The 187500-nt window shown below is 48.4% G+C and carries 183 protein-coding genes and 4 riboswitches (2 of these 187 cut by a window edge); of the genes, 132 read left to right on the forward strand and 51 right to left on the reverse strand.

What is annotated here, in order from left to right:
* The 5 genes from FO446_RS02070 to FO446_RS02090 form a co-directional block, all read left to right on the forward strand.
* Window positions 1–730 carry the 3' portion of a sensor histidine kinase gene (locus FO446_RS02070; protein WP_173611804.1) on the forward strand. The gene continues 566 nt to the left of window position 1, outside the view, so the window shows 730 of its 1296 coding nt (coding positions 567–1296); the start codon falls outside the window, past its left edge; it ends in the stop codon at window positions 728–730.
* Between the two features lie 141 nt (window positions 731–871).
* Window positions 872–1159 (forward strand): HesB/YadR/YfhF family protein, encoded by a 288-nt coding sequence (locus tag FO446_RS02075; RefSeq protein ID WP_087345803.1) that lies wholly within the window; start codon window positions 872–874, stop codon window positions 1157–1159.
* A 494-nt stretch (window positions 1160–1653) separates the two neighbouring features.
* Window positions 1654–2619, forward strand: coding sequence for a peptidyl-prolyl cis-trans isomerase (locus FO446_RS02080; RefSeq protein WP_237899824.1), 966 nt, complete (start codon window positions 1654–1656; stop codon window positions 2617–2619).
* 40 nt (window positions 2620–2659) lie between these two features.
* Entirely contained in the window at window positions 2660–3394 is a 735-nt protein-coding gene (locus FO446_RS02085) for an N-acetylmuramoyl-L-alanine amidase family protein (protein ID WP_173611806.1), read from the forward strand.
* Window positions 3395–3657: 263 nt separating this feature from the next.
* Window positions 3658–4569 (forward strand): hypothetical protein, encoded by a 912-nt coding sequence (locus tag FO446_RS02090; protein ID WP_221866699.1) that lies wholly within the window; start codon window positions 3658–3660, stop codon window positions 4567–4569.
* A 75-nt stretch (window positions 4570–4644) separates the two neighbouring features.
* Here FO446_RS02090 and menC read toward each other — a convergent pair whose 3' ends face one another.
* The 4 genes from menC to FO446_RS02110 all read right to left on the reverse strand — a co-directional run bounded on the left by menC (window position 4645) and on the right by FO446_RS02110 (window position 10662).
* Window positions 4645–5793, reverse strand: a complete 1149-nt coding sequence (menC, locus tag FO446_RS02095) for an o-succinylbenzoate synthase (protein ID WP_173611808.1) — start codon at window positions 5791–5793, stop codon at window positions 4645–4647.
* A 20-nt stretch (window positions 5794–5813) separates the two neighbouring features.
* The gene (locus tag FO446_RS02100) at window positions 5814–6953 is read right to left on the reverse strand and encodes a M20 peptidase aminoacylase family protein (RefSeq protein ID WP_232774139.1); all 1140 of its coding nucleotides are present in this window, start codon (window positions 6951–6953) and stop codon (window positions 5814–5816) included.
* Between the two features lie 95 nt (window positions 6954–7048).
* Window positions 7049–8458 (reverse strand): YfcC family protein, encoded by a 1410-nt coding sequence (locus FO446_RS02105; RefSeq protein ID WP_173611810.1) that lies wholly within the window; start codon window positions 8456–8458, stop codon window positions 7049–7051.
* Window positions 8459–8637: 179 nt separating this feature from the next.
* Window positions 8638–10662, reverse strand: coding sequence for a sigma 54-interacting transcriptional regulator (locus FO446_RS02110; RefSeq protein WP_237899826.1), 2025 nt, complete (start codon window positions 10660–10662; stop codon window positions 8638–8640).
* A 193-nt stretch (window positions 10663–10855) separates the two neighbouring features.
* Between FO446_RS02110 and FO446_RS02115 the strand changes: the two genes are divergently transcribed.
* Entirely contained in the window at window positions 10856–11527 is a 672-nt protein-coding gene (locus tag FO446_RS02115; protein WP_173611812.1) for a LytTR family DNA-binding domain-containing protein, read from the forward strand.
* Window positions 11528–11668: 141 nt separating this feature from the next.
* Window positions 11669–13180, forward strand: coding sequence for a succinyl-CoA:acetate CoA-transferase ScpC (locus FO446_RS02120; RefSeq protein ID WP_237901037.1), 1512 nt, complete (start codon window positions 11669–11671; stop codon window positions 13178–13180).
* A gap of 85 nt (window positions 13181–13265) precedes the next feature.
* On the opposite strand, the gene FO446_RS02125 is transcribed toward FO446_RS02120, so the two are convergent.
* Complete coding sequence (locus FO446_RS02125; protein WP_237899827.1) at window positions 13266–14432, reverse strand: MFS transporter; 1167 nt, start codon at window positions 14430–14432, stop codon at window positions 13266–13268.
* Window positions 14433–14589: 157 nt separating this feature from the next.
* Here FO446_RS02125 and FO446_RS02130 point away from each other — a divergent pair, with 157 nt between their 5' ends.
* A complete protein-coding gene (locus FO446_RS02130; RefSeq protein WP_237899828.1) occupies window positions 14590–15030 on the forward strand; it encodes an Lrp/AsnC family transcriptional regulator in 441 nt (146 codons plus the stop codon).
* Window positions 15031–15110: 80 nt separating this feature from the next.
* On the opposite strand, the gene FO446_RS02135 is transcribed toward FO446_RS02130, so the two are convergent.
* The 6 genes from FO446_RS02135 to FO446_RS02160 all read right to left on the reverse strand — a co-directional run bounded on the left by FO446_RS02135 (window position 15111) and on the right by FO446_RS02160 (window position 20135).
* Entirely contained in the window at window positions 15111–16142 is a 1032-nt protein-coding gene (locus tag FO446_RS02135; RefSeq protein WP_221866693.1) for a cytochrome d ubiquinol oxidase subunit II, read from the reverse strand.
* Window positions 16139–17473 carry a cytochrome ubiquinol oxidase subunit I gene (locus tag FO446_RS02140; protein ID WP_255688881.1) on the reverse strand — a complete coding sequence of 445 codons (1335 nt, stop codon included), beginning with the start codon at window positions 17471–17473 and terminating at the stop codon, window positions 16139–16141. Before FO446_RS02140 ends, FO446_RS02135 begins: the two co-directional genes overlap by 4 nt.
* A gap of 163 nt (window positions 17474–17636) precedes the next feature.
* Window positions 17637–18410: a pirin family protein gene (locus FO446_RS02145; protein ID WP_237899829.1), complete on the reverse strand. Its 774-nt coding sequence runs from the start codon at window positions 18408–18410 to the stop codon at window positions 17637–17639.
* Between the two features lie 54 nt (window positions 18411–18464).
* Window positions 18465–18851 (reverse strand): DoxX family protein, encoded by a 387-nt coding sequence (locus FO446_RS02150; protein ID WP_221866690.1) that lies wholly within the window; start codon window positions 18849–18851, stop codon window positions 18465–18467.
* A gap of 76 nt (window positions 18852–18927) precedes the next feature.
* Window positions 18928–19554: an FMN-dependent NADH-azoreductase gene (locus tag FO446_RS02155; protein WP_237899830.1), complete on the reverse strand. Its 627-nt coding sequence runs from the start codon at window positions 19552–19554 to the stop codon at window positions 18928–18930.
* A 134-nt stretch (window positions 19555–19688) separates the two neighbouring features.
* On the reverse strand, window positions 19689–20135 hold the full coding sequence (locus FO446_RS02160) for a MarR family winged helix-turn-helix transcriptional regulator (protein ID WP_012684120.1): 447 nt from the start codon (window positions 20133–20135) through the stop codon (window positions 19689–19691).
* Between the two features lie 188 nt (window positions 20136–20323).
* Here FO446_RS02160 and FO446_RS02165 point away from each other — a divergent pair, with 188 nt between their 5' ends.
* Together FO446_RS02165 and FO446_RS02170 are read left to right on the forward strand one after the other, a co-directional pair.
* The gene (locus tag FO446_RS02165) at window positions 20324–21424 is read left to right on the forward strand and encodes a carbohydrate kinase (RefSeq protein WP_173611818.1); all 1101 of its coding nucleotides are present in this window, start codon (window positions 20324–20326) and stop codon (window positions 21422–21424) included.
* A gap of 3 nt (window positions 21425–21427) precedes the next feature.
* The gene (locus FO446_RS02170; RefSeq protein ID WP_232774144.1) at window positions 21428–22354 is read left to right on the forward strand and encodes a pseudouridine-5'-phosphate glycosidase; all 927 of its coding nucleotides are present in this window, start codon (window positions 21428–21430) and stop codon (window positions 22352–22354) included.
* Window positions 22355–22431: 77 nt separating this feature from the next.
* Here FO446_RS02170 and FO446_RS02175 read toward each other — a convergent pair whose 3' ends face one another.
* Complete coding sequence (locus FO446_RS02175) at window positions 22432–23343, reverse strand: VanZ family protein (protein ID WP_237899831.1); 912 nt, start codon at window positions 23341–23343, stop codon at window positions 22432–22434.
* Between the two features lie 247 nt (window positions 23344–23590).
* On the opposite strand from FO446_RS02175, the gene FO446_RS02180 reads away from it, so the two are divergent.
* From FO446_RS02180 to FO446_RS02235, 12 genes are all read left to right on the forward strand, one after another.
* On the forward strand, window positions 23591–26011 hold the full coding sequence (locus FO446_RS02180) for a heavy metal translocating P-type ATPase (RefSeq protein WP_237899832.1): 2421 nt from the start codon (window positions 23591–23593) through the stop codon (window positions 26009–26011).
* A 64-nt stretch (window positions 26012–26075) separates the two neighbouring features.
* Window positions 26076–26276 carry a cation transporter gene (locus tag FO446_RS02185; RefSeq protein ID WP_173611821.1) on the forward strand — a complete coding sequence of 67 codons (201 nt, stop codon included), beginning with the start codon at window positions 26076–26078 and terminating at the stop codon, window positions 26274–26276.
* Window positions 26277–26523: 247 nt separating this feature from the next.
* Window positions 26524–27345 (forward strand): PHP domain-containing protein, encoded by an 822-nt coding sequence (locus FO446_RS02190; RefSeq protein WP_232774147.1) that lies wholly within the window; start codon window positions 26524–26526, stop codon window positions 27343–27345.
* Window positions 27321–28103: a sugar phosphate isomerase/epimerase family protein gene (locus tag FO446_RS02195; protein ID WP_221866687.1), complete on the forward strand. Its 783-nt coding sequence runs from the start codon at window positions 27321–27323 to the stop codon at window positions 28101–28103. Before FO446_RS02190 ends, FO446_RS02195 begins: the two co-directional genes overlap by 25 nt.
* A gap of 15 nt (window positions 28104–28118) precedes the next feature.
* A complete protein-coding gene (gene surE, locus FO446_RS02200) occupies window positions 28119–28898 on the forward strand; it encodes a 5'/3'-nucleotidase SurE (RefSeq protein ID WP_137031257.1) in 780 nt (259 codons plus the stop codon).
* Window positions 28899–28935: 37 nt separating this feature from the next.
* Window positions 28936–30012 (forward strand): ABC transporter substrate-binding protein, encoded by a 1077-nt coding sequence (locus FO446_RS02205; protein ID WP_237899833.1) that lies wholly within the window; start codon window positions 28936–28938, stop codon window positions 30010–30012.
* Window positions 30002–31744 carry an ABC transporter permease gene (locus tag FO446_RS02210; protein WP_229087899.1) on the forward strand — a complete coding sequence of 581 codons (1743 nt, stop codon included), beginning with the start codon at window positions 30002–30004 and terminating at the stop codon, window positions 31742–31744. Before FO446_RS02205 ends, FO446_RS02210 begins: the two co-directional genes overlap by 11 nt.
* The gene (locus FO446_RS02215) at window positions 31741–32796 is read left to right on the forward strand and encodes an ABC transporter ATP-binding protein (RefSeq protein WP_221866686.1); all 1056 of its coding nucleotides are present in this window, start codon (window positions 31741–31743) and stop codon (window positions 32794–32796) included. The genes FO446_RS02210 and FO446_RS02215 overlap by 4 nt, the downstream gene beginning before the upstream one ends.
* A gap of 170 nt (window positions 32797–32966) precedes the next feature.
* Window positions 32967–33113, forward strand: a riboswitch (cyclic di-AMP (ydaO/yuaA leader).
* Between the two features lie 392 nt (window positions 33114–33505).
* The gene (locus tag FO446_RS02220; protein ID WP_221866685.1) at window positions 33506–34732 is read left to right on the forward strand and encodes a quaternary amine ABC transporter ATP-binding protein; all 1227 of its coding nucleotides are present in this window, start codon (window positions 33506–33508) and stop codon (window positions 34730–34732) included.
* Window positions 34716–35555: an ABC transporter permease gene (locus FO446_RS02225; protein ID WP_237899835.1), complete on the forward strand. Its 840-nt coding sequence runs from the start codon at window positions 34716–34718 to the stop codon at window positions 35553–35555. Before FO446_RS02220 ends, FO446_RS02225 begins: the two co-directional genes overlap by 17 nt.
* Entirely contained in the window at window positions 35552–36487 is a 936-nt protein-coding gene (locus FO446_RS02230) for a glycine betaine ABC transporter substrate-binding protein (protein WP_232774148.1), read from the forward strand. Before FO446_RS02225 ends, FO446_RS02230 begins: the two co-directional genes overlap by 4 nt.
* 19 nt (window positions 36488–36506) lie before the next feature.
* The gene (locus tag FO446_RS02235; protein ID WP_173611829.1) at window positions 36507–36917 is read left to right on the forward strand and encodes a hypothetical protein; all 411 of its coding nucleotides are present in this window, start codon (window positions 36507–36509) and stop codon (window positions 36915–36917) included.
* Between the two features lie 58 nt (window positions 36918–36975).
* Here FO446_RS02235 and FO446_RS02240 read toward each other — a convergent pair whose 3' ends face one another.
* On the reverse strand, window positions 36976–37344 hold the full coding sequence (locus tag FO446_RS02240) for a Na-translocating system protein MpsC family protein (RefSeq protein ID WP_064202541.1): 369 nt from the start codon (window positions 37342–37344) through the stop codon (window positions 36976–36978).
* A gap of 240 nt (window positions 37345–37584) precedes the next feature.
* A riboswitch (cyclic di-AMP (ydaO/yuaA leader) is annotated at window positions 37585–37731 on the forward strand.
* Window positions 37732–38427: 696 nt separating this feature from the next.
* On the opposite strand from FO446_RS02240, the gene kdpA reads away from it, so the two are divergent.
* The 10 genes from kdpA to FO446_RS02290 all read left to right on the forward strand — a co-directional run bounded on the left by kdpA (window position 38428) and on the right by FO446_RS02290 (window position 51946).
* Window positions 38428–40101 carry a potassium-transporting ATPase subunit KdpA gene (kdpA, locus tag FO446_RS02245; RefSeq protein WP_232774149.1) on the forward strand — a complete coding sequence of 558 codons (1674 nt, stop codon included), beginning with the start codon at window positions 38428–38430 and terminating at the stop codon, window positions 40099–40101.
* Between the two features lie 75 nt (window positions 40102–40176).
* Window positions 40177–42216 carry a potassium-transporting ATPase subunit KdpB gene (kdpB, locus tag FO446_RS02250; protein WP_173611831.1) on the forward strand — a complete coding sequence of 680 codons (2040 nt, stop codon included), beginning with the start codon at window positions 40177–40179 and terminating at the stop codon, window positions 42214–42216.
* A gap of 35 nt (window positions 42217–42251) precedes the next feature.
* The gene (gene kdpC / locus FO446_RS02255) at window positions 42252–42815 is read left to right on the forward strand and encodes a potassium-transporting ATPase subunit KdpC (RefSeq protein WP_221866677.1); all 564 of its coding nucleotides are present in this window, start codon (window positions 42252–42254) and stop codon (window positions 42813–42815) included.
* A gap of 21 nt (window positions 42816–42836) precedes the next feature.
* The gene (locus FO446_RS02260; protein ID WP_221866676.1) at window positions 42837–45167 is read left to right on the forward strand and encodes a histidine kinase; all 2331 of its coding nucleotides are present in this window, start codon (window positions 42837–42839) and stop codon (window positions 45165–45167) included.
* A 12-nt stretch (window positions 45168–45179) separates the two neighbouring features.
* Entirely contained in the window at window positions 45180–45905 is a 726-nt protein-coding gene (locus FO446_RS02265) for a hypothetical protein (RefSeq protein WP_330873251.1), read from the forward strand.
* A 50-nt stretch (window positions 45906–45955) separates the two neighbouring features.
* On the forward strand, window positions 45956–46810 hold the full coding sequence (locus FO446_RS02270) for an arginase family protein (protein WP_269137338.1): 855 nt from the start codon (window positions 45956–45958) through the stop codon (window positions 46808–46810).
* A gap of 523 nt (window positions 46811–47333) precedes the next feature.
* Complete coding sequence (locus FO446_RS02275; RefSeq protein WP_106834885.1) at window positions 47334–47900, forward strand: RNA polymerase sigma factor; 567 nt, start codon at window positions 47334–47336, stop codon at window positions 47898–47900.
* Complete coding sequence (locus FO446_RS02280) at window positions 47881–49545, forward strand: DUF4179 domain-containing protein (protein ID WP_237899839.1); 1665 nt, start codon at window positions 47881–47883, stop codon at window positions 49543–49545. The genes FO446_RS02275 and FO446_RS02280 overlap by 20 nt, the downstream gene beginning before the upstream one ends.
* Before the next feature lie 189 nt (window positions 49546–49734).
* Window positions 49735–50301 (forward strand): RNA polymerase sigma factor, encoded by a 567-nt coding sequence (locus FO446_RS02285; RefSeq protein WP_173611836.1) that lies wholly within the window; start codon window positions 49735–49737, stop codon window positions 50299–50301.
* On the forward strand, window positions 50282–51946 hold the full coding sequence (locus FO446_RS02290; protein WP_237899841.1) for a DUF4179 domain-containing protein: 1665 nt from the start codon (window positions 50282–50284) through the stop codon (window positions 51944–51946). Before FO446_RS02285 ends, FO446_RS02290 begins: the two co-directional genes overlap by 20 nt.
* Before the next feature lie 59 nt (window positions 51947–52005).
* Here FO446_RS02290 and FO446_RS02295 read toward each other — a convergent pair whose 3' ends face one another.
* Window positions 52006–52635 (reverse strand): HXXEE domain-containing protein, encoded by a 630-nt coding sequence (locus FO446_RS02295; RefSeq protein ID WP_173611838.1) that lies wholly within the window; start codon window positions 52633–52635, stop codon window positions 52006–52008.
* A 12-nt stretch (window positions 52636–52647) separates the two neighbouring features.
* Window positions 52648–53238 (reverse strand): TetR/AcrR family transcriptional regulator, encoded by a 591-nt coding sequence (locus tag FO446_RS02300; RefSeq protein WP_221866672.1) that lies wholly within the window; start codon window positions 53236–53238, stop codon window positions 52648–52650.
* A 199-nt stretch (window positions 53239–53437) separates the two neighbouring features.
* Here FO446_RS02300 and ytaF point away from each other — a divergent pair, with 199 nt between their 5' ends.
* The 4 genes from ytaF (at window position 53438) to FO446_RS02320 (ending at window position 58860) form a co-directional block, all read left to right on the forward strand.
* Entirely contained in the window at window positions 53438–54115 is a 678-nt protein-coding gene (gene ytaF, locus FO446_RS02305; protein ID WP_173611840.1) for a sporulation membrane protein YtaF, read from the forward strand.
* Between the two features lie 107 nt (window positions 54116–54222).
* Window positions 54223–57027, forward strand: coding sequence for a calcium-translocating P-type ATPase, SERCA-type (locus FO446_RS02310; protein ID WP_221866670.1), 2805 nt, complete (start codon window positions 54223–54225; stop codon window positions 57025–57027).
* Window positions 57028–57057: 30 nt separating this feature from the next.
* Window positions 57058–57759, forward strand: coding sequence for a sporulation protein YunB (yunB, locus tag FO446_RS02315; RefSeq protein WP_173611842.1), 702 nt, complete (start codon window positions 57058–57060; stop codon window positions 57757–57759).
* 126 nt (window positions 57760–57885) lie between these two features.
* The gene (locus tag FO446_RS02320; protein WP_237899843.1) at window positions 57886–58860 is read left to right on the forward strand and encodes a copper amine oxidase N-terminal domain-containing protein; all 975 of its coding nucleotides are present in this window, start codon (window positions 57886–57888) and stop codon (window positions 58858–58860) included.
* 40 nt (window positions 58861–58900) lie between these two features.
* Here FO446_RS02320 and FO446_RS02325 read toward each other — a convergent pair whose 3' ends face one another.
* The gene (locus FO446_RS02325; RefSeq protein WP_237899844.1) at window positions 58901–59422 is read right to left on the reverse strand and encodes a GNAT family N-acetyltransferase; all 522 of its coding nucleotides are present in this window, start codon (window positions 59420–59422) and stop codon (window positions 58901–58903) included.
* Window positions 59423–59581: 159 nt separating this feature from the next.
* Between FO446_RS02325 and FO446_RS02330 the strand changes: the two genes are divergently transcribed.
* The 7 genes from FO446_RS02330 to FO446_RS02360 all read left to right on the forward strand — a co-directional run bounded on the left by FO446_RS02330 (window position 59582) and on the right by FO446_RS02360 (window position 65670).
* Window positions 59582–60652: a PAS domain-containing sensor histidine kinase gene (locus FO446_RS02330; protein ID WP_229087904.1), complete on the forward strand. Its 1071-nt coding sequence runs from the start codon at window positions 59582–59584 to the stop codon at window positions 60650–60652.
* The gene (locus tag FO446_RS02335; protein ID WP_012684149.1) at window positions 60627–61283 is read left to right on the forward strand and encodes a response regulator transcription factor; all 657 of its coding nucleotides are present in this window, start codon (window positions 60627–60629) and stop codon (window positions 61281–61283) included. The genes FO446_RS02330 and FO446_RS02335 overlap by 26 nt, the downstream gene beginning before the upstream one ends.
* 551 nt (window positions 61284–61834) lie before the next feature.
* The gene (locus tag FO446_RS02340; protein WP_221866667.1) at window positions 61835–62239 is read left to right on the forward strand and encodes a hypothetical protein; all 405 of its coding nucleotides are present in this window, start codon (window positions 61835–61837) and stop codon (window positions 62237–62239) included.
* Window positions 62240–62285: 46 nt separating this feature from the next.
* Window positions 62286–63068, forward strand: coding sequence for an aldo-keto reductase family protein (locus FO446_RS02345; RefSeq protein ID WP_173611847.1), 783 nt, complete (start codon window positions 62286–62288; stop codon window positions 63066–63068).
* A 254-nt stretch (window positions 63069–63322) separates the two neighbouring features.
* Entirely contained in the window at window positions 63323–63490 is a 168-nt protein-coding gene (locus FO446_RS02350) for a cytochrome c oxidase subunit 2A (RefSeq protein WP_173611848.1), read from the forward strand.
* A gap of 23 nt (window positions 63491–63513) precedes the next feature.
* The gene (locus FO446_RS02355; RefSeq protein ID WP_144618062.1) at window positions 63514–63981 is read left to right on the forward strand and encodes a cytochrome c oxidase subunit II; all 468 of its coding nucleotides are present in this window, start codon (window positions 63514–63516) and stop codon (window positions 63979–63981) included.
* Between the two features lie 15 nt (window positions 63982–63996).
* Window positions 63997–65670 (forward strand): b(o/a)3-type cytochrome-c oxidase subunit 1, encoded by a 1674-nt coding sequence (locus FO446_RS02360; RefSeq protein ID WP_237899845.1) that lies wholly within the window; start codon window positions 63997–63999, stop codon window positions 65668–65670.
* Window positions 65671–65893: 223 nt separating this feature from the next.
* On the opposite strand, the gene FO446_RS02365 is transcribed toward FO446_RS02360, so the two are convergent.
* On the reverse strand, window positions 65894–66649 hold the full coding sequence (locus FO446_RS02365) for an SDR family NAD(P)-dependent oxidoreductase (protein WP_221866665.1): 756 nt from the start codon (window positions 66647–66649) through the stop codon (window positions 65894–65896).
* A 127-nt stretch (window positions 66650–66776) separates the two neighbouring features.
* Between FO446_RS02365 and FO446_RS02370 the strand changes: the two genes are divergently transcribed.
* The gene (locus FO446_RS02370) at window positions 66777–67409 is read left to right on the forward strand and encodes a nitroreductase family protein (protein ID WP_173611851.1); all 633 of its coding nucleotides are present in this window, start codon (window positions 66777–66779) and stop codon (window positions 67407–67409) included.
* 106 nt (window positions 67410–67515) lie between these two features.
* Here FO446_RS02370 and FO446_RS02375 read toward each other — a convergent pair whose 3' ends face one another.
* From FO446_RS02375 to FO446_RS02385, 3 genes are read right to left on the reverse strand one after another with little or no spacing between them, the layout of a single operon-like run.
* Window positions 67516–68910, reverse strand: a complete 1395-nt coding sequence (locus FO446_RS02375; protein WP_229087909.1) for a sensor histidine kinase — start codon at window positions 68908–68910, stop codon at window positions 67516–67518.
* Window positions 68897–69604: a response regulator transcription factor gene (locus tag FO446_RS02380; protein ID WP_173611853.1), complete on the reverse strand. Its 708-nt coding sequence runs from the start codon at window positions 69602–69604 to the stop codon at window positions 68897–68899. The genes FO446_RS02375 and FO446_RS02380 overlap by 14 nt, the downstream gene beginning before the upstream one ends.
* 38 nt (window positions 69605–69642) lie before the next feature.
* Window positions 69643–71007, reverse strand: a complete 1365-nt coding sequence (locus FO446_RS02385) for a VCBS repeat-containing protein (protein WP_173611854.1) — start codon at window positions 71005–71007, stop codon at window positions 69643–69645.
* A 254-nt stretch (window positions 71008–71261) separates the two neighbouring features.
* Between FO446_RS02385 and FO446_RS02390 the strand changes: the two genes are divergently transcribed.
* From FO446_RS02390 to FO446_RS02405, 4 genes are all read left to right on the forward strand, one after another.
* Complete coding sequence (locus FO446_RS02390; RefSeq protein WP_221866663.1) at window positions 71262–72218, forward strand: hypothetical protein; 957 nt, start codon at window positions 71262–71264, stop codon at window positions 72216–72218.
* A 163-nt stretch (window positions 72219–72381) separates the two neighbouring features.
* Window positions 72382–73596: a GTP-binding protein gene (locus FO446_RS02395; protein WP_237899846.1), complete on the forward strand. Its 1215-nt coding sequence runs from the start codon at window positions 72382–72384 to the stop codon at window positions 73594–73596.
* A gap of 24 nt (window positions 73597–73620) precedes the next feature.
* Window positions 73621–73770 (forward strand): 50S ribosomal protein L33, encoded by a 150-nt coding sequence (rpmG, locus tag FO446_RS02400; RefSeq protein WP_012684162.1) that lies wholly within the window; start codon window positions 73621–73623, stop codon window positions 73768–73770.
* A gap of 134 nt (window positions 73771–73904) precedes the next feature.
* Window positions 73905–75341, forward strand: a complete 1437-nt coding sequence (locus tag FO446_RS02405) for a glycosyltransferase family 4 protein (protein WP_237899847.1) — start codon at window positions 73905–73907, stop codon at window positions 75339–75341.
* Window positions 75342–75352: 11 nt separating this feature from the next.
* Here FO446_RS02405 and FO446_RS02410 read toward each other — a convergent pair whose 3' ends face one another.
* Together FO446_RS02410 and FO446_RS02415 are read right to left on the reverse strand one after the other, a co-directional pair.
* A complete protein-coding gene (locus tag FO446_RS02410) occupies window positions 75353–76486 on the reverse strand; it encodes a glycerate kinase (protein ID WP_173611858.1) in 1134 nt (377 codons plus the stop codon).
* A 93-nt stretch (window positions 76487–76579) separates the two neighbouring features.
* A complete protein-coding gene (locus FO446_RS02415; protein ID WP_173611859.1) occupies window positions 76580–77743 on the reverse strand; it encodes a cation:proton antiporter in 1164 nt (387 codons plus the stop codon).
* A gap of 230 nt (window positions 77744–77973) precedes the next feature.
* Between FO446_RS02415 and FO446_RS02420 the strand changes: the two genes are divergently transcribed.
* The gene (locus FO446_RS02420; protein WP_173611860.1) at window positions 77974–78318 is read left to right on the forward strand and encodes a cupin domain-containing protein; all 345 of its coding nucleotides are present in this window, start codon (window positions 77974–77976) and stop codon (window positions 78316–78318) included.
* A gap of 50 nt (window positions 78319–78368) precedes the next feature.
* Here the strand turns inward: FO446_RS02420 and FO446_RS28910 are convergent, their stop codons facing one another.
* From FO446_RS28910 to FO446_RS02430, 3 genes are all read right to left on the reverse strand, one after another.
* Window positions 78369–78503: a hypothetical protein gene (locus FO446_RS28910; protein ID WP_012684166.1), complete on the reverse strand. Its 135-nt coding sequence runs from the start codon at window positions 78501–78503 to the stop codon at window positions 78369–78371.
* 26 nt (window positions 78504–78529) lie between these two features.
* A complete protein-coding gene (locus tag FO446_RS02425; RefSeq protein ID WP_173611861.1) occupies window positions 78530–78820 on the reverse strand; it encodes a hypothetical protein in 291 nt (96 codons plus the stop codon).
* Between the two features lie 98 nt (window positions 78821–78918).
* Window positions 78919–79332, reverse strand: coding sequence for an Lrp/AsnC family transcriptional regulator (locus FO446_RS02430; RefSeq protein WP_237899848.1), 414 nt, complete (start codon window positions 79330–79332; stop codon window positions 78919–78921).
* Window positions 79333–79450: 118 nt separating this feature from the next.
* Between FO446_RS02430 and FO446_RS02435 the strand changes: the two genes are divergently transcribed.
* From FO446_RS02435 to clpP, 4 genes are all read left to right on the forward strand, one after another.
* The gene (locus FO446_RS02435) at window positions 79451–80209 is read left to right on the forward strand and encodes an MBL fold metallo-hydrolase (protein ID WP_237899849.1); all 759 of its coding nucleotides are present in this window, start codon (window positions 79451–79453) and stop codon (window positions 80207–80209) included.
* A 151-nt stretch (window positions 80210–80360) separates the two neighbouring features.
* Window positions 80361–80954, forward strand: a complete 594-nt coding sequence (locus FO446_RS02440) for a winged helix-turn-helix domain-containing protein (RefSeq protein WP_007726169.1) — start codon at window positions 80361–80363, stop codon at window positions 80952–80954.
* Window positions 80951–81208, forward strand: a complete 258-nt coding sequence (locus FO446_RS02445; RefSeq protein ID WP_173611864.1) for a hypothetical protein — start codon at window positions 80951–80953, stop codon at window positions 81206–81208. Before FO446_RS02440 ends, FO446_RS02445 begins: the two co-directional genes overlap by 4 nt.
* Window positions 81209–81243: 35 nt before the next feature.
* Window positions 81244–81825 (forward strand): ATP-dependent Clp endopeptidase proteolytic subunit ClpP, encoded by a 582-nt coding sequence (gene clpP / locus FO446_RS02450; RefSeq protein ID WP_007726172.1) that lies wholly within the window; start codon window positions 81244–81246, stop codon window positions 81823–81825.
* A gap of 113 nt (window positions 81826–81938) precedes the next feature.
* On the opposite strand, the gene FO446_RS02455 is transcribed toward clpP, so the two are convergent.
* Together FO446_RS02455 and FO446_RS02460 are read right to left on the reverse strand one after the other, a co-directional pair.
* A complete protein-coding gene (locus tag FO446_RS02455) occupies window positions 81939–82574 on the reverse strand; it encodes a hypothetical protein (RefSeq protein WP_173611865.1) in 636 nt (211 codons plus the stop codon).
* 100 nt (window positions 82575–82674) lie between these two features.
* Window positions 82675–83490, reverse strand: coding sequence for a hypothetical protein (locus tag FO446_RS02460; RefSeq protein WP_221866659.1), 816 nt, complete (start codon window positions 83488–83490; stop codon window positions 82675–82677).
* A 193-nt stretch (window positions 83491–83683) separates the two neighbouring features.
* Between FO446_RS02460 and FO446_RS02465 the strand changes: the two genes are divergently transcribed.
* Entirely contained in the window at window positions 83684–85369 is a 1686-nt protein-coding gene (locus tag FO446_RS02465; RefSeq protein ID WP_232774163.1) for a methyl-accepting chemotaxis protein, read from the forward strand.
* Window positions 85370–85430: 61 nt separating this feature from the next.
* On the opposite strand, the gene FO446_RS02470 is transcribed toward FO446_RS02465, so the two are convergent.
* Entirely contained in the window at window positions 85431–86669 is a 1239-nt protein-coding gene (locus FO446_RS02470) for an MFS transporter (RefSeq protein WP_237899851.1), read from the reverse strand.
* Between the two features lie 72 nt (window positions 86670–86741).
* Between FO446_RS02470 and FO446_RS02475 the strand changes: the two genes are divergently transcribed.
* The 3 genes from FO446_RS02475 to FO446_RS02485 all read left to right on the forward strand — a co-directional run bounded on the left by FO446_RS02475 (window position 86742) and on the right by FO446_RS02485 (window position 89563).
* Window positions 86742–88598: an SgrR family transcriptional regulator gene (locus FO446_RS02475; RefSeq protein WP_237899852.1), complete on the forward strand. Its 1857-nt coding sequence runs from the start codon at window positions 86742–86744 to the stop codon at window positions 88596–88598.
* A gap of 78 nt (window positions 88599–88676) precedes the next feature.
* Complete coding sequence (locus tag FO446_RS02480; protein ID WP_221866655.1) at window positions 88677–89039, forward strand: cupin domain-containing protein; 363 nt, start codon at window positions 88677–88679, stop codon at window positions 89037–89039.
* Between the two features lie 89 nt (window positions 89040–89128).
* Window positions 89129–89563 carry a metal-dependent hydrolase gene (locus tag FO446_RS02485; protein ID WP_173611870.1) on the forward strand — a complete coding sequence of 145 codons (435 nt, stop codon included), beginning with the start codon at window positions 89129–89131 and terminating at the stop codon, window positions 89561–89563.
* Window positions 89564–89730: 167 nt separating this feature from the next.
* Here the strand turns inward: FO446_RS02485 and FO446_RS02490 are convergent, their stop codons facing one another.
* Window positions 89731–91380 carry a DUF6583 family protein gene (locus FO446_RS02490; protein ID WP_237899854.1) on the reverse strand — a complete coding sequence of 550 codons (1650 nt, stop codon included), beginning with the start codon at window positions 91378–91380 and terminating at the stop codon, window positions 89731–89733.
* Between the two features lie 214 nt (window positions 91381–91594).
* Between FO446_RS02490 and FO446_RS02495 the strand changes: the two genes are divergently transcribed.
* The 9 genes from FO446_RS02495 to FO446_RS02535 all read left to right on the forward strand — a co-directional run bounded on the left by FO446_RS02495 (window position 91595) and on the right by FO446_RS02535 (window position 101730).
* Window positions 91595–92509: a LysR family transcriptional regulator gene (locus FO446_RS02495; protein WP_173611872.1), complete on the forward strand. Its 915-nt coding sequence runs from the start codon at window positions 91595–91597 to the stop codon at window positions 92507–92509.
* Window positions 92510–92615: 106 nt separating this feature from the next.
* Window positions 92616–93698 (forward strand): DUF418 domain-containing protein, encoded by a 1083-nt coding sequence (locus tag FO446_RS02500; protein ID WP_237899855.1) that lies wholly within the window; start codon window positions 92616–92618, stop codon window positions 93696–93698.
* 98 nt (window positions 93699–93796) lie between these two features.
* Window positions 93797–94900, forward strand: coding sequence for a citrate synthase/methylcitrate synthase (locus tag FO446_RS02505; RefSeq protein ID WP_221866702.1), 1104 nt, complete (start codon window positions 93797–93799; stop codon window positions 94898–94900).
* 559 nt (window positions 94901–95459) lie between these two features.
* Window positions 95460–96488 carry an NADH:flavin oxidoreductase/NADH oxidase gene (locus FO446_RS02510; RefSeq protein ID WP_173611874.1) on the forward strand — a complete coding sequence of 343 codons (1029 nt, stop codon included), beginning with the start codon at window positions 95460–95462 and terminating at the stop codon, window positions 96486–96488.
* Window positions 96489–96635: 147 nt separating this feature from the next.
* A complete protein-coding gene (locus tag FO446_RS02515) occupies window positions 96636–97226 on the forward strand; it encodes a TetR/AcrR family transcriptional regulator (RefSeq protein ID WP_229087916.1) in 591 nt (196 codons plus the stop codon).
* 74 nt (window positions 97227–97300) lie between these two features.
* Window positions 97301–98680: an MFS transporter gene (locus FO446_RS02520; RefSeq protein WP_237899856.1), complete on the forward strand. Its 1380-nt coding sequence runs from the start codon at window positions 97301–97303 to the stop codon at window positions 98678–98680.
* Window positions 98681–98751: 71 nt separating this feature from the next.
* Window positions 98752–100137, forward strand: a complete 1386-nt coding sequence (locus FO446_RS02525) for a MocR-like pyridoxine biosynthesis transcription factor PdxR (RefSeq protein ID WP_237899857.1) — start codon at window positions 98752–98754, stop codon at window positions 100135–100137.
* A gap of 103 nt (window positions 100138–100240) precedes the next feature.
* Window positions 100241–101014: an HAD-IIB family hydrolase gene (locus FO446_RS02530; RefSeq protein ID WP_237899858.1), complete on the forward strand. Its 774-nt coding sequence runs from the start codon at window positions 100241–100243 to the stop codon at window positions 101012–101014.
* 20 nt (window positions 101015–101034) lie between these two features.
* Window positions 101035–101730, forward strand: coding sequence for a M24 family metallopeptidase (locus FO446_RS02535; protein ID WP_173611879.1), 696 nt, complete (start codon window positions 101035–101037; stop codon window positions 101728–101730).
* 66 nt (window positions 101731–101796) lie between these two features.
* On the opposite strand, the gene FO446_RS02540 is transcribed toward FO446_RS02535, so the two are convergent.
* The 10 genes from FO446_RS02540 to FO446_RS02585 all read right to left on the reverse strand — a co-directional run bounded on the left by FO446_RS02540 (window position 101797) and on the right by FO446_RS02585 (window position 112918).
* Window positions 101797–102612 (reverse strand): ABC transporter permease, encoded by an 816-nt coding sequence (locus FO446_RS02540; protein ID WP_173611880.1) that lies wholly within the window; start codon window positions 102610–102612, stop codon window positions 101797–101799.
* Entirely contained in the window at window positions 102609–103595 is a 987-nt protein-coding gene (locus tag FO446_RS02545; RefSeq protein WP_232774173.1) for an ABC transporter ATP-binding protein, read from the reverse strand. The genes FO446_RS02540 and FO446_RS02545 overlap by 4 nt, the downstream gene beginning before the upstream one ends.
* Window positions 103596–103616: 21 nt before the next feature.
* Window positions 103617–104426: an ABC transporter permease gene (locus FO446_RS02550; protein WP_173611882.1), complete on the reverse strand. Its 810-nt coding sequence runs from the start codon at window positions 104424–104426 to the stop codon at window positions 103617–103619.
* A 1-nt stretch (window position 104427) separates the two neighbouring features.
* Complete coding sequence (locus FO446_RS02555; protein ID WP_173611883.1) at window positions 104428–105525, reverse strand: ArsR/SmtB family transcription factor; 1098 nt, start codon at window positions 105523–105525, stop codon at window positions 104428–104430.
* Window positions 105526–105680: 155 nt separating this feature from the next.
* Window positions 105681–107009 carry a DUF4129 domain-containing protein gene (locus FO446_RS02560; RefSeq protein WP_173611884.1) on the reverse strand — a complete coding sequence of 443 codons (1329 nt, stop codon included), beginning with the start codon at window positions 107007–107009 and terminating at the stop codon, window positions 105681–105683.
* Window positions 107006–108196, reverse strand: coding sequence for a DUF58 domain-containing protein (locus FO446_RS02565; RefSeq protein WP_173611885.1), 1191 nt, complete (start codon window positions 108194–108196; stop codon window positions 107006–107008). The genes FO446_RS02560 and FO446_RS02565 overlap by 4 nt, the downstream gene beginning before the upstream one ends.
* Before the next feature lie 4 nt (window positions 108197–108200).
* On the reverse strand, window positions 108201–109139 hold the full coding sequence (locus FO446_RS02570) for an AAA family ATPase (RefSeq protein ID WP_173611886.1): 939 nt from the start codon (window positions 109137–109139) through the stop codon (window positions 108201–108203).
* Window positions 109140–109187: 48 nt separating this feature from the next.
* Window positions 109188–110414 carry an MFS transporter gene (locus FO446_RS02575; protein WP_221866648.1) on the reverse strand — a complete coding sequence of 409 codons (1227 nt, stop codon included), beginning with the start codon at window positions 110412–110414 and terminating at the stop codon, window positions 109188–109190.
* Window positions 110411–111460 carry an ArsR/SmtB family transcription factor gene (locus FO446_RS02580; RefSeq protein WP_237899859.1) on the reverse strand — a complete coding sequence of 350 codons (1050 nt, stop codon included), beginning with the start codon at window positions 111458–111460 and terminating at the stop codon, window positions 110411–110413. The genes FO446_RS02575 and FO446_RS02580 overlap by 4 nt, the downstream gene beginning before the upstream one ends.
* Before the next feature lie 153 nt (window positions 111461–111613).
* Entirely contained in the window at window positions 111614–112918 is a 1305-nt protein-coding gene (locus FO446_RS02585) for a homocysteine synthase (protein WP_232774179.1), read from the reverse strand.
* 89 nt (window positions 112919–113007) lie between these two features.
* Window positions 113008–113114: riboswitch (SAM riboswitch) on the reverse strand.
* 311 nt (window positions 113115–113425) lie between these two features.
* On the opposite strand from FO446_RS02585, the gene FO446_RS02590 reads away from it, so the two are divergent.
* Window positions 113426–113737 carry a rhodanese-like domain-containing protein gene (locus FO446_RS02590; protein ID WP_173611890.1) on the forward strand — a complete coding sequence of 104 codons (312 nt, stop codon included), beginning with the start codon at window positions 113426–113428 and terminating at the stop codon, window positions 113735–113737.
* Between the two features lie 81 nt (window positions 113738–113818).
* Window positions 113819–114445: an SCO family protein gene (locus FO446_RS02595; RefSeq protein ID WP_232774180.1), complete on the forward strand. Its 627-nt coding sequence runs from the start codon at window positions 113819–113821 to the stop codon at window positions 114443–114445.
* Here FO446_RS02595 and FO446_RS02600 read toward each other — a convergent pair.
* Entirely contained in the window at window positions 114442–114780 is a 339-nt protein-coding gene (locus FO446_RS02600; RefSeq protein ID WP_173611892.1) for a YqzG/YhdC family protein, read from the reverse strand. The two genes, FO446_RS02595 and FO446_RS02600, sit on opposite strands and share 4 nt — an antisense overlap.
* A gap of 103 nt (window positions 114781–114883) precedes the next feature.
* Between FO446_RS02600 and FO446_RS02605 the strand changes: the two genes are divergently transcribed.
* The 6 genes from FO446_RS02605 to FO446_RS02630 all read left to right on the forward strand — a co-directional run bounded on the left by FO446_RS02605 (window position 114884) and on the right by FO446_RS02630 (window position 121808).
* A complete protein-coding gene (locus FO446_RS02605) occupies window positions 114884–115654 on the forward strand; it encodes a hypothetical protein (RefSeq protein ID WP_237899860.1) in 771 nt (256 codons plus the stop codon).
* Between the two features lie 98 nt (window positions 115655–115752).
* Window positions 115753–117423, forward strand: coding sequence for a ribonuclease J1 (gene rnjA / locus FO446_RS02610; protein WP_047073943.1), 1671 nt, complete (start codon window positions 115753–115755; stop codon window positions 117421–117423).
* A gap of 79 nt (window positions 117424–117502) precedes the next feature.
* Window positions 117503–117931, forward strand: coding sequence for a BrxA/BrxB family bacilliredoxin (locus FO446_RS02615; protein WP_173611894.1), 429 nt, complete (start codon window positions 117503–117505; stop codon window positions 117929–117931).
* A 657-nt stretch (window positions 117932–118588) separates the two neighbouring features.
* Window positions 118589–119296, forward strand: coding sequence for an SDR family oxidoreductase (locus FO446_RS02620; RefSeq protein WP_237899861.1), 708 nt, complete (start codon window positions 118589–118591; stop codon window positions 119294–119296).
* Between the two features lie 242 nt (window positions 119297–119538).
* The gene (locus FO446_RS02625) at window positions 119539–120093 is read left to right on the forward strand and encodes an RNA polymerase sigma factor (RefSeq protein ID WP_232774183.1); all 555 of its coding nucleotides are present in this window, start codon (window positions 119539–119541) and stop codon (window positions 120091–120093) included.
* Complete coding sequence (locus FO446_RS02630) at window positions 120090–121808, forward strand: DUF4179 domain-containing protein (RefSeq protein WP_237899863.1); 1719 nt, start codon at window positions 120090–120092, stop codon at window positions 121806–121808. Before FO446_RS02625 ends, FO446_RS02630 begins: the two co-directional genes overlap by 4 nt.
* Window positions 121809–121867: 59 nt before the next feature.
* On the opposite strand, the gene FO446_RS02635 is transcribed toward FO446_RS02630, so the two are convergent.
* Window positions 121868–123097 carry an MFS transporter gene (locus FO446_RS02635; RefSeq protein WP_221866640.1) on the reverse strand — a complete coding sequence of 410 codons (1230 nt, stop codon included), beginning with the start codon at window positions 123095–123097 and terminating at the stop codon, window positions 121868–121870.
* Between the two features lie 186 nt (window positions 123098–123283).
* Between FO446_RS02635 and FO446_RS02640 the strand changes: the two genes are divergently transcribed.
* The 8 genes from FO446_RS02640 to FO446_RS02675 all read left to right on the forward strand — a co-directional run bounded on the left by FO446_RS02640 (window position 123284) and on the right by FO446_RS02675 (window position 132804).
* The gene (locus FO446_RS02640; RefSeq protein ID WP_173611899.1) at window positions 123284–124270 is read left to right on the forward strand and encodes an LCP family protein; all 987 of its coding nucleotides are present in this window, start codon (window positions 123284–123286) and stop codon (window positions 124268–124270) included.
* A gap of 71 nt (window positions 124271–124341) precedes the next feature.
* The gene (locus tag FO446_RS02645) at window positions 124342–125793 is read left to right on the forward strand and encodes a spore germination protein (RefSeq protein WP_173611900.1); all 1452 of its coding nucleotides are present in this window, start codon (window positions 124342–124344) and stop codon (window positions 125791–125793) included.
* 11 nt (window positions 125794–125804) lie between these two features.
* Window positions 125805–126929, forward strand: coding sequence for a GerAB/ArcD/ProY family transporter (locus FO446_RS02650; protein WP_173611901.1), 1125 nt, complete (start codon window positions 125805–125807; stop codon window positions 126927–126929).
* Window positions 126929–128062 (forward strand): Ger(x)C family spore germination protein, encoded by a 1134-nt coding sequence (locus tag FO446_RS02655; protein WP_173611902.1) that lies wholly within the window; start codon window positions 126929–126931, stop codon window positions 128060–128062. Before FO446_RS02650 ends, FO446_RS02655 begins: the two co-directional genes overlap by 1 nt.
* A gap of 107 nt (window positions 128063–128169) precedes the next feature.
* Window positions 128170–128286, forward strand: a riboswitch (SAM riboswitch).
* Between the two features lie 100 nt (window positions 128287–128386).
* Window positions 128387–129400 (forward strand): methionine ABC transporter ATP-binding protein, encoded by a 1014-nt coding sequence (locus FO446_RS02660; RefSeq protein ID WP_173611903.1) that lies wholly within the window; start codon window positions 128387–128389, stop codon window positions 129398–129400.
* Window positions 129401–130066, forward strand: a complete 666-nt coding sequence (locus FO446_RS02665) for a methionine ABC transporter permease (protein ID WP_173611904.1) — start codon at window positions 129401–129403, stop codon at window positions 130064–130066.
* 60 nt (window positions 130067–130126) lie between these two features.
* Window positions 130127–130966, forward strand: coding sequence for a MetQ/NlpA family ABC transporter substrate-binding protein (locus tag FO446_RS02670; protein WP_173611905.1), 840 nt, complete (start codon window positions 130127–130129; stop codon window positions 130964–130966).
* 188 nt (window positions 130967–131154) lie between these two features.
* Window positions 131155–132804, forward strand: coding sequence for a peptide ABC transporter substrate-binding protein (locus FO446_RS02675; protein WP_173611906.1), 1650 nt, complete (start codon window positions 131155–131157; stop codon window positions 132802–132804).
* 57 nt (window positions 132805–132861) lie between these two features.
* Here FO446_RS02675 and FO446_RS02680 read toward each other — a convergent pair whose 3' ends face one another.
* Entirely contained in the window at window positions 132862–133311 is a 450-nt protein-coding gene (locus FO446_RS02680) for an SRPBCC family protein (protein ID WP_173611907.1), read from the reverse strand.
* A gap of 115 nt (window positions 133312–133426) precedes the next feature.
* Here FO446_RS02680 and FO446_RS02685 point away from each other — a divergent pair, with 115 nt between their 5' ends.
* The 8 genes from FO446_RS02685 to FO446_RS02720 all read left to right on the forward strand — a co-directional run bounded on the left by FO446_RS02685 (window position 133427) and on the right by FO446_RS02720 (window position 143195).
* Complete coding sequence (locus FO446_RS02685; protein ID WP_237899865.1) at window positions 133427–134230, forward strand: helix-turn-helix domain-containing protein; 804 nt, start codon at window positions 133427–133429, stop codon at window positions 134228–134230.
* Window positions 134231–134472: 242 nt separating this feature from the next.
* Entirely contained in the window at window positions 134473–136098 is a 1626-nt protein-coding gene (locus FO446_RS02690) for a peptide ABC transporter substrate-binding protein (RefSeq protein ID WP_173611909.1), read from the forward strand.
* A gap of 423 nt (window positions 136099–136521) precedes the next feature.
* Window positions 136522–138171, forward strand: a complete 1650-nt coding sequence (locus FO446_RS02695; RefSeq protein ID WP_173611910.1) for a peptide ABC transporter substrate-binding protein — start codon at window positions 136522–136524, stop codon at window positions 138169–138171.
* A 134-nt stretch (window positions 138172–138305) separates the two neighbouring features.
* Window positions 138306–139898 carry a peptide ABC transporter substrate-binding protein gene (locus FO446_RS02700; RefSeq protein WP_237901039.1) on the forward strand — a complete coding sequence of 531 codons (1593 nt, stop codon included), beginning with the start codon at window positions 138306–138308 and terminating at the stop codon, window positions 139896–139898.
* A 130-nt stretch (window positions 139899–140028) separates the two neighbouring features.
* Complete coding sequence (locus FO446_RS02705) at window positions 140029–140286, forward strand: hypothetical protein (RefSeq protein WP_173611958.1); 258 nt, start codon at window positions 140029–140031, stop codon at window positions 140284–140286.
* A gap of 41 nt (window positions 140287–140327) precedes the next feature.
* Complete coding sequence (locus FO446_RS02710; protein WP_173611911.1) at window positions 140328–140804, forward strand: hypothetical protein; 477 nt, start codon at window positions 140328–140330, stop codon at window positions 140802–140804.
* Window positions 140805–140976: 172 nt separating this feature from the next.
* On the forward strand, window positions 140977–142632 hold the full coding sequence (locus FO446_RS02715) for an N-acetylmuramoyl-L-alanine amidase family protein (RefSeq protein ID WP_173611912.1): 1656 nt from the start codon (window positions 140977–140979) through the stop codon (window positions 142630–142632).
* Window positions 142633–142646: 14 nt separating this feature from the next.
* Window positions 142647–143195: a GerMN domain-containing protein gene (locus tag FO446_RS02720; protein WP_173611913.1), complete on the forward strand. Its 549-nt coding sequence runs from the start codon at window positions 142647–142649 to the stop codon at window positions 143193–143195.
* Between the two features lie 568 nt (window positions 143196–143763).
* Here the strand turns inward: FO446_RS02720 and FO446_RS02725 are convergent.
* Window positions 143764–143967 (reverse strand): DUF378 domain-containing protein, encoded by a 204-nt coding sequence (locus FO446_RS02725; protein WP_048036205.1) that lies wholly within the window; start codon window positions 143965–143967, stop codon window positions 143764–143766.
* A gap of 184 nt (window positions 143968–144151) precedes the next feature.
* On the opposite strand from FO446_RS02725, the gene FO446_RS02730 reads away from it, so the two are divergent.
* The 4 genes from FO446_RS02730 (at window position 144152) to pstB (FO446_RS02745) (ending at window position 147808) form a co-directional block, all read left to right on the forward strand.
* The gene (locus FO446_RS02730; RefSeq protein ID WP_232774754.1) at window positions 144152–145087 is read left to right on the forward strand and encodes a phosphate ABC transporter substrate-binding protein; all 936 of its coding nucleotides are present in this window, start codon (window positions 144152–144154) and stop codon (window positions 145085–145087) included.
* 89 nt (window positions 145088–145176) lie between these two features.
* Window positions 145177–146124 carry a phosphate ABC transporter permease subunit PstC gene (gene pstC, locus FO446_RS02735; RefSeq protein ID WP_007721130.1) on the forward strand — a complete coding sequence of 316 codons (948 nt, stop codon included), beginning with the start codon at window positions 145177–145179 and terminating at the stop codon, window positions 146122–146124.
* Complete coding sequence (gene pstA, locus FO446_RS02740; RefSeq protein ID WP_047073983.1) at window positions 146125–147015, forward strand: phosphate ABC transporter permease PstA; 891 nt, start codon at window positions 146125–146127, stop codon at window positions 147013–147015. It begins immediately after the preceding gene.
* A 19-nt stretch (window positions 147016–147034) separates the two neighbouring features.
* A complete protein-coding gene (gene pstB, locus FO446_RS02745) occupies window positions 147035–147808 on the forward strand; it encodes a phosphate ABC transporter ATP-binding protein PstB (protein ID WP_173611915.1) in 774 nt (257 codons plus the stop codon).
* 73 nt (window positions 147809–147881) lie between these two features.
* On the opposite strand, the gene FO446_RS02750 is transcribed toward pstB (FO446_RS02745), so the two are convergent.
* Window positions 147882–148265: a hypothetical protein gene (locus FO446_RS02750; protein ID WP_221869250.1), complete on the reverse strand. Its 384-nt coding sequence runs from the start codon at window positions 148263–148265 to the stop codon at window positions 147882–147884.
* Window positions 148266–148325: 60 nt separating this feature from the next.
* Window positions 148326–150371, reverse strand: a complete 2046-nt coding sequence (locus FO446_RS02755) for a methyl-accepting chemotaxis protein (protein ID WP_173611917.1) — start codon at window positions 150369–150371, stop codon at window positions 148326–148328.
* A gap of 230 nt (window positions 150372–150601) precedes the next feature.
* Between FO446_RS02755 and pstB (FO446_RS02760) the strand changes: the two genes are divergently transcribed.
* Window positions 150602–151354 carry a phosphate ABC transporter ATP-binding protein PstB gene (gene pstB, locus FO446_RS02760; protein ID WP_012684227.1) on the forward strand — a complete coding sequence of 251 codons (753 nt, stop codon included), beginning with the start codon at window positions 150602–150604 and terminating at the stop codon, window positions 151352–151354.
* Between the two features lie 64 nt (window positions 151355–151418).
* Here pstB (FO446_RS02760) and FO446_RS02765 read toward each other — a convergent pair whose 3' ends face one another.
* Window positions 151419–151757 (reverse strand): winged helix-turn-helix transcriptional regulator, encoded by a 339-nt coding sequence (locus FO446_RS02765; protein ID WP_007721121.1) that lies wholly within the window; start codon window positions 151755–151757, stop codon window positions 151419–151421.
* Window positions 151758–151928: 171 nt separating this feature from the next.
* On the opposite strand from FO446_RS02765, the gene FO446_RS02770 reads away from it, so the two are divergent.
* The 8 genes from FO446_RS02770 to FO446_RS02805 all read left to right on the forward strand — a co-directional run bounded on the left by FO446_RS02770 (window position 151929) and on the right by FO446_RS02805 (window position 158469).
* Window positions 151929–152552, forward strand: coding sequence for an ester cyclase (locus FO446_RS02770; protein WP_237899867.1), 624 nt, complete (start codon window positions 151929–151931; stop codon window positions 152550–152552).
* Between the two features lie 28 nt (window positions 152553–152580).
* Complete coding sequence (locus tag FO446_RS02775; RefSeq protein ID WP_221869251.1) at window positions 152581–153132, forward strand: NAD(P)H-dependent oxidoreductase; 552 nt, start codon at window positions 152581–152583, stop codon at window positions 153130–153132.
* Between the two features lie 34 nt (window positions 153133–153166).
* On the forward strand, window positions 153167–153880 hold the full coding sequence (locus FO446_RS02780; protein ID WP_232774752.1) for an SDR family oxidoreductase: 714 nt from the start codon (window positions 153167–153169) through the stop codon (window positions 153878–153880).
* A 106-nt stretch (window positions 153881–153986) separates the two neighbouring features.
* A complete protein-coding gene (locus FO446_RS02785; RefSeq protein ID WP_173611921.1) occupies window positions 153987–155279 on the forward strand; it encodes an arsenic transporter in 1293 nt (430 codons plus the stop codon).
* 132 nt (window positions 155280–155411) lie between these two features.
* The gene (locus FO446_RS02790; protein ID WP_007721110.1) at window positions 155412–155801 is read left to right on the forward strand and encodes a hypothetical protein; all 390 of its coding nucleotides are present in this window, start codon (window positions 155412–155414) and stop codon (window positions 155799–155801) included.
* Between the two features lie 27 nt (window positions 155802–155828).
* Window positions 155829–156431, forward strand: coding sequence for a gluconate 2-dehydrogenase subunit 3 family protein (locus FO446_RS02795; protein WP_237899868.1), 603 nt, complete (start codon window positions 155829–155831; stop codon window positions 156429–156431).
* On the forward strand, window positions 156418–158037 hold the full coding sequence (locus FO446_RS02800; protein ID WP_237899869.1) for a GMC family oxidoreductase: 1620 nt from the start codon (window positions 156418–156420) through the stop codon (window positions 158035–158037). The genes FO446_RS02795 and FO446_RS02800 overlap by 14 nt, the downstream gene beginning before the upstream one ends.
* Window positions 158038–158133: 96 nt before the next feature.
* Window positions 158134–158469, forward strand: a complete 336-nt coding sequence (locus FO446_RS02805) for an ArsR/SmtB family transcription factor (protein WP_047074001.1) — start codon at window positions 158134–158136, stop codon at window positions 158467–158469.
* 21 nt (window positions 158470–158490) lie between these two features.
* Here the strand turns inward: FO446_RS02805 and FO446_RS02810 are convergent, their stop codons facing one another.
* Window positions 158491–158742 carry a glutaredoxin family protein gene (locus tag FO446_RS02810; protein WP_173611924.1) on the reverse strand — a complete coding sequence of 84 codons (252 nt, stop codon included), beginning with the start codon at window positions 158740–158742 and terminating at the stop codon, window positions 158491–158493.
* A gap of 173 nt (window positions 158743–158915) precedes the next feature.
* Between FO446_RS02810 and FO446_RS02815 the strand changes: the two genes are divergently transcribed.
* The 14 genes from FO446_RS02815 (at window position 158916) to FO446_RS02880 (ending at window position 171340) form a co-directional block, all read left to right on the forward strand.
* Window positions 158916–159158 (forward strand): gamma-type small acid-soluble spore protein, encoded by a 243-nt coding sequence (locus FO446_RS02815; RefSeq protein ID WP_173611925.1) that lies wholly within the window; start codon window positions 158916–158918, stop codon window positions 159156–159158.
* 152 nt (window positions 159159–159310) lie between these two features.
* Entirely contained in the window at window positions 159311–159697 is a 387-nt protein-coding gene (gene acpS, locus FO446_RS02820) for a holo-ACP synthase (RefSeq protein ID WP_221869255.1), read from the forward strand.
* Between the two features lie 264 nt (window positions 159698–159961).
* Window positions 159962–160999 (forward strand): outer membrane lipoprotein-sorting protein, encoded by a 1038-nt coding sequence (locus FO446_RS02825; protein ID WP_237899870.1) that lies wholly within the window; start codon window positions 159962–159964, stop codon window positions 160997–160999.
* 747 nt (window positions 161000–161746) lie between these two features.
* Window positions 161747–163120: a coiled-coil domain-containing protein gene (locus FO446_RS02830; protein WP_237899871.1), complete on the forward strand. Its 1374-nt coding sequence runs from the start codon at window positions 161747–161749 to the stop codon at window positions 163118–163120.
* A gap of 184 nt (window positions 163121–163304) precedes the next feature.
* A complete protein-coding gene (locus tag FO446_RS02835; protein ID WP_047074011.1) occupies window positions 163305–163745 on the forward strand; it encodes a hypothetical protein in 441 nt (146 codons plus the stop codon).
* 2 nt (window positions 163746–163747) lie between these two features.
* Window positions 163748–164935, forward strand: a complete 1188-nt coding sequence (gene alr, locus FO446_RS02840) for an alanine racemase (protein WP_237899872.1) — start codon at window positions 163748–163750, stop codon at window positions 164933–164935.
* A 246-nt stretch (window positions 164936–165181) separates the two neighbouring features.
* Window positions 165182–165481 (forward strand): CopG family ribbon-helix-helix protein, encoded by a 300-nt coding sequence (locus FO446_RS02845; RefSeq protein WP_007721089.1) that lies wholly within the window; start codon window positions 165182–165184, stop codon window positions 165479–165481.
* A 3-nt stretch (window positions 165482–165484) separates the two neighbouring features.
* Window positions 165485–165835 (forward strand): type II toxin-antitoxin system PemK/MazF family toxin, encoded by a 351-nt coding sequence (locus tag FO446_RS02850; protein WP_005830205.1) that lies wholly within the window; start codon window positions 165485–165487, stop codon window positions 165833–165835.
* 208 nt (window positions 165836–166043) lie between these two features.
* Complete coding sequence (locus FO446_RS02855) at window positions 166044–166457, forward strand: anti-sigma regulatory factor (RefSeq protein WP_173611930.1); 414 nt, start codon at window positions 166044–166046, stop codon at window positions 166455–166457.
* Between the two features lie 20 nt (window positions 166458–166477).
* Window positions 166478–167479, forward strand: a complete 1002-nt coding sequence (locus FO446_RS02860; RefSeq protein ID WP_173611931.1) for a PP2C family protein-serine/threonine phosphatase — start codon at window positions 166478–166480, stop codon at window positions 167477–167479.
* Between the two features lie 23 nt (window positions 167480–167502).
* Window positions 167503–167829, forward strand: a complete 327-nt coding sequence (locus FO446_RS02865; RefSeq protein WP_173611932.1) for an anti-sigma factor antagonist — start codon at window positions 167503–167505, stop codon at window positions 167827–167829.
* The gene (rsbW, locus tag FO446_RS02870; protein WP_232774748.1) at window positions 167829–168323 is read left to right on the forward strand and encodes an anti-sigma B factor RsbW; all 495 of its coding nucleotides are present in this window, start codon (window positions 167829–167831) and stop codon (window positions 168321–168323) included. Before FO446_RS02865 ends, rsbW begins: the two co-directional genes overlap by 1 nt.
* Window positions 168292–169080, forward strand: coding sequence for an RNA polymerase sigma factor SigB (gene sigB / locus FO446_RS02875; protein WP_088910503.1), 789 nt, complete (start codon window positions 168292–168294; stop codon window positions 169078–169080). The genes rsbW and sigB overlap by 32 nt, the downstream gene beginning before the upstream one ends.
* 97 nt (window positions 169081–169177) lie before the next feature.
* Window positions 169178–171340 carry a Tex family protein gene (locus FO446_RS02880; RefSeq protein WP_173611935.1) on the forward strand — a complete coding sequence of 721 codons (2163 nt, stop codon included), beginning with the start codon at window positions 169178–169180 and terminating at the stop codon, window positions 171338–171340.
* Window positions 171341–171365: 25 nt separating this feature from the next.
* On the opposite strand, the gene cmpA is transcribed toward FO446_RS02880, so the two are convergent.
* Both cmpA and FO446_RS02890 read right to left on the reverse strand, forming a co-directional pair.
* Window positions 171366–171488 carry a cortex morphogenetic protein CmpA gene (gene cmpA / locus FO446_RS02885; RefSeq protein WP_012684250.1) on the reverse strand — a complete coding sequence of 41 codons (123 nt, stop codon included), beginning with the start codon at window positions 171486–171488 and terminating at the stop codon, window positions 171366–171368.
* A gap of 76 nt (window positions 171489–171564) precedes the next feature.
* On the reverse strand, window positions 171565–171903 hold the full coding sequence (locus FO446_RS02890) for a hydrolase/acyltransferase (protein ID WP_173611936.1): 339 nt from the start codon (window positions 171901–171903) through the stop codon (window positions 171565–171567).
* A gap of 197 nt (window positions 171904–172100) precedes the next feature.
* Here FO446_RS02890 and FO446_RS02895 point away from each other — a divergent pair, with 197 nt between their 5' ends.
* The 7 genes from FO446_RS02895 to FO446_RS02925 all read left to right on the forward strand — a co-directional run bounded on the left by FO446_RS02895 (window position 172101) and on the right by FO446_RS02925 (window position 178952).
* Window positions 172101–172562 carry a SprT family protein gene (locus tag FO446_RS02895; protein WP_173611937.1) on the forward strand — a complete coding sequence of 154 codons (462 nt, stop codon included), beginning with the start codon at window positions 172101–172103 and terminating at the stop codon, window positions 172560–172562.
* A gap of 98 nt (window positions 172563–172660) precedes the next feature.
* The gene (gene thiL, locus FO446_RS02900; protein WP_173611938.1) at window positions 172661–173677 is read left to right on the forward strand and encodes a thiamine-phosphate kinase; all 1017 of its coding nucleotides are present in this window, start codon (window positions 172661–172663) and stop codon (window positions 173675–173677) included.
* 5 nt (window positions 173678–173682) lie between these two features.
* Window positions 173683–174153, forward strand: coding sequence for a tRNA (adenosine(37)-N6)-threonylcarbamoyltransferase complex ATPase subunit type 1 TsaE (tsaE, locus tag FO446_RS02905; protein WP_007721055.1), 471 nt, complete (start codon window positions 173683–173685; stop codon window positions 174151–174153).
* Complete coding sequence (gene tsaB, locus FO446_RS02910; RefSeq protein WP_173611939.1) at window positions 174134–174856, forward strand: tRNA (adenosine(37)-N6)-threonylcarbamoyltransferase complex dimerization subunit type 1 TsaB; 723 nt, start codon at window positions 174134–174136, stop codon at window positions 174854–174856. The genes tsaE and tsaB overlap by 20 nt, the downstream gene beginning before the upstream one ends.
* Window positions 174857–174860: 4 nt before the next feature.
* A complete protein-coding gene (rimI, locus tag FO446_RS02915) occupies window positions 174861–175316 on the forward strand; it encodes a ribosomal protein S18-alanine N-acetyltransferase (RefSeq protein ID WP_047074036.1) in 456 nt (151 codons plus the stop codon).
* Window positions 175316–176398 (forward strand): tRNA (adenosine(37)-N6)-threonylcarbamoyltransferase complex transferase subunit TsaD, encoded by a 1083-nt coding sequence (gene tsaD, locus FO446_RS02920; protein WP_237899873.1) that lies wholly within the window; start codon window positions 175316–175318, stop codon window positions 176396–176398. Before rimI ends, tsaD begins: the two co-directional genes overlap by 1 nt.
* A gap of 316 nt (window positions 176399–176714) precedes the next feature.
* Window positions 176715–178952 carry a hypothetical protein gene (locus FO446_RS02925; protein ID WP_173611941.1) on the forward strand — a complete coding sequence of 746 codons (2238 nt, stop codon included), beginning with the start codon at window positions 176715–176717 and terminating at the stop codon, window positions 178950–178952.
* Between the two features lie 8 nt (window positions 178953–178960).
* Here the strand turns inward: FO446_RS02925 and abc-f are convergent, their stop codons facing one another.
* Window positions 178961–180895, reverse strand: coding sequence for a ribosomal protection-like ABC-F family protein (abc-f, locus tag FO446_RS02930; protein WP_173611942.1), 1935 nt, complete (start codon window positions 180893–180895; stop codon window positions 178961–178963).
* 107 nt (window positions 180896–181002) lie between these two features.
* Here abc-f and FO446_RS02935 point away from each other — a divergent pair, with 107 nt between their 5' ends.
* The 6 genes from FO446_RS02935 to FO446_RS02960 all read left to right on the forward strand — a co-directional run bounded on the left by FO446_RS02935 (window position 181003) and on the right by FO446_RS02960 (window position 184973).
* Window positions 181003–181581 carry a 5-formyltetrahydrofolate cyclo-ligase gene (locus tag FO446_RS02935; protein WP_173611943.1) on the forward strand — a complete coding sequence of 193 codons (579 nt, stop codon included), beginning with the start codon at window positions 181003–181005 and terminating at the stop codon, window positions 181579–181581.
* A gap of 131 nt (window positions 181582–181712) precedes the next feature.
* The gene (locus FO446_RS02940; protein WP_012684262.1) at window positions 181713–182228 is read left to right on the forward strand and encodes a MogA/MoaB family molybdenum cofactor biosynthesis protein; all 516 of its coding nucleotides are present in this window, start codon (window positions 181713–181715) and stop codon (window positions 182226–182228) included.
* Window positions 182222–183223: a molybdopterin-binding protein gene (locus tag FO446_RS02945; RefSeq protein ID WP_173611944.1), complete on the forward strand. Its 1002-nt coding sequence runs from the start codon at window positions 182222–182224 to the stop codon at window positions 183221–183223. Before FO446_RS02940 ends, FO446_RS02945 begins: the two co-directional genes overlap by 7 nt.
* A gap of 61 nt (window positions 183224–183284) precedes the next feature.
* On the forward strand, window positions 183285–183650 hold the full coding sequence (gene tatA, locus FO446_RS02950; RefSeq protein ID WP_237899874.1) for a twin-arginine translocase TatA/TatE family subunit: 366 nt from the start codon (window positions 183285–183287) through the stop codon (window positions 183648–183650).
* Between the two features lie 21 nt (window positions 183651–183671).
* Window positions 183672–184448: a twin-arginine translocase subunit TatC gene (gene tatC, locus FO446_RS02955; RefSeq protein WP_173611946.1), complete on the forward strand. Its 777-nt coding sequence runs from the start codon at window positions 183672–183674 to the stop codon at window positions 184446–184448.
* 105 nt (window positions 184449–184553) lie between these two features.
* Window positions 184554–184973, forward strand: a complete 420-nt coding sequence (locus tag FO446_RS02960) for a hypothetical protein (RefSeq protein ID WP_173611947.1) — start codon at window positions 184554–184556, stop codon at window positions 184971–184973.
* 65 nt (window positions 184974–185038) lie between these two features.
* On the opposite strand, the gene FO446_RS02965 is transcribed toward FO446_RS02960, so the two are convergent.
* Window positions 185039–186358 (reverse strand): CAP-associated domain-containing protein, encoded by a 1320-nt coding sequence (locus FO446_RS02965; protein WP_173611948.1) that lies wholly within the window; start codon window positions 186356–186358, stop codon window positions 185039–185041.
* Window positions 186359–186622: 264 nt separating this feature from the next.
* Between FO446_RS02965 and groES the strand changes: the two genes are divergently transcribed.
* Together groES and groL are read left to right on the forward strand one after the other, a co-directional pair.
* Window positions 186623–186907 carry a co-chaperone GroES gene (gene groES, locus FO446_RS02970; protein WP_007721023.1) on the forward strand — a complete coding sequence of 95 codons (285 nt, stop codon included), beginning with the start codon at window positions 186623–186625 and terminating at the stop codon, window positions 186905–186907.
* 55 nt (window positions 186908–186962) lie between these two features.
* On the forward strand, window positions 186963–187500 hold the start of the coding sequence (gene groL, locus FO446_RS02975; protein WP_047074052.1) for a chaperonin GroEL. 1094 nt of this gene lie beyond the right edge of the window; the window shows 538 of its 1632 coding nt (coding positions 1–538); its start codon is at window positions 186963–186965; its stop codon lies beyond the right edge, outside the window.

Here is a 187500-nt window from a genome sequence, read left to right on the forward strand (position 1 = left end):
TGGGTGGTTTTTGGCGAGAAGGGCACTAATCCCGATCCAAGTCTCGTGGGAAAAACAGCAGCAGTTTATTGCTGATGCTTCCCATGAGCTGAGGACGCCGCTCACGGCCATCATGGTCAATCTGGAGAGGCTTTTCAGACACCCGGATCATACAATTGAGCAGGAAAGCGAAAAAATCATGATTGGGATGCAGGAGGCCAAGCGCTTGAGCAGGCTCGTGTCGGATTTGCTCACACTGGCTCGCAGTGATTCGAACGAGTTGCAGATCATGAATCAGACGTTGCGCTTAGACGAAGTAGCGATCAAATGCACCCAGGTTTTTGCGCAACTTGCCATCGCACGGGAAATTCGTCTCGAAACAGACATCCAGCAACCCATTGAGATGGTGGGGGACCAAGAACGTCTGCATCAGCTCATGGTCATCTTGCTGGATAATGCCTTGAAGTACACCAACGAAGATGGCCAGATTTATGTTTCTTGCAAAAAGGAAGGCGGCCGCGTTTCGATTCTCGTAAAAGACAGTGGGGTCGGGATTTCCAAAGAGGATATTCCGTATTTGTTCGATCGCTTCTTTCGAGTGGATAAAATGCGCTCTCGAGCGACAGAAGGAACCGGCTTGGGACTTTCCATTGCCAAATGGATCGTGGATGCGCACCACGGAAAAATTCAGGTCAGCAGTGAGGTAGGTATCGGAACGAGTTTTTTGGTTACACTTCCAATAAAGCCGTAACAAGATGGAAAGGACCGTTTTCCTAAGCGTAGGGAATCGGTTCTTTTTTCAAATAGTGGAGCAATTCCATTTAACATACTTTTATGTTTCAAATATCTCTAAATTAAGGTAAACTATAAGCAGAGAGGAGTGGTTGTACGAATGAACATGACGATCACTAAAGCAGCGGTAGCATGGTTTCGCGAAGAATGGGGATGCAAAGAAGGAGACAGCATTCGTTTTTTTGTCCGATACGGAGGCGTTAGTACGGTTCAGGATTCATTCTCGATGGGGATTGCCAAAGAGTTGCCGAATGAAATCGGCATTTCGACAGTAGAGGATGGCATCACTTTTTATATGGAAAAAGATGAGCTGTGGTATATGAATGGAAGAGGATTGATTGTTGATTATCGGCCGGAGACTGACGAAGTAGATTTTAAGCTGGATTGAGCAAAGAAAATGGTAGAACATATCCCGTAGGCCAGATGGGGCCATAATAAGGGTGCTGCTTCGAGAATTTAGAATGGCTCACAAAAAGGGGCTGTCTCATAAGTCGATTTTTCGGCTTAGAGACGCCCCTTTTGCATTTCACAAACGTTGATATATCCATGTTCCTGATGTTTAAATTTCAGCGGATTTGCCCTTTTGGGACAGCCCCCTCTTATTTGGCTGGCCAACCATTGTTCACTCCGCCAAAGGTATCGTTGTCCTCTTGGATGACTGCGGCTTGTGGTGTGAAAGGACCATCGTTGTTGACAACAATCGACGAAAATCACTTCCTAAGACCTAAGGAAAAATCAGGGAAAATAGCACTAAAACATGTAGATATATTTATATTTTGGAAATATATTCAATATAGTAATATTATCTTCCAAAGTATCTAGTGAATTCTGGCTGGATATCTACTTTGCCTCATCTGGTTTATGAGAGGATGGCTTGATCACATGAAAAAACGAAGAACATGGCTTTATTTATTTGTACCGATTGGTTTCCTGGGAGTCATTTTTCTGTATGCGGCTTTGATGTACCAGCCCCTTCTTTTTGTTTTCGGCGATCAATTTTTCCGCAGAGACGATTGGGAAAGAATAAAGCCCAAGTATTTCCAAGGGGTAGCGTACTCAGCGGACGAGGAGGTAAGGCTGCTGGAACAACTGAGCTTGGAAGAATTGATCCTTGATATTGGAAAACAGATGGGGGTGAAGACGGATGAGCGTCTGATTGAAGAACATTTAAAACAATTGGGCAGCACGAAAGCGGAGCGTGAAGAAACGTTGCGCCAGATGAACATGACGGAAGAGGACAGCATTCAAAACATAAGACGGGCGATGATTGGTTTTGAAGTGAAAAAGATCGTGACTCGGGATGTTGTGGTGACACAAGAAGAAGTAGAGAGATTTTACCGGGAACAAATCGAGTCTTTTCGCATTCCCGAACTGCGCACCATTTATTATGTACGGGCTAAAAATGGCGACAAGCTCTTGTTGGACAAGCTGAAAGCCGCATCAACGGAACGTTTTCAGTCCCTGCTGAAGCAATATGGCGAAGATCCCGAGGGGCGTGCCGGATTGCATGAACTGGTCGCTCAGTCCCAAATGTCCGAGAATTATAACGAGATGATTGCGAAGGCCGTGTTTCACTCTCCCGTAATGCGGATTGTTGGCCCTTTTGAGAGCCAGCAGTGGACCTATTGGTTTTTCCCTGCTGAAGTCATGCCACCAAGAACACAAACCCTCCCGGAAGTAAGCCAAAAGATACAGCAAATCATTTATCAAGAGAAAGAATCCGTGGTATACCGCAAGTGGCTCGAGTCACAGAAGAAATCTAACAATTACCTGTTTTTGCCTGAGAATTTGCAAAGGAATAAATTTTTGGCGTTTTGGAGTGACTTACGCCTTCTTTTCAATTCGTAAGTCGTTTCGAATAAATAAAAATGATAAAGGAGAAATCACCATGAAAGTAGGAAAAATGTTGTTGACTGCACTCATTTGCTGTAGCTTGACGGGGATGGCCGCTCCCGCATTTGCGGAGAATGAAATTGCCGACGAGCCTATGTGGGATAGCGCACCCGCACCCAAAAATTACAGCCCGGAAAAGAAGAAAGCAGCCGAAGAGATGGTTATTAATCAAAAATCGTTCACTCTTGCAGCGAATCCAATCATCGTGATCGACCCTGGACACGGTGGAGATGATCCAGGAGCATTGGGCAACGGTTTGAAAGAAAAAGACCTGACTTTGGACATAGGCCTTCGATCCAAAAATTACATCGTTGCCAACTATCCGGCTACGGTTTACATGACGCGAAGCTCTGATACAACGGTAGCTCTGTCTACCCGAGCCTCTTATGCCAATTCCAAAAATGCCAATTTTTTTGTCTCCATGCATATCAATGCCGCATCCCTTTCCTCGGCCAATGGAGTAGAAACTTACAATTACCCCGGATCAACAACCAGCTTGCGATTGGCAACGGAAACGTACAACCAATTAAGAAATTCGTTTGCAAATGACAGGGGAGTCAAAGCAGCAGAGTTTTACGTATTAAAATACACAAACATGCCGGCATCTTTAGGAGAGACCGGATTTATTACGAATGCGAGTGACGCATCCCAACTTGCGCAAAGTTCCTTCCGTCAAACGCTTGCCACCCAATACGCTACCGGGATGCACCGTTACTGGTGGGGATTCTAAACAAATGATTACAGCCAACCATGCCTTGAAACGGGATCCAGCCGTTTAAGGCACAAACCATTCGATTACGAAGAGGGGCTGTCTCATAAGTCGATTTTTCGGCTTAGAGACGCCCCTTTTGCATTTCTCTCATCTGGAACAGCAATTTGGATCGGCCGCATTCGATAAAAAGAAGTTCTGGGATATTTTTCAATTTATACTTAACAAACAAAAATGTTTGTTATATTATGAATACATACCAAATCGAAAAAGGAGGAAGTTACATGCGTTTACTTGATTCTTACTTGGAGCTTGGCATTACAGGAATGACACGTGCAGCTGTAGCAGGATGGTTCGACGGTCATTATGGGGCAGCTTTATTGGCAGGGTACTTCATGGATCGTGAGCACGATCTCCCTGAACATGTAAAAGAGGGCATTGAGCGGACATGTCAATCCTTCCGCAAGCAAAAGCCTGAATGGTTTGTTCCACTAGATCAAGACGAGCAAGCTGACCCCTCCTTGTTACAGCATGTTATCAATGGCCTCCAGCAAAATGTGAAGCAGCTTCGGACCTCAGGCCATGGACTAGCACTAGGTGTGTTGGCATTAAAAGCACTGCGCGAACGCCCTGATATGATCACTCCGACTGTGGTGGATGGCCTGGTCAGAATTCTCCAAGCGACGACAGAAGACAGGAAAGACCGTTATTGGGGCATCGAGAATTACCATGGCATGACGATTGATGATGTCAAAGACGACGAAGTTGCGCCTTACCATACAACGGCAGAGATGGCAGAGCGGGCGTTTGACGAGCTACGTTTGGTTATACCGCCGCGTGATATTAACGGAGTACGCTATCATTTGGCGAGCGAGGTCGTCCATAACATCACACAGGCTCATGCGTTAACAGATCTGGAGCGATTCGGTTATGAGGATATAGTGAAGCCTGGTATCGTAAACCACCGTCTTCAAATCTATTTGAATCGCCATGTTCCTGAGTTTACTTTGGAAGATGAGGTGAAGGAGCCAGCGTTCGAGGAAATTTTCTCACCGTTGTACTGGGAAAGAACATACAGCGATCCGCATGCATTGAAGCTTCCATATGCTGCACTGGATCTGCTAAAGCGGTTTCCACCAGAGAAGAGAGCTCATGCAGAGCGAAATTTGTGCAAGCTTTTGACGATTACGGATTAATAAAATCGCACAAATAAAAAGAACAGGGAGGCCAATGGGCACTCTCTGTTCTTTTTCACTTCGAATGAGTGTCGTCTACCAGGTAGGAATGACAGTCGTAGTAGATTCTCGATTTGCATAGTAGCTCTTATGCTCGATCAGGGCATTGCGAATGGCAGACTCATTGATGTCAAAACCGATCCCTGGGGTTGTCGGTACAGCCAGCATACCAGGTGCTGCAAAATCGATGACAGGTGTCACGATATCTTCCGCAAAGTAGCGATGGGAAGGGGATGTATCGCCGGCAATCGTGAAGTTGCTAAGCGAGGCCATCGCGATGTTGTGCGCGCGTCCAATTCCTGCCTCCAGCATTCCTCCGCACCATACAGGTACGCCGCGTGTCGCACACAGGTCATGAATCTTCTTGGCGTCGGTCAGACCACCTACGCGACCGATCTTGATGTTGATAATCCGGCAACTGCCGAGCTCGAGTGCTTTGCGGGCATCTTCCACCGTATGGATACTTTCGTCGAGGCAGATCGGTGTTTTCAGCTCTCTTTGCAAGGTGGCATGGTCGATGATGTCATCATGAGCCAACGGCTGTTCAATCATGATCAAACCAAAGCCATCTAAAGCCTTCAGCATCTCCATGTCTGCCAGCGTATACGCAGAGTTTGCGTCCGCCATCAGTGGAACGTCTGGTCCAAATGTGTTGCGGATCGCACGCATTGGCTCGACATCAAAGCCCGGCTTGATTTTCACTTTGATCTTTTTGTAACCGTCACGGATGAAGCCCTCTACCCGTTGCAGCAGTTTTTCGATGGTCGGTTCAATTCCGATACTCACACCGACGTCAATCGTCGTGCGAGTTCCGCCCAATGCTTGGGAGAGGGAGAGGCCGTTCATTTTGGCGTACAAGTCCCAGACGGCACCTTCCAAAGCGGATTTGGCCATGTGGTTGCGGCGCATCCAGGAGAAGAGGCGGGATACGTCATCAGGATGCTCGATCTCCCGTGAAAACAGCTGCGGGATCAAATACTTTTCGAGCATGTACCAGACCGTATCGACATCTTCCTCGTTATAGACGGGGACGTCCATCGCGACGCTTTCGCCGAAGCCGACATGAGCACCGCTGTATGCACGCACGAGAATGCATTCCTTGTGGGTTTCAACTCCCATGCTCGTTTCAAAAGGGGAATTCAACGGAATTTTGATTCGTTGCAGGTCCACGCGTTCGATTTTCATGTTCATCTCTCCTCAACCGTTCATATGGATTGTCGCTCAAACGTTTTCAGTACCGTTCTTGCCAAAATCTCGATGCCGTCTAGCAGTGCTTCTTTTTCAAAAGTCATCTGCGGATGATGAAGTCCTGGTGTCAGGCCACAGCCTAAACCAAGCATGGTCGCGCGAAGCTGTGGACGTTCTTTTGTGTAATAGTGGAAGTCTTCCGCGCCTGGTGTCTGGATCGGCGGTTCGAGCTTCTCTGTCCCCAAGGTTTGGGTAATGGCATCGGCCATGATCAGTCTCGCTTCTTCGTTCACTTCCGCCGCATAGACGCGTTCGGTGATCTCGTAAGACAGCTCAACTTCATAGAGACGGGAAACGTGCTGCAAAATGTGCTCGACACGGGCAAAGAGGGCGTGAATGACTTCATTCGTCTGTGCACGCAGGTCCAAGTGGAACTGTGCCGAGCCCGGAATGATATTGCTGCTTTTGCTACCGGCAGAAAGCTGCGTCATTTTGACAGAATAAGGGACGAGCGGGTCGAGATGAATGCCTTTTAACTGCTCGACAATCGCAGCGGCTACCTCGATAGCGTTGACTCCGAGGTGAGGTCGTGCACCATGAGCATCGGCACCCTTGATTTGCCCGAATACTGTACCCGCCGCCCCGTGCAGGATAGCAGAAGCAGCTGTGCCGCACGGGATTTCCTGGATGGGACGAAGGTGGACGCCGTACAGAAAATCAATATCGTCCACTACTTTCTTGTTCACCATCGCGAGTGCGCCATTTCCGCTTTCTTCTGCTGGTTGGAAAATGAGCTTCAGGCGCCCAGGGAGCTGGACGTCCATTGCTTGCAGCACCATCAGGACGCCTAATGCCATGGTCATATGCGCATCGTGTCCGCAGGAATGGTTCGCAGTAAAGACGCCGTTTACTTCTTGCCAGAGTGCGTCCATGTCTGCCCGTACGCCTACAGTGAATTTTCCTGGCGTCAGATCGCCCCATTCGCCAACAACACCCGTCACGTCGTCAAAGGTAGTGACGCGGCAATTGTGTTTTTTCAAGAAGTCAGCGATAAACGAGGTGGTTTGGATTTCCTCCCAGCTGATCTCTGGATGCTGGTGTAAATGCTCGTATAGAGAAAAAATGGCGGGCTGCAATTGTTTGATCGTTGTGCGCATGGTTCCTCCATCGGTTTGTTCGTGAGTAGTCGGTAAGTGAAGCGAAGGCTACGCCAATCCAATTGACGCAGCCATTTTTGTGAAAAGCTTATTTGTTACGAAACGCCGATTGTCACTGCTACAATGAGCGCGATCGAAGCGATAATGGCCCAACCAGCTAGCAGCTTCCAAATGAATTTGACCCATTTCTCATACGGAATGCCTGCAACAGCCAGATAACCCATCAACGCAGAAGAAGTCGGGATAATGGAGTTGGTTACCGCATCGCCGTATTGGAAGGCAAGAACCGCTATCTGACGTTGGATGCCGAGCAGATCCGCAATCGGCACCATGATCGGCATGGTTGTCGCTGCCTGTCCACTACCGGAAGAGATAAAGAGATTGAGAAAGGCTTGAATCACAAACATGGCCAGGACGTTAACGGCATCTGGCAAATGACCAATCGCTGAAGTCAGACTGTTAATCATCGTATCGATAATTTTTCCGTCTTCCAGGACGACCGTGATCGCGCGGGCAAAACCTACGATCAGCGCGCCAAACGTAACGGCTCTCGCACCAGCAACGAAGGAATCAAACAGCGTATTGACCGACAAACCTCCGACGAGACCAGCAACCAGGCCCATGATCAGGAAGGAAGCGGTAAGCTCTGTCAGGAACCATTCGTACTTGAATACACCGTATACGTTGAAGGCGAGGCCACAGACCATTACCAGGAACACGAGCTTGTGACGCGCATTCAAATCGGGGATGTCTACTGCTGCCTGTTCTTGACTAGCGTGATTCTCTACGCCATATAGCACGCTCTTGGTCGGGTCAGCTTTGACACGATACGCATAACGCATGACGTACCAGATGGCAAAAGCGAGCACGAAGACATACACAACAGCGCGGAAGGTAAGACCAGAGAAGAGCGGCAATTGCGCGAGCGACTGCGCCACCCCAACCGTAAATGGATTGATCATCCCGCCCATGAAGCCGGCTGCAGCTCCCATGGTGATCATGGCTGTCCCTGTTACGGCATCAAAGCCCATCGCACGAGCCAGCGCGATACCGATTGGAACGAAGATGATGCTTTCTTCTGCCATTCCCATCGTGAAGCCACCGATGGAGAAGAGGAACATGGAAGCAGGAATGAGCAGCTTTTCCCGACCCTCCAAGTGTCGGACACCTTTATTGATCCCGGCCTCAATCGCTCCGGTCTGGCGGATGATTCCGAATACACCGCTTACAATAAAGATGTAGAAAATGATTTGCGCTCCTTTTTGCATCCCTTCTGGAATCGCTTTGAACATGTCAAAGAACGAGACCGGATCACTTTCTACAGGATGGTAGCTGCCGTTGACGACGATGGTTTTGCCTGAGGCAGCGTCCTTGACGCGATCGAACTCACCAGCCGGGAGCACGTAGGAAGCCAGGGCTGCCAAAATGATGATGATAAAGAGGATGGCATAGGTATGCGGCACAGAAAAACGTTTCTTTGCAGGTTTCAATGGATGTGTAGACATGAGGTCACCTCGCTTTTTTTTGCTTATGACAAGCAAGGGTCGTGCCAAGTGTCGAAATTTCCCGAATATAAGCGTTTTTAGTGGATTTTCATAGGCAAGGTAAGGGCAGAAAACGAGCTTTAGGAATGTTTATTAGGTTTTATGCAGCCTAATACATCCTATTATTCATTGGGCGGAAGTTAAATCCGCCCGTGTTTTCGCAACAATTCAATACCCGCGGGGGTGATGGAGGTTCCTTGTCGGGTTGTGCCTGAACGCACCAAACCTTGCTGCTCTAGCAGTTTTAGCTTGTGTCGTAGTGCGCTCTCCGTCCAGCCTACGGATTGTAGCTCAGGGGAGTGCGCCAATTGATAACGACCGACTGGTTTGTTGGATACGTAATAATGATGCAAGCAATACAAAATATCCAGGTCGCGGTTGTCGTCCAATTTAGGGATAGAAGCTGTTTGCTGCTTTTGAAACAGGCTATCCGTCAATCGTTTGGGGAGGTCCTGAATGCCGATGACAGGATGCTCGCTGACTGTAATGGCATAGTCGACGACATTTTTCAGTTCGCGAATGTTCCCCCGCCAATCATGGCGATTGAATAGCTCCATCACTTCTGGCGACCATGTTTTGCGAATGCCTTGCTGCTCCAGATGCTCATCGATGAGAAGGGGAATATCGCTGATTCGCTCACGCAAAGCGGGAATTTGGATCGGCAGGACAGCTAGACGATAGAACAGGTCCTCACGAAAGCTTCCTTGGGAAACAGCGTCTTCCAAATTGCGATTGGTAGCTGCGATGATGCGGCAATCCACAGAGAGAATGCCTGTACCGCCCACGCGGATGACCTGCTTTTCTTGCAGCACGCGAAGTAGCTTGACCTGAATGGCTCCAGAGATGTCCCCGACCTCATCGAGAAAAATCGTCCCGCCGTCTGCTTGTTCAAACAGGCCGGGCTTTCCGCCTTTTCGTGCTCCTGTAAAGGCACCGTCTTCGTAGCCGAACAGCTCGCTCTCCAGCAGGTTTTCCGGCAAGGAGGCACAGTTGATTGCGACAAAGGGGCCGTTTTTGCGTAGCGAGTGCTGATGAATGGCATGGGCGAACAGCTCTTTTCCCGTTCCGTTTTCACCTGTCAGCAGGATCGTTTGATTGTTTTTTGCCATTTTTTTGCCGAGCTCGATGGCTTGGAGCAGTGGTTGGCTTTGTCCTTTGATATCGGAAAAGGAATAGGTGGCTGTATGGCCGCGCAAGGTGAGCGTGGTTCGCAACCGTTGGATTTCGGTCACGTCTTTTAGTGTACAAACGAAGCCTAAATGCTCATGCCTGCGGCGTATACTTTGACTGCTGACGATAAATTGCTTGTGATCAATGGTTACGAGAGCGTCCTCCAGATCTTCCTGCTCAAAAAAGGGCTGCAGCAAGCTGTGCTCCTTCAACACCGTGTACGGTTGTCCAACAATTGAGGATGCCTGTGGACAAAACAACTCAACGGCGACGTCGTTAATAAACGTAATCAGACCTTGTTCGTTGCAAGCGGTCACGGGGTCTTTGACTGCCTGAAAGGTAGATTGCAGCTGGCTATTGAGCTTCTGTACCTCTGCGTAGGAGGTGCCGAGCATTTTCGCGAGCTCAGACATTTCTACGATGAAGGCAGACAAGTACTCGCGCTCCCATTCACTGGGCACGCCCACTTTACGACCGGTATCAATCAGGTCATGAATACTGATTTTGCGAAAACCGAGATCAATTACCTCTACGTGAGGAGGAAGAGGTACGTCAGGAACGCTCATAATGATGGCGTATTGAAATTCGAGATCATCAAATGTGCAGCCAGGGTGAAAGGGGACGTAATTCAAATGATCGACGTTCGCCTCCAATAGGTTTTGGATGACCTCCTGTGCGGAAACTGGCGAATTGTTCATGACAGGGACGGTCGTCCCCGGAGGAATCTGCATCAGCGCTTTCATTTTGCGCAGCTCGAAAAAACGATTTAAAACCGTGATGGGTACGGAGTCAGCAACAGCTTGACGGGCAACGGTGTATAGCTCTGGGGATTTGGTTGTGATAAAGACATGATCGACTCCGCTCAAATCGGGAATGTGCTCATGGCTGGCATAGCCGATGACTTTGCAATACGGCTCGAAATAAGCCCGCAGTTCTTTTAACAAAAATTCGAGAGTGTCCGTTCCTTTTGCAATCAAGACAATGGTGTGGTCCATGCTGCACCGCCTTTGCTCAAACAATCGTGAATGTTTTGTAATCTCATGATAGCACAATGCCTGGCTGTAATCGGATGGATTCGCTTGTATAGAGAGGAAAGACAAGGATTGATTTGCGGGTGGGGAAATGTGTTTTAATAGAAATTAGAAGTAAGAACATAGGAAAGCAATAACAGGAGCAGGAGGAATCAGCATGGAGGACAGATTGGTTCCAGAGGTGCTGCAAATGATTGGGGAAGTCTTGCCGGACGGGGTATCGATTGCGATCTCGGACGGCTCACAATACTTGTACTATCAACCGAGTTCCAATATTGACTTGAAAATTACGCCAGGGGATCTCGTTCCCATTGGCTCGGCTACACATCAAGCGCTCATGGAAATGGGAAAAGTGGGGCATCAGGTGGAAAGTCGTATTTTTGGCGTGCCGTACTACGGACTCTCGCTTCCATTAGTGCGAAATGGTCAGGTCATGGGCTGTATTACCGCCATCTATCCACCTCAAAACGTTCCGCTCACAAATCCGGAGCCGCGTCTATCGTTTTTGATCGGAAAAGGGGAGGACGGCTGGCTGCCCATACCATTAACGGAGATCGTCTATATCAGCTCTCATGAAGGAAAAACGCTTCTGCATACGGCTAGCGGATCATATGCGAACAAATACAACATGGCTGAACTCGAGTACATGCTCCCGAAAGAGCGATTTGTGCGCTGTCATCGGTCGTATTTCGTCAATATGGAATCGATCGGCTTTATTCACCCGCATTTTCATTCGACGTTTTTATTGGAGATGAAGGACAAGCAAAAGACCAGAGTTCCTGTGAGTCAGTCGTATGCCAGCTCGTTTCGGCAATTGCTCGGCTTCTGAAATATCTGACAAATGAGAATGATTCGCTGCCGTTTTTTCTTGATAGCCGCGTAAAAATTCTGTTTTGTTGAAAATCGAGTGCCCGCTCAGAATCCTTGTGCTAGTGTAAAGGCAATAAAGATGGCATGGGAGGTCACAATGATGTGGGAGCGCTTACGCGATAAACGACTGGCAGATAAAATCGTGACGGCTGAGGTAGCAGCAGGATGGATTGAGGATGGCATGACGATCGGGTTAAGTGGTTTCACGCGTGCTGGTGATGCCAAAGTCGTGCCGCTCGCATTGGCTGAGTTGGCGAAAAAAGAGAACAAGCCTTTTGGCGTAAACGTATATACAGGAGCATCACTCGGCTCCGATGTAGATGCCGTTATGGCGGAAGCGGGGATCATCAACAAGCGATTGCCTTTTCAAGCAGATCCGGTTATGCGCAAAAAAATCAACGATGGTAGCATGATGTTCGTTGACCAGCATTTGTCGCATACAGCGGAAGCAATTCGTCAGGGAGCGATTGACGCAATCGATTACGCGATTGTGGAAGCGGTTGCAATTACAGAAGAGGGTATGATCATTCCGGCTACGTCCGTGGGGAACTCCAATATTTTCGTGGAAAATGCCAAGCATGTCATCATTGAGTTGAATATGGCTCAATCGGTGGAATTGGAAGGCATTCATGATATTTATACACCCGCAAAACAAGGAGAGCGTGAACCGATTCCGCTCACGTCTGTGGATCAGCGCATAGGCACAGCAGGGATCCCGGTCGATCCGAATAAAGTAAAAGGGATTGTCCTGACGAATCAGTTGGATTCTCCGTCGACAATTGTGGAGCCGGACGAAGAAACGGCGCAGATTGCGGCACATCTGATCGAGTTTTTGCGTCAGGAGGTAAAAGAGGGGCGCTTGCCGAACAATCTCGCGCCATTGCAATCAGGAATCGGATCGGTAGCGAATGCGGTTTTCAACGGATTTTTGGATTCGGAATTCACGGATCTGACAGTCTTCTCGGAAGTGTTGCAGGATGCGGTGTTTGATTTGCTTGATGCAGGTAAAATTTCGTTTGCCTCAGGCTGTTCGATCACGCTGACGGCTGACAAGATGAAGCATGTCACCGAAAATTTTGCCCAATACCGTGACAAGCTGCTGTTGCGTCCGCAAGAAATCACGAACCATCCGGAGCTGATTCGCCGCCTCGGTCTGATTGCGATCAATACAGCGATTGAAGCGGACATCTACGGCAACGTCAACTCGACCAACGTGTCGGGTACACGAATGATGAACGGCATCGGCGGCTCTGGTGATTTTGCTCGTAACGCACGTCTGGGCATCTTCGTAACCAAGTCGATTGCCAAAGGTGGAAACATTTCGAGCATCGTTCCGTTTGCCTCCCATGTGGATCATACCGAGCACGATGTCGATATTATCGTCACTGAGCAAGGCTTGGCTGACTTGAGAGGCTTGGCTCCGCGTCAAAGAGCCATCAAAATTATCGAGAATTGTGCGCATCCGATGTACCGCGATCAATTGATGGCATACTATGAGGAAGCACTCACACGTGGCGGGCACACCCCGCATGTACTGGAAAAGGCATTCTCCTGGCATGTACGTTACGCGCAGGAAGGCACGATGCTTGCGAAAAAGCCAGCGTTGGTTTAGTCGATGGAATGATGAAAAAAGTAAACCCGCTCGGGCGTTAAAGCCTTGGCGGGTTTTTCTCGTCTCCAATGCAATGTTTACGTTTTTACGCTTGCAAGCTTTCCTGCCTTTTTTCCTGAGCAAACGAAGCCCATGCAAAGCCAAAGCCGACGAGGACGAGCAGACCGCCGACCCAGCTGATGTGAGCAATACCTACATGGTCTACGATCACCCCACCGAGACCTGCACCTAGCGCCAGTCCAAGCTGAAAAACCGAGGTGTTCATGCTGAGGGCCACCTGCGAAGAGTGAGGAGACAGCGTGATCAAATAATACTGCTGGGCTGGAACGGTGGTTTGCACGGCAGCGACCCAGAACATAACGGTGATGATTGCCCCCATGAACAGTTGCGAAGACAGCGGCAGGATCAGCAGGATGACTGCGTGAAGAAGCAAGCTGACATACAGCGTAGGGCGAATCCCCCTTTTGTCGGTGGAGACGCCTCCGATCCGCGAACCAGCCACACTAGCGAGGCCTGCCAAGAAAAGCGTGGTGCTTACCCAAGCAGTCGTCATGGCGGAAGTGCTCTGTAGAAGCGGAGTAATGTAGGTATAGACGGTGGAATACCCTGTGACAAAGAACAAAGAGATAAATAGCGCATGAATCACCCGTTTGTTGCGGAGTGCGGCCAACTGTTTGCGTAGCGGGACAGCCTCTTCCCCCTGCTGCTTCGGCAAATAGGCCAAGATAGCGAAGAAGGGAACGAGCGTCAGGACGGCAATGAGCGCGAAAACAGGGCGCCATCCCCAGATGTCTCCCAGCATGGTGCCAAGTGGAACCCCAAGCACGAGCGAGAGGCTGAAGCCCATGAGGATGATCGCGATGGAGCTGCCTTTTTTCTCTGGGGAGGCCATATTGGCTGCTTGCGAGAGAGCTACCACGGTGTAGATGCCTCCACAAAGCCCCAGCAGAATGCGGGATACCATCAACAGCGAGAAGCTCGGGCTTATGGATGCGAGCAGGTTTGCGGCTATAAATGAAAACAGCGTCCAAAGGATGAGCTTTTTGCGTTCTACTCCGGCGGTGAGCGCGATCAAGACCGGAGCTCCAAAGGCAAAGGCAAGGGAAAAGGCGGTCACTAACTGACCAGCGAGAGAGAGGGAGACATGGGTGTCATCTGCGATCATGCCGATGATTCCGGTTACGATTGATTCAGCTGTGCCAATCATGAATTCTCCCAAGGCCAGTAATAGGATTAAAAATTTTTTAGACAAGGTGGTTCACTCCTCGAGCTAACAAAATTGATGTAGTGACATTTTACGAAACGATTTCTATAATTTACATACATGAACCAAGGTGTTTATGATGAATGGCTTTCTATATACAAGTTATTTGGCAGGAAACGCTTATGGATTTGAAAGGATGATCTGCGTGGACCAAATCGATTACAAAATCATGAGCTTGTTGCACGAAAATTCGCGGATACCATTCGCGGAGCTGGGGAGAATCATCGGGATGACGCAGCCTGCCGTGAAGGAGCGGGTCCGTCGTCTCGAGGAGCAGGGAATCATTACGGGCTACCACGCGTCGATCTCTCAGGAAAAACTCGGTAAGCACACGACTGCTTTTGTCATGTTCCGCACCAAGCAATGTGCGGCGTTCATCGATTTCTGCAAGCAATCGCCGGAAGTGACAGACATGTACCGGATCAGTGGGGAGTATAACTACATGCTGAAAGTGGTAACAAGGTCGACGGAGGAATTGGTTGCCTTCTCGGAACGCACTGGGGATTTCGGCTTCTCCTATACATTGATCGTGCTAACGGCGCCGTTTGAACAAAAAGTGATGCTGGAGGAAGAGAAAATCTTCTGATCGTGCTTCTGACTGAACAAAAAAAAGGGGCTCCGCCATATCAGGGCGAAGCCTCTTTCCTTTTGCGTATCGCGAAAATGCTATTTTTGCCGTACATACTGCTCGTCCCTCATAAACAGACGCCAGAAATAAATAAAACCGGGTACGAGAATCGCAAAGCCGACCAAGTAACAAATGAACAGAGCGTGGAACGTATCCGGATGTGTAAAGCTGGACTCAATCGTCACATGGGGATAGACGATGTAGGGGAGGCGTGCTGCACCGTAGGCATAGCTGGCGAGCAGATATTGCGTTGTGGCGACAATGACCGCAATCCGCGGAAGATGGATGCCGAAGTATCGACGGTCTTGAGGCAGCAAAAGAGCGATATAACTAATGAAAAAACAGACCGCCGATGCAATAAGCCACGGCAAATAATCGAGAATGCGATCATATAGCCATTTTGCCTCTATCTGCATCGTCAGCACGGTAACCAATGCCGCTAGCAGCGTAATCGGCCCCAGAAGCACCGCATCCCGGCGGTAGACGGCGAAGGCTTGCTTTTCACCTGCGACGAAGGAATAGTCCGCGAGAAGCAGCGACGAGAGGTAGAGTGTGCTGCTGACGGCAAGACCAATAAAAGAATAGACATGCGGGCTGGTCAAAAAGAGTCCCCAATCGAGAGACTCCACACCATTGACCGTTCGAGACAACCCGCCCTGTGTCACAGGAAGTACGCTAATTAACAGAGCTGGCACCAATATCCCGGTAACGCCTGAGACGATGCTGAGCATCTTGTCATACCTGTAAATCAGATGAGAAAACACCATGAACGTACTGCGAATCAACATCAATAACACCACGAGACATCCGGGAACAAGCAGCAGGCTTGCCAATGTGTAGGTCGCGCCAGGGAAAAAGGTAACGAGCGCGACTACAATTAACACGATAAAGACATTCACGACCTCCCAGGAGGGCGAGAGGTAGCGATTGGCGATTTGGGTGGCTTTGGTTTTTTCCCGATTCAAATAGATCATCGACCAAAAACCAGCACCGAAGTCGAAGGAGGCTGCGACGGAATAGATGACGACGAAAATCCAGAGCAGCGTAATGGCAATAATCGTGTCGGTCATGCCGTTCCTCCGTCCACTTTCGGCTGTTCTGGCGGATCGAGCTGTAAGGGATGGCGGCCAAAATAGCTGCGGAATACGAGCAGGGTGACGATCGCGAAAAATACGTACACCGAGAGAAAAATCCAAAATAGAGTAGAAATGCCTGCTGCTTGGGTAGCAGCGTCAACTGTTTTCATCACGCGATACACCACCCATGGCTGGCGTCCTGTGCAGGCAAAAATCCAGCCGAATTCGATGCCTAGCAAGGCGAGCGGTCCACTCGCGACAAAGATCCAGAGAACCCAACGGGGAAACTGAGATCGTTTTAGGAGCTTCTTCCAAGCGAAGCCGATGAAACCTACAAAGATCAACAAGCTACCGATGATGACCATCCCGTTAAATAACGTATGGATGTAGAGTGGAGGCCACAGCTCCTTTGGAAAGTCGTCCAGACCGACTACGACCTCGTCAAAGCGATTGGCTGCAAGGAAGCTGAGCGCCCATGGAATCTCGATGGCGTATTTGACTTCTTTTGTCTCGGGATCGGTAAAGCCGCCAATCGCGAGTGGGGCATATGCTTGTGTTTCAAACAGTCCTTCCGCAGCGGCCAGCTTTTCCGGCTGGTATTTATGCAAAAGCTGCGCGGATTCATGCCCGTTCAAGGCAGTTAATAGGGAAAAGGTGCCTCCCACGATTAAACCGGCCAAGAGTGCTTTTTGATGATACAAATAAACCCGACTGCCTTTTTCAGCGCGCAGCATTTTCCACGCTGCTACACCAGCGACGATGAATGCCCCCGTCATATAAGCAGAGACAGTTACATGACCTGCCGTCACGAAAAAGCTGGGATTAAAAAAAGCTTTCCAAGGGTCCACGTCGACGATTTGCCCATCGACCATCCGAAAGCCAGTTGGCGTGCCTTCAAAGGCGTGGACATTCGTAATCAGGATCGCGGACGCCGTCGCACCAAGCAAAACCATGAACAAGCTCAACAAACGCATGTTGCGGGATAAGCGGTGAGCCGCGTAAACGTAGATGGACATAAATAAGGCTTCCACGAAGAAAGCGAATATTTCGATCTGAAAAGGTAGCGAGATCACCTTGCCGACAATCTCCATGAATCCAGGCCATAATAGGGAAAGCTGGACTCCAGCAATCGTACCAGAGGGGATCGCGACGCCTAATAAGATCGCCTGGGCTTTTGTCCAGCGTTTGGCCATCATCTCGTAATCTCGGTCACGCGTCCGCCAAAAGAGGAGCTCCACCAGCAAGATCATGAGCGGGAGACCAACACCCATGGTCGCAAAAATAATGTGAAAGGCCATAGTCGTCCCGAATATGGCTCTGGTCATCACGATATCTTCCACGTTCAACTTCCTTTCTGATCGGCACCAAAAATTGTTAACGATTTCCTCGTTAATGTCCCATGAGGAGGCGGAGTTTATACGAAAAAGACCGTCACAAAAATGTGACGGTCGGGCTTGATGATAGGATAAGGACGTTTAGAAGAGTAGATTATTTACGATAGAGTGGATAATCAACCTCAGTTGGTACTTGAATCAACACCAGGCGGAGTGGAGCATCCGTTGATGCCGTGTAGATGGCTGTGCTGCTTTCCTCGGAGGAGAGAACGACAAAGTCACCTTTGGTTGCCGGGGTGTGGTTCTCGCTGACAGTTGCTTTCTCTGCAACGCTTCCGTTCCCTTCCACTATGACGACTGCGTGAGCATAACCAGCCGGGAGTTCTTTTTCATACGACTTTCCAGCGGGAATCGTGATATCGCTCATCAAGGAATCCGTGACCAACTGAATGGGAGCAGACGATCCGATGATGTGTTTTACTTGGACACCATCGACATCCTCAGACGGAAACTCCTCATGATCATACTGATTGTAAGTAGGCGGTTGCTTCGTTGTCTGCGCAAGATGCGGTTCAAACCAGATTTGAAACATTTCTGTATCCTTGCCGAGCTCTTCTGCATGGTACGCGCCTGAACCGGTTTGCATGATCTGCGCGCCGCCTGTCGACACCTCTTGAAGATTTCCGAGCGTGTCCCGATGTCCGACTGTCCCTGTGAGGACATACGACAAAATTTCAAAGCCGGAGTGAGGATGCAGCGGAATTTCAAATGTCTTCAGCGATTTTGCCCATGCCCAGTAAAAAAGCGGTCCTACCCGTTTGACAACGGAGCCTTCATGAGGGAAGCCAATTGGTTTATTCTCTACGATTTCACCGTCGCCAAAATGTCCTTTTGCTTGCTCGTTCTGTGTGTAGACGCGGATTTCCATCTGATGTTCCTCCCTTAGTACGATTGCTGGCTTACGGGGTGTGAGGAGTTGCCATTAAAACAAAACGTATGCGCCTGGACCGATCAACGCTACACCAATAACAACTGCGATTAATGTCAGGTTGTATTCGAATCCGTTTTGTGTGACCCAATATCCATTTTGACCGTGTACCTTCAGAATGGCAACCAGCATTGTGAAAGCAAGCAGAATAGCACTTGGCCAGATACCTACGCCTGTGGCAAACATGAGACCGCCAACGAGTTCAGACAATCCAGCGACAAAAGCCATTGCTACGCCAGGTTTCACTCCGATAGACTCCAGCCAGCCGCCTGTTCCTTTCAAACCATAACCGCCAAACCAGCCAAACAGCTTCTGTGCACCATGACCTGCAAACGTCAAACCAATGACCAAACGAATCAACAACAATCCAGTATCCAACACTTTTCATCTCTCCTTAATTACTTTTAATTAGTATATCTTTATTTTAAGATATTTGTCCAAAAAAGGCTGGCGGGCCTTAGAAGGATTCCGCCAGTTTTACTGCTTTTTCTACACCAGCTGCAACGAGCTCAGCTGCTTTGTCTTGGAATTGGTTGTGACCTTCTACGATCACTTCGGTTACATTGCTAACGCCCCAGAAGCCGAGGATCGTGCGAACGTATTTGTTTGCCATTTCCATCTGAGCCATAGGCCCTTCGGAATAAACACCACCGCGTGCGCTCAACAGAGCTACTTTTTTGTCGCCCATCAGACCAACTGGACCTTCAGCTGTGTACTTGAATGTTTTACCTGCTTGGGAGAGGTAATCCATGTACGAGTGCAGAACAGCAGGAACAGTGAAGTTCCACATTGGGAAAGCAAATACGATTTTGTCTGCTGCTGTAAACTGGTTCAGGTATTTGTTAACCAAGTCAGCGCGTTTTTGCTCATCAGCAGACAGCTCGATGCCGTTTCCTGCTTTCCACATAGCAGTCAGCATGTCGTTACCGTAATAAGGGAGGTTTTCAGCAAACAGATCCAACTCAACGATTTCGTCGTTTGGGTGTGTTTCTTGGTATGCTTTCGTGAAAGCTTCGTACAGCTTTACACTTGTAGCCTGCTCAACTGGGCGATCGTTTGCTTTAATAAAAAGTACTTTACTCATGAAAATTTCATTCCCCTTCCGTTTAGTAAGTCGCTAACTTTTAATGTGTAAATCTTGATTTTAAGATTATTACGTATCAGATCTTTTGTCAACACTTTTTTAAAACGATTGTGGTGAAGAGAGGGGCTGCTCATCTAATAAGTAGCTTGAGCAGTGCGGCCCAATTTTTTTAGCAGTTCGATTGCTTGACGTTGTTCTTCTGGTGTGAGACCTTCCATCGCTTTCTCAATAGCGAGTTGATGAGGAGGGAAGATTTCAGACAAAAATTGATGCCCTTTTTCAGTGAGTTCCGCAAAAATGACGCGGCGGTCTGCTGAACAGGGCTTGCGAATGAGCAGTTGCTTCTTTTCGAGTTTGTCCACAACGTATGTGATGTTTCCGCTGGAGATCAATATTTTTTCGCCAATTTGCTGCAATGGTTGAGGACCTTTATGAAATAATACCTCTAGTACGCCGAATTCAGTTGGATTAAGTCCATGCTCGCGAATGTGACGATTGGAGTGAGCGGTAACCCAGTTGTATGACCTTGATAAAACGACAAAAAGATCGAGGGGATCATTTCGAAGTGGTTTGTCAGACATAATGGACCCTCCTTTACATCGAAATTTCGATATCTTTAATTTAAGATAATCCTACATGATCGTGTTCCTGTTTGTCAAATTAAGATAAAAATAAAATGAAAAACACGCCTGTACAAACAGTTGTCTTAGTGATAAACTTTTGTTTGTAAACGAGCTGTGAAAGCGTAACAAAAGAAAGGAGGATGACCGTGGAAAAAGACATGCAGATCCTTCATCATATCCGGCAAAATCCTTTTATCACGCAGCAGGAGCTGGCTGATCTGATTGGAATCTCACGTTCAGCGGTAGCTGGCTACATCGCACAGTTGACCAAACGCGGGGAAATCAAGGGACGGGCTTATGTACTTCGTGATGAAGGAATGATTGCTTGTATCGGTGGGGCCAACCTGGACCGCAAAGCACGCGGCAAGCAACAGGTGCGTCTACATTCATCCAATCCCGTAACGATTATGGAATCGTGTGGAGGGGTGGCACGGAATATCGCGGAGAACCTCGGTCGTCTTGGCTGCAATACGTCCCTCATTACGAGCGTTGGTGAGGACAAAGAAGGCGAATGGCTCTTGCAGGAGACGAAAAAGCACGGGGTGCACATCAGCCAGGTGTGGAGACTTCCTACACAGCGGACGGGAACGTATACGGCGCTTCTCGATATTGATGGCGAGATGGTTGTTTCCCTGGCGAACATGGATATTTACGATGCTCTCACACCGGAGATGTTTGCGGAGAAATGGTCGCATATTGCAGCAGCCCACGTGGTTTTCATCGATACAAACATTCCGGCGGACTGCTTGGCCTACATCATCGAACGCTGCCGGGAGGAAAACATCCTGCTCTTCGTTGACCCGGTCTCATCCATTAAAGCAAAGAAGCTCCCACAGCAATTGGACGGAGTAGAAGCGATTTTGCCGAATCGCGAAGAAGCCGAGCTGATGGCTGGCATGAAGATCACGACGATCGAAGAATGCGCCGAGGCTTGCCGCAAGATCAGGGAACGAGGCGTCAAGCACGTCATTGTGACCTTGGGCGAAGAAGGCATTTACTATCAATCCGAGGACGTTGAGGAGCATATGCTTCCATATCCAACAGAAGTAGTAGATGTAACGGGTGCGGGAGATGCGTTCGCGTCGGGACTACTGTATGGCATTGTAAACGGAGAGTCTTTCCAGAGAGCGTGCCGTCTTGGATTGGCAGCATCCGCTCTGACATTGCAAACAGAGCAGTCCGTATCTCCTCTATTAAAAGCAGAACAATTGGAAATGGCCGTAGAACAATTCGAAAAGGAGCGATAAGAGATGAAACAATATTTGACCTTTACTGAGGAAGTACGCCACGCATTGGAGAACAACCTGCCGGTAGTTGCACTGGAGACGACGATTATTTCGCACGGTATGCCATATCCGCAAAACATCGAAATGGCAAAAGAAGTAGAGCAAATCATTCGCGACAACGGTGCTGTACCAGCTACGATCGGGATCATGGACGGCAAAATCAAAATCGGTTTGTCTGACAGCGAGCTGGAGGAGTTTGCAACGAATAAAAACGTAGCAAAAGTAAGTCGCCGGGACTTCGCTTACATTTTGGCTAGCGGTAAAATCGGTGCGACTACAGTAGCCGCTACCATGATCGCAGCTGAGATGGCTGGCATCCACATGTTTGCAACTGGTGGTATCGGCGGGGTACACCGTGAAGGCGAAATCACTTGGGACGTATCTGCTGACCTGACTGAGTTGGCTCAAACAGATGTAGCTGTAGTATGCGCGGGTGCGAAATCGATCCTCGATATCGGCCGCACACTCGAATATTTGGAAACACAAGGTGTACCAGTTGTGGGCTACCGCACGGATGAATTCCCATCCTTCTTCGCTCGCGAAAGCGGATTTGGTGTAGACATGCGTATCGATACACCAGAAGAAGTCGGTAAGATGATGAATACCAAATGGGATCTGGGACTCAAAGGCGGTATGATTATCGCAAACCCAGTACCAGAATCCGATGCACTCAACCACCAGGAAATCGAGGCTGTGATCCAAAAAGCACTTGCAGAAGCAAAAGAAAACAACATTGCAGGTAAACAGGTAACGCCATTCATGCTCGATAAAGTGAAAAAGCTGACAGAAGGCAAGAGCTTGGCAACAAACATCGCGCTGGTGAAACACAATGCTGAAGTAGCTGCAAAAATCGCGGTAGCTTATCAGAAAGAAGCGAATCACGGTAAATAAGAGAGATTGAACAACAAAATAGTCAAAGAAAAACGAGCCGCTAGAATTGCTTCTAGGGCTCGTTTCGTTTATTTTACTCACTCCCACCAATGCTGCATTCCACGGACTCCAACATCCCACAGCTTAGCGTTTCCGGAAACGATAATGGTAATTTCGTTTACCTCGTTAAAAGGCAACTCCCTTAAAGCCTCTGCCCCTTGATAGGATTGTTCGTTTAACTGAGATATTTCTTGTCCATCTACGATGATTTTGGCTTCACCCGTTGAGTCTCCGTTGTCGGGAATGCCGAAATAGAAAGAAAGCCAGACATTTTCTTTGTTCCCCAGAATATAGGTGTATGTTTTGGTTGGTTCACCTTCACTGCTATACACGTTCATTTTCGGTTCTATTCGCTCACCTGCTACGGTGAAGCTTGGGAGGTTCTCCGTCATAGGTGTAGTTCCTGTCATTTCTTTCATAACCGTTAATGATTGGACAGGGCCTTCTCTTTTTTTGAGGATTTCAGAGACTACCATGACTCCAAATATAAGTACAACAATCGTTAGAGCCGAAGCAATGAGCTTTTTATAAGAAATATTTGAAGAAAATCCTACTCGATAGGCAACATAGCCAATGGCTGCACCTAATGTATTGGATATCACATCATTGATATCAAAGCTGCCAAGATACGTTAAAGCCTGAATCGTTTCTAAAACGAGAATCGCTATGACAAACAAGGATATGAACTTCCCAAATCTGACACGATACAACAGGGGAAATAATATTCCAAAAGGGATAAAAGCAGCAACGTTTCCGAAATCAACAATCCAGGAATAAGTTAGTTCCGGAAATTTAAGTGGTACTCCTTCTGGGACAAGGATAAAGGTATATCCTTCTACACTAGTTGCACCGTCGAGCCTGTTAAACGCAAAGAACATAAAAAATAAAATTAAAATCGTATAGCAGATGGTGCCAACTAAGATGACTTTCCGTGATTTCGTTTCCATCATTTCAATCTCCTTAAAGCAATTGTTTCTGAATGATTTAACTCTCAATAAATACGTAAGTGATTAGTTGTTAGTCACATCCTTCATTTCTCCCGGTATTTTCAGCACGTAACGCCCATTTAGAAAAAAAATGAAAAAAGCACTTGATATACCCTGAGGGGGTATTGTATAGTAAAGGTGTGATCAGGAAACAACGTTAGGGAAACGATACGATAAAATATACCCCATAAGGGTATTTGGAGGGATGATAATGAGTGCCAAAACAGCAGAGGCAACAGTCGCAATTTCAGGGATGACTTGCGCAGCTTGTGCACTGCGCATCGAAAAGGGCTTGGGAAAAATGGAGGGAGTCGAGACCGCCAACGTCAATCTGGCTTTGGAAAAATCCACAGTCGTGTTCGATCCAACGAAAACGAACATCGACGACATCCGCTCCAAAATCGAATCGCTCGGCTATGGCGTCGTCACTGACAAGGTGGAGCTAAACATCTCGGGAATGACATGTGCGGCTTGCTCCACACGGATCGAAAAAGGCTTGAACAAAACAGCCGGGGTTCTGAAGGCAAACGTGAACCTGGCGATGGAAACCGCCACTGTTGAGTACGATTCCTCACAGGTAAGTGTGACGGACATTATTCAAAAGGTAGAAAAGCTAGGGTATCAGGCCACTCGCAAGGAAGAAGGAAAAGAAGAAGAGAAAGTAGATCGTCGCCAGGAAGAAATCAAACGGCAGACCCGCAAGTTCTGGATTTCCGCGATTCTTTCGCTCCCGCTGCTCTGGTCGATGGTGAGCCACTTTTCCTTCACCTCATTTATCTGGCTGCCTGAAATCTTGATGAATCCGTGGGTACAGCTCGCATTGGCAACACCCGTACAATTCATCATCGGAGCACAGTTTTACGTGGGAGCTTTCAAAGCCCTTCGCAACAAGAGTGCCAACATGGATGTGCTGGTGGCTCTCGGTACCTCGGCTGCTTATTTCTACAGTTTATGGGTCGCGATCAACTCCATCGGTGCTCATGGTGGCCACATGCTGGAGCTGTACTTTGAGACCAGTGCGGTACTGATCACGTTGATCGTTTTGGGTAAACTGTTTGAGATGAAAGCAAAGGGGCGCTCTTCGGAAGCGATCCGCAAGCTGATGGGCTTGCAAGCAAAAACAGCCGTAGTCGTACGGGATGGCGTCGAAATGACCATTCCTGTAGAAGAAGTAAGACTGGGCGACGTCGTTCACGTGAAGCCGGGCGACAAAGTACCTGTAGATGGCATCGTCATGGAAGGACAGTCCGCAGTTGATGAGTCCATGCTGACTGGTGAAAGTATTCCGGTGGATAAAGCCGCAGGCGATACCGTCATCGGCGCTACCTTGAACAAAAACGGTTTCTTGAAGGTCCAGGCAACCAAAGTAGGAAAAGAAACGGCACTGGCGCAAATCATTAAAGTAGTGGAAGAAGCACAAGGAACAAAAGCACCGATTCAGCGTGTAGCTGACAGCATCTCCGGGATTTTTGTCCCAATCGTAGTAGGGATTGCTATTCTTACTTTCTTGATCTGGTACTTCTTCGTTATACCTGGCAACTTCGGTGAGGCTTTGGAAAAAGCAATTGCCGTACTCGTAATCGCTTGCCCATGCGCCCTCGGTTTGGCAACACCGACCTCGATCATGGCGGGCTCTGGACGCGCAGCTGAGCTGGGCATCCTGTTCAAAGGCGGGGAGCATCTGGAGACGGCTCACCACCTGGATACGATCGTCCTCGATAAAACAGGAACCGTAACCAAAGGCGAGCCAGAACTGACAGACGTCATCGCCATTGATATCGAAGAGCAAGAGCTGCTCTCTTTGGTTGGTGCCGCTGAGAAAAACTCTGAGCACCCATTGGCTCAAGCTATCGTTCGTGGTATTGCGGATAAAGGAATCACTCTGTCGGATACAGGTTCATTTGAAGCTATTCCTGGTTTTGGTATCCGGGCAACCGTCGCTGGCAAAGAAGTACTCGTCGGTACCCGCCGCTTACTGGAAAAACATCAAATCTCGTACCATGCAGTGTCTGATACCATGCTGGCACTGGAGCGCTCCGGTAAAACGGCGATGCTCGCAGTCGTCGAAGGCAAGCTCGCTGGCCTGATTGCCGTAGCGGATACGATCAAACCAACCTCCAAGCAAGCTGTTCAACGCATGAAAGCAATGGGATTGACTGTGATTATGATGACTGGTGACAACCGTCAAACTGCCGAGGCCATTGCCCGCGAAGCAGGAATCGATCACGTCATCGCAGAAGTCCTGCCTGAAGGCAAAGCCGCAGAAGTGAAAAAACTGCAAGAACAAGGCAAAAAAGTCGCGATGGTCGGCGATGGTATCAACGATGCTCCTGCACTCGCTACCGCTGACGTCGGTATGGCAATCGGTACAGGTACAGATGTGGCTATGGAAGCAGCCGATATTACCTTGATGCGCGGCGAACTGACCAGTGTCGCAGACGCTATCGAGATGAGCAAACTCACCATCCGCAACATCAAGCAAAACCTGTTCTGGGCATTGGCCTACAACACCTTGGGCATCCCGATTGCCGCAATCGGCTTCCTCGCTCCATGGCTTGCCGGTGCTGCAATGGCCTTCAGCTCCGTATCCGTCGTACTCAACGCACTGAGACTGCAACGAGTGAAGCTGTAATAACAGTAATAAGCGGCTTTGTCCGCCTTACCTATACAACATAAAATGCAAGGAGAGATTGATCATGACAAATATCACATTGAACGTAGAAGGTATGTCTTGCAACAAATGCGTAGCGCGCATTGAGAACACATTGAAAGATCTGGGTGCAGAAGGCAAAGTAAACCTGGCTGAAAAAAAGGTTGAGGTTTCCTATAACGAGAGTAACTTGACTCTGGATACAGTAAAAGAAGCAATCGAAGACCAAGGCTACGACGTCGTTTAATCATCGTGCCTATCCAAAAGCTCCTGCCTGATTGAGGCGAGAGCTTTTTTCTTTTTTGTAAAGAATTCGTAAATCGTTAATCAAACGTACATATTTCAACGGATGAACGAAACAAAATCGCATGAACACCTGATTTTACTTTTATCAAACCTTGTTAGGTGCTTTATATGGCCTTAAAAAAGGGGATTTAGAATGAAATCAAACAGAGAACACAGCAATGTCTGATAGTGAAACAGGAGGAATGGTCATGCTGGATTTGCATATGCACACGACTGCTTCTGACGGAAAGCTGTCACCTCGGGAATTACTCATAGAGGCCAAAGAGCGTGGTGTGAATTATTTAGCTATTACCGACCATGATACCGTGGATGGTTATCTGCTTGCCCGTGAGGATGCCGAACAGCTCGGCATACAGCTTATACCGGGAATTGAGTGGAATACAGACGGATCGGAGGACGAACTACATATTTTGGGGTACGGCTTAGATATATCCGATGCTCGTTTGCTTCATGTCATGGAAAGACGGCAACGGGAGCGTATCGAGTGGATCAATGAGATAGTTGTGGGCTGCAATCGACAGGGGCTGTCCATTTCTATGGAAGAGTGCATGGCACGGGCGAACGGCGGAGTGATGGTTCGCACGCATGTTGCCGAGGTCATTGCCGACCGGGGCTACTGCTCAACTCCCCAGTCTGCCTTTGAGACGTATTTGCGCAAAGGGTGTGCCGCTTACGTGCCCCGTCCTATCTTTTCTGCACGGGAAGCAATTGAAATTACCCATGAAGCGGGCGGAATTGCTGTACTGGCTCATCCTGGCATCTACCCTTTTGAGGTTCAGCTTGATGCGTTGCTTGAATACGGAATCGACGGCATTGAGGTATATTATCCGAGACATTCTGCAGCAAAGATGGCTTTTTGGGAGAGACAAGCCAAAGCCCATCATCTCATCCGTTCGGGAGGAAGCGACTTTCACGGTCATCGCTCACGCAACCCATATCCGGTCGGTAGCGTGCCAATCCCGGCAGAGGTAAAGGAGTGGTGGAAATGCTGTATGTTTCATCAACACTGATGTGGGCTTACCCGGTAGAGGCGGCTGTCTTGATTGCACGTCAATACGGATTTGCGGGTATGGAGGTATGGGCGGAGCACGTCTGGTGTTACCAAAGTGACCCGAAAGAAATCCAACAGGCGGCAAAACGAGCGGGAATGAAGCTGACCTTGCATGCAGCTAGCTGGGATTTAAATTTGTGTTCGCTGAATCATGGCATTCGCAAGCAATCCATTGAAGAAGTGAAGCGTTCCTTGACGCTAGCAAGTGAAATCGGAGCCAAAAGTGTAACCATCCATCCGGGACGAGTGACGCTGTCTCCCAGAAACCGAAGCTGGCATGAGCCGATTCTGATTGAGAGCGTGAATGAGCTGGCGTACGAAGCAAGGAAAAAAGACTGTATGTTGTCTATCGAGCACATTGAGCCTCTGCCGAAGGAAATGATCGTGACACCGCAAGATATGAATCAACTGAGAATGGCATTGGAATACCCGACGACAACCACGTTTGATATTGCTCATGTTCCTCTTTCCTGTTCCTTGTCGCAATTTTACAGCGAGCTAGAGGGGATCGATAAAATTCATGTGAGCGACGCTACGGCAACCAAGCTGCATGTGCCATTAGGAACAGGAGAGATTGATTTGCCAGGCATTTGGCCGTTGTTGTTTGAAGAAAAGAGACCCGTTGTTGTAGAAGGCTTCGATGATGCGAGGAGCTTGTCTCAGCTTAAGCAAAACATGGTTTATTTACGGCAAGAGGATTGTGTTTCATTTGGATAGGAGGTCCGTATTATTTTGAATATTCTCGTAACCAATGACGATGGAATTTTTTCAAGTGGAGTGCTTTGTCTGGCACAGGCACTTCAGCCCTTTGGCAATGTATCCATTGTCTGCCCGGATCAAGAACGTAGTGCGATCAGCCATGCCATTACGTTGAAATCGCCAGTCAAAGCAAACAAAGTAAACTTTTTTGAAACCTCGCTGGAAGCATGGGCCGTCAATGGCACACCGGCTGACTGCGTCAAGATGGCGATTGAGGTCATTCTCAAGGAAAAGCCAGATGTAATTGTATCTGGAATCAACCGTGGACCGAATCTGGGACGGGATGTCTTTTATTCAGGTACGATCTCAGCAGCGATTGAGGGGGCGATGTACCAGATTCCTTCCATCGCTATATCTCTCGCTACGCTGAAGCCAAACCCGAATTTTTCAATCGTCGAGCCGCTTGCCTACGAAATATTTGAAACCCTGCTCAGACACAAGCTCAGTCCCGAAACGGTTCTGAACATCAATCTCCCGTATTTGTCCAGGGAAATGGTAAAAGGAGTAGCAGTCACGCCGCTGGCAATGGATGTTCTGCGCTATCAATATGTGGGCTTGAACGATCCACAAGGGTATATGTGCTACTGGCTCTCCGACCACTTGAGTGAGCTTCACTTTGAGGACGAGGAGTCCGATTATTACAAGCTTCGCGACGGTTATATCACTATTACTCCTTTGCAATTAAACATGACGAATACTGCCATGAAGGCAAAAATCGGCAAATGGTTTCAAGGCGCGAAGCAAAGCACTTAGCTGTTAACCACTCATGATTTTTAGGAGGAATGAACAATTGAAACGTGTTCTTAGCCCAAAATGGACCCTTTCTTTATTCGCAGCCGTTGCTGTCTTCGGACTGGCAGCCTGCGGTTCCCAGCCTTCTTCCACATCACCAACCCCGGCGGCGAACACTGAAGCGACATCTGAGTCTGCCCCTGCCCCAGCCAAAATCGCAGGGTCGCTGAGCTTTTATACCTCCCAGCCAGATGCAGACGCGCAAGCATTGATCGAGGGTTTTTCGAAAAATTATCCGGAGGTAAAAGTAGAGCTGTTCCGATCCGGTACAGAGGAAGTGATGAGTCGCTTGCAGGCGGAGGCACAAGCTGGGCAGGTAAAAGCAGATGTGCTTTTGGTTGCGGATGCACCGACCTTTGCTAGCCTGAAAAAACAGGATTTGCTCATGCCGTATGCTTCGCCCGAGGCTAAGGACATTCCGGCGGAGTGGAAGGATGCAGAGGGCGCCTATACGGGAACCAAAGTGATGGCAACCGTTCTTGCAGTCAACAGCAGCAAGGTTGCCGCTCTTCCGGACAGTTGGAAGGTTCTGACCAGTCCGGAAGCCTCGAACAAAACGATTATGCCAAGTCCACTCTACTCTGGAGCAGCAGCCTATAACATAGGCGTACTTACTCGGCAGGCTGATTTTGGTTGGGACTACATAGCTGGACTCAAAGCAAACCAGATGACAGTCACTAAAGGCAATGGTGCCGTATTGAAAAGCGTCGCAGGCGGCGAGAAGGGATATGGGATGGTTGTGGATTACCTCGTAGCTCGGGCGAAAAAAGACGGCTCTCCAGTCGAGCTCATCTATCCAAACGAGGGTGTTCCTGTCATAACCGAACCAATCGGGATCATGAAAGCAACGAAAAATGCAGAGGCAGCAAAAGCGTTTGTCGATTATGTGCTCTCGGAAGAAGGACAGCAGCTTGCAAGCAGTCTCGGGTACACTCCGATCAGAAAAGGCATCGCTGCTCCGGAAGGGCTACGCGCTCAAGACCAGATCAAGGTGCTTTCTGCGAATACAGATGAACTTGAAGCGAACAGAGAGGCGGACAAAAAGAAATTTGGAGAGATGATGGGTGCAAAGTAACTGGCAAGCAGCAGTGTCCGAGCGCAAGATGGGGGAACGGCGAAAAATAGCCGTGCCCCTGTCGTTGGAAAAGGCGGCCACATGGATCGTGCTGGTGCCGGTCGCCTTCTTTTTTATGTATCCGTTGTGGAAGTTGATCGCTCTTAGTGTGCAAACAGAAGCAGGGATCGGTCTTCGATACTTTGCGGATGTGATCACACATGAACGCACGTGGAACGCTATCGGTCACAGCGTTACGGCGGCAGGAGCTTCTACGCTCATCGCGTTAGTCATTGGCGTGTCGTTGGCTTGGTTATGCGCCTATACAGACATACGCTGGAAGTCTGCCATTCATGTACTTGCCCTGTTGCCATTGCTGATTCCCTCGTACGTGATGACCTTGGCCTGGACACAACTGGCAGGTCCGCAAGGGGTATTGAACCGGGCAGCGAGCTGGCTTTATGGTGGGCCTTTGGAGCTGTGGGACGTCTATGGCTTGGACGGGATCATTGTTGTAATGGGTCTAACGCATTATCCGTTGGTCTACATGCTCACGCTGTCCGTTCTGTATCGGATTCCCAAAGAACTGGAATGGGCGGCTCATTCTTCAGGGGCTACGGCTACGACCGTATTTCGCAAGGTGACACTCCCACTCGCCTTACCGGGAATTGCAGGAGGCGGACTGCTTGCTTTTATTTCCGGACTCGATAATTTTGGTGTCCCTGCGTTTCTCGGGATCCCGGAAAATATCCCTTTATTGAGTACGTTGATTTATGAGGAGGTCATCGGATTTGGGCCGAGCGCTTTTGCGAGGGCATCTGTCTTGTCTATTTTGCTTGGCGTGATAGCATTGGCGGGAACAGGAGTACAGTGGCTCTTTTTGCGTAAAAGCCGGGTGGACCAGACCAGTGCCGAGGACAAATCGATTCGCCGTCACTTGGAAAGATATCGACGGGGTGTGGAGGTTCTTGTTGGACTCTTTTTGTTGGTGACGAGTGTGCTTCCTCTCTTGTCCATGGCAGCGAACGCTTTCATCAAGGCGTATGGGTTGCCTTTTGTTCCGCAAAATCTGACATGGAAGCATTTTGCGTTTGTATTGTTTGACCATGTTGGAACGAGAGCGGCCATCGGCAATAGCCTGATGCTGGCCTGCTTGACTGGCGTCTTGTGCGTGGTGGCTGGAACATGGTTCGCTTACTGGCGCATCCATCGGCCTTCCTTTATGGGAAAAGTAATGGAAGGGGCTGTCGCTTTGCCGTATGCTTTGCCCGGTATGGTGCTTGGTCTGGCGATGATTTTAACGTGGATCGAGCCGATTCCCAGCTGGCAGCCAGGAATATATGGAACGGTTTGGCTCATTTTGATTGCGTATGTGACTCGCTTTTTGATCTTGCAAGTAAAAAGCAGTACGGTCTCCATTATGCAGGTGGGCAAGGAAGTAGAAGAAGCAGCACGGATCAACGGTGGTCGATTTTGGACGAGGTGGTCTCGGATATTGCTCCCGCTCTATGCACCGGGAATGGCAACAGGCTTGTTTCTAGTGTTCCTGACAGCATTTACTGAATTGACAATATCATCGCTTCTGTGGTCATCCGGTTCGGAAACGATCGGTGTCGTTATTTTTAGCTTTGAGCAGGCGGGATCAACGACTCATAGCACGGCCCTTTCTTCGTTGATCGTAGTGGCCATCCTGCTGGCTTTGACAATGGGCGGTTTATGGAAACGATATTGGCAACGGAGGATACAGGGATGAACAGTGCAAGAGTGAAGGGCGTTTCCAAAAAATTCGGAGATGTGACGGTGCTCCACCATCTGGATCTACAAATTGGACAAGGGGAATTCGTTGCTTTGCTCGGGCCGAGCGGCTGCGGAAAAACGACACTGCTTAGGCTATTGGCGGGTTTTGAATCGCCTACCAGCGGAGAAATCTGGATCAATCAAGAGTGCGTAGCGGACCAGGCAAGAAGAAAGCCGCCAGAGGAGCGGCGGATTGGTATGGTGTTTCAGTCATTCGCACTTTGGCCGCATTTGACTGTCTATGAGAATGTCGTGTTTCCGTTGCAACATCAAAAGCACGTGCCTGCCGCTTACAAAGATAATCCAAAGGTACGGGTGGCACAAATGCTGGAGATGGTCGGTCTTGGAGGAATGGAAGAGAGATTTCCCAATCAGCTCTCTGGTGGACAAAAGCAGCGCGTTGCTCTGGCGCGGGCCATCGTGTTTAACCCTACGCTGCTTCTGATGGACGAGCCATTGAGCAGTCTCGATGCAGAGCTGCGTATGCAAATGCGCAAGGAAATCCAATTTATTCACCGCGAGCTGGGGACTTCCATCGTCTACGTCACACACGATCAGTCAGAGGCACTGGCTATGGCGGATCAGATCGTCGTAATGAAAGGAGGCAGGGTGGAACAAGCAGGTAGCCCGCAGGATATATACTATTCGCCCCAATCGCCTTTTGTCGCCAAGTTTGTGGGACGGGCTAACTTCTTAAAAGGAAACTGGGCTTGCCCCAATACCTTTCTGTTGGAGAGGCAAGGAGAGCCAGCGGTACCGATTGCTGTTTCCCGCGACTTTTCTTCCTTTCACGCTCAGCAAATATTGCCGGTTCGTCCCGATCAGTTGAAGCTCGCAGCGTGGCAGCAAGGAATGGAAGGCGTTATCGGAAAGGTATCTCATGTGCAATTTCAGGGGCGAGAACTGCTTTATTCCATCCGGGTCGGGGAGGATGACTGGGAGGTTGTCACGGACATCAGTCAGCGCTTTTCCTATGAGGAGCGTGTATGCGTAGAGGTTTGTGTATAAAAAGGGAAAGATAGCCAAGTGATTCTTCAATTGGATGAGCATGAACCATCTAAATCAATGCGACTCATTAAGAAAGGCGCTATTCTGTTTGATTCAACGAAAATGAACGTTCACAATAACTGGAAGCGAGCGTATAATCAAAGTCACAATCACGATCAAATAAGCAACAAAACACAATACGGCCTAGTTCCGATATTCTCGGAAGCGGGGGAACCAATCTTTTGGGGTTAATCCTGAGTGATCAGGAGGGATGAGGAAATGTCTTCTCTGCCATCCTACCCGTCAGCTAACCTCGTCGGCCAAAGCAGGGAAGGTCATGAATGGATAAAGTCTAGGCATATAATGCGCAACAAGGGGATTCCTTGCGGGCGTGTGATAGGTCGATACAGGCTTTTTCTTTGGGACCTTTGTTCTGGAGAAAAAGAATGGATCGGCCTATTTTTTATGGAAATACCGACGAGCAGCTTACGCCGATACAACGTGAAGGGAATGGTGTGGATCGCTGAGAGGCAGTCGGTACGACATAAACCGCTGACAATCGAAATCAGGAAGACAGAGTACAGGGAGTCCTGAAAATGGACGCCAGGTATTACGTAAGCCTGCGGATTTTCAACACGAGTAAACTCAAGCGTGCCTGCTTGGTTTTGCTGGAGTGTCGAAACTTCGCGGGCTTTTTACATTTACGAAAAAACGAAGGATGAGGGATATCATGTCCAAAATGAAAGTCCACCAACTCACAAAAGTGTTCGGCAAGCAGCCCGAACTGGCCTTGAAGCTGCTGGCGGAAGGACGGACAAAAGAACAAATTTACAAGCAAACTGGCCAGTCCATCGGTGTCAATCAGGTCAGCTTTGAAGTCGAGGAAGGTGAAATCTTTGTCATTATGGGCCTGTCAGGCAGCGGCAAGTCCACCTTAATCCGACTGTGTAATCGACTGATTGACCCAACGAGCGGAAGCATCGAGATCGATGGGGAAGAGATCGTGGACATGAAGGCAGCAGCTTTGCGTGAGGTGCGGAGGAAGAAGCTCGGGATGGTTTTTCAAAATTTCGCCCTGTTTCCGCAGCGGTCGGTACGAGAAAACGTGGAGTTTGGTTTGGAGATTCAGCAAGTACCGCCAGGACTCCGGCAAGAAAGAGCACGGGAAGCACTTGCGCTCGTTGGATTAACCGAGTGGGAAAATGCGCACCCGGATCAATTGAGCGGAGGGATGCGCCAGCGGGTCGGTCTGGCGCGGGCGTTGGCTAATAATCCAGATATTCTCTTGATGGACGAAGCGTTCAGTGCACTGGACCCACTCATTCGAAAAGATATGCAGGATGAGCTGCTGGAGCTCCAGATGACGATGAAAAAGACGATCCTGTTCATTACACATGACTTGCATGAGGCGTTGCGACTGGGCGATCGGATTGCCTTTATGAAAGACGGGCAGATCATTCAGATCGGCCGCCCGGAAGAAATTATGGCAGACCCAGCGGATGAATTCGTGCGGAAGTTCGTGGAGGATGCCGACCTGTCCAGGGTGCTCGTTGCTGAAAATGTGATGAAACGGGCAGAAGCAATCACGCCTGACAAAGGGGCCCGAGTGGCGCTGCAACTCATGATGGATAATGGCGTGTCCAGCTTGTACGTCGTGGACAAAAAGCGCACACTGCTTGGCTTGATTACGGCGTATGACGTATCACTTGCGATTGGTACGGGAGATTCGCTGGAGGCAATCATGAAAACCGACCTCCCTACCGTTTCGCCTGACGCACGTCTGCACAGCTTGTTCCCGATGATGGCAGACCTGCACGTCCCGATTGCGGTAGTGGGCGACCAGCAGCGATTATTGGGTGTCATCGTAAAAGGAGCGGTGCTAGGCGGGCTGGTAGGCAAAGTCAATGTACAAGAGCATCAGAGAGCAGAGGTGATGAGTGATGGACGTCGTGCCTAAGCTACCGATTGGCAGTTGGATGGAAGGGTTCGTGGAGGTGCTGGGCCACTACAAAGGGGTATTGTTTGATCCGGTGGCTATCGTCATTTCCACGATGGTGACTTACTGTTCTACGGTTTTGGCAGAGATACCTTCGCTGATTCTCATCTTGTTGCTGGGGGCCGCTGCGTGGGTTTTTGCAGGGAGAGCGTCCATGGTCTTTACGGTTGTTGGACTTTCTCTCATCCACAACTTGGGGTACTGGGATGAAACGATGGAGACATTGGGACTCGTCCTCACTGCTACCATGATTTCGATCGTCATCGGGATTCCGGTGGGCATTCTTTGCGCGAGACACGATACGTTTCGCAATCTGGTTACGCCAGTACTGGATTTGATGCAGACGATGCCCGCGTTCGTTTATTTGATTCCCGCGATCTTTTTCTTCGGTTTGGGCGAGGTGCCGGGAGTTATTGCCTCCGTTATTTTTGCTTTGCCGCCAATCGTGCGTCTCACGAACTTAGGCATACGTCAGGTCCCAGCGGAAATGGAGGAAGCGGCGGACGCCTTTGGCGCAACTGGGTGGCAAAAGCTCGTGAAAGTACAACTGCCATACGCGAAATCGACGATCTTGGCGGGAGTCAATCAGTGCATCATGCTCGCCCTGTCGATGGTGGTCATAGCGGCTATGATCGGGGCGAAAGGCTTGGGTGCAGACGTATATCGCGCCGTATCGCAAGTGGATATAGGAAGAGGATTCGAGGCGGGGCTATCCATCGTGATCATCGCTATCGTCTTGGATCGACTTACCCAACATGCAGGAAAAAAGGAGAGAAATACATGATGAACAAAATGATTCCAGCTATATTGGCAGTCATGATGGGAGCGACAGCTTGGCTCGCAGGATGCTCTAGTCAAAACACAAACACACAAATACCGACAGCAACGGTGGTCGGTCCGATTCCTTCTGAGACGTCGGACAACGCGCTAGGAGAAAAGCTCGACTACAAAATCATCGGAATCGACGCAGGAGCAGGCTCGATGGTAAAGACAGAGGAAGTCATGAACCTGTATGGCTTGGATAAATGGCAGCTTGTCGAAGGCTCAGATGCCGCTATGACAGCAGCTTTGATCAAGGCGTACGAAGCGAAGGAACCAATTATCATAACGGGCTGGACGCCGCACTGGATGTTTAAAAAGATGGATTTGAAATACTTGGCGGACCCAAAGAACGGCTTTGGCGGAGCGGAACAAATCCATACCATCGTGCGCAAAGGGCTGAAAGAGGATCAGCCTGCTGCCTATCAATTTCTGGATAAGTTCTGGTGGGAGCCAGCCGATATGGAGTCGGTCATGGTTCAAATGATTGACGGAAAAGATCCGGAAGTGGCCGCTGCGGAATGGATAAAAAACAATGAAGTCAAAGTAGCGAAATGGGTGGAGGGCATACAGCCTGTCCAAAAAGAGAAGCTGACTCTCGCTTATGTAGCATGGGATTCCGAGATTGCCAGCTCGCACGTCGTAGAGCATGTGCTTGAGCAGAAGCTGGGGTATGAAGTCGAGTTGAGTCAGGTGCAGACTGGACCGATGTGGGCAGGTGTGGCCATTGGGGATGTAGATGGGATGGTTGCGGCGTGGCTGCCGTCTACAGATACGAGCTATTTGAAAAAATTCGGTGGGCAAATCGAGGATTTGGGTCCGAATCTCGACGGAACCAAAATCGGACTCGTGGTTCCTTCGTACATGAACATCTCGTCCATTGAGGATCTCCAATAAGGGAAGGGGAGGTGCTGCTATGAAGCATTATCTCGTATTAGGCAAGGGGGAAGCTTTCACTTCTTTTGTCCAGACACTATGCTGTGACAGTTTGCCTGCGTTTTGGGGAAGGAATCCAGGTGCCTTTTCATTGAAAGCGGGGTCTGGAGATAAGACGATTCAGCGTTTTTTGCCCATCTCATTTGACGAGTGCTACCGCGATCAGGAATCCTTGCTGATATACCAATCCGTCTACATCTTTCCCGATGAGTGGGCGGAGGGACGCGACTTCGTTACACTGTTCAAGCAGCTGGGCACCTGCCGGATTTTTGTGATGACGCAGGAGCATCGGAACGCGATGTTATACAAGGCGCTCGGGGCGAATCACGTCATCGTGAGTCAGCCCGGGTATAAAGGCTACGGCTGGTTGGCCGAACAGATGAGTGGCTAAGAGAGAAATAGAAAAGGCTCCGCCTGCAAATGAGGCGGAGCCTTGTTTTCGTGAAAATTTAGCCCAACATTTTTTCGAGGTCCTTGTCCAATACATAAACCTCGATCCGTTCACCCATTTTCGTGCTGATGTCGCTATGACTCGATAGTACCTTGCAGGTTGTCAGCTTTTCTACGATTTCTTCCGATTCTTCACTGTACATTTCACGGAGAACCTCGCGCATTTCTTTGACGATGCGGCGACCTTTATCGTGACTGGACAGATGCTTTTCTTCGACGGTAAGAACACCCTTGAACCTGGCGATGACCATATCACCGACGATGTAGGTCTTGGCTTCCTGCGGACCTCGTCCAATTAGTTCGCGTTGAAATTTTATGAATGCTTCGCTGATTTCAGCTTCCAGCTTTTTTTTGTTAGAGATGGCCAAACGCCATACCTCCCATAATTATCATTGTGCCTAATATTACTCAGCTGTCCAGAGGCTGTCAAACAAATAGGCTGATAATGTGAAAACGCAAGAGAAACGATGAAATATCATGATCGGATGAGGCCTGATAGGTTTAAATCGCTTACACGGATAAAGAATGCAGAAATCGTGTGAAAAAGACAGAAATAGGACATTAACATCCGATTATGCCAGACGTATAATGAGATTCGTAACCAACAATTGCAAATATGGCCAAATCCCGAGGCACTCGGGAACGGAGGACCCAATCAGTAGGGGTTAATCCCACGAATGAATCGTGGGAGGGATGAGATACTCTTTCGCCATCCTACCCGTCAGCTAACTTCGTCGGCTAAAGCGAGGGAGGTCTAAAGACCGCCTATTTGAGGAGGCCTTTTTGTTATCCGTACGGGACGACAAAGGTTGACTCGAAACGTTACGCAGGTCTTTTCGTTTTGCTCAAAAACGGCCAATGACCGTTTTACTCACAAGTAAATAGCTGTTTTCGGAAAAAGGAAACGGGAGACAAAACGCAAAGAAGGCAACTTCAAGTCGGCTGGGCGTTAGGTAGACCAATGAGTACTTTTTCTCCGATACAAAGGATCGTTTTATTTGCCGCGGGATGCGGGCGACTTCGTTCGTCTGTTCATCTTCAGCTCGGTCAAATGCGGCGGTCTTTCGGGGAAATCGTAAGCATTGGTCTATTTTTTTCCCAAATGGCAGGTTTTTTTCAAAAAAGGAAGCCTGTACAGGGGAAGCGAGAGAGACGAGTCGGCCAGACTTCACGGAATAGTTAGTACAACAAAAAAGGAGGGACATGGCATGGACGTGGTTTCCATACTGCTCTTGGCGCTTTCATTCGGTGTATTTTTTGCACTCATCAAATTTTGTGACGCCGTAGTAAGAGAACAGGGAGGGAAAGAGAAATGATCTGGTTGCTTTTGATTATGGCAGGGCTTGCGATGTACCTGTGCCACGCATTGATTTACCCGGAAAAATACTAGGGGTTACCCGGATCATTCGTTTATTTGGAACCATTTTTTAGAGGAAGTAGGAGGAACTGTCGTGGACTTTATACAAATAGCGCTGGTTTTGGTGGTGCTTTTCGTGCTCGCCATACCGATGGGAAAATATTTGGCACGCTCCTTTTCGCTGGAGACGACCCGATTGGACCGTGTTTTTGGCGGGTTGGAAAAAGCGATATACAAGCTGTCTGGCATTCGCGTAGCAGATATGACCTGGAAGCAGTACGCAATGGCTGTTCTGGTCAGCAACATTTCAATGGTGGCGATTGCGTATCTCTTGCTTCGTTTGCAAGGGATGTTACCTGGAAACCCGAGTGGAATTGCGGCGATGGAGCCGTTGCTTTCCTTTAACACAGCCGTCAGCTTTTTGACGAATACGAATCTTCAGCATTACAGCGGGGAGAGCGGATTGTCGTATCTATCGCAGATGCTGGTCATTATTTACCTGATGTTTACGACACCAGCGACAGGGATCGCGGTCGTAATGGCTTTCATGCGCGGGCTGACAGGGCAGCGTAGCATCGGTAACTACTACGTTGACCTGGTGCGTGCTCATACACGGGTGTTGATTCCACTGGCAATTGTTGTGACACTGCTCTTGGTGTCCCAAGGCGTGCCGCAGACGATGGAGCCGACAGCGACAGCAACAACGATTAGCGGAACGGAGCAACAAATCGCTCGCGGTCCCGTTGCTTCACTGGTATCGATTAAGCATTTGGGAACAAACGGGGGAGGATTCTTCGGAGTAAACTCTTCGCATCCGTTTGAAAACCCGACACCGCTAACAAACGTGATCGAAATTTTGTCGATGTTCTTGATCCCGGCGGCACTGCCATTCGCGTTCGGCTTCATGGCGAAGAGCCGCAAGCAAGGCTGGGTTATTTTTGGAGCGATGTTCGTGATGTTCCTGGCGTTTCTGATTACGGCGTATGCCAATGAAGGAAACGGCAACCCGGCGCTGGAACGGGCTGGCCTGTCACAAGAAATGGGCAGCATGGAAGGAAAAGAAGTCCGTTTTGGTATCGCACAAAGCGCCTTGTTCACCGCCGTGACAACAGCGGCAACGACAGGAACTGTGAACAACATGCATGATACATTGACACCACTTGGCGGCTTGGTTCCGCTCGGTGAAATGATGCTCAACTGCGTATTCGGCGGAGATGGCGTCGGAACGATTAACATTTTGATGTATGCGATTTTGGCTGTATTCTTGGCGGGCTTGATGGTAGGGCGTACGCCTGAATTCCTTGGACGCAAGATCGAAGGGAAAGAGATGAAGCTGATCGCCATCGCGATTCTCGTTCATCCCCTGATTATTTTGGCGCCAACCGCTATTGCATTGGCAACTGAAATGGGATCGTCCGCAGTGTCGAACCCAGGCTTCCATGGTATTTCACAAGTGTTGTACGAGTACACTTCTTCGGCAGCCAACAACGGTTCCGGTTTTGAAGGATTGGGCGACAACACGCCATTCTGGAACATTTCTACCGGACTCGTCATGCTGTTCGGTCGATACGTCTCGATCATTACGATGCTGGCGGTAGCAGGCTCCTTGCTCGCAAAAACGCCGGTACCGGAAACGATGGGTACGCTGCGCACAGACAATAGTGTATTCACGGTGATTTTGATTGCGACTGTGGTGATCGTAGGCGCACTGACATTCCTGCCTGTGCTTGCTCTTGGCCCAATCGCCGAGTGGCTCACAATCCGATGATAAGGGGAAGTTCAAAAGCTGACTTTTTGAACATTGATTTGAACATGAATACTAGAGGCAAAGGAGTAATTTTCCATGAGTAGAACGCGCACGGTTGCGCTTCCTAAAGATTTGTACCAGCGGGCCTTTGTCGAGTCTTTCAAAAAACTGGACCCGCGTGTGATGATGAAAAATCCAGTCATGTTCGTGGTAGAGATCGGGTTCTTCATTACGCTTCTCTTGACGTTTGTGCCCAATTTGTTTGGGGGAGCTTCGGACCCGTTCTACAACGGTGTCGTCAGCTTTATCCTGTTCGTGACGATTCTGTTCGCCAACTTCGCAGAAGCCTTGGCAGAAGGTCGCGGCAAAGCACAGGCAGAGAGCTTGAAAAAAACGAAGCAGGACACGCAAGCAAAAAAAGTGGGGAAAGATGGTCGCATTCAAGTCGTCAGTTCCACAGAACTGCGAAAAGGCGATCTGGTGATCGTGGAAGCAGGCGAGCTGATTCCATCCGACGGGGAAATCGTCGAGGGTGTCGCCTCTGTGGACGAATCAGCAATTACGGGTGAATCTGCTCCGGTCATTAAAGAAGCAGGTGGCGATTTCAGCTCTGTCACGGGAGGCACACGTGTAGTCAGTGACCGGATCCGTGTCCGTGTGACGACTGATCCCGGCGAATCGTTTTTGGACCGCATGATTTCGTTGGTAGAGGGCGCGAAGAGACAGAAGACTCCGAATGAAATCGCGTTGAATACGCTATTGGTCAGCTTGACGTTGATTTTCCTGATTGTCTGCACGACCTTGCTGCCTATTGCCAACTATGTAAATGCAGCCATTCCGGTTGCGACACTGATTGCTTTGCTCGTTTGCTTGATTCCGACTACGATTGGCGGACTCTTGTCAGCGATTGGGATTGCGGGTATGGACCGGGTCACGCAGTTTAACGTCATCGCTATGTCTGGTAAAGCCGTAGAGGCATCCGGTGACATCAACACCATTATTTTGGATAAAACGGGAACGATCACGCATGGTAACCGGATGGCTGCCGAGTTTGTCACCGTAGGCAACAGCAAAAGCACGGAATTGAACCGAGTAGCTGCACAAAGCTCGGTCCATGACGAAACACCGGAAGGACGCTCTGTTGTAGAGCTGGCGAAAAAACAAGGTCTGGCACCCGCTGAACTGGAATTGCCTGGTTCCGAAGGCGTGGAGTTCCGCGCTGAAACAAGAATGAGCGGGACGAATTTGGCAAGCGGCGTCCTCATCCGCAAAGGGGCCGTCGACGCCATCAAAAAATACGTGGTAGAGCAAGGGGGCAACATCCCTGCTGATTTGGATGAAAAAGCAAACCGGATTGCAACGGCGGGCGGCACGCCATTGGCTGTAGCAGAAGGCAATGCGATTCTCGGGTTGATTTACCTGAAAGATACCGTAAAGCCAGGGATGCGCGAACGCTTTGAAGAGCTGCGCCGCATGGGTATTCGTACGGTCATGTGCACGGGAGATAACCCGCTGACAGCCGCGACGATTGCCCGCGAAGCAGGTGTGGACGATTTCGTAGCGGAAGCCAAGCCGGAAGACAAGATTGCGCTGATCCGCAAAGAACAAGCGGCAGGCAAGCTCGTCGCCATGACGGGTGACGGTACGAATGACGCGCCAGCTCTCGCACAAGCCGATGTCGGTTTGGCGATGAATACGGGTACGGTAGCGGCGAAAGAAGCAGCGAACATGGTCGATTTGGATTCTGACCCGACCAAAATTATCGAGGTCGTTGCGATTGGCAAGCAGCTTTTGATGACGCGCGGTGCATTGACGACGTTCAGTATCGCCAATGACGTAGCGAAATACTTCGCGATCATTCCTGCGATGTTCATGCTGGCGATCCCACAAATGAGTGCGCTCAACATCATGGGTCTGGCTACACCGGAAAGTGCGATTTTGTCCGCGTTGATCTTCAATGCGATTATTATCCCGATCCTGATTCCGTTGGCGATGAAAGGTGTGAAATACACACCGATGAGCGCGACGAAGCTACTCAGCCGCAATCTGGTGATCTATGGCTTGGGGGGAATTATCGTCCCGTTCGTGGGCATCAAGCTGATAGACTTGATTTTGGTAGGATTGAATCTGGTGTAACTCATATTGAAAAAAGAAAGCTCAGGTGAACCGATATGATATGGAAAAATTTGCGTCTCAGCCTCGTTTTGCTGCTGATTTGCGGCGTTGCCTACCCGCTGGCGATGACAGGGGTTGCACAGGTTGTCATGCCCGCACAAGCAAGTGGCAGTCTCATCACCGATGCGAGCGGCAAGGTAGTCGGCTCCGAGCTGATTGGGCAGACCTTCACCGATCCGAAGTACTTCTGGGGACGCATTTCTTCTATTGATAACAATGCGTCAGGCTCTGGCTCGAACAACTACGCGCCATCTAACCCGGCCCTGATCGAACGTACACAAAAAGATATCGCCGCATTTCTGGCAGCGAATCCTGGCGTGAAGCAGGAAGACATCCCGGCTGATTTGTTGACGAACTCCGCTTCCGGTCTGGATCCGCATATCTCGCCAAAAGCTGCTCAGATACAAGTGGAGCGTGTAGCCAAGGTGCGCAATCTCGAACCAGTACAACTACAGGCTCTGATTGAAGCGAATACAGAGGGAAGAAGCTTGGGGGTATTCGGAGAGCCGCGTGTCAATGTAGTCAAGCTGAATATAGCTTTGGATGAATTGGATAAGTAAAGAATGAAGGAGGGCTGCGAGATGGTAGAGCAGTTTCGGCGAAAGTCCCCGGAGGAAATCTTGCAGTCCATCTCCAGAATGCACCGGGGCAGGCTGAAAATCATTCTGGGGGCAGTCAGTGGTTCAGGTAAAACCTATCACCTGCTAATGGAAGGGCAGTCGCTTAAGAAAAAAGGGATTGATGTGGTCGTAGCTGGCTCAGGCGAGGCCACTCATCCCAAGCTGGCGCAAAAGCGGGAGGGCTTGGAGCAAATCCAGCCAATCATCTGGTATTCCCTCGGGGAAGCGAGACATGATCTGGACGTTGCAGCCATTATCGAGCGTGATCCGGAAGTGGTTCTCGTAGACGGTTTGGCTCATCGCAATCGTCCAGATGCCCAGCGTGTAACCCGGCTCGACGATGTTCAGTATTTGTTGAATCACAATATTAGTGTGATTGCGACGGTCAACATTTACGAATTGGCGGGGATGAAAGAAATGGCGGAGCGACTGACGAAGGCAGAAGTGCGTATCGACCAGTGTGTACCTGAGGATACGCTTGCCATGGCTGACGAGGTGAAATTGCTCGACGTCACGCCAGAAGCCATTCTGAAAAGGCTGCAAGAAGATGATCGCAACCCGACTCGAACCAAGCATCCGTTGTTTCGCAGAGACAATCTGCATATGCTGCGAGAACTCGCTCTTCGGTTCGTAGCTACAGGCGTAAACGAGGATTTGGAGGATTATCGAGAGAAGCACGGTATGGTAGGGGCTTCCGGAGCCACAGAGAAGGTGTTGGTTTCTGCCCAGTATCATTGGAACGGGTCGATATTGGTTCGGCGAGGACAACAGGTTGCCAAGCGGCTCGGCGGAGAGCTCTTGGTCGTCTGTTTTCTCCCTTTATCCAAGAAACTGACGAAGGAAGAAGCGACTTTTAAGAGATCCATCGGAAAGCTCGTGGACAAAGTCGGAGGTACCTTTGAAGAGCAGATGCTTGCACATGAAAAGGGCGTAGCAAACGAGCTCGTCGCTTATGCGATGGAGAATAATGTGACCCGAATCGTCATGGGGCAGTCCAAGCGTACGCGCTGGGAAGAGATATGGTATGGCTCCATCGTCCATAAGATTCTTCGGCAAACGAAAAATATTGATATCCTAATCGTAGCGGACCGTTCTGAGCGGGACGGTGAGCGCGTTATGCCGACCAAGCGTGAACAAGCGGTAACGCCCAATCCGTACCGCCGACTCTCTGATGAGGAGATGCAGCAGAAAATCGGGAAAATCAAGCGCGGTACGCTAAAAGTATATGTGGGAGCCGCACCTGGTGTCGGCAAGACGTACACGATGCTCCGAGAAGGCAACGAGCTCGCCGAAAATGGCATCGACGTGGTGATTGGGCTTTTAGAAACGCATGGACGAAAAGAAACCATTGAGCAGGTAGGGGGACTTCCTCTTATCCCGCGCAAGCGTATTCCGTACAAAAACGTGACGTTGGAAGAAATGGATACGGACGAAATCATCCGGCGAAATCCGGAGGTCGTACTGGTGGATGAGCTGGCACATACGAATGTGCCGGGGAGTGCCTATGAGAAGCGATACCACGATGTCGAGAAGATTTTGGCTGCGGGTATTTCCGTCATATCCACGATGAACATTCAGCACCTGGAGAGCTTAAACGACAGCGTCGAACAAATCACGGGAATCCGCGTGCGAGAGACGGTACCAGATCATATTTTGCATCAGGCAGATGAGGTCGAGCTGATCGATATTTCACCCAAAGCACTGCGTCAGCGGATGCGGGAGGGCAATATTTACGCGATGGAAAAGGTAGAGCAGTCGCTGACCAACTTTTTCAAAACAGGGAATTTGATCGCGCTACGGGAGTTGGCCTTGCGTGAAGTGGCGGACGACGTCGACGAACGCTTGGAGGCGTGGGAGCGACGAACGCTTCGCGGGCCTTGGCGGCAGCAGGAAGTCATTTTTGTCTGTGTGAATTTGCGCGCAGACAGTGAACGATTGATTCGCCGAGGATTCCGAATTGCCTATCGGCTGAAGGCGTCCTGGCATGTAGCTTACGTGCAGGATCATTCGTCGCTGACAGAAGAGGAAGAGACGCAGTTGGCGAAGCTGAAGGCACTAACAGAGCGGCTCGGAGGTCGCTTCGAACAATACGAAGCCCCTTCTCGGCGCAAGGTTTTCACCAAGCTGGTTTGGCATATGAACGAAAAAGGAACGACGCAGGTCGTCATCGGGCAGTCGGCGCGGACCCGCTGGAAGGAAATTCTCGAGGGTTCGGTCATTCAGCGATTATTGAGGGAGGTCCGACACATGGATGTGCTGGTCGTGGCCGATCACGCATCCGAAATGATGTGAGGGAGGGTAATGATGGGCACAGAAAAAGAAGGGCAATGGGACCAAAGCGTGGCAGACGCCTATAGCCGTTTGGAGTGCCTGATACTAGAGCCAACTACGGAGGCAGATTTGTTTTCCAGGCTGATACGGGTCTACCTGGAGGAAGAAGAAGTGCGCATACGGCAAAAGCTAAAGCGCAAATCCTCGCAGCGAATCTCTCGCGTCATGCATGAACGGGTGGGTGAGTTTTTGTCTGGGCAGTTGACCGGGCTTTCGTTTCAAGTGATTGACGGTCTCTTGTTTATAAAGAGGCAAGAGCAGCTAGTCGGGGCACTCAAATGCATCCCAGATCTCGGCAGCTACGATACTCCGTCCTGGAATGCAACACTTGCCCGTTTTGCCAAGCAGTATCAGAAGCGGTTCCAGCTGGCGCCAGAGAAGCTGCTGTTCTTTGTCTGCTCGCTCGCCAAAAGCTTGGATGCAGCTCATGCCAAGGCGTTGACCGGAATTGATGTGTGGTGTGGTGCGGCATTAACGACTCCCGCTTATCGGGATGCGCTGCAAACGTATGTCAGCAAATGTGTGGAGGTCATGGACGCTCTCCCGCAGCCTGTGCACCAAGTGTATTTTTTAAGTGCAGATGTCCATCCGAATGCGCTTGCTTGCCAATTGCTGCGCGGGGAAAAAGCATCCATGCCAGATCGTTGGTTGCGACCGTCCGTCGGTGATCTCATCCAATTACTGCAAGCGAAGCTGTGATATACTTTTAGGGATGGTCATACGATGAATTTCCTTGGGAGGGACTTTTTATCAAAGTAAAAGTAGCTGGTATCCCGCATTTCACAGGGGCTTACATTTCGGGCACACAGCTTGCTCCAGATGCATTGCGGAGCGCAGGATTGATCGAGCATTTGCAGCAGCGTGGTCTGAGCGTGCAGGACGTAGGGAATCTGAAGCTTCCGGATGATTTGCCTCGCCACAATATTCCACCAGTTCGTAACTGGCCGGCACCGCGCATGTTCTGGGATTTGCTGCAAAAGGACGCGCAAGAGTGGCTCGATACAGACGACTTTGTCTTGATGCTCGGCGGCGATTGCAGCTTGGTCGTTGCAACAGCACAGGCTCATCAGGCTCAGTATCAGGAAAAAGGGTATTTGCTCGTGCTTGACGGTCATCTCGATGCAGTAGTGCCATCCGCTTCTCGCTGTATTGGGGCGGCAGGGATGGGTTTGTGGTTTTTGCTTCAGGATCGCGGACAATGGATCGAGCCAAGCGGCTGGGATGCAGAGCGAATCCGCCTCATCGGCTGCCAGCAGATGCCTGGAGAGACTTTCGGCGTTGACGTCATGACCTTGGCTCAGCTCACAGAGGGAAGCATCGTGGAACGAGTTTCTCATATGCTCCAATCGATCCCGCCTGATGCCAAAATCCTCGTTCATTTCGACGTAGATATCATGCACAAAGACGCGATGCCAGCGGCCTATTCCCCAAGCGAGACAGGATTGTCGCTGTCCGAAGCGGAGGCATTACTGGCAACTGTCTTGCGAGATTCGCGCGTGACAAGTATGGAAGTGACGGAATTCTCAAGGGTAAGGGATACCACTGGCGAGTATGCGCAGAGGCTGGTAGAGTTGCTCGCCCGGGCACTAGCTGCACGTGTTTAAAGTACTCCCATTCGAAAAAGAATAGATTTGTTAGCAAGTGAGCTCGGCAGTCCTGATTTGTTCAGGCTGTCGAGCTCTTTTTTGGGCGATCTTCCTAAGTTTTTAAAGGTACCGATTAGCCAAGAAAGCTGGTGAAAAGAAAAAGCACAGGGCTCGCAGACCTTGACAACGCCTACCCAGTCGGAACTTTAAAAAGAGGTCCACGCTTGTCGAACACTTCTTCTCAGAGAAACGTCCGCCCGTAGGGTGGCTTTGGCTCGACGGTCCTCTTTTTAAAGTGGAGACGGACAGTCAATCCCCCACGCTGGCGTGTCAGAGTCGAAGAGACCTGTGCTTTTTCTTCTCCTCCACTATGTTGACTCAAACAAATAGCTTTGAAGCCCTCTTATGACAGGAAAATAAATTTTTTAAAATAAGGAGAAAGGATTTTCCCGCTCATTCGTATTAGTGTTGAATCAACCAAAACGGAAGCTGCGCAGCATTCCCCAAAGGCTGATCGGTGATAGATGGAGGAGTAGTAGAAATGCCGGACGATCGGGAATTGATCGAGCAAATCCTGGCTGGCAATCACCAGCTGTACAGTCAGATTATCGACAGGTACAAGGGCAAGATCGTGACCTACTTGTACAAAATGATCGGCAACATGCCAGACGCACAGGATTTGGCTCAAGACGTGTTTACCAAAACCTTTTACCTATTGAAAGACTATCGGCCTGAGCACAAGTTTTCTTCATGGCTGTATCGAATCGCGAGCAATCATTGTCTCGATGAAATACGAAGACGCAAAAGGACGGAGCAGACCGCAATTGTGGAGGAACAGATCGTTGATCCAGAGACACCAGAGACCGCCCTGTTAAAAAAGGAGCGAGACGCCCAGCTAGAACGAAGTATCATGCTGCTGGATGAGGAGTATCGCGAGGTGTTCGTCCTACATTACTTGAAGCGTCTGTCTTATCGGGAAATCAGCGAGAGACTGTCTCTTACGGAGAGCGCTGTTCAAATGCGCTTGTTCCGTGCTCGTAAAGAGATGAAGAAAAGCCTGACGAAAACAATGGGAGGGGGAGATGTTTATGACATGCTTCATGTTTAATCAATGGAAGCTCTATGCAAATGGCGAGCTCCCCCCTGCCGAAAGCAAAGGACTGGAGCAGCATGCAGTAGAATGCCCACAATGTCAAATCAAGCTGCAAGAGTGGGTAGATCACATGCTGGAAGAGGAATTTTCCACCTATCCGGAAGTTCCTGTACCCGATACCTTTACGGACGAGGTCATGAGTAAACTGTTCGAAGAGGTTCCCGTACGTACGGCACGGAAGCGCTCCTCCCGAACCAGAAGACAAAGGGGCTGGGATATTGTGAAGAAGACAGGACTGGTAGTAGCAGGACTAACGGCTTTGGTCGTGACAGGTACGGTCGTTTCACCGACGTTTGCCAACTATGTGAATAGCTTGTTCCAGATTGAGAAGGATGCGGATAATGGCATGAAAAATGCTGTTGATAAAGGTTTTGTCCAAAAGCTTGAGCAAAAAGTAACCGATCAAGGGATTACTTTCGAAGCAAAAGAGGTGATGGCAGACTCGATGAGAATCGCCGTGATCTATGATGTGTACGACCAGAACGGCAAGCAAATTAAAATTGGTGAAGATGGACACCTACTGAATGCTTATCTGATTGATTCAACAGGGAAAGATTGGTTGGAAGACGATGGACCAACCTTGGGTGGTCACGGAAAGTATTTTATCGTAGAGCAGCCCTTAAACACTATTTTTGAATCCGCCGAAGCTACTCCGAATATGTTGACCTTAAAATTAGAACAGACCGAAATCGCAGGGAAAAAGGGAAAATGGTCAATGGAAATCCCGATCGATATGAAGAAAGCCAAGGAAGCGACCAAAACGGTTACTTTCAAGGACACAGCTTTTCATTCACCACTGGGGATGGAGATCGAACTGGAAAAAATCGAATTTTCTCCGAGTGCGACCCGCCTGATGCTAGAAACTACTCTTGTTAAATCAGCTTATGTAGAAGTTGAAGAGGAGCGAGTAGAAGTAACCCGCGAAGGGGCGCAAGTCAAAACAATGGAAAAAAGGCAGGTTCCCATTTTATCAGGAAACGATATTGCGTACGAAATCACAAACGAAAAAGGGGATGTTGTAGCTGCTCGGGATAAGGCGTCATTGGATGAGGGGATAGCGAAGGAGAAAAACGTGCTCAATATATCTGGAATTATAGGAAAACGACAAAGTGAACATAGCCAGAAGTGGTGGCATTCTTTTGGCCCGATGCAGGGTGAACAAAAGTTAACGCTTCAGCTCCGAAAAATATATGAAATGAAACGCTCTTCTTCCAAAGTCAAAGTCGATCTGGTTCCAGCAGAACTAAACAAGAAAGCAGCGACTTTACAAGATGAAGCAGGCAGTACCTTTACGTTTTCTTCTTTTGCATGGGAACCCGGTAAAGACGAGGAGCTAGGTAAAGCTGTGATGACAGTAGAGGGGATATTAGGAAAAGACGTAGTCCAAACCAACTTTTGGTCTGCAAAGGATGAAAATGGAGATACCCACCAAGCGGACTTGGATGCAGAATACAATAGAGACAAAGACGGACGCGTACACTTCAAAGGCACGTTGGAGATTTCGCGCATGGAGCAACAACCGAAAAGTCTCTCAATATCTTTTGCTGAATATACGGTGGAGCACCACGTGAATTGGGAAGTGCCATTTGAAATCAAATAGATGAAAGACAGACAGGGGAAGAGGTTGACAGAGGCCTCTTCTTTTTTATTTGGATAACTGATTATAGAATTTTTTAAAAGTAGAGAAAGGTTTTTCCAGCAAATCCGTAATAGCTTATGAATCAACCAAAACGGAAGCTGCGCAGCATTCCCCGCTGGCTTGATCTGTGATAGATGGAGGAGTAGCAAAATGCCGGACGATCAGGAACTAATCGAGCAAATCCTGGCTGGCGATCATGAGCAGTACAGACAAATTGTCGACAGATACAAGGGCAAGATGGTCGGTTATTTGTACAGGATGATCGGAAACATGCCAGACGCACAGGATTTGGCTCAAGACGTGTTTATCAAAACCTTTTATCGTTTACACGACTATCGGCCTGAGTACAGGTTTTCGTCGTGGCTGTATCGAATTGCGAGCAATCATTGTTTCGATGAAATGCGAAAACGCAAACGGACAGAGCAGGTAGAAATCGATGAGGAGCAGCTGATTGACCCGGACACGCCTGAAACAACTTTGTTGAAAAAGGAACGGGACGCAGCGCTGGAACGCAGCATTATGCTGCTGGATGAGGAGTATCGCGAGGTATTCGTCCTGTTTTACCTACAGCGACTGTCGTATCGGGAGATCAGCGAGCGACTTTCTCTATCGGAGAGCTCCGTTCAGATGCGATTATTCCGCGCCCGCAAAAAGATGAAGGACAGCCTAGAGAAAACGATGGGAGGGGGAGCTATTTATGAAATGCTTCATGTTTAATCAATTGAAGCTATACGTAAACGATGAGCTGGCCCCTGCCGAGAGCAAAGGATTGGAGCAACATGTGGAAAATTGCCCACAATGCCAGAAGCACCTGCAAGAGTGGGGAGAAGGCATGCAAGAAGTGGATTTTTCCGACATTCCAGAGGCTCCTGTACCCGATACGTTTACAGATGAGGTCATGGATAAGCTGTCTGATGCAGTTCCTCCACGTTCTACGCGAAAGCACTCCTCCCGAACCAGAAGACAAAGGGGTTGGGATATTGTGAAGAAGACAGGATTGGTAGTAGCAGGACTTACGGCGTTGGTGGTGACCGGAACGGTTGTATCACCTACGTTTGCGAATTATGTGAATAGCTTGTTCCAAATGGAAAAAGATGCGGATAGCGGTATGAAAAATGCCGTCAATAAAGGCCTTGTTCAAAAGCTGGAGCAGAAGGCAACCGATCAAGGAATTACTGTCGAGTTAAAAGAGCTGTTGGCTGACTCGATGAGAATCGCAGTCATCTATGATGTGTACGACGAGAGCGGCAAGAAGATTGAAGATCATAATTTGAATGCGAAGCTGATTGATCAGAACGGTAAGGATTGGTTTGAGGATGATGGAGGAGATAATTGGGGAAGTCATGGAGAGTTTTTCATCACAGAGCGATATTTGAATGAAATCTTCAAATCACCTGATACGACTCCTGACAAACTAACCTTACATTTAGAACAGACAGAAATCGCAGGTAAGACAGGGAAATGGTCATTGGAAATTCCGATCGATATGAAGAAAGCCAAGGAAGCGACGAAAACGGTTGTCTTCCAGGATACGGCCTTTCAATCGCCACAAGGTCTAGGGATTGAGCTGAAAAATATCGAATTTTCCCCAAGTGCGACACGGGTCATGCTAGATACTATTTCCCCAAAATCAGCTTATTTGGAGGTTGAACGAACGTCGATCCTGTACGATCGGAAAAATCCGCAAGGCGCCATTATCACAGAAAAAGAGCGTGATTCTGCTTTTTCGGGAGAGAATATGATGTACGAAATCACCAATGAAAAAGGGGAAGTGGTAGCAGCTTGGGATATGAAATCATTGGATGATGGGCTTGATAACAAGGAGAATGTTCTTTTCACACCAAGAACAGAAGAAGAAGCGGAAGAAAGACCAGAAGGCGATGTCTTGAATTGGTGGCATACATTTGGCCCGATACAGGGAGAGCAAAAATTAAAGCTTGAGCTAAAGAAAATTTATGAGAAAAAGCTGGCTTCGCCTAAATTTGATCTGGTTCCAACAGAACTGGAGAAGAAAGCTGCGACTTTCAAGGATGAGACAACAGGCAGTACCTTTACATTCTCTTCTTTTGCATGGAAGCCAGGTAACGGTGAAGATCTAGGTGAGGTCGTAATGACCATAGAGGGTACATTAGGAAAAGGCATAGTTGATAACCACGATTGGTTTGTAAAGGATGAAAATGGGAAGAATTTCGCTGCGTCAGTGAGCACGGAAAGCACCAGAGACAAGGACGGACGGGTACAGATCAAAGGTGAGATCACGATTCCGCGCTTGAAGCAACAACCGAAAAAGCTCACGGTATCCTACGCTACCTATATGGTGGAACACGACGTGAAGTGGGAAGTGCCGATTGAAATCAAATAGTTCAAAGAAAAGGAAGAGGCCGACAGTGGCCTCTTCTTTTTCTTTTCAGGAGCTGGTTTTTATGATTTGTGTACGTAAGGCCCCAACTGTTGACGAGTAAAGGTATAACGGGAATTTTCGTCCTTTAGCCACATATTCCCCTTCACAATGAGAATATACACTGCAACGATGAAGTAGCCCGTCCCAATGATCCAGTCTGACGTCGTTACCATGCCAGTGGAGATAATGTGCCGGATATACCATACCCCGATCGGGATGTGGAAGACGATAACGGCGAACAAGCCCGGATTGTAGAGCGTTTTCGCTTTTAGATTCGCAAAAATTCCATGCCAGATAAACTGGAAGAAGCCCATTAGAATCGGTGCCAAGCCGAGCCAGACGACAGTTGGGAACAACAGGGGAACCAGATAAAAGACATAGGCAATGACCAGGTTGATGATCATCGCAGACTGTGGATTCAGCGGGTATCGTTCTGGATGGCTGCTTTTGAAAATCAAACCATTAAACAGGCCGGCAAAATATCCGGGCCAACGATACTCTTCATACTGATGAACAAGGATGGCGATGAAGCTTAGCCACAACAGCCGCTCGATAACAGGAATGGTACTCCATTGCAGCATGACATGCAGACCAACACCTACTGCCACCAACAACCCGAGGTCAGGCCAATATTTTCGCAAAAAGCCCATTTGTCTCTCCCCCTATTTTTCATGAAAATAGCGTGCGAATAACAAATCAATCTGTTGGTCTACCGAAGCGACCTCGATGCCAGCCCCTGTAGACAATATCGATTTGAGCAAGGCAGGAAGAAATATCGCTCCAAACAACTGCATGATCATCATCATGAGAACCTCATGGTTTTCTTCGTGGGTAATTTCCTTCAAAACTCCCGCAATCTTCACAAACCCGATGCTTTTGAGAAATTGACCGTATTCATATTGAGCGGTAAATACAGCGCCACCAAGTGAGAAGATTCGGGAAACCAGCTCGGGATATTGCTGGATGATCTGCACGTAGCTCATTAAAAACTGCTTGAGTCGTTCTTGGGGAAGCAGTGAGGTGTTATCCAAGATATCAAATGTAGGTGTAAAGCTTCCTAGAAAGGCACTGAGGGCTTCATTGATGAGCCTATCCTTGGAACCGAAATAGTAGTTAACCAAAGCTACGTTTGTACCGGAATCCGCTGCGATTTTCCGCACTGTCACACTCTCGAAGCCTTCCATCTTGATTAAATCAAGTGTCGATTGCAAAATTTTTGCTTTCGTTTCGCTGTTTTTATCTGCCTGTGACATGACCAACCTCCTTTTTATTGAAAGTAAGAGTGTTTTGTCAAACAACGTTTTAAACATTGTTTAATTTAATGGTAACAGTTCCTAAGTGGTATGGCAATATTCGTTTTCAACATTCGTAGTCAAACCTTATTCGTTTCTTGGCACATCAGCGGAGCTTTTCGCGTATACCTAATAGGCAATGGGAAAGAGGTGACCACATATGAGCGGATGGCTCGCACTCCTGCTCGTTTCCCTGGCCATCAGCATGGACAGTGTCAGTGTAGGATTGACGTATGGTTTACGGAACATGAGAATGCCCTTTTTGTCGCTCGTTGTCGTTTCCGGTTGTTCGTTTGCTGTTGTATATGGTGTCATGCTCGTAGGCTCATCCCTCACCGAATGGTTAACACCCGAGATTGGCCAGTATATTGGAGCCGCGGTCTTGATCCTCATGGGTTTGTTTACTCTGTGGCGGCTCATTGCGACACGGTCGGGGACAGAGGATCAGGAGTCTACTGCTGTTGTAGCCGCAGAAAAACAGGAAGAGCAGGAGCCCATCGTATTATTGTCGCAGTTCCGCATTTTTGGTGTCATGATTCAGATTTTAAAAGATCCATCCAAAGCCGATGCTGACCGTTCTGGGCATATTATGGGCTGGGAGGCCGTCATGTTGGGGCTGGCCCTGTCATTGGATGCTTTCGGCGCAGGCATTAGCCTTACGTTTTTGGGATACTCACCACTGCTCGTCGCTCTCTGTATTGCGGTGATGAGTGCCTTGCTTCTTGTGATAGGAATTGCCCTCGGCAGGCGCGCCGGAAAAGCCAGATGGCTGACGCGACTCACCTGGCTGCCGCCGATTTTGTTGATTTGCATTGGTGTAGCCAAAAGTTTGAAATAATCGACAAACTAACGCGGACCCGTCCAGATAAATGGACGGGTTGTTTTATTTTCGAGCTCGTCTGCATACACATGAAAATGAGTGAGATGTGGATGGAGGAGATGTAGGTGGATACACAGCCAATTCGAAAATGGTACACGCTGGCGGCGGCCGACGTGACCGAAGCCCTTCATAGTGATGCTGCGCAAGGGTTGACTCAGCAGGAGGCGGAGCGGCGACTGGCTAAACAAGGTGCCAACCAGTTGGCTGAACAAAAGCGAAAGCCTCTCTACTCGGTCTTTGTTGATCAGTTCAAGGATTTTATGGTACTCATCCTGTTCATCGCAACACTGATCTCGTACTTCCTCGGAGAGTACTTGGATGCGATTGCGATCATCGCGATCATCCTCATTAACGGCATCCTCGGTTTTATTCAGGAGGCCAAGGCTGAGCGATCCTTGCAAGCGCTAAAGGAGCTGGCATCCCCGATGGCGCGGGTCATCCGGGGTGGGAACATTTCCATGATACCGGCTTCGCGGCTGGTACCTGGTGACCTGGTGCAATTGGAGGCCGGGGATCGTGTTCCCGCAGATTTGCGCTTGCTTTCGGCCAATCGGCTAGAGGTAGAGGAGTCTGCGTTGACAGGGGAGTCTGTCCCCGTCGGAAAAAACGTGAAAAGACTGGAGACAGCCCAGGCCTCCACTGTACCGCTTGGCGACCAAAAAAATCTCGCGTTCATGGGCACGATGGTAACCGGAGGAACAGGGAGCGGTATCGTTGTCGCGACAGGGATGAGCACGGAAATCGGGAAAATCGCGCACTTGATGAATACAGCGGAAGAAGCAGAAACCCCTTTGCAGCTGCGATTGGAGCAAATGGGCAAAATTCTCGTGGTCGTCGCACTGCTGTTGACGATTGTGGTCATTGCTGCTGGTGTCTGGCATGGTCATGAGCTGTTTACGATGTTCCTCGCCGGGGTGAGTCTCGCAGTGGCGGCGATCCCGGAAGGCTTGCCGGCGATTGTGACTGTCGCGCTAGCGCTTGGCGTCCAGCGGATGATCCGCCGCAATGCCATCGTACGCAAGCTCCCATCAGTCGAGACGTTGGGCTGCGCTTCTGTTATTTGCTCTGATAAAACTGGGACCCTGACTCAAAATAAAATGACCGTTACCCAAGTGTGGCACAGCGATTCCACGTATGAGGTGAGCGGCAGCGGCTACGCACCTGAGGGAGCCTTTCACTACCTGGGGAAAATGGTATCTCCCGCCCGTGACGGAGCGCTCTCGCAAATCATCCGAATCGCAGACAGATGCAACAATGCCCGTTTGACATGCGAGGAGCAAAGCACGCGCAATCTGCTTGGGATGGGCAAGGCGTCACGCTTTTGGCAAGTTGTAGGCGACCCGACCGAAGGTGCTCTCAAGGTGCTTGCCGCGAAAGCATTGGGCGGCGATACAGAGCGTAGCAACCAAAAGAATCAGGGACAGCGTGTGGAGGAGCTACCCTTTGATTCTGACCGTAAAATGATGTCGGTCGTTGAAAAGGGGACGGACGGTGTGTATTCCCTGCTGACCAAAGGCGCGGCGGAGGCATTGCTGGCGAGATCGACACACATTTTGTGGAAGGGAGAGCTCATGCCACTCTCCGCGACGCTTCGCCACCAAGTACTGGAGCAAACGGAACGGATGGCAGGCAAAGCATTGCGCGTATTGGGCTTCGCCTATAAGACACTGCAAGGCTATCGTCCGGGACAGCCGATCGGCTCCCTGGAAAACAATCTCGTCTTTGTCGGATTGGCCGGGATGATCGATCCGCCGCGTGAAGAGGTCCGTCCAGCTATCAATCTTTGCCATCAAGCAGGAATCAAGACGGTCATGATTACAGGCGACCACAAGGTGACAGCAGAAGCAATCGCCCGGCAGATTGGTTTGATGCGTGGCTACGGAGAAGTATTGGAGGGGCGGGAGCTGGATGGCATGTCAGATGAGCAGCTCGCAGAGTATGCGGAGCGAGTCACTGTCTATGCCCGTGTGTCTCCTGAGCACAAGCTGCGGATCGTCCGTGCTCTGCAAAGCCAAGGCCATGTTGTCGCCATGACTGGAGACGGTGTCAATGACGCGCCTGCGATCAAGACCTCAGACATTGGGATCGCGATGGGGATTACCGGTACGGATGTGACGAAGGAAGCCGCCGATCTCGTGCTGCGCGACGATAACTTCGCCACGATTGTCGCCGCAGTAGAGGAAGGGCGCAACATCTATGACAACATTCGAAAATTCATCCGTTATTTGCTGGCATCCAACGTAGGTGAAATTCTCGTCATGTTTTTTGCAATGCTCCTCGGGCTTCCCTTGCCTTTGGTGCCGATCCAGATCTTATGGGTCAATCTCGTGACGGATGGCTTACCAGCCATGGCGCTGGGCATCGATCAGGCGGAAAAAGATACGATGTATCAGAAGCCGCGCAACAAGGCAGAGAACATATTCAGCCGAGGGTTGGGCTGGAAGATTATTAGCCGCGGCTTTCTCATCGGGGCCATGACGCTCTTGGCGTTCTGGCTGACACTCAAAGAGAATCCGAATGACTTGGTGCACGCCCAGACTGTCGCTTTCGTCACATTGGTTATGGCGCAGCTGATTCACGTCTTCGATTGCCGGAGTCAATACAGCGTTTTTCACCGCAATGTATTTGAAAATAAATATCTCGTTTGGGCGGTACTTTCGTCGATTGTGCTCGTGATCGGTGTCGTGTACATGGAGGCGCTCCAGCCGATCTTTAAAACAACGGATCTCAATCTGCGCGATTGGGCATTAATTTTGGTCGCGGCGGGAGTTCCTACGTTTGTCGCGGGAATCGGCGGGGTGCTTACCGGCAGCAGACAGCGCACAAGCAAAGAAAAACGCCCAGCTATGCGTACGGTTCGTCCTGACTAACCGAGCCGCAAAAGGGGAGAGGGAGCCATCGTGCGCTTGAGAAGGGGAGGCTGGAAAAGACGTAGACGGAGAATTTTCGCGGGGTTCCTGCTGATTATTGTGGTATTGATCGTTTTGTTTATCGTTGTGGAACGCAGGGTAGAGCCGACGCTAATGTTGATTGCCCAAGCCAAGGCAGAGCAGGTTGCCAAGCTCGCCATTACCGATGCAGTCACCAAACGCATGACCCAGCAGGGTGTCGACGTCAACGAAGTTGTCATCATGGAGAAAGACGAGAATGGCAGCATCAAAGCTGTGAATTTTAATTTCAAAGAGTACTCCCGGATTGTGGGGGAAACGACAGCCCGTATTCAAAATCGCTTGAAGGAATTCGAGCAGGAGCACGTCCAGACAACCATACCACTAGGCTTGGCTACGAAAAACGTCTTTCTGGAGCACTTTGGGCCTGATATTCCGGTGTCGTTCGTTCCGATTGGAGCCGTCAAAACGAAGCTGGAAACAGGCCTGAAGCAAGCCGGGATCAACATGGTGCTGGTGACTGTCTACATTCATGTCGAGGTCGATTTGCGGGTCATTATCCCGTTCGCGACTAAACAACAGACGGTCACCACACAAATCCCGGTCTCCGAAGCCCTGATTGTCGGCAAGGTACCGACTTATTTGTACGACAACCAGTCTGGTAAGCCCGATGTGCCGATGCCACAAAACAGCCAAATCCCAAGCCAGCCGTGATGTTTTTCGCTTTTACGCGAACGATTTACACATCTATGAAAATTAATTTGAAACGTTTCTGAAAGGGTGCCGTCCAATGAATAGAGACACACAAAAACAAGCAAGCACATTGGAGGCATAAACAATATGAAAACATTCCGTACAGGTATGATGACAATCGCGGCACTGGCCGTTTTGGGAACTAGCGTGGCATCTGCAACCTCCGAACCAGTAAAAGAACTTTCTGTTAACATTAACGGTCAATCAATCGCACAAGATGCGATCTTCGATAAAGGTCAACAAACCGTACTGGTTCCACTTCGTCCTGTTGCTGAAGCCCTTGGTTTCAAAGTAAGCTGGAACGACAAGGAAAAAGCAGCAGAAGTGCAAAGAGGCGCGATCACCAGCTACGCAAAAGAAGGAGAGGATCGCTATCCTTTCGCAAAAATGTACAAAACGCTGGGAGCAGAGCCTCGCGTACTGAATGGCAGCACCTATGTGCCAGTTAAATTCGTAGACGAAATCCTGCAAGCAGACGTGAATGTAACCGATGATACAGTGACAGTAGTGGAGGACGAAATCGCTCCTATGCGCACAGGTACCATTACGAACATCAACAAATCCGATAAAGGCTACTCGGTTACACTGAACATCTATGAGTCTGGCATCATCCTGCACCTGACAGAAGACACCAAAATTACGGATGAAGCTGGTAAAGTGCTGAAGCCAGAAGATTTGAAGCTGGGTATGGCTGTAGATGCTACGACCGAAAAATTCATGGCGATGAGCTTGCCGCCACAAACGAGCGCGCTCAGCATTACAGTAAAAGGTGGACTGGAGACTCAGGACGTCCTGGGGACAGCGGGAAAAGTAGCGAGCATCTCTGCTGACAAAGACGGCAACTACAAAATGCTCGTAGAAGGTCGCGGTATTACTGCCACCTCCCAAGAAAAAATCAACCTGAACATTACCGAGAAAACGGTGATCATCAATGCGCGAGACAACAAAGTACTCTCGCCAGCTGAACTGAAAGAGGATATGCAAGTAGTGGCCTTTTACGGCCCAATGATGACAAAGAGCCTGCCGCCTATCGGCACAGCTGAGAAAATCGTAGTAGAGTAAGAGAAAGAACGGGATGGCATTTGCTGTCCCGTTTTTATGTTCATGACTGGATCGAGTATTTCATACAGATGACGCGACCGATCTTTTCCGTCTCTCTTTCCTCGTAGACAGCAAAACCGTATCTCTCGTAAAAAGGCACGACCCGGCTATTCTTCTCCAAAACGGCCAGATGCAGAGAGGTGTAGCCGTTTTCCCGGTACCAGGCAATTAATGTATCCAGGAATTCTCTAGCGTAGCCGTGACTCTGGTAGGCGCTGTGCAGCATGATGAGGCCGAGCCAAGGCTGGCCATCCCGCGGATTACGCAAAATGAACTGGGCGATCCCGATGATTTCGGTACCGTGTACTTCTCTTATCGAAAAGCTGTAGGAGTCCGCAAAAGCCAGATTATCTTGATGGTCATCTTCTACTGTTTGCAAAGTGACGACTCGTTTTCCGAAGGCAAACTCCATATAATCGGGGTTTGAATTGTACACCGTCAGCAGTTCGGGGAAATCGTGTTCCGTGACGGGCTGAAAAACCAATCGAGCGCTATAGGCTGGGAAGGGAGTAGTGCTAGGCATGTCAAAAGCTCCTTTCAGTGAATTTGTCATTAATCTAATTAGATGATATTCTAATTTCATAAAAAGTCAATCCGATGATGTTCAGGGAATTCCCTGATACACTTTCTTTTATGGAAACTTTACAATAACGTTAGGATGATTGTCTCAAAAGGAGGAGCCATGGGTACGTCGAGTGAAGTGCTTTCCCTGATGCAGTCCATTTTTGCCAACGTCAGCGATGCGATCCTGGTGATTGATCAGGAGGGACGAATCGTAAAGGCCAATGCTGCGTTTGAGCAGATGACGGGCTGGACAGAAGAAGAGCTGATTCGAGATAAACATATTTGCGAGCTGTGTCTCGGAATGGCAACGTGTATGGAAGAAACGAGCTGCACGGATTGCTTTTTTAAGCGCGTGCAAATGCCTTCATTCGAAATGAGGCTCCGAACGAAATCGGGTGTGGATTACCCTGTCGCTGCCAGCTCTGCGAGACTAGAGGATGAATCGCAGGGGAAGCTGGTCATGATTTTGCGTGATATGTCTGCGCAACAGCGAGTGGAAAAAGAGCGCTATCAGTATAAGCTGACGAATTTTGCGATCCAGGCACAAGAAGAAGAAAGAAAGCGCATCGCCCGAGAGCTGCATGATGGCGTAGGGCAGGCGCTTTATAGTATTTTAGTGGGACTAAACGTAGTCAGACAACGAGAATTGAGCGAGCCAGTTATGCAGCATGTCACGGAACTGGTGAATATGACTTCGAAGGCGATGGAGGAAGTGAAGCGCATGGCGCTGGAGCTGCGTCCGTCTGCACTGGATGATCTCGGTTTACTGCCTGCATTACGTTCGTTGATGAAACGGGTAGAAAAGACGTTTCATATCCAGGTGGAGCTGCATGTTCAGGGGGAGAAACGCAGATACTCCGCTGCGATGGAAACAGCGTTATACCGGATTGTACAGGAAGCCATGACCAATACGGCAAAATACGCAAAGGCGAGCCATCTGGGAATCATGTTCGAGAATCGGGAGAAGGAAATTGTCGTCACGATTGTGGATGACGGCGTAGGGTTTGAAGTAGAGAAAACATTGAACATCGGCAAAGGTCTCGGTGTGTTTGGCATGAAGGAGCGTGCCCAGTTGCTTGGTGGTACCGTTGATATTCGCTCCGCACCCGAGGAAGGAACGACGGTGATCGTCCGAATTCCGGTGCCGAAGGAGGGGGTAGAGGATGAGCATTCGCGTCTTGATCGCTGATGATCATGCAATTGTACGCTCTGGGCTGGGGATGCTGATCAACGCCCAGGAGGACATGGAAGTCGTCGGTTATGCAGCTGACGGAAAAGAGGCATGTGAAAAAGCATGGGAAGTCCGTCCCAACGTCGTTCTGATGGATTTGAGCATGCCGCCTGGGGAAAACGGCTTGACGGCAACAGCCAGACTGAAGGAAACGGCACCAGACATTCAGGTGCTTGTACTTACGATGCATGATGACGAGGAATACTTGTTTCGGGTACTGCAAGCCGGTGCTGCCGGCTATATTTTAAAAAGCGCCCCAGACCTCGATTTGATCACGGCGATTCGCTCGGTCAATCAGGGCATGGCCTATTTGTATCCATCTGCGACGAAATCGCTGATCGAGGAATTCCTGCAAATGGTCAAGAACGGTGAGGAGCAGGCCAAGTACGACATCCTGACAGATCGGGAAAAAGAAGTGCTGGTCTTGATCGCAAAGGGCTTCAGCAATAAGGAAATTGCGGAGCAGCTCACTGTTTCCGTCAAGACTGTAGAATCGCATAAAGCGCATATTATGGAAAAGCTCCACCTGCGCACGCGGCCTGATTTGGTGCGGTATGCGATTAAGAAGGGCTGGCTGGATTTTGAGTAGATATGGATTTGGTTTGTATTTTGTCGATTGGATTTTATCAAAATCGCTGATGGAAAATTAGGCGTGAAAAACCTGAATAACGATGATTCCTGTTCATCCGTCTGCTATTATTCCGATTGATATTGCCAACATAGCTGATCACAAATATCAACAATGGCTGTTGAAACCGTAATGTTTCTGTTGTTACAACCGGGGAAGTTGCAACTGCGGTTGAAGAGCAAAAATCAAGTGAATAATCGGTGAAAGCAAATAAGACTCGCTAGCTGCGAGTCTTATTTGCTTTCAGCCGTAACAGAAAGTTTCCATTGTGGGGGAGTAGTTCGGTACTCTAGCACTAATCATAAAGACCCTATTTTACAAATTCACTAGATGAAAGTACACGTCAACGCAATGATATGTTATTATTTATGAAAAATGGGTAATAATTCCTTTTTATTCTAACATAAGTATCACATCTTCCTCACATTATGCGCTGAAATAGAACATTTAGAACCCTTTTTGCGTCATAACAAACAGAGCCAACTATCAAAAGAAGGGTAAGTGGTCATCAAATGAAAAAAAAGGTATTTATTGGTGCTGCACTGGTCGTAATTGGTCTCGTGGCTGCGCTTGTAATAAATCAGAGCGGGGCTTTGTTTTCTACGATGAATTACAAAGGTGCATTAAGTCAAAACACTCCTAACTATCCAATAAACGAGCAGGGACAAACTTATGGAGAAGGACCTTACCCTGTGGGCACAACACAAGTACCAGATTTAATTAGTGCAACTGGTGAAAATGGTGTCAATGGATATGTAAAAGCCTCTGATTTGAATACAAATGTTTCTTCACCTGAAGAAGCCTATGCTTACCAGAAATCGATGGAGGAGCTCGGTTATAAATCAATACCTTTGTATAAATCAGATGGCAAAACTGTCATTGGAGAATTTAGACTGTATTCTTCAAGAAGGGATTAATGTAACACAACATAAATCCAACTAAATATGGTGAGGAGAGCGAAAAGTGAAAAAGAGCAATATCTTATTAGGCTCAGCTTTGTCATTGTTTCTGATAACCACACCAGCATCCGCAGACACTTCTTCAGATCCGTATAATGTAACGGTAAAGGGAATTGACTATTCGTTTACATCTGCAGTATGGGAGCGTTTTGGGACGGGTGGACGTGATGATTCAGTGGAAGCCGTTGTCTCTATCGATACCGCTCGGAGTGTACCTATCGGTTATATGGGTGGACAAGCATTTCTGTATGATGATAATGGAACTTTGAAAACAGCAAGTAGTATGGAGTACAATGACTCCAAAGTTGCAGGTTGGATTGGATATTCCCCTCGTATAATAACTCCTGGAAGATACTATGCCCAAAGTAGAGCGGAGTTCTATAATGGGAATGGATATACCAAAGTGACTGGATATAAATCTCCCAAACAAGAACTAATAGGGTCTTCTTTTGCAAAAGAAACTGAAACTTCACCAATTATAGAGGAATTGCTATCACGGGATGAATACGATGTAAACGAGAACGGCGAAACTTACGGTTCTGGATTGTCTGAAGAGTCAGTAGGCGAATTCCCAGATCTGATTTCTGCGGTCGGCACAAATGGGGAAGAAGGGTACGTACGAGCAGAGGATTTAACCCCAAAAGTCAAGACAATTCAAGAAGCGCTTGAACAGAATCACGATAAGGGCAATGTTCAAATTATCCCCCTTTATGACGTGGATGGAGAAACTCAAATTGGAGAATTTGAATTGATCTCCAATCATGAGGCAATCGAGGATAAAGAATAAGAGACTTGAAAATAAATAGGCCAGAGTGCTGAAACGCTCTTGCTACAACAAGTCCAAGGACGACCCCCATACGGGGTCGTCTTTTTTTGTGTCGAACCTGTGACCAAAAATGGTCATAAAACGGTCGAAATCAGGGGTTTCCCGGAACATTTTAGGGGATTTCCCCGAATTACTTCCAAGGGGTTCCAGCGTTAGAATGAAGGCGTGAAAACTACACCGCGCCCATGAGGCACGTAGGAAAGGAGATGAGCGCGATGGAGACGCAAGTTGACAAGGCGGAGAAAGGCAAGAAATTAAAATCCAGCAAGCTGCAAACGGAACAGGAAGACTTGAAGGGAACGTTTGTCGCGGTTCTGATCGTCGGAGGTATCATTCTAGTCGGTTGGTTGGGTGTATTCGGGCTTTTTCTGGATAGGGCGTAATAAGGAAGTAAAGGAGGGTACTTATGCATTTGCATCGATATGAAAAAATCTGGTTGATGCTTGGCGCAGGCGGTTTGGCCTTATTTATTGTATTGTTGTGCGTCAATGCGTTTGCCATGGGGATGGCTCCGCCAAGTAATATGGAAATGATTGATCCGGAGAAGGTTACGGAGACGCCTCCTTTTGATAAACCAGGTTTGAAACAGGTGGGGGACAACGAATACGACGCTTATATGACAGCATTTGCGTTCGGCTTCTCTCCGACCAAGATGGAAATACCAGTTGGCGCAACGGTGAATTTCCACGTTACGAGTCCAGACGTTATTCACGGATTCCAGATTCCAGAGACCAACATTAATTTCATGGTTCTGCCTGGACACATCAGTTCGGCGACACACACGTTTGACGAGCCAGGTGAGTATTTGATCCTTTGTAACGAATACTGTGGCGCAGGTCATCAGGTTATGGCGACCACGATTATTGTGAAATAAAGGTAGGTGAATCCTATGGTAATCGAACGGAAGATGGACGATACACTCCCACATGTTCCGGTTCAGCGTTCTGCGGCAACGCTTAGTTTAGCCTATGTGTGGGTAGCTTATATTGCATTCGGATTGGCAGCTGTGGCAGGGATGGTACAGGGCATGGTTCGCGGTGGAATCATGGAACTGCCGAGCTGGACAAATTACTATCAAATTTTGACTGCCCATGGCGTGTTGATGGCACTTATTTTTACCACGTACTTCATCGTCGGATTTATATTCTCAGGAGTTGCCCGCACGACAGGTGGTTCCTTGCACGGAGCCGCTCTGAAATTCGGATGGGCAGGCTGGATTCTCATGACGCTAGGGACGTTGATGGCTGTTGTCACCATTCTGTTGAATGAAGCCTCTGTCCTTTATACGTTCTACGCACCACTGAAAGCATCTCCGTACTTTTACATTGGTTCTGCCTTGCTCGTAGTAGGTAGCTGGCTAGCTGGATTCGGTGTTTTTGCCAGCTATCGCAAATGGAAACGTGAAAATAAAGGGAAAACGTCTCCGCTCTTCCTCTACATGGGGGTTACTACTTACATCCTGTGGATTACTGCTACGATTCCTGTAGCGGTGGAGGTCCTGTTCCAACTCATCCCGTGGTCACTCGGGCTGGTGCCAACGATTAATGTCATGCTCAGCCGTACGCTGTTCTGGTTTTTCGGACATCCGCTCGTTTATTTCTGGCTATTGCCTGCTTATATGGCATGGTATGTATGTTTACCAAGAATCATTGGCGGTCACATCTTCAGTGACTCGCTCAGTAGACTCGCTTTTATCTGCCTGCTGCTGTTCTCGATCCCTGTCGGGTTCCACCACCAATTGATGGAGCCGGGAATCTCACCAGCTTGGAAAATGATTCACGTTACACTGACGTTGATTGTTGTAATCCCATCACTGATGACAGCATTTTCGATGTTTGCCATCTTTGAAACGACTGGACGTAAAAAAGGCGGAGTTGGACTTTTCGGTTGGTTCAAGAAACTGCCTTGGACAGACGTACGTTTCTTTGCTCCTTTTGTAGGGATGCTGTTCTTCATTCCTGGCGGAGCTGGGGGAATTATTAACGCAAGTAACCAGATTAACGCGGTCGTTCACAATACGATTTGGGTTACCGGTCACTTCCACATCACGGTAGGGGCAGCTGTTGCGCTCACCTTCTTCGGTGTCACCTTTTGGCTGATTCCAGCATTGACCGGACGGAAGTTGACCAAGACTGCGAATCGGATGGCAATGGTGCAAACGGTATTCTGGGCAGTAGGAATGTTCTTGATGTCGCTCGCCATGCACACAATGGGCTTGCAAGGAGCGCCACGACGCACAGACTACACAACGTATATGGATCACCCGTTAGCTCTGGGCTGGATGGATTACCAGCGCGTGATGGCTTTCGGTGGAGGACTGTTGTTCGTATCTGCGATTCTCTTGATCCTGATCTTGCTGTACCTGACGTTCTACGCACCAAAAGGGAATACAGAATATCCGATTGCCGAGACAGAGACAACGCAAGAAGTTCCAAAAATTTTGGAACGCTGGCCAGTTTGGATCGGATTGGTTGCCTTCCTGATTATTCTCGCGTACGGTTATCCGATTTTGCAACAAATTCAGCACCAGGCACCAGGCTCGCCGCCTTTTGTGACTTGGTAAGACGATACGTACGAAAAAAGCCGCTCATTCCGTTTGGAAGCGAGCGGCTCTCCTTTTTTAAAAAAACTCTAGCGCTGCCAATTCGGTAAAGGCAAGAATCAGATACCCAATTGCCAAAAGCCATAGGGCGAGAATTCTGAGGTCTTCCTCTTCAAATGGCATACAACTCCTCCTTTTTCTCTTGTTAGCACAGCATATTCAAGAGGGAGGGCATTGGTTTAGCTTATGGCTCGTATATCATCTTGCGAGTCATTCCGCCATCTACAATCAGCTCAGTACCCGTAATGAAATCGTTGTCCTTTTGCGTCAAAAATAGACACGCACGGGCAATATCATCGGGTGTTCCTACGCGACCTGCCGGATGCTGGGCATGATCACCGGGACGAAGAGCGGCATAATCGCGGTGTTCAATCCAGCCGGGAGAGATCGCGTTGACCCGAATCCCATCGGGGCCGAGTGAGACACCAAGCGCATGTGTTAAGGATAAAATACCTCCTTTGGAAGCCGCGTATGCCTCCGAGTGTGGCTCAGACATATGTGCCCGCGTCGAACAAAGATTAATGATTGCACCTCCACCATGGCGACGCATGATTTTGGCTGCTTCTCTCGATGCGAGAAAAACACTTCGCAAATTTGTGTTCAAGATATGGTCCCATGCTTCCACGGTCAGTTCATAGGGAGATTCCCATACGGACAAGCCCGCGTTGTTGATCAAAACATCGAGCCGCCCCCAGCGTTCATCGACGGTTCTCATCAACTGTTCGATTTGCGCTGGTACGCTGACGTCGATGTGCTCGAAGTGTGCCGTGCCTTTCACTGCTTCTGTCGTGTTGATTAGCGAGGCCGTTTCTTCTCCCGCTGCGCGATTGTACTCGGCGATGACGACATTTGCTCCTTCGGCAGCATACATGGTGGCCACAGCCCGTCCGATGCCTTGGCCACCGCCAGTGACGATGACAATGTTATCCGTGTATTTCATCGAGAGTGCCTCCAAACAATAGGGTATGAAGCAAAATGTAAAAATTAATTGCAAAATGTTTGTAACGATAATAAAGTAAGTAGTATCTTTTTAACAGCGTACTATACCGTATGGAGGAGATTCAACCATGAATTCAGAACTGAAAATTACCGCTGAACAGGTAATGGAAGCCCGTCACAGCGTGCGTAAATACGACCCGAATGAAAAAATTCCACAAGGCGAGCTGAACGAAATCCTGCGTCTTGCAGCAAGTGCGCCATCGTCTTGGAACTTGCAGCATTGGCGTTTTCTCGTCGTGACCGATCCTGCTATCAAAGAAAAACTGCTCCCAATCGCTTACAACCAGCAGCAGGTAGTGGATGCTTACGCTACGATCATCATTCTCGGCGATCTGGAGGCTTACAAGTCTGCTCGCCCTGTTTATGATGAAGCATTGGCAAAAGGTTACGTTACAGAGCAAGTACGGGAGACCATGATCGCGCAAATCGAAGGGGCTTACAATAACAACCCGGAAATCGCGCGCGATGAAGCAATCCGTAATTCGTCCTATGCAGCGATGCAGCTCATGCTGGCGGCAAAAGCAAAAGGATACGACACGTGCCCGATGGGTGGATACAACCGTGATGCGCTCATTAAAGAGCTGAACATCCCATCCCGCTATTTGCCAACACTCATGCTGACTTTGGGGAAAGCAAGCGTGCAAGCTTATTCGACTTCCCGTTTTGGTCTGGATCAGTTGGTCATTCAAAACAGCTTCTAATATCGTGTACTAACAGCAAAAAACTCATCCACGCCTCATTTTCAATGCGGCAAGGGTGAGTTTTTTTGCAATATCTTCTCCAGGAGAGCAACCCGCTCTTCCTGCCTTATTGATTCGCCAACAACGGTAAATCCACCATAATCGATGTTCCTTGACCAAGGGCACTGCTAACCGAAAACCTCCCGGCATGGAGTTGAATGATCTCTTTGCAGATTGCCAATCCCAAACCACTGCCGGAGAGCTTGGAGCGCCCCTTGAAAAACTTTTCTGTGACATGTGGCAGGTCTTCCGGGTTAATGCCTTCACCAGTATCCGTGACGGTGACAAGGAGCCTATCGCCTGACAAAGAAGCTGCGATGACGATCGAGCCATTTTGTGGCGTGAATTTTAACGCGTTGTCCAATAGATTCACAAATACTTGCTTCAGCCGATTCGGGTCTCCCATAACTATGAGTGGAGTAGGGGGAGTCTCCAGTTTCAACTCGATTTGTTTGGCGTTGGCACGTACTGAAAATTGAAGATGCAAATCATGAAGAAGATCCCGGACATCCATACGTTCTCGAGACAATTTCATCTCACCGGATTGAAACTTCGAGAAATCGAGTAATTCCTCGACCAGACCAATCAGACGATCTGTCTCCTTGGAGATGACTTCCAGACCGAGCATTGTCTCTTCAGGTTCTTCCAAACCACCCGAAATGAGTGTTTCGCCCCACCCTTTAATCGACGTAAGTGGGGTACGCAGCTCATGGGAGACCGAGGAGATGAAGTCATTTTTCAGTTTTTCGTTTTTCCCTATCTCCGTTGCCATGTAATTGAAAGTATCTGCGAGGGTTCCTACCTCATCATCGAATCGTTTTGGTGCGCGGACAGCGAAATTTCCTTCCGCCATTTGTTTGGCCGCACTCGTTAAATCTTCAATAGGGTCGACGATTCGTTTTGCCATGAGCAGGCTGAGTGCAAAAGCAAGGACGACTACGCCTGTCCCAACGCCAGCGCCGTACAAGGCAATGCGATTTACTGCTTGATAGAGCGGTTCAGCAGAGATCGTGTACCGAAGAACGCCTACAAATTCTCCGCTGTACGTAAGCGGATTGGACACCGCGATGACACGCTCCCGCGATTGTGGACTTTTCCCGATGTAGAGACCACTTTGTCCCTTGAGCGCATCCATGACGTCAGGGGTATTGATGATCTCGCTGGTCTGAAAGCCGTAGGAGTTGAGAATGACTTTTCCTCCCGGGTCCAAGACCTCAATTTTGGCGTATTCCTGATTCGAAACATTCTCCAAAATGTAACGTGCTTTGTCTTTTAACCGATAGCCAGTGGCGTACTTGTTAATAAAATTGGTGAAGGTCGTGCTGCGGGTCACTAACGCTTCGGTCGCAGTCCCGATGTAATATGTATGAACGGCCCAGTAAAACAGTCCTTCCAAAAGCAGCACGATCAGAAGGAGGATCAGGCCGAAATGAAGAACCAGCCTACTCTTAATGCCTTTCATCTGGGACGTCCTTTCGCCACAGGTAGCCATACCCCCAGACAGTCTCCAGGAAAGCTGGATGAGCCGGATCGTCCTCGATTTTTTGCCGGATTCGGCGGATATTCACATCAACGATTTTTAAGTCCCCGACAAAAAATTGACCCCAAACTGCTGTCAAAATCTCGTCTCGACTGATGGCTTTGTTCGCATTTTCAGCGAGTAATTTGATGATGGCAAATTCTTTTGGCGTGAGGTCAATTTCTTGTTCCACCCGAATCAGCTTCCGTTCATCTAGCAATAGCCTGAAGGGGGCAATGTTAATTTCATTTTTGTCCTCAGCCTCAGGAATGGGTGTCAATCTTCGTTGCAACGCTTTGACACGGGCCAGCAGTTCCGCAGGGCTAAATGGCTTGGAGACGTAATCGTCCGCCCCGAATTCGAGACCCATGACTTTGTCCAACTCCTGGCTTTTCGCCGTCAACATAATGATCCCGAGGCGCGGATATTTTTTTCGTAGCTGCCCGCATACTTCGAAGCCATCAATGCCGGGGAGCATGACGTCGAGAATCGCGATGACGATGTCCGATTGTTGATCTGCGAGATCAAGTGCCTCTTCTCCGGTCCCAGCCTCGATTACCTCATAGCCCTCGCGCTTGAGATTGATGCGCACAAAATCCCGGATGGATTTCTCGTCTTCCAGTAATAGAACCTTCATAGGGCAAATCTCCTTGATAAGGATTTACTATTTCACTTTTATTCCCGGCTCGTCACCGGTTTGTAGAGCTGACGAACCTCCTCTGCGGTAAGCTGCATGGATCGATATTCTGCGAGCGCAGCTTTTCCAAGGGTAGGTGTCGTTTGCGGTAAAATGGCGATCAAGACTTGTTTTCCCTCTTCCTTCAGCAAAATGTAGGGAACTTGCTTTTGCTTCAATCCGCTTTCAAATTTGGTCCATTCGTTTTGTGGAATGCTTTGCAGCGTTAGTAATTCTGCCTTATTTTTCCCATTCGCACCGTAATATTGGAATCGGACAAGAAGTGGATTCGTATCATGGTTGATGGAGATGGTGTACTTTTCGCCCCATTTTGCCGGAATCTTGAGGTCAAAGCCCTGTGTATAATTTTGATAATGATCCTCGATGTGTTTCAAGCCCGTTTTCCCGTCCCATTGGAAGTAGGAGGACACCCAGGGGATTTCTGCCATGGCCAAATCCTCTGTCCCAGCGGGTTGTATCTTTGTGCCGATCTCGATGATGCCATCACCGTTGATATCTTCACTTTCCAAAGAATAAGGCTTGAAGGTCAGGTCCATCTCTCCTTCTATTTTTGCCAAAGGGTTGGACAGTTGTCCATTGTCCCAGAGGAGTAGTTCAGTGGAAGCAGAGTGAGCACCTAATCCAGCATCAATAAATAGTGCGTTTCGGGCTGACGAAGCTTTTCCGATGATAGCCTGATAGTAACCATTCACATATCCGTCAAGGGCTATCTCTGTCTTTTTGGCGATTGTTCCATTCGCCGCCCCGTACAACTCGGCTTTGGATGTGAAGTTATTTTTATCGAGAACAACGAGAGCGAGATCCGCGTGATCATCTCCTGTCAAATCGCCTACTGCCATAATGGTATAGGGCTGCTTCATTAATTCCTGGGTCATATTATTCGCTAGCGAATAGATGGAGAGCTCCTTGTTTAAATCTTCGCCGCCTCCCATTCCGATCAGCATTTCTGGAATTTTGTCCCCTGTGAGATCTTGAAAGGAGACGTAATCCAATTCGCTGCCGACTCCAGTAAAGGAGGAGAGCTTTTCCCAGTTTCCTTGCTTTTGGGTAAGCACAAGCACACCGATTTCATAATCGGTTTTTTCGGTTTTGTAAAAAGCGACGACCTCTGCAACTCCATCTCCATTTAGGTCCTGTAGGGAGACGGCACTGGCTTCTGCGGGATGAAGAGGAACAGATAATTGTGACCCAGCCGGCAAAAATTGCATGACGGCCTGATTGATTGATTTTTGATCGCCGTCTGCTGACGGGGCGCGCATCAATTCATTGGGTGTATCTGTGAGTCCGCAACCGCTAACAAGCGAGGCGCAGAGTGCTGTCGTTACGAGCCAAGCCTTTTTCATTTCAAATGTTCCTTTCTGTTGCTGCATCCATTTGACTATATTGTAGCTTGCCCATCCCGCAAATTTGTTGCAAAACGGTAAAAAAACCCGTTTTGGAGCTTTTCAAGAACGAACGAACATGCTCTAAGCTACCTTATACAGGAAAAAAGTGCGAGAGAACAGGGAACATTTTACTAGCAACAATTGACCTAGCAAATTCGTTTAAAAATGTAGGATAGGAGTTGGATGTTATCTATACGAAGGAGGAGAATAGGATGAAAGCATGGCACAAAACGATGGCGGCAGTTCTTTGCAGCGGCGCGGTTCTCATGGCTTCAGGCGTTGGGGCTAACCCGGTTCAAGCGAGCGGCACCCAGTCGCAAGCGTACGCGCCGGTAGTCTTATTGCAACCAGAGCAAAATATCCCGTTCAACATACAATTTGCCGATGGATTTGTGGCAAAAGTAACGAACACAAAAACAAAAGCGACGAGTACAGTAGATATATCGGACAATAAGGCTACGTACGTGAAGCAAGGGATTTATCATGCCAATGGAAAGTTGCAAAAGGCAACCAATGGATATACGCAAAAGCTGGTGGAGCTGGTGCCATTCCGGGATGCGAAAGGCAACCTGCGTTACATGGGCAAGCAAATCTTGTGGGGGCTGAATACGGAGGATCGCCTGGCGGTGGCGACCAGTGTATGGAACGTCGTCGACAAACAGCCGCAGCTTTTACAGGTAACGGTTCAAAAAGCAGACTGGGACAATATGCCGTCGCCAGATGTGACGATCAATAGCGGCTTCAGTATGAGCAGCGATAGTACCTTTGTCCTTGATACGAAGTATGCAGACGTAACGGGAGACAATATCAAGGATCTGATTTTGCTTGTAGGCGATAAAATGGGTGTATCGATGAATCAGACGGCTCATAACCTGCGTGTCGTAGTTCGCGAAGGGAAGGATAATCAGCAGACGTTTATCTCTGTAGGAAAACGTGACAGTGGTATTCTTCCGAAGCTCGCCATCACGGATGGCAATGCTGATCAGGTAAAAGACATCCTCGTCACGATGCCGACTGCGACAGGTCATGTGTACAGCCAGCTTACGTGGAAAGACAATCGCCCGCAGCCAGTCGTCGAGCAGGGGAAATTAAATGATCGTCAGTCGTACCAGCCAGTCATTGGGGTTTATGGTGAAGCAGTTGGGATGAATAAGGCGAAAAAACAATAGTGGAGTAGGCGTGGACGAATCAGTCAGAGTGAAATCTGACTGATTTTTTTGCCCCTTAAATCGTAGTGATTACGTTTTGTATTGACTTTAGATATTTTTACGCGTTATGATAACTAACAAATCGTAATAATTACGTTTTAACAAACTAAAAAGGAGATCTAGCATGAGCATAAACGAAAAGAAAATCCCTGTCACAGTCCTGAGCGGGTACTTGGGAGCAGGCAAAACGACGCTACTGAACCATATCCTGAACAATCGGGAGGGGTCACGAGTCGCCGTGATCGTTAACGACTTGAGCGAAGTAAACGTAGACGCCTCTCTAATTCTCGCAGGCAGTGGTCTGTCACGCGTGGACGAAAAGGTCGTGGAGCTGTCGAATGGTTGCATTTGCTGCACCTTGCGAGAGGATTTGCTGACGGAGGTAGAGCGTCTGGCTGTGGAAGGACGGTATGACTACATACTGATTGAATCGACGGGAGTAGGCGAGCCGGTTCCTGTCGCCCAGACTTTCACATACGTAGACGAAGAAAATGGCATTAATTTGTCGTCCTTATGCCGCCTGGACACGATGGTAACCGTAGTGGATGCGTACCGCTTCTGGTATGACTTTTCTTCCGGCGAAAACCTTTTGGACAGAGGGCAGGCAGTTGGCGCAGAGGATACTCGTGAGGTCGCGGATCTTTTAATCGACCAGATTGAATTCTGTGATGTGTTGATTCTGAACAAATGCGATCGCGTCGCTCCAGACGATTTAATCCAGCTGGAAGCCGTTCTGCGCAAGCTACAGCCAAAGGCTCGCTTCATCCGCGCTGTTCGTGGGCAGGTGGACCCGCAAGAAATTTTGAATACCCATCTGTTCGACTTCGAGACTGCCAGTCAATCAGCGGGATGGATTGCTGAGCTGCAAAAGGAAGTGCATACACCTGAGACGGACGAGTACGGAATTTCCTCCTTCGTTTATCGCAGTCGCAGACCGTTTCATCCAGCCCGTTTTGAAAAGTGGTTAGAGGCTTGGCCAGAAGAAATCGTGCGTGCCAAAGGCTTTTTCTGGTTGGCGACACGAAATGACGTGGCGATGACACTTAGTCAGGCGGGGCCATCCATCGAAATCGGAACGGCAGGCTATTGGACAGCAGCGTTATCGGCAGAAGAGCAACAAGCCATTTTGGTAGAGGAGCCAGACTGGCAGCAAACATGGCATCCCGTACATGGGGATCGAACCACAGAGCTCGTCTTTATCGGGATCGATCTGAACCAGGAGCAAATCGTGAAGCATCTCGATGCATGTCTCCTGAACGATGAGGAATACGAGGCGGACTGGAGTAAGCTGCCCGATCCACTCCCAACAGCAGATGCTGTAATGGAGACGACATTGTAACCAAAAAAGAGGAGGCTGACATCCATGCGCGTGAACATTACCCTGCAATGCACTGAAACCGGAGATCGCAACTATATCACATCCAAAAACAAGCGGAATCATCCCGAGCGATTGGAACTGAAAAAATATTCCCCGCGACTAAAGCGCTATACCCTTCATAGGGAAACAAAGTGATTTCCAAAAAAATGTCTAAAGGCAATAGGCCCCGAGCCCAACACCTTCTACTCACCCAAACATAAAATGTACTTGTGTCTACCGAATGAAAAATTCTCTGCAAGTCCTAGCTCTTAAACAGGAGAGGGATCGGTATGAAAATCGTGATCATCGCCCCTGAGCAAATTCCCGTTCCCCCCATTCTTGGGGGGTCCGTCGAAATTACAATTCTGGCGATCGCCAAAGAATTGAGTAAGTGGCACTCGGTCTCGATCATCAGCAGAGCGCATTCTCGGTACCCAAAGTATTCTGTTATCGATGGGGTGAACATCTATCGCGTTCCTACCGGGAGTCCTGCGAAATATTTGACCCATGTGAAAAAAATCCTGAAAAAACGCCAATTTGACGTTTTGCAAATTGATAACCGTCCAGAGTTCGTCGGGCAGATTAAATCGATGTTTCCGAAAGCTACTGTCTCCTTGTATCTTCACTCGCTGACTTTTGTCAACTTTCCCCATACCAGTCGGGCAGAGACTTTGGCCGGGTTGCGAAAGGCAGACTTGATTATCACCAACAGCTCCTCTCTTGAAAGGCGACTTTCTGCTCGGTTTCCCAGTATGTCGAGAAAAATCCGGGTTGCATGGCTTGGCGTTGATACATCTCGCTTTTCCCCTATTCAAAAAACCTCTCATCCCCGTGCTTTCACTTTATTGTTCGCAGGCAGGCTTATTCCACGCAAAGGCGTTCCCGTATTGCTTCAGGCAGTTAAGCTCGTGAATAAACAGGTAAACGAACCTGTCAAAGTAATGATTGCAGGAGGGTCACCCACAAGCAAATATGCAAGGCAATTGCAGTCGCTCTCTCGTAAATTTGGCGTACATGCTGAATTCCTAGGTACGATCCCCCATTGTCATATCCATCGCGTTTTTAGAAAAGCCGATTTGTTCATTTGTCCTTCGCAAAAGCATGAATCGTTTGGACTTGTTAACGTCGAAGCGATGTCTTCCGGATTGCCAGTCGTTGCCTCGAAAAACGGGGGCATAAAAGAAGTGATTCAGCATGGCCGTTCTGGATTGTTGATCAAGCAATATAAAAATCCGCAAGCCTTTGCCGATGCGATCTGTTCGCTGATCATGAATAAGCCCCTGTATTTGAAAATGAAGCAAGAAGCTCGTCAAATTGCGTTGGAGAAATTCAGTTGGTGTGCAACAGCCGATAGACTCAACCACATTTATGAATCTGAAAAAGATTTACAACAGGATAAGCGCCAAAATGAATACCATTGCACCGCTGCCCATTGCCATGAACGTCAAGATTTGCAAGAATGCAATGAAACCGGGCAAGGCGCCCAGCCGGAGCGAATGAAAGAGGAGCCAGCCATCCCGCAATCATTTGACATCGTCCACGATTGGAGTTCCTTTGATGATGACACCCAAAGCATCACCAGTACCGGGGTTTTCCAAAATTTTGCTGATCTATGTACGGAAAATGATGACGAGTCCGATGGGAGTAATGACTCCGCCGAAGCCACTTTCGATTTCTTTTCCGATATCGGCTATCAAAGGCTTGTCGATGCACTCATATACGGTTAACGAGAGGCCGATCAGGTTTTCAAGCTATAAATCCGCATAACCTGCTCGGCTGTCTGCTCCAAGAGCGAGGCGGCTTCGCGCATTGATTGATCTAGGGTCATCGGTTTGTTGGTGATGCCGACAACGGCAGAAACGCCTTTTTCATAAAGGGTGTCGATGCCATTTCCAATGGAACCAGCGAGGACGATGACGGGAATGCCGTATCGTTGCGCGACTTGGGCAACTCCACATGGCGTCTTTCCTTGGGCAGTCTGGAAGTCGACTTGTCCCTCGCCTGTGATCACAAGATTGGCTTTGTCCATGGCTTCCGCGAGTTCTGTCGTCTCGATCACAATCTCAATACCGGAAGTAAGCTGTCCATTCAGAAAAGCGAGTAGGGCACCGGCGACACCACCGGCAGCACCAGTTCCAGGCAAATCGTGAATGGCGATGCCACGGGTCTTTTCGATCAAGTCAGCGAAATGGCGCAAATGATCATCCAATTGCAGCACCATTTCCGGTGTGGCTCCTTTTTGCGGACCGAAAACGTGTGAAGCGCCATTGGGTCCAACAAAAGGATTGGTGACATCACACGCGATGACGAAGTGACAGTCAGCCAGTCGCTTATCAACCTGACTCGTATCAATACGGCTCAATCGTGATAATTCCCCACCTCCAAAAGAGAGTGGCTGGTCGTCTTGATCGAGAAGCACATATCCGAGAGCTTGGAGCATGCCAGCGCCTCCGTCATTGGTAGCACTACCACCCAGTCCGAGAATGAACTTGCGGCAGCCTTGATCGAGTCCGGCCGTAATCAGCTGACCAAAGCCAAAGGTCGTCGTGACAAGCGGGTTGCGATCTGCGGAAGAAATCAAGTAAAGACCAGACGCAGCAGCCATTTCGATCACACAGGTTGCACCGTCACCCAAAATGCCGAATTCAGCAGAAATGTCCTGTCCGAGCGGGTTTTTTACGGTGGCGGTCAGTATTTTGCCATCTGTGGCATCGACCAGGCATTGCATAGTACCTTCCCCGCCGTCAGCCATCGGTTTTACGATGAGTTCACTTTGCGGGAGTACGCGTTGAATCCCTGAGCGAATGGCTTCGCCCACCTGTTTGGCTGTTAGGCTGCCTTTAAAGGAATCGGGAGCGATGACAATTTTCATGAGGGTGTTCCTCCTATCAGTGCAGAGGGTATTTTTCCCATAATAAAAAAAGACTGTCTCCCGCGTCTATGGCGAGAAACAGTCTTGGTTGTGCTAGGCGTTCTTTTTCAACGCCATTCCTTCTGGCTGCGATGTTTTCGAGAAGAACATTTTCATCATTGGCGGAGTGACGATGGTCGTCAAGAGTACGACGACAATCAGGACGGCAAACATGTCTTGCGTGAGCAAATTGTTCTCCAAACCAATGGCGGCGATAATGAGTGCCACCTCTCCACGCGATACCATGGCTGCACCAATGGCCATCGAGTTTTTCCACGGGAAGCCCGTGATTTTTGCACCAAATGCACCACCGATGAGCTTGGAAACAATCGCGATGACGCTCAGGAGCACAATCAGTCCGAGATTTTCCAAGATGCCAGAGAACTGTGCCGTTACCCCGATCGAGGTGAAGAAGACTGGCACGAAAACCGCGTAGCTGATGGTTTCGACCTTGTGCGTTACTTCTGTCTTGTAATTGGTTAAGCTGATCGCAACACCGGCGATGTAGGAGCCGATGATGGCGGCAACCCCTGTATATTCAGCAAAATAAGCGAACAGGAAACAGATAATGAGTGCCGCGGAAATGACCGATTCTGTAACCTGCAAAGGAGCAAATTTTTTCAAAACCCAAGGGACAACTTTCCAGGAAAGAACGATGACGATGGCAAAAAATGCGACCTTTTTCAAAATCACCATACCAAGATTAACATCGCCGCCAGCAAAGCTCATCAAGAAAGCGAGTGCCAGGATGACCAAAACGTCATCGATAACAGCAGCCCCCATGATGGTTGCGCCTTCCCTTGATTTTAGCTTGCCCAATTCCTTCAACGTTTGTACGGAAATACTCACACTGGTAGCAGAGAGCAACAGGCCGAGGAAGATCGCTTCAATGTTGGAGAGACCAATCGCAATCCCGGCACCATAACCGAGTGCAAGTGGCATGACAATTCCTGCGACACCTACGCTGGTTGAAGACTTGGCAGTGCGTTTGAACTCATCAATATCGGTCTCCAAGCCCGCGATAAACATGAGCAGGATAACCCCGATTTGGCTAATTTCCTTGAGGATTTCTGTGTCTGTGACTAGCCCGAGAACGGTAGGACCTAGAACGATACCGATGAGCAGTTTCCCCAAAACGGATGGCTGTCCCAGCCGCACGCTGATGTCACCGGCGATTTTGGAGGCGATCAAAATGACAGCCAGCTGAAAAATAAGCATCTGGTTTCCCCCTTTTTACGAAATAAAAAAGAGCCCGCAATCACAGCTTTCTTTTTGTCGGCTAAAAAAAGACAAAAAGAACCCTATGATGACAGGCTCCTCCAGTAACGAATCAAATATTCACTTAGAATACACAAATATTTTAACATAGCCAGCAGAAAAAGTAAACACTTGGTGACAAATGCTCCTCAGCGTGTGAAGATAGAGCAAAAAACGGAGGAGGAGCAGGCGTGGCAAAAATCAGCAAAGAGAATGCAGAGCATTATCATTGGGGAGATCAATGCGATGGCTGGTATCTGGTCAAAGGCCAAGACCTCAGCGTCATTCATGAGCGGATGCCCGGAAATACAGCAGAGGTACGCCATTATCACGAGCGGTCGCGGCAGTTTTTCTTCGTGCTGTCAGGACAGGCTATGCTGGAAGTGGATGGCGTTCGTCATGTGCTGGGCAGGCAGGAAGGGGTAGAAGTGCCTCCGGGAGTCAAACACCAGATGAAAAACGAGGGAGCAGAGGATGTGGAATTTCTTGTGATCTCGCAACCGACAACAAGAGGAGATCGCATCCAAGCAAATTAAAGAAAGCCTGACCGTCAATGGATGCGGTCAGGCTTTTTTATGTGTCATGCTTATTTGAAATTGGTAAAATCGGATACTTGGGCGAAGAAATCTGCCAATGCATGTATTCCTTCGAATGTTTGGTAAGCAAAAATAGGCAAACCCACAATAAACAACAAAGCTTCTCCGATATATTTGGCGATCATATGATCAACCTCCTTTTGGATGTTCGTTACGCTACGCGATCCAAAACAAAGGAACCATATGTATCCATTTCGCCGTCTGTATGCTGGATGCGCCTGAAGAAACGAAGGCGCTGCGGTTGCCTTGCCGCCATTGGATAAGTCTCAACCAACAACGTGTTAATGGGAGGTCGGTACATATCTGTGACGTTCTGCGGTAGAGCCCGGTTTTGCAGGCAACACTGTCTGAGACAAAAAGCAGAAGTGAAGCATCCTACAAAAATCGCGACCAAGGCGAAGAAATCTTCCAGCGAAAACAGCAGCAATAGCATATCTTCCATGGCGATTCTCCTCCTTTCGTATTCATCATTCTACTCTTGTTCACAAAATCGTGCAATCCTGAAAGTTCATGAGAGCGAATTCATTGACAAACTACCAACTATTTCAATTTGTTAATCGATAGGTTGACGCGGTAGTTCCCAAAAGGAAGAAGGGTATCTAAAAAATGATTGAGGGCCTCTTGATCTGGAACATGTACCAACATGGTATAGCAGCCTTCTCCGCTAATGCGATGCGCTTCGACGATCTCGCTGCGACTTTTGATAAAACGAGTGAAGGGAGAATGATCAGTAGTGGTCATGAACATCGTGACCAGAGCAGTGAGGAACGGGGCGATTTTGGCTTCATCAATGAGCGTTGTGTAGCCTTGAATAATCCCTTGCTCCTCCATTCGTCTAATGCGGTTGCCGACGGCTTGACCGCTTAGATGGACCTGTTCGCCGATGTCCTTCCACTGCAAACGGCTGTTTCTGCGTAGCAAGGCAAGAATGGAGAGATCAATTTGGTCTAGCATGCGTAACTCCTTTCACGGCGAAAGTGGGAAGCCAGCAATCGTTTCGCGGCAACCGTTCACGGCCTTATACAATAAACGTACAACCATTATAACGGTAACGAGGAAAGGAAGAAATGACATGCAGATTCAGCTTGTACGACATGCTACCTTGCGTGTGGAATATGCAGGGGTGACATTTTTGGTTGATCCGATGTTTAGCTCCAAGGGCGAAATGCCAGCAGTACCAAATACGCCGAATCAGCGCCCGAATCCAGGAGTAGAATTGCCCATATCCGTGGAGGAGGTACTCGCTGGCGTGGACGCCATCTTGGTGACGCATACTCATTTCGATCACCTCGATGAAGCGGCCATTCGCCTCCTCCCGAAGCATTTGCCTGTATTTTGCCAGCCACCGGATCTGGATAAGCTGATGCAGCATGGCTTCGAACAAGTCATTTCCATCGAAGAGGAGTATACATGGCAAGGGGTTCACCTGCATCGGACAGGTGGTCAACACGGAACAGGGGAAATTGGGCAGCAGATGGGGCCAGTATCTGGCTTTGTCTTGAAGCGAGCTGGTGAGCAGACGCTGTATGTGGCGGGGGATACGATTTGGTGTGAGGAAGCGGAGCAAGCTGTTGCAGCGTATCGTCCTGATGTGATCATCGTTTTCGCAGGTGCGGCCCGGTTCTTGACGGGAGACCCGATCACGATGACGAAGGAGGATATCGTCCATGTCGCAAATGCCGCGCCCGACAGCCGTATCCTTGTTGCCCACATGGAGACGTGGAACCATTGCTTGCTCAGCCGCCAGGAATTGAATGAATGTTTGCAGGAAAAACAGCTATCCGGGCGTGTACATGTTCCGCAGGACGGAGAAATTATCTCTATTCATTGAGCGAATCGAATAAAAAAGAAAAAACAAAGCTCCGCAGGTGATAGCGGGGCTTTTGGCGTTGTCGAAAAAAAGGCTTATCCATCATTTGACAAACAAAAACGAACGTAATAAACTATTTTTACGTAAATGATTAATGTCATGAGGTGTTGTTGTGGCGCACGAACAACTGGAAACATATGTAGTCGAGAAGCCGGAACAGGCGATGGCGCTATTGAACCCGCTACGTGCCGAGATTTTAAGCCGTTTGGCAGAGCCTGCTTCGGCAGCAGAAGTCGCACGTGGTATCAATGAAATCCCGCAGCGTGTCAATTATCACTTGAAGGCCTTGGAAAAAGTCGGATTGGTCAGACGGGTAGGGAGTCGACAGGTGCGCAATCTCGTCGAGGTGCTTTACTTGGCAATTGCGCGGACGTATGTGCTCTCGGAAGGACTGAACTGGGGCAACGATACCGTTCAGCAAATGAAGGATCAAGGGTCGCTGTCTCATCTGGTCCAGACAGCAGAACGAATCAAGCGTGATGCCATGCTCTTGCTGGAGCGCTCCGATCAAGAGGTCGAGGTTCCGAGCGCCTCACTGAATGCGAGTATTCAGCTAGCCAGTGCGGAACAGCGCAGTGCTTTTGTAGAGGAGTACGTCCAACTGGTGAATCAGCTTGTGGCGAAGTATCAGCCAAAAGAAAAGGGACAAGAGACGTATCAGGTGGTTCTCGCGGTTTATCCAAAACAAGGAGGAGACGAGGCATGAAAGCACAAGCTGCGGAGTCCAATAAGTCCAAACCCGTAATCGTTTGGGAAAGTCGAGTCCAGCCTCAAACCGACCAGGTCATTGCCATGCCTGCCCGAAACGGAAATGGGGTTGCTGTCGAAAGAGAAGCGGCTGTTCAGACATGGTCAGTGGGCCCGGCGAGTAATCCGGCAGTCGTGACGCAGGTTTCATCAGGATTTAACAAAAAATCAGTGGCGGTTCCACAAGCAATCAGCATGAGTATGGCCGCGTAAAAAACGCAGCGTAAACAAGCGAAGGAGGGTTTTTCATGAATCTCATTCCGGTAGTAGTCGAGCAAACGAGTTATGGAGAGAGGTCCTATGACATTTACTCCCGGTTGTTGAAGGATCGCATTATTTTTCTCGGCAGTGCCATCGATGATCAGGTAGCCAATGCAGTCGTAGCTCAGTTGCTGTTCCTGGCAGCAGAGGACCCGAAAAAAGACATTCATCTTTATATCAATTCGCCCGGAGGCTCTGTCACAGCAGGGATGGCGATTATCGATACGATGAGTTTCATTGCGCCTGATGTGTCTACAATCTGCACAGGGATGGCAGCGTCTATGGGTGCGATGCTTCTCGTAGCGGGAGCGCCGGGCAAACGGTACGCGTTGCCCAATGCAGAAGTCATGCTCCACCAGCCGTGGGGAGGCAGTCAAGGACAGGCGAGCGATATCAAGATCGCAGCAGACCGTATCATGCGACATCGCAACATGCTGTATACGATCATCGCAGAGCGTACGGGAAAGACAGTCGAGCAAATCGAAAAAGATGCAGACCGCGACTATTTCCTTACCGCCGCAGAGGCGCTTGAATACGGCTTGATTGATAAAGTGATCGAAAAATTGTAAAGATGGGGATAGAGAATAAAGTGGCTGCGAAGCTTGGAGTTTAGCGTACCGAATGTTTGAACCGTCAGGATTTATTCTGACGTTTTTTTCTGCACACGAACGTGTTTAAAGGATTAAGTTTTACCGACTTGTTCTAGGAAGTTGTTCAATTGCTCCATAGCGTTGTTAACATTCATAAAAAAGATATCGATATCCGTAACGGTATGCTTTTCAAGTAATTTCTCAGGTTTCGTAATTAATGTGTATAGATTTATACCTGTCTCATCCTGCTCTTGCTCAGGGTATACATAGATGAGTAGATCGTCAATTCGCTCTCTTAGCTCAATGATTTCATTTGCGGTAAGTTTTGCAGATATATGTTCTTCTGTCAACAAATCATTAAGTTGCCTTGTTAGTTGGGTTAATTTGCGATTCGTGTCAAATAATTTTGCGATGGTTTGTTCATTGTAGTGTTTTGCAAAGTAGAGAGAGATGATATTTTCTACACTTTCATAAATTTTCTTCCTGCCATTTCCTTGTTTATACCCACTTACATACATTTGAAGTGATTCCAATGTGATTTCTTTTCCATTAGCATTACCTAAAAAATCACTGATAGATCCTACGTATCTATAGTTATTAAATACATTTTCTGAGTAGGTGTATGCAACCATTCGGATTTGATCTTCACTAATGTCGGTTGTACCTTTATTGCATCCAGAGGTCACTAACACTAGAATCAAGGATAGCATGATTGGTATCTTTTTCATTATGTCGCCCCTTCATTTAATTATATAGAAAAGACTGAATTTTCCTACTTTATTAAGAAAACAGGTGTCCACCATAAAGGGGGACACCCAAATTTTAACATTATCCTTTCCAATATTCACCTGTAGAGGTGAGTGTATTTAAATACTTCACACCCGTGTTCCATGTTATATTAAAACCTCCACCGCCACCTGATACGTTACCACCTATCCCAGTAATTGAAGTGCTTGTCCAAGAATGGTCATATTGTAAATAGACCCGCTCTTTTTTGTTTGTTGTAACTTTTTCAAGTACAGCTGTTATTGTGCCATTTGTAACATATCGATCATTAATCCAAAAGCCAACACCTGCGTCTGTAGCGCGTTTTGCTAACGCTACCTTACCACGTTTTTTATCAGTTCTTGTATCGAAGTAAGCTTCTTCATCACCCAAGCCATTCCAGCCTTGGATGACAACCCCATCTACGTCTATTGGCATACTTCTTTTATTATCTGTATAAACACCTACGAAATCGTATGGGTCGCGTCCGACAAAACCTTCTTTCTCATCCCACTCCCAATATCCAACAAACACATATTGATCACTTTCATCATCGTAAACAATTCTATCAGTAAATGTTATCCATCCTTCCTCGTTAGATAATGCATTGATCGGTTTTCCATCTTCACCATCTGAATTTACTACCTTCAAATTATTGTATTTTTCTATTGTTATTTTCATTGCCTTATCAAAATCTTTCGTTTTTCTTACTTGCTCTCGTAAGTAATCTAATTTTTCGTTAAGTTTTTCAAGTTTTTCTTGTTTTACTGCTTTCTCGTATTTTGCATCAACTTTTTCAGCAAAAGCCATACTTGGAACAGTGAGCAATGACATTGAAAGTGCAAGAGGTGTAATTATCTTAGATAAATTCCCTAACATTAACTCATCTCCCTAATTATGGTATATACTTCGTTTGTATTCTACTATTACTTGATTGTTCGTTCAAGATTTTTTGAAAAATACAAAAATTACCTCGATTTAATCTGGCGGTTTTTTGTTTGCACATCAAATTGTTTGAAGGAAGGAGGAGCTGGGTATGAACAAGAGTATCAGATGACGGGAGGCACACCTTGTGAAAATCAGAACAAAAATCATCCTGGCTTTTGGTGTCATATTGGCAGTCATGTTCGGTTCAGGTACGTATATGCACCTGCAAATGCTAGCAATGAAGGCATCCTACACCCAGATTATCGAAGAGGAAAAATTATTGACGGATCTGCGTGAAATGCAGTTTATTATGACAGGTCGAAATAATGACGAACGAGCCTACTTGTTAACAGGCGATGAAGAATTTCGGATGGAATTGAAGGGAAAGGCAGCAAAGGTGGACAGCCTGTTTGCCAAAATGAACAGTTCTTTAGAGTCTTCTCACCATCGTGAAAAAATGGAGGAGGCAATGGGACTGTACAAGTCCTTTCTGGAGTCGAGTGAGAAAGCGGTAGAGGCACAGGATAATGGGCTACATGAAGAAGCCATCGCTCATCATTTCGGTCAGGAGCGGCAATCGAGATTAGCACTGGATTCGGTTGTGAGTGGATTGGTCGAAGAGGTGCGTAATGAAATCGAAGTAGATAGACAGGAGCTGGCGGAGAACGAAGGAACTTCGGCCATGATCCAGTTGTTTTTTAATGCAGTGGGAATTCTCGTCGCGATTGTGGTTGGCGGTTTTCTGATTCGCTCGATTGTGGCACCGCTGCACCGGGTGAACAAACAGCTACATGATATCGCTGAAGGAAAAGGAGATTTGACGCAAGAGTTGACCGTCTCTTCCAAAGACGAGATTGGACAGTTGGCAGGCTCATTTAACCGGATGCTAGCCAACTTACGAGAGCTGATTTCTCAGGTTCGTGGGCATGCCCAGCAGGTTGCAGCCGCAGCTGAACAACTGACAGCGAGCTCGAAGCAAACGAGCCAAGCTACGGAGCAGATCGCCATCACGATTCAGGAAATGACGGAAGGAACGGACAGGCAATCCCAAAACGTAGAGGAGAGTCAGCAAGAAGTCGAAGAAATATCCGCAGGCATTGAAAAAATTGCGGCACGTGCGCAAAGTGTGTCGGCTGCGGCTGCCAGTACCTCAGAGCTGGCGACAGAGGGGGATCGTACTATCCAGCAGTCGGTTTCCCAGATGAACGGGATCGGAGAAACGATGGAGAATTTGACTGCACTGGTAGGTGGTTTGGGAAAACGCTCTGAGCAAATCGGCCAAATCGTCGAAGTCATTACACAAATTTCAGGTCAGACGAATCTCTTGGCATTGAATGCTGCTATCGAAGCGGCGAGGGCTGGCGAGCACGGCAAAGGCTTTGCTGTCGTGGCGGATGAAGTGCGAAAGCTGGCTGAGCAGGCATCTGCATCGGCACAAGAAATCTCCCAACTGGTAGCGTCGATCCAGATGGAGACGAACGAAGCGGTCCTCACGATGGAAAAAGGCTCTCAAGAAGTAGCAGACGGGATGGGGGGCGTCGCAAGAGCAGGGGAAGCGTTCTCTCAAATTCGTGATGCTGTTGTTGGCGTGACGAATGAAATACAAGAGGTATCGACTGCTGCACATACCCTTACGGAAAGTACAGGCAAGGTCGGACAATCGATGCAGATGATCGCCACTGTCGCGCAATCGGCTGTCTCTCTGTCGGTGGGAGTCTCGTCTGCTACAGAAGAACAGCTTGCCTCGATGGAGGAAATCTACTCCTCGGCTGCATCGCTGGCGGGTCTCGCGGATGATTTGGAAAAACTGATAGGCCATTTCAAGGTATAAAGCTTCGCCACAGGATACACCCCTGAGAATCGACAGAATGATTCTAAGGGGTGTTTTTTGTTTACGCCAATTTCCACAAAGCCAATCTTCGATATACGAGAAAAACCACGAGATTCCCCACTGCCGCTGCCAAAAAGACTGACCAAGGCCCGAACGACAAGGTCATCCAGCCCGAACCATAGATGGAGAAGACAATTCCGAGCTTGAAAATAGAGCCGGTGATCCCGCTAATTCTGCCAATCATGTGGGCAGGGGTAGTCTCTTGACGAAAGGTCCAAATACAGACGTTTTCAATCGTGCTGATCAGTCCCGTGAGAAATAGAGAAAGACAGAGCATCCACATACTTTGCGCGAAAACCATGAGCAAATAGGAGCAACCGAGAAGCAGGATGGTCATGCCCATGATGCGACCGATGGGAAATCGTCTCCGCAAATAGGCAACCACTGAGCTGCCGAGAAGACCGCCAAGTCCAGCCGCGGAAAGCACCAGCCCTAATGTGGAATTGTCCAACCTAAGGTGATCCTTGGCAAAGAAAATGATCATGGCGTCATACATGCCCGAGGTCGCATTGAGAAAAATCACGAGTACTGTAATCTGCCATAATGGTCGATTGCCCAACAGCTCCTTCCAACCGTTTCGCAACTCCTGCCAAAAGCCGCCCTGAGAGGGGGCAGGCGCATCTGTACGATCTAAAAACGATATGGCGATAAAAGCCAGTAAATAGGCTGTACCCGTAATAAGCAGCCCGGTGTGCAGCGCCGATAGAAGCAGAATAAACCCGGTAATCGCAGGTCCCATAATTTCAATAAACGTGCTCATAAAAGAAAAACGAGCATTGGCTGAGGTTAACAGAGGGGTAGGGACCACCTGCTTGATCATGCTGACGCGAGCATTGTGAAAGCCGTAGTTAAACGCCATCAGGAAAAAGCCAGCCACATAATAATGAATGACCTGTGCATGTCCGGATTCGGTCAGTCCATATAGCAAAAACAACAGGATCATCTGGCCAAAAACCATCCATTGCGACCAGCGTTTTTTGGAGAAGCGATCCACCCAGACGCCGATGAACATGGCGAGCAGCAGATTTGGCAAAAACTCAATGCTTTTCATGGTCGTCATGGCAACTGCCGATTGGGTCATATCATACAAGATCAATGGCAAGGCCAGTTCGTACACCTTTGCTCCACACGCGATAAAGGTGGACGTGAAAAAGAGGACGAGAAAGGGCCGATTCCGCCAGATCGACATTCTCTCGTGTGATTCAAGCTTCGTGGCGGGGGTGTTGTTAGGGGCTGGCATGAAAAAACCTCCTTCTTCGATCTCATTGTAGCTAGAAAAAGGGGAAGAAAAAGGGTAGAGTGTTTGGAGAGTATGGACCCCTTTTTGGATTCGACAGCGACTGTTTACGTAGAAAGAGTGATCATCTCGATGCAAAGTGCCTACTACTACTTGCGCTTGCGCCAGCATTTTGCCTCTGCGGCAGAGGGTGAACAGCAGGAGATTACGCTTGCCGAGCTGGCTCAAATATTTTGTTGCACGATTCGGAACACGAAAAAAGTCATCAAACAGATGGAGGAGCAGAAGTGGATTGAATGGAGCCCGGGAAGAGGACGAGGCAATGTCTCGCGGATCGTCTTGTTATACGGGATCGAGCAGATCGTTTTGCCTATCGCTCAGGGGCGTATCCAAGATGGCGATTTGGAAGGCGCTATGCAGTTCCTCAATGATTTTGCCATCACTGCCAAGGGGCGGGAGCACTTTTTTGACTGGCTCTCCGGGCAGTTTGGCTTTATTCAAGAGGAAATCCGTGAACGAAAACTGGATACGCTTCGCATGTCCTTTTACAGACCGATTCCCGCTCTCGACCCTGCCTTTGTCAACAGGCGCACAGAGTCACACATGGTGAAGCAACTATTTGATACGCTCATTCGATATGACGAAAAAATGGATACATTCATCCCGCATCTCGCCCACCATTGGGAAGTAAATGAGAGTGGAACAGAATGGACCTTTTATTTGCGCAAAGGGGTACTGTTTCACCATGGACGTGAACTGACAGCGCATGACGTCGTCTGGACGCTCGAACGCATTGCCGATCCGAAGACGGGATCTCCCTATCGCTGGATGCTGGAAGATGTAGAAAAAGTCACTGCTGAAAAAGAGACGATAGTAAAAATTGCGCTCAGACGTCCCAATCAATTACTGCTATCCATTCTGGCAGCGAATCGGCTTTCGATTGTTCCGGGAGATGTCATTCAGGAAAAAGGACAAGCATTTAGTCGATTACCTGTGGGCAGTGGACCATTTTCGCTGGTGACGAATGACTCGCAGATGTTCATTTTAGAGGCTGCCCCAACGTATTTTCTCGGAAGGGCTCATTTGGATCGGGTAGAGATTTGGATTGTTCCCGAAAACAGTCAGGATGTGCGAAACGAGGATTACTTTTCAAAACGAGGAGAGGTGCACTTCCAAACCTTTTGGAATAAGCTCGGGCCGATGGAGCATTGGCAGGAGTTGCAGAGCCTGGAGAAAGGCTGCACGTATCTCGCTTTTAACCTGAATCGCCCAGGCCCACAACAAGATATCGTATTCCGGCAAGCGCTGGATCGTCTTATCGTGCGCGAGAAAATGATTACGGAGCTGCGCGGCAATCGGTATGCGCCTGCTTACGGATTTTTACCTGAAAACAAGGATGTGCCTGGTGGTGGAGTGGCCTGGGATGGGGATTTCAAAGACTGGCATGATCATCAACCGATACAGTTGTTTACGTACGAAGGGGCAGGCAACGAAAATAATGCGGAATGGTTACGGCAGCATTTGGCGGATGAGGGCATTCGAGTTGAAGTGACTGTCCTGCCGATTGAGGAATTGAAGAAGTCAGAGGTCATTCAGCAGGCAGATATGGTGGTTGCGGGAGAGGTTTTTGATGAACAGTGGGAGTTTGGGATGGTGGAGTTCTTTAAGTCGGATATCAGCTTTTCGCGGCAGTTGTGGAGCCCTGTCTTGCGGGAGCAAATCGATTATGAGCTGGACGCCTTGATGCTGGAGAGGGATGTGACAGGGCAGCGTCATCACTTGCAGGAGGTCGAGAGACTGCTGCGTGAGCAGTGCGCGATGCTGTTTTTATACCATACGCGTCAGCATTCTGCTTACCATTCGGCTCTGGCCGGTGTTTCGTTGAATGCGCTTGGTCTTGTTGATTACAAAAATATTTGGTTTCGGCAGTAATTGTGGAAGATGAGTCTGTCACAGCGCCTCTGGTTGCGCTATGATAAGGCTTACGCGTCAAAAGGCGGAGGGGAAAGTATGAAACGATTTCGATTTGATCAGCAAGTAGGCAAAACGATTGATCGCTATAATTCCGTCCATGCGACGATTTCTCGTGTTATGCGCACGCCGAATTCCGTTTCGATAGGATGTATCCATTTGGAGGCGGGTGGGATTGTCGGTTATCATCCGGCGCCTTGCCCTCAGCTTTTTCTCGTGGTGAATGGTGAAGGCTGGGTACGTGGAGAAGGTACAGAGCGCATCCCGATCCAGAGTGGTCAGGCGGCATTCTGGATCACAGGTGAAGGGCATGAATCAGGCAGTGAAACCGGAATGACAGCCATTGTGATTGAAGGAGATGGGCTTGATCCAGAGAGCTTCATGTCCTTATTGGAGACGTAGCATCCGTATGTATGATGGTATTGGTTTGCCATTCCACCAACCGTACATAAGCTCCCCAGATTACCCAAGAAAGACGGTGTGAAAGGCAAATGACATGGAAAACACATATGGTACTCGGTGCCATTGCAGGCTACTGCGCCTACCCTTCGTGGAAGGGCAGTGTTATTGGTGCAACGATGGCACTAGTACCCGATATCGATCAAGCAAATAGCAAGCTCGGAAACTTGATGGGACCTTTGTCCAAAATGCTGCAAAAAGGATTCGGTCATCGTACGGTTACGCACTCTTGGGTGATTTTATTCCTTCCGTTCCTGCTGTTCGGCGATTCTTTGGCTGCCATGGCAGGACTTTGGGGGATTTTGTCCCATTTGATCAGCGATATGCTGGTGGGACGCATTCAGTTATTGTGGCCGTTGCGAGTGGGATGGCTCGGCATTCCGGTGTCCAAGTCGATGTATCGGATTGTGGATCGAATCGTGTTTTATGTAGCGATTGTGTATATTGTGATCAAAGGTTATCAGTAAGAAGAATGGAAATGGAGAAAGGGCCTCCCCTCAGGAGGTCCCCCTATTTATTGTAATCGGAATATTTAGAACAGATCGTGATTTGAATAAAAAAGCTGACATCGGTTTAGCACCGATGCCAGCTTGCTAGTTGCTACTATGAGCAAATTCTTCTTTTTACGAAACAATTAAGGCATCATGAACTGTTGCACGAGCTCAGCGTTTTCATTCATGAATTTATCTGCGTTTTGCATGACTTCTTGTTGCGCTTCCATCATTTGTTGGTCAGTCACTGTAGCGAAATTGATGGAGTTGTCAGCAGTCATAGCTGGAATTTCCAGTGCTTTGCCAAATTCTGCTTTGGACTTCAGCTTGAAGCTAAAGCCTTTTGGCATATCTGGAGTAGGGTTCGAGAACTTCACTTTTACTGTGCCGTCAGAATCTACACCATTGTCCGTCTTTGTCTCGTTCATGGTAACATTACCGGTCAGAGCAACAGGGTTGGAGGAATATTCGTCTGCCACTACGAGTGCAAAGTCATAGTTTCCGGTTGTTTTCTTGTCTTGCTTGGTTGTCTCAAAAGTGGTCGAGAGGTCCAGAATTGGCTGGTCGGTCTCTTTCATCAGGATGCTGAACTTGCCCTTTGTCTTGTCTTTTTCTTCTGTTGCTTTGTAGGTTAAGGACATTTCGCCACTTTGCTGGTCAGACAGGTTGTGCAGGGAGTAACGGTAGTACGTTTCAGCGCCTTTATCGTAAGAAACACTGCTGTAGACCAATTGATCTTTTTTCTCTTTGTCATCGACCAAGAGCTTGCGGGACAAGATTTGATGATCGCTATTCACGAGCACGACCATTCTCAATTGCTCAGTTGATTTGGCGTCTGTATCTTTTGTATCCTTGATGATGTCATCGAAGGTTTGCTCGTAATTTTTCTTGAATTCTTCTTTGCTGATTTCTTCTACTTTGTAGCCGCTGTCGAGCATCAGCGTAGCCACATTGTGGTAGCGGCTGTAGATCAGGTCAAAGAGCTTTTGGTCAGCTTTTGCTTTCTCTGCAATTTGCTTCGACAGAGCCGCGCCTTCTTGGGCGTTGAAAGTAACGGTGATCTCACGTGCATCTTCCTTGAGTCCTTCTTCAGAGAAAGAAACGTCTTTTTTGATGCTTACCTGGCTGTCTTTGATGTTGTCAGCGTACAGCAAGGCATACGGAGTCATGACCGTTTTGAGTTCATCCTGGTTAAAATTGATTGCTTTATACAAATCGCTATAGGTTACGAAGCGCTTCGGCAGTTCTTCGCCGCCCAGCTTTTCCTTAAGTGCATCGCGATCCTTCAGGTCCATATAAGCGTATTTAGAGTAAAACTCCGGCAGCTTGAAGCCCATAACAGAATCATTCATGAAGTACTCAAGAGTAGCCAGCTTTTTATCTTGTAGGTGAACTTCCAGGTTCCCCGATTGTTGATTTTTCTGTTCATCGATGTTGCTTTGCATCACGAGCTTCGCTTTGCCCAGCATGTCGAGAATTTTTTGTGCTTGCGGGTCTGGGATGGTGGCATCTAAAGCAATATCACTCAACTCAGTGGTGGAGTGAACTGGTTTTTCCAGGTATGGCTTCATGTAGTCTTGGTATTCCCCGTAAGCTTTGGATACGTCGCTAGAAAACTTCATCATGCTTTCCGCTTCCGCCTGCAGGTAAATCGTTTTTGCACTCTTAAACAGATCGTACTTGGCATAGGCGGTCCCTAAACCACCCAGCACAACGACAGCCGCTGCCCCCGCGATCAGCCATGCTTTTTTCTTGCTTTTGCGCGGTGGGTTCACGTTTGTTGCAGTTTCCATCTTTTCTCTCCCCTTTTGCTCTCTCTCTTTGCTGAATCCAATGTGCGTAATGATTTTGCGCACTCGATTTTGTATTGTACCATAAGGAGGAAGAAGCAGAACGATTTCCAGTAAATTTCTTCAAAAATGAGGAAGAAAGACCCAAAAAGTTGCATTCTTCCTACTTTTGTATGCATATAGAACAAAGAAAAAGCGACAGCAGGGGGGAGATCACATGGATTTTCGCGTGCTGCAAACGTTTATGGTGGCGGCCACGACAGAAAATTTTCACCAGACAGCAGAAGCGTTGTTCATTGCGCAGCCTACTGTCAGCCAACATATACGACAATTGGAAAAGGAATTGGGGATCAAGCTGTTTGAACGGGTTGGCAAGCGCGTTCGGTTAACGGCTGCGGGCAAACGCTACCTGCCACATGCAAAAGGACTTCTCCAACAGTGGCATAACAGTATGGAAGACTTGCAGGCCTGGAGACAAGGCTATCGGGAAAAGCTTCAACTGGCTGTTTCCCCGATTATCGCCCGTGCTCGTTTTTCCCATTTGCTGCATCGTTACACCAAGCTCTATCCCGATGTAGATATCTCGATTAAAATTGTTGACTCCGTGGAGATTGGCCCGCTGGTTCAAAATGGACAGGCTGATCTGGGCTTAACCCGGATGGTGCCAGGAGAATTTCAGTTGTCTACTTATCTTTTGTACGAAGATCCTATTGTTTTTGCAGTCCCTCACAGCGGTGGAGATATGGAGGCGCCCTTGCCTGATTGGGAGCAAGAGGTGCAATCGAATCGTCTGCTGACCCATAATCACCCGGGTTACTGGGATGAGTTGCTGTTGCTTTTGCGTCAGAGGGGGCTTTCCTTGCGTACGATGGCTGTTTCGCAAGTAGACATTACAAAGCGATTCATCGAGGATGGATTGGGCGTTTCCTTTTTGCCTCGGACGGCTGTCGATCGGGATTTATTTGAAAACCGCTTTATTGAACTTCCCACACCTGGCCTCGTTTTGCCAAAGGTTGCTTCTTATTTGCTGGTACCGAAAGCAGGAATCAGCGAGCCAGCGCAGCATTTTATGGAAATCCTGCATTCCTTGTATCCACCGATGCCGCTTGTTCAGCCAGGGGGACGGACATAGAAGATAACAAGCCTGTAAGGTAGATGTAAGGTGAATCGATAGTTTTGATGAGCATATGTATCCTATACTGAACCCTGCTTAAAGACAGCAGGAGGGAATGACGAGTATGCAGCAGGCTGAACCAATCACTCAGAAGGATCGGATTTATTCTATTGATATTGTAAGGGGATTGGCATTGTTCGGGATTTTGCTGGTCAACTTGCCTAGCTTTATCATGTATTCGGAAGACGTTCCTATGCCAGTAGAGGCGGGGATCGATGCGTGGATCCGCTTGAGCTATGATTTATTCATTCAAACGAAGTTTTTCGGGATCTTTTCGTTTCTGTTTGGCTTAGGTTTTTACATTTTCATGTCACGGGCTGAACAGCGTGGACAAAAAGTATTTCGTCTCTTCAGCAGACGATTGTTCGCGATGTTTGCCTTTGGTGTGATTCACATCATTATTTGGTTTGGGGATATTTTGACAGTGTACGCGCTACTCGGCTTTTTACTGATGCCATTTTATCGAAGAAAGTCTTCTACGATTCTAGCATGGGCAGCCAGTCTGGGAGGAGTGTACATGCTCACTCAAGGCGTGGCACTTGTACAGACGCTCAATGGTCAGGAAGTCTATCCGTTTGTAGCATCACTCCAGACGACATTGATACCGATCTTTGTGATGTTTCTGTTTGGTTTGTATGCGGGAAAACGCGGTTTGATTGCTCAAATTCGCGAGCATAAACCGTTTCTGAAACGAATCGCTACTACTACTCTGGCAATGAGTCTTCCGATCGCAGCAGGGATTGTGTGGGCGAGCGGTGTCGTCTTTGGTTCAAAGCTTGAACAGGTGAATAAAATATTGGTTGATCTGAGTACGCTGCCTATGGCGCTGTGCTTGATAGCCAGCTTGTTTCTGTTGTTGGATCGTGAAGCGGCAAGGAAAGTTCTTAAGCCATTTGCCTACACAGGACAAATGGGGTTAACGACATATTTGGGTCAGACAGTCATCATGACCATTCTGATTCCTTTGTTCGGTATTACGGCTATGCCGCTCTCTGCTTGGTTTTTGCTCGCTCTGCCGATCTATGTGTTTCAATTACTCGCAAGCTGGCTGTGGCTGAAGCAATTTAATCGAGGGCCGATGGAAAAGCTGTGGCGTTTCCTGACATATGGACGTAAAAAGAAGGCAGTTCCAGCTCCTGCTAACTGATTGTAAAACGTGATCAAAATCCCGTTTTTCTTCTATTTCCCTTCACGATTATGAATCGATATACTGAAGGGAAAAGAGATGAAAATGGAGTGGTGATGATGACAAAACAACATCCTTTGGCTATCGGCTTGGATGGTATCGCCGTAGCAGAAACAGACCTTAGTTTGGTGGATGGGATTAATGGACTGCTGGTGTACCGTGGTCATTGGGCGCGTGATTTGGCTATTCACCACACATTTGAGGAAGTGGCGCACCTGCTCTGGTTCGGACATTTGCCGAGCGAGCAGGAGTTGAAGGAGTTAAAGGATAAGCTCAAAGCAAACCGTGAGCTGCCGGAGCATGTAAAAGGAATCCTGAAGCTGATCCCGGCAGATGTAGATATGATGAGTGTCCTGCGTACAGGTGTTTCGGCGCTGGGCAGTTCCTCACACGGCTTTCCGCCAACCATCGATGAGGTGATTGCGCTGGCGGCCAAAATGCCAACAATCGTCGCGTATCGCTTTGCTTGTCTGGAGGGCCGCGAGCCGCTGGCACCGAATCCGGAGCTGGATCATACAGCGAACTATCTGTATATGCTCAAAGGCGTAAAGCCGAATGCGGCACATGTACGTGCGCTCGATGCGTACCTGATTTTGACGCAGGAGCATGGCATGAATGCATCCACATTCGCCGGTCGTGTCGTCAGCTCGACCGAGTCCGATCTGATTTCTTCCATTACAGCAGCAATCGGAACCCTGAAAGGGCCTTTGCATGGCGGAGCACCATCTGAAGTGACGGAGATGATCGAGGCGATCGGCACGAAGGAAAATGCAGAGCCGTGGCTGCGCAACAAGCTGGAGAGCGGCGGACGTTTGATGGGCTTCGGACACCGTGTCTATAAAACGGTTGATCCGCGTGCAACTGCTCTGCGCGTCGTTGCATCCGAGCTGTCATCCAACGATCCGTGGTTCGATCTGGCGACACATGTAGAAAAAGTAGGCTTGCAGCTGCTGGAAGAGTACAAACCAGGCCGCAAGCTGAATACAAACGTAGAGTTTTTTGCCGCAGCTGTCATGCGCGCGGTTGGTTTGGACGACAATTTGTTTACACCGACATTTGCCGTGAGCCGTGTGGTTGGTTGGAGTGCGCACATTCTGGAACAGGCAGGCAAAAACCGCATTATTCGCCCGCAATCCAATTACATTGGCTCGATGCCGGAATAATAAAGACGTTAATTATAAAAGCTATCCGTTATGCGGATGGCTTTTTTACTTAGTGCAACATAGAATGTGGCCGCGGTGGAGAGAAGAATATTTCCAGTCTAGGCTCCAGGCTCCGTCCCGCTGGGGGCTTAGACTGTCCGCTCCGAAGGGATTCGCGGGGAAACGCAAAAGTGGTAGCCGCTACGTAGCCCGGGCACGTTGCGTTTCTTTTGCCCGCGAATCGCTTCTCCGCTTGGTAGGACTCCACAAGTCGCTACGTCTGGAAATATTCTTCTCTGTCGTAACTGATGATCTTCTTCAATCTTTAAGTCTTTACGCTCTTAAGCGTCCACCTCTGAAAACGCATCCTTGAAGATACCACTTTGGACGCGGTTTCGCTTTTTGCATGGAGTCGTGCAGTCAATCCCGCAGGGGGTGGCCCTAGAATCTGAGCGTTTTCTCCTGTTTCCTCCCCACCACAACAGTCGGAAATATATCTCGTTTTTACAAAGTGCAACTTAGGATTGCAGAACATGCTTACTTTTGGCATGATAATGAAAAAAAGTAAGGAGTGGAGCAAATGGCGTTGTTGTCTACCCCGTTTCAGTTTAAAGGACTTAGCTTGAAAAATCGGATTGTCATGCCGCCGATGTGCCAATACTCTGTGGATGCACACGATGGAACACCAACAGACTGGCACTTTGTTCATTACGTTTCTCGTGCAGTAGGCGGAACAGGTCTGATCATCGTGGAAATGACCGATGTCGAGCCGGATGGCAGAATTTCCAACGGCGATTTGGGCTTGTGGTCTGACGAGCAGATTCCGGCGTATGCGCGAATCGTCTCCGAGGTTCAAAAGTATGGGGCCAAAATTGGCATACAGATTGCTCATGCGGGTCGCAAAGCGGAAGACGCAGAAGTGCCTGTATCGGCGTCCGCGATCGCTTTCCCAGGGGGGCGCTACAAAACGCCACGAGCGTTGACGACAGCAGAGGTTAAGCAAATGGTCGTCAAGTTCCAGGACTCAGCGAGACGTGCGGTGGAAGCAGGGTTTGATACCATTGAAATCCATGGTGCGCACGGATACTTGATTCACCAGTTCCACTCTCCTTTGACCAATCAGCGAGACGATGAGTACGGGCGGGATAAAGCGCTGTTTGGCGTGGAAATTATTCAGGCGATCAAAGAGGTCATTCCAGCTGACATGCCGCTGATCATGCGTGTCTCAGCCGTAGAGTACGTGGATGGTGGGTATGGGCTGGATTACAGCACAGAGCTTTGCCGCCGTTACAAGGAAGCTGGCGTGGATATTTTCCATATATCCAGCGGCGGGGAAGGACCGATTGGTTCAGCAGGTCGCCCAGGTGTTCATCCTGGCTATCAAGTACCATTGGCACGTGCAATTAAGCAGGCATTGGATATCCCGGTCATTGCTGTCGGCAACCTCGATGATCCGAAAGTGGCGGAAGCATCGATTGGCAATGGCGATACGGATTTGGTAGCAGTCGGACGCGGCATGCTGCGTGATCCTTATTGGGCACTGCATGCGATTCATGAGCTGTCGGCGGATGAGTTGCAGCCACCGAAGCAATATTCGAGAGCGTTTTAATCAGGTAAAAGAGCGCTGGGCTTTCCTTTCGACTGCATGGGTCGGGGGAGAGCCCTTTTCTATGGTGAATCCTTGACACTTATTTACAGTCGGTTTAAGATAAATGTCAGTCAGTACTGACAATCACTTCCGGGGATGAGGATAGCAATGAGCAGCAGCAAAAGTCTTACAAGCAGTGAAAAACTGATGATAGCCGCAATCGATCTCATCGCGGAAAGAGGTTACAACGGCGTAACCACGCAAGAAATCGCCACTGCGGCAGGATTGAGCGAGAAGACGTTGTTTCGTCACTTCGGCAGCAAGCGGAATTTGCTGGAGAGCGCCTTTGACCGTTTTCATTACACGGAAGGACTGACAAAGCTTTTCGCGGAGAAGCTTACGTGGAATTTGCGCGAGGATTTGCTTTTAATCAGCCGAACGTATCACGAAATGATGAACCGCAATCGGAAAATGATTTTGATTAGCATTAAGGATGAGGCCCATTTGCCCGGATTCCGCGAGCGGACCCAAAAGCACCCGCGACAATTGATGGTACTGTTTACAGATTACTTCAAAGAGATGGGTAAAAAGGGCAAGATGATCCAAACAAACCCGGAGGCACAGGCAACTGCCTTTATGGTTATGAATTTCGGGGCGTTTTTGAACGATCTGGATGGCACTAGCAATTTTTCAGGGGTATCCCTGGATGTATTTATCGAAGAGAGTGTAGAGGTTTTCGCTAGGGGTTTGACTCCCTAGTTTTTTTACAACCCAAATGTCAGTCAGTACTGACAGTCAGAACGTGAATAACAAAGTGAAAGGAAAGATGCGGCATGGAAGCGACAAAAACGCAGCAGAACAGGGACATATTAATCCGAATCTTGATGTTTACCCTGGTCATATCCTCCATGAGTGCTTTGGTGTTTAACATTGCACTCCCGGAAATTAGCAAGGAGTTTGGTTTGAGCATAGCGCAGGTGAGCTGGCTATCGACTGCATATGGATTGTTATACGCGATCGGAACTGTGACGTATGGCAAGCTGGCGGATCGATACAAGCTCAAGAATTTGTTGACGTTTGGACTCATGTTGTTTACGGCGGGTTCGTTTTTCGGTTTGGTCTCCGATTCCTTTGCGATGGCTCTTTTCGGGAGGTGCTTGCAGGCAGTAGGGGCGGCTGTCATTCCGGCTACTGCGATGCTCATTCCTTTGCGATATTTCCCGCCCGAGAGCAGAGGTTCTGTTTTAGGAAGAACGGCAGTAGGATTGGCTCTTGGCGGTGCACTCGGTCCTGTCTTCGCGGCTTTAATCGTCAGCTTTGCTCATTGGCGCTGGCTGTTTTCCATACCGCTCCTGATCTTGCTTACGCTGCCGTTCTACCGTAAATATTTGGAGGATGAAGAGATCGCAGCTGGTGGGAATTTTGATTGGGTGGGTGGCTCCTTGCTTGCGATCAGCGTGACGTCACTGCTTTTGGGAGTAACGAATGGGTCGTGGTGGTTTGCATTGGGCAGTTTGGTTACATTGCTTCTGTTCGTCGTACGAATTCGTTCGGTAGCTGATCCGTTTGTCCAGCCGAAGGTTTTTGCCAACAAGCAGTATACAATCGGGATTCTGATGGCATTTCTCATAAATGGAATGGGGATATCGCTTTATTATCTCAGCCCGCTGCTCTTGGCTCAGGTGCAGCAGCTATCGACGAGCTGGATCGGCTTTGTGATGGTTCCAGCGGCCGTCGCTTCGGCATTGCTTGGTCGTGTGGGAGGAAAGCTCGCGGATAGGCGGGGGAATGCTTTTCTGTATTTCGTTGCGTCTAGCTTACTGATTAGCTGCTTTGGGTTGTTGTCTACTTTCACAAGCACCGCAGTTTTAGGCATTGCATTCTTTTTGATCCTTGGCAATGTGGGGCAGTCTTTTATGCAAATCTCGATGGCGAACTCGATCTCGAGGACGTTGACGAAGGAGCAGGCAGGAGTAGGCATGGGGATCTTTTCGATGCTGAGCTTCATTTCTATGGGGATCGCGTCTGCGGTATACAGCAAAGTGATCGATCTTGGCGCGACAACCAATTGGAACCCGGTGAATCCTTATACGAGCGGCTTTATTTACAGCAATATTTATTGGATGATGGCCCTGATGCACGTGTGTCTGATGGTCTTCTACTACTTTCAGTTCGGTAGGGTTAAAAGACATAGCCTTCTGGCGGATAGCTGATCTTTTGTTCATTCAGGCTTAAATACTTTATGTGGTAGACTAAAGCAAAAAAGGAAGGGGGTTCCTGCTCGGTGCGAGAACTTGCTGCCATTCGTTTTACAGAGGGAGAGCCATTGTTCATCCAAATCTATCACTTTATCAAAGACGAAATATTGCGTAACCAAATCGCGTATGAAGAGTTTCTACCCTCGATAAGAAGCTGTGCCCAATCGCTTGCTGTCAGCAAAAACACGGTAGAAGTCGCGTATCAGCTACTGGTATCGGAAGGGTACGTCACTAGCATTCCGAAAAAAGGGTATCAGGTGACGTACAAGGCAGAACCTCCTTTCGGGCAGCATGTAACAGAACGAGATGACCCTCGTATATCGCCGATTCGCTATGATTTTCGCTACGGCAACATCGAGCTGGGGGCATTCCCCTTTCATCCGTGGAATAAGCTGCGCAACAAGCTCATTGCCTACCATCAGCGAACGTATATGGTGGAGGGGCTGGCACAGGGCGAATACTCCTTGCGAAAAGAACTCTCGAAATTGCTGCATGAAACGAGAGGAGTCCTCGCTACGCCGGAGCAGATCATTATTGGAGCCACTCCGCAACAGTTGGTGTCGATGATCGTCCAGCTTCTGGACAGAGAGAAGCATGTGATTGGCGTCGAAAATCCGGGCTATGATGGTGCGAGAAATACGTTTCTCAACGGTGGCTACCGGGTACACGGTATTTCTTTGGACACAGACGGTGTATCCATCGAAGAGCTGAGACAAAGCGGGGCAAACATCATGTACGTGAGTCCTTCCCAGCAATTCATCAACAAAATGACGATGCCTTTGGAGAAAAGAAAGCAATTGACCCTATGGGCGCAATCTATCGCGCATTCTTATTTGGTGGAGGATGACTACGAATGGGAGTTTAAATATCAAGAGAGCTACATTCCTTCGATCCAGAGTCTGTCTCCCCAAAAAGTTGTTTACATTGGGCGACTTTCCAAAGCATTGCTGCCGCTCGTAAACGTCAGCTACGTTGTCCTTCCTTACGAGCTGTTATCGCGTTTTCACCAGCGGGTACCTGAATACGATCAGCCTGTTTCCCGCCTGGACCAATTGACGCTAGCGGCGTATTTGTCCGATGGCTATTGGCATAGACACTTGCAGCACATGCGAAAAAACTATGTGGAAAAGCGAGAGGTGTTTCTTCAGGCAGTCGCTCGCTACATGGACAGACGTGTGGAAATAGAAGGCAAGGATACGGGGCTGCATGTATTTTTGACCGTAAAAAGTCAGTGTACAGAAGCGGAACTCATGGAGCGTGCCTATCAAAAAGGCGTAAAAGTCTACGGAACTGCCCGATACTGGCTGCATGATACACGGGAGCATCCGACGGTATTGCTAGGGTACGGAGCATTGACCCCCGAAGATATTCAGGAGGGTATTCGCTCGTTGGCCAGCGCCTGGTTCGAGTAACAGAGCAGCTTTCTGTCCCACTCATCTTGAACAATCTGTCCCTTTGGCCTCGGACGGCTATCCATTACGATGGATGGGACAGCTATTAGAAAGGGTGGGAAAAATGAAATTTATTTTTGATCTGGACGGGACGATCTGCTTCAAGGGTCAACCGATCTCTACAAACATTTTGGATAGCCTGCTTGCACTCGAACAGGCGGGACATGCCGTAGGTTTTGCCTCCGCAAGACCGTGCCGTGACATGCTGCCTGTCCTCGATGAGCGGTTTGCCAACCATCTCCTCATTGGCGCGAATGGAGCGATGACACATCACCAAGGGAGCTTGCAGGGCAGCGTGCCGATCCCGGATCGTCTGGCGCAAGAAATCATCAGCATTCTCGAGGATTTTCGCGCGCAGTATTTCATCGATGACTCGTGGAATTACGCACATAATTGTATGTCGACGCATCCTTTTTTGAGCAATATCGATCCCAATCGGACAGCCAGCCGCGTGGACGTGGATCAACTGAATGCCGTGCTGAAAATCCTGATTTTATCGTGTGACCGTCACGAAGAATTGATGAAGAGAATCAAGGAACTAGACGTTACGCTGCATTATCATTCCGCAGAAGGCATTCTCGACCTCACGTATCGGGGGGTGAATAAATGGGCTGCCCTGAATCGTTTCGATGTGGCAGGGGAGCCGTTCATTTGCTTTGGTAATGACATGAATGATTTGCCGCTGTTTGAAAAAGCGCATCATTCCGTATTGATTGGCGACTATGAGCCGCTTCTTCCACTGGCAAAGGAAAAAATTACGATGGATGATCAAGTGGAGCAATCCATTGTCGCAAAATTGCGAGAGCTAGGAGAGAAGTATGAGTTAGCTCTTCCGTAAACGGAAAAGGAGGCCATCAAATGATGAATCCATTATTGGAGAAGAGACATCAGGCACTGCGCGAAGCAGAGACCAAAGCAGAGTTTTTATTTGCCACCATCGAAGAGAAGGGAATCATTCGCAGCGGTGTGACGGAAAAAGAGATCAACAAGGAGATTTACGAGCTGGCCTTTCAATTGTTCGGGATCAAAAAATATTGGCATAAGCGAATTGTGCGAGCGGGCAGAAACACGCTGTATCCGTACAGAGAAAACCCACCGAATTTGACTGTCTCCCCTGAAGATATTGTCTTTCTCGATTTCGGGCCCATTTTTGAGGACTGGGAAGCTGATCTTGGTCGGACGTATGTGCTTGGAAATGATCCGGTAAAACAAAAGCTACGCGACGATATTGAAAAAGCGTGGGACGAGGGCAAGACTTACTTTTTGTCCAAGCCGGATATTACGAGCAGTGAGCTGTTTGCCTACATGTGCGAGCTCGCAAAAGCATACGGTTGGGAGTACGGCGGTCCACACGCAGGACATCTCATCGGCGAATTCCCGCATGAAAAAATCCAAGGCGATGATATCGATAATTACATTCACCCAGACAACCACAAGCCGATGAGAGAACCAGATCAGCACGGTCAGCCGCGCGATTGGATCTTGGAGGTTCATTTTATTGATCGGGAACGGGAAATCGGGGGATTTGTGGAGAAGCTGTTGACGGTAGAGTAAGAGGAATAAAAAAACGCCTTTTCCAATCAGGAAAGGGCGTTTAATATGTAACTCTCCTTTGTCTAACTAATACATCACCATGTTCCCGGTCTTTTTCATATGCTTCTCCGCTTGCTTCAATAACAAGACGGTCGCTGTCACGAGCACCAGCAGAACAGCGGCGAGAAGTCCCATACTTGGCAACATGGTTTGCAACGACGCTCCCTCCATCAGCAGCTCGCGAATCAACTGAAGCGCGTAGGTCAAGGGAAAGCAAAAGGAAATGACCTTGGCCCAAACCGGAAAGGCCATCGGGGGCAGACGGACACCAGAAAAGATCAGCATCGGCTCATCCAAAACGGTGTACAGAAAGCTCGCGTCGCGTGAAAACAGAAAGAGCACACAGAGAAAGCCGCCCCAGACGATGGCCGATACAAGCAAAATGAGGAAGGCGAGTGGAGGCGCCCACCAGCCGCTCAATTGAATGCCATCGACAAAAAACAAGGCTAACAGGGCGAAGCAAAAGAACAGCCAGACCCCTTCGATCAGCGAGGAAAGTGAACGCCCGTACAGAAAAGCGAGTCGGTTGACCGGGCTGATGAAGATCATTTCCATGGTTCCCGCTTGCCGTTCAAAGCTCATTTGCCAGGATGACTGCACCAGGCACCAATAAAAGATGTAGCCTAAATAACCAGTCAACAGGAACAGCGGCAACTGTTCGTAGCTGATGAACCGGGCTAGCGGGGAATCAGCTCCCATACGGAACGGTGCAAACGAATAATAAGCGGTCACGAAATTAATGACAGGCCAGACCAAGAGCGAGAAGTAGATCATTTTGCTGTGAAACGAATGGCGATGCTCCTTGATGATTTCGGCCAAAAGCAGGCTGCCTAGCTGTTTCATGCGCCCCTCCGATCTGCCATGTGCAGGATGACGTCCTCCAGTGATGGCTGTTGGGTAGAGAGACGCAAGACAGGGGACTGGTGAGCAGCCAAGAGGGAAAGCAGCGGAGTTGTCATATCCGTTTTTCCTCGTAATGTCACTTCCCAGGTCTGCTCGTCTGTTTCTGCGATTTCACGCGAGCCGCCGTAATCTTGAGCCAGCTGGCGCAGATCGTAATCGAGCGAGTCGGAGAGAGAGGGGATCACTACCTGTAAGGCTGTATCCAGGTGGAGCGATTTGGTCAGGTGCTCCGGTGTATCATGCGCCACGAGCTTTCCTTTATCGATGATGTATACCTCGTCACAAAGCTCTTCTACCTCATGAATGTAGTGGCTGGTCAACAGAATGGCTTTTCCGTGCTGGGAAGCGAGTTCACTTACATGCTTGCGAAGCTGTCGGGCGATGGGGGCGTCCAAGCCGAGAGTCGGTTCGTCCAGAAACAGGTAACGCGGGTCATTGATCAGGCCACGGGCGATTTGCAGTCGTTGCTTCATGCCTTTGGAATAACGCTCGACAGGGGTGTTGGCGGCCTCATACAGGCCAACCTGCAAAAGCAATGCATCGATCCGATGGCGCAGTTCCTGCCCTTGCAAACCGTATAGACTTCCGAAATATTGCAGGTTTTCCCGTCCTGTCAGCCGCCAGTACAGCATGCGCTCTCCACCGGCGATCATGTTGACCTTGGCTTTGACGAAACGATCGTCCTTTACCGCGTCATATCCGTCTACCGTGATCGTGCCGCTGGTCGGGGTGAGTAGTGTGGAGCACATCTTGATCGTTGTTGTTTTTCCTGCACCATTAATGCCTAACAATCCAATAATTTTGCCGGGTACCATGCGAAAGGACAGATCAGCGACTGCCTCGACCTCTGTCCATTGTTGGCGAAACCAACCTTTTTTCTCCTTCACCCGGTATACCTTCCGTACATTTTCTGCAATCAGCATGATTGTTGACCTCCTCGTTTGTTATCCAAAAATCGATTCCATGACGCGTTTTTCCATCCGACGTATGCCCCACACCCCGATGACGAGATAGACGAGGGACAGGGCTGCCATATGAAATAGCTGTGGGGAAACAGCATGCAGCGGGGCTCCTTGAATCACGCATTGCCGAAAAGCATCCAACGCAGGCGCGAGCGGCATGATGAGACCGAGTGGTTGCACCCATTCAGGCAAATACGGAATCGGAAACGTTACCCCACTGACAAAGGCCATCACGGCAAACAGCGTGTTTTGTGTGATGTACGTATCGCGGAACCAAAGCATGAGACTGCCCAAAACGAGCGCCTGGCAAAAGAAAGCCCCTGTAGACAATATCCAGACAAGAACGGCGCTCCATACGTTCGTGTGAGAGAGCGTGAGTCCGAACAGCGCCCCCACCAACACAATCACTGAAAATTCAAACAGAGTACGCATGAGCTGTTGAGCGACATTCCCCAAAAAGTATCCTCTGCGCAAGGAAGGGGTGAGCAAAACCGCCTCCAAGGTCCCTTCCCGTAGCTCCGTAATGAGAGAACGGCTGACATTCATCAAGGTAGAGACGGCAAACGCATAAAAAGCTCCGCCGAGGATGGCGTACGACAAGTAATCGGACGAGCCGGTGAGATATGCGAAATTTTCGTCCAACTGCCCGGCAAATAAATAGTGATAGGCGAAAAAGGCGAACAGCACCGTATACACCCCGGAAAAAATGTGGCCGATGACAAACGACCACGGATAGGCACGAATCATTACGCGGGTATTGCGGATAAAGGTAGCTTTGGCGACATGAAACACGTTATTTCCTCCGTTCTGGGAGATGTGATGAAGCAGGTGGAGAGACAAGTCCGGGAACGGGCATATCGATGAACTCATGCAGATCGACGGCGAGTTGTTCCAGCCGTGATGCAATCGCGCGGTAAAATACATACCGTCCCCGCCGTTCACTCCAGATAAAGCCTGTGTCTACCAACAGATTCAAGTGCTTGTTGACGGCAGGCTCACTGATGTTGTGCAGGTCAGCCAACTGCTGCGTGCAGTAAGGATGAGCCAATAACGATTTGAGAATCGCCGTCCGTGTCGGGTCACTGAACACCTTCATTTTGCTGATGAAGTCAGTGGGAATCACCGAGGTGGCTCTGGTGCCGGGAACATCAACGGATAGGCACACGGAGATATGGTCGTCGTAAATGCCGAGCAACAAATGCGGCGCGACAAAAGTAGAGACACGCAAATGGATACGAGCCAGCTCCGAATAGCCAAATGTGTACGTTTTTGCCTTATGAAATTGCAAGAAGTTCTCGTGCACCTTCAAGCGCGGATGTACCTGCGACAAAAACGGAATCGGTTCCAGCTTGATCTGCTCTTGTGCTTCATGTACGGCGCGAACGAGCCACGGTTCAATCCGCCGTTCTTCCGTCTGGAAAAAAGGCAGGTAGTCGTAGCAAAACTCCAGAAAACTGCGCTTAGTCGAGAGCGGATGGCGCAAAAGCTCCCGATGCTCCGGTTTCAGTTCGTCAAAAATCTCGTCCGTACGCCCTTGCATCCAAGCATGAAGTTGTTTGGGATGATAGACGGGACCGATCATGAGCTGGACAAACTCACCAGCATCCATCGCCTGTACGCGCTCCAATGCGGCCTCAACAGAATGCTCAAAGCACTCCTCCCAAGGCGCCAGGAAGTCCATGGCATCGAGAAACTGATTGGACATGGAACTAAAATAGTGAAGCTTTTTCAAGAGCGAGGCAGGTAAAGCAATGAGCAACTCCTCCGCCCAATGCAAGCGGGAGGTATGATGCTCAGGCTTTGCAAGCACGTGGAGACTTAAGAAAAACTCATAGCCGGGTATGTATGCGACATGAAGATGCTTACGCAGCCAATCAGGCAAATCTTGCACCGAGCATCCTCCTTTCTTGTTCAATTAACCATTTGGTGAATTCAAATTGAGAGTGGGCAAAATTGAAGAAATTATGCCGGAGGGGCATCCCGATGTCAAGAGAAAGAAAAAGAAAACAACCACGGCTAACACATAGCGCGTGGTTGTGGGACGTATTACGTCTCGGAGAAACGAGAGCCGAGCGTCTGCACGGCTTGCTGCATCGCAGTCAAATCCGCTTCGGGAAGCGATTTTTCCTGATAGCGATATTGCTGATAGTAACGTGTGATGCGAGCGACTGCATCTAGCTGACCTGCATCTAGTAAAAGCTGTTCGCGCAGGCGATTGAAAAACTCTTGGGGTGTCTCATGCAGCTTGATTGGCATTCCTTGCTTCTCCATGAGTACGAGGAATTGATAGTAGGCGTATCTAGTGGGATCATCCTCTGGGCCGACGGGCTGTTTGAACCATTTGGCAGAGTCATCCTCAGCACTTTCTTTACTGGAAGAGGGGGGGATAGTGGACAACACGGTGTTTTGTGCAGCAGCCACTTCTTTTTCCCGCGTAATCGTCCCCTTGAAGCGCTTTTTCCATATGTATCGGCCGAGCAGGATCACACAGGTAAGGATGAAGGCAATGATTAAGTATGGCTGCAGAATAGAAAAGAGTGATTCTCCGAGCGGTATCTGTGCCTCGGGATTATCTGCTTTTTGTCCTGCACTTTCCATGAGTATCTGCATGCCTGCCTGTTTTTGGCTCGCCTTCTCGTACAAATGTTCCAACATTTCCACAATGAAAATAAGCACAGGCTCAAAGAGCGTATACAGCCCATTGCTGACAGGTCCTTTTATCCAACTCCAGAACCAATAGATGAGTCCAAGTGCGATAGAGCTGACAGCCACATAACCCGCGATCAAAAGAATACGAGTGCCGAGCACTTGACTGCCGAGCATCAAGCTAATACGTGCAGGCAGCCTCGTAGAAAGTGATCCTTCCCGCAGCACGAACGCCACAGTCGTCACCAACATATAGCTGAGAGTAATGAGGATGAGCATGGAAAAAGAGGCTGCGAGCGAATAGGAACCCGGGTCAACAATGGAAGTGTAAAGTACAGCTATCACGAGCTGCATCAGGCCCGCCATCAACGCCAGAACAAATCTGCGTTGCAGACTGTCATGTCGATAACCTTTCGATGCGGCACTTTGTACTCTCCAAAAATAAACAGCAGCCAGTACAAGCGCGATGAGCCAAGAATCGTAGAGATAGAAGCAGCCCATTCCTATGAAAAAAACAAGGGGGTACAGCAACAGATGGAGCGTAAATCGACCGCCACCACCATAGTACAACCAGCTCCCCGCCATGAGCAGAATCGCTGCGACCAGGCAAAACGTGAGGAGTTGAGTAAAGCCTGCTGTCATATACCCAAACAAGATCAGGAAAACGCCCGTCAGCATGGCCTCCAGCCAAAACGCGAGCGTCCAACGCCCCATCAAGGAGAGTGTCATCCCATCACCACGCTCCTTTTTTTCAAGCGAGCATGCTCAAAACGCTGGATGGTGACAGGGTCAGAAGAAACATCCAGTACCGCAACCTGATGACCGTATTGAATAAGGCGCTCCGCTGAGGCTTGTAAGGATGGGTCCATTCGTGGTGTCACAATGAGAATGGCTTCCTCCCCATGTGCCCCCTCTAACCGACGAAGAACAGGCGCCAGTGGCGTCGTCACAAAATGGTGAATTTGCGCCAGCTGGGTCATGACGTGCAAGTGGTGTGCCTTGCCATTTCCCGCAGGCAAATGAAAATGCTCTCGTCCTCGTTGCTTTACGGTAAGGTACAGCTCATATCCGACCGATTTTCTCCTGCACAGGCCAGCCAAAGCCGCAAGACAGGAGATCGTCCGTTCATTGGTCATATCGTTATACTTTTGCATCATTGGTTCATAGGAGGGCAGGATATGCCCGACGATTCGCCAGTTCGGATGGGCTGTATACTCGAAAAGACGCGTCTCCAGTGAACCTGTTTTGGCGGTTGCCTTCCAATGGATGTGCTTGAAACGGTCGCCTGGCATGTATGACCGAACACCACGCTGAAAAGTGGGGTCGTCCTGTTGGCGCTGACGAGAGAGCCGATTCCCGTCCGGTTCCGATTCAGCGAGCACGACGGGAGAAAGAGCAAGAGGCAACGGATAGACCAGCAAGGAAAAGGAAACCGACAATGTCATGGCGGTAGGCTCCTCACCCAATAACGGCAAAGTCTCGGATTGAACATCTCTCAGCCAAACTGTGCCGCGTTTGTTCGGGACGAGAATCAAGGTGCGTGTAGCACTTTGCCGCATCGGCAGATCAAACCGCAGGCGAACGCTAGTCCGATGATTGAGGAGTCGCACCTCGTCTGCGCCTTCCACCGAAACATGCTCCGGCAGTGTGAAGCGAAGCCAGGTAGCAGGCAAAGGCAGCCACGAACGATTGTGCAAGCGAACTGTAATGTGCACGGGTGTCCCTGACAGGACGCGCGTTTGATCACTGGACCATTCGAGCGACACCCACTTGGACATGGACTTGGCCCACCAGTCTTGTGCAGCGGGGAGAAAAAAGAAAAAGCCCCCAAACAGAAAGAAAAACCAGTGGCCCGAAAAAACGGCGAAGAGCAGCAAGACAAAACCGATTACGTGAAAGGTTTGCTTGGTGATCATAGCACTACACGCTTTCTTCGACGGGAGCGGGGACGCTGGTCAAGATTTGCTCCACGACTTCCTGCTCCGTCACATGCAGCTCTGCTTCCATAGAGAGGCGGATGCGGTGGGCTGCCAGACTTGGAAACACCACTTTTACATCATCTGGCAAGACAAAAGTACGACCAGAAACGAACGCGTAAGCCTGAGCGGATCGCAACAGGGCGAGCATGGCGCGCGGACTGATGCCCACCTCAACCGAGCGATGCTGGCGAGTCGCTTCCGTCAGGTCGATGATATAGTCTTCCACTGGTTGGCTGACGTGAACAGTTGTGACCTCGCGTTGCAGAACCGCAATTTGTTCGACAGTGATGACCGGCTCGACCGCCTCTAATGGGGAGTCGCTGCGGAATCTCCGCAAAATTTCTTTGGCATCCTCTCTTGTACCGTAGCCAAGAGACAGCTTGAAAAGGAAGCGGTCCAACTGTGCTTCCGGCAGTGGATAGGTCCCCTCCGATTCAATCGGATTTTGGGTAGCAATAACCAGCATGGTCGATGGGAGTGGCAGGGTGACGCCTTCAATCGTAACCTGGCGTTCCTCCATGCATTCCAGCAAGCCGGATTGAGTCCTGGGAGTGGCCCGGTTTATTTCATCTGCGAGCAAGACATCCGCAAAAACAGGTCCCTTGCGCAGTTCGAATTCACTTGTTCGTTGATTGAACACGTGTAGACCGACGACATCAGATGGCAGTAGATCCGCGGTGAATTGCAGACGGTTGTAAGAGCCACCAATTGCTTGCGCCAATGTTTTGGCAAGCACGGTTTTTCCCATTCCGGGCAAGTCCTCCAGCAATACGTGTCCACGGGCGAGCAATGCCGTTACTAATAGGCGGATCTGACTTTCCTTGCCCACGATGACGCTGCTGACAGCATGCTGAAGGTTATCCAATGTCGGATGAGTCATGAAAATTCTCCTTTTCCCATTCAAAATTGAGGAGTCGTACGGTTTTTATTATATATGGAATATCCTGTTAGTTACAAATTTTCGAAATAATATTCCCGTAAGCGCAGCGATCACGATGACGGCACCTACAGAGATGTAAAGAGGGCGAATCCCTACCTGATCGCTCAGCTGTCCGCCAAGCCAAATACCGACGGGCATCGTCGCACGTGCGATGAGCAAGCGGACAGACAGTACACGCCCCATTAGCTCGGAAGGAACGTGAAGCTGATACAGGCTAGTACTGTGTACTTGGAAAAACGGAGCAAACAGACCAGCCAGTAGTTCGATGGTGATTGCGAACCAGATGTCATGGGTAAAGCCTATTGCAACAAAGCTCAAGCCACCTAGTACCAGTGATCCCAACATGATCAGGGGCTGTCCGAAGCTGCTACGGAAGCGAGGGACGAGCAAGGAGCCGAAGAAATATCCCAATGGATAGCCAGCCAAGAACAAGCCTACATGAAACGAGGTGCCTTGCAGCTCGCCGGCTACAAAAGGCAGGTTTAGTACGAGTGTGACTCCGACAGCGAATTGGACGAGAGCTGAGTACAGGCCAAGCCAGAGCAGAAGGGGTTTCTGCCAAAAAATCGCTAGACCAGCCTTAAACATGGCGAACCAGGATTGCTTCTTGTTGGCAGTATTCGCTGGGGCGATTGGACAAAGAACCAGAAAGAAACCGCTGAGCGCATAGCTGATCGCGACCAATGCGAGTACGGCCTCACCACCAATACTCGCCACGAGAATTCCAGCCAAAGGCGGACCTGTAATCAAGGCAATTCGCAGGACGCTATCCAAATAGGCATTGGCTTGGAGGAGTTGCTCTCTTTTGACCAGAGCAGGGAGGAGCGACTGACTGGCTGGCACATACAGCGGTTGGACGAGACCGTTGATCAAAGCAGTGAAATACAGCGGCCAGAGTGATTCTGTCCCGGAAGTAATGACTACAAAAGACAAACAAAACGCAGCAGCTCGCATCCATTGAGAAAAAAGCATGACACGCTTCTTATCGAATCGGTCGATGTACGGCCCGGCTACCAACTGAATCGCGAGCGACGGCAAAAAATACAGAAGCCACATCTGTCCGACCGCACCTTGTGAGCCTGTTGCCTGATAGATTAACCAGCTATTGGCGAGGGTACCGAGTGAGGCGCCGAGTTCTGAAATGAGCTGACCGAAAAGAATCCAACGGTAAGAACGCTGCTGCCAGACAGAGGCTTGTACCGCGTTTTGGTTCATGGGTTGCTCCTGTCCAGGAAGTCATCCCACATCAGGGGAAGCTTGTCCAGCGTATGACGGCGTAGTCTGTAACGGGAGCCTGCTTGTTCAACGAGATGGGCAGACCGCAGCATGGACAGGTGATGGTGCACGGTCGATTTCGCCATGGAGAGTTGATCGGTTATCTCTTGCAGACTCAGGTCCTTTTCCGCCAGCAATTTGACCATGCGTAGCCTGTGCTCGTCTCCGAGTGCTTTTAAGGCTTGCACCAGTGAAGGGGGTGGCTGATAAGGATCTACAGCATCGTGCAAATTTTCGTCGGCCACAGGGTAATAAAAAATTTTCGTCCCGACAGCATCGGCCTGTACGGTCCACGGGCGATAGATCGCTTGTGGAATCAGCAGTACGCGTGTCACGGCAGGCTCAGGGAGGTAGTTCGAACCCGTCGCATACTCTACCAAGGCTTCCGGGGTGAGCTTTCCTAGCTTGTTTTGCTTTTGCGACCAATCCCGTTCTAGCATGTGAACGATTTCTTCCTCACGCGGCTTGATGTGAGTGGTATACCAGCCTTCCATCAATTGGAGAATATGGCCCCGCAGCCCTTCTGCATCAACGGAAGTAATATGGCCGATATACGATTCAAAAAAGAGGTGCGCACGGCACGCTTCCTGCAAAGCGGCGCAATCATCTTCGCTTCCTTGTGCAGCCTTCCGCCGTGCTTCCTGCATATTTTCACCGAGATAAGGGAGGGCTTCGTATCGGAGCTGTTCGGTTGAGAGCTCTCTAACATACGAAAGAAAGGAATCCAGATCAGCGAAAGGGCAAAGATCGAGCAGTTGCAAAAGCGTCTTCCACGTGTTGTGCTCCTTCGCATATTCGACCTCTTGCCGTACAGAAGGTGATAGCTCGTCCAACAGTTGGCGCCAGTAGGCAGGAGGGTGTTCCATCGTGTGATGCAATTGATCGTAGGTAGCGGCAGCGATTCCCAGGGCAGCTTCGAATAAAGGAGAATACGAAAGCTCAACCCGGTAGGTCGTTCGTTCACTGCCAATGTTCAAAATCTTCATGTGATCATCCTTCCAAAATTTGTGCATGATTGTATTTTATAAATACCGAATGTTAAATTCAATATTTTTCGAACAAAAATAGAAAAGGAAAAGAAGAATCACAAAATCTCTATCCAAAGAGATGACGTGATTCTTCTTTCTGTAAAGGTATGGTTAACCTACCGTGGATAATTGCAGCGCACGCTGCAGGGCTTGCTCCAAATCGGAAATGATATCGTCAATGGATTCTGTGCCGACGGAGAGGCGAATAAGTCCCGGGGTCACTCCGGCTGCTGCCTGCTCTTCTTCCGTCATCTGCTGATGTGTTGTGCTCGCTGGGTGAATGATGAGTGACTTGGAATCTCCGACATTTGCGAGATGGGAGAACAGCTTCACTGACTCGATCAATGTTTTTCCTGCCTCAACGCCACCGCGAATGCCAAAGGTCAGAATCGCGCCAGCACCTTTTGGCAAATATTTTTGGGCCAATTCACGCTGGGAGTCTGACTCCAATCCCGGATAACTCACCCACTCTACGGCAGAGTGATTGGCAAGGAATTGGGCTACTGCCAAGGCGTTTTGGCTATGCCGCTCGATGCGCAGATGCAGAGTTTCTAATCCTTGCAGGAACAAGAAGGAGTTGATTGGGGCGACTGCTGCTCCGATATCTCGCTGGAGCTGAACACGGGCCTTGATAATATAGGCAAGCGGACCGACTGCTTCTGTATAGACGACGCCATGATAGCTGGGGTCTGGTGTAGTCAGCCCTGGGAATTTTCCGTTGTTCCAGTCGAATTTTCCAGAGTCTACAATGATACCGCCAATTGCCGTTCCGTGGCCGCCGATGAATTTGGTGGTGGAGTGCACGACGATATCGGCCCCGTGCTCAAAAGGACGGCACAAAATCGGAGTTGCAAAGGTGTTGTCCACGATCAAAGGCACTCCATTTTCGTGAGCAATATGGGCGATCGCCTCGATATCAGCGACATCAATGCGCGGGTTGCCGATTGTCTCGCAAAACACGGCTTTTGTCTTTTCATTGATATAGGACCGGAAATTTTCCGGATTGGATTGATCTGCAAAATGAACCTTGATTCCAAGGCGGGGAAGCGTGTGGGCGAACAGGTTGTAGGTACCGCCGTAGAGGCTGCTGGAAGCGACGATCTCGTCTCCTGCATGCGCAATATTTAAGATCGCGAATGTAATGGCAGCTTGCCCGGATGCGGTTGCGAGTGCGCCAACACCACCTTCAAGTAAGGCAACGCGCTTCTCAAACACATCCTGGGTGGGATTCATGATACGTGTATAGATGTTCCCAAACTCTTTTAAGCCAAACAGGTTGGCTGCATGCTCCGTATCGCGGAAAACATAGGAGGTCGTCTGATAGATCGGAACAGCACGCGAGCCTGTTACAGGGTCAACCTCCTGTCCACCGTGTACCGCAAGTGTTTCTGGCTTCCATTGTTGTTGATCGGACATGTCCATCTCTCCTTTTACTATGGGGAATCGGCAAATAAAAAAACGGAGCATTCTCCTGAGAAGAAGAAGCTCCATCATGCACGGGCTTTTGTTCATCTCTCAGAATCACTGGATTCTGCAGGAATTGGCACCATGCAGCTAGTCTGCTGGTTGCCGGGCTTCGTAGGGCCTGTCCCTCCACCGCTCTTGATGAAAACAATTGTTGTCGTAATTGTATGAAAATAAAACCTTGCTGTCAACGATAAATATACAGTTATCGGGGAGGTTTTTATGTATATATGAATGAAGGTGGTTCACCCATGCCATTAATTTGTAACGGTTTTGTCTCAAGCTGTTCACAACCCGTGTGGCTATTGCCGCAGCGAAATAGGAGATAATGGTAGAAAATGGGGAGTATGGATGCATGGTGAAGCCAAGTGCTCTTCGCGTTAGAAAAGTAAAAAAGCGTGTGATATCATGGAGGTGGTTACAACTGATCTGATTGTACATATAGGAGGATAAATAGCGATGAGCCATGGAGTAAAGGAAATTACACCACAAGAGCTGTTGGAAAAGCTGGAAGCCAAAGAGGAACTGCAAGTCATTGATGTACGTGAAGTGGAAGAGTGGAATGCAGGTCACATTAAAGAGGCAAAGCTGATCCCGCTCGGCTTTTTGCCACATCGCATTGATGAATTGGATAAGAACATTCCGATTGTGATGGTTTGCCGCAGTGGTGCCAGAAGCAATACAGCAACAGAGTATTTGAGTGCACAAGGATACGACGTGGCAAATATGGTTGGCGGCATGCTCGCATGGCCAGGTGAAGTGGAACAGTAAGATGTGATAGAAACAGTGTGAATGCCTCCCGTGTGTAATCAGGAGGCATCACGCATGGGACAAGCAGGGAGGTAGCAACCCGTGAGTGAAGGAGCACAATTGCAGCAGGAATCTGCAATGAAAAAACATTGGTTTCCTGTGTTAGCTGGTATTATCCTTTTGGCTATCATCGGAGTATTTGGTTATAATTACATGACAGAAGAGAAGATCGAAGTGTTGAAGCCGATCGCGGACTTCACCTTGGACAACAGTGACGGAACAACCTACACATTTCATTCAAGTGCTGGCAAGGTACGATTGGTAGAGTTTATGTTTACCAAGTGCCCGGATATTTGTCCGGCGACTACGTTCAACATGGCCAAGCTGCAAGATCAGCTGAAGGAAAAGGGACTGTTCGGAGACAAAGTGGAGTTTGTTTCCATTTCTTTTGACCCTGATAACGATACGCCGGAAGTCTTGCAGGAGTATGCAGCCAAGTTCAAGGCAGATCAGAGTGGCTGGAAGTTCCTGCGTGGGGACGCTCAGGCTGTAGAGAAAGTGACGAAGGATTTTGGTCTGATGGTCATTAAGGAGCCAGATGGTTCTTATTCCCATACAGCTCGCATGTTCCTGGTGGATGGAGATGGAAACATGCGCCGCGCATACGGGATGGCAGCCAACATGGAACTGGATGTCATGATGAAAGAGATGGTACAGCTCGCTGACTAGCGGGTCTCCTCATAGGAGATGTTTACGACTTCTTCTGTCTGATTCACGAATTCAATATGAACGAGTAACGCCCACCTGCGATTGCTTTCTTGAAGCAAGAGCTTAAACGTCTCTTCCGACGTGGTGGGCGTTTTTTGTTTTCGTCCGAGATGCAGGTAATCCACAATTTGAGCGCTTGGATATCGCTTCATCGTTTCCTGCATTGCGAGTCTGCCCCATTTTGCATAGGAAGGCTGGGCGTAGGTAGGGACCGTCTGAAAGATGAAGAGGAAAAGTACGATAGAGAGAAGGGGCATCATGTTCCGATAGCGAAATAGGCGACGAGCGGTTTGCACTTGCTGATCCCTCTCCTTTTCGAAATGGCTTGCCATGTATTTTGAAGACTTTTCGGAATATGATTCGTAGAAAATAATGACAATGAAGTGCGGGAGGTATTCGATGCATTACTTGCTCATTCCCTTATTTGGCGTTCCTGTGTTAGTGGGGGTTCTTGCGGCGATTTTCCAAAAGCCTCCTTTCTGGAAAAAATGGGGGCTCACGATTGCTTCAGCCGTATTGATTTACGGGGGCTGCTTTGCCGCGAATGTATATTGGCAAATGAAGTATGGTATTCCGGTGCTGCCCACGGAGGCCGACTTGGAGGTATTTTTCTATTTTTGTATCCTGTTGGTGTTTGTTTGTATCCTCCTGTATATTGGCTTTTTGATCACGATGAGAAAACAGTTCTGGAAGATGAACCTCGTTTTTCTATGCACAGCTTTTGGTTTGTTTAGTTTTTTTGCTGCTGCCTTTTTAGGGATGGGTCCCTTTTTGAAGAAAGCGGAGTACGTTATCGTCGTACAAAAAGCAAAAGACCAGTGGAAAGAGGCGAAGATGGACAATGAGAAGCCCATTGACCTCGCCCTCGTATACAGCAGACAAGAGTGTACGAAAAATTGTGCCGGGTATCCTTATTCAAGCCTCATTTTGGTACGGAATCAGTCGGACCAGCCGTTGGAGATCGATTTGAAGTTGCGATTGAAAAACAAAAGCGGTGCCGTATTAAAAGAAGTCGAGGCCGTACCACTACAACTCTCTTCAGGAGAAATTACGGAGGTATGGACGGGCGATTCTTATGCGAAGCACGACTTGTGGGCGAGAGCTAGTGTCGTTACCGATGAACGAGTTGCCGATTTGGAGTATCAGTATTCGATTATTGACCGAAGATGAATGTGTGGAATAGACAAGACTGGGTGAAACGAACGTCTTACGTTGTGATATAATAAGAATGGCATGCTTGGTTCGGATTCCCATAATCATGCACGACGATGTTAGGAGGAAAGAGTTTGAGCGACGTTAAGATTTTCGCGATGGGCGGCCTCGGCGAGATCGGAAAAAATATGTACTGCGTCGAGTATGAGGACGAAATCATCATCATTGACTGCGGGGTGAAATTCCCCGAGAACGAAATGTTCGGTATCGATCTGGTTATCCCAGATGTTTCCTATTTAGTGGACAACCAGCACAAGATCAAAGCACTTTTGTTAACGCACGGACATGAGGATCACATTGGCGCGATTCCTTATATTTTACGGCAAATCAAGGTGCCGATTTACGGTGGTCGTCTGACCCTGGGCTTGGTCAAGGCGAAGCTGGAAGAGCATCGTTTGCAAAATGAAGTGAAGCTGATTCCGATTTCGGAAGATACGGAAATTCCATTTGCGAAGCTGAAGGCGACATTCTTCCGGACGAACCACAGTATTCCAGATTCTCTGGGAATTGTGCTCCATACACCAGAGGGTATGGTCATTCACACGGGTGACTTCAAGTTTGACATGACACCAGTCGGACAAACAACGGAGTACGGAAAAATTGCACGCATTGGTGCGAGCGGAGATGTTTTGGCGCTTTTGTCCGATAGTACGAACAGTGAGCGTCCTGGATTTACGATGTCAGAGAGATCGGTAGGGGAAGGGATTCTCGATGTGGTACGCAAAGCGCGTGGACGCATCATTCTGGCTACCTTCGCTTCCAACGTGCATCGTCTGCAGCAAGTGGTAGATGCTGCAGAGCAGTGCAATCGCAAAGTAGCGGTTATTGGCCGCAGTATGGAAAAGGTATTCTTGATTGGTCAAGAGCTTGGCTATATTCAGATGCCAGAGGGCATGCTGATTGATATTAAGCACATCGATAATTACGCGGACAACCAAGTGCTGATTATTTGCACAGGCAGTCAAGGTGAGCCGATGGCAGCGTTGACCCGGATTGCATCCGGATCGCATCGCACTGTTTCCATTTATCCGGAAGATACGGTGATCATTTCTGCATCTCCGATTCCAGGAAACACGATCAACGTAAGCCGCACGATAGACAAGCTGTACCGTGCAGGTGCTAACGTAGTATTGAGTCACGAATTTGATATTCACGCATCGGGTCATGGCAGCAGCGAAGAGTTGAAGCTCATGCTGAACTTCATTCGTCCGAAATATTTTATCCCGATCCACGGGGAATACCGGATGCTCAAGACTCACTCCAAGCTGGCCCAACAGGTTGGGATCGAGGAGAGCAACATCTTTATTATGGACAACGGCGAAGTGCTGAATTGCAACCGCGAAAAAGCGTGGCTCAGTAAAGTACAAGCAGGGATTGTTCTCATTGATGGCAGCGGTATCGGCGACGTCGGCAATATCGTCCTGCGCGACCGCAAGCATTTGGCTGAGGATGGCTTGATGGTCGTGGTTGTCAGCCTGGATATGAAGAACTTCAAAATTTTGACGGGCCCAGATATCGTGAGCCGCGGCTTCGTATACGTACGCGGTTCAGAATCCTTGATTCAGGAAGCGACACAGCTTGTTCGTGGGCGCCTACAGGAAGCATTGGATAAGAAAATCAAGGAATGGTCTGAGCTGAAGTCACAAATTAATGAAGTGATCAAGCCGTTCATTTATGAAAAAACAGGCCGTAACCCAATGATTCTTACCATTTTGATGGAAGTGTAGCTCCTGCTTTCTCGGGTAGGCGCGGTCGGGGTATAATAATAAGTAAGTTGAACTTCGTGATAAAAAGGAGAGTTGCCCAATGATGTCTTATGAAGCATATATGAGCCAAGTCATTCAACCGATGCGCGATGAGTTGACTCGCAACGGTTTTCAAGAGCTTCGCACTGCTGAAGAAGTAGAGCAAGCACTGCCAAATGCAAAAGGCCTGACACTGGTTGTCGTGAACTCGGTTTGTGGCTGCGCAGCAGGACTCGCTCGTCCAGCAGTTGTACATTCCTTGAACCACACTACCAAGCCGGATAACATCTTCACTGTATTCGCTGGTCAAGACAAGGAAGCAACTGCAAAAGCTCGTGAGTATTTCGAAGGCTATGCTCCATCTTCCCCTTCCTTCGCGATCATGAAAGACGGCAAAATCATGACCATGATCGAGCGTCATCAGATCGAGAACAACGAACTGGCAACAATCGCTGGCCTGTTGACCAACGCTTACGACACTTACAAATAAGAAATGCGAAACATTAAGAGGCGCCCGGTAACGGGTGTCTTTTTTTACAGACTTGGTGTTAGTAATCGTTTGAAATGGGGCTGTAGTGAAGAGAAGAATATTTCCAGTCTAGGCTCCAGGCTCCGTCCATCTGAGGGTTAAGACTGTCCGCTCCGAAGGGATTCGCGGGGAAACGCAAAAGTGGTAGCCGCTACGCCGTATGGGCACGGTTGCGTTTCTGTTGCCCGCTAATCCCTTCTCCGCTCGGTAGGACTCCACAAGTCGCTACGCCTGGAAATATTCTTCTCTGTCGTTACTGATGACATTTCTTCATTCTTTTAAATCTTTTAAAGCCCGTTTAAACAGGGAAAGCTCGTAGAGGAAACAGGAGAAAACAGCGAAGATCTTAGGGACACCGACCGAGACTCCATGCAAAAAGCGAAACACGCTCTTAAGCGTCCACCTCTGAAACACATCATGAAAGAACTACTTTGGACGCGGTTTCGCTTTTTGCATGGAGTCGGGCAGTCAATCCCCCAGTGGGTGGACCTAGAATCTGAGCGTTTTCTCCTGTTTCCTCCCCACCACTACAGCCCAAAATCAAACTTATTGGGATTGATTTCCTTTAGTTATTATACTAAAATATTTAATAAGTATAATAATGGAGGGGGAGAGAAAATGAACAAGCTGGTAGTGATTACAGGCGTGACACGTGGTTTGGGCAGGGAAATGGTCGAGCGTTTTCACGAAGCAGGCTGGACAGTTGCAGGCTGCGGTCGTTCGGAAAAAGAAGTGCAAGGATTGCGTCGGCAATTCGGAGATCAGCATCATTTTTCTGTTGTCGACGTTTCGGTCATGGAGCAAGTGGAAAAGTGGGCAGAGGAAATCAAAGCCGAGGTGGGAGTTCCCGATCTGTTGATTAACAATGCCTCCATTATAAACCGGAACAGTCCAGTCATTGGGCTTGCAGCAAATGAGTTTTCAAGAGTAATGGACATCAATGTGAATGGTGTTTTCTATGTGATTCGCGCCTTTTTACCGTTTATGGTTCAGCGCGCAAAAGGAGGAGTCGTCGTCAATATCAGCTCGTATTGGGGAAGATACGGGGAAGCGTTTTTATCGCCGTACTGCGCTTCGAAGTTCGCTATCGAAGGATTGACGCAATCATTGGCAGCCGAATTGCCTGAGGGAATGGCGGCAGTGACGCTTGATCCAGGAGGCAGTATCGATACTTCTATGCTCCGTTCATGCTCACCAGAAGATGTGGACACCGCACCGAATCCGGTAGAGTGGAGCCATGTAGCGGTACCGTACATCATCAGTCTTGGTCCGAAAGACAACGGAAAGTCACTTACCTGCCCACCCGTGAGAAAAAGAACCAACTGAATATCATTGCCATTGTTTCATTAGCTGTCGAGATACCCTCGGCAGCTTTTTTGGTACCTGTCGATGGGAGACTTTATTCATCGATTATTTGACTTCCATAAATATTTTTCAAAAAAAGTTGCGATCTTTTTCCACCATTTTCCGTCGTATTAAGGTGTACAAGCAAAAAGGTGATAGCTGCGCAGCGTACCTTTTTGAACCTGTAGCCCTCGATACAGGTTTTGATATGGGGAGGAAGACAGATGCAGGACGACAGGCTGATCATTGAGGAGGTCCTCCAAGGGAACAAAGAGGCGTATTCTCAGATCATACAAAAATATAACAAAAGGGTCAGATTGCTCATTCGCAAGATGATCGGACAGCCGCATCTTGAGCAGGACATGGCTCAGGAGATCTTTATCAAAGTGTATTACCATTTGGGTGACTACAGCAAAAGCTATGAATTTGGTGCCTGGCTCTACAGGATTGCCACCAATTATTGCTTCGATGAACTGCGTAACAGGAAAAGATCGATTGCGGTTACGGATGCAGAGATCGAAGTGGCTACCAGCCAAACACCTGAAATGGAGTACCTTGCTAAGGAGCAGAGGGCCTTTTTGCAAAATCGAATGATGACCCTGGAGTCCAAATACCGCGTCGTCCTGGAACTGCGTTACCTCCAATTTTTGAGCTACGAAGAAATTAGCGAGGAGCTGGATGTTCCCATCAGTACGGTGCGAACACGTCTTTCCAGAGGCAGGGCCAAGCTCAAAAATGCCATAACGAATTCGGGGAAAGGAGGGGACCTCTACCTATGACATGCTTGGATACATTCATGCTGAACGCGTATTTGGAAGACAAGCTTCCTTTGCGAGTGAAACAAGACGTACAACGGCATCTGGATACATGCAGCGCGTGCCAGATCAAGTTTGAGCAATATTTGGATGAACTGGATACAGCCGATGATGAAACAGAAGATGTATGGCAGACGGGATCAACAATCCAAAATGTCATGGAAAAGCTCCCCGCATACCCGATGAACGTGCTCAAACCCGTTCAAAAACAACCGGTTCAAATAAATTGGAAAAAGCGGAGTGTGGATATTGTGAAGAAAACAACGATTGCAGTTGCAGGGTTGGCTATGGTAGTCACATTCGGAACAGCAGTTTCTCCTACGTTTGCGAGCTATATGAATGGGATCTATGCATCGATCAATCCGAGTGAGATAACGGTAACAAAAGGGCCTTACAATGCGAAACAAGTAGTCAACCTGTTTGATAAAAAGCAGACGGACATTGGCGTACTGAAAGCGGCAGAAAACGGGTTTGTACAGCCGCTTGACTTGAAGGCGACAGACCAAGGGCTGACCATGGAAATCAATGCGGTTGTAGCTGATCCCTTGCGTATCATAGTTCTGGGCTCTGTGAAGGACTCGTCAGGCAAAAAACTTCCTTCGTTCTGGAAGGATCAGTTCACGTTCATTTCAAGCGACAATTTGAATGAATTCAGGGAAGTTCGACTGAAAGATAAAAATGGCAAAGTAATCACGAGAATAGATGATAAATCGCAGGAATTGCTGCGCTGGCTGCCCCTGCCGAACGGTGAAAACTTCGCCTTCGGCTACCAAAGCGATATGGACGATTTCTTTAATGAAGCGAATCCAATGCCGGACGAATTGATTTTGGAAATGCGCGTGAAGCGCCTGACAGATACGAAAGGCACGTGGAATTTCGATATCCCGATTGATATGCGACCAGCAAAAGCAGCCATGAAAACAGTAGCGGTGAACAAGCAGTTAGAAACTCCGACCGGGACCACAGTGGAGTTAAAGGAAGCGCGCTTCGCCCCTACTGGTACGGAGCTGAAGTTTACGACCAGCAAGCCAGATAGAAAACTACAGGGCATTCGTTACGAGCTCGTGGATGAAACGGGTACCGTAGTGGGCAAATGGGATGACATGATGCACGACGATGAAAGGGATGACAATCTCGTTATGATAGCCGAGAGTTATGGTGCGGGGAGTTACTCGCACATGGACTATACAAGAAGGGAACCATTGACGAGTTGGGTTCATTCGTACATGCCAATAGACCCGGCCAAGAACCTGACACTGAAGCTCGATGCAGTCTATACAGCAGAAAAGTCAACGCTCCAGACAAAGCTGCCATTGGTTGAACTGAAAAAGAAACCGATCACTGTAAAAAGTGACGGAAATGAATTTACTTTTAAATCCGTGAAGAAGGAAATGGAAGATGATATTACGGTTTACACAATTGAAGTAGAGGGCAAGTTTGCCAAAGATATTGTCGGAGTTCCATACGAGTGGAAGGTGTCCGATGATAAGGGGAATGATGAAGGGGGCAATTTCTTATTCGACCAGACAGTCAATGAGGACGGCACATCGAACATCACAGGCCAACTGAAGGTTTGGAGTGAAAATGCAGATGTGAAGGAACTGACGGTTGGTTTCAACGCGATGTACAAAGAGCATAAGGCAGATTGGGAAGTATCCATTAAGGAAGAAAAGAAGTAGTGTAACCAAAAAGCCGCCAGTTCCTGAAAAAGGATCGGGCGGCTTTTTTGCAATTGAAATCAGTATTTAGCAACCTCTGCTTGTTTTTCCCGTTGAAAATAAGCATGTAACAGACAGAGCAGGACCGAACCCGCAGAGACAAGTGTTGCCAAGAACAGAGCTGGATGAATTCCGCCATGGTCATACATGAACCCCATAGCCAGCGGCCCCAAGAGCCTTCCACCAGTTGTAATCGCCCCTACGACCCCCAAATAAAAGGGTGCATTCTCTCCGGTTTTTTCCGATATAAAAGTAGGGATAGTAGGCGAGATGAGCATTTCTCCAAATGTAGTGATAACCATTCCGACAACAAATGCGTAATAACTACCGTGGTAAGCCAGCATACACCCAAAACCGACAGCATACGCGATGGCACTGACGACGAGTTGGGCAGACAAGCTCTGATTCAACAGCCGCTTGATCCAGGAAGTGATGGGCTGCCCGGCAAAAATGATAATCCCGTTGATGGTCCACAGCCAGCTATACGAAGACAGCGGCATGCCTTGTTCGGTAATATAAGGAGCGACACCTGTATTCCATACCGTATTGGAAAAGAAAATCAATGCTGCGCCCAGGGCCATAAACAAGTACAATTGGTAGCGGAATAGCAGGGTAAAGTTGTTCTTCACGCGGTGCTTTTGTTGTTCTTCCTGGTTTTCCCCGACCAGCTCCTGATGGGATATATTCTTCATAAAAAGGAAGAAGAACAAGGCAAACAATAAGGTGCTCGTGCTGTTGAACCAAAAAGTAAGCTGGAAGGATAAAGTGGCAATGACGCCAGCCAACGCGGTTCCGATTGCCATCCCCAAATTATTGCCGACGTAGACGATGTTAAATAATTCGCGACGCTGCTCTTTCCAGCGAAAACCGATAAATGCTTGAATAGCCGGGAATGACAGGTTGAAGGTAAAACCAAGCCCCATCATAAGAATCAGGTAGACAGGCCAGCTCTGAACGAAAGGAATGGAAAACTGAATAAGTCCTTGAATAATCAATGCTCCGACAATAAGACGTTTGGCACCGAGTCGATGAAACAACGATCCGCCGATGAATTGGCCGAAGATTCCAGCCAGAGATTGGATCATCAAGACGAATCCGGCTTCTGTCATGGAGCGTTGCAAAATGGTATGTACGTATAAGGTAGTAAGCGGCCACATAAAAGCGCTCCCGGAGGAGTTAATAAAGCTGGCGATGAGGAAGAAAATGGCCTCACGTGGATAGCGATTGAGGAAAGCGGACGGTGATATCACGCGAATGCACCCCTTACCATTAAGGATAAGAATAGTATAGTCAATATTCTGAACTTTGTAAATTAAAATGTTTATAATGTCGCAGGTACCCAAATAAAGGCTGCTCCACTTTCCGCAAATTCGAGTATACTAATCAAAGTGGAGAGATGACATCAACTGAGGATAGAGAGAATAAAGGTGGACTTTATGAAAATATGGAAACGAGTGTTGCTTCTTTTGCTTGTCGTGATGGCTGCGACAGCTGGATATTACGGATACTCTTTTTATCAATTTACTCAAAATATTCAAGAGCCCAATATCGCACCGCCTAGTGGTGGGAATCCAACCAAAGCAGCAGAAATACCAGAGTGGGATGGCAAGGAACGTGTCAACATCCTGCTGATGGGAGTAGACCGCAGAGGAATGAAAAATAACGGGCTTCCTCGTTCTGACTCCATGATGCTGGTCAGCATCGATCCTATGGGGAAACGTTATGATATGTTTTCAATCCTGCGTGATACGTATGTAGATATTCCTGGTAAAGGTAGCTCGCGGATCAACTCTGCGATTGTAGAAGGCGGACCTGAGCTGGCAATGGAAACGGTTAGCCAGTTCACTGGACTTCCGGTAGATCGTTACGTGATTACTGACTTTGAAGGCTTCAAGGCTCTGATTGATGCAGTAGGCGGAGTCGAGATCGATGTAGAAAAAAACATGTACTATCATGACCCGACTGACAAGGGTGTCTACGATATTAATCTGAAAAAAGGTCTGCAAAAGCTGGATGGAGACAAAGCATTGCAGTATGTCCGTTTCCGCCATGATGCGACCTCCGATTATACACGGACCGAGCGTCAGCGGAAATTAATGACGGCAGTCGTAGATCAGATGAAAAATGGTACGACGTTGATGCAGCTTCCTACCATTTTGAAGGAAGTAACACCGTATGTTCAAACCAATATTAGCTCGGTGGACATGCTCAAGCTGTCTGCACTCGGATTAAAATTGAATACGTTAGAGCCAGGTAACTATCAGTTGCCGCCAATGGGGATGTTCCGCGAATCGCACCGCGCAGGTTCAGTTCTGGTTCCGGATGTCGATCAGGTTCAGTCGTTTATCCAGGAAAAAATCGCTCCTCCTACAGAAGCAACGGATCAAACCGTGGGAGAAAAGAAAAGCAGCACGCAAAACTAAGCGTGCTGTTTTTTTTGTATTTTTTAGGAAAGACTAACCATGATTTTCTAAGTACTGAGGTGACAGTGTCGATGGATCGAGAGAGTGCGCGCAATTGGTTTTCACATACTAGCGACTTGGTCACTGAACATATTGATGAGCCTGAGGGCCGCGTGCTACTTTTCTTTTTATCGACCATGGCGGATGCCAAAGTTGTTTACAGTGAGCTCATCCCGAAGCTACGCGAGATTTGTTTGGAGGAAAGCGGGATTGAAGTGATTGCTCAGCACCTAGGAGCGTCTAGCAGCAGCCGAGTCTTCGATGAAGGGGAAGCCATTGAGCGTTTACTCAGCGGTCATATTGTCATTCAAGTGGAGGAATCGTCCTATGGCTTGGCGTTCCCCAGTGATGGCTCAGTTGGCAGAAACATTCAAGCACCAGAAATCGAAACCGTTGTACTCGGCCCACAGATCGCCTTTGTAGAAGAACTGAATGTGAACATCTGCATCATTCGCAAATATATGTCTACCCCTAGATTGTTCCATGAACGATTGAGAGTGGGGAAAACCATACCGATGAATGTGTCGATGCTGTATATGATTGGGACGGTAGATGAGGAAAATGTGAATACGGTGCGTCAACGGATTAATCATCTGGAATTGGACACCAGTCTGGATTCTACCATACTGGCTCAGCATATCGCAGACAATGAGAAGTCATTATTTCCTACTCTTCAACAAACAGAGCGTCCAGACCGAGTCGTACACGGTTTGCGACAAGGGCAGATTGCCATACTCGTGGAGGGGAGCCCGTTTGCTTTACTCGGCCCCACCACCCTATTACAATTTTTTCAGTCGCCAGATGACTATTACTTGCGCTGGAGTCTCGCTACTTTTAACAGGCTCATGCGAATCTTTGCCATGATTTTGTCCCTGATCCTGACCCCGATCTACGTGGCTGCGCTGACCTATCATTACGAGATGATTCCAGCTGATCTGTTGCTTTCTCTCGCGCAATCGCGCTCTCGGGTACCGTTTCCACCACTGTGGGAGGCCATCTTGATGGAGCTGATCATTGAGCTTTTGCGGGAAGCGGGAGCGAGGCTGCCGACCAAGGTCGGTCAGACGATTGGTATTGTAGGCGGTATTGTTATCGGACAAGCTATCGTTCAGGCCGGATTCACCAGCAATATCTTGATTATTATCGTTGCCCTCGGGGCTTTGTCATCCTTTATCGCGCCTAGCTATATGATCGGCTCTACAATCCGGGTGGTTCGTTTTCCGATGATTTTGCTGGCAGGTGTACTGGGTGCATTAGGCATTGTGGTCGGATTTAGTTTTTTAGCCAGTCATTTGCTTCGCCAGACCAGTCTGGGCCGTCCTTATATGTACCCGATTTATCCCGTGCGATTTTCAGATTGGAAGGATGGCTTTATACGCGCTCCCTTATCCTCCCTTTCGGAACGGCTCAAGTTTTTTAACCCAAAACGAATATCACGCTTTGACAGGGATAGAGCCAAAGAGAAGAAAGACATTGACGAGTGAGCGAGGCGGCTATGAAGATCAACATCGATGTAAGCAAGGACAATACGATAACGGCATTTCTTGCAGGGGTTCTTGTGCATGGCACGCAGTTAGGGATGGGCATTTTGGGCTTCCAACGAATCATTGCCAAGGAAGCGGGGCACGATGCTTGGATATCTGTCGTACTCGCTGCCTTGTTTACTCATCTTACGGTGATGACCATTAACAAGACCTTGCAAAAATACCCCTCAGCCGATATTTACGGAATTCAGGAAGATGTGTTTGGAAAGTGGCTGGGAACAGGCATTAGCATCATTTATTTGACCTATTTTTTTGTGTCGGCTGGAGTCATTTTACGCACCTACATTGAAGTTGTCCAAACCTGGATGTTTCCGAATTTACCGACGTGGGTTCTGTCAGGAATCATCCTGTTTCTAGCGTTTTACACAGTCGTAGGGGGGATAAGAGTCATCGCAGGCTATGCATTGTTCTCCTTTATGGTCACGATATGGATGATATTTGAGTTATATTTCCCCTTGAAATTTGCCAGGTGGGAATATTTGTTTCCCATCATGGACACCAGCCTGGAGAACCTTTTCAATGGAATGATTGCCATGTCTTTGACCAGTGCCGGCTTTGAGATCCTCTACGTTGCCTATCCATATGTACAAAATAAAGAGAGGGTACAAAAAAGTGTACAGTTGGGGGTGCTGGTGACGTATCTGATCTATTTGCTAGTTATGATTGTGGCGCTGGTCTTTTTTAGTCAGGGCCAGCTCATGAGAACGATCTGGGCGACACTCAATATGCAAAAGATGGTGTACCTCCCTATTCTGGAAAGGTTTGAGCTGGTTGTCATTTCGTTATGGCTTCTCGTGATCTTGCCGAATATCATGCTGTATTTGTGGGCTTCTGCCCGAGGTCTCAAGCGCTTGTTCGGATTCAATCTACGTCATTCGTTGTATTGGATTATACCCGTGATTTATGTAGCCTCCTTGTCGCTGCTTTCCAGGCAGGAGATGAGTCGGATGACGAATATTTACTCGCATATAACCCTGTACATTATATACGTGTACCCCTATTTTTTGTACCTGATGGTCTGGCTGAAGCAACGAAAGCAAAGGGCGAAACCAACCAGCAAAGGAGAGAGTGCCTGATGCTGCCCAAGCGTCTTTTTGCCTTGTGGTGTTCATGTGTCCTTGTTCTGGCAGGCTGTTCAGATCGGCAAATTTTTGATGAGACAGGACTTGCCACGTCTGTCGGCTATGATCTGTTAAAGGATGGAAACATTCGGGGGACAGCAATCATGCCCTCCATTAATCCGGAGGCGAAAGAAAAGATACAAGTTTTTTCAGCCACCGGTGAAACCAGCAAGGGAATTCGGGATCGGATCAATTTACAATCAGATAAAAGAGTATTGGGTGGGCAAATACGTGTCGCACTCTACAGTGAAAAATTGGCAAAGCGTGGACTTGGCAGTATCGTTGACACGTTGTATCGGGATTCCTCTATTTCCAGCAGGGTTTATCTTTGCCTTTTCGAAGGCGAAACATATGATATGTTAACGTATCCCTATTCTGAAGCAGGGAATATCGGAATCTATCTATACCGTATGATTGAGCAAAATATTGAAGGGGAAAAAATTCCGTCTTCCACCATGCATGAGTTTTTTCGAGCTTATTATGACAAAGGAATCGACCCGATCATGCCGTTTATTGCAAAAAAGGGAAATGAGCTGCAAATCAAGGGTATCGCATTATTTCAAGGGGAGCGTTATGTAGGGTGGATCACACCAAAGGAAGCCTTTTTAATCAAGCTCATGCATGGCAAATTCAGGATTGGGAGCTACGATACTTCTGTCCCTGCTCATATTTTTGGCGAGGTGCACAAGAATCACGGAAGTAAAAATGATCGTGTGCAGCTTGTCTTTGATACGATTTCCAGCCATTCAAAAATCGAGCTGACCCAAGTATCTCCCCCGATCTTTGATATTTACATCCGATTAAATGCGCGGATTTTGGAATTAACCCTCCCGCTGAAGCTAGAGAATGCAAGGTTGATGAAAATCATGGAACATGCACTGGAAGAAGAGCTCGGAAAAGAACTGCAGAAAGTAGTCCACAAATTGCAGGACCTCAATGTCGATCCAGCTGGGTTCGGGATCGTGTATCGTTCAAATAGAAGAGGGAAGGCAAATATGACGCAGGCCGAATGGAGAAAGATGTTCAAAGATGCGACATTTCACTTTCACGTAAAGTCGACCATAATACGCAACGGCGTCATGGATTAAAAAACTTTTTCCTGCTATTACTATTGACGTGATATTTTCAAAAAGGATATAATCCGTTTTGTATCATCAAGAAATAGAAAAAACGAACATAATATACGTAGATATCTTTCTTATCAAGAGAGGCGGAGGGACAGGCCCTATGAAGCCCGGCAGCCGGTTCATTTTCGAATGAACGTCGCGGTGCCAATTCCTACAGGATTGTTTGGATCTTGTGTAGATGAGAAGGGTGGATGCGAACGTATACATTGCGTTGCAGCCCCTTTTTCGTTTATGAAAAAGGGGTTTTCATATTTTTATCAAGATTATGGTCGGGAGGTGGATGCGTTGATCCAACTGCGTCATTTGCATAAAAGCTATCAAGTTCAAGGTAAAACCATCCCAGCGTTAACGGGGATCGACCTTTCCATAGAGCAAGGCGAAATTTACGGGATCATTGGACATTCGGGTGCCGGGAAAAGTACATTGATCCGATGCATCAATTTGCTAGAGCGCCCAACTTCAGGGGAAGTTATTGTGGACGGCGTCGATTTGACAAAGCTGGATGAAGGGAAGCTGCAAGAAAAGCGCCGCTCAATCGGCATGATTTTTCAGCACTTCAACTTGCTGTCTTCTTCGACAGTCGGCGAAAATGTCGCTTTTCCGCTCAAGCTGGCAAAGCGTCCAAAGGCAGAGATTGATAAGAAAGTAAACGAACTGCTGAAGCTGGTGGGCTTGGAGGCACATAAGGACAAATATCCGTCCCAGCTGTCTGGCGGACAGAAGCAGCGTGTCGGGATCGCCCGTGCGCTCGCGAATGATCCAAAAGTGCTGCTCTGTGACGAAGCTACATCGGCTCTCGATCCGCAGACGACGAACTCCATTCTGGGACTGCTCTTGGACATCAACCGCAAGCTGGGCTTGACCATAGTGTTGATTACTCACGAGATGCACGTCATTCGCTCTATTTGTGATCGTGTCGGCGTGATTGATGGAGGAAAGATCGTCGAGTCGGGTAACGTACTGGATGTATTCCTTCGTCCGAAGCATCCAACAACACAAGAATTCGTGGAACAAGTAGCAGATTCTACAGAGCTGCGCGAAGCAGTCGAGCACGAAAAAGCCTCGGGGAACCGCACGATTGCTCGTGTCACCTTCCTCGGAGAAAAAACGTACCAGCCGATCCTGTTCCAAACGATGCAAGAGACCGGTACGGTGTTCAGTATTTTGCAGGGAACAATCTCCCGCATGAAAGATACGCCGTATGGTCAGTTGGTGATCGAGCTGGAAGGCGATGTCGCACAGAATCAAAAGACCATCGAGACGCTGCGCCAACGTGGCTTGGAAGTAGAGGTGATATAAATGGACTGGACATTCGAAAATGTGGATTGGGCTGAAATCGGCGAAGGTACGATGGACACGCTCACGATGCTTGGCTTTTCCACCCTGTTTACCGTCCTGATTGGTTTGCCGTTGGGCATCATTCTGTTTTTGACTTCTCGCGGACAGCTTTTGCAAAACCGCACTTTTTATACGATCGCATCATTCGTTGTCAACGTATTGCGCTCGGTACCATTTATCATTTTGATGATCTTGCTGATTCCTGTGACGAAAATGCTCGTAGGAACCTCACTCGGTGTACTGGGTGCCATTCCGCCGCTCGTGTTTGGGGCCGCTCCATTTTTCGCACGTTTGGTGGAAACCTCTCTGCGTGAGATTGATAAAGGCGTGATCGAGGCCGCACAATCTATGGGTGCTTCCAATTGGCAGATCGTCTGGAATGTCCTTTTGCCAGAGTCTAGGTCAGGTCTGATCGCAGGTATTACGATCACGACGGTAACACTGGTCTCCTACACGGCAATGTCTGGGGTAATTGGCGGCGGTGGTTTGGGTGACTTGGCGATCCGATACGGTTATCAGCGTTTCCAAACCGATGTCATGATTGTGACTGTTGTTATTTTGCTGGTGATGGTACAGATCTTACAATCGCTGGGGGACCGTCTGGTTCTGAAATTCAGCCGCAAATAGGATCTTTCCATATAGATTTTCAAAAAATAAGATGAAATACATGCAAGGGGGAAATCATTCATGAAAAAGCTAGTCGTATCTGTACTTTCTACTGTATTGGCATTTTCTTTGGCAGCTTGCGGAGGCAAAACGGAAACAGCACCTGCTCCAGCTGAAGGCGGCGCACAAGGCGGACAAAAGGAAGTAACATTGAAGGTAGGCGCTTCTCCCGTTCCACATGCAGCAATCTTGAAATTTATTCAACCAAAACTGAAAGAACAAGGCGTGAACCTGGAAGTCCAAGAGTTCACTGATTACGTACAGCCTAACGTTCAAGTGAACGAAAAACAACTCGACGCAAACTTCTTCCAGCACAAGCCTTACTTGGAAGATTTCAATAAAGGACAAAACATGAACCTGGTGCCAGTAGTGCCTGTACACATTGAGCCATTCGGAGCTTACAGCAAAAAAATAAAATCTGTTGACGAATTAGCTGATGGCGCAACAATCGCGCTGCCAAACGACCCAACAAACAGCGGTCGCGCACTCGCACTCTTGGAGAAAAACGGCGTGATCAAACTGAAAGAAGGCGCTGGCATCAGCGGTACAGTGAAAGACGTTGTTGAGAACAAGAAAAACCTGAAATTCAAAGAAGTAGAAGCAGCAATGCTGCCGCGCGTTCTGGAAGAAGTAGATCTGGCGTTGATCAATACGAACTACGCGCTGGAAGCAAAGCTTGTTCCAACGAAAGACGCTCTGTTTATTGAAGATAAAGATTCTCCATACGCAAACTTCTTGGTAGCTCGTCCTGACAACAAGGATTCCGAAGCCATTCAAAAGCTGGCAAAAGAACTGAACTCACCTGAAGTGAAAAAGTTCATTGAAGATGAATACAAAGGCGCGATTATTCCAGCGTTCTAATGAAGAAATAATTGATCAATCAAAGAAACCCAACTGGCCTCCAAAGCTGGTTGGGTTTCATTTTTATTAATAATATAGTGAATTTTTATAAAATTTAGTTAAATCTATCTCGTCCCCGTTTTCAACTTATTTCCCGTCGAGTATATTGTGTTTGAAGTGGGAAAATATAGATAAGGGGGAATTTTCTGATGAATAGAAATCTCAAGTTGTTTCTTGGCGCGATGCTGGTCGCCGGAAGCATGTTAGCTGGATGTTCGACGAGTACGCAGCCATCAACGACAACCCCTCCGGCTGAGGGAACCGCAGCATCAGCTGAAAAGCCTGCAAATGCAAGGCCGCAGGTATTTCGGGCGAACATTGTGAGTGAGCCTTCGACAGCGGACCCCGGTCTTGCGAAGGATGCCACTTCGGGAGCGATCATCCGTGCTACTTTTGATGGCTTGACGCGTTTCGATGCAAATGCTAAGCCAGTGAACTCAGTAGCATCCGATGTGAAGCTCTCGGATGACAAACTGGTGTATACGTTCACGCTTCGCGACTCCAAGTGGAGCAATGGAGATCCAGTCACTGCCCATGACTTCGTGTATGCATGGAAGCGTGCACTCGGCAAGACATTTGGTGCCGAGTATGCCTATCAGCTGTACTACATTAAAAATGCGAAGCTGATTCACGAAGGCAAGATGAAACCCGACGAACTCGGTGCAAAGGCTCTCGATGACAAAACACTGGAAGTCACGCTGGAGAATCCAACGCCTTACTTTCTGGAGCTGACGGCTTTCTACACATACTACCCGGTTAACAAAAAAGTAGTGGAGGCCAATCCGAAATGGGCAAACGAAGCGGCGACGCACGTAAGCAACGGTCCATTTAAGATGACAGCGTGGGAGCACAAGAGCAAGATCGTGCTTGAAAAGAATGAGCACTACTGGGATAAAGACGTAGTAAAGCTCGATCGCATTGAGTTTGCGATGATCGAGGACGATAATACAGCCCTGTCCATGTTCGAGAACGGTGAGCTGGATTGGGCAGGCCAGCCGCTCGGTGGACTTCCCACCGATGCGATTCCGTCACTAAAAGAGTCGGGCAAACTCGTTGTTCATCCAAAAGCAACGATGTATTGGTACAAGATGAATACGACAAAAGGGCCGCTCAGCAATGTGAAAATTCGTAAAGCACTGGCATACTCGGTAGATCGTCAAACCATCGTAGATAACATCACACAAGTCGGACAGGTGCCAACGATGGGGATGCTGCCGCAATCCATGATTATCAAAAAAGACGGATACTTCAAGGATAATGATGTAGAAACAGCGAAAAAGCTGCTGGAAGAAGGCATGAGGGAGCTCAACATGACAACGCTGCCTCCGATCACCTTGTCTTACAATCCAAGCGATAGACATAAGAAAATTGCCGAAGCGATTCAGGACCAATGGAAACAAAAGCTCGGCATTGATATAAAGATCATGGTGAAAGAGTCCGCCGTTCATTTGCAGGATATGCACGAACTCAATTACGAGATGGGCCGTATCGGTTGGAATGCAGACTTTAATGATCCAATGAACTACCTGGAAATGTTCCGGGATGGTAAAACAGGCAACAACGACACGGGCTGGGAAGATCCCCGCTACCAAGAGCTGCTGAAACAGTCATCGGTTGAAATTGACCCAGAGAAACGCAAGCAACTATTTGCAGAGGCTGAACAAATCTTTATGGATGCCATGCCGTTAATCCCGCTGTTCACGGATGTGGATGTGTGGGTGCAAAGTGACAAGGTGAAAGGCGTTCAAGTGGATGGACTCGGATTTATCGACCTGAAGTGGGCAGAGATGACAGAGTAACGAATAGAACAAAAATCCCGAGGCCAACGAAATTGCTGGACTCGGGATTCTTTTGTATTAGTAGCCAAAATCAAGTGTCTTGCCTGTCTCCGCATACGTCTTGATCGACGAGAGCATCATTGGCCAATTGCTGCTGGCACTTGCGTGGGAGGGATGGTCTTTTGTCCATTGATCCTGAATCAGTGTCAGTTTGGTGCAGCCGCCAACCGGCTCTAAGGTAATGGTGACGCGAGTCTGCAATTCCGCATGATTCTCGTAATAGGCAGGACCAGGATGTTCAGTGAAACTGAAAATGTGATGAGGTTCAAACTGCAAGATTTTCCCGTATACATGCACCGTGTCGTCACCGTCTTTTCCCGGACCAACGTAGGCCATCTCATCGCCTACTTGAAAAGTTGAACGGATCGTACAGCCAAAGAAAGTACTCTTTACGCCTTCATCGGAAGTAAGGACATGCCAGACCTGCTCTGGCGTAGCACCAATGTAGAAATCGAAGCGAAGATCCATCGTTTTACCCCCTGATTTTTTCATTTGGGAATTGTAATCAAGTTTCCCAACTACTACTCTTACTATAAGAAGAAATCGGTAGTGTGTATTGTAAAAACACGACAGGAGGCGCACCTTGGAAAATCAGACTGCCAAGTTCCCAAAGGGTGTACTGCATGCCATGATTGGACAGAAAAAATTTTCGCTGGCCAGATACGAGCCATCTGCTGAAATCAGCTACTTCGTGCAGCATTACTGGGTCGTCCGGTGGGATTTGCGTAAGGAACTTCCTTACTTGCAAACCGTACTGGCTCATCCCAATGTGAATCTGGTGTTTGAAAAAGGAGCGACTGGTATTTTTGGTGTAGCCCGCACGACTTCCTCGCATCTTTTAGAGGGACAAGGTAAGGTGTTCGGAGTAAAATTCAGGCCCGGAGGTTTTTATCCGTTTCTGAATGCTCCGATATCAAAGCTGAGCGGAACTTCTACGAGTCTGGAAGCCGTATTTGGTGTTGCCACCGACCCGCTTGAGAAAGAAGTGCTAAGCCTGCCAGATGATGAGCAAATGAGGAAAAGGGTAGAAGCCTTTCTATTCGAACATTTGCCAAAGCCTGACCCGAATGTAGCGCGTATCAGTGAAATCGTCAGGATGATCCAGGCAGACCGATCCGTACTCAGGGTCGAGGATGCGGTACAGTTGACCGGTATGAACATGAGGACGATGCAGCGCTTGTTTGACCGTTATGTAGGGGTTAGCCCGAAGTCGGTTATCCAACGATACAGATTGCATGAAGCAGCCGAGCAGATTGATCAAGGTACGGTCCAGGATTGGCTGGATCTGTCTACCTCTCTAGGCTACTACGATCACTCTCACTTCATTCGAGATTTTCGAGCAATCGTCGGTGTAGCGCCGAACGAGTATCGACGAGCACAAATTTAATCATAGTGAACCCCTTCGCCTTCTGGCTGGAGGGGTTGTTTTCTTGCTGCATAATTTTTTATGTACGAGGCATACTTCATCATGATGAAACTACCATTTTTATTTCCTTTAATAGAATTTGATGTTTCCATAAAACATAATTAATTTTACTTAAAATGTCTTCAATATTACTAAAAATGCAGTATATTTGTGGAGTAGCTTTCAAGGAATCTTTACCGATAGAAAAAGAGGGGGTCAACACCGTGAAAAAAAGCGTTTTTGCAGCAATGAGTTCTATTCTGGTTCTGAGTGCGGCGCTGGCAGGCTGTGGCGGCGGCGAGAAAGCAGGCGAGCAAGGTAGCAAACCTGCTGGTGAGCAAACAAGTGGTCCTAAAGAATTGAGAATGAACATGATGTCCGAGCCACCAACTGCTGACCCTGCATTGGCTGAGGATTCTACTTCCAGTGCGGTTCTGCGTGCAACATTTGATGGTCTCACTCGTATTGGCGAAGATGGCAAACCACATCCATCTGTAGCAGAAAAAATTGACGTATCCGAAGATGGCCTTACTTATACATTCACCCTGCGTGACAGCAAATGGAGCAATGGAGATCCAGTTACTGCAAAGGATTTTGAATTCGCTTGGAAGCGAGCGCTCAATCCGAAGACAGCATCTAACTACTCCTACCAATTGTATTACCTGAAAAATGCAGAAGAATACAACAAGGGTAAAGCAAAAGCTGATGATGTTGGCGTAAAAGCGAAAGACGATAAAACACTCGTCGTAACTTTGAAGAACCCAACACCATTCTTCTTGGAGCTGACTGCGTTCTATACGTACTACCCAGTTAACCAAAAAGTAGTGGAAGGCAGCGATAAATGGGCAGGCGAAGCAAAAACTCACGTGGGTAACGGTCCATTCAAAATGGAAACATGGGAACATAAGAGCAAATTGGTTCTCGTGAAGAGCGATACCTACTGGGATAAAGACGCTGTAAAACTCGACAAGCTCAACTTCTCCATGGTTGAAGATGCAAATACTGAGCTGTCCATGTTCGACAATGACGATTTGGATTGGTCCGGAGCGCCTCTGAGCGCACTTCCTACCGATGCGATTCCTGCATTGAAAGAATCCGGTCAAATGCAAACACGCCCGATCGCGGGTACGTACTTGTACAAATTCAATACGGAAGTTCCGCCGTTCAACAACGCGAAAATCCGTAAGGCGTTTGCTTATGCTATCGATCGTAAATCGATCATCGACAACATCACGCAAGCAAACCAAGAGCCAGCTATGGGTCTGATCCCGCCAACAATGGCAGTGGCAACAAGCCCTTACTTCAAAGACGGCGATGTAGAAGCAGCGAAAAAATTGCTGGAAGAAGGTATGAAGGAAGAAGGCATTACCAAAATGCCTACCCTGACTCTTTCCTTCAACACGTCTGAAGGTCACAAGAAAATTGCCGAAGCGATCCAAGACCAATGGAAAAAAGCACTCGGCGTAGATGTTAAGCTGGAGAACAAGGAATGGAAAGTATTCTTGGAAGATGTGAACCAAGGTAAATTCCAAATCGCACGTTCCAGCTGGACTGGTGACTACAACGATCCATACACGTTCTTGGACCTGTTCAAGGACAAAGATGGCGGCAACAACGACACGAAATGGGAAAATCCGAAGTACAAAGAGCTGCTGAACCAATCTGCTCTGGAAAAGGACCCAGAAAAACGCAAACAAATCCTGGCACAAGCAGAAGCTATTTTCATGGACGAAATGCCAGCAGCTCCAATCTACTACTACACACATTCTTATGTGAAAAAAGACAAAGTAAAAGGTGTAGTCCTCGACGGTCTCGGTTTCGCAGACTGGAAATGGGCAGACATTCAATAAGAAAAAGCGCATAGCTTGTTGTGATAAAGGAAGGGTGCTACGGCACTCTTCTTTTTTTTGTAAACCATTTTAAGTGAAAAGAATCGACCAGAGGATTGAAGGTGATATTAGAAATTATAAAATTATAAATTAAAATACTATTGTCATTTTACTGAATGTGAATAAAATTGGGTGAATGAAAAAAGATATCAATAAATGAGGTTTTAATCCTCACCTCTGAAAAAGCTTGATATCATGCGGTTTTTCTTAGGGATATTGGGGTAGGAATGTTTTGGAAAATTTATTTATCGATCAACATATTTTACAATTCATTAATTCTCTTTATAAATAAATAAAAATTTATTAAATCATTCTAAAACATATTTAAAAAATATATAAAACCATGTATATTGATAAAAGATTTAGAAAAGGGGGATTACTTGTATGAAAAAGAATGTTTTCGTGGCAATGAGTTCTATCCTCGTTCTTGGCGCGGCACTCGCAGGATGCGGTGGCGGAAACCAGGCGGCACCGGCAGATAACAACGCTTCCGGAGCAAAGACAGAAAATTCTGCACCAGCTGGCTCTAAAGTACTGAAACTGAACCTGCACTCCGAGCCACCAACTGCTGACCCAGGTATCGCGGAAGATACAACTTCCAGCACCATCATCACTGCTACCTTCGAAGGTCTGACTCGCGTTGGTAAAGACGGTAAATACAATCCAGCAGCAGCAGAGAGCTACACTGTTTCTGAAGACGGTAAAAAATATACATTCAAAATTCGTGATAACAAATGGAGCAATGGCGATCCAGTATCGGCAAAAGATTTCGAATATGCTTGGAAACGCGCTCTTAATCCAAAAACAGCTTCCAACTATGCATACCAACTGTACTATGTGAAGGGTGCAGAAGCCTACAACAAAGGTAAAGGTAAAGTGGAAGACGTTGGCGTAAAAGCAATTGACGATAAAACACTCGAAGTAGAATTGACGAACCCAACTCCATTCTTCCTGGAGCTGGTTGCATTCAAAACATACTTCCCAGTTAATCCAAAAGTAGTGGAAGGCAACGATAAATGGGCTACCGATGCGAAAACAGTTATTGGTAACGGTCCATTCAAAATGGATTCTTGGGAGCACAAGAGCAAGCTCGTTGTTTCCAAAAACGATAACTACTGGGATAAAGACAACGTAAAATTGGACAAAATCGAATTCTCCATGGTAGAAGATGAGAATACAGAGCTGTCCATGTGGGAAAATGGTGAGTTGCACTGGGCAGGCGCTCCAACTTCTGCGTTGCCAACAGACGCGATCCCGGCTTTGAAAGAGTCCGGCAAAATGACAACTCAGCCAATCGCGGGTACTTACTTCTATCGTTTCAACACAGAAAAACCACCGTTCAACAATGTGAAAATCCGTAAAGCGTTTGCTTATGCGATCGATCGTCAAAGCCTGATCGACAATATCCTGCAAGCTGGTCAATTGCCTGCAACAGGCTATGTACCACCAAGCATGGCGCTGAACAAAGACGGTTTCTACAAAGATAACGACATCGAAACAGCGAAGAAATTGCTCGAAGAAGGACTGAAAGAAGAGGGTCTCACCAAATTCCCGGCACTTACTCTTTCCTTCAACACTTCCGAAGGTCACAAAAAGATTGCTGAGGCAATCCAAGACCAATGGAAGAAAAACCTCGGCGTAGACGTGAAGCTTGAGAACAAAGAGTGGAAGGTTTACCTGGATGATGTACACCAAGGTAAATACCAAGTGGCTCGTGCAGGTTGGTTGGGTGACTTCAACGATCCAATCAACTTCCTGGAAATGTTCAAGGAAAAAGACGGCGGAAACAACGATACTCGTTGGGAAAATCCGAAGTACAAAGAACTCCTGAACCAATCCGCTCTGGAGCTAGACCCAGAAAAACGTAAAGCAATCCTGGCTCAGGCTGAGCAAATCCTGATGGATGAAATGCCGATTATGCCAATCTACTACTATACTCAATCTTGGGTTAAGGACGACAGAGTACAAGATGTTATCATCGATGGTCTGGGTGCTGTTGACTACAAGTACGCAGATTTCGTAGAAAAGAAATAATAGCTGTGCATGTAAAAGAAGAAAGGTGCTTTACTCACCTTTCTTCTTTTTTTATCTATTTAACATCCAAATTTTTACTTTTTATTGTATACTATTTTTGGAAGATTCTATCAGGGGTTATTGGAGGGTGTATGATGAAGAAGAGTGTTTTTATGGTATTGAGTTCGGTCCTCGTTTTCGGTGGAATGATGACCGGGTACGAAGGTGTTATCCAAGCGGCTGAGCCTAAGGTATTAAGAATAAATCTGCAATCGGAGCCACCTACAGCAGACCCAGGAATTGCGGAGGATACTACCTCTGGTACGATCATCACAGCTGTATTCGAAGGTCTGACACGTCTCGGAAAAGACGGAAAGGTGCACCCAGCCGCGGCAGAGAGCTATACCGTTTCAGAGGATGGGAAGACTTATACATTCAAGATTCGTGAAGCAAAATGGAGCAACGGCGATCCAGTAACGGCACATGACTTCGAATATGCTTGGAAGCGCGCGCTCGATCCAAAGACAGATTCCAGCTACGCCTACCAGTTGTATTATGTGAAAGGCGCAGAAGCATTCAATAATGGGACCGGCAAAGCGGGAGACGTTGGGGTAAAGGCCATTGACGATAAGACACTAAAAGTGGAACTGACAAACCCGACGCCATTTTTCCCGGAGCTGGTTGCTTTCAAAACGTACTTCCCGGTAAACAAGAAGGTAGTCGAAGGCAACAAAAAATGGGCTTACGAGGCAAAGACTGTTGTTGGCAACGGACCATTCAAAATGGAAAGATGGGAACACAAGAGCAATCTGACTGTCGTAAAGAACGAGAAGTACTGGGATAAAGCCAATGTAAAATTGGACAAAATCGAATTCACCATGATAGAGGATGAGAATACGGAATTGTCCTTGTTTGATAACGACGAGCTGGATTGGGCAGGTGCTCCAAACTCCTCGCTGCCAACCGACGCACTTCCGATTTTGAGGGAAGCTGGTATATTGAAAACTCAGCCAATCGCCGGTGCCTATTTTTATCGTTTCAATACAGAGCAAGCACCGTTTACCAACGCAAAAATTCGTAAGGCGTTCGCATATGCCATTAATCGTGAAAGCATCACCTCCGATATCCTGCAAGCTGGTCAAGTGCCGGCAACAGGCTTTGTGCCACCGAGCACGGCGTTGAACAAAGACGGTTACTTCAAAGATAATGACCTTGAAGTAGCAAAGAAATTACTGGTAGAAGGTATGAAGGAAGAGGGGATATCCAAACTCCCTCCAATTACACTCATCTACAACACATCCGAAGGTCATAAAAAAATCGCAAAAGAAATACAGGATCAATGGAAGAAAAACCTCGGCGTAGATATCGAGCTCGAAAATAAAGAGTGGAAGGTATACTTAGAAGACGTACACCAAGGAAATTATCAAATCGCTCGTGGAGGCTGGTTGGGTGACTTCAATGATCCCATCAACTTCTTGGAAATGTTCCAGGAAAAAGACGGCGGAAACAACGATACACGTTGGGGAAATCCAAAGTACAAGGAGCTTTTGAACCAATCCGCTCTGGAGAAAGACCCGGAGAAGCGTAAAGCCATTCTCATGCAGGCTGAGCAAATCCTGATGGATGAAATGCCAATCATGCCAATCTACTTCTACGTGAACTCTTGGGTGCAGAACGAGAATCTGAAAGATGTCGTGATGGATGGTCTGGGTGCTATCGATTTCAAATATGCGGATATTACTCCATAATGTAAACACGGATGAGAAGAGGTTTTTTACGACCTCTTCTTTTTTTCTGTCTCATGGACAAATGACCAATCCATTACGCCCTTGGCTACATAGAGTAAAAAGGAACTAACTGCAATTAGGAGGGATATTGATGGATATTGGTTCTTTGCTCAACATTGTTAAATCCATTCCTAAGGAAAAGCTGAGGACAGACGCGGGAATCAAGGAAGTCATTCGTGAAATGGCCAGAAAGTCAGGGAAAAAATTGACCGAGCAAGAGGTTAACGGGTATGCTGCGCAGTTTCGTCAGATGCAAAAAACAGAAAATGTCGGGAGTTTGTTGAATAAGCTTTCGAAAAAAGGTGTCACTGCAAAGGATTTGGAAAATATAAAAAAACGTTTTAGATAAGGGGGTAGAGTGAGGAGGGAGGTGGGATTATCGTTGAGAAAATGAAAGCGAAAAAGAAGCAGGCTGTCCCCAAGAACCATTTGCTAGAATCGATCAACAAACTTGCGGATGCGCAACATACAAACAATGCCCAAATGATGAGAGAAATGAGTCAGGTACGACAGGAACTACAGGATATGAAAAATACACTGGGGCGTCTCAAACAGGCACCACCAAAAGGTACAGGAGAACGGCGAGGTCTGCTGTTTGGAGGACGACGGAATACTGCCCAAGTGGAAGCTGTATCCCCGCCACAAAAGCCTGCCATTTCAATCGAAGATTTACTGCCGCTTTTACCGTATCTGGGTGACGCTATTCCCCAGTTGAAAAACCCAAAAGTAGCCGACTCCATTAAGGTGCTGTCGAATCCAGCTGTGATTTCGCTGATCCAGCAATTTCTTGCCAACGGGGGCTTGAACATGATAAAAAAACCTGTTCAAGAAGTAAGTAGGCAAGAGAGAAGGGGATTTTTTCGATAACAATTGATCAGTTGCAAAGACTGTCTCGCGGGGCTTGCGGAGGCGGTCTTTTCATTTTGGTACCAAAAGACTATAAACTTTACAGATCATCAAGCGTCTAATAGAATGGTGAACGTTGCACATTGGCTGACGCCACAATACGAAGAAAACAGACATCACGGAGGAGGTCAGGATGAAGAGACGATTTTACCCTCTGCTTTTTGCATTGCTGGTCCTGCTGCTAATCCCCGGTTGGGCGGTTGCAGCAAGCAGTGCCTCAGAGGAAGCTGTCAATCTCATGATTGGTGGACAGGCAGTAAGTGCTGAAGTACCGCCGGTCATCAAGAGTGGGCGCACGTTGGTTCCCGTTCGTGTCATCGCCGAAGGGCTAGGTGCAAATGTGGATTGGAATGACGCTACTCGAACAGCTGTTATTACCAAAGGCTCACAGCAGCTCTCCCTTACACTAGACTCCCGTACAGCAGTGTTGAACGGCAAACAAGTGAAGCTCGATACGCCGCCTGTTATTTCACAAAAGCGTATGCTGCTGCCACTGCGTTTTGTCGGGGAGTCACTTGGTGTTACAGTCGGGTGGGACAACAGTACACGTACTGTCATTGCGAACGAAACACCACAGGTCAAGCTGAATGGCAAGATGCCAACCCAGCCGATCAAGCTGTATCAAGTGGAAGACACGATGTACGCGTCCGCACAGGCCGTAGCTGAGCAAGTGGGACAAAAAGGCTTTGCGTGGAAAAGACCTGAGCGCGGGATGACGATTGATGATCAGTTAGTCCTCTCATTACGTCAATTGGAGGACGAGCTTGGAGGGTCATTTGCGTGGGACAAGAAAAATAATCAGGTTGAGATCGATCGCCTCAATATTATGAAAGATGTATCCGAGGACGGCGACCGTGTTCGTATTGAAACGACCATGCCTGTCATTCCTCAGTCGTTTGTAATGACTGGTCCACACCGGATCGTCTTGGATCTCCCACAAACCGCTTTGGATGATGATTTAATTGAAGATCTAAAACGTCAAGACGAGAAAAGCGATAGCGTAGGCGAATCCGAGCAAACGGTCTCCGCTGATGATGAAGACCAAGGTACAGATTCGGATTCGGATGAACTGAATCAAGCAGAACAAGCGAAAGAAGAACCTCTCATTACTAACCTGCGTTACAGCCAATACAGTGCATCTCCTGACACGGTTCGCGTCGTGATTGAGCTGAACCAAAAGAGCACGTATGAGCTGGCTTACACGAAAGACGGTATCGAAGTAAAATTGACGCCAAAGCCGAAGAAAACAGGCTACCTGATCGTCGTTGATGCCGGTCATGGAGGAAAAGACCCAGGTACGAAGGGCTCTGCTGGCAACAATGAAAAAGATTACAACTTGGCTGTCTCGAATAAGATTGTGGCTTTGCTGAAGCAATATCCAGAGTTTCAAGTCGTTCCTGTCCGCACAACAGATGTGTTTTATGAACTGTCAGAGCGTGTTGCTTTTGCCAATGAGTTAGAAGCCGACTTGTTCTTGTCTATTCACGCCAACGCATTCCCGAAACCGACGGCTGCAGGAACAGAAACTTTCTATTATAATGAAAACAGTAAAGACTTTGCCCAAGTGGTACATAAACATTTGCGTGGGGCAACGCAGTTCCCGGATCGGGGCTTCAAGAAGAGTGGCTTTTATGTGATCAAAAACACGAAAATGCCAGCAGTGCTGACCGAAACTGGCTTCCTCTCCAATCCACAGGAGAACGCGCAGCTGACGAATCCGGCATTCCAAGATAAAATCGCGAAAGCCATTGTTGCGGCTATTCGTGAATACTACGAGTCTTATCAGTAAGGGGGCTTATCACGATGAAAAAAAGTCGAGTGATCTGGATGGCAGCGTTAGTAATGCTGCTTTTGGCCGGATGTGGGCAAAACGCGACAGAAACACCACAGCCAACCACACCAGTAGAACAGCCATCTGGTTCAAAAACTGATCCATCGACAACAGAGCCGACTCTGAAAAAGCAAATGGTCACCGTTTACTATTCGGATAATAATGTGATGGAGCTGCAAAAAGAAGAGCAAGAGATCACGTTTGCAGAAGATATCGAGAAGTACAAAAAGACACTTGCCCTGCTGGAGACGCCTGTAAAGCCAGACGTGCACATTCCACTGTGGAAAGACTTCAAGTACCATTCCATTACAATCGATAAAGGCACCTTGACGATTGATGCAGATAGCAAAAATCAGTTCAACATGGGTTCAAGTGGCGAGACGATGGCTATAGATGCGTTGAAGAATACCTTCTTTCAATTCTCGGAAGTAAAGGAGATAGTCTTCTTGGAGGATGGCAAGAAAGTAGAAACGCTGATGGGGCACGTAGATCTCTCCGAGCCACTGAAACGGGACAATTAATCATTACCATAAAGGCAGCACATCCTGTTAATCGGGATGTGCTGCTTTTTTCTCGTATAGTGGCTGTCGTGGGGAGAAGAATATTTCCAGTCTAAGCTCCAGGCTCCGTCCTGCTGGGGGTTGAGACTGTCCGCTCCGAAGCGATTAGCGGGGAAACGCAAAAGTGGTAGCCGCTTCGTCGCATAGGCACGTTGCGTTTCTTTTGCCCGCTAATCGCTTCTCCGCTCGGTAGGACTCCACAAGTCGCTACGTCTGGAAATATTCTTCTCTGTCGTGACTGTATACGTTCTTCAATTTTTTAAGGATTTAAAAACCTCGAATAGCACGGAAAGCTCGTAGAGGAAACAGGAGAAATAAGCGAAGATCTTTGGTACACCGACCGAGGCGTAATGCAAAAAGCGAAACACGTTCTTAGGCGTCCACCTCTGAAAAACATCCTGAAAGAACTACTTTGGACGCGGTTTCGCTTTTTGCATGGAGGCGGGCAGTGAATCCCACAGCGGGTGGGACAAGAAGCTGAGCGTTTTCTCCTGTTTCCTCCTCTCCCCAACAGCCGGACATAGTTTTCTTATGTTGTTGGCGTTTCTTCCCGATCCGTGAAGAGAAACTTGATGGCATATACCCCAAACAAGCCTACCAACGTATACACGATTCGACTTACGATAGACTCCGCTCCACCAAACAAGCTCGCGACCAAATCGAATTGAAACAACCCGATTAATCCCCAGTTCAGGGCACCGATGATAACAAAAAGCAAGGCCAAACGTTCCACATGGACACCCCCACCAAAAGAATAGGGACATTATTCCCATGCTTGCGTCGTTTTACAACAGGAATTCCGGGATCTTTAAGAAAGCTTTACATTCACAACATAATACGACAACATTCCCGCTGTATAGTTTGTACTTGTAAGAGAGAAAAAACAAACCGAACCTTTTAAGGAGGATTTTCATCCAATGAAAAAACTCAGCAAAATGTTTATTGCGCTGACATGTGTAGGGGCATTACTCGCGGGGTGCGGAAGCGGCAACACTGCGCAGACACAAACACCAGCACCAGCGCAACAACCAGCCCAGGAGCAAAGCAACTCTGGTTCGACAACAAAAACTTCCGGTGAACCTGTAACAGCAGTGGGTTCTACCGCTTTACAACCTCTGGTCGAGCAAGCGGCCAAGGACTTTATGGCAAAAAATGCAGGCGCACAAATCCAAGTACAAGGCGGAGGAAGCGGCACGGGCTTGAGCCAAGTAGCAAGCGGTGCAGCAACAATTGGTAACTCTGATATTTTTGCAGAAGAGAAAAAAGGCATTCCAGCAAACGAACTGGTAGACCATAAGGTAGCGGTTGTCGGTATGGCAGCAGCGGTAAGCCCGCAAGTAAAAGTGGACAACTTGTCCAAGCAACAATTGATCGACATCTTCACCGGAAAAATCACCAACTGGAAAGAAGTTGGCGGCGAAGATATGAAGATCACGCTGGTTAACCGTCCGAAATCTTCCGGAACTCGCGCGACATTCAGCAAATTCGCGTTGGATGGCAAAGAAGAAGCAGAAGGTATCACAGAGGATTCCTCCGGTACTGTTCGCAAAATCATTGCAGAAACACCAGGTGCAATTGGTTACTTGGCACTGTCCTACTTCAATGACACTGTAAAAGCTCTGAAATTGGATGGCGTGGAAGCAAACGCAGAAAACATTACAACGAACAAATATCCAGTATGGGCGTACGAGCATATGTACACCAAAGGTGAAGCAACTGGCGATGCAAAAGCATTCCTCGACTTCATCCTGACTGACGAAGTACAAAAGAAAACCGTTACAGAATTGGGCTTCCTGCCAATCACAGACATGAAAGTGGAACGTGATGCAGAAGGCAAAGTAACACAAAAATAAGCGTTATCGTCAACAGCAAAATAGAGGGGTAGGGGGGCCTTCCCCTCATTTTGCTTGCGTACAGTCGTTTTCTTTCCAGGAGGGAGAACATGAGCCATCGTACTGAAGGGGTAAATACAGAGCGTCAATCGATGATTGCGCAAAAAATGCTGACAACGAACAAGCGTCAAAAAACAGAGAATATTACTGGCAAAACCATCGCGATGATTTGTGCGGGTTTGCTCGTTATTGTCGTTCTATCGATCACCTATTTTATTGCTTCAAAAGGGCTGTCGACGTTCTTTGTCGATGGAGTAAGCTTCAAAGAATTTTTAACCCATGACAAATGGGACCCAGAAGGTGAACCCTCCGCGTATGGTGTGTTGCCCTTTATCCTCGGTTCGTTTTTCGTAACGGCATTGGCTGCTTTAATTGCCGCGCCACTCGGAATCGGCGCCGCTATTTTTATGACAGAAATCTTTCCTGGCTTCGGGAAAAAAGTATTGAAGCCGGTTATCGAGCTGTTGGTAGGTATTCCATCGGTGGTTTACGGTTATGTTGGACTAACTTTGCTTGTTCCATTTATTCGGGAACAATTTGATGTTCTTGGCTTCAGCTTATTGGCAGGGGGACTTGTTCTTGCCTTGATGATTTTGCCAACCATTACGAGTGTGGCAGCAGATGCTATCGAGGCTGTTCCGCAAGATTTGCGCAATGCTTCGCTCGCACTGGGTGCTACTCGCTGGCAAACCATTTGGAATGTCGTGTTGCATTCCGCGCTTCCTGGCTGTTTGACGGCCATTGTTTTGGGAATGTCCCGCGCTTTTGGAGAAGCTTTGGCTGTGCAGATGGTTATCGGTAACACAACGAAGCTGCCAGGCGGTTTGCTCGAACCGATCAGTACGCTCACTAGCGGTATCACATTGAACATGGGGAACACGATTCAAGGAACTCCGTATAACAATGCTCTCTGGTCAATGGCTTTGCTGCTCTTGGCGATGTCTTTCATCTTTATCGTGATTTTGCGCCTGTTGGGCAGAAAGAGGTTGGCAAAATAGATGAAAGCGAGACTGATGGACCGCGCTGCTACTGTTGTTTTGACACTGATTGCCGTACTGATTATCGGTACCTTGGTGGGACTATTGGGCTTCATTCTCTCGCAAGGTTGGCATAAGCTGAATCTCGACTTTTTGACCTCTCCGCCGGATATTGTCAATGCGGGTGGCGGGATTGGACCACAGCTTTTCAACTCGTTGTACTTGCTGGTCCTGACCATGCTGATCGCGTTGCCGCTCGGGATCGGAGCAGGCATTTATATGGCTGAATATGCGCCGGATAACAAGATTACACAGTTCATCCGCATGAGTATAGAAGTATTGTCTTCTCTTCCGTCTATCGTAGTTGGTTTGTTTGGATTGCTCGTGTTCGTAAATATGACTGGCTGGGGCTATACCCTGTTTGGTGGAGCACTTGCGCTGACGGTATTTAACCTGCCGCTCTTGGTTCGTGTAACAGAGGATGCACTGCGCAACGTACCACGCAGTCAAAAGGAAGCGAGTCTCGCGCTTGGTATTACCAAATGGCGTACCATCGTGTCAGTCATCCTTCCAGCAGCACTCCCAGGTATCATTACGGGTGCCATTTTGGCATCTGGTCGTGTATTTGGGGAAGCGGCTGCCTTGCTGTTTACGGCAGGGATGTCTTCACCGAATCTGGATTTCACCGACTTCTCGATGAACAGTACAACTTCACCTCTGAATCCGTTCCGTCCTGCCGAGACCTTGGCCGTGCATATTTGGAAGGTAAACAGCGAGGGGCTGACACCGGATGCACGTGATGTCGCAGATGGCGCGGCTGCTGTTCTGATTATTGCCGTCTTGCTCTTTAACCTTTCCGCTCGTTGGTTCGGGAATTGGGTTTACAAAAAGATGACGTCAGGATCAAACTAAGAAGAGGTAGGTGGCAGCCATGTCCGTACTGACCATGCAAGAAACGATCATTCAGACGAATAACGTGAATGTATACTACGGAGAGAAGCACGCCGTAAAAAATATATCAATGAATATTGAACGCAACTCCGTGACGGCCTTTATTGGCCCGTCCGGATGCGGGAAATCGACGCTTCTACGGAGCTTGAACCGGATGAATGATCTGGTTCCTTCTTGTCGAGTAGAGGGCTCCATTATTGTGGATGGTATCGACATTAACAACTCGCAAGTAAACATCGAGAGCCTGCGCCAAGTGGTAGGAATGGTTTTCCAACGAGCGAATCCATTTTTTAAATCGATTTATGAAAACATCGCATTTGCACCGCGTTTCCATGGGATGACCAATAAACGTGATTTGGACGAATTGGTTGAATCGAGCTTGCGAAAAGCAGCCCTTTGGGATGAGGTAAAAGATCGTCTTCGCGACTCAGCACTCTCCCTTTCTGGTGGACAGCAGCAAAGGCTTTGTATCGCGCGTGCAATTGCAATGCAGCCAACCATTTTGCTGTTGGACGAACCGGCTTCCGCTCTCGATCCGATCTCTACCATGAAAATCGAAGAACTGGTCATGCAGCTAAAAGATGAGTATACGATCGTAATCGTTACCCATAACCTCCATCAGGCAGCGCGAATTTCTGAGAAAACCGCCTTCTTCCTGATGGGTGAGCTGATCGAGATGGATGAGACAGGGAAAATCTTCACATCACCTGAAAACGAAAAAACCGAGGATTATATTAGCGGACGTTTTGGCTAAGAGAGAATAGAAAAAGCACAAGAAGCCCTCCCAAGCAAATCAGCTTGCAGGAGGGCTTCTTGTGCTATTGTTTTCAGGCTTTCCGCAAATATCGTGCATAAAAACCATAGTAGGAAATAAACAGACCCAAGAAAAAGAACGCGATGACAATGCCGTAGTCTTCGCTGGAAGCCTCATAACCTACAACAGCTTTTACACCATATTTGATAGCCATATAGATGAGGGCAAAAGCAAGTAAAAATCCATACCTGTACCATTTGCTTTGATGCTGCATGTTCTCGCTTTTGACCTTCATCCAGTATCGAACATAACCGACTATCAAGCCAACAAAAAATATCGCCACAAACAAGTAACGCAGATAGTGGCTTTGATCAAAGACCTTGATAAAGGTTACGAGGGACATTGCTAGCAGTACAAATAGGGCAATGACATAAAAGTGAATGGAACGCTTATCCAAGGTCCAGACATCCCCTTTCGTAGGATAGGTTTGTGAAAAGTTCCCATTCACTTTATGATATCATGAATTTTTCAAAGAAGGGGTTGTTTCTCCCGCTCGGAAAAATTTGATAGTTTGCTCCAGATCCTCCACGATTTCTGTCAGGCGCAGGGAGTCATCGAGAAATTGTTCCGATAAGGATAGGCTTTCTTGATTGGCAGCTACGGCCTGCTGTGTGCCTGAAACTACTTGCTGTGCAGAGGCGGACAGATTGTCTACCCGCTGCGAAATGGCTTGGCTCTGTATCGAGATTGTTCCTGTGAGCATTCTGATCGATTCAAATTGAGCAGTCAACGCTTCACTGAGCTGGATCGTATTGTGGAAGATAGAAGCGGCCTGGTGCAAGGTTTGAATGCCATTTACAGTAGCATGATCGGTCGTTTGCAAGCAGGCAGCTACGTGCTCCATTCGTTCTTCCCCTGATTCAATTACCTTTTGAATACGGGCCGATGCCTCTTCCGTCTGGTCGGACAGCAAGCGAATTTCGTCTGCTACGACGCTGAAGCCGATCCCAGCTTGTCCAGCCCTGGAAGCTTCGATTCGAGCATTAAAGGACAAAAGCTTGGTTCGCTTGGAGATGGCAGAAATCAGACCGAGCATTTCGTTGATGTCACTCATGCTTTCTCTCATGGAGGACATGGCATGCATAGAAGCCTTCATATCCTCCGAGATATTGTGCATATTTTCTTTTAGCAAATCAATGGAGGTTGCTGCTCTGGCATTTTGCTGACGTGATTCCCGGCTCTGTACAATTGCTTTTTCCATGGAGTCAGTGATCCGAGACATTTCTTGCGTGATGTCGGCCATCGTGGCGTGAATATCATCGATCTGCTCCTGCTGGTTGTCCATTTCTTGGGCCAGCCGCTCTGTTACGGATACGACTTCTGACTGCATGGCGTGAGAATGGCGGGAGCCTTTTCCGACATGATCGGCTACTTGTTTGACGTCTGAGATGACGTACTGGATTTTACCGATGATCGTCCGGATTTGTTCACTCATTCGATTGAAGCTGTCAGCCAGCTGGCGAATTTCATCATTACTTTGAACGTGCATGGTTTGCAGCAGATCCCCCTCGCTAAAGGCGGACATTTTTTGTTGTGCTTCCTTAATCGGCTTGATGATTCGGCGAACATACACATACAACATGAGTGCGAGTGCAGCAAGTCCGACGAGTGAGACGGCCAAAATAGTTAACTGAAGGCGGCGAACCTCTTGCTTTACCTCGGATACCGACTGTGCGACGATCACTCCCCATTTTAGGGAGGGGTCAAATTGATAGGCGGCAAATGAGTCCACCTCATTGATCCTGCTCGGCTCGTACCCAGATTGACCAGCGATGACGTTTTGTACGATGGCCAGCTCGGAGAGAAGAGGGCGCTGCAACGCGTAGGATTGATCAGGATGAGCGACCAGCTTGCCTTGTTGATCAACGATCATGGCATACCCGGTTTCGCCCAGTTTAATCTGCCCGATTGATTCGCTCAGCTTCGGAACAGAGACGAATGCCACGACGACGCCTACTGGCTCCTCATCTTCATTGCGCAAAGGGAGTGAGACGGCAATTTTGGGAAACTCCGTCTTGGAAAACTGGAAGACATCTGAGACAAAAACCCCCTGCTGCGGTTGGTTCAATGCCCCCTCATACCAGTCCATTTTTCGCGGATCGTAGGAACTGTCGAGGGGTGATCCCGGAAAGGTCAAATACTTTCCGTCCGTGGTGACGATTTGTAATTCGGAAATCGTAGGATTGCTGGTAGACAAATCTGTAAAAATGCCAAAGATCTGACTGTTCGTGATCTTGCTGTTTTTATAAGTGGAAGCAAATGATTGCAAGGCGGTCACGATGTCATACACCCTGCTATGTACCTTCTGTAGAGCTGCACCTGATGCTTCGTGTAATTGCTGCTTTGTTTTTTCATTGAGTGTGGCTTCGGATTGATAGCTGATGAAGAAAGCGGCAATTGCCATCATGCAGACAACCATGCCCATGATGCCTGCGAACAGCCTGGTGAAAATTGAACGATAATGAAACGACGAGTGACCCCATAGTTTTTTTATGTCTAGCATTAATTGTTCTCCCCTTATCAAAACGTTCAGCTTTATTGTAGGGGGTACCTAGAGGAGCGTATATGCTTTGCCAGCAAGATTTACCATAAATTAATGTAAGATGACCTATGTAAAAAGTCCTAAAACGAAATCTTTAACGAAACTTAATAAACTTCACACGGAAACCTAACATTGGTGCGCTATAGTGGGGAAGTAAAAAGACGTAACAACCACGAAGGAGCGAAGACCGTATGAGCGTTATTTCGGTGAGAGAGTTGAATCTCTTCTACGGTAATAAGCAAGCCCTCTATCATATAAATCTGGATGTAGAGTCTGATTCCATTACAGCCTTAATTGGTCCGTCTGGCTGTGGTAAATCTACATTTTTACGGACGTTGAACCGAATGAACGACTCTGTACCGAACACCAAAATTACGGGAACGGTAAAAGTCTTCGACGAGGATATTTATAGCTCCCGTGTAGAAGTTGAGCGACTTCGCAAAAATATCGGCATGGTGTTTCAGCATCCGAATCCATTTCCGAAAAGCATCTATGACAACATCACGTACGGGCCGAGACTACACGGCATGAATGATCGTAACAAGCTGGACGAGTTGGTAGAGACAAGCCTCAAGGCAGCAGCCCTTTGGGATGAAGTGAAGGATGTACTGAAAAAGCCAGCAACAGGGCTTTCCGGTGGACAGCAGCAACGCCTCTGTATCGCACGGGCACTCGCTGTTCAGCCACAGATCATTTTGATGGATGAGCCAACCTCTGCATTAGACCCGATTTCGACAGCCAAAATCGAAGAACTGTTGGAAGAGCTGAAGAACCGTTATACGATTGTAATCGTGACACACAACATGCAGCAGGCAGCACGTATTTCCGATAAGACTGCGTTTTTCTTGAATGGAGAGCTAGTCGAGTTTGACAGCACCCCGACGATCTTCCAAAATCCTCGTGACAAAAGAACAGAGGATTACATTACCGGACGTTTCGGATAATTCAATAGGCATGATGGTAAAAGAGCGGACTTTTCGAGGTCCGCTCTTTTTGATTTCCAAACGTTTATAAATGCAACCCAAACCTCTTTAACTCAATGAAAATACCTTCCAATCGTTTCCCTTTCTCCGTTAACGTATATTCCACACGCGGAGGGACTTCCGGAAACACCTTCCTTTCCAATATGCCGTGCTCTTCCAATTCCTTAAGTCTAAGCGACAGTGTTTTTGGACTAATCCCATCCATGGATTTCAGCAGGTCGCTGAAACGCAGCGTTCCTTCGATAAGCAGATCCCGAATGATTAAAAAGGTCCATTTGGTCCCGATTACGTCAAGCGTTTTGGCAATGGGGCAAGGTTGGCCTGGGGTTCCTTTGTTCAGTTCGATTGGTTCAAGAACGTTCATCGGAATATCCTCCAAAAAAATAGTAGGGTTTTTTGGCTATTATAGCGCAATAGTATCTTTTCGGAAACTATATGAATTTAATATCACTACTTCCATAAATGAAGTTACTGTCGTTACAATAGCAATGTGAACCGATACTTCCACTCTAAATAAGGAGTTGATTGGAACAATATGATTCCACGCACAAAAAGAATGAGTTCGATAGCTGGTATTGCTGTCATCTTCGGGACGATGCTGTTCACAACAGCATGCGCTACTGATTCGAAAACGTCTGCTTATGATAATCAAACGGCTGTGTTGTCCGCCAAGACAGACGTACAACTATTGAAGGATCTTCCACAACCCGTTTCGATGACGATTGATTCCTCGTTGGATTCAACGAAAGCTACTGAAATGGTACAGGCCGCTCAACGTTTCTACGGATTCTGGAACACGGGGAATGAGGAACTTATTTCACAAACCGTTTCTCCAAGTTTCATTGATAACACGTTGCCGAAAGGAAGGCCTCAAGGTCCGGATGGCTTGTTATTTGCTTCTCGCAACTTCCGTAAAGCAGTTCCCGACTTGCAATGCAAAATTGAGGATTTACTGGTAGTGGGGGACAAGGTGACAGCTCGTCTTTCTTTTACGGGTACGAGCAAAGGCGAGTTTATGGGAAAACCTCTGACCGGGAAGCCCATTCAATTTATGGCAATCGATGTTTTGCGCATCAAGGATGGGAAGCTTGTTGAAGACTGGCACCTGGAAGACAATTTAACCTTTATGCAACAAATTGGTGTCGTAGCGGAAAATTGAACGAACTAACGTAAAGGAGATGTTAAAAATGAAAAAAATCCTTATCATCAATGGTCACCAAAAATATGGCTCATCGGAGGGGAAACTGAACCAAACCTTGATGGATCATATGGTGAGTCTGCTCGAAAAAGAGAACGATGTACGAACTACCATTATTCAAAACGGATACAAAGTCGAAGAAGAGCACCAGAAATTTCTCTGGGCAGATATGGTCATTTATCAAACACCCATCTACTGGTTCAGTGTCCCTGGGTTAATGAAAACATATATGGATGAAGTATATGCGTACGGTTTGTTTTTCAAGGGGGCTAATCAATACGGTAGAGGTGGTTTATTAACCGACAAAAAATATATGTTCTCGACGACTTGGAATGCCCCAGAAAAAGCATTTAACGATCCGACCCAATTTTTTAAAGGGGAAAGCCTGGAGGATGCAATCAGTCATTTGCACCGCGTACAGGAATTTTTAGGCATGCAACCTGTAAAGAGCTTTGCTTGCTATGATGTCATCAAAAATCCGCAGATCGACCGATTTGTATCCGAACTCGAGGCGCATCTCAAACAGGTATTGAGCTTCTAATGAAAATCTCACAGTAAAGGGGAAAGATCCTATCATGTTGCACAATCAAAAGATAGTCATCATCGGCGGAAGCTCCGGAATTGGTTTGGAGACAGCCAAACAGGCAGTAGCGCTAGGAGCAGAAGTGATCATTGCCAGCCGCTCCGAAGATAAATTGCAGAAGGCAAAAGAGAGTCTTGGCTCCAAAGCCTCGGCGTATACGTTAGATACCACCGATGAGGAGCAGGTTCAGGCCTTTTTTGAAAAAGTAGGTACGTTTGATCATCTGGTCGTCAGCGCAGCGGAAACATCAGGTGGTTCATTCCTTCAAACGGATACAGCCCAAGCGCGGAAGCTGTTCGACAACAAATTTTGGGGTCAATACTTCGCGGCGAAGTACGGAGCGCCGAAGATTTCAACAAACGGTTCCATCACCTTATTCTCCGGGGTTGTCGCCTACAAAGCGATGATTGGTTCTTCTGCCCTTGGCGCAGTCAATGCGGCGGTTTCGAATCTGGGGCAAACCCTCGCCTTGGAACTGGCACCAATCCGAGTGAATATCGTTTCACCTGGCATTATTGATACGCCATCACGGAGTAAAATGCCTGAAGATGTGCGCGAAAATTTCTATGCAACATTGGCAGACAAACTCCCTGTGAAGAGAGTTGGACAAGCGAAAGACGTCGCACAAAGCGTACTATACCTGCTCCAAAATAGTTTTGTTACCGGAACTGTACTTCATGTAGAAGGTGGCCACATTTTACTTTAAAGGATTCCATTACTTGACGTTTCAGATCATTTCAATTTGTAGTATGGTAGGAGAGCGGACTTTTTGAGGTCCGTTCTTTTTTGCTTTTGGAAAGGAGATACATGCGATGGTTTGGATTTCATTCTTCCTTTTTCTAATTACGTTGACATTGGTTATCTGGCAACCGCGGGGGTTGTCGATTGGTTATCCGGCTGTCGGTGGAGCACTGTTGGCCTTGGCGATTGGGGTAGTCACGATCGGTGATGTTGCAGAGGTAACCTCCATTGTTTGGAATGCGACACTCGCGCTAATTGGGATTATCATCATCTCGCTCGTATTGGACGAAGTCGGTTTTTTTGAATGGGCTGCGCTCCATATGGCCCGTTTTGCCAAAGGGAATGGGCGGTTGATGTTCGTTTATGTGATCCTGCTTGGTTCACTCGTATCCGCTTTGTTTACGAATGATGGGGCAGCCCTAATCCTGACGCCGATTGTGTTGGCACAGGTGAGGGCACTAAAGCTGGATGGGAAAACAGTTTTGGCATTTGTCATGGCCAGCGGGTTCATTGCAGATACGAGCTCTTTGCCCTTTGTGATTAGCAATCTGGTGAATATTGTTTCTGCTGACTATTTTGATATTGGCTTTGCTGCGTATGCGGCCAAAATGATCATTCCGACTTTGTTTTCGATTGGTGGAAGCCTGCTGGTTTTGTACCTATATTTTCGCAAAAGCATCCCAGCGCAGATTGACCTTTCCCATCTGAAAAATCCGGAGGAAGCGATTCGCGACCACAGAATGTTTCGCCTGGCGTGGCCGATTCTTGCGGTCTTGTTGATTGGTTTTTTTATTAGCGAGTCCATCCATACGCCCGTTTCTATCATCATTGCAGGGGCAGCCATCATTTTTTGTCTGGCTGCAAGAAAAAGTGAAGCGATCGCCATGCGGCGGATTATGAAAGAAGCACCGTGGGTAGTCGTTGTTTTTTCGATTGGCATGTATGTCGTGGTGTGGGGGCTGCACAACGCGAAATTGACTGACTTGGTCAAAGACGCCTTGGATTGGTTCATGGCGCATGGTTTATTGGCAACGACATTGGGAACAGGCTTTCTGGCTGCTGCTATTTCCTCTGTCATGAACAACCTACCGACAGTCATCTTTAACGCGTTGGCAATTGCAGGGACACAAGCAGATGGAGTGTTGCGGGAAGCAATGATCTACGCGAATGTGATCGGAAGCGATTTGGGGCCGAAAATGACGCCGATCGGATCGCTTGCGACCTTGCTCTGGTTGCACGTCTTGAGACGCAAAGACGTGACGATTACGTGGGGGCAGTATTTTCGGACGGGGGTTATTTTGACCGTACCGACATTGTTGTTCACCTTGCTCGGTTTGTATTTGACATTGGTTTATTTTTCATAGGGAATGAAAAGCCTGCTGGCTAGTAGCAGGCTTTTTTCTATTCATCATGCTACTTGTAGTGAAATAGGCAGAATAGGACCTGACAAGGACGGAAAAAATAGGCGCAATGTACGTAAAAAGGAGGATGTTTCCATGTGGCATGGCTGGCCGATCGAACGCGTACTGATACTTTTTGCTGGGTTGGCGTTCGCCCTGATTGCGGTTCAGGTCACACTTTTTCACTCTAGACAAAACTTCCGCCATTGGGCAATGTGGATTCCCGTGCTTGAGCTCCCTGTATTTGCGGTTACTGCTATTGTTTTATCGTTTGTGAATGCGGGGTGGCTGCGTTGGGTGTTTGCCTTGATGATGGTAGTCGGCATGGTTGGTGGTTTGTACGGGGCCTATTTGCATACGGTCGGGGTTGGGCAGCGTGTGGGAGGTTATTCACAAGGTCAAAATTTTCTCGTCGGTCCTCCTGTGATTCTTCCTTTACTGATCACGGCCATGTCTGCATTGGGGCTTCTTGCGCTGTTTTGGTAAAAATCGTTTTCAAAGGGGTGAGAGGACATGGAAAAGCCTAAACGTTACCCATCCTATGATGTTTGGGACCAGCATACAGAGTGGGATGCTCACACCAGGAAAGTGGTAGGCGCCAGACGAATGCCCGCGATTGCCAATCAATTTTTTACGAAGCCTGAATCCTTGCTCTTGCAGACAGTCGTAGGCGTATTGGTCAATGATCACCGTTTGGAAGTGCTGACCTATGTGGTGGAGCATCTGGATAATACGACGGCTAGTAATATCGGCGAATCACAGCGAAAGGTCGGAATTCCCCCCAAAAAAGAGTTCTATCGCTCGGGCTTGAAAGGGATTGATGCGGAGAGTCATGCCGCTTATGGAACTGATTTTGTTGCGTTGAAGCTAGACCAGCAAGAAGCCGTTCTTCAGCGCGTTGCGAATGGGGGCATTCAAAACCTGGAGGCGTGGAAAGACTTTGCTCCAGCAGATTTTTTCAAGCGGTTGCTGCATGACACAGTCAGTGCTTACTATTCACATCCGTTAGTTTGGTCGGATATCGGCTATGGCGGACCCGCTTATCCGCGTGGCTATGTACGGGTGGAAAAAGGATTGACGGACCCATGGGAGGCGAAAACAAATGACGAGTCATGACCATCATACGATTACTCATCGCCCCACTCCTGTGGATCAAAGAAAATACGCCAATGACGCAGATGTATGCATCGTAGGTGCTGGAGCGGCAGGTGGCGTGCTGGCTTATGAGCTGGCAAAGGCCGGGTTGCGCGTTGTCGTACTGGAAGCAGGGCCGTTTTGGGACCCACAACACGATTTTGCCAGTGATGAGCTGTCGATGCGGAGATTGGCTTGGCAGGAAACGAGGCTGGTAGCAGGCAAAGACCCACTGCGTTTGGGACATAACAACTCAGGACGGGGAATTGGGGGAGGCACCGTGCATTTTACGGGGGTGTTCCTGCGTTTCCACGAGAGTGATTTTAAGACAAAGACCGTAGACGGCGTAGGGGAGGACTGGCCGATTACGTATCAGGATCTTGCCCCGTATTACGACAAGATCGAACGGGAGATTGCGGTCTCAGGTCCCAATCATTTTCCATGGGGTTCCTTTCAAGGCCCGTATCCTTACCCCGTTCGGGAGCCAATCAGTGCCAATGCCCAACTGTTCCGGGAAGGGTGCGAGAAGCTGGGGATCGAGAGTGTGGTTGCGCCTCTGGCGATTTTATCGGGTCCTTTTGATGGACGTCCTCCCTGTATCAATCGTGGCTTTTGCAATCAAGGGTGCATGCCGAATGCCAAGTACAGCGGGTTGATTCATCATATCCCCAAAGCGATAGCGGAGGGGGCAGAGGTACTGTCCGACTGCATGGTGACGGAAATTTTGATGGCAGGCGACCGGGTCAGCGGTGTGTTGTTTAACCATAATGGCTTGACGCACAAGCAGATGGCTCGTGTCGTCATTTTGGCCGGGTTTGTGGTGGAGACTCCCCGATTGTTGCTCAGTTCAGCGAATGCACAGTTTCCGCAAGGGCTGGCGAATTCGAGCGGATGGGTAGGAAAAGCAATTATGCCCCACTCCAGCCATGATGTATACGGACGGCTTCCGGAGGAGGTGCGATTGTATAAGGGAACACCTGTCCTTGCCTTGACCCAGCATTTTTACGAGACAGACCGGGAACGAGGGTTTGCCCGCGGATATACATTGAGTGCACACGGGTCACGTCCGGTCGCGATGGCGACTGCCATTGCTGCCGAGAGGGAAGATGGCTCGTATTTATGGGGAAAACAGCTTCGTGAGACCATGCTGGATTACAATATGTATGCGCGGATCACCTTGGTAGGGGAAGTGCTGCCTCATCCTGATAACAGAGTGACGCTTTCAGGTGAAAAAGATGAATACGGAATGCCGATTCCTACGGTGACGTTCAGTTATCAGGAGAACGACAAGCAGCTATACAAGCATGCCATTGGGCAAATGAACCGGATTATACAAGCGATGGGGGGGCAGCCAGAGCATGTGGTATCTGATACCGCTCATCTCATGGGGGGATGCCGGATGGGGAATGACAAGGAAACTTCTGTTGTGAATGAATACGGGCAGTCACATGACATACCCAATCTTTTCATAGCAGGCGCTTCTACTTTTGTCACCTCGAGTGGAAGCAACCCGACAAATACAGTCATGGCGCTGGCTGCGCGCACTGCAGACAAGATCATTGAGGCGATGAAAAAGCAGGATGTATAAGCAGGGTTCACATAACTTTTGCGTTCTATCTTCCCCATCATATAAGCCATATAGTATACTGATAAACAGATATGTAAGGCAAAGGTGGGTATCCTTATGGAAATGGATTTGATGCAGGTACTGTTTTTGTCAGAGACTTATAAGCTACTTGGTGACAAGACGCGCTTGACGATCATGGCTCTCCTGCAAGTACAGTCCTTATGTGTCCGTGATCTCGTGGAAATTTTGCAAACTTCCCAGCCTTCTGTTTCCCAGCACTTGGCTAAGTTGAAAACACATGGTTTGGTCAAAGAGCGTAGGAAAGGACCATGGGTTTATTACTCCGTTAATACGGAATGCAGTCCTGAAGTGAAGCAAATTTTGTCTAACTTGCCGGACATGTCGCCAGTAGTCAAACAAAAATCAGTTGCAAGTGAACCTTCATTTGGCTGATCAGTCGTAAAAAGCGTTGGATCAATTGAGATCCAACGCTTTTTTTAGTTCTTCCTTGTCAAATCCATGGATGACAATTTGCTCGCCGTTTTCCTTTTCAATGTGGGTTACAGGTGTCATGCTGGCGCCTAACTGAATAGCTTCCTGGAAAAACGCCTCGTTTTGACGAATGTCTCTGTCTTCGAAAGCAATGTTGTTGGAAGTCAGCCACATTTTTTCTTCCTGACAAGGACCGCAAGTGACTTGGGTATAGATAATAACCTTGTGAGCCATACAGAATTGCCCCTTTCAAAAGCAGAGAGTAAAAGCCTTGCTCCTTCCAATATGAATGATCGGTCGAGACAAAGCAAGTAAACAACAGCATGATTTGGAAAAATGAGGATGGATACGCACATAGGGGGCTGTACAAATTATATTCAGTGACGTCGAGGAGGTGAATGTTAACGATGCCTAAACAAAACAGAGGTATGGGCCAAGCGAACCAAGCTAGCCAAGCAGCAAACACTGCGACTGAATTCGCAAGTGAAACAAACGCAGCAGAGGTTCGTCGTCAGAACCAACAATCTGCACAGCGCGCTGCTTCCCAAGGTACTGCGACTGAATTCGCAAGTGAGACAAATGTTGCAGAAGTTCGCCGTCAAAACCAACAATCGGCTGCACAACAATCTTCTGGCCAAGTTACTGAGTAGGAGCCAGCGGACAGAGCCCTCGCAATTTGCGGGGGTTTTATTTTTTTCGTAAAGTCTATGCATGGAATGTGGTTTCTATCCTCGCACTTGCAAAAGCGTAGAAGTGGATGATACTGTGATTCGTAAATCAGCCCACTAGGAGGCAAGTGCTCATGATCATTGGAACAGGTGTAGACATTGTGGAAATAGAGCGCATCGCTACTTTGATAAAAAGACAAGAGAGTGCAATCAAACGCTTTTTAACCACAGATGAACAACAGCTCCTACAGGGAAAAGCAGAGACGAGACAGGCGGAAATGGTTGCAGGCAGATTTGCTGCCAAGGAAGCGGGAGCAAAGGCTCTGGGCACAGGCATTGGTGCTGTGCTCAGTTTTTTGGATATGGAAATCCTCCCGAATGATTCGGGCAAGCCCGTCATGACCATCAAGAACGAGGTGTACAGCAAGCTTGATCTTGACCCCGCTCGCGTTCATATTCATGTGAGCATTTCGCATAGCCAGACGCATGCGATTGCCCAAGTCATTGTAGAAGAACGATAGATGTTTGAAAAAACCGATTAACTTGTCTGCATATTGGGACGAGGATGGACATACATTTATATCGCGTAGATCAGGAGGGACTACCTGCTCTTACACAGGAAGGCTAAGTCTGTAGCCGATCCAAGCGATATATCGCCAACTTCGTAACCATTCGCAACTATTGACACGATGTGCGCTGCATGGGCGAGAGACTGACAGATTTCCCAGGAAATAGACAGGGATGCCCTTCTTTGTCGAAAATATTGACAAGGAGGAGTTCATTGAATGAAACGGGTAGCTTTACCACTGGTGTTATTGTTGGTTTTCACCCTGTTCCTCGGCGGTTGTTTCGGTCAGAAAACACCAGAAGATGTGGTGAGCGACCTGAACGGTGCACTGGGAAAAATGACTGGGTACAAGTCTCAGGCAGTTTTGACCATGCAGACAGGCTCTACCCCCATGGAGTACGATGTTCAGGTCTGGTATGAAAAGCCAACCAATTATCGGGTAGCTCTTACCTCAAAACAGCGTGGCATTACACAAATCATCTTGCGAAACAATGAAGGAGTCTTTGTACTGACCCCGCATCTGAACAAGAGCTTCCGCTTCCAAAGTGGCTGGCCTGAGAACAACGGACCGTTATATTTATACGAAACGCTGGCCAAGAGCATTATCGATGACACGGAGCGCCAAATGAGGATGGAAGAAAAACAGTATGTATTCGAAGTGAAAGCGAACTACAGCGGCAATCGTTCTTTGACCAAGCAAAAAATTTGGCTGACAGAAGATTTCAAACCGACGCACGCCGAAATTATGGATGCTAGCATGAATCCGCTCGTACGAATTGATTTCACTGATTTTTCGTTCAACCCTATGTTTGACAAAGACGCCTTTGACAAAGAGCGCAACATGACAACAAGCTCGTTGACAACAATCCCAACAATGGCACCAACAAATGGACAGGTCGTGAAACAACCGAACAGCCAATTCGGTGTCATCGTCCCTACGTATATGCCAGAAGGGGTTACGCAAGGAGATATCGAGCCCGTCACCCGTGATGGAGAGAGAAAGGTTATCCTGACCTACAAAGGAACCTACAACTACAAGGTAATCGAAGGGCGCCCGACGGCAGCATCTGTGTCGTATGAGCAAGGTATGCCTGTGAACCTCGGTTTTACGGTTGGTGTGCTTGCGCAGACAGGTGAAAATCAGCGACTTCTGACGTGGGAGCTCGACGGCATCGAATATACAATCGCTGGGGATCTCCCTGAGGAAGAAATGGTGAATGTCGCACAGTCGACATATGGTCTCAGCGCGAAATAAAAGCATGGGAGAGGGGACGGTGAATACCGTCCTCTTTTGTTTTTGCTTTAGAATGTAGCTGCTGTGGAGGGGAAGAAGCGCATTTCCAGTCTACGCTTCGGCCTACGCCCTGCAAGGGGTTAGACTGTCCGCTCCGGATTGAATGTCGGGAGCGCTTCAAACGTAGAAGTTTCGATGAAGTAGTTCATAAGTGAAGCTGAAATTCCCCGACATTCAATCCTACGCTCAGGTGGGCTCCAGAGGCGCTTGGACTGGAAATGCACTTCTTCCCAAGCAACTTTGTTCTACTATTTTAGAAACTCCCCCTGTTGATACATAAAGGAGAATCTTCCTAAGTTTTAAAGAAGCGATGAATCCAAAAAGCTGGCGAAAAGAAAAAGCACAGGGCTCGCAGACCTTGACAACGCCTACCCAGTCGGAACTTCAAAAAGAGGACCACGCTTGTCGAACACTTCTTCCTTGAGAAGCTTCCGCCCGTAGGGTGGCTTTGGCTCGACGGTCCTCTTTTTTGGAAGTGGAGACGGACAGTCAATCACCCTCGCTGGCGTGTCAGAGTCGAAGAGAACTGTGCTTTTTCTTTTCCTCCACCATGTTGACTCAAACCAAAATGCCCTTCATAGTTTTCTACGATTTTCCCTCAAGTTTTCCTTTTTTCTCAAACGGGAATCTAAAAATACCCATGTACACTTGGTCTTGTACCAAAGAACAAGCACACTACACGAGCAAAGACGAAAGGGTTGAGTGTACATGTTTAGCAAAACGAAAATGGGAATGCTGATGGGAACGATGGCAGTGGTTCTGAGTTTGGGTAGCATAGGCGGAGCAATGGCAGCCGATTCAGCAAAACCAACTTCATTGAATAAACCTGCAGAAGTAAAATTCAAAACGGGCAAGATGGGCCACCACGGTGGTGTGGGCCTCAAAGAAAATACAGAGCTTCTCTCTCTGTTGAAGCTGGATGCCGACAATCTGAAAGAAGAGCTTCAAGCAGGGAAAACACTCGCAGCAATTGCACAAGCCCAAGGAGTTGACTCCGCTGATGTCGTGGCACTTCTGGTTGACCAGCAAGAGGCCAAACTGAAGGAAGCAGTAGCAGCAGGCAAGCTGACTCAGGAGCAGGCAGATAAGCTGTCTGAAAATCTGAGCGATCGCGTAAAAGAGCAAGTAGAAAACGCGAAACCGGATAAAGGCTTTGGCAGAGGAGGCTTCATCGGTGGCTTCGAGAAAAACGAAGAACTGCTGACCCTCTTGAAGCTGGATGCCGATAAACTCCAAGAAGAGCTGAAAACGGACAAATCGCTGGCTGCCATCGCAGAGGCGCAAGGCGTCTCCGTGGATGATCTGGTAGCCCTGTTGGTAAAACAACAGGAAACCAAGCTGAAAGAGGCGGTAGCAGCAGGCAAGCTCACCCAGGAGCAAGCCGACAAGATGAATGAAAATGCGAGCGAACGGGTTAAAGAAATGGTGCAAAACACGCATCACGGACGCGGACCGGGTAAAGGAATGGGCTTCGAGAAAAACGAAGAACTGTTGTCCCTCTTGAAGCTGGACGCCGATAAACTCCAAGAAGAGCTGAAAGCAGACAAATCGCTGGCTGCCATCGCAGAGGCGCAAGGCGTATCCGTGGATGATCTGGTGGCTCTGTTGGTGAAACAACAGGAAACCAAGCTGAAAGAGGCGGTAACCGCCGGGAAGCTGACGCAGGAACAGGCCGACAAAATGAATGAGAATGCGAGCGAACGGGTAAAAGAAATGGTGCAAAACACGCATCACGGACGCGGACCGGGTAAAGGAATGGGCATTGAAAAAAATGAAGAACTGCTGTCCCTCCTCAAGCTGGATGCAGACAAGCTGAAGGAAGAGCAAAAAGCAGGAAAATCGTTGGCGACCATTGCCAAGGAGCAGGGCGTAGAAGTGGATGACGTCATCGAGCTCTTGGTAGGTCAGCACGAAGCCAAGCTAAAAGAAGCAGTAGAGGCAGGCAAGCTCACACAGGAGCAAGCAGATAAGCGCAGCGAGGAATTGACAGCGATCGTGCAAAAAATGGTGGATGGCAGCTTTGAAAAAGTCGTTTTCCCAAGACATGAAAAAGAGGAAAAAGACCAGGAGAAAACCATGTAGAAAAGTCAGCAGGTGGGAGCGAATCCCATCTGCTTTTCTATTTTCCTGGGATTGGTCGATGAGGGCCGATTTGTACACAAAAACCAACGTGTGAATGAGGTGAAAGGACAATCCGCGAATTGACACACAGCGGGAAAACACGATACATTCAGAGTAACTTATTGAATGAGGTGGCATGCTTTACATGAAGAAACCGTCTAACGAAGTTTTGTACCAGGAAGCATCGACCTACAAAGACATGCTCCTGCGAAAAAGCTGGAAAATGCGCATTAACGAGACTGTCATGTTTGTGCTGGGGATGATGATTCTCTCTCAATTTTTCCCGACCAATGACACGAGATTCAAAGTGCTTGTTTTTGCCATTGCCATTGCTGTTGTTGGATTGTCTCCGTTTCTGTACAAATCGGTATTGCGTCCGGTGTACAAGCTGACCAAGACCCACCTGATTATCTCTATGTCAGGACAGGAAAAGAGCTACCCGCTGTCTGAAGTCGAGCAAATTTATGAAGGCCGTCATTTTTATCGTGTAGGCGGCAAAAAGGAATCACTGATGGTTTCCAGGCAATTTCTCAGTCATTTAAATGAACGCTTGTTTTACTATAAAAAAGGGAACAAGAGGAGATAGGAATGAAATCGTTTTGTCGTGACACTTGGGTAGAGGTTGATTTGGATGCCATCCGGGCGAACCTCGAGACATTCAAACGTCATTTGCCAGAAAAAACAGGTATTATGGCTGTTGTGAAAGCAGACGGGTATGGTCATGGTGCTGTCCATGTTGGAAAAGAAGCGTTGGCGAGCGGTGCAGATTCACTTGCAGTCGCATTGCTCGATGAAGCGCTTATTTTGCGGAGGGCAGGGATCACAGCGCCGATTTTAGTGTTGGGATACACACCTGTTGAATCCATTGTCACTGCAAGCGAGCTGGAAGTGGAGTTAACTGCTTACAGCGTCGAATGGATCACGGAAGCGAACGACATTCTTCAGAAAAATGATGACAAGCCGGTCGGGATTCATGTGAAGACCGATACAGGCATGGGACGTTTGGGCGTCCGGACAAAAGAAGATTTGCTTGCGGTTGTAGATGCCCTTGAAGAATGCTCAAAGCTTGAGTGGACAGGCATTTTTACGCATTTTGCCTGCGCGGATGAACCAGATACAACCCATGTGCGACGACAACACGACTTGTTTCAATCCTTTTTGCAAGTACTGCGTGAAGCAAATAAAACATTGCCGACCGTTCATTGCTGCAATACGGCTGCGGCTATCGCATTTCCCGATTGGGGGTATGATACGATTCGTTTAGGCATAGGTTTATACGGATTGTATCCTTCTTTGTACATGAAAGAACGTGCGGATGTCATTCTTGCCCCCGCCCTGGCACTCAAGACCAGAATTGCCCACGTCAAGAAGGCAGATGAGCTATTCACGGTCAGCTATGGTGCTACGTATGCAGCAAAGCCTGACGAGTGGATCGCAACGCTGCCGATCGGATACGCAGATGGCTATTCTCGCCTTTTGTCCAACCGCGGTGAGGTGTTGTACAATGGATCGCGCTACCCGATTGCAGGCAGAGTTTGCATGGACCAAATGATGGTCAGCCTGAATTCGACAGAAGCAGCGGTCAATGATGAGGTCGTCTTGTATGGCAAGCAGGGGGACGAGGAAATCTCCTTGGATGAAATTGCCTATTTGCTGGGAACAATCAATTACGAGGTGCCTTGTATGCTGAATTATCGAATTCCGCGCCTCTATTTACGCGACCAGAAAGTAACGGACGTCTTTCACCCATTAACGATGAAGCACTCGTCTTCGTGAAAATGTAAATAACTAGCAAGGAAATTCAGCAGGAATTTTCCCGTGGAACACGAATACTAGTTAAGCGAAAAAGCTGGCTTTTTTGGGTAAACGAAGTCTTCACCTGCACCTTTGGATTGTTTACACTCACGTTTTTTCACCGAAAAAGCGCACAGTAGGTATATTTTTGCAATGGATTCGACATAATGGTATTGTTCATATTGGCTGTTCTTTCTAGAACCAGCATAGCGGATGGAAGTTACGGTCATGGTTGGAGGTGGATTTGTCTTGTCGAAGTCAAACACGAAACGCATCATGATCAGCTTGCCACAACACTTGCTTCAGGAAGTGGATGGCGTTATTCAAAAGGAAAAATCCAATCGCAGCGAGTTTATTCGCCAAGCGATGCATTTGTATTTGAAAGAGCGAAAAAAACGCACAATCCGTGAGACCATGCAAAAAGGGTACATGGAGATGGCGAAGATCAATCTGAATATGGCATCGGAGGCTTTTGGCGCTGAAGAAGAGGCTGACCATACTCTTGTCCGCTTAGTTAGCGGGGTGTGACTGGTGATTGTCAAACGTGGCGATGTGTTTTTCGCGGACCTGTCCCCGGTCGTTGGCTCTGAGCAAGGAGGCGTACGGCCTGTTTTAGTCATTCAAAACGACATTGGAAATCGATTTAGTCCGACGGTCATCGTCGCTGCCATTACGGCGCAGATTCAAAAGGCGAAGCTGCCTACGCATGTGGAAATTGACGCAAAAACTTATGGATTTGATCGTGACTCCGTTATTCTGTTGGAACAAATACGAACCATTGACAAACAACGTCTCACTGATAAAATTACGCATCTCGATGACGAGATGATGGATCGGGTTAATGAATCCTTGCAAATCAGTTTAGGACTCATTGATTTTTAACGTGTGAAAAAAGATCAGACCATTTGATAGGAAAAGCCACTTGAGTGAAGCAAGTGGTTTTTTGCTGTCAAATTTGCAGGGATTTCGCAGGTACACATCGAACTGTTCGAAAAGAGAATATCAGACAAAATGTGACACAATATGATTTATTTTTCGAGGTAGAGAAAAAACTCATTTCTACCTACCAAGCGAGGCGGAAGGGGTTTTTTTGGTTGTGGCAGACTATTCTCCTGAGACAATCAATATAGAACAAGAATCAGACATCGTGACGGCGCGACAAGTGGGGCGAAATATGTCGAAGTCGTTTGGCTTTGGCACGATCACGCAGTCCCGCATCGCTACGTCAATCTCTGAATTAGCTCGCAACATTTATTTGTATGCGGGTACGGGGACGATCACCATTTCGCCGATTGAGCGCGAAGGAGTGATCGGCCTGCAAATAATAGCACATGACAGCGGTCCAGGGATTCCTGATATCCGCCAGGCATTAGATGATGGCTATTCGACTTCGGGTGCCCTCGGGGCCGGATTGCCGGGTGTCAGGCGCATGATGGATGAATTTGAGATCCACAGTACCCTGGGAGAAGGGACGCGTGTCGTTGTTGTGAAGTGGAGCGATTAAGCAAAGGAGGAATGAGATAGATGGTAACCCGGAGCTTCCAGGAAGAGTATGTCAAAATTCTTCGGGATTACCTGAGTGCTCAAGGGGAGGACCAGCTTTATGGAGCCCAGCAGTTGGGCAAATGGATGCTTTCTCAAGATATTTCACCAGAAGAAATAACTGATTTGCATGCGCAAGCGCTTGAGCAGCTTGGGGAAGTGCCAGAGTTTGTGCGCTCCTCCTTCTCCATTTTGACAGAGGTCATGATTGAATATGGGAACGAGCACCGATCCGTAAATAGCTGGCGGAATCGGCATCAACAGATGGAATCAGAAATAGCCGTGGCCAAAGCGATGCAGCAATCCCTTTTGCCAAGTGAGGTTCCGGTCTACCCAGAGCTGGAGATTGGCGTAGTGAGTATTGCCGCGAAACAAATCTCGGGCGACTATTACGACTTCATTGAGCAAAGTGACGGGCGTTTTGGCGTCGCTATTGCAGACATTACCGGAAAAGGAATGCCTGCTGCGATGTGTATGTCGATGGTGAAATATGCGATAGACAGCCTTGGACAAATGGAGCTGGGTCCCGATGAAATGCTGCACCATTTAAACCGGATCGTGGGAAGAAATATTGATCCGAGCATGTTTGTGACGATGCTTTTTGGCAGTTACGACTCAGTGGAACACTGTTTCCGTTATGCGATGGCAGGACACGAGCCAGGATTTTTGTACAAGTCGGCGGAAGGAAAATTTTACGATCTCGAAGGGCGAGGGAATGCACTCGGTTTATGCCCAAACAGTGAATACCAGGTTCAGGAGATTTATTTAGAAATAAATGATGTTCTGATTCTTCTGACGGATGGTGTAACAGAATGCAAAAATAACCGATATTATTTGCAAAGGGAAGAGCTTGTACACCATTTGCAAAAAGAGGTGGGCGAATCTGCCCAAAAGATGGCAAACGGCCTGTACAATAGACTGCTTCTGCTCTCCCAATTTAACCTGCTGGATGATTACACCATGATTGTACTTCGAAGAACCTAAGCAACATACGGGGGGAGAAGCAGATGGACCTGCTAATTAAGACAACGAGCCTTGGAACTGAGCACCGAGTGGTCCTTGGTGGAGATATTGATGCTTTTACAGCACCGAAAGTAAAGGAAACACTCATGTCACTCGTCACCAAGCCGGATATCAATCACATTACGGTTGATTTGGAAGCAGTAGAATACATGGACAGTACCGGAATCGGAATTTTCATCGGGATTATGAAAGAGTGCATCCAACGAAATCGTACATTTGAGGTGCACAAATTGTCTCCGCGTGTGGAAAGGCTATTTCGCATCACTGGCTTATACGATCATATTGCCATCCGCAAAGGAGAGAGCGAGTAATGGGTCCAAATCGACCTCAGGCAGACGTGATTCAATTGACTTTGCCAAGCAAGGCGGAGTATTTGGGAGTAGCACGTCTGACTGTATCCGGTATAGCCAACCGTATGGGCTTTTCTTTTGACGAGATTGAGGATATCAAGCTTGCCGTCGGAGAAGCATGCACGAATGTAGTAAGACATGCATACAAGGAAACAGAGAATCCTTGCTCCATTCATATCCAATGCCACGTTTATGAAGATCGATTGGTGATCGAGATAAGCGATCAGGGCGTTGGGTTTTCAAATGAGCTCATTGCTGAGCAACTGACGCCGATTTATGCAGGGAAAAACCTTGAGGATTTGGATGAGGGCGGGCTCGGGCTCTATCTCATCCACACGCTTATGGATGAGGTGGAGATTCGCTCTGAGTCAGGAGTAGTAGTCTCCATGACCAAGTATGTTCGGCAGGATGGGGTGGCTGGCAATGACTGGACAATCTCGGAAGCAGAAATATAGTCCAGAGGAGTTGAAGGAGCTCATCCACCTGTATGGTGAAACAAAAGATCCTGCGATACAGGAACAACTGGTGAGGGCCTATACTCCTCTTGTGGAATCGTTAGCGAAGAAGTTTGTTCGCGGACAAGTCATGTATGAAGACCTCGTGCAAGTCGGATTAATCGGCCTGCTTGCTTCCTTTCGTCGGTTCGACCCTAGCTTTGAGCGGACATTTGAGAGCTTTGCGATTCCGACTATCGTAGGGGAGATTAAGCGCTATATTCGGGACAAGACATGGAGTGTCTATGTTCCGCGCAGAGTCAAGGAGCTGAGCCCGAAGATCAAAAGGGTGGTCGACGAGCTCACGATCAAGCTGCAGCGTTCTCCCCAAATTGCGGACATTGCCAACAGCCTCGGCGTTACAGAAGAAGCGATTCTGGAGACATTGGAGATGGGGCGCAGCTATCATTCTCTCTCTATGGACAGCGAGCTGGAAGCGGATCTGGACGGCAACACCATTTCTTTACTCGACCTGGTGGGGACGACGGAAGAAGGGTACGGAGCAGTCGAGCAGAATCTGATGCTGGAGCGGGCCCTGCAAATTTTGGATCATCGTGAAAAAGAAATCATTCAATTAACTTTTTATCAAAATTTGAGTCAGAAGCAAGCTGGGGACATCATGGGGATGTCGCAGATGCATATATCCCGCCTTCAGCGCAGGGCGTTGGGCAAGCTGCGAGAAGCATTGAGAGTGGAACAGCTGGAAACCGCGACGTAGAGGGGCCAAGTGGCTCCTCTTTTTTCTTCCCTTTTTCCAGTCCTTGTTAGCAAATGTGGTACAATAAACGACGAAGAATGAGCGCAGGAGGACAGGTATGGAGCTTACGTTGATGATCCAGACAATCGCCCAAGATACGGGTGTCAAACCTCACCAGGTGGAGCGCACGGTTGCCCTTCTGGATGAAGGAAACACGGTTCCTTTTATTGCCCGCTACCGCAAAGAAATGACGGGGCAGCTAGATGAAACACAAATTCGAGCGATTGAGGAACGCGTTCGCTATTTACGCAACCTGTCAGTGCGGAAGGAAGAAGTTGTTCGGCTCATCGATGAGCAAGGCAAGCTGACGGACGAGCTGCGCACAGCTATTGAACGTGCGACAAAGCTGCAAGAGGTAGAGGATCTGTACCGCCCTTACCGCCAAAAACGCCGCACGCGTGCAACCATGGCCAAGGAGAAGGGACTAGAGCCACTTGCCAACTACCTCATGAGCTTACCGAAAACCGGGAATCCGGAAGAAGAAGCAAAACCATATATCAACCCGGAAAAAGGCGTCGAGACGACTGAGCAAGCTCTGCAAGGAGCAATGGACATCGTGGCGGAACTTCTGTCTGATGACCCAGAAATTCGCCAGTGGATTCGTCAACGCACCGTGCAAAAAGGATTGCTTCTGACGGAGCAGAAAGCCGAAGAAGCAGACGAGAAAAATGTATACCAGATGTATTACGCATATAGTGAGCCTCTGAAAAAGGTCGTTCCCCATCGGGTACTGGCCATCAATCGGGGAGAAAACGAAGGTATTTTGAAGGTTTCTATTGAGGCCCCAGTCGCAGAGATTTTGGCTTGGATGCAAAAACGCACCATTCCGCATGAGACAGTTGCCCGCGATCTGCTGACATTGACAGTCGAGGACGCGTATAAGCGCCTGATTGCCCCTTCTATTGAACGAGAGGTGCGCGCTGAATTGACAGAGGCAGCCGAGGAACGTGCTATTCACATCTTTGCGGAAAACCTGCGCAATTTGCTGCTTCAACCGCCTGTAAAAGGCAAAGTCGTCCTTGGGGTAGATCCGGCGTTTCGTACAGGCTGTAAGCTCGCCGTTGTAGACGAAACCGGCAAACTGCTGGAGGTTGCAGTCGTTTATCCAACCCCTCCGGCCAATAAAGTGGCAGAAGCTACAGTGAAAGTGAAGCAGTTGATCGAAACCTATGGAGTTACGGTTGTCGCGATTGGGAACGGTACTGCTTCGCGCGAGACAGAACAGTTCATTGCCACGCTGCTGAAAGAGCTGAAGCGTGAGGTGATGTACATCATCGTGAACGAGGCAGGAGCATCCGTGTATTCCGCATCCGCCTTGGCTAAGGAAGAATTCCCGGACCTGGATGTAGCAGAGCGAAGTGCGGCATCGATCGCCCGACGTTTGCAAGACCCGCTCGCGGAGTTGGTCAAAATCGATCCAAAGTCCGTTGGGGTCGGTCAGTACCAGCACGATGTTTCCCAATCAAGGCTGGCAGACAGTCTGCAGTTTGTGGTTGAGTCTGCCGTAAACCATGTCGGGGTAGATGTGAATACGGCTTCTCCTTCTCTCTTGCAGTATGTATCAGGGATCAGCCGTCAAGTGGCGGGGAATATCGTGAAAAAACGGGACGAGATCGGGAAGTTCACGGAGCGCTCCCAGCTAAAGGCGGTTCCACGCTTAGGTGCTAAAACGTACGAGCAGTGCATCGGATTTTTGCGCGTGATGGACGGAGCGAATCCACTGGATAAAACACCGATTCACCCGGAATCGTACGATGCGACCCACCAGTTGCTGTCGATGCTGGGCATTAGCGCTCAGGAGATCGGCAGTGAGAACTGCAAGGAACGCTTGCAGTCTTTGGATGTAAAAGAGACCGCTGCGAAGCTTGGGGTTGGCGAGCCAACACTGCAAGACATTGTAGACAGCCTCTTGCGTCCTGGTCGCGACCCGCGTGACGAACTGCCAAAACCACTCTTGCGAAGTGATGTCCTTCAGTTGTCTGATCTGAGTGTGGGCATGAAGCTGCAAGGTACTGTGCGCAACGTGGTCGACTTCGGAGCGTTTGTGGATATCGGTCTGAAAAACGACGGTCTCGTACACATTTCCCGCTTGAAGAAGGGCTTTGTGAAACATCCACTTGAAGTGGTGACTGTTGGCGATATCGTAGATGTATGGGTAGTAGAAATTGACGAGAAACGTCAGCGTGTAGGGATGACCATGATCGCCCCAACGGAAGGGTAAGAATGAACTAAAAGGCGGCCTCCTGTCAGTCAGGGCGGCCGCCATTTTTTTCTAAATATAAGAACCAGCAACTGTTGAGCACACGGATTTGGCGAACGTCCTTCCCATTAAAGGCACGTTGCAACTGCCTGCGCATCCATTGTGGCATGAAAGTACCTCCTGGAGATATTCGTCTATAGGCAATGTATGCGCCGAGACGAGCAGGAGGTGCCTAGAATTTTTATTTACTCTTCTTCTTCGTGCAAATACTCCAATTGGGCTTGCAGGGCACGGATCTCTGTCAATAAAGAGATGAGGGGATACTCGGTCTCTTGTAGGGCAGCGAAGCGTCGCTCCAGACCACTGACGTACGCCAAACCATCCACGATCGAAAGCCCGCTCTCTAACCGTTCCACATCCGCACAGTCTGCCAGAACCGTAGGCAATTCAGGGCGCTCTGTGATCGTCAATTTGTCGATTTCCTTGTTAAGTCGTTTTAATAGAGCGATTAATTGGTACATATGCGTTTCGGGCAACGAGACAAACTGTAGTCCGTCACTGGACTGCAACAACAAATAGCGCATGAACTCCTCCACCATTCTGTCTAAATGACCGTTTATTTGTGAAAAACGTCTTGACGTTTTTCATTAAACAGGATATGACCGCATGTGGTCGGCAAATAAACAGTTATAACCGTTTATTTGCACTCAGTGTAGCCTATCTGTCTGGCACTTTTCAACTGGAACTGCTATGGTGAAAAGAAGGAAGCGGAGGAGATGAGATGACCGATACGGAACTGCAAATGCTGGTAGAGCAAATATCCAGCGAATTTTTTGCCAAGCCCTTTCGCCATCAGGCCCGCTTTAACAGCAGATTGCGCACGACTGGCGGGAGGTATTTGCTGCGCTCGCATGACATTGAATTGAACCCGAAGCATTTGCAGGAGCATGGTGTGGAGGAATTGATTGCGATCATTAAGCATGAGCTTTGCCATTATCATTTGCACATAGAAAAGCGCGGGTATCGTCACGCGGATCAGGATTTTCAACTGCTTCTGCATCAGGTCGGGGGGAGCAGATACTGTCAACAGGTAGGAAACGGACGTACAACCCTGCCTTATCGCTACGAGTTGGTTTGCAAGGAATGTGGTATGAGCTACAAACGTAAACGAATGATGAACCCGAGCCGCTATCGTTGTGGGCGCTGCAAAGGAAAGCTGCTGTTGCGCGAGCTTACGACATAAAGAGTCAGAGGCGTTTAGCTTTCTTGCACGTCTTTTGACAGCAGGGGTATAATGAACAGACGAAAAATGTTTTCCGCGAAGGAAAAGGAGCGTTTGAAGTGGCACACGACGAATTTTCCCTGATCCGGCAATGGACAAGTCGTTCTGCGGGGCAGGAAGGGAACGGTTTGACCGTCGGGATAGGGGATGATGCCGCTGTCTTCTCCCCAACGCCAGAAATGGAAGTCGTAGCCTGCTGCGATGCGATGGTGGAGACGGTTCATTTTTTGAAGAAAACGATGAATCCTAGTGATATCGGATATAAAGCTGTTATCAGCAATGTGAGCGATGTTGCAGCGATGGGCGGGGTTGCCCGGTATGCACTTGTCAGTATCGCGGTAAGTCCGCAATGGACGCCTGCCGAATGCCAGCAAATCTATGAAGGTATTTACGAGGCTTGTCAGGCATATGGAGTTCGTGTCATTGGTGGCGACACCGTTTCTGCGCCTGATGCCCTGCACCTAAGTGTTACCGTACTGGGTGAGGTGGAAAAAGGGCGTGCCATTCGCCGCTCACAAGCAAAGCCTGGGCAGCTTGTTTTTGTTACAGGGCATGTCGGAACTTCTGCAGCAGGACTACATCTTCTCCTGCAAGGCGAGACTGCTGAAAGGGGTGTCTCTTTACCTTGGGAGACATTGATGGATGCCCATCAGCGTCCCGTTGCCCAAATAAAGGCGGGCAGACTGCTGATGGAATCAGGGGCATGTAGTGCACTGAATGATGTAAGTGATGGACTTGCCTCAGAGCTGTGGGAGATTGCTGAGGCGAGTGGTGTATCGATCTTGGTCGATGCTGCAACGGTACCGATCCATGACGAAGTTCGGAAGTATGCACGGTACGTGGAAAAAGATCCGCTGGAATGGGCTTTTTATGGCGGTGAAGATTATCAATTGGTCGGAACGCTTGCGAAAAGTCACTACGAAGCGGTAAGTAAGCAATTTGCCGCTAGTGGTGTACCATTTACTGTCATCGGTGAGGTGGTGGGGAAGAGGCATGAACCAGAATTGATGCTTCAGCGCGATGATCAACAGCTCCCGTTGCCCAAAGCAGGATTCAACCATTTTAGGAGTGGATGAAAGAGATGAGCTATACTTGGAGGCTCACGGGAGCGCAAGAGACGCAGCGCTTTGCCGAGCAACTGGCAAGTCTGCTTGAGCCAGGTGACTTCCTCGCGATGGAGGGGGATCTGGGAGCGGGCAAGACGACTTTTACCCAGGGGTTGGCCAAAGGACTAGGAGTTCGACAAGTAGTGAACAGTCCGACCTTTACCATCATAAAAGAATATCAGGGGCGCTTGCCGCTTTACCATATGGACGTCTACCGGGTAGGCGATGATCCAGACTCTCTTGGTCTGGACGATTACTTTTTTGGAGAAGGTGTCTGTGTCGTAGAGTGGGCCTCTTTAATCGAGGATGTCCTGCCGACAGATCGGATGACCGTCTTCCTGCGTAGAGAAGGAGAGGAACAGCGGATGATCGAGCTGGTTCCTCAAGGGAATCGTTATGTGAAATTGTGTGAGGAGTTTGATTTTGATGCGCGTACTGGCGATTGATACATCGAATCTGGTGCTAAGTGTAGCTGTGGTAGAGGAAGAGCGGGTCTTGGCCGAAATGACGACGAACCAGCAAAAAAACCATTCCGTGCGTCTGATGGACTGCGTCAGTGAACTGCTCGATGCAACAGGAACAGCGCCAGAGGATCTCAGTGGTTTCGGGGTGGCGAATGGACCAGGCTCCTACACGGGCGTGAGAATCGGTGTTGCCTCTGCAAAAAGCATGGCTTGGTCACTGAATGTGCCAGTCATCGGTGTATCCAGTCTGGAGGTAATCGCCATGAATGCCACCGGGTTCTCTGGATTGATTGTACCGCTGTTCGATGCGCGCAGAGGTCAAGTGTATACCGGCTGTTATCGTTCCGATGGCATGGAGGCGGTGCGAGCGCAGTCCACAGAACAAATCATCCTGTTGCGTGAATGGCTGCCACTGTTGCGAGATCAGGCGCAAGGAGAGCCGATTTTGTTCTTGGGTGAAGATGTAAGGCTTCACCGGGAGACGATTGTACAAGAGTTAGGGAATCAGGCGCAATTTGCTTCTCCAGCGTTCAATCACCCGCGTGCTGCCCATATCGGCTATGTGGCACTGCGCAAGCTTCAAGACGGCGGAAATGCGCATGAACTGGTTCCAGAGTATTTGCAGCTGGCAGAAGCAGAAGCGAAGTGGCTTGCCCAAAAGCAGGCGGGGGCCGTAAAGGAGTAAAAGCATGAGTCAACCAATCGATTTGGAATATCGTTATATGACGATGCAGGACGTTGGGGCTGTGGCAGAGCTGGAGCGCTTGGCTTTTACAACTCCATGGCCGCATGATGCATTTGTCAACGAGCTGACGAGAAATCCAAATGCACGCTATGTAGTCGTCGTTCACCAAAATCGGGTTATCGCTTATTGTGGCATGTGGATCGTGATCGATGAGGCACATATTACAAATATCGCCGTCCATCCTCTATACCGTGGAAAAAAGGTTGGATTGGCGCTGATGATCAAAATGATGGGTGTTGCCAAGATGCAGGGTGCCCATAGCATGACGCTCGAAGTTCGACCTTCGAACACAGTCGCGCGGAACATGTATATCAAGCTCGGCTTTAAAGAGCATGGGCGGCGCAAGGGATATTATTCGGATAACAATGAGGACGCAATCATTATGTGGGTGACATTGTAATGAACAAGACGTATACGTCGCGCTACGAGAAGCGCATACAGCAAAAATACGAAGCACATAGGGAATCAGGTGCTCCTACTTATATTTTAGGAATTGAAACAAGCTGCGACGAGACATCGGCTGCTGTCATTCGCGATGGTCAGGAGGTACTGTCGAACGTCATCGCTTCCCAAGCCGATATCCATAAAAGGTTTGGCGGAGTCGTGCCGGAGGTGGCTTCTCGCAGACATGTAGAGAATATTACGCTAACCATCGAAGAGGCCCTGACCGAAGCTGGAAAAACGTTGGATGACATTCAGGCAATTGCGGTGACGTATGGGCCTGGGCTTGTCGGAGCCCTGTTAGTTGGCGTGGCAGCAGCAAAAGCCATTTCCATGGCCAGAGGCATCCCGCTAATCGGAGTGCATCATATCGCAGGTCATATTTACGCGAATCGTCTGGTGCAAGAAATGGAGTTTCCGCTGATTGCGCTCGTCGTATCGGGCGGGCATACAGAGCTTGTCTGGATGAAGGAGCACGGTCAGTTTGAGATTTTGGGCGAAACGCGGGATGACGCTGCAGGGGAAGCGTACGACAAAGTAGCACGAGCGCTGAATATGCCGTATCCAGGCGGACCTCATATTGATCGCCTCGCACATGAAGGGGAGGCAAATGTACAGCTCCCTCGTTCATGGCTGGAGCCAGATTCCTACGATTTCAGCTTCAGTGGCTTGAAATCAGCTGTGCTCAATACCTTGCACAATGCAGCACAGCGAGGAGAGACGATCGAACCGGCGAATCTAGCGGCAAGCTTCCAAGACTCTGTAACAGAGGTCCTCGTAGAAAAGACGATTCGGGCAGCTCGTTCGCATGGAGCGAAGCAGGTATTGCTGGCTGGGGGCGTTGCGGCGAATCGTGGACTGCGTGAGAGACTGCAAGCGAGATGCGAGGCAGAAGGAATTCCTCTCGTGATTCCTCCGTTCTCGTTATGCACAGACAACGCTGCGATGATTGGGGCAGCAGGCTTTATCAAGTATGAAAAAGGACAGTTTGAAGGGCTTGATTTAAACGGAGTCCCAAGCCTGTCGCTTTCTGAGCAATAGAGTGAATGGAATAAAAGCATCTCTGAGGTTGGATCAGAGATGCTTTTTTTGTTTGTTTAAAATTACTGGGGGCCTCACCAGAAAATATTACACCCCTATATGCTAGCAGAAGCAAGCAGAAGCAAAAGGTGTAGCTGTTCCGTCCATCTCCTATGATTTATCCACATCATAGGATAACTTTCTGGATTGTTCACATGTACTCCTGTGAATACTGGTGATAACACGAGAAAATGACCGGGAAAACCGCATGTACTCTGTGGATTATTTTGTGGAAAATGTGGATAAAAAAGTCGAGTTATCAACAGGGGGGAGACTCGTGAGAAAGAAACTTGCGCTGATTTGCTTGTCATTCCTGATATTGTTTCTAGCTACAAATATAGGAAAACCGTTGATGGCAAAGGAAAAACAACAAGTCATCATGCTGTTTGTGGAGGGGATGTCGTTTCATGATCTGGAGCAGCTCAAAAAGTTATCTACTGTGGATAAATGGCTGGATGGTGCAGGAGCTGGGGCTCTTTCCATAAGAACACCCGGATCGCGCACAGCCGCAAACGGCTACCTACTTATGGGGAGCGGCGGTCAAGCGCTTTACTCTGATAAGAGCGGGACAGGCTATCATCCATACGAGGCGCTCTCGTCCAGGGAAACAGCAGTTGAACGGGCGCAAGAGCTAGGCAGTGATCAGGCGCAGGAGGTGGCGCGCTCCTCGATCATTTTTCCGGGTATTTTCCGGCTCTTGGCAGATAATCGGGAGAAACCGTATTCTGCGCAAATCGGGCTTCTTGGGACCGTGCTTGCAGCCAACAACATTCAGGTCGCTTTATACGGAAATGGTGACTATGAGGATTTCCGCCAGAGACATGCTGTTCTGTTTGCGATGGATCAGCAAGGAAGGATTCCGAAAGGGGACATTTCTTCAAAAAGCATGGAGCTCCTTCGTGGCTATCCGTACGGGATCAAGACCAATTACACGTACCTGCTTGAGAAAATCCGCAGTGAGCGTCAAGCGGGCTTGATCATTGCTCAACTCTCAGATTTATCCCGGTTATACCAGTTGAGTGCGGATATGGACCCGGATCAGTTTACCCGGCAGCATCACCGCGTTTTGCGTGATTTGTCTCTTTTCCTTGACCAGCTCCTTGTGGAACGTAAACCACACCAACGAATTGTATTGGCATCGCCAGCCGTCAATCGTGTGGCGACAAAAGAAAAGGCTCTCTTGTCTCCAGTGTTAATGTGGGGAGACAAAGCGAGTGGACTTTTGACATCAGCTACCACGAGAAAGTCGGGATTAATCAGTGGACTCGATATGGTACCAACTATATTGTCTTGGCTGGACGTACCCGTACCAAAAGGATTGGCTGGTCATGTCATACGTATTGAAAAAGGGGATGGCCTTCTTGCCCTTCAGAATCAGGTAGACGCAATTCATCATACATATGCGACACGGCCAGCCGTGCTATATACCTATGTCATGCTGCAGATTGTCATTGTAGGATGTGCGGTTGTTCTCTGGTGGTTTGGTCGGAAGCGGGAAGGAGTGGGACATTTTCGGCTTCGTAGAGGAATACGTCTCGCGCTGCTGGCTTTATTATGGTTTCCCGCATTGCTCTTGGCAGAGAGCCTGCTCGACTGGCAGGTATCTGGCGCGGTTGTCTTGGGAGGGCTCATCATGACTGCCTTGATCGCGGCTTTTTGGCAGGAAGCTCATGCTCTCCCGCGAATCGTGATGACGGTTAGCGGAGTCACAACAACCATCCTGCTGGCAGACGGATGGACTGACGCTCATTTGATGCGACAATCGTACCTCGGGTATGATCCAGTAATCGGAGCGAGGTTTTACGGGTTAGGAAATGAATACGAAGGGGTTCTGATCGGCAGCACGATCATGCTAGTAGCTTCGTTGTATGAGAGAATACGTGGGGGACAAAAGGAGCTAAGTAGGGAAAATAAATGGTTACCTGCTGTCTCCGTGGCTATATACGGTGTCGTGCTTTACTATATGGTGGCACCGAACCTGGGAACGGACGCGGGCGGTTTTCTTGCCGGGTTGATCGGATTTACCGTGGCATTGTCACGTCTTGAGGGCTGGCGAATCGGCAAAAAAGGCCTCCTGTTGTTGGCAGGCGGCCTGGTTATGGGTGTATGCAGTTTGATGGCGATCAGTCTCATGTCAGATCAGCCCTTAACTCATGTCGGACGGCTTTCTCAGCAGATTGTACATGGGGAATGGTCCGAAGTAGGGCAGATGATTGAACGCAAGCTGGCGATGAATCTCCGCTTGATTCGCGTTTCGATTTGGAGCAAAGCATTTGTCGTCTCCCTGATTGCTCTAGGCGTTCTCACCTTGAAAAACGACCGCTTTTTGCACCATCTGGCGAAGGACACGCCATACTTGGTTAAAGGCTTTGTTGGTGTCATTGTGGGTGCACTGGCTGGGTTGATCCTCAATGACTCAGGCATCGTCACAGCAGCCACCTGCATTACCTTTCTGGTGGTGCCTGCTCTCTATGCCGCCTTGGAGGAGCCTGCACAGGAGCGCTGTTCTACGTAAAGAGGGGATTACTCCTCTGATAGCGCGCTCCACTCGTCATACAACTGCTCCAGTTCTTCTTTGGCAGCATGGATTTGATCGTTGCGTTCTTTTGCCTGCACATGATCGCTATAAATTTCCGGGAGACAGAGCTCTTCTTCCCATTTGACAATGTCAGCCTCTCGTTTTTGGATCGTGACCTCAATCTCTTCCAAACGGCGCTGACGTTGACGTTCGCGACGTTTTGCTTCCTTATCTAGCTCATAAGAGGATTTCTCAGGCTGTGCCGCTACGGTACCGCCTTGTTTCTTTGCGGGCTGCGCTGCTTGTTCGGCTGCGAGCTCTTCCAGTTCCTGCTTTTTCTCCACAAAGTAATCGTAGTTACCCAAATAACTGGTCACGCCATCGCCTGTCAGCTCCAGTACGCGGGTGGCAATCTTGTTTAAGAAGTAACGGTCATGGGAGACGAACAGGATCGTACCCGGATAATCGTAGAGGGCGTTCTCGAGCACTTCCTTGCTGAAAATATCCAAGTGGTTCGTAGGCTCGTCGAAGATCAGGAAGTTTGCTTGCTTCAGCATGAGCTTTGCCAGAGAGACGCGTGCACGCTCTCCTCCAGACAGGTCGCTGATCTTCTTTTGTACATCATCACCGCTAAACAAGAAGTTGCCGAGCAAGGTGCGGACATCCTTTTCCAGCATGTTCGGGTATTCATCCCAAATTTCGCCGAGCACTGTATTCCGTTCGTTCAGGTTACGATGCTCCTGATCGTAGTACCCGATCGTTACATTGCTTCCGAAATGAATATCGCCGCGCAGCTTGGGCAACTGTTCCACAATCGTTTTTAACAGTGTCGATTTCCCGATACCATTGGGACCGACCAAGGCCACACGCTCCTCGCGCTCGATTTCAAACGTAAGGCCCTGAGAAAGGACAGCATCCGGGTAGCCAATCGCGACGTTGTTTGCTTTCATCACAATGGTGCCGCTCATTTTCGCCACATCAAAGGAGAAGTGGACGGATTTGTTGTTCATAATCGGCTTGTCCAAGCGGTCCATCTTTTCCAACGTCTTGCGCCGGCTCTGTGCACGTTTGGTCGTCGTAGCCCGAGCGATATTTCGCGCGATGAAATCCTCCAGCTTGGCGATCTCTTCCTGTTGTTTTTCGAATCGCTTCAAATCCTGTTCGAGCCGAGCCGCCTTTTCATCGAGGAAGCGGCTGTAGTTACCGACATAGCGGGTAGCGCGTGTCCGTTCGATTTCATAAACAACGGTCACGAGCTTGTCCAAAAAGTAACGGTCATGGGAAACGACGAGAATGGCGCCCTGATAGTTTTGCAAATACGTCTCCAGCCAAGTCAGTGTCTCGATGTCCAAGTAGTTCGTCGGCTCATCGAGCAGAAGAATAGTCGGAGATTGGAGCAGCAGCTTGGCGAGTGCCAGACGAGTCTTTTGTCCACCGCTCAATGTGCGGATCGGCGTCGTGTAATCGAAGTCCGCAAAGCGCAGACCATGCAAAACTCCACGAATCGCACCCTCGTAGCTGTAGCCGCCTTTTTCCTTAAAGGCCTCCGAGCGGTGAGAGTAATTTTCCAACAGTTGCTGGTAACGCTTCTCATCAGCGAGAATAGCCGGATCACCCATTTTGGCCTCTAGCTCACGAAGCTCCAGCTCTTCTTTTTGTAAATGGGAAAAAACGCTCAACAACTCATCCCAAATCGATCGTTCCGATTCAAGGCCGCTGTTTTGTGCCAAATACCCGAGTGTGACATCCTTTGGAATGCGGATAATTCCTTTGTCGTAGCTTAGCTCGCCGGCGAGGATCTTCATCAGAGTCGATTTGCCTGCACCGTTTACGCCAACCAGACCAACCCGTTCCCCGGTTTGAATTTGCAGGGAGATGTCTTGTAGAATGGTTTCGATACCATACGTTTTTTCTATATGTTCAGCTTGTAGCAAAATCATCGGATTCACCTCTTTATATACTAATGCCAGTGTAGCCTAGAGAGAGCGGATGGGACAAGCCTCGTGGGAATGTCCCAAGCACGTTACGAAAGAGGGAAGAGGTTGTCATGGACCAAAAAACGAATAAAAAACAGCTGCGAAGCCATATTTTGGAGAGGCGCAAGTCCATGTCTGCAAAGGAACGAGAGCAGCTTTCCAGAGAAGTATGCGATCATTTGCTGTCTCATGAAAGGCTGGCTGATGCCAAAGCAATCATGGCTTTCCATCCTTTTGGCGATGAACTGGATATTCTGCCCTTTCTACATGAGGCAAAAAAGCGAGGCCAAGACATATGGTTGCCGCTCACAAACGTTGCCGAGAGACGTCTCATTCCGTATCGGTATACAGGAACGCACATGCTAAAGCAAGGAGTCTACGGGATTTGGGAGCCAGATCCTGCCCTGGCAGAGGAAGCGGACGTATCACACTTGGATGCGATCGTTGTTCCCGGCGTTGCTTTTGACAGCAAGGGCGGACGTATGGGGTATGGTGGTGGTTATTATGACCGCTTTCTGGCAACGCTGAAAAAGCTCCCGTTCTTGGTTGGAGTCGGTTTCTCTATTCAGGTTGTGGAGCATGTGCCCCTAGAGTCTCATGATGTTTTGCTAGATGCAGTTGTCACCGAAAAAGGTCTACTGCATTTTTGAATGTTTTGTGTCAGTAGCTTTTTCATGCCTTCTCCTGCTGCGAATGGTGCTATCCACCAAGGAAAAACGACGAGACGTTTTTGACAGAAAAGTGTACAATACTATCGAATGAGAAACCGGAGGAATGTATCGTGAGCAAATGGAAGGTAGGCGTTATTTCTGCAAGTGATTCGATTGCCAGAGGAGATCGTGTGGACGATCGTATGCCAATCGTTCGTCATCTGACAAGGGAATGGCTTCAAGTAGATGTCGCTGTATACCGTGCCGTTAGTGATGATATGGAAGATTTGCAAGAACATATGATTGAGCTCGTAGACCGCGAAAAATGCGATCTGTTGATTGTTACAGGGGGCACAGGACTTAGCCCGCGTGACGTTACGCCAGAAGTGACAGCGTGGGTCATTGACAGACCAGTTCCAGGCTTGGCCGAAGAAATGCGCCGTGCTGGTTTGAAGCAATCCCGACGGGCGATGCTGACCCGTGCCGTTGCCGGAACCAGGGGTAATTCATTGATCATCAACCTCCCTGGGAATCCGAAAGGCGTAGAAATCTGTTTCAATGCGATTGGCGATATGCTTTCCGACGCTTTGCACATTTTGCAAGGAACGGGAGAAGCAAACGAAGATTGGGGAGGATTGCATTGGTAGAAAAACCTCAGATGCGGGAAGTGCCAGTGCGTGAAGCGATCGGAATGATGCTTCCTCACGATATGACGCAAATTTTGCCTGGAGAATTCAAAGGACGCTTGTTCAAAAAAGGACATGTTGTCACCGAGGCGGATATTGAGCCGCTGTTGTCCATTGGCAAAGAGCATATTTACGTCCTGGAGATGCCAGAAGGCTACATCCATGAGGAAGAAGCGGGCATTCGTATCGCCAAGGCTGTTTCTGGACCAGGCTTGACCTTAACGCCTCCTTATGAGGGCAAAGTATCAATGAAGGCCGCCAGAACAGGTTTAGCCAAAATCAACGAGGAAGCTGTCCATGCGTTGAACAAGCTCGAAGGAATTGCGTTCTCCACGATTTACGGCGATCAGGTCGTACATCCCGGACATACATTGGCGGCTACGAGAATCATCCCGTTAATTATGGAGGAGTCTCGAATCATCGAGCTAGAGCAACTGGCCAAACAGTTTGAAGAACCGATTGTACAAGTAAAAACGTTTCAGGATAAAAAAGTGGGACTTGTTACGACAGGGGGAGAAGTCTTCTCTGGTAGGATTGCAGATAAGTTCGGTCCTGTCATTCGAAGCAAGGTGGAAGCTCTCGGATCTACTGTCGTGGACCAGCGTTTTGCCCCAGATGACAAGGAAGCGATCGAACAACAGATTCACTCATTCCTCGATGAAGGTGTCGATCTGATTCTGGTCACAGGGGGCATGTCTGTCGATCCAGATGACCGCACGCCGGGAGCGATTGCAGGAGTAGGAGCAGAAGTGGTGCGCTACGGTACGCCGATGCTACCGGGTTCCATGCTGATGGTTGCTTACAAAGGTGATGTGCCGATTCTCGGGTTGCCGGGAGCGGTCATGCATGAAACATTTACTTCCTTTGATGTGTTTTTGCCGCGCATCTTAGCTGGGGAGCGAATTGTGGCTTCCGATATGACAAGACTCGGATATGGTGGTTTACGAAAGTGCTAGCTGGTTAGACTGGCAAATAACGAAAAGCAAATGACTTCACAAGAAAAAGGAGTGAACACGTATGAGCTCAATCGGGATTCCTGGATTAATCTTAATTTTAGTTTTAGCCTTGGTGCTTTTTGGTCCGAAAAAGCTTCCAGAATTGGGGCGTGCGGTAGGTCATACTTTGAAAGAATTCAAAAATGCTACGCGTAGTCTGACAAGCGATGATGAAGACGACGATGAAGAGAAAAAGCGCAAGGAGCTAGCCGCAAAAGAAGCGTCTGTCAAAACAACGCCGGTTATCGCTGAGAAGGAAGCAGCCGAGCGGGAGCGAATTGAACGCGAAGTTCGTGAAAAAATGGAACGCGAGCGCTTGGAAAAAGAAATCCGCGAAAAGCTGGAGCAAGAGCGCCTGCAAATGGAAAAAGAGCAGAAGAACGCGTAACAGGTAAGGTTGGTGGTTACCATGAAGGATCAGGAAATGACAGTGGTAGAACACCTGACGGAACTGCGCAAGCGCATCATATGGGTGCTGGCCGTGTTTATTGTCGCATTGATCGTCGGTTTTTTCCTCGCCGGTCCACTCGTGGATTATTTAAAGCAAGAACCGATTGCGGATGGCGTGCCCATTGTCTCGTTGCATCCGTCAGACGCACTTCGTGTTTACATGCAGGTTGCCTTCCTTGTGGGCGCTGTCATCACACTGCCTGTAGCACTTTATCACGTTTGGCGTTTTGTCTCACCAGGGATGGAAGTACATGAAAAGCGCGGGACGCTTTATTTCATCCCGGCGGCTTGTTTTCTGTTTATCGTTGGTATCGTGTTTGGCTACTACGTCGTTTTCCCGATGGTTATGCAGTTTATGACCAGTATTACAGCATCGATGGGCGCTGACCCGAACTACGGAATCGCGCAATACTTTGGTTTCATGTTTAATATGGTCATTCCGTTCGGGATACTGTTCCAGTTGCCAATTATCGTCATGTTCCTGACGAGACTGCGCATCCTCAATCCAATGAGGCTGGCAAAAGCACGACGTTACGCTTACTTTGCATTGGCTGTCGTCGGGATTACCTTGACGCCTCCCGAGATTGTCAGCGATATTCTCGTGATCATCCCTTTGCTGCTTTTGTACGAGCTGAGCATTTGGCTATCCCGTGTTGTTTATCGCAAGCAATTGAAAGAACAAGAAGCGTGGGAACAAGAATACGGCAGTTTGGAAACAAACGAACCCGTTCAATAACTTGTATGAGAAAAGTCTTCTGTCCTGAGTGGCAGAGGACTTTTTTTGGTATTCCAGCAGCAATTGGGAAATACTACGGTCGTTATGATCCAGGAGGTGCGGAACATGTGGCTGATCGTATGTTTGGCGTTGTTTTTTTCAGGGAGTACTGTTAATGCCGCCGGGCTGGGGGAGCCTATTGAGCTGTTTGATACGGACAAGCAACGCGTTGTGGCTAGCTTTGAAAATACAGCTGGATTTCAGGAGGAAGCCCAACAGATTTTGCAGAGTGTGAGCGGGCGGGTCTTGGAGTTTAATCCATCGTTGGATTCCGCTATGATCGTAAAAATTCCGCTAGTCCCCCCAAAGCCGATCAAGCTAAAATCCGCAAAGCTCGATGCGATGATTGCAGAGATGTTTGTCATCATGCCCAAAAAAGGGGAGCGTCGTCCGTGGCTGATCCTGCACACGAAAGAATATGAGACGGTTGTTGTGGAGTTTACTGAAAAAGTTGACCACCTGAGGGAACAGGTTAAATTGCCGTAAAGTGCACCTGTTTTGCAAAAACAAGCCCGGTCGTCCATAAAAAGCGACGAGACCGGGCTTTTCGATTATTTTGTGGGAGTGAGGAAGGTTTGGGTGAAGTAGTCTGTATATACACCCACTCCTAGCTGGGTGAAGCCTTTTTCGAGTACGTTTTTACGATGGCCTGGACTATTCATCCAACCTTCATGGGCTTCGATGGCATCCGTGTAACCTGCTGCAATATTCTCTCCAGCCATGCTGTAAGCGAGAGAGGCACTTTTCATGCGGTCAAATGGATTACTCCCCGTAGTCGCAGAGATATGATCGAAGAAATTGTTACCCTCCATGTCCATGCTGTGTTTTCGTGCCACATCGGCAGCCTTTTCATTCCATTGAAGGGGCGGAAGCTTATATCGGTAGCGGGAGACGTTGACCAGATCGAGGATTTGGCGCTCAGATGCAGCATTGACTTGTTCTCGTTCACCAACACGAAGCGGAGGGGGATCAAAATTGGGCGCCTGACCTTGATAGGTCCATTTCGTTTCGTAAAAACTGCCGCGCAACAGCATTTGCGTATCCATCATACGTACTGCGGTGACCTTGTTGCCATTCTGCTTGTCCAAATAATAAATGTAGGGTGTGCCGTCTTTCATGACGAGAGGGCGTTGCTGCTTTTGATTGGTGATCTGAATGTGTGCCCCCTGAAAAGAGAAAGAAACAATGTTTTGTACATCCAACTGACGTTCCAGTGATTGCTGGCTGGTGCCGACTCCGATGTTTCCGAGCTTTGCTGTAGGAGCGAGCGAATACACATCGACGACTTTGTCATTTGCGATGCCGACTTGAATGTATCGCGCAGGGTCACGATTATACACCCACCATTGATAGCCGAGACTGCTTGGCTCTTTGCGAGCAGGCTCACCTAACCGTTTGTGGACTTCCTCAGAAGAAATACCGAGAGCGATGCCAAAAATCGTGTTAGGCTTCTCCTCTCGAATGAGTGCTGCAGGTGGTTTGGCTGTTGCAGGCTTTTGGGGAAGCGACAGAGAGGCAGGGACGGCATCGGGTGTAGTCTGTTTTTCAGGCTGTCCGATGGAGAATACGGGAGGTTGACCCACCCAGGCGGTTTGGGAAGTTTCATCCCACCCGACAGGCTTATTCAAGTGACGACTGATCATGGAGAGAGGTACATATAGCGTCCCTTCGTATTTTAGGGAAGCTGGTATTTCCTTGCCTTCCTGCATGTAGTACCCGGGCTTTTCGCTTGTGACGATTTCACGGCCATCCCAATAGATGGAGGCGGGGTTAAGGTTGACCCGTATAAAGGAAGTAGTATCCGAAGTGAAGAGACGGCTGATTCCCAAGACTCCCAGGGCAATTAAGCCAATCCAGAGCCATTTGTGCATGGAACAATTCCCTCCTTGGCGAGCTTGCCTGATTCTATGTTTCATTTATATGAGCGTGTCCGAATACTAGAACCTTTTTGCTAGAGAATGCTATTTAATAGGAGGAAGAGTAGTCAAGCAGTTGCAAATGGAAAAAAGTGAGGGAAACTACTTGCAAAGTACATAGTGATTCATTATTATAGGAATTGGGTGTTAGCACTCATAACAGTCGAGTGCTAACAACGTAAATTTGTTTACCTACATTTTTTGAGGAGGGTGTTTTTAGTGCTTAAGCCATTGGGTGACCGTGTGGTAATCGAAGCTATCTCCAAAGACGAAACGACTGCAAGCGGTATCGTTTTGCCTGATTCTGCAAAGGAAAAACCGCAAGAAGGCCGCGTAATCGCAGTAGGTTCTGGCCGTGTTGCTGACAACGGCGAGCGCATCGCTTTGGAAGTAAAAGAAGGCGATAAAGTAATCTTCTCCAAATACGCTGGTACTGAAGTAAAGGTAGACAACAAGGAATACCTCGTGCTGCGCGAATCCGATATCCTCGCGATCATCGGTTAAGGCTCTTGACATAGGAAGTCGAACGAATAAACACATAACAGGAGGTTGAGTTTAGATGGCTAAACAAGTCAAATTCTCTGAAGACGCTCGCCGCTCCATGCTGCGCGGTGTTGAAACTTTGGCAAATGCGGTTAAAGTAACCCTCGGTCCAAAAGGCCGTAACGTGGTTCTTGAGAAAAAATTCGGTTCTCCGTTGATCACTAACGACGGTGTTACCATCGCGAAAGAAATCGAGCTGGAAGACGCTTACGAAAACATGGGTGCGCAACTGGTTAAAGAAGTTGCTACCAAAACCAACGACATCGCTGGTGACGGTACAACAACTGCAACTGTACTTGCTGCAGCTATGATCCGTGAAGGTCTGAAAAACGTAACTGCTGGCGCTAACCCAATGGTTATCCGTCGTGGTATGGAAAAAGCAGTTCGTGCAGCTGTAGAAGAAATCAAATCCATCGCGAAGCCGGTTGAGAACAAATCCTCTATCGCGCAAGTAGCTGCTATTTCCGCTGACGATCAAGAAGTAGGTAACCTGATCGCTGAAGCAATGGAAAAAGTGGGCAAAGATGGCGTAATCACTGTTGAAGAATCCAAAG

This window comes from Brevibacillus brevis (genome assembly GCF_022026395.1).
GTDB lineage: Bacteria > Bacillota > Bacilli > Brevibacillales > Brevibacillaceae > Brevibacillus.

Coding starts and splice junctions, on each gene's coding strand:
- FO446_RS02075 (WP_087345803.1), top strand. CDS start 872: ATGAACATGACGATCACTAAAGCAGCGGTAGCATGGTTTCGCGAAGAA.
- FO446_RS02080 (WP_237899824.1), top strand. CDS start 1,654: ATGAAAAAACGAAGAACATGGCTTTATTTATTTGTACCGATTGGTTTC.
- FO446_RS02085 (WP_173611806.1), top strand. CDS start 2,660: ATGAAAGTAGGAAAAATGTTGTTGACTGCACTCATTTGCTGTAGCTTG.
- FO446_RS02090 (WP_221866699.1), top strand. CDS start 3,658: ATGCGTTTACTTGATTCTTACTTGGAGCTTGGCATTACAGGAATGACA.
- menC (WP_173611808.1), bottom strand. CDS start 5,793: ATGAAAATCGAACGCGTGGACCTGCAACGAATCAAAATTCCGTTGAAT.
- FO446_RS02100 (WP_232774139.1), bottom strand. CDS start 6,953: ATGCGCACAACGATCAAACAATTGCAGCCCGCCATTTTTTCTCTATAC.
- FO446_RS02105 (WP_173611810.1), bottom strand. CDS start 8,458: ATGTCTACACATCCATTGAAACCTGCAAAGAAACGTTTTTCTGTGCCG.
- FO446_RS02110 (WP_237899826.1), bottom strand. CDS start 10,662: ATGGACCACACCATTGTCTTGATTGCAAAAGGAACGGACACTCTCGAA.
- FO446_RS02115 (WP_173611812.1), top strand. CDS start 10,856: ATGGAGGACAGATTGGTTCCAGAGGTGCTGCAAATGATTGGGGAAGTC.
- FO446_RS02120 (WP_237901037.1), top strand. CDS start 11,669: ATGTGGGAGCGCTTACGCGATAAACGACTGGCAGATAAAATCGTGACG.
- FO446_RS02135 (WP_221866693.1), bottom strand. CDS start 16,142: ATGACCGACACGATTATTGCCATTACGCTGCTCTGGATTTTCGTCGTC.
- FO446_RS02140 (WP_255688881.1), bottom strand. CDS start 17,473: ATGACCAGAGCCATATTCGGGACGACTATGGCCTTTCACATTATTTTT.
- FO446_RS02145 (WP_237899829.1), bottom strand. CDS start 18,410: ATGGAAATCCGCGTCTACACACAGAACGAGCAAGCAAAAGGACATTTT.
- FO446_RS02155 (WP_237899830.1), bottom strand. CDS start 19,554: ATGAGTAAAGTACTTTTTATTAAAGCAAACGATCGCCCAGTTGAGCAG.
- FO446_RS02160 (WP_012684120.1), bottom strand. CDS start 20,135: ATGTCTGACAAACCACTTCGAAATGATCCCCTCGATCTTTTTGTCGTT.
- FO446_RS02170 (WP_232774144.1), top strand. CDS start 21,428: ATGAAACAATATTTGACCTTTACTGAGGAAGTACGCCACGCATTGGAG.
- FO446_RS02175 (WP_237899831.1), bottom strand. CDS start 23,343: ATGATGGAAACGAAATCACGGAAAGTCATCTTAGTTGGCACCATCTGC.
- FO446_RS02180 (WP_237899832.1), top strand. CDS start 23,591: ATGAGTGCCAAAACAGCAGAGGCAACAGTCGCAATTTCAGGGATGACT.
- FO446_RS02185 (WP_173611821.1), top strand. CDS start 26,076: ATGACAAATATCACATTGAACGTAGAAGGTATGTCTTGCAACAAATGC.
- FO446_RS02190 (WP_232774147.1), top strand. CDS start 26,524: ATGCTGGATTTGCATATGCACACGACTGCTTCTGACGGAAAGCTGTCA.
- FO446_RS02195 (WP_221866687.1), top strand. CDS start 27,321: ATGCTGTATGTTTCATCAACACTGATGTGGGCTTACCCGGTAGAGGCG.
- FO446_RS02215 (WP_221866686.1), top strand. CDS start 31,741: ATGAACAGTGCAAGAGTGAAGGGCGTTTCCAAAAAATTCGGAGATGTG.
- FO446_RS02220 (WP_221866685.1), top strand. CDS start 33,506: ATGTCCAAAATGAAAGTCCACCAACTCACAAAAGTGTTCGGCAAGCAG.
- FO446_RS02225 (WP_237899835.1), top strand. CDS start 34,716: ATGGACGTCGTGCCTAAGCTACCGATTGGCAGTTGGATGGAAGGGTTC.
- FO446_RS02230 (WP_232774148.1), top strand. CDS start 35,552: ATGATGAACAAAATGATTCCAGCTATATTGGCAGTCATGATGGGAGCG.
- FO446_RS02235 (WP_173611829.1), top strand. CDS start 36,507: ATGAAGCATTATCTCGTATTAGGCAAGGGGGAAGCTTTCACTTCTTTT.
- kdpB (WP_173611831.1), top strand. CDS start 40,177: ATGAGTAGAACGCGCACGGTTGCGCTTCCTAAAGATTTGTACCAGCGG.
- kdpC (WP_221866677.1), top strand. CDS start 42,252: ATGATATGGAAAAATTTGCGTCTCAGCCTCGTTTTGCTGCTGATTTGC.
- FO446_RS02260 (WP_221866676.1), top strand. CDS start 42,837: ATGGTAGAGCAGTTTCGGCGAAAGTCCCCGGAGGAAATCTTGCAGTCC.
- FO446_RS02265 (WP_330873251.1), top strand. CDS start 45,180: ATGGGCACAGAAAAAGAAGGGCAATGGGACCAAAGCGTGGCAGACGCC.
- FO446_RS02275 (WP_106834885.1), top strand. CDS start 47,334: ATGCCGGACGATCGGGAATTGATCGAGCAAATCCTGGCTGGCAATCAC.
- FO446_RS02280 (WP_237899839.1), top strand. CDS start 47,881: ATGACATGCTTCATGTTTAATCAATGGAAGCTCTATGCAAATGGCGAG.
- FO446_RS02285 (WP_173611836.1), top strand. CDS start 49,735: ATGCCGGACGATCAGGAACTAATCGAGCAAATCCTGGCTGGCGATCAT.
- FO446_RS02290 (WP_237899841.1), top strand. CDS start 50,282: ATGAAATGCTTCATGTTTAATCAATTGAAGCTATACGTAAACGATGAG.
- FO446_RS02295 (WP_173611838.1), bottom strand. CDS start 52,635: ATGGGCTTTTTGCGAAAATATTGGCCTGACCTCGGGTTGTTGGTGGCA.
- FO446_RS02300 (WP_221866672.1), bottom strand. CDS start 53,238: ATGTCACAGGCAGATAAAAACAGCGAAACGAAAGCAAAAATTTTGCAA.
- ytaF (WP_173611840.1), top strand. CDS start 53,438: ATGAGCGGATGGCTCGCACTCCTGCTCGTTTCCCTGGCCATCAGCATG.
- FO446_RS02320 (WP_237899843.1), top strand. CDS start 57,886: ATGAAAACATTCCGTACAGGTATGATGACAATCGCGGCACTGGCCGTT.
- FO446_RS02325 (WP_237899844.1), bottom strand. CDS start 59,422: ATGCCTAGCACTACTCCCTTCCCAGCCTATAGCGCTCGATTGGTTTTT.
- FO446_RS02330 (WP_229087904.1), top strand. CDS start 59,582: ATGGGTACGTCGAGTGAAGTGCTTTCCCTGATGCAGTCCATTTTTGCC.
- FO446_RS02335 (WP_012684149.1), top strand. CDS start 60,627: ATGAGCATTCGCGTCTTGATCGCTGATGATCATGCAATTGTACGCTCT.
- FO446_RS02340 (WP_221866667.1), top strand. CDS start 61,835: ATGAAAAAAAAGGTATTTATTGGTGCTGCACTGGTCGTAATTGGTCTC.
- FO446_RS02350 (WP_173611848.1), top strand. CDS start 63,323: ATGGAGACGCAAGTTGACAAGGCGGAGAAAGGCAAGAAATTAAAATCC.
- FO446_RS02355 (WP_144618062.1), top strand. CDS start 63,514: ATGCATTTGCATCGATATGAAAAAATCTGGTTGATGCTTGGCGCAGGC.
- FO446_RS02360 (WP_237899845.1), top strand. CDS start 63,997: ATGGTAATCGAACGGAAGATGGACGATACACTCCCACATGTTCCGGTT.
- FO446_RS02365 (WP_221866665.1), bottom strand. CDS start 66,649: ATGAAATACACGGATAACATTGTCATCGTCACTGGCGGTGGCCAAGGC.
- FO446_RS02370 (WP_173611851.1), top strand. CDS start 66,777: ATGAATTCAGAACTGAAAATTACCGCTGAACAGGTAATGGAAGCCCGT.
- FO446_RS02375 (WP_229087909.1), bottom strand. CDS start 68,910: ATGAAAGGCATTAAGAGTAGGCTGGTTCTTCATTTCGGCCTGATCCTC.
- FO446_RS02380 (WP_173611853.1), bottom strand. CDS start 69,604: ATGAAGGTTCTATTACTGGAAGACGAGAAATCCATCCGGGATTTTGTG.
- FO446_RS02385 (WP_173611854.1), bottom strand. CDS start 71,007: ATGAAAAAGGCTTGGCTCGTAACGACAGCACTCTGCGCCTCGCTTGTT.
- FO446_RS02390 (WP_221866663.1), top strand. CDS start 71,262: ATGAAAGCATGGCACAAAACGATGGCGGCAGTTCTTTGCAGCGGCGCG.
- FO446_RS02395 (WP_237899846.1), top strand. CDS start 72,382: ATGAGCATAAACGAAAAGAAAATCCCTGTCACAGTCCTGAGCGGGTAC.
- rpmG (WP_012684162.1), top strand. CDS start 73,621: ATGCGCGTGAACATTACCCTGCAATGCACTGAAACCGGAGATCGCAAC.
- FO446_RS02405 (WP_237899847.1), top strand. CDS start 73,905: ATGAAAATCGTGATCATCGCCCCTGAGCAAATTCCCGTTCCCCCCATT.
- FO446_RS02410 (WP_173611858.1), bottom strand. CDS start 76,486: ATGAAAATTGTCATCGCTCCCGATTCCTTTAAAGGCAGCCTAACAGCC.
- FO446_RS02415 (WP_173611859.1), bottom strand. CDS start 77,743: ATGCTTATTTTTCAGCTGGCTGTCATTTTGATCGCCTCCAAAATCGCC.
- FO446_RS28910 (WP_012684166.1), bottom strand. CDS start 78,503: ATGATCGCCAAATATATCGGAGAAGCTTTGTTGTTTATTGTGGGTTTG.
- FO446_RS02425 (WP_173611861.1), bottom strand. CDS start 78,820: ATGGAAGATATGCTATTGCTGCTGTTTTCGCTGGAAGATTTCTTCGCC.
- FO446_RS02430 (WP_237899848.1), bottom strand. CDS start 79,332: ATGCTAGACCAAATTGATCTCTCCATTCTTGCCTTGCTACGCAGAAAC.
- FO446_RS02435 (WP_237899849.1), top strand. CDS start 79,451: ATGCAGATTCAGCTTGTACGACATGCTACCTTGCGTGTGGAATATGCA.
- FO446_RS02445 (WP_173611864.1), top strand. CDS start 80,951: ATGAAAGCACAAGCTGCGGAGTCCAATAAGTCCAAACCCGTAATCGTT.
- clpP (WP_007726172.1), top strand. CDS start 81,244: ATGAATCTCATTCCGGTAGTAGTCGAGCAAACGAGTTATGGAGAGAGG.
- FO446_RS02455 (WP_173611865.1), bottom strand. CDS start 82,574: ATGAAAAAGATACCAATCATGCTATCCTTGATTCTAGTGTTAGTGACC.
- FO446_RS02460 (WP_221866659.1), bottom strand. CDS start 83,490: ATGTTAGGGAATTTATCTAAGATAATTACACCTCTTGCACTTTCAATG.
- FO446_RS02470 (WP_237899851.1), bottom strand. CDS start 86,669: ATGCCAGCCCCTAACAACACCCCCGCCACGAAGCTTGAATCACACGAG.
- FO446_RS02475 (WP_237899852.1), top strand. CDS start 86,742: ATGGACCCCTTTTTGGATTCGACAGCGACTGTTTACGTAGAAAGAGTG.
- FO446_RS02480 (WP_221866655.1), top strand. CDS start 88,677: ATGAAACGATTTCGATTTGATCAGCAAGTAGGCAAAACGATTGATCGC.
- FO446_RS02485 (WP_173611870.1), top strand. CDS start 89,129: ATGACATGGAAAACACATATGGTACTCGGTGCCATTGCAGGCTACTGC.
- FO446_RS02490 (WP_237899854.1), bottom strand. CDS start 91,380: ATGGAAACTGCAACAAACGTGAACCCACCGCGCAAAAGCAAGAAAAAA.
- FO446_RS02495 (WP_173611872.1), top strand. CDS start 91,595: ATGGATTTTCGCGTGCTGCAAACGTTTATGGTGGCGGCCACGACAGAA.
- FO446_RS02500 (WP_237899855.1), top strand. CDS start 92,616: ATGCAGCAGGCTGAACCAATCACTCAGAAGGATCGGATTTATTCTATT.
- FO446_RS02505 (WP_221866702.1), top strand. CDS start 93,797: ATGACAAAACAACATCCTTTGGCTATCGGCTTGGATGGTATCGCCGTA.
- FO446_RS02510 (WP_173611874.1), top strand. CDS start 95,460: ATGGCGTTGTTGTCTACCCCGTTTCAGTTTAAAGGACTTAGCTTGAAA.
- FO446_RS02515 (WP_229087916.1), top strand. CDS start 96,636: ATGAGCAGCAGCAAAAGTCTTACAAGCAGTGAAAAACTGATGATAGCC.
- FO446_RS02520 (WP_237899856.1), top strand. CDS start 97,301: ATGGAAGCGACAAAAACGCAGCAGAACAGGGACATATTAATCCGAATC.
- FO446_RS02530 (WP_237899858.1), top strand. CDS start 100,241: ATGAAATTTATTTTTGATCTGGACGGGACGATCTGCTTCAAGGGTCAA.
- FO446_RS02535 (WP_173611879.1), top strand. CDS start 101,035: ATGATGAATCCATTATTGGAGAAGAGACATCAGGCACTGCGCGAAGCA.
- FO446_RS02540 (WP_173611880.1), bottom strand. CDS start 102,612: ATGAAACAGCTAGGCAGCCTGCTTTTGGCCGAAATCATCAAGGAGCAT.
- FO446_RS02545 (WP_232774173.1), bottom strand. CDS start 103,595: ATGCTGATTGCAGAAAATGTACGGAAGGTATACCGGGTGAAGGAGAAA.
- FO446_RS02560 (WP_173611884.1), bottom strand. CDS start 107,009: ATGACACTCTCCTTGATGGGGCGTTGGACGCTCGCGTTTTGGCTGGAG.
- FO446_RS02565 (WP_173611885.1), bottom strand. CDS start 108,196: ATGATCACCAAGCAAACCTTTCACGTAATCGGTTTTGTCTTGCTGCTC.
- FO446_RS02570 (WP_173611886.1), bottom strand. CDS start 109,139: ATGACTCATCCGACATTGGATAACCTTCAGCATGCTGTCAGCAGCGTC.
- FO446_RS02575 (WP_221866648.1), bottom strand. CDS start 110,414: ATGAACCAAAACGCGGTACAAGCCTCTGTCTGGCAGCAGCGTTCTTAC.
- FO446_RS02580 (WP_237899859.1), bottom strand. CDS start 111,460: ATGAAGATTTTGAACATTGGCAGTGAACGAACGACCTACCGGGTTGAG.
- FO446_RS02585 (WP_232774179.1), bottom strand. CDS start 112,918: ATGTCCGATCAACAACAATGGAAGCCAGAAACACTTGCGGTACACGGT.
- FO446_RS02590 (WP_173611890.1), top strand. CDS start 113,426: ATGAGCCATGGAGTAAAGGAAATTACACCACAAGAGCTGTTGGAAAAG.
- FO446_RS02605 (WP_237899860.1), top strand. CDS start 114,884: ATGCATTACTTGCTCATTCCCTTATTTGGCGTTCCTGTGTTAGTGGGG.
- rnjA (WP_047073943.1), top strand. CDS start 115,753: ATGTTAGGAGGAAAGAGTTTGAGCGACGTTAAGATTTTCGCGATGGGC.
- FO446_RS02615 (WP_173611894.1), top strand. CDS start 117,503: ATGATGTCTTATGAAGCATATATGAGCCAAGTCATTCAACCGATGCGC.
- FO446_RS02620 (WP_237899861.1), top strand. CDS start 118,589: ATGAACAAGCTGGTAGTGATTACAGGCGTGACACGTGGTTTGGGCAGG.
- FO446_RS02625 (WP_232774183.1), top strand. CDS start 119,539: ATGCAGGACGACAGGCTGATCATTGAGGAGGTCCTCCAAGGGAACAAA.
- FO446_RS02630 (WP_237899863.1), top strand. CDS start 120,090: ATGACATGCTTGGATACATTCATGCTGAACGCGTATTTGGAAGACAAG.
- FO446_RS02640 (WP_173611899.1), top strand. CDS start 123,284: ATGAAAATATGGAAACGAGTGTTGCTTCTTTTGCTTGTCGTGATGGCT.
- FO446_RS02645 (WP_173611900.1), top strand. CDS start 124,342: ATGGATCGAGAGAGTGCGCGCAATTGGTTTTCACATACTAGCGACTTG.
- FO446_RS02650 (WP_173611901.1), top strand. CDS start 125,805: ATGAAGATCAACATCGATGTAAGCAAGGACAATACGATAACGGCATTT.
- FO446_RS02655 (WP_173611902.1), top strand. CDS start 126,929: ATGCTGCCCAAGCGTCTTTTTGCCTTGTGGTGTTCATGTGTCCTTGTT.
- FO446_RS02665 (WP_173611904.1), top strand. CDS start 129,401: ATGGACTGGACATTCGAAAATGTGGATTGGGCTGAAATCGGCGAAGGT.
- FO446_RS02670 (WP_173611905.1), top strand. CDS start 130,127: ATGAAAAAGCTAGTCGTATCTGTACTTTCTACTGTATTGGCATTTTCT.
- FO446_RS02675 (WP_173611906.1), top strand. CDS start 131,155: ATGAATAGAAATCTCAAGTTGTTTCTTGGCGCGATGCTGGTCGCCGGA.
- FO446_RS02680 (WP_173611907.1), bottom strand. CDS start 133,311: ATGGATCTTCGCTTCGATTTCTACATTGGTGCTACGCCAGAGCAGGTC.
- FO446_RS02695 (WP_173611910.1), top strand. CDS start 136,522: ATGAAAAAGAATGTTTTCGTGGCAATGAGTTCTATCCTCGTTCTTGGC.
- FO446_RS02700 (WP_237901039.1), top strand. CDS start 138,306: ATGAAGAAGAGTGTTTTTATGGTATTGAGTTCGGTCCTCGTTTTCGGT.
- FO446_RS02705 (WP_173611958.1), top strand. CDS start 140,029: ATGGATATTGGTTCTTTGCTCAACATTGTTAAATCCATTCCTAAGGAA.
- FO446_RS02710 (WP_173611911.1), top strand. CDS start 140,328: ATGAAAGCGAAAAAGAAGCAGGCTGTCCCCAAGAACCATTTGCTAGAA.
- FO446_RS02715 (WP_173611912.1), top strand. CDS start 140,977: ATGAAGAGACGATTTTACCCTCTGCTTTTTGCATTGCTGGTCCTGCTG.
- FO446_RS02720 (WP_173611913.1), top strand. CDS start 142,647: ATGAAAAAAAGTCGAGTGATCTGGATGGCAGCGTTAGTAATGCTGCTT.
- FO446_RS02730 (WP_232774754.1), top strand. CDS start 144,152: ATGAAAAAACTCAGCAAAATGTTTATTGCGCTGACATGTGTAGGGGCA.
- pstC (WP_007721130.1), top strand. CDS start 145,177: ATGAGCCATCGTACTGAAGGGGTAAATACAGAGCGTCAATCGATGATT.
- pstA (WP_047073983.1), top strand. CDS start 146,125: ATGAAAGCGAGACTGATGGACCGCGCTGCTACTGTTGTTTTGACACTG.
- pstB (WP_173611915.1), top strand. CDS start 147,035: ATGTCCGTACTGACCATGCAAGAAACGATCATTCAGACGAATAACGTG.
- FO446_RS02755 (WP_173611917.1), bottom strand. CDS start 150,371: ATGCTAGACATAAAAAAACTATGGGGTCACTCGTCGTTTCATTATCGT.
- pstB (WP_012684227.1), top strand. CDS start 150,602: ATGAGCGTTATTTCGGTGAGAGAGTTGAATCTCTTCTACGGTAATAAG.
- FO446_RS02765 (WP_007721121.1), bottom strand. CDS start 151,757: ATGAACGTTCTTGAACCAATCGAACTGAACAAAGGAACCCCAGGCCAA.
- FO446_RS02770 (WP_237899867.1), top strand. CDS start 151,929: ATGATTCCACGCACAAAAAGAATGAGTTCGATAGCTGGTATTGCTGTC.
- FO446_RS02775 (WP_221869251.1), top strand. CDS start 152,581: ATGAAAAAAATCCTTATCATCAATGGTCACCAAAAATATGGCTCATCG.
- FO446_RS02780 (WP_232774752.1), top strand. CDS start 153,167: ATGTTGCACAATCAAAAGATAGTCATCATCGGCGGAAGCTCCGGAATT.
- FO446_RS02785 (WP_173611921.1), top strand. CDS start 153,987: ATGGTTTGGATTTCATTCTTCCTTTTTCTAATTACGTTGACATTGGTT.
- FO446_RS02790 (WP_007721110.1), top strand. CDS start 155,412: ATGTGGCATGGCTGGCCGATCGAACGCGTACTGATACTTTTTGCTGGG.
- FO446_RS02795 (WP_237899868.1), top strand. CDS start 155,829: ATGGAAAAGCCTAAACGTTACCCATCCTATGATGTTTGGGACCAGCAT.
- FO446_RS02800 (WP_237899869.1), top strand. CDS start 156,418: ATGACGAGTCATGACCATCATACGATTACTCATCGCCCCACTCCTGTG.
- FO446_RS02805 (WP_047074001.1), top strand. CDS start 158,134: ATGGAAATGGATTTGATGCAGGTACTGTTTTTGTCAGAGACTTATAAG.
- FO446_RS02810 (WP_173611924.1), bottom strand. CDS start 158,742: ATGGCTCACAAGGTTATTATCTATACCCAAGTCACTTGCGGTCCTTGT.
- FO446_RS02815 (WP_173611925.1), top strand. CDS start 158,916: ATGCCTAAACAAAACAGAGGTATGGGCCAAGCGAACCAAGCTAGCCAA.
- acpS (WP_221869255.1), top strand. CDS start 159,311: ATGATCATTGGAACAGGTGTAGACATTGTGGAAATAGAGCGCATCGCT.
- FO446_RS02825 (WP_237899870.1), top strand. CDS start 159,962: ATGAAACGGGTAGCTTTACCACTGGTGTTATTGTTGGTTTTCACCCTG.
- FO446_RS02830 (WP_237899871.1), top strand. CDS start 161,747: ATGTTTAGCAAAACGAAAATGGGAATGCTGATGGGAACGATGGCAGTG.
- FO446_RS02835 (WP_047074011.1), top strand. CDS start 163,305: ATGAAGAAACCGTCTAACGAAGTTTTGTACCAGGAAGCATCGACCTAC.
- alr (WP_237899872.1), top strand. CDS start 163,748: ATGAAATCGTTTTGTCGTGACACTTGGGTAGAGGTTGATTTGGATGCC.
- FO446_RS02845 (WP_007721089.1), top strand. CDS start 165,182: ATGGTTGGAGGTGGATTTGTCTTGTCGAAGTCAAACACGAAACGCATC.
- FO446_RS02860 (WP_173611931.1), top strand. CDS start 166,478: ATGGTAACCCGGAGCTTCCAGGAAGAGTATGTCAAAATTCTTCGGGAT.
- FO446_RS02865 (WP_173611932.1), top strand. CDS start 167,503: ATGGACCTGCTAATTAAGACAACGAGCCTTGGAACTGAGCACCGAGTG.
- rsbW (WP_232774748.1), top strand. CDS start 167,829: ATGGGTCCAAATCGACCTCAGGCAGACGTGATTCAATTGACTTTGCCA.
- sigB (WP_088910503.1), top strand. CDS start 168,292: ATGACTGGACAATCTCGGAAGCAGAAATATAGTCCAGAGGAGTTGAAG.
- FO446_RS02880 (WP_173611935.1), top strand. CDS start 169,178: ATGGAGCTTACGTTGATGATCCAGACAATCGCCCAAGATACGGGTGTC.
- cmpA (WP_012684250.1), bottom strand. CDS start 171,488: ATGCCACAATGGATGCGCAGGCAGTTGCAACGTGCCTTTAATGGGAAG.
- FO446_RS02890 (WP_173611936.1), bottom strand. CDS start 171,903: ATGCGCTATTTGTTGTTGCAGTCCAGTGACGGACTACAGTTTGTCTCG.
- FO446_RS02895 (WP_173611937.1), top strand. CDS start 172,101: ATGACCGATACGGAACTGCAAATGCTGGTAGAGCAAATATCCAGCGAA.
- tsaE (WP_007721055.1), top strand. CDS start 173,683: ATGAGCTATACTTGGAGGCTCACGGGAGCGCAAGAGACGCAGCGCTTT.
- tsaB (WP_173611939.1), top strand. CDS start 174,134: ATGCGCGTACTGGCGATTGATACATCGAATCTGGTGCTAAGTGTAGCT.
- rimI (WP_047074036.1), top strand. CDS start 174,861: ATGAGTCAACCAATCGATTTGGAATATCGTTATATGACGATGCAGGAC.
- tsaD (WP_237899873.1), top strand. CDS start 175,316: ATGAACAAGACGTATACGTCGCGCTACGAGAAGCGCATACAGCAAAAA.
- abc-f (WP_173611942.1), bottom strand. CDS start 180,895: ATGATTTTGCTACAAGCTGAACATATAGAAAAAACGTATGGTATCGAA.
- FO446_RS02935 (WP_173611943.1), top strand. CDS start 181,003: ATGGACCAAAAAACGAATAAAAAACAGCTGCGAAGCCATATTTTGGAG.
- tatA (WP_237899874.1), top strand. CDS start 183,285: ATGAGCTCAATCGGGATTCCTGGATTAATCTTAATTTTAGTTTTAGCC.
- tatC (WP_173611946.1), top strand. CDS start 183,672: ATGAAGGATCAGGAAATGACAGTGGTAGAACACCTGACGGAACTGCGC.
- FO446_RS02960 (WP_173611947.1), top strand. CDS start 184,554: ATGTGGCTGATCGTATGTTTGGCGTTGTTTTTTTCAGGGAGTACTGTT.
- FO446_RS02965 (WP_173611948.1), bottom strand. CDS start 186,358: ATGCACAAATGGCTCTGGATTGGCTTAATTGCCCTGGGAGTCTTGGGA.